Raw genomic sequence first — 193,698 nt, forward strand, 5'->3', positions numbered from 1 at the left:
GCGCCGTTGTGGCCAGCCAGAAGCGGCAGACGGGCTGAACGAAGAAGTACAGCGGGTGATCCTTGCCACCGCAGCCAACTACTCTTCCATGTACCAGGATGTACGCGCTGGCCGGCGCACCGAGGTGCACTACCTGCTTGGCCACGCCTGCCGCGCCGCTGGCCGTCATGGCTTGCAGCTGCCACAGCTGGAACGCCTGCTGCAGCACCTGGTCGATAACCTGCGCGTGCGTGGTTTGCCCTGCGACTGACGCGACCCTTTCAACCGGATATGGACATTGCCTAGCCCATGACCTTGCGCCAACGCCTGGAAAACCTCCCGGTCGGGCAGAAGCTGCTGGCGGCCCTGCTGGTGTTGCTGGTGACCATCCTGCTGGTGGCCAACCTCACCTTCATCAGCGCCGCCTACTGGATCACCCAGGAAAGCATGGCGCCACAGGCGCTGCACACCATCGGCCGGCTGGTGGCCAACCCGCAACTGGCAGCCCGCGCCAGCGACAGCCCGGACACCGCCAGCGCCCTGCTCAAGGAACTGGACAGCTACACGCCGCTGCGCGCCGCCGCCGTCTACGGTGGCGATGGCCGCATACTGGCGCAACTGCAGCACGGCGAGCCGCTGGCGTTGCCCAGGCGTTTTCGCGACATCGACGGCTGGCGCCTGATGGAGTTTCGCAGCACCCAGCTGATCCGCATGCCACGTGACGCCAACCCGCCCGCGCATCTGCTGCTGGTGGCCAGCAGCGAACTGCCCACGGCTTTCTACACCGGCACCCTCAGCGCCAGCCTGGGTATCCTGGTGTTCAGCATCCTGCTGTGGATCGTCATCGCCCGGCAGATCAAACGCCTGATCACCCAGCCGATCAACCAGCTCGAAGAGCTCAGCCGCCAGGTCACCCGCGAAGAAAGCTATGCCCTGCGTGCGCATCGCGGCAACGACGACGAAATCGGCAGCCTGGCCGAAGCGTTCAACACCATGCTTTCGCGCATCGAGGCCCGCGAACAGCAGCTCAAGCGCACCCGCGACGAGTTCCAGGAGGCCTATGACCAGGCCCAGGGCCTGGCCGAGGAAACCCGCCATACCAACCGCAAGCTGGAGCTGGAAGTCCAGGTGCGCAGCAAGATCGAGAAGAAACTCACCGGCTTCCAGAATTACCTCAACAGCATCATCGACTCGATGCCTTCGGCGCTGATCGCCCTCGACGAACAGCTCTACGTGACCCAGTGGAATCACGAAGCCACGGTGCTTTCCGGCACGCCACTGGACGAAGCGCTGAACCAGCCGATCTTCATCGCCTTCGAACCGCTCAAACCGTTCCTGCCACAGCTGAAGGAAACCGTGGAAAAGCATCGGGTGGCGAAGATCGAGCGGGTCACCTGGCCCAAAGGCGACGACCTGCGCCACTACGCCCTGACCTTCTACCCGCTGACCGGTGGCGGCGGCCGTGGCGTGGTCATCCGTATCGACAACATCACCCAGCGCCTGTCGCTTGAGGAAATGATGGTGCAATCGGAGAAGATGCTTTCGGTCGGTGGCCTGGCCGCCGGCATGGCCCACGAGATCAACAACCCGCTAGGCGCGATCCTGCATAACGTGCAGAACATCCGCCGGCGCCTGTCACCCGAGTTGCCGCGCAACCAGGAGCAGGCCGAGGAACTGGGCATCGACCTGCCCACGGTCAACCGTTACCTGGAGAGTCGCGAAGTGCCGCTATTGCTCGACGGCATCCAGCAGGCCGGAGCGCGTGCGGCGAAGATCGTCACCCACATGCTCAGTTTCAGCCGCCGCAGCAACCGCCAGTTGGCGCCGTGCGACCTGCCGGCGCTGATCGATCAGGCGGTGGAGATTGCCGGCAACGACTTCGACCTGGCCATCGGCTTCGACTTCAAGGGCCAGGCCATCGTGCGCCAGTTCGACCCCGAACTGGGGCAGGTGCCGTGCACCGCCAACGAATTGGAGCAGGTGCTGCTCAACCTGCTGAAAAACGCCGCCCAGGCCATCCACCAGCGGCCGCAGCCGAGCGAGCCCGGGCGCATCACCCTGCGCACCCGCTTGAGCCCGCCATGGGCGGAAATCCAGGTCGAGGACAACGGCGTCGGCATGCCCGAGGGGGTGCGCAAACGCACCTTCGAGCCGTTCTTCACCACCAAGGAAATCGGCCAGGGCACCGGGCTGGGCCTGTCGGTCTCGTACTTCATCATCACCAACAACCACAAGGGGCAGATGGAAGTGCAATCCACGCCCGGCCAGGGTACCTGCTTCACCCTGCGCCTGCCCCTCGGCCAGCCGGCAGCGGTGGCGCCGGCCAAAACGGAGAAATGACATGGGTTACCGCCTGTCGAAGATCTACACCCGCACCGGCGACAAAGGCGAAACCGGCCTGGGCGACGGGCGTCGGGTGCCCAAGGACCACCCACGGATCGAGGCGATTGGCGAGGTGGACAGCCTGAACAGCCAGCTGGGTTTGCTGCTGGCGGGGCTGGCCGAACAAGGGTTGGATGAGGTGAGCGCAGTGTTGGCGCCGTGTCAGCACCGCCTGTTCGACTTGGGCGGTGAGCTGGCGATGCCCAGTTATCAGGCGTTGAACCTGGCGGAAGTGGAACGCCTGGAAGCAGCGATCGATGTGTGGAATGAAGAGCTGGGGCCGTTGAAGAACTTCATCTTGCCCAGTGGCTCGGCGCTGGTGGCACAGGCGCATGTGTGCCGGAGCCTGGCGCGCAGTGCGGAGCGGCGGTGCCAGCAGCTGAATGCGCTGGAGCCGTTGGCGGGGGTTGGGTTGGCGTATATCAACCGGCTTTCGGATCTGCTGTTCGTGGCGGCGCGGATCATTGGGCGGCGGCAGGGGGTGGCTGAGGTTTTGTGGCAACCTGCTGAAAAGCCGCTGGGCTGATATTTTTGGGGCTGCTGCGCAGCCCATCGCCGGCAAGCCAGCTCCCACAGAGCCCGGTCTGTGCTGCCTCTGTGGGAGCTGGCTTGCCGGCGATGGGCCGCAAAGCGGCCCCAATTACAGGCAACTCAGATCTCAGGCCAGAACGCCCGGATCCCGGCCACACCCTGTGCCCCCGCTTCCCAGGCCTGCTCGCGCTCACCCGGGCCTACCCCACCCAGCAGGTAGACCGGCTTGTTGAACCCGGCAATCAACCGCTGTGCCTCGTCCCACCCCAGCAGCACCGCCTCAGGGTGTGTCAGGGTTGCCTGCACCGGCGACAAGGTGACGAAGTCCACGCCCATCTGCTCCGCCAGCGCCAGCTCTTCGGCACTGTGGCAGGACGCCGCCAGCCAGCGCTCCTTGGGGAACGGCCGGCCGTTGGCGGCATACTTGCGCAGTTGTGCAGCCGTCAGGTGCCAACCCGCGGCTGGGAAGTCACCCAGCCACTCCAGCGGCCCCTTGAGCATCAACTGCGCCTTGCCCGCGCACAGGCCGACCGCATCCACCGCCACATCGCGGTACTTGGGGTCGTACATGTCCGGGGCACGCAACTGGATCAGGCGAATGCCGCTGGCCACCGCCTTCTGGATGCCCTTGAGCATCTGCGGCACTTCCAGGCCATCGGGGGTGATCAGGTACTGGTCCGGCAGGCGCGCGGCTGCAACGATCGGTTTATTGGCCTCGGGGAATTCGTACTGGGGCAAATCACGTGGGGCAACCCATTCCAGCGGCTGGCCCTCGGCGCCATGCGGCTCGCCGGTGAACGCCTCGACCTCGCGCACGTCCAGCAGCACCTGCTTGTCCGGGTAGTCGTGGCTGACCTTGATCAGCGCACGCGAACGGCTTACCTCGATGCCCAGCTCCTCGCGCAGCTCGCGGGCCAGCGCCGCCTCGACGCCCTCACCCTCTTCCACCTTGCCGCCCGGGAATTCCCACAGGCCGCCCTGGTGCTGGGTATCGGCACGCCGTGCGATCAGAATGCGGCCGTCAGTACCACGAATGACAGCGGCTACAACATGAATCCGTTTCACCCTTCACGCTCCGCCAGGCCAGCCTGCTGCCAGGCCTGGAAGGCCGGCCAATGGTAAATGGTTTCGATATAGGCCGCCGCCTCCGCAGGCACTTCCACGCGGTAGGTGCGCAGGCGTACGGCCACCGGGGCGAAGAAGGCATCGGCCAGGCTTGGCTTGCCGAACAGGAACGGGCCGCTGTCCTTGGCCACCAGGCGGCATTCGGACCACAGTGCAACGATACGGTCGATATCGATTTGAACCTCCAGCGGCACGCTGTCCAGCGCCTGGTCGCGCGACAGGTCGAACGGCATGGCACCGCGCAGGGCGAAGAAGCCGCTGTGCATCTGCGCGCAGGCCGAACGGGCCTGGGCCCGAGCCGCCACGTCGGCAGGCCACAGCTGGGCGTCGGGGTGGCGTTCGTTGAGGTATTCGGCAATGGCCAGCGAGTCGGCGATGACACCGTGCTCGGTCTTGAGCAGCGGTACCTTGCCGGTGGCAGAGAAGGCGAGGATGCGCTGACGGGTGTCAGGCTGGTTGAGTTTGATCAGTGTTTCTTCGTAAGGCACGCCAGCCAGCTCGAGGGCCAGGGCGCCACGCAGCGACCAGGAGGAATACAGCTTGTCGCCGATGATCAGGTGATAGCTCATGGTTCGGCTCCATCGTTTGGGAATTTTGGGGCTGCTTTGCAGCCCTTTCGCGACACAAGGCCGCTCCCACATGGGGCGGTGTACGCAGGTCCTTGTGGGAGCGGCCTTGTGTCGCGATGGGCCGCAACGCGGCCCCAATTACATCAGGTACGGTACTCGGCGTTGATCTTCACGTACTCGTGGGACAGGTCGGTGGTCCAGATGGTTTCGCTGCACTGGCCACGGCCCAACTCGATGCGGATGGTGATCTCTTCCTGGGCCATTACCTTGGCGCCCTGGTCTTCGGTGTAGCTCGGGCTGCGGCCGCCTTTGCTGGCAATGCACACGCTGTCCAGGTACACATCGATCAGGCTCACATCCAGCTCCGGTACGCCGGCACGGCCAACGGCGGCGAGGATACGGCCCCAGTTGGGGTCGGAAGCGAACAGCGCGGTCTTGATCAGTGGCGAGTGGGCCACGGCGTAGCCGACGTCCAGGCACTCCTGGTGGTTGCCACCGCCGTTGACCTGCACGGTAACGAACTTGGTGGCGCCTTCGCCGTCACGGACGATGGCCTGGGCCACTTCCATGCACACTTCGAACACCGCCTTCTTCAGCGCTTCGAACAATGCGCCGCTGGCTTCGGTGACTTCCGGCAGGTTGGCCTTGCCGGTGGCGATCAGCATGCAGCAGTCGTTGGTCGAGGTGTCGCCATCGATGGTGATGCGGTTGAACGACTTGTTGGCGCCGTCCAGCATCAGGTCCTTGAGTACCGCCGGGGCAACCTTGGCGTCGGTGGCGATGTAGCCGAGCATGGTAGCCATGTTCGGACGAATCATGCCTGCACCCTTGCTGATGCCGGTGACGGTAACGGTCACGCCATCGTGCTGGAACTGGCGGCTGGCACCCTTGGGCAGGGTGTCGGTGGTCATGATGCCGGTGGCGGCTTCGGCCCAGTGGTTTTCCGACAGGTTGTCGAGGGCGGCCTGCAGCGCGCCTTCGATCTTCTCGACCGGCAGCGGCTCGCCGATTACGCCGGTGGAGAACGGCAGTACCGACTCGGCCGGTACGCCAGCCAGTTCGGCCAGCTTGGCGCAGGTGCGCTCGGCGGCGGCCAGGCCTGGCGCGCCGGTGCCGGCGTTGGCGTTACCGGTGTTGGTCAGCAGGTAGCGCACGGTGCCCTGCACACGCTGCTTGGACAGGATCACCGGCGCTGCGCAGAAGGCGTTGAGGGTGAACACGCCAGCCACGCTGGAGCCTTCGGCGCAGCGCATGACCACCACATCCTTGCGCCCCGGGCGCTTGATGCCGGCAGAAGCGATGCCGAGTTCAAAACCCGGAACCGGGTGCAGGGTGGGCAAAGGACCAAGACCAACAGCCATTAGAGCGCTCCTAGAAAATACGGTTGATATCGAAAAACGGGGCCGCTTCGCGCCCCATCGCGACACAAGGCCGCTCCCACATAGGACGGCGCAGCGTTGCGGCTGTGCGCTATCCCTGTGGGAGCGGCCTTGTGTCGCGATAGGGCCGCACCGCGGCCCCAATTCAGGTCAGATCACTCGATCTGCCCGTGGCAATGCTTGAACTTCTTGCCCGAACCACACCAGCACGGCTCGTTGCGGCCCAGCTTCTGCTCGTTGCGCACCGGTGCCGAGGCGACGGCCACTTCGGCGCCCTCCTCGTTCAGTTGCTCGCTTTCCAGGCCCGGGGCAGCGGCATGCTGGAACTGCATGCGGCTGGCCAGTTCCTCGGCCTCGCGGCGCAGGCGGGCTTCCTCTTCGACCGGGTCTTCGCGGCGTACCTGAACGTGCGACAGCACACGGATGGTGTCGCGCTTGATCGACTCGAGCAGCTCCTGGAACAGGCTGAAGGATTCGCGCTTGTACTCCTGCTTCGGGTTCTTCTGCGCATAACCACGCAGGTGGATACCGTGACGCAGGTGGTCCATGGTCGACAGGTGGTCTTTCCACAGGTCATCCAGCACGCGCAGCAGGATCTGCTTCTCGAAGGTACGCAGGGCTTCGATACCGGCCTGGTCTTCCTTCTCGGTGTACGCGGTGGTGATTTCGTTCAGCAGCTTCTCGCGCAGGGTCTCTTCGTAGAGGTGATCGTCCTCGTCGAGCCACTGCTGGATCGGCAGCTTCATGGCGAAATCGCTGGCAAGCGAAGCTTCCAGACCGGCCACATCCCACTGCTCTGGCAGCGACTGCGGCGGAATGTGCTGGCTGATGGTAGCGTCCAGTACTTCCTTGCGGAATTCGACGATGGTGTCGCCAATGTTCTCGGCGGCCAGCAGGCTGTTGCGCATGTGGTAGATCACCTTGCGCTGCTCGTTGGCCACGTCGTCGTATTCCAGCAACTGCTTGCGGATGTCGAAGTTGCGGCCTTCGACCTTGCGCTGGGCCTTCTCGATGGCGTTGGTGACCATGCGGTGCTCGATGGCCTCGCCGGACTGCATGCCCAGCGCCTTCATGAAGTTCTTCACCCGGTCAGAGGCGAAGATACGCATCAGGCTGTCTTCCAGCGACAGGTAGAAGCGGCTGGAGCCCGGGTCGCCCTGACGGCCGGAACGGCCACGCAGCTGGTTGTCGATACGGCGCGATTCGTGGCGCTCGGAAGCGATCACGTGCAGGCCACCCGTCTCGATCACCTGCTGGTGACGCTTCTGCCAGTCGGCCTTGATCTGGGCGATCTGCTCGGCGGTCGGGTTTTCCAGGGCAGCCACTTCGGCTTCCCAGTTACCGCCCAGCAGGATGTCGGTACCACGGCCGGCCATGTTGGTGGCGATGGTAAGGGCACCTGGCGCACCTGCTTGCGCGATGATCTCGGCTTCCTTCTCGTGGTACTTGGCGTTGAGCACCTTGTGGTCGATACCTTCCTTCTTCAGGAGGTTGGACATGTGCTCGGAGGTTTCGATGGTCGCAGTACCCACCAGCACCGGGCGGCCCTGCTTCATGCTTTCCTTGATGTCGGCGATGATCGCGGCGTATTTCTCGTCGGCGGTCAGGTACACCAGGTCATTGAAGTCTTTACGCGCCAACGGCTTGTTCGGCGGAATGACCATCACGTTGAGCCCGTAGATCGACTGGAACTCGAACGCTTCGGTGTCGGCGGTACCGGTCATGCCGGACAGCTTGGTGTAGAGGCGGAAGTAGTTCTGGAAGGTGGTCGAAGCCAGGGTCTGGCTCTCGGCCTGGATGTTCAGGTTCTCTTTGGCTTCGATGGCCTGGTGCAGGCCTTCGGACAGACGACGGCCCGGCATGGTACGGCCGGTGTGCTCGTCGATCAGCAGGACCTGGCCGTCCTGGACGATGTATTCGATGTTGCGGTGGAACAGCTTGTGCGCGCGCAGGCCGGCGTAGACGTGGGTCAGCAGGCTCAGGTTATGCGCCGAGTACAGGCTCTCGCCCTCGGCCAGCAGGCCGGACTGGGTGAGCATCTCTTCGATGAACTGGTGACCGGCTTCGTTCAGCTCGACCTGACGGCTCTTCTCGTCGATGGTGAAGTGGCCTTCCTGGGTGACCTGGCCCTCGACCTCTTCGATGTGCTGGGTAAGGCGCGGGATCAGACGGTTGATCTCGATGTACAGCTTGGAGCTGTCCTCGGCCTGACCGGAGATGATCAGCGGGGTACGCGCTTCGTCGATGAGGATGGAGTCGACTTCGTCGATCACGGCGAAGTTCAGTTCACGCTGGAACTTCTCGTCCTGGCTGAACGCCATGTTGTCGCGCAGGTAGTCGAAACCGAATTCGTTGTTGGTGCCGTAGGTGATGTCGGACGCGTAGGCGGCGCGCTTTTCTTCCGGCGGCTGGAAGGCCGAGACGATGCCGACCGACAGGCCGAGGAACTCGTACAGCGGGCGCATCCAGTTGGCGTCGCGGCGGGCCAGGTAGTCGTTGACGGTGACCACGTGCACGCCCTTGCCAGACAATGCGTTGAGGTACACGGCCAGGGTACCGACCAAGGTCTTGCCTTCACCGGTACGCATTTCTGCGATCATGCCCTCGTGCAGGGTCATGCCACCGATCAGCTGCACGTCGAAGTGGCGCATGCCCATCACGCGCTTGCCGGCCTCACGGGCCACGGCGAAGGCTTCAGGCAGCAACTGGTCCAGTGTCTCGCCTTTGGCCAGGCGCTCCTTGAACTCTGCGGTCTTGCCCCGCAGTTGCTCGTCGGAGAGGGCCACCATCTTCTCTTCGAGAGCATTGACGATGTTCACCGTCTTGAGCATGCGTTTGACTTCACGCTCGTTCTTGCTTCCAAAAAGTTTCTTTAACAAAGGCGCAAACATATCGGCAGGATCTTCCACACGTAGGGATGGAGGGCGGCCCCATGAGTCGCCCGTGCAGCCCTGAGGCCGCATGCGAACGAGCATTCTACCCGGAAACGATGGTGAGGAAAGTGGTGGATTTCCACGATGCTTGTACAGCGTTTTGGCGGGGGCTTGTTTTAGATAGGGGCATTTTCCCTGAGTTCAAGGTTCGGGAAGATGAAACGTATCGAGAATGAGTCTTGTCCTTGGTTGCCTGCACGGGCCTCTTCGCGGGCTTGCCCGCTCCCACAGGATCACCACAGGTCTCAAGTGTTGCGAAATACCTGTGGGAGCGGGCAAGCCCGCGAAGAGGCCGGTGCAGGCTACAAGAGGTGTTAAACTGCCGATCTTGTAACCTCATGCACATACCCATGGCCTACAAACCCTCCCCCGCCCAGCCGCCCTCGGCCCTGCTCCGCCAGGTCCGCCCGCTGCGCCTGCTGCTGAACCAGGCCGAACGCCTGGAGCACCTGCAGCGCCTGCTGGAAAGCCAGCTGCAACCAGCCGCCCGCGAGCACTGCCATGTGGCGTCGTGGCGCGATGGCACATTGTTGCTGGTGGTAACCGACGGCCACTGGGCAACCCGCCTGCGCTATCAGCAGAAACGCCTGATGTCGGCATTACAGGCCATGGAGGCGTTCGCCAACCTCAGGCGCATCCAGTACAAGGTCCAGCCCCCGCTGGTGCCAGCCAAGCGTGGTGGCCATGCTGCAGAACTGTCCAATAACGCAGCCGAGAGCCTGCGCGATACCGCCGAGGGCATCACTGACCCCAAGCTGCGCGCAGCACTGGAAAGGCTGGCAGCTCACGCCCAGGACAAGCGCTGACACCTTCGGGACTGCTGCGCAGTCCATTCGCGGGCACGCCCGCTCCCACAGGGTGCCCACTGCCTCTGGAGCGGCGCAGGACCTGTGGGAGCGGGCGTGCCCGCGAATGGCCGGACCTGCCGGGCAAAATGCGTCAGCCATAAAAAAGGCCACCCGAAGGTGGCCTTAATGAACTAGAGAGTGTTCGAACTTACACGGCCGCAACAGGGCGCATGTACGAGATCGGTGCCGTGCTGGCATCTTCGAAGGTGACCACTTCCCAGGCATCGGTTTCGGCAATCAGCTTGCGCAACAGCTGGTTGTTCAGCGCGTGGCCGGACTTGTAGCCCTTGAACTCGCCGATCAGGCTGTTGCCCAGCAGGTAAAGGTCGCCAATGGCGTCGAGGATCTTGTGCTTGACGAATTCGTCATCGGAACGAAGGCCGTCTTCGTTGAGCACACCGGTCTCGTCGACCACGATGGCGTTCTCGACACTGCCACCCAGCGCAAGGTTGTGCTTGCGCAGGTACTCGATGTCACGCATGAAACCGAAGGTACGGGCGCGACTGACTTCCTTCACGAACGAGGTGCTGGAGAAGTCGACGACCGCACTCTGGGTCTGGCCCTTGAGGACCGGATGATCGAAGTCGATCTCGAAGCTCACCTTGAAACCGTCGAAAGGCAGGAAAGTGGCGCGCTTGTCGCCCTCTTCCACGGTTACCTCACGCAGGATGCGGATGAACTTCTTGGCTGCGTCCTGTTCTTCCAGGCCGGCAGACTGAATCAGAAATACAAAGGGTCCGGCGCTGCCATCCATGATCGGCACTTCCGAGGCGGAGAGCTCGACGTAGGCGTTATCGATGCCCAGGCCCGCCATGGCGGAGAGCAGGTGCTCGACCGTATCGACCTTGACGTCACCGTTGACCAGCGTCGTCGACATAGTTGTCTCGCCGACGTTGGCCGCGCGCGCCGGGATTTCGACCACAGGGTCGAGGTCGGCGCGGCGGAAGACGATGCCGGTGTCAACAGGTGCAGGCTTGAGGGTCAGGTAAACCTTCTCCCCGGAGTGCAGACCGACACCTGTGGCACGGATGGTATTCTTCAGGGTGCGTTGTTTAATCATGGCATTGGCCGCTTCAGCGCAAATTGCGAACAGGTATCAACAAAGGCTGGGGATGATAACAGACCCAACCTTTGATGAATACCAATCACCTTTATACCCCTGATAAATTCCATTAATCAGCCTGACGACGCAGGAATGCCGGGATATCGAGGTAGTCCAGGTCATCCTGAGGGTTCAGTTTAGCGGCTGCAGCAGCACCTGCATGGGCCTGGTTGCGCATTACGGTCGGGCGCTCCAGGTCACGGTAGTTGACCGCAGGCTGCTCCTGGCGAACCGGAGCCGGGTTGGAAGCCTCATATGCCTGCTGGGCAGTCTGCAGGGTGTTGTCGACCACCTTCACAGGCTTCTCGATGCGCGCGCCCAGGCCGGTGGCCACTACGGTCACGTGCAGCTCGTCACGCATGTCCGGGTCGATCACGGTGCCGACCTTGACCATGGCGTGGTCGGAGGCGAAGGCTTCGATGATGCTACCCACGTCGGAGTACTCGCCCAGCGACAGGTCAGGGCCTGCGGTGATGTTCACCAGGATGCCGCGGGCGCCCTGCAGGTTGACGTCTTCCAGCAGCGGGTTGCGGATCGCTGCCTCGGTGGCTTCACGCGCACGGTTCGGGCCGCTGGCGCAGCCAGTACCCATCATGGCCATGCCCATTTCACCCATCACGGTACGCACGTCGGCGAAGTCGACGTTGATCATGCCCGGGCGCTTGATGATATCGGAGATACCGCGCACGGCACCGGCCAGTACGTCGTCGGCCTTGGCGAAGGCGGACAGCAGGCTGGCATCCTTGCCCAGGATGGTCAGCAGCTTCTCGTTGGGGATGGTGATCAACGAGTCGACGCTTTCGGCCAGCATGCGGATGCCTTCATCGGCGATCTGCATGCGCTTGCGGCCTTCGAACGGGAACGGACGGGTCACCACGGCAACGGTGAGAATGCCCATTTCCTTGGCCACTTCGGCGATGATCGGCGCTGCACCGGTACCGGTACCGCCGCCCATGCCAGTGGTGATGAACACCATGTTGGTGCCCTGCAGCACTTCAGCGATGCGCTCACGGTCTTCCAGCGCGGCCTGGCGGCCGACTTCCGGATTGGCACCGGCACCCAGGCCCTTGGTCACGCCAGTGCCCAATTGCAGGATGGTGCGCGCGCCGATGTTCTTCAGCGCCTGAGCATCGGTGTTGGCGCAGATGAATTCCACGCCTTCGATGCTGCTCTTGACCATGTGGTTGACGGCGTTGCCGCCACCACCGCCAACACCGATCACTTTGATGACCGGGCTTTGCGGGACGTTGTCTACGAGCTCGAACATTTTCCCTCTCCTTACAGTTCTCTAGTTGTCGCGCCTACCACTACTGCTTTGAAACTTAGAAATTGCCCTGGACCCAGCGCTTGAAGCGTTCAAGCACTGGAGCCTTCGGTTCATCGCCATAGCTGTTGTTGCTGCTGTTACCGGTCAGGGGCAGGTCTTCGGTCTGCTTCTGCAGGCCGTAGGTGAGCAAGCCCACGCCGGTGGAATAGATCGGGTTGCGAACCACGTCGCTGAGCCCCCGAACGCTGTGCGGCACGCCCAGGCGTACCGGCATGTGGAAGATTTCCTCGGCCAGTTCCACGGCGCCTTCCATCTTGGCGGTGCCACCGGTGAGGACGATGCCGGCCGGCACCAGGTCCTCGTAGCCGCTGCGGCGCAGTTCGGCCTGGATCAGGGTGAAGAGCTCGTCGTAACGTGGCTCCACCACCTCGGCCAGGGCCTGGCGCGACAGCTCGCGCGGTGGGCGATCACCCACGCTTGGCACCTTGATGGTCTCGCCAGCGCCAGCCAGTTTGGCCAGGGCGCAGGCGTAGCGGATCTTGATTTCTTCGGCGTACTGGGTCGGGGTACGCAGGGCCATGGCGATGTCGTTGGTCACCTGGTCGCCGGCAATCGGGATCACCGCGGTGTGACGGATCGCGCCCTCGGTGAAGATGGCGATGTCGGTGGTGCCACCACCGATGTCCACCAGGCACACGCCCAGCTCTTTTTCATCGTCGGTCAGCACCGAGTAGGCCGAGGCCAGCTGCTCGAGGATGATGTCGTCGATTTCCAGGCCGCAGCGGCGTACGCATTTTTCGATGTTCTGCGCCGCGTTGACCGCGCATGTGACCACGTGGACCTTGGCTTCCAGACGTACGCCAGACATGCCCAGCGGCTCGCGCACGCCTTCCTGGTTGTCGATCACGTAGTCCTGCGGCAGGGTGTGCAGCACGCGCTGGTCAGCCGGGATGGCAACGGCCTGGGCGGCGTCGAGTACGCGCTCCAGGTCGGCCAGGCTGACCTCGCGGTCGCGGATGGCGACGATGCCGTGGGAGTTCAGGCTGCGGATGTGATTGCCGGCCACGCCGACGAAGGCCGAGTGGATGCGGCAGCCGGCCATCAGCTGCGCTTCTTCCACGGCGCGCTGGATCGACTGCACGGTGGACTCGATGTTCACCACCACGCCTTTTTTCAGGCCGCGGGACGGATGGGTACCGATCCCGACGATTTCCAGGGTGCCGTCCTCGCCCACTTCACCCACCAGCGCCACCACCTTGGAGGTGCCGATGTCCAGCCCGACGATCATTTTGCCGCTATGCGCGTTTGCCATGGTCCTGCCTCTCTCTAATTCTTCGCAACGGCGGGTTGGGCCGTCGTCGGTGCAATCGGTTCCCGCCAACCAACGGCAAGTCCGTTGGAGTAACGCAGATCAATGCGGGCGATAGTGCTGATCTGGTCTTTGAGTGTCTTGTCGTAAATGGCAATGAAACGGCGCATCTTCTCCACCAGATGGTCGCGCCCCAGCAGCAGCTCGATGCCCGGCCCGGCGCTGCTCGCGCCCGTGGTCAGGAACCAGCTGCCTCGCTCGCGCAGCTCCAGGCGAGCGATGGAAAAGCCCAGGGGGCGCAGCATCTGGCTCAATACCTGATACTGCTGCATCACTTGTTGCTGAGCACGCTGCGGCCCGGCCAGCTGCGGCAGGTGCTCGTAGTTGGCCAGTTCGCGCGGGGTGAAGGCCTGGCCCTGGTTGTTGAGCAAGGCTTCGTCACCCCAGCGCGCCACCGGCAACTGTTCTTCCAGGCGGATCACCACCTCGTCGGGCCACACCCGGCGCACTTCGGCGTGGGCGATCCACGGCATCTGCTCGAGCTCTGCGCGCATCGCCGGCAGGTCGACACTGAAGAAGCTCGCTGCCACGTAGGGCGCGATACGCTGCTGTACCGACTGCTGGCTGATGTAGCTGAGGTCGCCCTGCACGTCGATCTTGGTGATCGGCCGGTCGGCGTACGGCATCAGCCGAATGGCGCCCTCGTAGGCGCCAAACCCGGCCGCCACCAGCAGCACCGGCCACAGCAGGCGCTTGAGACCACCCAGGCTTGGCCGCGGCAGGCGCGCCGATACGGGCTCGTCGGCCACCAGCCGGCTGGCACCACGCGGCACCGGCTTGCTACGGCCGGTAACGGGTTGCTGCTGACGTATCATCGCGCCTTGCATGGTTGTTAACCTCGCGTCGCCACGCTTTCGGCCAGGATCGCCAGCACCAGTTGCTGGAAGTCCAGGCCGGCCGCGCGGGCCGCCATGGGCACCAGGCTATGGTCGGTCATGCCGGGTGCGGTGTTGACTTCGAGCAGCCAGAACCGGCCCTGCTCGTCCTGCATCACGTCCAGCCGCCCCCAGCCTTCGATGCCGATGGCATCGCAGGCGCGCGCGGTCAGGTCGATCAGTTCCTGTTCCTTGACGCTGTCCAGGCCGCACGGAATGCGGTACTGGGTATCGTTGGCGATGTACTTGGCGTCGTAGTCGTAGAACACGTGCGGCGTACCCAGGGCGATCGGCGGCAGCACCTGGCCGCGCAGTACCGCGACGGTGAACTCCGGCCCGTGGATCCACTGCTCCACCAGTACCTGGGAATCGTATCGGGCGGCATCCTGCCAGGCGGCGACCAGTTCCTGGGCGCTGTTCACCTTGGCCATGCCGATGCTGGAACCTTCATGGGCGGGTTTGACGATAAGCGGGAAGCCCAGTTCCGTACTGGCCTGCAAACAATCGCTTTCGCTCGCCAGCACCGCGTGGCGCGGGGTCGGAATGCCCAGGCTCTGCCACACCTGCTTGGTGCGCAGCTTGTCCATGGCCAGTGCCGAGGCAAGGATGCCACTGCCGGTGTAGGGGATGCCCAGGCACTCGAGCAGGCCTTGCATGCTGCCGTCTTCACCGCCACGACCGTGGAGGATGATGAAGGCGCGATCGATCTTCTCGCTTTGCAGGCGGTCGAGCAGGTCGTCACCCACGTCGATGGCGACCACGTCGACACCGGCGGTGGTCAGCGCGTCGATCACTGCGGCGCCGGACTTGAGCGACACTTCGCGCTCGGCGCTCTTGCCGCCGTACAGCACCGCGACGCGGCCGAACGCCTTGACGTCCAGGGTCGAGTGCAGTTTGTCGTAGGCGCTGGTCATTTCGACTTCTCCTGCTTGGCGCCAGCGAACAGCGGGCTTTTCATCAATTGAGGGGCCAGGCCGCCGACATCACCGGCACCCTGGCAGATCAGGATGTCGCCAGCGCGCAGCAGTGGCTTGACCAGCGGCGCCAGGTCGACGCCACGCTCGATGTAGATCGGGTCCAGCTTGCCGCGCTGGCGGATGCTGTGGCACAGCTGGCGGCTGTCGGCGCCGGGGATCGGCTCTTCGCCGGCCGGGTAGACCTCCATCAGCAGCAGCACGTTGGCATCGCCCAGCACCTGGACGAAATCGTCGTACAGGTCGCGGGTACGGCTGTAGCGGTGCGGCTGGTAGACGATCACCAGGCGACGGCTTGGCCAACCGCCGCGCACGGCCTGGATAACCGCAGCCACTTCGGTCGGGTGGTGGCCGTAATCGTCGACCAGCATCACGCTGCCGCCTTCGACCGGCAGTTCGCCGTACACCTGGAAGCGGCGGCCGACGCCCTGGAAGCCGGACAGGCCCTGGACGATGGCTTCGTCGGTGATGCCTTCGTCGGTGGCGATGGCGATGGTGGCCAAGGCATTGAGCACGTTGTGGTTGCCGGGCATGTTCACCGACACCTCCAGCGGCTCGCGGTCGCGGCGCAGCACGGTGAAGTGGGTCTGCATGCCCATCTGGCGCACGTTGATGGCGCGGATGTCGGCCTCGTCGCTGAAGCCATAGGTCACGGTCGGGCGCTTGACCTGTGGCAGGATCTCGCGCACTACCGGGTCGTCCAGGCACATCACGGCCAGGCCATAGAACGGCAGGTTGTGCAGGAACTCGACGAAGGTTTTCTTCAGTTTGTTGAAGTCACCTTCGTAGGTCGCCATGTGGTCGGCGTCGATGTTTGTGACCACGGCTACCATCGGTTGCAGGTGCAGGAAGCTGGCATCGCTCTCGTCCGCTTCGGCAATCAGGTAGCGGCTGGTACCCAACTGGGCATTGGTGCCGGCCGCGGTCAGGCGGCCACCGATGACGAAGGTCGGGTCCAGGCCGCCAGCGGCGAACACCGAGGCCAGCAGGCTGGTAGTGGTGGTCTTGCCGTGGGTGCCGGCAACGGCCACGCCATGGCGATAGCGCATCAGCTCGGCGAGCATCTCGGCACGCGGCACCACCGGAATGCGCCGCTCGAGGGCGGTTGCGACTTCCGGGTTGGCCGGGTTGATGGCGCTGGACACCACCAGCACATCGGCGGTGGCGGCGTTCTCGGCGCGGTGGCCGACGAAGATCTCGGCGCCGAACGATTCCAGGCGCTCGGTGACCGGGGAGGCCTTCAGGTCGGAACCGGACACTTCATAGCCCAGGTTCAGCAACACTTCGGCAATGCCGCACATGCCCACGCCGCCGATACCGACGAAGTGGATACGGCGGATACGGCCCATCTTCGGCTGAGGCATGGCTTTCTGGCTCTCAACCATGGGCCACCTCCAGGCAGATATCGACCACGGTGCTGGTTGCGGCAGGTTTGGCCAGGCGCCGTGCGGTGCCTGCCATGACGTTGAGTTTCTCGGGTTGCATCAGCACCTCGTTCAGGCGTTCAGCGAGCTGCGCTGCGCCAGTTGTCGCTTGTGGCATCAGGAAGGCAGCGCCTTCCCGGGCCAGATATTGGGCGTTGTGGGTCTGGTGGTCGTCGATCGCGTGGGGCAATGGCACCAGCATCGAAGGCAGGCCCGCTGCCGCCAGCTCGCTGACGGTCAGGGCGCCGGCCCGGCACACCACAATGTCGGCCCAGCCATAGGCTTGGGCCATGTCCTTGATGAAGGGCTCTACCTGAGCCTCGACGCCCGCCTCGTGATAACGCTCGGCGGTGGCCGGCGCGTGTTGCTTGCCGGCCTGGTGGAATACCTCTGGCCGCAGCGCGGCGGGCACTTCGGACAGGGCCTTAGGCAACAATTTGTTCAATGGTTCCGAACCCAGGCTGCCGCCCATCACCAGCAGGCGCGCACGGCGCTCGGCCAGGGGCGCGCGCAGGGCGTCCATGAACAGTTCCGGGCGCACCGGGTTGCCGGTGGTGCGCAGTTTGTCGCTGGCGGCGAAGGTGGCCGGGAAGGCTTCGCACACACGCGCAGCCAACGGCAGCAGCAAGCGGTTGGTGGTACCGGCGCGGGCGTTCTGCTCGTGGATCACCAGCGGTACGCCGCACAGGCGTGCGGCCACGCCGCCGGGGCCAGTCACATAACCACCGAAGCCGACCACGCATACCGGCTTGAGCTCACGCACGATACGCCGCGCCTGCAACACGGCCTTGACCAGGGTGAACGGTGCCTTGAGCAACGACAGCTTGCTCTTGCCGCGCAGGCCACTGACCTGGATCAGGTGCAGCGGCAGGCCGGCCTGGGGCACCAGTTCATTCTCGATACCGCGCGGGGTGCCCAGCCAGTGCACGCTGTAGCCGCGCGCCTGGAATTCACGGGCGCAGGCCAGGGCCGGGAACACGTGGCCCCCGGTGCCGCCCGCCATGATCAGTACGTTCTTGCCGTCAGCGGCCATGATTGGTCTCCTCGGCAAAATCGCTTTCGCTGAATTCGTGCTCCTCACTGCCCAGGTGCGTGCGGCTTTCCCACTCGATACGCAGCAACAGGCCCACACAGGCACAGCAGATCACCAGCGAACTGCCCCCGTAGCTGAGGAACGGCAGGGTCAGGCCCTTGGTCGGCAGCAGGCCGACGTTCACACCGATGTTGATCAGGAACTGGCCGATCCACAGGAAGGCCAGGCCGAAGGCAACATAAGCGGCAAAGAACTGCTTGGCTTTTTCTGCCCACAGGCCGATATACAGGGCACGCACAGTCACGAATACGAACAGCGCGATAGTCAGCAGCGAGCCGACCACCCCGAGTTCTTCGGCCAGTACCGAGAACACGAAGTCGGTGTGCGCTTCAGGCAGGTAGAACTGCTTCTGCACGCTGTTGCCCAGGCCAACGCCCAGCCACTCGCCACGGCCGAAGGCAATCAGCGCCTGGGTCAGCTGGTAGCCCGAGCCGAACTGGTCGGACCACGGGTCGGTAAAGGTAATCAGGCGCGCCATCCGGTAAGGCTGCGCCTGTACCAGGACGAACACCGCGACCACCGCCAACACGACCATCAGGCTGAAGCGGAACAGCCCCACCCCGCCGAGGAACAGCATGGCCGCCGCCGCGCCCATCATCACCACGGTGGCACCGAAGTCCGGCTCCATCAGCAGCAGGGCAGCCATGGGCAGCAGCACGATGAACGGCTTGAAGAAGCCCATCCAGGTTTCGCGTACCTCGGTCTGCCGGCGCACCAGGTAGCCGGCCAGGTAGACGACCACGAACACCTTGGCAATTTCCGAAGGCTGCACGTTGAAGAAGCTGAAGCCGATCCAGCGCATGGAGCCGTTCACTTCGCGGCCGATACCCGGCACCAGCACCAGTACCAGCAGGCCGAAGGCACCCAGCAGCATCATGAAGCCCATGCGCTGCCAGGTGGCGATCGGTACCAGCATGGTGGCGCCACAGGCGACCAGGCCGAGGAACACGTACACCAGGTGGCGGAACATGTGGTAAAGCGGGTTGCCCGACTGCACCGCAGCCACTTCCGAGGACGCCGAGGTGATCATCACCAGGCCCAGGCCCAGCAATGCCAGGCAGCCGGCAAGCATCGCGAAGTCCAGGTCGATGCCACGGCCGCTGATCAGCGGCGACGGATAGGGCTTGAGGATGCCGAAGATCATGCAAGGCCTCCCGCTGCCTGGGCGAACAGGCGCCCGCGTTCTTCGAAGTTCTTGAACATGTCGAGGCTGGCGCACGCCGGCGACAGCAGCACGGCATCACCCGCCTGGGCCAGTTCGGCGCATTGCTGCACGGCGTCGTCGAGGGTCTTCACGCGGACCAGTTGCACGCCATCGCCCAGGGCTTCGGCCAGGCGCTCGGCATCACGGCCAAGCAGTACCACGGCACGGCAGAAGCGCTTGACCGGCTCGCGCAGCGCGGCGAAGTCGGCGCCCTTGCCATCGCCACCGGCGATCAGCACCAGCTTGCCTTCGATGTCGGCACCCAGGCCTTCGATGGCGGCCAGGGCAGCACCAACGTTGGTGGCCTTGGAATCGTCGTACCAGTTAACGCCGTTACGCTCGCGCACCCACTGGCAACGGTGGGCCAGGCCGCCGAACTCGCGCAGTGCCTCGAGCATCGGTTCGAACGGCAGGCCGGCAGCATGCCCCAGGGCCAGTGCCGCCAGGGCGTTGCTCTGGTTGTGGGCGCCACGAATCTTCAGCTCACGCGCCGGCATCAGCGCCTGGAACTCGAACGCCAGGTATTTCTCGCCGTCCACTTCGCGCAGGCCGAAGGCCTTGAAGTCCGGCTGGTTGAGGCCGAAGGTCCAGCATGGGCGGCCTTCCACCGGCAGCGGCCGGCTCAGGGCGTCCTGGCGGTTGACCACGACCTGGCGGGCACCACGGAAGATCCGGTGCTTGGCCAGGTGGTAGGCCGGCAGGCCGCTGTAGCGGTCCATGTGGTCTTCGCTGATGTTCAGCACGGTGGCCACTTCGGCGTTGAGCTGGTCGGTGGTTTCCAGCTGGAAGCTGGACAGTTCCAGCACGTACAGCTCGACGTCATCGGCCAGCAGGTCCAGCGCCGGGGTACCGAGGTTGCCGCCCACCGCCACGCGCTTGCCCGCCTTGGCGGCCATTTCGCCAACCAGGGTGGTGACGGTGCTCTTGGCGTTGGAGCCGCTGATGGCAATGATCGGAGCCTTGGCGTGGCGGGCGAACAGTTCGATGTCACCGGACAGCTTCACGCCACGCGCGGCCGCCTGCTGCAGGGCCGGGGTGGCCAGGGCCAGGCCGGGGCTGACGTACAGCTCGTTGGCGCGGCACAGGAAGTCCACGTCCAGTTCACCACAGCGCACTTCCACCTGCGGGTAATCACGGCGCAGGGTGTCCAGTTCCGGCGGTTGCTCGCGGGTGTCGGCGACCGCAAAGGCAATGCCCCGGCTCGCCAGGAAGCGAACCAGGGACATGCCGCTCTTGCCGAGGCCGACAACGATGCGGAATTGGTCGGAAGCGATCAGGGACACGCTCATCTACCTCAGTTTCAGGGTTGCAAGGCCGACCAGCACCAGGATCACGGTGATGATCCAGAAGCGGACGATCACCCGTGGCTCTGGCCAGCCCTTGAGTTCAAAGTGGTGGTGGATCGGCGCCATGCGGAACACGCGCTTGCCGGTCAGCTTGAAGGAGGCAACCTGGATCACCACCGACAGGGTTTCCATGACGAACACGCCGCCCATGATGAACAGCACGATTTCCTGGCGGACGATCACGGCGATGGTGCCCAGCGCGGCGCCCAGCGCCAGCGCGCCGACGTCACCCATGAATACCTGCGCCGGGTAGGTGTTGAACCACAGGAAGCCCAGGCCGGCACCGATCAGCGCGCCGCAGAACACGATCAGCTCGCCCGAGCCCGGCACGTAGGGGATCAGCAGGTATTCGGCGAACTTCACGTTGCCCGACAGGTAGCAGAAGATGCCCAGGGCACCGCCGACCATCACCGTCGGCATGATCGCCAGGCCGTCGAGGCCGTCGGTGAGGTTGACCGCGTTGCTCGAACCGACAATGACGAAGTAGGTCAGCACGACGAAGCCGATGCCCAGTGGAATGGTGACATCCTTGATGAACGGCAGGATCAGCGTGGTTTCGACGCTGGTCGGCGCGGTCTTGTACAGGAAGATGGCTGCAGCCAGGCCGAACACCGACTGCCAGAAGTACTTCCAGCGGCTTGGCAGGCCACGCGAGTTCTTTTCGATCACCTTGCGGTAGTCATCGACCCAGCCGATGGCACCGAATGCCAGGGTAACGATCAGCACCACCCACACGTAGCGGTTGGTCAGGTCGGCCCACAGCAAGGTGCTGACGGCGATCGCGGACAGGATCAGCGCCCCACCCATGGTCGGGGTGCCGGACTTGGACAGGTGCGATTGCGGGCCGTCGTTACGCACGGCCTGGCCGATCTGGCGGATTTGCAGGGTACGGATCATCCACGGCCCCAGCCACAGCGCCAGGGACAACGCGGTCAGCACACCCAGAATCCCGCGCAGGGACAGGTACTGGAAGACCGCGAAGCCTTTGTGGAACTGTTGCAGATACTCGGCCAACAGCAGCAGCATTAATGTTTCTCCCCGCTGGCACCGCACAATGCCGCCACGACGTTTTCCATCGCAGCGCTGCGCGAGCCCTTGATCAAGATAGTGGTGTCGCTGGCATTCTCGGCGCCAACCGCGTCGATCAGCTCAGCTTGAGTAGCGAAATGGCGGCCATTGGCGCCGAACGCCTTGACCGCGTGTGTCATGTTGGAACCCACTGCGTACAGGGCGTCGACCTTGCCACGCGCGTAGTCACCCACCTGACGGTGGCCTTCTTCCGCCCATTGCCCCAGTTCGCCGATATCTCCAAGCACCAGGACGGTGCGTCCGGAAAAGCCGGCGAGTATATCAATGGCCGCGCACATGGAGGTGGGATTTGCGTTGTAACTGTCGTCGATCACGCGCACACCGTTCGGCGCGATCTGCGCCACGGTACGGCCCTTGACCGGCTGCACGGCAGCCAGGCCGGCGGCGATGCCGCTCAGGCTCAGACCAACGGCATGGGCAGCGGCGGCGGCGGCCAGGGCATTGCTGACGTTGTGCTCACCGAGCACATCGAGTTGCACGTCTACCACATCACCAGCGCCGTGCAGCTTGAACGACGGGCAACCACGGGCATCACGACCGATGTCCGTGGCATGGAAATCGGCCTTTGCATTGCTGCGGGCGAAGCTGAAGACCTTGTGCGCGCCGGCGCGTGCCTTCCAGATATCAAAGGCCTTGTCGTCCAGGTTGAGGATGGCGATACCGCCCTCGCCCAGGCCTTCGAGGATCTCGCCCTTGGCTTCGACGATCTTTTCCGGGCCGCCGAACTCGCCAACGTGGGCGGTACCAGCGTTGTTGATGATGACCACCTGGGGCCGGGTCAGGCCGACGGTGTAGCGGATCTCGCCAATGCGCGAGGCGCCCAGTTCGATTACCGCGGCACTGTGCTCGGGGGCGATCTCCAGCAGGGTCAGCGGCGCGCCGAGGTCGTTGTTCAGGTTGCCGCGGGTGGCGTGCACCAGGCCACGGGTGCGCAGGATGCTGGCGAGCATCTCCTTGACCGTGGTCTTGCCGCTGGAACCGGTGATGGCCACCACCGGCTTGTCGAAGGCAGCACGGTTCAGCGCGCCAAGCTGGCCGAGGGCCAGGCGGCAATCGGCGACCAGCAGCTGCGGCAGGTCGACATCGGCCACTTCACGCTCGACCAGGGCCGCGACAGCGCCCTTGGCCTTCACATCGGCCAGGTAGTCGTGGCCATCGAAGCGCGGGCCGGCCAGGGCGACGAACAGTTGCCCGGCGCCAACACTGCGGCTGTCGATGCTGACGCCGGTGAAGGTGGCGTCGGCACCGACTTGTTGACCACTCAGTGCTGTGGTCAGCTGGCTGAGTGACATCGGCTTAAGCATGTGGAGCCTCCCAGGCTGCAAGTGCCTTTTCGGCCTCGATCAAATCGGAGAAATCATGGCGCTCGCCATTGATCTCCTGGTAATCCTCGTGCCCCTTGCCGGCCAGCACGATCACATCGTCGGCAGCGGCAGTGGCGATCAGGTGTGCGATGGCTTCGCCACGACCGGCAACGAACTCGACCTCGGCAGGACTGGCGAAACCGGGACGGATGTCATCGAAAATGCGCAGCGGGTCTTCAGTACGCGGGTTGTCGTCGGTGACCAGCACTCGGTCGGCCAGGCGTTCGGCCACTTCGGCCATCAGCGGACGCTTGCCGCGGTCTCGGTCGCCGCCGCAGCCGAACAGGCACAGCAGCTTGCCGTGCGCGTGCGGGCGCAGGGCTTCGAGCACTTTCTCCAGGGCGTCCGGGGTGTGTGCGTAGTCGACCACCACCAGCGGCTTGTCGCCCCCGCCCAGGCGCTGCATGCGGCCGATCGGCCCCTGCAGCTGTGAGGTGACCTCGAGGATTTCGTCCAGCGCATAGTCCAGCGCCAACAGGGTCGCCACGGCGGCTAGCATGTTGCTCAGGTTGAAGCGGCCCAGCAACTGGCTGCGCAGGGTACGTTCGCCCTGGGCGGTGACCAGGGTGGCGCGCACGCCATCGTCATTGAACACGGCTTCGCGGCAGAACAGCGAGGCCTCCGGCTTCTCCAGGCTGTAGCTGAGCAACCGGGTCTCGATATGGTCGACACTCGGGCGGCGCGCAAAATCGGCGGCCAGGCGACGGCCGAAATCGTCATCCAGGTTGACCACCTGGCAGCGCAAGCTCGGCCAGGCGAACAGCTTGGCCTTGGCGGCCTCGTAGGCCTCCATGCTGCCGTGGTAGTCCAGGTGGTCGCGGGACAGGTTGGTCATGACCGCGATGTCGAATTCCAGCGCGGCGACCCGGCCCTGCTCCAGGGCGTGGGAGGAAACCTCCATGGCCACGGCCTTGGCGCCACCTTTCTTGAGATCGTTGAGGGTCGACTGCACGGCGATCGGGTCGGGCGTGGTCAGGCGGCCACTCTGCAGCTCACCATAGAAGCCGGTACCCAGGGTGCCGATCAGGCCGCAACGCTGGCCAAGCAAGTCCAGCGCCTGGGCCACCAGCTGGGTGACGCTGGTCTTGCCGTTGGTACCGGTCACACCCACCAGGTTCAGCTGGCGGCTCGGTTCGCCATAGAAGCGCCCTGCGATATCCGAAAGCTGGGCGATCAGGCCCTTGACCGGGATGAGCGGCGCGTCGGTGATTGGCAGGACGTTCGCGCCCTGCTCTTCATAGGCCACGGCGGCAGCGCCACGCGCCAGGGCATCGGCGATATGCTCGCGGCCATCGACCTTGGCGCCCGGCACGGCCAGGAACAGATCGCCCGGGCGCACATTGCGGCTGTCCAGGGTCAGTTCACGGATCAGCGGGTCACGGCTGGCGTGAGCGAAAAGCTTGCTCAATGGCATTGTCATCATCCACGCCCTCCCTTGGCGGTTGCTGCTGCATTGACTTGCGATTGTTCGACGGGTGCTGGCGGCGGCAGGTTGTCTGGCGGCACGTTCATCAGGCGCAGGGTGCCGGACATGACCTTGCTGAACACCGGCGCCGAAACCAGGCCGCCGAAGTAGCCGCCCTTGCCTGGTTCGTCGATGACCACGACGATGGCGTAGCGCGGGTCGCTCATCGGACCGAAGCCGGCGAACAGCGAGCGGTAGGCGTTTTCGGTGTAGCCCTTGGAGCCCACGGTGGCTTTACGCGCGGTACCGGACTTGCCGGCCACGTGGTAGAACGGCACCTGGGCGCGGAACACGCCGCGCGGTGCTTCAATCACCTGCTGCAGCATGCCCTGGACGGTTTCGGCGGTTTCCTTCGGAATGGCCTGCACGGCTTCCGGGGCCTTGTCGACCTTGAGGATCGACAGCGGCACCATCTTGCCGTCGTTGGCCAGCGCCGCGTAGGCATGCACCAGTTGCAGGGCGGTGACCGACACGCCATAGCCATAGGACAGGGTCGCGGTCTCTGCCTTGCGCCACTCGCGGTGGTTGGGCAGGTTGCCGACGCGCTCGCCGGGGAAGCCAAGGCCGGTGTACTGGCCCAGGCCGACCTGGGACATGACCCGGTAGATGGCCTCGCCGCCGATGTCGAAGGCGATCTTGCTCATGCCGACGTTACTGGAGTTGATCAGGATGCCGGTCAGGTCGAGGATCGGGCCCTCGCTCCTGGACACGTCCTTGATGGTGTAGCGGCCGATCTGCAGGCTGCCCGGGTACACCTCGACCTTGTCGGTCGGCTTCCAGCGGCCACTTTCCAGTGCCGCGCTCATGGAGATCGGCTTGACCGTGGAGCCCGGCTCGAACACGTCGATGATCGCGCGGTTACGCATGGCGGCCGGGAACATGCTGCGACGGTTGTTGGGGTTGTAGGTCGGCTGGTTGACCATCGCCAGGACCTCACCGGTCTTGACGTCCATGATCACCAGGCTGCCGGCCTTGGCGTCCTGTTCGGCAATGGCGTTGCGCAGCTCGCGGGTGGCCAGGTACTGCAGGCGCAGGTCTATCGACAACGCCAAGGTCTTCCCGGCCTTGGCGTTCTTGGTTACCTGGATGTCCTTGATCAGCCGGCCGCGCCGGTCCTTGATCACCTGCCGCTTGCCGGGTACGCCGGCCAGCCACTCGTCATAGGCCAGTTCCACCCCTTCGCGACCGTGGTCGTCGAGGTCGGTGAAGCCGACCATGTGCGCGGTGACATCACCGGCCGGGTAGAAGCGGCGGAATTCTTCCAGGCCGTACACACCCGGCACTTTCAGGTCGAGTACATGCTGGCCCTGCTCCGGGGTAAGGCCGCGGACCAGATAGATGAACTCTTTGCTGGCCTGCTGGGTCAGGCGCTCGGTCAGCTGCTGCGGGTTCTGCCCCAGCGCTGCCGCCAGCTGTGGCCAGCGGTCCTTGGAGGCCTGCATTTCCTTGGGGTTGGCCCACAGGGTGGTGACCGGGGTACTGACCGCCAGCGGTTCACCGTTGCGGTCGGTGATCAGGCCGCGGTGAGCCGGGATAGGGATGTGACGCAGGCTGCGCGCATCGCCCTGGCCCTTGAGGAAGTCACGGTCGACCACCTGCAGGTCGATGATGCGCCAGCAGATGGCACCGACCATCAGCGCCAGCAAGCCGATCACCACGCGGAAGCGCCATGGGTAGAGTGCGCCTTCGAGCTTCATCATGGCGCCACCATCCGCACTTCGTCAGCCGAAGGTACGCGCATCTTCAGTTGCTCGGAAGCCAGGTTTTCGATGCGGCTGGCGGCGGTCCAGGTGCTTTGCTCGAGGATCAGCCGGCCCCACTCGGCCTGGGCCTTGTCGCGTTCGTTCAACTCGCCGTACAGGGTGTTGAGCAACTGGCGGTTCCAGTGCGCGCTATAGGACACGGCGATGGCCGAAATCAGCACGGCAACGAACAGCAGAAGCATCAGGAAGCTTCCGCCTGGCAAGGGTTTGGCAAACAGCCTGCTCACCGCAGCTTCTCCGCCACCCGCATCACGGCGCTGCGCGCCCGCGGGTTGGCCTTGAGCTCGGCTTCGGAGGCGAACTGGGCCTTGCCGATGAGCTTGATTTTCGGCTCGAAGGCCTTGTGCTGAACCGGCAGGTTGCGTGGCAGGTTGTCGGCCTCGCCCTTGACCAGCTTGCGCATGAACAGCTTGACGATGCGGTCTTCCAGCGAGTGGAAACTGATGACTGCCAGGCGCCCGCCAACTTCCAGCGCTTCGAGCGCTGCCTCAAGACCGGTCTCTAGGTCGCCCAGCTCGTTGTTGACGTGAATGCGCAGGCCCTGGAAGGCACGGGTAGCCGGGTTCTTGCCCTTTTCCCAAGCCGGGTTGGCCACCTTGAGCACTTCCGCCAGGTCGGCGGTACGGGTGAACGGCTGCTTTTCGCGGCGCTCCACCACAGCACGCGCCATGCGCCCGGCAAAGCGCTCCTCGCCGTATTCCTTGAATACGCGGGCGATCTCTTCCACCGGCGCAGTGGCGATGAACTCGGCGGCGCTGATGCCCTGGTCCGGGTTCATACGCATGTCCAGCGGGCCGTCATTGAGGAAGCTGAAGCCACGCTCGGGGTCATCCAGCTGCGGCGAGGAAACGCCCAGGTCCAGCAATACGCCGCTGACCTTGCCATCCAGGCCGCGCTCGGCCACTTCCGCGCCCAGCTCGGCAAAGCTGCGCTGCACAATGACAAAGCGGCCGTCTTCGGCCGCCAGCGCTTGCCCCGTGGCAATCGCCTGTGGATCTTTGTCGAAACCCAGCAGCCGCCCTTGCGGCCCGAGCTTGCTGAGAATCAGCCGGCTGTGCCCGCCACGGCCGAAAGTGCCGTCCAGATAGCAACCGTCGGCGCGCAGGGCCAATGCCTCGACAGCTTCGTCGAGCAGGACGGTAATGTGGTTGAAGCCGCTATCTATGGTCACAGGATCAGGTCACGCAATTCGTCGGGCATGGCGCCCGGTTGTTGAATAGCTGCAAGGTCGGCTGCCGAAACCGCGTTCCAGGCATCTTCATCCCACAGCTGGAATTTGTTCAGTTGCCCCACCAGCATCGCCTTCTTATCGAGCTTGGCGTACTCACGCAGACGGGGCGGCACCAGGAAACGCCCGCTGCCATCGAGCTCCAGGTCAACCGCATTACCGATCAGCAAACGCTGCAGGCGGCGGTTTTCCTCACGCAACGATGGCAAGGCACGCAACTTGGCTTCTATCTGTTCCCACTCATCGAGGGGATAAACACACAAGCAGGGGTCAACGGCGTCGATGGTCACGATCAGCTGACCATTGCAACGCGAATCGAGCTCGTCACGGTACCGGCTCGGCATGGCGAGACGGCCCTTGGCATCGAGGCTGACGGCGTTGGCTCCGCGGAACACGGCTGCGATTCCCCACAATGTTAGCTTTTTTGTGCCAGAAAACCCACTTCATCCCACTTTCTGCCACTTGCGCACACTATAGGAATCCGCCCGCAGCACCGTCAAGGCACGTTCGGAAGGAAAAGCCTTACAGGACCGAGATTTAGCGCAATAAAGGAATGCGGAAGGACTACCGAGGAGAAAAAAACACGAGAAAAATCAAACCCACGCAGGCGAATGGAGTTCGAAGTTAAAGTGATTTATTAAGAGTAAGATTTTTTCGGTATTACCAGAGGGCATCTGCTATCGAATAAAGCAGGGAGGGAAAGGTGGAGAGTCGATCTGTAAGCCGGGTTTTGTCGAGGACAGTCATTCCTCTACGACGGCCATCGCTGGACGCCTCTAGCAACCTACCCGGTTCCGACGCGGGCCACGCCTGATGGAACCCTATTTGGTCTTGCTCCGAGTGGGGTTTACCTAGCCACGAACTGTTGCCAGCCGTGCGGTGCGCTCTTACCGCACCTTTTCACCCTTACCGGCACCGAAGTGCTTAGGCGGTTATTTTCTGTGGCACTTTCCGTAGGCTCGCGCCTCCCAGGCGTTACCTGGCACTCTGCCCTATGGAGCCCGGACTTTCCTCCCCCTGCTGTTGCGGAACAAAAGCAGGCAGCGACTGTCCGATCGACTCTCCGCCGCCAAGATTAACGGCACGCGCGCCCGAGAACAAGCAATACCGACATCTATATCAATTTGCCACTACTCGGCTTTCTGCTTTTCCAGGGCCAGTTGATACAGCAGGTTCTTGCGCACCCCGGTAATTTCCGCGGCCAGCGCCGCCGCCCGCTTGAGTGGCAACTCGGCCAGCAGCAGGTCGAGCACCCGCTGCGCCTCGGCACTGATCGCCTGCTCGCCCTCCGGCGCACTCCAGCCACCGACCAGCACCACGCACTCACCGCGCTGCTGGTTGCTGTCGCCAGCAACGAACGCGCGCAGCTCGGCCAGGGGCAGGCCCTTGAGGGTCTCGAAGGTCTTGGTCAGCTCGCGCGCCAAAAGCGCCGGGCGCTCGCCACCGAACACCGCCTCCATGTCCTCGAGGCATTCCAGGATACGGTGCGGGGCCTCATAGAAGATCAGCGTGCGCGGCTCTTCCTTTACCTGCTCCAGGCGCGCCCGGCGCCCCGCTGCCTTGGCCGGCAGGAAGCCTTCGAAGATGAAGCGGTCCGAAGGCAGGCCGGCCGCCGACAACGCGGCGATCAGAGCGCAGGCACCCGGCACCGGCACCACGTTCACACCCGCAGCCCGCGCCTGGCGCACCAGGTGGTACCCCGGGTCGGAAATCAGCGGCGTGCCGGCATCGGAGACCAACGCCACATTCTCGCCCGCCAGCAGCTTGGTGAGAAAACGCCCGCCCTCGTCACGCTCGTTGTGCTCATGGCAGGCCGCCAGCGGCGTGTCGATGCCGAAGTGCTGCAGCAGGCGGATCGAATGACGGGTATCTTCCGCCGCGATCAGGGCCACGTCCGCCAGCACCTTCAGCGCCCGGGCGCTCATGTCGTCGAGGTTGCCGATGGGGGTTGCGACCACATACAGCGTCCCCACGGTGGATTTCGAAGCCCCTGCCACATCAGTCACTGCGCACACCTGTCGTTCGGATCAAAGGCGCCATTGTAGCCCGAGCGCCTGCAACAGGGCGCAAAGAACTTCGCCGACGACCGATGGCAGGCCTCCTATAGTGAAGGATCGACACGGCAACATCGCGCCCCGGCCAGCGCTTGGGTACAATTGCCGGCCACCTTGATCGAGTAACAGGACCTTTACATGATCGCTTGCCTGCGGCTGTTCACAGCCCTCTGCCTTGCTGCCTTGCTGGCAGCCTGCGCCAGCTCGCCCTCATCCAGCCTGGGCGAACTGCCACGCACCCCGGACGCCAGCATCGAGCAACTGCTCGAGAAGGCTGCTTCCAGCAAGTCCGCGGAAGACGCCGCCCTGCTGCGCCTGAGCGCAGCCGACCTGGCCTACAAGCAGAAGGATTTCCCACGCGCCGCACGCATCCTCGAGCAGGTGCCGCTGGACACCCTCAAGCCGGCGCAGCAAGTGTTTGCCAGCACCCTCGGTGCCGAGCTGGCCATGAGCCGCAACCAGCCCAAGGCCGCCCTGACCGCCCTGACCCACCCGAGCCTGCAGCGCGTCGCCGAACTGCCGGAAGAACAGCAAGCGCGCACCTACAGCGTGCACGCGGCCGCCCTCGAAGCCGATGGCCAGGCCCTCGCCGCCGCGCAACAGCGCGTGCTGCTGGCCCCGCTGCTCAGCGGCCAGGCCGCCAGCGCCAACAACGACGCCATCTGGGCACTGGTCGCCTCGCTGCCGGCAGAGCAACTGCAGCAGCCTGGCAACGACCAGACCCTGGCCGGCTGGACCAGCCTGGCCTTCGCGGTAAAAAGCGCCGGCACCCTGGAACAGCAGCAAGCGGCTATCGACGCCTGGGTCAAGCAGCACCCGGACCACCCGGCCGCCCAGCAGCTGCCGCTGGCACTGACCAAGCTCAAGGAACTGGCCAGCCAGCCGCTGACCAAGATTGCCCTGCTGCTGCCTCAGGAAGGCCCGCTGGCCGGTGTTGCCCGCGCCCTGCGTGACGGCTTCATGGCTGCGCACTTCCAGGCCCAGCAAGCCGGCCAGCAGGCGCCAGCCGTGCAGGTATTCGACAGCTCGCGCATCGGTTCGCTCGACGACTTCTATCGCCAGGCCCAGGCCGCAGGCGTACAGCTGGTCATCGGCCCACTGGAAAAACCGCTGGTCAAGCAACTGGCTGCCAAGCCACAACTGCCGATCACCACCCTGGCCCTGAACTACGCCGACGCCGGCCAGAAGGCGCCGCCGCAGCTGTTCCAGTTCGGCCTGGCTGCCGAAGACGAAGCCCGCGAAGTGGCCCGCCGCGCCCGCGCCGATGGCATGGTCCGCGCCGTGGCCCTGGTGCCGAGCGGCGAATGGGGCGACCGCGTGCTTGCCGCCTTCCGCCAGGACTGGGAAGGCAACGGTGGCACCCTGCTCGCCGCCGAGCGCATCGCCCAGCCGGTCGCACTGGCCCAGCAGATTGCCGACCTGTTCCAGCTGCGCCAGAGCGAAGGCCGCGCCAAGAGCCTGCAGAGCACGGTAGGTGGCAGCATCGCCGCGCAGCCGTCGCGCCGCCAGGACATCGACTTCATCTTCCTCGCCTCGACCCCGCAACAGGCCCAGCAGATCAAGCCGACCCTGAACTTCCAGTACGCCGGTGACGTACCGGTCTACGCCACCTCGAACCTGTACAGCGCCAGTGGTGACGTCAACCAGTACAACGACATGAACGGTATCCGCTTCTGCGAAACCCCGTGGCTGCTCGATACCAGCAACAGCCTGCGCCAGCAGGTCGTGCAGCAATGGCCGCAAGCCGCCGGTAGCCTGGGCCGCCTGTATGCCATGGGCGTCGACGCCTACAGCCTGGCGCCGCGCCTGGGCCAGCTGAAAGCGCTGCCGGACAACCGCGTACTGGGCCTTTCGGGCAGCCTGAGCATGAACGCCAACCAGCGTGTCGAGCGCCAGCTGCCTTGGGCCGAGTTCGTCGGCGGCCAGGTCCAGCGCCTGCCAGACACCGCTCGCTGATGGCAGCAGCGTCGCCCACCAGCGCCGGGCAGGCAGCAGAAACCCAGGCCCTTGAATACCTTCAAGGGCAGGGCCTGCAACTGCTGGCGCGCAACTGGCGATGCAAAGGCGGTGAGCTTGATCTGGTCATGCTCGACGCCGATACAGTAGTATTCGTCGAAGTCCGCTACCGGTTGCACGCGGGCTTCGGTGGCGCCCTCGGCAGTATCGACGGGCGCAAGCAGAAACGGTTGGTGCTCGCCGCCAGCCTGTTCCTGCAGAAGGAGCCCCACTGGGGCAACCACCCCTGCCGCTTCGACGTAGTCGCCCTGCAGGGCAGCCACCATGCAGGCAGACCGCTTCAATGGCTGAAAAACGCCTTCGAATGCTGAACCCACTCCGATTTTTTTGCTCTATGTTTCGCGGGCTGGTCGTTGTTGCGCGTAGCAAAGGCCACCGCCCCACTTAAGGTCACCAGATGGACATGCAATCCCGAATTCGCCGGCTGTTCCAGGCCAGCATCGATACCAAGCAACAGGCAATGGACATCCTGGCACCGCACATCGAGCAGGCCAGCCTGGTCATGGTCAATGCACTGCTCAACGAGGGCAAGATGCTCGCCTGCGGCAACGGCGGCTCGGCCGGCGATGCCCAGCACTTTTCCTCAGAGCTGCTCAACCGCTTCGAGCGCGAACGCCCGAGCCTGCCGGCCATCGCGCTGACCACCGACAGCTCGACCCTGACCTCGATCGCCAACGACTACAGCTACAACGAAGTCTTTTCCAAGCAGATCCGCGCGCTGGGCCAGCCTGGTGACGTTCTGCTGGCGATCTCCACCAGCGGCAACTCGGCCAACGTGATCCAGGCGATCCAGGCCGCACATGACCGCGAAATGATTGTCGTAGCATTGACGGGTCGCGATGGCGGCGGCATGGCTTCGTTGCTGCTGCCCGAAGACGTGGAAATCCGCGTACCTTCGACGGTTACCGCGCGCATCCAGGAAGTCCACCTGCTGGCGATCCACTGCCTGTGTGATCTGATCGACAGCCAACTGTTCGGGAGTGAAGAATGACCCCTATGCGCCTCGGCCTTATGGCCCTGACCCTGTGCCTGAGCGTTACTGGTTGCAGCTCGGTACTGACCTCTACCCGCAATTCGCCGATCGAGGACGATCGCGGCACGCGCACCATCGGCAGCAAGATCGACGATTCGCTGATCGAAACCAAGGCCTCGGTCAACATCGCCAAGGCCAGCCCTGACCTGGACAAAGGTTCGCACATCGTTGTCAGCAGCTACAACGGCATCGTCCTGCTGGCCGGCCAGACCCCGCGCGCCGACCTCAAGAGCCTTGCCGAGCAGACTGCCAGCCAGGTACAGCGGGTCAAGAAAGTGCACAACGAGCTGCAGGTGATGCAGCCCTCCTCCATCCTGGCGCGCAACAACGACGCCTGGCTGACCACCAAGATCAAGACCCAGATGCTGACCGACAATGCCGTGCCCAGCTCGCGCATCAAGGTGATTACCGAGAACGGCATCGTCTACCTGCTCGGCCTGGTGACCCAGCAGGAGGCCAACTCGGCCACTGCCGTGGTACAGGGCGTTTCGGGTGTGCAGAAGATCGTCAAGCTGTTCGAGTACATCGACTGATTCATCAGCCTGTACCGGCCTCTTCGCGGGCTTGCCCGCTCCCACAGGGTTTAGCGTATCCCTGTGGGAGCGGGCAAGCCCGCGAAGAGGCCGGTACAGGCAAGCACAACACCTTGTCTTTTCAGAAATCCAGGAAACACCGCATGAAAAAGCTTCTGCTGCCTGCCCTGCTGTTCGGCACTTTCGCCACCCTGGCCGGCTGCTCCACACCAAGCCTGATCACCCTCAACGATGGCCGTGAAATCCAGGCCGTCGACGTACCGGAATTCGACCGCGATGCCGGCTTCTACGAGTTCCAGCAACTCGACGGCAAGCGTACCCGCATCAACAAGGACCAGGTACGCACCATCAGCGACCTGTAAGCCAGGGCTGGCAGTAACAAAAAAGGCGATCCGGTTGGATCGCCTTTTTTGTTACTTGACCACTTTCAGGCTTGGTCGGCCAGTCGGGCGTGGCGGCTGGCCACCACCTTCTGGCGGGCCATTGTCGTCCGGCTGCACATCATCATCTTCCGGCTCATCGTCATCCATCACGGGCGGCTCCAGCTCGAAGACCATACCCTGGCCATTTTCGCGGGCATAGATACCCAGAATGGCGCCAACCGGCACGAACAGCGAGTGAGCCACGCCACCGAAGCGGCCCTCGAAGCTGACCGCGTCGTTGTCCATGTGCAGGCTGCGCACGGCACTTGGCGAGATGTTCAACACGATCTGGCCATCACTGGCGAAACCTTGCGGTACCTGCACCGCCGGGAATTCGGCATTGACCAGCATATGGGGCGTGCAATCGTTGTCGACGATCCACTCGTACAGTGCTCGAACCAGATAGGGGCGACTGGAGTTCATCAACGGCTCCTTAAAGCTTGCGCATTTCACGTTCTACAGAGGACAGGCTCGCCTGGAAAGGCTCGCGGGCGAACTGCCGCTCCATGTAATCCAGCAGCGGCTTGGCTTGCCGCGGCAACTCGATACCCAACACCGGCAGACGCCAGAGTATGGGCAGTAGACAACAATCGACCAGGCTTTGCTCCTCACTCATGAAGCAGGCGAACTCGCCGAACAACGGCGAGACCCCGGTCAGGCTCTCACGCAACGCCTTGCGCGCTTCGGCTCGGGCAGCCTCGCTGCTGCGCGGGTCAAGCACGGTATCGGCCAGGGAGCACCAGTCACGCTGGATGCGATGCATCAGCAAGCGGCTGTTGCCCCGCGCAACCGGGTACACCGGCATCAGCGGCGGATGCGGATAACGCTCCTCGAGGTATTCCATCACCACGGTCGATTCATACAGCGCCAGGTCACGGTCGACCAGGGTCGGCACGCTGCCGTAAGGGTTCACCTCGGCCAGCTTGGGCGGCAGGCGGCCGGGGTCGACATCGATGACCTGCACGCTGATACCCTTCTCGGCCAGCACGAGGCGTACCCGATGAGAATAGTGATCAGCGGGGTCGGAATAGCAGGCTAACCTGTTGGTTGCGCCCATGTAGCGCCTCCTCGCACGGGATGCTTGTGAAACTGTAAATGAAAACGCGCCCGTGGTGACCTGGCAGATCTGCCAGGCCACCACGGGCGCGTTCAACAACCAGAAACTACTGCGTGATCAGTGCACGTCCTTCCAGTATTCACGCTTGAGCAAGTAGGCGAATACGAAGAAGAAAGCCAGGTACAGCAACACGTAGGTACCGATGCGCTGGCTTTCCAGTTTGACCGGGTTGGCCGAATAGGCCAGGAAGGTCACCAGGTTCTTGACCTTCTCGTCGAACTGCTCGGTCGTCAGGGTACCGGAATTCGGCGTAATGGTCAGCTGGTCGCAGGCTTCATGGGTGATCGGGGCGCCGGTCAACGGGTCGAATTGCTTCTTGCCATCGGTCACGGTCTGCACCTGTTTGCAGCCGACGTACTGGTTGCCCTGCAGGCCAACCAGCACGTTTGGCATACCGACGTTCGGGAACACCTTGTTGTTCACCCCATAAGGCCGCGACGGGTCCTCATAGAAGCTGCGCAGGTAGGTGTACAGCCAGTCGGTGCCACGCACCCGCGCCACCAGGGTCAGGTCTGGCGGTGCGGCGCCGAACCAGGTCTTGGCGTCACTGGGCTTCATGCCGATCTGCATGTGGTCACCGATCTTGGCACCGGTGAACACCAGCTTCTCGAGCATCAGCTCGTGGGGGATGCCAAGGTCATCGGCCACCCGCTCGTAACGCTGGAACTTGGCACTGTGGCAACCCATGCAATAGTTGGCAAAGGTACGCGCACCGTCCTGCATGGCGGCCTTGTCGCCCAGGTCGATGTCGACCTTGTCCAGCTCCAGGCCCGTTTCGGCCGCGAAGGAAAAGGCAGGCATCACTGCCAGCAAAAATACTGCAATCAACTTTTTCATCAGCCAGTCACCCTTTCCGGAACCGGTTTGGTCTTCTCGAGCCTTGTGTAGAACGGCATCAGCAGGAAGTAGGCGAAGTACAACACCGTGCACACCTGCGACAGCAAGGTACGCCCAGGTGTCGGCGCCAGTACGCCCAGCACGCCGAGGATGACGAAGGCCACGCAGAACACCAGCAGGAAGAGCTTGCTGATCCAGCCCTTGTAGCGCATGGAGCGCACCGGGCTGCGGTCGAGCCAGGGCAGCACGAACAACACGGCAATGGCCGCACCCATGGCGATGACGCCCATCAGTTTGTCAGGCACCGCACGCAGGATCGCGTAGAACGGCGTGAAGTACCACACAGGCGCAATGTGCTCGGGGGTCTTGAAGGCGTTCGCCTGCTCGAAGTTAGGTTTCTCCAGGAAGTAACCGCCCATTTCCGGGAAGAAGAACACCACGGCGCAGAACACGAACAGGAACACCACCACGCCGACAATGTCCTTGACGGTGTAGTACGGGTGGAACGGGATACCATCCAGCGGGATACCGTTCTCGTCCTTTTTCTTCTTGATGTCGACGCCATCGGGGTTGTTCGAACCCACTTCGTGAAGGGCGAGGATGTGCAGCACCACCAGGCCGAGAATCACGATCGGCAGGGCGACCACGTGCAGGGCGAAGAAGCGGTTCAGGGTGATACCCGAGATCAGGTAGTCACCGCGGATCCACTGGGTGAGGTCGCCACCGATCACCGGAATGGCACCGAACAGCGAGATGATCACCTGGGCACCCCAGTACGACATCTGGCCCCACGGCAGCAGGTAGCCCATGAAGGCTTCGGCCATCAGCGCCAGGTAGATCAGCATGCCGAACAGCCAAACCAGTTCACGCGGCTTCTGGTAGGAGCCATAGAGCAGGCCGCGGAACATGTGCAGGTAGACCACGATGAAGAACGCCGATGCACCGGTCGAGTGCAGGTAGCGCAGGATCCAGCCGTATTCCACGTCACGCATGATGTACTCGACCGAGGCGAACGCCTCTTCCGCCGAGGGCGTGAAGCTCATGGTCAGCCACACACCGGTGACGATCTGGTTGACCAGCACCAGCAGCGCCAGGGAGCCGAAGAAGTACAGGAAGTTGAAGTTCTTGGGCGCGTAATACTTGCTCAGGTGGTCTTCCCACATCTTGGTGGCGGGGAAGCGAGCATCAATCCAGTCCATGAACTTGCTCATCATGCGTTCTCCTGGTCAACGCCGATGACGACGATCTCGTCCGACTCGTAAGAGTGCGGTGGCACGGGCAGGTTGAGAGGTGCCGGCTGCGACTTGTAGACACGCCCGGCCAGGTCGTAGTGGGAGCCGTGGCACGGGCAGAAATAGCCACCGACCCATTTCGGGCCAAGGTCGGCGGGTGCGACTTCCGGACGGAAGGTGGGCGAGCAGCCCAGGTGTGTGCACAGGCCGACAAGGATGAGGATTTCCGGCTTGATCGAACGAACCTGCGGGTCGACGTAGGTGGGCTGTACCGAGGCCTTGGACTCGGGGTCAGCCAGGTCACCGACGACCTTTTTCAGGTTACCGAGGATCTCGTCCGTTCGCCGCACGATGAACACCGGCTGGCCACGCCACTCGGCCACCATCTGCTGCCCGGCCTCGACCTTGGCGATATTGACCTTCACCGGTGCGCCCGCGGCTTTCGCCTTGGCACTGGGAAACCATGACCCCACGAACGGTACCGCAGCCCCCACTGCCCCCGCTGCCCCGACTACAGATGTCGCGGCTACGAGGAAGCGGCGCCGGCCTGCGTTGACGCCGTCATTGCTCATTCAGTCCTCTCCCATCAGCTTGCTTGGCCAGTTGGACCTGGCCTGTACTTAGGTAATGTCTGTGGCACTAAAAATTGGCCGCCATGGTAAGAAACAAATCCACACACTGACAAGGTGATTACCCGGGGAACGGGCTACAACCCTCGCTTTGCTTGATCTGCGTCTATGCGGCAAGTCGTCACCGACATGCTGACAGGTTAGTTCAAGACATAAAAAAAGCCCGGTTCCAAGGAACCGGGCTTTTTTCGACTGCCGAAGCGGTATTAACGCTTGGAGTACTGAGGACGCTTACGCGCTTTACGCAGACCCACTTTCTTACGCTCAACTTCACGAGCGTCGCGGGTGACGTAGCCAGCACGACGCAGAGCGCCACGCAGGGTTTCGTCGTATTCCATCAGAGCGCGGGTGATACCGTGACGGATCGCACCGGCTTGACCGCTGACACCACCACCGGAAACGGTGACGTAGATGTCGAACTTCTCGACGGTTTCGGTCAGCTCGAGCGGCTGACGAACAACCATGCGAGCGGTTTCGCGACCGAAGAACACGTCCAGAGAACGGTTGTTGATGGAAATGTTACCAGTACCCGGACGCAGGAATACGCGAGCGGTTGCGGTCTTGCGACGGCCAGTGCCGTAGTTTTGAGTCGCCGACATAATGAACTATCCCGTTAGATCTTCAGTTCTTGAGGCTGCTGAGCAGTGTGTGGGTGAGCAGCACCCGCGTACACTTTCAGCTTGCGGTACATGTCGCGACCCAGCGGGTTCTTCGGCAGCATGCCTTTGACCGCAGTTTCGATAACACGCTCAGGGGCCTTGGCGATCAACTTCTCGAAGTTGATTTCCTTGATACCGCCCGGGAAACCGGAGTGGGAGTAGTACATCTTGTCGGAAGACTTGGCACCAGTCACACGAACCTGCTCGGCGTTGATGACGACGATGTAGTCGCCGGTGTCAACGTGAGGGGTGTATTCTGGTTTGTGTTTGCCACGCAGACGGCTAGCGATTTCGGTAGCCAGACGACCCAGGGTCTGGCCAGCGGCGTCGACTACGAACCACTCGCGCTTTACTGTTTCCGGTTTAGCAGTAAAAGTTTTCATTCTCTAAAGCCTCAGAGGCCGCCCAGCGAAAAATAGACGGCGAATCTTACTGGATAGTGCACAGCTTGCCAAGGGCAAGCGCGCAGCCGAACGCTGACGCTTTTGGGGGCTCGGGTCAGGCACGCCAATGTTCGACGGGGTTCTTCCTGCGTGGTGGTGCATCACTTCCGCCACACGGAGAGGGGCCGAATTATCCAGATTGCGCGAAAAATTTCAACCTGCTTTGATGGGCTTCTTTGTCAAGGAGTGTCTACCCGATGGAATACCGCCAGCTCGGCCGTACCGACCTCAATGTCAGCGCCCTGTGCCTGGGCACCATGACCTGGGGCGAGCAGAACGTCCAGGCCGAGGCCTTCGAGCAGATTGCCCGGGCCAAGGCCGCCGGGGTCAACTTCATCGACACCGCCGAGATGTACCCGGTGCCGCCCCGCCCCGAAACCTACGCCGCCACCGAGCGCATCATCGGCAACTGGTTCCGCGCCAATGGCGATCGCGACGACTGGGTGCTGGCCAGCAAGGTCGCCGGCCCCGGCAACGGCATCAGCCACATCCGCGACGGCCAGCTCAAGCACAACCGCCAGCACATCGTCGCCGCGCTGGACGAGAGCCTCAAGCGCCTGCAGACCGACCGCATCGACCTGTACCAGTTGCACTGGCCCGAGCGCAGCACCAACTTCTTCGGCAAGCTGGGCTACCAGCACCTGCCACAGGACCACTTCACCCCGCTGGAAGAAACCCTCGAAGTGCTCGACGAGCAGGTGCGCGCGGGCAAGATCCGCCACGTCGGCCTGTCCAACGAAACGCCTTGGGGCACCATGAAGTTCCTGCAACTGGCCGAAAGCCGCGGCTGGCCGCGAGCGGTGTCGATCCAGAACCCGTACAACCTGCTCAACCGCAGCTTCGAGGTGGGCCTGGCGGAAGTTGCCATCCGCGAGCAGTGCGGCCTGCTGGCCTATTCGCCGCTGGCGTTCGGCATGCTTTCCGGCAAATACGAGAACGGCGCACGCCCGGAAAACGCACGCCTGACCCTGTTCAGCCGCTTTGCCCGCTACTCCAACCCACAGACCGTGGCGGCCTGCAGCCGCTATGTGCAGCTGGCCCGCGAGCACGGCCTGGACCCGGCGCAGATGGCCCTGGCATTCGTCACCCGGCAGCCGTTCGTGACCAGCAACATCATTGGCGCGACCAGCCTCGAGCAACTGGACAGCAACCTTGCCAGCCTCGAGCTGAGCCTGAGTGATGAACTGCTGGCGGCGATCGAGGCGATTCACCAGGAGCAACCGAACCCGGCGCCTTGAGCCGGACCCTGTGTTGTGTTCTTCGCGGGCTTGCCCGCTCCCACAGGACCTCACTGCCCCTCAGGCCTGCGGGGTACCTGTGGGAGCGGGCAAGCCCGCGAAGAAACCAGCGCGGTGTAGCAGGCTAGACACAATCGCCAAAAAATAAGACGATCCAGCCGGTGATTGACCACTCTACCCTATAAGAACAATGACAATGATGTTTACCCAACCCTCCGCGTCGCTGCGGCGCGTCAGCATCCTGGCCATTGACAAGGTGTTCGCTTCGACCTTGATGCAGGCCAAGGATTTCTTCCACCTCGCCAGCTTGCGCTACAGCAAGCAGCTGGGCCTGGGCCTTCAGCCCATGTTCGAGATCCGCCTGGTGAGCCCGGACGGCCAGCCCGTGGACAGCTTCAGCAATGTGCAGCTGCCGGTCGAAGGCGGCCTGGACGACGCCGATGTGATCATCCTCCCGGCCTTCTGGGACGACTTCGACAACCTGCTGCAACGTTATCCACAGGTGCTGCCGTGGCTGCGTGAACAGCATGCCCGTGGCGCTGTGCTGTGCGCCGAGGCCAGTGGTGTGTTCTGGCTGGCCGAGTCCGGCCTGCTCGACGGCAAGGAAGCGACCACCTACTGGCGCTTCTTCAACAGCTTTGCCGAACGCTTCCCGAAGATCCGGCTGAACCAGGACAAGCACCTGACCGACGCCGACAACCTGTACTGCGCCGGCGGCACCACCTCGGCCTGCGACCTGTACATCTACCTGATCGAACGCTTCTGTGGCGCCAACGTGGCCCGCGCCGTGTCCCGCGACATCCTCTACGAGGTGCAGCGCAACTACACCCCCGGGCGCATGGGCTTTGGCGGGCAGAAGCTGCACCAGGACCTGATCATCCTGCAGATCCAGCACTGGCTGGAGGAACACTTCGCCGACAAGTTCCGCTTCGAGGACGTGGCCCGCAACCACGGCATGAGCATTCGCAATTTCATGCGCCGCTTCCAGGGCGCGACGGGTGACAAGCCGCTGCACTACCTGCAACGGCTACGGATCGAGACGGCCAAGGGGTTGTTGTCGAGTACGCGCAAGAGCATCAAGACCATCAGTTACGAGGTGGGCTATGACGATGCCAGTTTCTTTGCGCGGCTGTTCCGCCAGCACACTGAGTTGTCGCCGAACCAGTATCGGCAGCAGTTCATGCAGGAGGCTTGAGGCCAATGGGGCTGCTCTGCAGCCCATCGCAGGCAAGCCAGCTCCCACAGGTATTGCATAAGTCTCAAGGGCTGCGCTAAACCTGTGGGAGCTGGCTTGCCTGCGATGGGCCGCAAAGCGGCCCCGGCAATTTCAAGGCTTGTGCGCCCGCGCCAGAAACTCGTGCGACTGCATCTCCAGCAAGCGGCTCAGGGTACGCTGGAACTCGAAGGCCAAGCGCCCACCGGTATACAGGTCCTTCAGCTCCACCTCGGCCGAGATGATCAGCTTGACGTTGCGGTCGTAGAACTCATCCACCATGTTGATGAAGCGGCGGGCGATGTCGTCGGTGGTGACACTCATCTGCTCCACGTTGCTCAACAGCACGGCATGGAAGATCTTGCCCAGTTCGATGTAGTCGTTCTGGCTGCGGGGGCCGTCGCACAGGGCGCGGAAGTCGAACCAGGCCACGTCATCACAGGTAAGCAGGGCATTTATCGGGCGATTCTCGATCATCAGCACGTCGTTCTCGACCGCCTGGGTGCATTCAGGGGTCAGCGCCTTGAAGCTGGCGCGCAGGCTCTGGTGCGCCGCCTCATCGAGCGGGTAGTGGTACAGCTCGGCCTGCTCCAGGTGACGCAGGCGGTAGTCGACCCCGCTGTCGACGTTCACCACCTCGGTGTACTGCTTGATCATGGCGATGGCGGGCAGGAAGCGCGCGCGCTGCAGGCCGTCCTTGTACAGGCCGTCCGGCACGATGTTGGAAGTAGCCACCAGCGATACGCCGTTCTTGAACAACTCTTCCATCAGGGTGCCGAGGATCATCGCATCGGTAATGTCCGATACGAAGAACTCGTCGAAACAGATGACCTTGGCTTCTTCGCTGAAGCGCTTGGCAATGATGGTCAGCGGGTTCTTCTCGCCCTTGAGGGTTTTCATTTCCTCGTGCACACGCTTCATGAAGCGGTGGAAGTGCGTGCGCATCTTCTGCTTGAACGGCAGCGCCTCGAAGAAGGTATCGACCAGGTAGGTCTTGCCGCGCCCTACCCCACCCCAGAAGTACAGGCCCTTGACCGGGGTCTGCTCCTTCTTGCCGAACAGCTTGCCGAACACGCCCGGCTTGTTGTTCTGCGCGTGCACCAGGTCGTCATACAGGCGCTGCAGGTGACGCACCGCAGTTTCCTGCGCCGCGTCATGGAAGAAGTCGGGACGTTTCAGATCTGCTTGATATCGTTCTAGGGGCGTCATGATTCGTTAGCGAGGCAACAAAAAACGGGCCGTCACTGTAGCGACAGGCCCGCTTAATGGCAATCAGTCTGTGGGAGCGGGCGTGCCCGCGAACGCCGGCAAAGCCGGTGCCATGCAACGCGGCGCCTGTTTCGCGGGCACGCCCGCTCCCACAGTTTCACCATCTTCAGTCCGGTTGAGGAGCAAGCGCTGCACGCAGGCTTTCAATGGCCGAATCACGGGCTTCGGCGCTGTCGAACTGCGGCCCGTCGGCAACCTGTTCGCCGTTCAGCCACAGGCCGAAGCCCAGGCCTTCGACGCGCACATCCGCCTCGCCACCTTGCTGCAGCTGCTTGCTCACGGCGCCGGCGCTCTTGCCGTCGGCAAAGCTGCGCGACAGCAGCAGTTGCTCGCCATCAGCGGCAAGCAGGCGGAAGCGGAAGCTGCCGTCTTCATCGCGGAAGCTGACGAAACGCGCGCTCTTGGCGGCCTTCTTCTTCACTTCGGTGCTGGCCTGCACGCTGCTGCGGAACGAACGCAGGCCAACGGCCTCGCGCAGTTGCTCGAGGAATGGCGTGGCGATCTTGCGAGCCTTGGCGGCGCCGGCCAGCAGGATGTCTTCCAGGTCCGCCGGGCGGGCGATCAGCTGGTGGTAGTACTCGCGCTTCTCGGCCAACTGGCCGTCCAGCAGCTGGAACAGGCGCTGCTTGGCCTCGCCCCAGCCCAGGCCCTGCAGCAGCTCTTCACGGAACTCGGCGCACTGCGCCGGCGTCGAGAAGGCCTGGAACAGGGTGAACAGGTGAGCGTTGTCCGGGTCTTTCGCTTCGCCAGGCGCACGCGAGTCGGTGACGATGCGCGAGATGGCGTCTTTCATCTCCTTGGCGCTGGTGAACAGCGGGATGGTGTTGTCGTAGCTCTTGGACATCTTGCGCCCGTCCAGGCCCGGCAGGGTCGCCACGCTCTCTTCGATCACCGCTTCCGGCAGGGCGAAGAAGTCCTTGCCCTGGCCGAACAGGTGGTTGAAGCGTTGGCCGATGTCGCGGGCCATTTCCACGTGCTGGATCTGGTCACGGCCGACCGGCACCTTGTTGGCGTTGAACATCAGGATGTCCGCGGCCATCAGCACCGGGTAGCTGTACAGGCCCATGGTCACGCCGGCATCCGGGTCTTCGCCGTTTTCCAGGTTCTTGTCCACCGAGGCCTTGTAGGCGTGCGCGCGGTTGAGCAGGCCCTTGGCGCTGACGCAGGTCAGCAGCCAGGTCAGCTCGGGGATTTCCGGGATATCGGACTGGCGGTAGAAAGTCACCTTGTCCGGGTCGAGGCCACCGGCCAGCCAGGTGGCGGCGATTTCCAGGCGCGAACGCTGGATGCGCAGCGGGTCGTCGCACTTGATCAGGGCGTGGTAGTCGGCCAGGAAATAGAACGAGTCGACACCGGGCTGCTGGCTGGCACGGATCGCCGGGCGGATGGCGCCGGCGTAGTTGCCCAGGTGCGGAGTGCCGGTGGTGGTGATACCGGTGAGAATGCGCGTGGTCATGGGTGTTCGCTTATTCAGGCTTGGCTCAGTTCGAAAGGCGCGGCAGCAGCAGATCCTTCAGATCGGTCAGCTTGCCATGGAAGAAGTGTCCGCATTCTGCCACTTTAAGCAGCTCATGGGGGCGCGACAGGTTGTCGGACCATTCGTAAACCAGCCGCGGCGCGACGACTTCGTCGGCGTCAGGCTGCACCACGGTGATCGGGCAGCGCTGCGGCAGCGGGAAATCCGCCGTCAGGCGCATGACCGCCGGGGCGATCATGAACAGCTGCTGCAGCTCTACTCCAGTGGCCTCGAGACGGCCGGCCAGGCTGGTGGCGACGAAGCCGCCGAACGAAAAGCCCATCAGCACCAGCGGCAGGCCCAGATGCTTCTCGCGCAGCCAGGCCGCAGCGGCCTCGGCATCGGCCACCTCGCCAGCGCCCATGTCATGGGTGCCGGCGCTCTGCCCGACGCCACGGTAGTTGAACCGCAAGGTCACGTAGCCGGCGTCGCGGGCGGTGCGTTGCAGGGTCGAGACCACCTTGTTGAGCATGGTGCCACCCTGGACCGGGTTGGGGTGGCAGATCAGCACCGCGCCACGTGCATTGGCCACGTCCAGGTACAAGGCTTCCAGCTGGCCGCTGGGGCCATCGATGAACAAGGGGGTTTCGCGGACAAGCAAGGCACTACTCCGTGACCTCGGGAGGGGTCGATTCGTCTAGGTGAGGAATTCTGTTCTGATTTGCGATCGCTCGCGGTATACAGCGCAGGTCTGAGCCGTTAACGTAAAGCAAAGCCGTTTATAGAGGAAGGACTCGTGGAACTCTCGCTCCTTGTTTGGTTGTTGCCGACCCTGGCCCTGGTCATCGGCGTGGTGGTTGGTTTCGTCGTCGCTCGCCTGCTGCCCAATGCCGCGCCGAGCAGCACCCAGCGTCAGCTGGATGACATCCAGAAGCGTTTCGACAGCTACCAGAACGAAGTGGTCACCCACTTCAACAGCACCGCCGTGCTGGTCAAGAAACTGACCCAGAGCTATCAGGACGTCCAGGATCACCTGGCCGACGGCGCCAATACCCTGGCCCTCGACGACGTGACCCGTCAGCGCCTGCTGGCCGCCCTGCATTCCGAAGGCAGCCAGGGCCCACGTGACCGCCTGACCCCGCCGAAAGACACTGCCGAAGTGCCACGCGACTACGCGCCGAAAGCGCCGAACTCGCCGGGCATGCTTGACGAGAGCTACGGGCTCAAGCGCTGATCTGCCGAACATGAAAAAGGCCTCGCAAGAGGCCTTTTTTGTGGGCTGGATTCACTGGCCTCTTCGCGGGCTCGCCCGCTCCCACAGGTACACCACAGCATTTGAAATTTGTGGAATACCTGTGGGAGCGGGCATGCCCGCGAAGAGGCCGGCCCAGGCAACCTAGCTGCAAGCCTGCAATGCCTGCTCGACATCCGCCAGCAGGTCCTCCACATCCTCCAGCCCCACCGACAGGCGCACCAGCCCCTCCGATATCCCGTGATGCGCCCGCTCCTTCGCGGTATAGCTGGAGTGCGTCATGCTCGCCGGATGCTGCGCCAGCGACTCGGCATCGCCCAGGCTCACCGCACGGGCAAACAGTTGCAGGGCATTCATGAACCTGCGCCCGGCCTCGATACCACCCTTGAGCTCGAAGGCGATCATCCCGCCCGGCAAGCGCATCTGCCGCTGCGCCAGCTCGTACTGGGCAAACGACGGCAACCCCGGGTAGTGAATCAGCTCCACCTGTGGCTGCCGGGCCAGAAACTCCGCCACCTGCAGGGCATTGGCGCAATGGCGGTCCATGCGCAGGGCGAGGGTCTTGATCCCGCGCATCAGCAGCGCCGCATCGTGGGGCGACAGCACCGCCCCGGTCATGTCCTTCAGCCCTTCCAGGCGAATGCGGTCAACCAGCGCCTTGCTCCCCACCACCAGCCCGGCAGTGATATCACCGTGGCCACTGAGGTACTTGGTCGCCGAATGCACCACCAGGTCCGCCCCCAGTTCCAGCGGCCGCTGCAGGTAGGGCGTGCAGTAGGTGTTGTCGACCACCACATGCACATCATGCCCGCGCACCGCCTCGGCCACCGCGGCGATATCCACCAGCTGCATGTTGGGGTTGGCCGGCGTTTCGAAGTAGATCATCCGCGTTTTGCTGTTGATCGCCGCTTTCAGGGCCTTGGCGTCGTTCAGGTCGACATGGCGGATCTTCACCCCGAATTCGCCAATGCCATGGTGCAGGAAAGCAAAGGTGCAGCCGTACAAAGTACGCCCGACGATCAGCTCATCGCCGGGGCGCAGCAGGGTCCAGATCGTCGATGTGATGGCCCCCATGCCCGACGCCAATGCCAACCCCGCCTCACCGCCCTCCAGAGAGGCCATGCGCTGTTCCAGCAGGGCCAGGGTAGGGTTGGAGATGCGGCTGTAGAAATGCCCCGGCTCCTCCCCGGCAAAGCACGCAGCGCCGTATTCCACGGTGGGGAAGGCATAGGTAGCGGTCTGGTACACCGGCGGCACCAGGGCGCCACCGTGGGAAAGCGGGTCGTAGCCATGGTGAATGGCCCGCGTGGAAAAACCGGTGTTGTTATGGGAGTCGCGCATGGCAACAGCCTCTTGTGGTTTGCTATAAGCTTATGCCACCTAGCTGCCCGATTTTTTCCAAAATGGCCCACGCATCCGTGTGCTTGTTGGAACAAAAACAATAATTACCGGACCAGGAGGGCAAAACATGCCTTCAAGCCTCGACCGCACCGACCGCGCCCTGCTCGCGGCCCTGCAGGACAACGCCCGCCTCACCGTTGCCGAACTTGCCGACCAGGTAGCGCTGACCACCTCGCCGTGCTGGCGGCGGGTCAAGTTGCTGGAGGACAACGGCTACATCACCGGCTACCAGGCCATCCTCTCGCCCAAGTCGCTGGGGTTTGGCGTGACCGCGTTCGTCAGCATCATGATGGACTCGCACACCAAGGACATGGCGCTGGCGTTCGAGCAGCGGCTGATGGAAATTCCCGAGATTGTCGCCTGTCACAACATCTCCGGGCGTTACGACTTCTTGCTGGAGATTCTGGCGCGGGATCTGGAGTCGTTTGGCGAATTCACCCGGGAAGTGCTGCAGCGGTTGCCGGGGGTGAAGGAGATCTACTCGAGTTTTTCCTATAAGGCGGTGAAGGAACGGCGGGTGATACCGGTGTCGGAAAAACACATCTGAACAACTTGCGCGCTCCGTTTGGGAGCAACTGTCTTGCTCAAAATCTAGAAGCTTGCGCAGTCCCTGTGGGAGCGGCTTTAGCCGCGAACACCGGCACAGCCGGTGCCATCCACCGCGCCGCCTGCTTCGCGGGTGAACCCGCTCCCACAGGTACAGCGTGAGCCCGAAGCATGCGCTGTATCTGCGGGAACGAGAAACAAAAAACCCCGCCGAAGCGGGGTTTTTCTTGCAGGCTAGCGCTTAGATCGCACCACGCTGACGCAGCACGTCCAGCACCTGTTTCACGCCCTCGTCCACGCTGGTGGCCTGGGTGTCGATCACAAGGTCGGCGTCCAGCGGCACATCGTACGGGAAGCTTTCGCCCGGGATGTTGTCGCCACCAGCAGCGTACAAGCCTTGCGGGTCGCGCTCACGGCAGGCCAGCGGCGAGGCCTGGACGTAAACGGTTACCAGGCGCTCCTTGCCGATCAACGCCTTGGCCTGTTCGCGGCCTTCGGCATCCGGGGCCACGAACGCGGCCAGGGTCAGCAGGCCGGCTTCGTTGAACTGGCGCGCCACGTGGGCGGCGCGGCGCCAGTTTTCGGTACGGCCGGCGCGGTCCTGTGGCAGGCCCTTGTTCAGGTCGTGGCGCAGGTTCTGGCCGTCGAGCACGTACACCGCACGGCCCATGTCGAACAGCTTGCGCTCCACGGCGTAGGCCAGGGTGCTCTTGCCAGCGCCGGACAGGCCACTGAACAGCACGGTCGCAGGCTGCTGGCCGAAGCGCAGGGCGCGCTCTTCGGTGGCCACATGGCACAGCTTGCCATGATGGCCGGTGCTGCCGTGCGGCAGGACTGGCGGGGCGATGATCATGCCGGCGCCGACGGTGCCGTTGGTCAGGCGGTCGATGACGATGAACGCACCGGTGGTGCGGTTGCTGTCGTAACCGTCCAGGGCGATCGAGGCGTCCAGGGACACCTTGACGCGGCCGATCTCGTTCAGCTGCAGCGCGCTGGCAGCGCCCTGCTCCAGGGTGTTCACATCGACCTTGTGGGTGATGCTGGCAATCGAGCCCGGCACGTAGCTGGTGGCGCGCTTGATGTCGTATTTCTTGCCCGGGAGCATCGGCTCCTCGGCCATCCACACCAGCATGGCGTCGAACTGGTCGGTGACCGGCGGGACGTTGTCGGCATGCACCAGCAGGTCGCCACGGGAGATGTCGATCTCGTCTTCCATGGTCAGGGTCACGGCCTGGCCAGGGCCTGCGTTTTCCAGCTCGCCTTCGTAGGTGACGATGGACTTGACGCGGCTGCTCTTGCCCGACGGCAGCACGACGATTTCGTCGCCCTTGTGCACCACGCCGCTGGCGATGGTGCCGGCGAAGCCACGGAAGTTCAGGTTCGGACGGTTGACGTACTGCACCGGGAAGCGCAGGTCGGTGAAGTTGCGGTCGGCCGACACTTCGACGGTTTCGAGGATTTCCATCAGCGTCGGGCCGGCATACCACGGCGAACGCTCGCTGTGGTTGACCACGTTGTCACCCTTGAGCGCCGACATCGGCACGAAGTGCAGGCTGCTCGGGGTCAGGTTGATGGCTTCGGCGAACTTCAGGTAGTCGGCCTTGATCGACTCGAAGACGTCCTGATCGAAGCCCTTGAGGTCCATCTTGTTGACCGCGACGACGATGTGCTTGATGCCCAGCAACGAGGCAATGTAGCTGTGGCGGCGGGTCTGGGTCTGCACGCCGTAGCGGGCGTCGACCAGGATGATCGCCAGGTCGCAGGTGGACGCGCCGGTAGCCATGTTGCGGGTGTACTGCTCGTGGCCCGGGGTGTCGGCAATGATGAACTTGCGCTTGGCGGTGGAGAAGTAGCGGTAGGCGACATCGATGGTGATGCCCTGCTCGCGCTCGGCCTGCAGGCCGTCGACCAGCAGTGCCAGGTCGACTTCCTCGCCGGTGGTGCCGACTTTCTTCGAATCACGGGTGATGGCCTCGAGGTGGTCCTCGTAGATCATCTTCGAGTCGTGCAGCAGGCGCCCGATCAGGGTGCTCTTGCCATCGTCGACGTTGCCGCAGGTCAGGAAGCGCAGCAGTTCCTTGCGCTCGTGCTGGGCCAGGTAGGCGAGGATGTCCTCGCTGATCAGATCAGATTGGTGCGACATGGAGTAACCCTGAAATTAGAAGTAGCCTTGGCGTTTCTTGTCTTCCATGGAACCGGCGCCATCGTGGTCGATGACACGGCCCTGGCGTTCGGACGTACGGGTCAGGAGCATTTCCTGGATGATGTCCGTCAGGGTCTCGGCTTCCGACTCGACAGCACCCGTCAACGGGTAGCAGCCGAGGGTACGGAAACGCACCTTCTTCTTGACGATGCGCGCTTTCTCTTCATCGGTGAGATGTTCGAGGATGCGTTCGTCGTCGATCATGATCAGGGTGCCGTTCTTCTCGATGACTTCACGCTCGGCGGCGAAGTACAGCGGCACGATCGGGATGCCTTCGAGGTAGATGTACTGCCAGATGTCCAGCTCGGTCCAGTTCGACAGCGGGAACACGCGGATCGACTCGCCCTTGTTGACCTTGCCGTTGTACACGTTCCACAGTTCCGGGCGCTGGTTCTTCGGGTCCCAGCGGTGCTTGCTGTCACGGAACGAGTACACACGCTCCTTGGCCCGCGATTTCTCTTCGTCGCGGCGCGCACCACCGAAGGCGGCGTCGAAACCATGCTTGTCCAGTGCCTGCTTCAGGCCCTGGGTCTTCATGATGTCGGTGTGCTTGGAGCTGCCATGGGTGAACGGGTTGATGCCCTGCGCCACACCCTCGGGGTTGACGTGGGTGATCAGCTCCAGGCCCATTTCCTCGACCATCTTGTCGCGGAAGCTGTACATCTCCTGGAATTTCCACTGGGTGTCGACGTGCATCACCGGGAACGGCAGCTTGCCCGGGAAGAAGGCCTTGCGCGCCAGGTGCAGCATCACGGCGGAATCCTTGCCGATCGAGTACAGCATCACCGGGTTGTCGAACTCGGCGGCCACCTCGCGGATGATGTGGATGCTCTCCGCCTCCAGCTGTTTCAAGTGCGTCAGTTTGTCGACCATGGCTACTCACGAAAAACGATCTTATGGACGGCCTGCGGGCCGTGTTCGAGCGAGCCACTTTATCACAGCGGCTGCTTCTATTTAGGAGGCTGGCTAGATCGAAAAAGTCTAACGATATGACTGGGGGTTTGGGCTGGAATTGGGGCCGCTCTGCGGCCCTTCGCGGGCACGCCCGCTCCCACAGGTGCAGCGGAGTCCTTGTGGGAGCGGGCGCGCCCGCGAAGAAGGCGACGCCGATATCAGATCGGGTTCGGGCAATCGATGAACAGGTGCTCCACGGCAAAGCGCCGCGCCAGGTAATCACCCAGCGCCTGTACCCCATACCGCTCGGTGGCATGGTGCCCGGCGGCAATGAAGCTGACGCCATTCTCGCGGGCACTATGGTAGGTCTGCTCCGACGCCTCGCCGGTCAGGTACAGGTCCACCCCGGCCGCGATCGCCGTGTCGATGTAGCCCTGCCCGCCCCCGGTGCACCAGCCGACCCGGCGGATCGTCTGCTCACCTTCGACCAGCAAAGGCTCACGCCCCAGCACCTCCCGCACCCGCCGGGCGAAGTCGCGGGCGGTCATCGGCTCGGCCAGCGAGCCGACCATGCCGACTACCTTGGGGTTTTCCGGGTCCAGCGGCCCTTCGACAGTGATGTCCAGCTGCCGCGCCAGTTGCACGTTGTTGCCCACGTCCGGGTGCACATCCAGCGGCAGGTGGAACGCCAGCAGGCTGATGTCGTTGTTCAACAGGGTCTTCAGCCGGCGCTGCCGGATACCGGTGACGCACGGGTTCTCGCCCTTCCAGAAGTAGCCATGGTGCACCAGCACCAGGTCGGCCTCGGCCTCGACCGCCGCATCCAGCAGCGCCTGGCTGGCGGTAACGCCGCTGACGATGCGGCTGACCTGCGGCCGGCCTTCGACCTGCAGGCCGTTGGGGCAATAATCCTGGATCTTCGCGCTGCCCAGGTAACGCTCGGCTTCCTCGACCAGGGTGTTCAGAGCGACGGCCATGAAAATCTCCTCGAAATCTGCGTTTTTCTCGGGCACAACGCCCATGCAACGCCCGTATAATGCCGGCCATTATGGGCCGTCGCCGGCACTGGGGGAACCGGTGTATGATCGCGCGCGCTCATGCCCCACCGCACGGTCACCGTCCCCCGGCCCTTTCCAGGATTCATTCATGTTCAAGGCTTTGCGTTATTTTGGCTGGCCCCTGCTTACCGGCGTACTGATCGCCATGCTGATCATCCAGCGCTTCCCGGAATGGGTCGGCCTGCCCAGTCAGGACGTCAACCTGCAACAGGCGCCGCAGACCTCGCGGATCATGCAGGGCCCGGTATCCTACGCCGACGCCGTGACCCTGGCCGCCCCGACGGTGGTCAACCTGTACACCACCAAGGTGGTGAACAAGAGCGCCCACCCGTTGTTCGAAGACCCGCAGTTCCGCCGTTTCTTCGGCGACAACCTGCCCAAGCAGCGCCGCTGGGAGTCGAGCCTGGGCTCGGCGGTGATCATGAGCCCCGAGGGCTACCTGCTGACCAACAACCACGTCACCAGCGGTGCCGACCAGATCGTCGTGGCCCTGAAGGATGGCCGCGAGACCCTGGCCCGGGTCATCGGCAGCGACCCGGAAACCGACCTGGCGGTGCTGAAGATCGACCTGAAGAGCCTGCCGGCGATCACCATCGGCCGCTCCGACAACATTCACATCGGCGACGTGTCGCTGGCCATCGGTAACCCGTTCGGGGTCGGCCAGACCGTGACCATGGGCATCATCAGCGCCACTGGCCGCAACCAGCTGGGCCTGAACAACTACGAAGACTTCATCCAGACCGACGCCGCGATCAACCCGGGCAACTCCGGCGGTGCGCTGGTGGATGCCAACGGCAACCTGATCGGCATCAACACGGCGATCTTCTCCAAATCCGGCGGTTCGCAGGGCATCGGCTTCGCCATCCCGGTGAAACTGGCACTGGAGGTGATGAAGTCGATCATCGAGCACGGCCAGGTGATCCGTGGCTGGCTGGGTATCGAAGTACAGCCGCTGAGCCAGGAGCTGGCCGAATCGTACGGCATGAAGGACCGCCCGGGCATCGTGGTGGCGGGTATCTTCCGCGAAGGGCCGGCGGCAAAGGCCGGTTTGCAGCTGGGTGACGTGATCCTGAGCATCAACGGCGAGCCGGCCGGTGACGGGCGCAAGTCGATGAACCAGGTGGCGCGGATCAAGCCCAACGAGAAGATCACCATCGAGGTGATGCGCAATGGGCAGCAGTTGAAACTGATCGCCGAGGTGGGGCTGCGGCCGCCACCGGCGCCGGCAGTCGCCAAGGAAGAGAAGTAAGGCTTCGATCTGGGGCTGCTTTGCAGCCCATCGCCGGCAAGCCAGCTCCCACAGGTATTGCACAGGGCTTGAGGCTGATGTGATACCTGTGGGAGCTGGCTTGCCGGCGATGGGCCGCAAAGCGGCCCCTTTTGCATCAATGCAGGATCTGGCTCAGGAACAACTTGGTCCGGTCACTGCGTGGCCGGTCGAAGAAGTCATCCGGCGCCGCCTGCTCGACGATCTCGCCCTTGTCCATGAAGATCACCCGGTTCGCCACGGTCCGGGCAAAGCCCATCTCGTGGGTCACGCAGAGCATGGTCATGCCATCCTCGGCCAGGCCCACCATGGTATCGAGCACCTCCTTGACCATTTCCGGGTCCAGCGCCGAGGTCGGTTCGTCGAACAGCATGATCTTCGGCTTCATGCACAACGCGCGGGCAATCGCCACACGCTGCTGCTGGCCACCGGACAACTGCCCCGGGTACTTGTGCGCCTGCTCCGGAATACGCACCCGCTCCAGGTAGTGCATGGCGATTTCCTCGGCCTTGCGCCGCGGCATCTTGCGCACCCACATCGGCGCCAGGGTGCAGTTTTCCAGGATGCTCAGGTGCGGGAACAGGTTGAAGTGCTGGAACACCATGCCCACTTCGCGGCGGATGGCCTCGATCTGCTTGAGGTCGTTGGTCAGCTCCACACCATCGACCACGATGCGCCCCTGCTGGTGCTCTTCCAGGCGGTTGAGGCAACGGATGGTAGTGGACTTGCCCGAGCCGGACGGCCCGCACAGCACGATGCGCTCGCCCTGGCGCACGTTCAGGTTGATGTCCTTGAGCACATGGAACTGGCCGTACCACTTGTTCACGCCCTGCATCTGGATGATGCCTTCGGGGCCGGCAGGCTGCTTGATCGCTTCACTCATTTCGAAACTCCTAACGCTTGTGGCCAGTGTCCAGCTTGCGCTCCAGGTGCATGGAGTAGCGGGACATACCGAAACAGAAAATCCAGAACACCAGGGCGGCGAACACGTAGCCCTCGGTAGCCATGCCCAGCCAGGCCGGGTCGGCGGCGGCTTGCTTGACGCTGTTCAGCAGGTCGAACAGGCCGATGATGATCACCAGGCTGGTGTCCTTGAACAGGGCAATGAAGGTGTTGACGATGCCGGGAATCACCAGCTTGAGCGCCTGCGGCAGAATCACCAGGCCCATCGCTCGCCAGTAGCCCAGGCCCATGGCAGCTGCAGCTTCGTACTGGCCCTTGGGGATGGCCTGCAGGCCACCACGCACCACCTCGGCGATGTACGCCGACTGGAACAGGATCACGCCGATCATCGCCCGCAGCAGCTTGTCGAAGCTCATGCCCTCAGGCAGGAACAACGGCAGCATCACCGATGACATGAACAGCACGGTGATCAGTGGCACGCCGCGCCAGAACTCGATGAAGGTCACGCACACCACCTTCACCGCCGGCATCTTCGAGCGCCGCCCCAGGGCCAGCAGGATGCCCAGCGGCAATGCGCCGACAATGCCCACGGTGGCGATCACCAGGGTCAGCATCAGCCCGCCCCACTGGCTGGTCGGTACGTTTTCCAGGCCCAGCACGCCCCCGTGCAGCAGGGCGTAGGCCAGCAGCGGGTACAGCACCAGGAAGCCCAGGCCGTAGAAGGCCTTGCGCGGGAAACGCTTGATGAACAGCGGCGCGGCGCCGAGCACGGCAAGCCACACGGTCAGGTCCACGCGCCAGCGCAACTCGGCCGGGTAGTAGCCATACATGAACTGGCCGAAGCGCTGCTGCACGAACACCCAGCAGGCGCCCTCCTTGGTGCAGTCGGCGCGGGTGGTACCGACCCAGTTGGCGTCAAGCAACGCCCACTGCAGCAACGGTGGCACGATCAGCCACACCAGGTAGAGGGCGAACAGGGTCAGCAGCGTGTTGAGCCAGCTGGAGAACAGATTGGCACGCATCCATGCGAGCACGCCTACGGTTTTCACCGGTGGCGGCATGTCGGGTTTGAAAACATGGGCATTCACGGGCGTATCCTCACCGCTCGATCAGCGCAATGCGCTTGTTGTACCAGTTCATCAGCAGCGAAATGCTGATGCTGATGGCGAGATAGACACTCATGGTGATGGCGATCACCTCGATTGCCTGGCCGGTCTGGTTGAGCACGGTACCGGCGAACAGCGAGACCATCTCCGGGTAGCCGATACCGGCCGCCAGCGACGAGTTCTTCGCCAGGTTCAGGTACTGGCTGGTCAGCGGCGGAATGATCACCCGCAGTGCCTGGGGGATGATCACCTTGCGCAGGGTCGGCCCCTCGCGCAGGCCCAGCGAGCGCGCGGCCTCGGTCTGGCCATGGCTGACCGAACGGATACCGGAGCGCACGATCTCGGCGATGAACGCAGCGGTGTAGATGGTCAACGCCAGGGTCAGCGCCAGCAGCTCGGGGATCAGTACCCAGCCACCGACGAAGTTGAATCCTTTCAATTGCGGCACTTCCCAGTGCACCGGGCTGCCGAACAGCAGTGCGCAAACACCCGGGATGGCGATGAACAGCGCCAGCCCCACCCAGAACTTGTGGAACGGCACGCCGGTCTCGTCGAAGCGCTTGTTGGCAAAGCGCACCATCGCCACGATGGCCAGCAGCGCCAGGGCCAGGGCCACGACGAACGGCCAGAAGCCTTCGGCCATGGACGCACCGGGCATGTTCAGGCCACGGTTGCTGATGAAGAAGGTGTCGTCGATATTGATGCTGCCCCGCGGTCCCGGCAGGGTCAGGAACACGGCAAAGTACCAGAACAGGATCTGCAACAACGGCGGGATGTTGCGGAAGGTTTCCACATACACGGTCGCCAGCTTGTTGATCATCCAGTTCGGCGACAACCGCGCCACACCGATGATGAAGCCGAGAATGGTCGCCAGCACCACGCCGATGAAGGTCACCAGCAGGGTGTTGAGCAGGCCGATGACGAACACCCGCGCATAGCTGTCGGATTCCACGTAGGGGATCAGATGCTGGGCGATGCCGAAGCCGGCACTGCGGTCGAGGAAGTCGAAGCCCGAGGTGATGCCCCGGTGTTGCAGGTTGGTTTGCGTGTTGTGGAACAGATACCAGCCCAGACCGACCACGAAGACTATCGTGAGAATCTGGAACAGCCACGCGCGCACACGCGGATCGTTAAGGGACAAGCCCTTGGGTGCGCCGATTTGATTTTGCATGAAGTGCCCCGGACAGTAGGGATTCGAACAGCCTGCGGCGGCGGGATGCCGCCGCAGGGTGCAGCCATCAGCGCACAGGTGGCGCGTACTGGATGCCGCCGTTGTTCCACAGGGCGTTCATGCCACGGTCGATCTTCAGGTCGGTGCCCTGGCCCAGGTTCTTCTCGAACACTTCGCCATAGTTGCCGACTTGCTTGACGATCTGCACTACCCAGTCCTTGGGCAGCTTGAGGTCCTTGCCGTACTCGCCGTCCGCACCCAGCAGGCGGGCGACGTCCGGGTTCTTGGTGCCTTTGGCCTCGGCCTCGACGTTCTTCGAGGTGATGCCCGCCTCTTCGGCGTTGAGCATGGCGAACAGGGTCCACTTGACGATGCTGAACCACTCCTCGTCGCCTTTGCGCACCACCGGGCCCAGCGGTTCCTTGGAGATGGTTTCCGGCAGTACCACGTAGTCGGTCGGCGCGGCCAGCTTGGAGCGCTGGGCGAACAGCTGCGACTTGTCCGAGGTCAGCACGTCGCAACGGCCGGACTCCAGCGACTTGGCGCTTTCGTCGGAGGTGTCGAAGGTGATCGGGGTATATTTCAGGCCATTGGCGCGGAAGAAGTCCGACACGTTCAGCTCGGTGGTGGTACCCGCCTGGATGCAGATGGTCGCGCCATCGAGCTCCTTGGCGCTGGAAACACCCAGCTTCTTGTTGACCAGGAAGCCGACGCCGTCATAGTAGGTAACACCGGCGAATACCAAGCCCATGCCAGCATCACGCGAGCTGGTCCAGGTGGTGTTGCGCGACAGCACATCGACTTCGCCCGACTGCAGGGCGGTGAAGCGTTCCTTGGCGTTGAGCTGGCTGAACTTGACCTTGCTGGCGTCGCCAAACACGGCGGCGGCCACGGCGCGGCACACGTCGGCGTCGATACCAACGATCTTGCCCTGCGCATCAGGTACCGAGAAGCCTGGAAGACCGTCGCTCACGCCACACTGGACGAAGCCCTTCTTCTTTACCGCATCGAGGGTGGCGCCGGCCTGGGCGTTGCTCACGGCGCCCAGCGCGGCGGCAGCGGTCAGGACTGCCAGGGTGGTTTTCAACATCTTCATTCACAACCTCCAAATCGCTCTTGTTGTATCGAGCCGGAATTGCACCGCACCCTTTTGAGGCGTATCCGACCCGTATTGGCTTGTTATTGGGTCAATGGCGCAATGGACTGTTCTGTGACAGCCTTCGCGTGCAAAGGGTGTTACCGTCACGGCCTGCCCTTTGCATCATTGGTTGAATTGCAAAGCGCGTACCAGAATTTACGGCTGTAGCGTTTAAGCGCTCGTCAAGTAGGGAAAGTTGTATCGTTGCGACATTCTTTTTCCGACAATCATTTCCAGCGCCTTCTTTTCACGCACGCCATAACAAGACCCGCACACTTTCGGAGCAGTCATGACCAACCCGCTGATTCTCGAACCGCAGAAAACCGCAGATGCCTGTGTGATCTGGTTGCACGGCCTGGGTGCCGACCGTTACGACTTCCTACCAGTGGCCGAATTCATGCAGGAGCGCCTGCTCAGCACCCGTTTCGTCATGCCCCAGGCTCCAACCCGCCCGGTAACCATCAACGGCGGCTACGCCATGCCCAGCTGGTACGACATCAAGGCCATGACCCCGGCCCGTGCCATCGACGAGGCGCAGCTGGAAGAATCGGCCGAGCAGCTCATTGCCCTGATCAAGGCCGAGCAGGCCAAAGGCATCAGCCTGTCGCGGATCTTCCTGGCCGGTTTCTCCCAGGGCGGCGCGGTGGTGCTGCACACTGCCTATATAAAGTGGCAAGAAGCGCTGGGTGGCGTGATCGCCTTGTCCACCTACGCCCCCACCTTCAACGACCAGCATCAGTTGAGCGCCTGCCAGCAACGCACCCCGGCCCTGTGCCTGCACGGCGTGCACGACCCGGTGGTGATCCCTTCCATGGGCCGCACCGCCTTTGAGTACCTGAATACCTGGGGCGTCGCCGCCCGCTGGCACGAATACCCGATGGAACATGAAGTGGTGGTGGAAGAGTTGAGCGACATCCACGACTGGCTGAGCAAGCAATTGCAATAAGCCAGGGCCGCCTGTAGTTGTAAGGCTATTCCACTACGCCGCGCCTGAATCTTGCTTTACACTGCCCGGCGTACATTCCTTAACCAGTTGACGAGACGATCGTGCTCAAGGCACTCAAGAAAATTTTCGGCAAGGGAGACGCCGCGCCACAGGCCGTCGCTCCTGCTGCCAGCGTGACGCTGCCTGCGCCCGCACCCGCCAGCGAGGCCCAGCCTGCGGCAAAACCGGCCGCCCCACGCGCCACCCCAGCGCCACAGGCAGAACAGCCTGCCGCCGTTACGCCAGCCGCCGACAAGCCGGCCAAGGACAAACCGCGTCGCGAGCGCAAGCCCAAGCCGCAGGCCAGCCTGTGGAAACCGGAAGACTTCGTGGTCGAGCCGCAGGAAGGCAAGACCCGCTTCCACGACTTCAAGCTGTCCAACGAGGTGATGCACGCCATCCACGACCTGGGCTTCCCGTACTGCACGCCGATCCAGGCACAGGTGCTGGGTTACACCCTGCGTGGCCAGGACGCCATCGGCCGGGCCCAGACCGGTACCGGCAAGACTGCGGCGTTCCTGATCTCGATCATTTCCCAGCTGCAGCAGACGCCGCCGCCGAAGGAACGCTACATGGGCGAGCCACGCGCGCTGATCATCGCGCCCACCCGCGAGCTGGTGGTGCAGATCGCCAAGGATGCCATCGCCCTGACCAAGTACACCGGCCTGAACGTGATGAGCTTCGTCGGCGGCATGGACTTCGACAAGCAGCTCAAGGCCCTGGAAGCGCGCCATTGCGACATCCTGGTGGCCACTCCGGGCCGCCTGCTGGACTTCAACCAGCGCGGTGAGGTGCACCTGGACATGGTCGAGGTGATGGTGCTGGACGAAGCCGACCGCATGCTCGACATGGGTTTCATTCCCCAGGTGCGCCAGATCATTCGCCAGACGCCGCCGAAAAGCGAGCGCCAGACCCTGCTGTTCTCCGCCACCTTCACCGACGACGTGATGAACCTGGCCAAGCAATGGACCACCAACCCGGCCATCGTCGAGATCGAGCCGGAGAACGTTGCCAGCGAAACGGTGGAGCAGCACGTCTATGCGGTGGCCGGCAGCGACAAGTACAAGCTGCTGTACAACCTGGTGACCCAGAACAAGTGGGAACGGGTGATGGTGTTTGCCAACCGCAAGGACGAAGTACGGCGCATCGAGGAAAAACTCGTGCGCGACGGCATCAATGCCGCGCAGTTGTCGGGCGACGTGCCGCAGCACAAGCGTATCCGCACCCTGGAGAACTTCCGCGAAGGGCGCATCACCGTGCTGGTGGCCACCGACGTGGCGGGGCGTGGCATTCACATCGATGGCATCAGCCACGTGATCAACTTCACCCTACCGGAAGACCCGGACGACTACGTGCACCGCATTGGCCGGACAGGCCGTGCGGGCACCAGTGGTGTGTCGATCAGCTTTGCCGGTGAGGATGACTCGTACCAGCTGCCCGCGATCGAAGAGCTGCTGGGGCGCAAGATCAAATGTGAAATGCCGCCGGATGAGCTGCTGAAGCCGGTGCCGCGCAAGCACCACTGATTGGTGTTGGATTCTTCGCGGGCTTGCCCGCTCCCACAGGTGCTCCACAGGTTTCGGAAACTGTGGAGCACCTGTGGGAGCGGGCAAGCCCGCGAACCGGGGCAAAGCCCCGGCCATCAATACCCTGTCTACCAGCGCCCAGCGGCATCCTGGTCACTCTGCTTCCCTTCCACCCACCGTGCCCCTTCCTGGGTATTTTCCTTCTTCCAGAACGGCGCCCGGGTCTTCAGGTAGTCCATGATGAAGTTGCAGGCATCGAACGCCGCCTGCCGATGGGCACTGGCCACACCGACGAACACGATCGGCTCGCCCGGTTCCAGCGCACCGATGCGGTGCAGCACCTCCACCTTGAGCAACGGCCAGCGCTGCTCGGCCTCGACCACGATCTTGGCCAGGGCCTTTTCGGTCATGCCCGGATAGTGCTCGAGGAACATCCCCGCCACTTCACGGCCATCGTTGAAATCCCGCACGTAGCCGACAAAACCGACCACCGCGCCCACGCCGACATTCGCCGCGTGCATGGTATTGGTCTCGGCCCCCGGGTCGAACGCGCCCTCCTGTACTCGCACAGCCATGTTCAGCCTCCGGTCACCGGCGGGAAGAACGCCACTTCATCGCCCTCTTCCAGCGGCTCATCAAGCTTGCACAGTTCTTCGTTGCGCGCACACATCAGGTTCTGCTCGGCCAGCACTTCGTACTGCCCGCCCTTGGCCACCAAGGCCTGGCGCACATCGTCGAGCACCGTGAACGCGCCCTCCACCCGCTCGGCATCCACGCCCAGCAGTTCGCGGTAACGGGCGAAGTACATCACCTTGACCTTCATCACGCCTCCGCCTTGTAGTGGCCGCTCTTGCCGCCGAGTTTTTCCAGCAGGCGCACCTGCTCGATGACCATACCTTTATCCACAGCCTTGCACATGTCATAGATCGTCAGCGCGGCAACGCTGGCGGCGGTCAGCGCCTCCATCTCCACGCCGGTCTGCCCGGCCAGCTTGCAGCGGGCGACGATACGCACGGCGTCCTGCCCCTCGGCGCTGAGCTCGACCTTGACGCTGGTCAGCATCAACGGGTGGCACAGCGGGATCAGGTCGCTGGTCTTCTTCGCCGCCTGGATCCCGGCAATGCGCGCCACGGCGAACACGTCGCCCTTGGGGTGTTCACCGTCGACGATCATCTGCAAGGTCTGCGGCAACATGCGCACCCGCGCCTCGGCGGTGGCCTCGCGCTCGGTCACGGCCTTTTCAGTGACGTCGACCATGTTGGCCCGCCCCTGGGAATCAAGATGTGTCAGCACTGCTCTGCTCCTGTGAAGGGAACTTGCAGTGTAAACCTGTGAGTCAGGTTTGAGCAGAGGGGTGCGTCAACCGTGCCCGCGAAAAGGCCGGGCGGCGAACCGCCCGGCAAAGAGGGTTACAGATGCGACTCGGCGTACTCGGCCAGCACCGAGCGTGGCACGCCCTGCAGGGTGATGTGCACGCCATGGGGGAAGTCCTTGAAGCGCTCGGTCAGGTAGGTCAGGCCCGAGCTGGTCGCGGACAGGTAGGGGGTGTCGATCTGCGCCAGGTTGCCCAGGCAGACCACCTTGGACCCGGAGCCGGCACGGGTGATGATGGTTTTCATCTGGTGCGGCGTCAGGTTCTGGCACTCGTCGATCAGGATCAGGCTCTGCTGGAAGCTACGGCCACGGATGTAGTTCAGCGACTTGAACTGCAACGGCACGCGCTCGAGGATGTACTCGACGCTGCCATGGGTGCTCTCGTCATCCATGTGCAAGGCTTCGAGGTTGTCGGTGATGGCGCCCAGCCAGGGTTCCATCTTCTCGGCCTCGGTGCCCGGCAGGAAGCCGATCTCCTGGTCCAGCCCCTGCACGCTGCGGGTGGCGATGATGCGCCGGTAGCGCTTGCTGACCATGGTCTGTTCGATGGCCGCGGCCAGGGCCAGGATGGTCTTGCCGGAACCGGCGGCGCCGGTCAGGTTGACCAGGTGGATATCCGGGTCGAGCAGGGCGAACAGCGCCAGGCTCTGGTGGATGTCACGCGGCTTAAGGCCCCATGCTTCCTGGTGCAGCAGCGGTTCCTGGTGCAGGTCGAGCAACAGCAGCTCATCGTTGCGAATACCCTTGATCCAGCCGACGAAGCCCTGTTCATCGATGATGAACTCGTTGACGTGAACCGCCGGCAGGTTGTCGATCAATTGCACGCGGTGCCAGGTGCGGCCACGCTCCTGGCGGGTATCGACCTTGCTCACCCGGTCCCAGAACGAGCCGGTGACCGAATGGTAGCCCTTGGACAGCAAGGACACGTCATCGACCAGCTGGTCGGTGCTGTAGTCCTCGGCCGCGATGCCACAGGCACGCGCCTTCAGGCGCATGTTGATGTCTTTGGTGACCAGCACAACGTCCAGGTCGGTGCGCCGGGCCCGTACTTCGAGCAACTGGTTGATGATGATGTTGTCGTTGAGGTTTTCCGGCAGCAGCTTGTTCGGCTCGTTGCGCGGAGTCATCAGGATGGACAGGAAGCCCTTGGGCCCGCTCTTGCCACGCTGGATCGGCACGCCCTGCTCGACATCGCTGGGCGAGGCGTCACCAAGGGTCTGGTCGATCAGCCGAATGGCCTGGCGGCATTCGGCGGCGATGGTCTGTTTGCCGGTCTTGAGCTTGTCGAGTTCCTCCAGCACCGTCATCGGGATGGCGACATGGTGCTCCTCGAAGTTCAGTAACGCGTTGGGGTCGTGAATCAGGACGTTGGTATCGAGCACATACAGGATAGGCTTGCTGGAGGAAGGGTTGCGTCCTTGGTCATCCATACTCGGTCACCTTATGTCGAAGCCACACGGCGTGGTCTGTTACGCCGCAGAGTGACTGCCGCTGTCCCCGTATCCGCGTTGTTACGGGCGGGAAGCGAACCTGGCTAGGTGGGCCTGGATGACGCCACCTGTGCTGCAGGAATCGGCTGTCTGGTTTCTTCATACCGCAAAAATGATGACTAAAAAAAGTCTTTTTACGTGCAGGTGAAGTTTATTTTTCCAAATGACGAACAGGGGTTGGCGAGGGGGCGCGTGAGGTCTACAGTCAAAAATCAGGCTGCCATTGCATGGGCCAACGCCAGCAAGCCATGCACCTAACCTGCAAGAGCAACTGTGTTGTGTTGCCTGCACTGGCCTCATCGCCGGCAAGCCAGCTCCCACAGGGACAGCGCATGGCTTGAGGCCGATGCGGTCGAGGTGGGAGCTGGCTTGCCGGCGATGGGCTGCGTAGCAGCCCCCTCTCACCCCTGGTTGGCATATCCCTGGCAATCTTCCCAACCAATCCCGCTCTGCGCCGTATTGCGCAACAACCACTCCACCGCCGGCTGCGCCTTGGGCAGGCTGTCATGGAACTGGATCACCCCCTTGCGCCACAGCAGCATCAAGGTCAGCACCCGCTGGGCAGAGGCCTCGGCGCTCAGTGCGCCATCATCCTGGGCATCGATGTCCCACAACGATACCTGCAACTGCTGGCTGGCCATGAACGCCTCGCCATCGGCCCGACGCTGCCCGTAAGGCGGGCGAAACAACGGCACATACTGCTCCGGCAGGTCGGCCTGCACCCGCGCCTGGCTACGCCGCAGCGAGTCCTGCCAGCCTGTCCACTGCGCATGGGAGCGGTACTCCCACCCCTGTATTCCCACGCACTGCCCGCCATAGAGCTGGCGCAAGGCATCTGCCGCCCCGGCGTCGCGCCGTTGCTGCAGGCGGTTGCCGAGCACGAAGAACGTGCCTTCAAGCTTTTGCCGGCGCAGGTAATCAGCCAGCAGGTCGGTACTGCCGCCATCCGGCCCGGGGCCGCCGACGAAGGTCAGCAGGAACATGCGGTCGTTCAGTTCATCCCCATTGCGCTCGCGTGAGGACAGCCGCTCCACCTCGCTGCTGGTCTGCGGCAGCAACGCCGCCTTGCGCAGTTGTTCGTCCAGATAACGCACATGGAATTGGTGGCTCGGCTCGATCCAATCGGTGTAGAAAGTGCCGACATCGGCAGCGAACGTCGCTGCTTGCGTACGCAACTCTGCCATCGATGTCACCGGATAGCAGAACGACGCATCCTGCTCGCAACTGCGCTGCGCCTGTTGATAACCTTCCCACAACCGCTGCCACATGCGCGCCCGCACCAGGCGCACCTTCTGCAAGTTGACCTGCCGTAGCCCCAAGCGTGCCGCCAGCGCCGCGTCGTCCAGCAGTTCGCTTTCGTGCAGCACCTGGGCGAACGAGAGGATCTCGGCCCGCGAGGCCACATCGAACAACGCCGGACTGTCCAGCTTTTCGGGCCACAGACTGCGGTCCAGGCTCACCTGGGGTGAAGGGGCGGCTTGCACGGCCAGGCTCAGCAGAGCGGCCAGCAAGGCAGAGGCAATACGCACGGTTGAAGGCTCCGCAACGGCGAAACGCGCACTATAGCCTCTGCACCGACCATGGTCTGTGACTATCGTCGCCATAGTTTGGACTTGCACCGCCCAGCCCGTAGAATTCCCGGCCAACGATGCCAGGAGCCGACCCGATGCTGACGGTGATTTCCCCCGCCAAGACCCTCGACTACGACACCCCGCCGGTGACCGAGCGTTTCACCCTGCCCCAGTACCTGGACGACTCCCAGGAGCTGATCCAGCAGTTGCGCGACCTGTCGCCGGCGCAGATCAGCGAACTGATGCACCTGTCCGACAAGCTCGCCGGCCTGAATGCCGCGCGCTTCGGCAGCTGGACCCCGGACTTCACCCCGGCCAATGCCAAGCAGGCGCTGCTGGCGTTCAAGGGTGACGTGTATACCGGCCTCGACGCCGAAAGCCTGGGCGAGGACGATTTCAGCTACGCCCAGCAGCACTTGCGCATGCTTTCGGGCCTGTATGGCCTGCTGCGCCCGCTCGACCTGATGCAACCTTACCGCCTGGAAATGGGCACCAAGCTGGCCAACGCCCGCGGCAAGGACCTGTACGCCTTCTGGGGCACGCGCATCAGCGAATGGCTGAACCAGGCCCTGGCCGAACAGGGCGATGACGTGCTGCTGAACCTGGCCAGCAACGAGTATTTCAGCGCGGTGAAACGCAGCGCGCTGAAGGCCCGGGTGATCAACGTCGACTTCAAGGACCTGAAGAACGGCCAGTACAAGATCATCAGCTTCTACGCCAAGAAAGCCCGCGGCATGATGAGCCGCTTCGTCATCCAGCAGCGCATCAGCGACCCGGAGCAGCTCAAGCAGTTCGATGTGCAGGGGTACTACTACAGTGCCGAACAGTCGAAGCCGGACCACCTGGTGTTCCTACGCGATCATCCGACCGAGTAAGCCTGTAGCACCGCTTTCGCGGGCACGCCCGCTCCCACAGGTATGCCACTGAATTCAAGGTCAGTGACCAACCTGTGGGAGCGGGCGTGCCCGCGAATGGGCAAAAACATTTCTCCCCGCCTTTGCCCCGCAACAGGGCACACTTCATATCGCCATCACGCCACAAATCCGACGCCAAAAAATCGACACACCGCAACTTATAGCCAAACGCCATAAGACCGTTCGTAGCTTTTTTGACGAATTTTTCAAAATATTTTTCGATGCTGGCATAAAAATATCTCGCAACAGTTTCGCCCTTTATATATCGGGGCAAAACACCCGCGTGCTATCAGATTGAAATTGTCTGCCACTGAAAAAATATTTAGAAATCTTTCATCCACGCCGAACCCACCCCGGAACTTCTGCTACGACGAATCGCTCATAGTGCCGTAACGATTTTCCTGCCCCCGGGCTGTGAGAGATGACTTACAGATGACAACGGCAGGTATCCACTACCAGCCCCAACAACTTCGACAGGTATGACGGGCAACCCCCGAAGACCCTGTCCATGCAGGAGAGACGCGTCCCTTTCAATTCGTCCTAGTGGTTGATTTCAAAGGATTTTTCCACTTGAAAAAACAAGCACAGCAAAGCGCCATGTAGCGCCTTGCAGTAAAGACGGCTGCATTCCAGGGCACGTTTTTTAATTAATGGCTTTTTACTGCCACATTTGAGTGCATAACTTTTTGCGCTCCGGATTTATTTTGCCTGCGCTCGGCGAAGTGTGCATTTCGCCATGGATCCGTGCGCCCGAAAACTGTTGTTAATCAACCCAGTCCGGCTCTCTCCGGAGGCGCCGGCGTGATAAACACATGAGGTGATAGCGATGCGTATCAGCATCTTTGGTTTGGGTTATGTGGGTGCGGTCTGTGCAGGCTGCCTGACGGCGCGAGGCCATGAAGTGATCGGTGTGGACGTGTCCAGCACCAAGATCGACCTGATCAATCAGGGCAAGTCGCCCATCGTCGAACCTGGCCTGGAAGCACTGCTGCAACAGGGCATCGCCAACGGCCGCCTGCGCGGTACTACCGATTTCGCCGAAGCCATCCGTGCCAGCGACGTATCGATGATCTGCGTGGGTACCCCAAGCAAGAAGAACGGCGACCTGGGCCTCGAGTACATCGAGTCGGTGTGCCGCGAAATCGGCTACGTGCTGCGTGACAGCGAGCGCCGCCACACCATCGTGGTACGCAGCACCGTGCTGCCGGGTACCGTGAAGAACGTGGTGATCCCGATCCTCGAAGACTGCTCGGGCAAGAAAGCCGGCGTCGACTTCGGCGTTGCGGTCAACCCGGAATTCCTGCGTGAAAGCACCGCGATCAAGGACTACGACCAGCCACCGATGACCGTCATCGGCGAACTGGACACCGCCAGCGGCGACATCCTGCAGGCCCTGTACGAAGAGCTCGACGCACCGATCATCCGCAAGCCGATCGAAGTGGCCGAGATGATCAAGTACACCTGCAACGTGTGGCACGCCACCAAGGTCACCTTCGCCAACGAGATCGGCAACATTGCCAAGGCCGTAGGCGTGGATGGCCGTGACGTGATGGACGTGGTCTGCCAGGACAAAGTGCTGAACCTGTCCCAGTACTACATGCGCCCTGGCTTCGCCTTCGGCGGCTCGTGCCTGCCCAAGGACGTACGCGCCCTCACCTATCGCGCCGCCAGCCTCGATGTACGCGCACCGCTGCTCGACTCGCTGATGCGCAGCAACGAATCGCAGGTGCAGAACGCCTTCGAACTGATCGAAGCCCACGACAAGCGCAAGGTCGCCCTGCTCGGCCTGAGCTTCAAGGCCGGCACCGACGACCTGCGTGAAAGCCCGCTGGTGGAACTGGCCGAACGCCTGATCGGCAAGGGCTACCAGCTGGACATCTACGACGAGAACGTCCAGTACGCCCGCGTCCACGGCGCCAACAAGGACTACATCGAGTCGAAGATCCCGCACGTGTCGTCGCTGCTCAACGCCGACTTCCAGAAGGTGATCGACAACGCCGACATCATCGTCCTGGGCAACCGTGACGAGCAGTTCCGTGCCCTGGCCCAGCAAGCGCCGGCCGGCAAGCACGTGATCGACCTGGTCGGCTTCATGAGCAAACCGACCTGCGCCACCAGCCGTACCGAAGGCATCTGCTGGTAAGTGCTGGCCGGGCAGCGGGGGCCTCCCCCCCCCCGCTGCCCACCTTTTCCCGAATTCTCGACGGATGCTGAACATGCAAAGGATCCAGACAGTGCTGTTGCAGTGCGCCGGTTGGCTGCTCTACATGAGTCTGCTCATGCTGATCGCCCTGGCCCTGCCAGCCGATATCTTCGACTCGCAATCGAAGCACTTCATCTTCCTGGTCGGCGCAGTCGGCATCTGGCGCTATTCCATGGGCGCCACCCATTTCATCCGCGGCATGATCTTCCTCTACGGCGTGTACCCGTACCTGCGCCGCAAGGTGCAGAAGATGGGCAAGGACGCCGACCCGTCCCACGTGTACCTGATGGTGACCAGCTTCCGCATCGAAGCACTCACCACCGCCCAGGTGTACAGCTCGGTGATCCGCGAGGCGATCAACTGTGGCTTCCCCACCACCGTGGTCTGCTCGCTGGTGGAGATGTCGGACGAACTGCTGGTGAAAAGCCTGTGGGCCAAATACAACCCGCCAGCCCACGTGAAGCTGGACATCGTGCGCATCGCCGGTACCGGCAAGCGTGACGGCCTGGCCTACGGTTTCCGTGCGATCTCGCGCATGCTGCCGGACGAGAACGCCGTGGTGGCGGTGATCGACGGCGACACCGTGCTGGGCGATGGCGTGGTACGCAAGACCGTGCCGTGGTTCAAGCTGTTCCCCAACGTCGGCGGCCTGACCACCAACGAGTTCTGCGAAGTGCGTGGCGGCTACATCATGAGCGAGTGGCACAAGCTGCGCTTTGCCCAGCGCCACATCAACATGTGCTCGATGGCCCTGTCCAAGCGGGTGCTGACCATGACCGGGCGCATGTCGATGTTCCGCGCCAGCGTGGTGACCAACCCCGAGTTCATCGCCGACGTCGAAAGCGACTCGCTGATGCACTGGCGCCTGGGCCGCTTCAAGTTCCTCACCGGTGACGACAAGTCCAGCTGGTTCAGCCTGATGCGCCTGGGCTACGACACCTTCTACGTGCCGGACGCCGCCATCAACACGGTCGAGCACCCGCCGGAGAAGAGTTTCCTCAAGGCCAGCCGCAAGCTGATGTACCGCTGGTACGGCAACAACCTGCGGCAGAACTCCCGCGCGCTTGGCCTGGGCCTGCGCCGCCTGGGGCTGTTCACCAGCATCGTGCTGTTCGACCAGCGCGTGTCGATGTGGACCAGCCTGCTGGGCCTGACCGTGGCGGTGATCGCCAGCCTCAAGTTCGGCCTGGGCTTCCTGCTGGTGTACCTGCTGTGGATCGGCATCACCCGCCTGATCCTCACCATCATGCTGCTGTGCTCCGGCCACAACGTCGGCCCGGCCTACCCGCTGATTCTCTATTACAACCAGATCGTCGGCGCGCTGATGAAGATCTACGTGTTCTTCCGCCTCGACAAGCAGTCCTGGACGCGTCAGCCCACTGCCCTCAAGCGTGACCTCGCCAGCTTTCAACAATGGTTCAACACCTGGTCCTCGCGGACCATGACCTTCTCGGCTGCCAGCATCTTCGTTGCTGTGCTGTTCATGGTCGTGTGAGCCCAACCCGGATCGGAACTAACAGGAACAAACCACATGAATACCGCCGTGAACGTCAACGTCGTGCATGAGTCCGAAGCCCAGCGCCAGCATGCCCGGGTACGCATCCCCGCCAAGCTGCGGTTCCTCGACCCTCAGCGCCAGGCCCACGATGTGAAGGTCGACGACCTCTCCGCCGGTGGCCTGAGCTTCCACACCAAGCAACCACTGTCGGTTGGCGACGTGCTCCGCGGGCGGCTGCAGTTCACGGTCGACAACCTCGGCCTGTCGATGGACATCGAGTTCCAGGTGCGCTCCTACAACCCGGGCAGTGGCCGCACCGGCGCCCAGTTCCAGAACCTCGAGCCCCGCGATATCGCCACGCTGCGCCACATCATCACCTCGCACCTGTCGGGTGAGCTGATCACTGCCGGCGATGTGCTCAGCACCTTGCAGCGCGACAACTTCACCAAGGCGCGCAAGCAGAAGGACGGCGGTGCCGGCCTGAGCGCCTTCGGCCGCCTCAAGGCGGTTACCGTCACCCTCGGCGTGTTCGTGGTCGGTGTCGCCGCCTTCGGTTTCATCGCCAAGTCGCTGTACGGCATGTACTTCGTCAGCCATGCCGAAGCCGGCGTGGTAGCGGTACCCACCACCAACGTCACCATGCCGCGCGACGGCACCGTGAACAGCCTGGTCGAAAGCGGTGGGCAGATCGCCAAGGGCGCGCCACTGGCCAGCTTCACCACCAGCATGCTGGACATGCTCAAGGGCAACCTGGAAGACGCACAGCTGGAGCCGGCGAAGATCGAGGAACTGTTCGGCAAACAACTGTCCGGCACCCTCACCAGCCCATGTGATTGCGTGGTTGCCCGCCAGCTGGTGGACAACGGCCAGTACGCCGCCAAGGGCCAGCCGATCTTCCAGCTGATCCCGCGCACCACCAACCCGATGATCGAGGCGCGCTTCACCTACCGCCAGTTCGACGAGGTCAAGCCAGGTACCCGGGTCAACTTCCAGGTAGCCGGCGAAGACGAAGTACGCACCGGCCAGATCGTCAGCAGCGCCAGCCTCAACAGCGAAGACCTGGCCGCCGACATCCGCGTGCAGATCAAGCCCGACAGCGCCCTGCCCGCCGAACTCGCCGGTCGCCCGGCTTCGGTCAACAGCGACCGTGGCCCATCGCTGAACTGGCTGATCGACAAAGCCATGGCCCGTGGGCTGTAAGAGGACAAGCCTATGACTAGCAGACAACCCGATACCTGTGGGAGCTGGCTTGCCGGCGATCGAGTGCGCAGCACTCGCCCAGCAGATGTATCGCCTGCACTGGCCAATCGCCGGCAAGCCAGCTCCCACAGGGTTCGTGTGAACCTTGGTCTGTGTGGCCTGGCCATGGCCATCGCCCTGGCCGGCTGTGCAGGCCTGCCCGACCAGCGCCTGGCCAACGAAGCCATGAAGCGCGGTGACACTGCATTGGCCGAGCGCAACTACAAGGCACTGGCCGACCTGGGCTACAGCGAAGCGCAAGTGGGCCTGGCCGATATCAAGGTCGCCACCCGCGATCCGGCGAAAATCAAGGAAGCCGAGGCCACCTACCGTGCCGCGGCCGCCATTTCGCCGCGTGCCCAGGCGCGCCTTGGCCGCCTGCTGGTGTCCAAGCCCGACAGCACCCAGGCCGAGCGCGAAGAAGCCGAAACCCTGCTCAAGCAAGCCGCCAAGCAGGGCGAAAGCAACACCCTGATCCCGCTGGCGATGCTCTACCTGAGCTACCCGCAGAGCTTCCCCAAGGTCAACGCACAGCAGCAGATCGACCAGTGGCGCGCCGCCGGCAACCCGGAAGCGGGCCTGGCCCAGGTGCTGCTGTACCGCACCCAGGGCACCTACGACCAGCACCTGGGCGAAGTGGAGAAAATCTGCAAGGCCGCGCTGAACACCACCGACATCTGCTACGTCGAACTGGCCACCGTGTACCAGAAGCGCGGCCAGGCCGACCAGCAGGCTGCCCTGCTCGGCCAGCTCAAGGCTGCCTACGCCCGTGGCGCAGTACCGGCCACACGGGTCGACAGCGTTGCCCGGGTACTGGCTGACCGCAGCCTCGGCCAGACCGACGAGAAAACCGCCAAGGACCTGCTCGAGCAGGTGGCCCCGGCCAACCCGGCGTCCTGGGTCAGCCTGGCGCAACTGGTGTACGACTTCCCCGAGCTGGGCGATACCGACCAGCTGATGGCCTACATCGACAAGGGCCGCGAAGCCGAACAGCCACGCGCCGAACTGTTGCTGGGCCGCCTGTACTACGAAGGCAAGACCGTGCCTGCGGACGCGGCCAAAGCCGAACAACACCTGCAGGCTGCCGCCGACGCCGGCGAAGTCAGCGCCCATTACTACCTGGGCCAGCTGTACCGCCGCGGCTACCTGGGCAACGTCGAGCCACAAAAGGCCGTCGACCACCTGCTGGCCGCCGCCCGTGGTGGGCAGAACAGCGCCGACTATGCCCTGGCCCAGCTGTTCAGCGAAGGCCACGGCATTCGCCCGCAACCGGGCAACGCCTGGGTATTCGCCCAACTGGCCCAGGCCAACCCGTCGCCACAGTCCGCTGAATTGCTGCAGCAGCTCGACCAGCAACTTACGCCTGACCAGCGCAGCCAGGCCCAGCAACTGCTGGCACAAGAAAAGCAGGCGCGCGGCAGCATGAGCCAGGGCGCCAACAGCACCCTGGCCATCGAAGCCCTGCAAGACGACGAAAAAGAAGTAACCGGTGAGGACTCGCTATGACGCTCAATCCCTTCGTGAAAGCTGGCATCGGCCTGAGCTTCGCCCTGCTGTGGTCCTGCCCGACCCTGGCGGAAATGACCGCTGAAAAGAACTTCGGCCTGGATGTGAAAATCACCGGCCAGTCGGAAGACGACCGTGACCTGGGCACCCGCTCCGGCGGTGACGTCAACGGCCTCGGTCTTGATCTGCGCCCTTGGGTATATGGCGAGCGTGGCAACTGGAGCGCCTATGCCATGGGCCAGGCCGTCACCGCGACCGACACCATCGAAACCGACACCCTGCGCCAGAACGACGACGGCACCAGCACCGACACCGCCGCGGATGGCCGTGAGCAGGACAAGAGCTACCTGGCCATGCGCGAATTCTGGGTCGGCTACAGCGGCCTCACCGCCTACCCCGGCGAACAGCTGCGTTTTGGCCGCCAGCGCCTGCGCAGCGACGATGGCATGTGGCGTGACACCAACATCGAAGCGCTGAACTGGACCTTCGACACCACCCTGCTCAAGGCCGACCTGGGCGTGGCCCAGCGCTTCAGCGAATACCGCACCGACCTCACCGAGCTGGCCCCGGAAGACAAGGGCCGCACGCACCTCTACGGCAACGTCGCCACGCAGTGGACCCCTGGCCACTGGGTCGGCGTACGCGCCCACCACACCCACGACGGCGGCAGCCTGAAGAACCCGGGCGAAACCGTCGATGCGCTGGACAAGACCCGCACCGGCGACCTCACCTGGCTGGGCCTGGAAGCCAACAGCGACGCCTACAACTGGCGCAACGACCACACCGTCAACTATTGGGGCAGCGTCACCTGGCTGACCGGTGATCGCGACACCCTTAGCAGCCAGGTGGTCGGTGACGAAACCGTGGCCACCGGCAAGCAGAGCGGTGATGTCAACGCCTGGGCCACCGACCTCGGCATCCGCCTGCGCCTCGACCCGCAATGGCAGGTCGGTGCGGCCTATGCCCGTGGCAGCGGCGGTGGTGGCGACGACGGTTCGAGCAACTACGAGCAGACCGGCCTCGAGAGCAACCGCTCCAACTACACCGGTACCCGTTCGCGCGTGCACCGCTTCGGTGAAGCCTTCCGTGGCGAGCTGGGCAACCTGCAGGCGGCCACCCTGTTCGCCTCCTGGCAGCTGCGCGACGACTACGACGCCAGCTTCATCTACCACAAGTTCTGGCGTGTCGATGGCAACCAGAACATCGGTTCCAGCGGCATCAACGCGGTGGTCAACGACAACGGTGTGAACCGCCCGCTGGTCGATGGCGAAAAAGACCTTGGCCAGGAAATGGACGTGGTCGTGACCAAGTACTTCAAGCAAGGCCTGCTGCCGGCTTCGATGAGCCAGGCCATCGACGAGCCATCTGCCCTGGTGCGCCTGCGTGCCGGCGTGTTCAAGCCGGGCGATGCCTACGGCAAGGAAGCGGACTCGTACATGCACCGCGCCTTCGTCGATGTGATCTGGCGCTTCTGAGGCCGGTAGAGGACTTACCGTTATGAACCTTCACCCGCACTTACGTCACAGCCTGTTGGCCAGCGCCTTGCTGCTGGCCAGCGGCCTGGTGGCTGCCGCAGAGCCCCAGGTGATCGCCAAGGAACTGCAGCAGGCCAAGACCTACACGGTCTCCAGCGCGCCGATCGAGCCGCTGCACATGGACCCGCCGAAGCTGCCCGACCTGACCGGCTACACCGCCGAAGCGGTGCAGAAGAAAATCGACCGCCGCCACAAGGGCAAGGTCAGCCTGCGCCGCATGTTCCAGGAGGATACCCTCAAGGAATTCGTCGGCGGCGACAACAAGGCGGCCGAGTGGGTCCAGCGCCAGCATGGCATTCCGCAGGCGATCTTCGTCGATGACGGCCATGTCGACCTGGTCGAGCTGAGCAAGAAGGTACCCAAGCAGTACCTCAGCGAAGTCGAGCCGGGTGTGTACCTGGCGCGCCTGCCGATCGTGGTCGGGCAGAAGGGCATCCTCGAGATCGACGGCAAGGTCAAGCAGCTGCGCCTGTCCCAGGAAGGTGGTTCGTTCCTGGTCAACGACGGCAAGCTGTTCGTCACCGACACCCAGGTGACCGGCTGGCGGGAAAAGGAAAACGGCCCGGCGACCTTCCGCTCGCCCAAGGAATTCCGCCCGTTCCTGCTGTCGTGGGGCGGCACCGAGACCTACATCGTCAATACGAAAATGGCCAGCTTCGGCTACGCCAAGTCCAAGTCGTACGGCGTGAGCATCTCGCAGTACACGCCGAACATGGCCAAGCGCATGGGCCGCCCGGAACCCACCGGCTGGATCATCGGCTCCGAGTTCAGCGACATGTGGTACGGCTTCTACTGCTATGAGACCCAGGACTTCGTGGTCAAGGACAGCACCTACCGCGACAACATCGTCTACGGCATCGACCCGCACGACCGCTCGCACCGGCTGATCATCGCCGGCAACACGGTGTACGGCACCAAGAAGAAGCACGGCATCATCGTTTCGCGTGAGGTAAACGACAGCTGGATCATCAACAACAAGAGCTTCGACAACAAGCTCTCGGGCGTGGTGATCGACCGTAACAGCGTCAACAACCTGATCGCCTACAACGAGATCTACCGCAACCACACCGACGGCATCACCCTGTACGAAAGTGGCGACAACCTGATCTGGGGCAACAAGCTGATCAACAACCGCCGCCACGGCATCCGCGTACGTAACAGCGTGAACATCCGCCTGTACGAAAACGTCGCCATGGCCAACGGCCTGGTTGGCGTATACGGCCACATCAAGGACCTGTCCAACACCGACCGCGACATCGCCCTCGACCCGTTCGACACCAAGGTGTCGCTGATCCTGGTCGGTGGCGAACTGGCGGCCAACGGCTCCGGTCCACTGTCGATCGACTCGCCGCTGTCGGTCGAGCTGTACAAGGTGTCCATGCTCGCCCCGCGCAAGGCCAGCGGCATCAGCCTCAACGGCATCCTCGGCGAACGCCAGGACGAAATCCTCGACCTGCTGGTACGCCAGCAAAAGGCTGTGCTGATCGACCCGGTCGAACGCCAGACCGAAATGATCGATTAAGGAAGCCCAGACCATGACTCCACATCTGATGAAACTGCTGGGCCTGTCCGCTGCCCTCCTGGCGATCAGCCAGGGCGTGCGCGCCGAAGACGTCAAGGCCCCCACCTTCAGCGCCGAGCCTTGCTGCCAGCTGTGCCCTGAAGCGCATGACGCCAGCCGCTACACCACCCGTTACCAGCAGAACTTCACCACGCTGGTGCAGGCCCAGGGCGACTGGCTGTTCCGTACCCGCGAAGACCTGCGCACCGAGTTCAATACCACCCCGGCCGGCTACAAGCGCCTGCAGCAAGTGCACGACGCGTTCAAGAAGCGCGGCGTGGAACTGGTGGTGGTGTACCAGCCGACCCGTGGCCTGGTGAACCGCAACATGCTCAACCCGGCGGAAAAGGCTGCCTTCGACTACCAGAAGGCCCTGGGCAACTACCAGGCCATGCTCAAGCGCTTTGCCAGCATGGGCTACAACGTGCCCGACCTGTCGCCGCTGACCAACGAACAGCTGGCCGCTGCCGACCAGGGCAAGGACTTCTACTTCCGTGGCGACCAGCACTGGACGCCTTACGGCGCCGAGCGCGCGGCCAAGATCGTGGCCGATACCGTGCACAAGATGCCGGCTTTCGAAGGCATCCCGCGCAAGGAATTCGAAACGAAAAAGTCCGGGCGCATGGGCAAGACCGGCACCCTGCATAACGTGGCCGGCCAGCTGTGCGGCACCAGCTATGCCGTCCAGTACATGGACCAGTTCGCCACCGAGCCGAAAGGCTCCACCGGCGGCGGCGACGACCTGTTCGGTGACGGCGGCAACGCGCAGATCACCCTGGTCGGCACCAGCCACAGTGGCAAGAACTACAATTTCTCCGGCTTCCTCGAGCAGTACATCGGCGCCGACGTGCTCAACGTGGCCTTCCCTGGCGGTGGCCTGGAAGGTTCGATGATCCAGTACCTGGGTAGCGAGGAATTCCAGAAGAACCCGCCGAAGATCCTGATCTGGGAATTCTCCCCGCTGTATCGCCTGGACCAGGAAACCATCTGGCGGCAAATCCTTGGCCTGCTCGACGACGGCTGCGATGACCGCCCGGCCCTGATGAGCGCCAGCGCCACCCTCAAGCCCGGCAAGAACGAGCTGATGGTCAACGGCAAGGGCGGCGTGATCAAAGACCTGATCAACCGCAACATGCAGATGGACGTCAAGTTCGAAGACCCATCGGTGAAGGTGCTGCAGGCCACCCTCTGGTACCTCAACGGCCGCCACGAGGACATCAAGCTGGAAAAACCGGAAACCTCCGACACCGACGGCCGCTTCGTCTTCCAGATGCGCGAAGACGAGGACTGGGCCAGCCAGAGCCTGCTGGCGTTCGAGGTGCAGGGGCCGGAAAGCGGTACCCAGAAGGTCGAAGCCAAGCTCTGCAAACGCAACAACTTCGCCGTGCCCGCGCAGACCGCGCAGGCCGGCCAGTGAGGCGACCATGATCCCGTTCAAGCGAATTTCCCGCCCCGCCCTGCTTGCCCTGGCGTTGTGCGGCGGTGCCGCGCACGCCGCGCTGGTACCGCCCCAGGGTTACTACGAGGGGATCGAAAAGCTCAAGACCGGCGACGGCAACTTCCGCTGCGAGGCTGCCCCCAAGCCATACACCGGTGCCCTGCAGTTCCGCAGCAAGTACGAAGGCTCGGACAAGGCACGGGCAACGCTCAATGCCGACTCGGAAAAGGCCTTTCGCAAGTCCACCGAAGACATCACCACCCTTGAGAAAGGCGTGAGCAAGATGATCGGCCAGTACATGCGTGACGGCCGCCCGGCGCAGCTCGACTGCACCCTGGCCTGGCTGGGCGACTGGGCTCGCGCCGATGCGCTGATGTCCACCGACTACAACCACACCGGCAAGTCGATGCGCAAATGGGCGCTGGGCAGCATGAGCGGTTCGTGGCTGCGCCTGAAGTTCTCCAACTCGCAGCCGCTGGCCGCGCACCAGGCCGAGGCCGAGCTGATCGAAAAATGGTTCGCCCGCCTGGCCGAGCAGACCGTGCGCGACTGGAGCGACCTGCCACTGGAGAAGATCAACAACCACAGCTACTGGGCTGCCTGGGCGGTAATGGCCAGCGCCGTGGCCACCGACCGTCGCGACCTGTTCGACTGGGCCGTGAAGGAATACCGGGTTGGCGCCAACCAGGTCGACGAGCAGGGCTTCCTGCCCAACGAACTGAAGCGCAAGCAACGCGCCCTGGCCTACCACAACTACGCCCTGCCGCCGCTGGCGATGATCGCCAGCTTCGCCCAGGTCAATGGCGTGGATGTGCGCGGCGAGAACAACAACGCCCTGCAGCGCCTGGCGCAGCGGGTGCTGAACGGGTCGAAGGACCCCAGCGAGTTCAAGGCCCGCAATGGCGAGAAACAGGACATGAAAGACCTGAAGATCGACAGCAAGTACTCATGGATGGAGCCCTACTGCAGCCTGTATGCGTGCAGTGGCGACACCCTGCAACGCAAGCGCGGTATGCAGCCGTTCAACAGCTTCCGGCTGGGCGGCGACCTGACCCGGGTCTACGACCCGAGCGCAGAGAGCAAGAAATGAGTTGAACCCCTTTTGGGGTCGGAACCTGTGGGAGCGGGCATGCCCGCGAAGAAGGCACCGCGGTGCATGGCAAGGGCTTCGCCCTTGTTCGCGGGCATGCCCGCTCCCACAGGTACCAAGGCTTCCCCCACTTTTTGAGTGGGGGGTTTGGGGGGCGCTTTGCCCCGGATGCTGTGATCAAAAAGGAGAACCGGGATGGTCTTCTCGTCCAACGTGTTCCTGTTCCTGTTCTTGCCGATCTTCCTCGGCCTGTACTACTTGAGCGGGCAACGTTATCGCAACCTGCTGCTGCTGGTCGCCAGCTACATCTTCTACGCCTGGTGGCGGGTGGACTTCCTGGCCCTGTTTGCCGGGGTCACCCTGTGGAACTACTGGATCGGCCTGAAAGTCGGCGCCGCCGGTGTGCGCACCAAGCCCGCGCAGCGCTGGCTGCTGCTCGGCGTCGGTGTCGACCTGGCGATCCTCGGCTACTTCAAGTACGCCAACTTCGGCGTCGACAGCCTCAACGCGATCATCTCCTCGTTCGGCCTGGAGCCGTTCATCCTCACCCACGTGCTGCTGCCGATCGGTATCTCGTTCTACATCTTCGAGTCGATCAGCTACATCATCGACGTGTACCGCGGCGACACCCCGGCCACCCGCAACCTGATCGACTTTGCGGCGTTCGTGGCGATCTTCCCGCACCTGATCGCCGGCCCCGTGCTGCGCTTCAAGGACCTGGTCGACCAGTTCAACAACCGCACCCACACCCTGGACAAGTTCTCCGAAGGCTGCACCCGCTTCATGCAGGGCTTCATCAAGAAAGTGTTCATCGCCGATACCCTGGCGGTAGTGGCCGACCACTGCTTCGCCCTGCAGAACCCGACCACCGGCGATGCCTGGCTCGGCGCCCTGGCCTACACCGCGCAGCTGTACTTCGACTTCAGCGGCTACAGCGACATGGCCATCGGCCTGGGCCTGATGATGGGCTTCCGCTTCATGGAGAACTTCAAGCAGCCGTACATCAGCCAGTCGATCACCGAGTTCTGGCGGCGCTGGCACATCAGCCTGTCGACCTGGCTGCGCGACTACCTGTACATCACCCTGGGCGGTAACCGTAAAGGCACCTTCAACACCTACCGCAACCTGTTCCTGACCATGCTGCTGGGCGGCCTGTGGCATGGCGCCAACTTCACCTACATCATCTGGGGCGCCTGGCACGGCATGTGGCTGGCCATCGAGCGCGCGCTGGGCATCGACACCAACCCGCAGCGTTTCAACCCGGTGAAGTGGGCATTCACCTTCCTGCTGGTGGTGGTCGGCTGGGTGATCTTCCGTGCCGAGAACCTGGAGGTGGCCGGTCGCATGTACGGCGCCATGTTCAGCTTCGGCGACTGGCAGCTTTCGGAACTCAACCGTGCCCAGCTCACCGGCCTGCAGGTAGCCACCCTGGTGGTCGCCTACATCACCCTGGCGTTCTTCGGCCTGCGCGACTTCTACCGCAACGCCAGGCCAACGCCCAAGGCCACCCCGGTGGAGGTCAACAGCGACGGTTCGATCGGCCTGGACTGGACCCGGGTGATGACCCGCGCCCTGGTGCTGCTGCTGTTCGTGGCCTCGATCCTCAAGCTTTCGGCGCAGAGCTACTCGCCGTTCCTTTACTTCCAGTTCTGAGGTTGATGACATGACCCGGACATTACGCATTACCTATTCGCTGTCGTTCCTCGGCCTGCTGGTGGGCATGGGCGTCTGGTCCACCGGTGGCCTGCAAAGCTTCCAGCGTACCGAGCAGATGACCCTGCTCAACGGCAAGCTGGCCAAGGCCGCCGAGACCCACTACGACGAGCAGTTCCCGATCAAGCGCCTGGGTACCAACCTATGGGCGGCGATGGACTTCAAGCTGTTCAACGAAGGCCGCCCCGGCGTGGTACTGGGCCGCGACCAGTGGCTGTTCAGTGACGAAGAGTTCAAGCCCACCGCCGGTGCCGAGCAGCTGATGCAGGAAAACCTGGCGCTGATCCGTGGCGTGCGCGACACCCTGCAGCAGCACGGCAGCCAGCTGGTGCTGGCGATCGTGCCGGCCAAGGCGCGGGTGTACGCCGAGTACCTGGGCAAGGAACTGCCGACCAGCCTGCATGACGACCTGTACAACCAGTTCCATGCCCAGGCACGCCAGGCCAACGTGTTCGCCCCCGACCTGATGGCACCCATGGAGCAGGCCAAGGCCCGTGGCCAGGTGTTCCTGCGCACCGACACCCACTGGACGCCGATGGGCGCCGAAGTGGCGGCGCAGGCACTGGCCGAAGCGGTCAGCCGCCAGAGCCTGCTCAACGGCGACCCGCAGGCGTTCATCACCGAAGCCGGCAGCACCGCGCCATACAAGGGCGACCTGACCAACTTCCTGCCACTGGACCCGCTGTTCAGTAACCTGCTGCCGGCCCCGGACAACCTGCAGCAGCGCACCACTCGCCCGGTCGAGGCCGAAGGTGAAGCCGGTGACGCACTGTTCGCCGACACGCAGATCCCGGTTGCGCTGGTGGGCACCAGCTACAGCGCCAACCCGCACTGGAACTTCCTCGGCGCGCTGCAGCAGGCCCTGCGCAGCGACGTGGCCAACTACGCCGAAGACGGCCATGGCCCGCTACTGCCGATGCTCAAGTACCTGCAAAGCGATGCCTTCAAGAACGCCGCACCCCAAGTGGTGGTGTGGGAATTCCCAGAACGTTATCTGCCAATGAAGAACGACCTCAGCAGCTTCGATCCACAGTGGATCGCCCAGCTGAAGAACACCCGTAAATCCGAAGAAAACCTGGCTTTGTCGTCCACCCGGACTAACCACTAATCAGAGGAACATACATATGACTACCAAGACTTCCATTGCCAAAGCCCTCACCCTCGCAGCCGGCCTGTCCCTGGCCTCCATGCAGGCCTTCGCCGGTGCCGACGCCGCGCTGTATGGCCCGAGCGCACCGAAAGGCTCGACCTTCGTGCGCCTGTACAACGCCTCCGGCGCACCGGCTGCAGCCTCGGTCGGCAACACCCAGATCAAGCAGGTTGGCGCCCAGGCCAGCAGCGACTTCAGCTTCCTGCCAGGGGGTGACTACACCGCCCAGGTCGGCGGCAAGAGCGTGCCGGTCAAGCTGGCTGCGGACAAGTACTACACCCTGGTCAACAGCGCCAGCGGCAACCCGCAGCTGATCGAAGAGCCGCCGTTCAAGAACAAGCAGAAAGCCCTGGTTCGCGTGCAGAACCTGAGTGACCAGCAACTGACCCTGAAGACCGCCGACGGCAAGACCGAAGTGGTCAAGCCGGTGGCCGCCAACGGCCGTGGCGAACGCGAAATCAACCCGGTCAAGGTCAACCTGGCGCTGTACCAAGGAGACAAGAAAGTGGGTGACGTCAAACCCGTCGCCCTGGAGCGCGGCGAAGCCGCAGTGCTGTACGTAACGGGTTCCGGCAACGCCTTGTCGCCGGTGTGGGTAACTCGCCCCGTGGCTAGCAACTGATTCCCCTGCCTCTCAACGACTATTGGAGAAACATGATGATCCCGGTAATTCTTTCTGGTGGTAGCGGTTCCCGTCTGTGGCCTCTGTCGCGCAAGCAGTTCCCCAAGCAGTTCCTGGCCCTGACCAGTGAACACACCCTGTTCCAGCAAACCCTCGAGCGCCTGGTGTTCGAAGGCATGGACACACCGATCGTGGTCTGCAACAAGGACCACAAGTTCATCGTCCAGGAGCAACTGGCCGCGCTGAAGCTGGAAACCCAAGGCATCCTGATGGAACCGTTCGGCCGCAACACCGCGCCGGCCGTGGCCATGGCTGCCATGAAACTGGTCAACGAAGGCCGCGACGAGCTGATGCTGGTGCTGCCCGCCGACCACGTGATCGATGACCAGAAGGCCCTGCAACGCGCCCTGGCCCTGGCCACCGTGGCTGCCGAGCGTGGCGAGATGGTGCTGTTCGGCGTGCCGGCGACCAAGCCGGAAACCGGCTACGGCTACATCCGTTCCAGCCAGGACGCCCTGCTGCCTGAAGGCGTGGCGCGCGTGGCGCAGTTCGTCGAGAAGCCCGACGAAAAACGCGCCGCCGAGTTCGTCCAGGCCGGCGGCTACTTCTGGAACAGCGGCATGTTCCTGTTCCGTGCCAGCCGCTTCCTCGAAGAGCTGAAGAAGCACGACGGCGACATCTACGACACCTGCGTGCTGGCCCTGGAGCGCAGCCAGGAAGACGGTGATGTGCTGAGCATCGACGAAGCCACCTTCGCCTGCTGCCCGGACAACTCCATTGACTACGCGGTGATGGAAAAGACCCAGCGCGCCTGCGTGGTGCCAATGTCGGCCGGCTGGAGCGACGTGGGCTGCTGGTCGTCGCTGTGGGAGGTGCACGAGAAGGACGACAACGGCAACGTCACCAAGGGCGACGTGGTGGTGCAGGACAGCCACAACTGCATGATCCACGGCAACGGCAAGCTGGTGTCGGTGATCGGCCTGGAGAACATCGTGGTGGTCGAGACCAAGGACGCCATGATGATTGCCCACAAGGACAAGGTCCAGGGCGTCAAGCAGATGGTCAAGACCCTCGACGAGCAGGGCCGCAGCGAAACCCAGAACCACCTGGAAGTGTATCGCCCGTGGGGCTCGTACGACTCGGTGGACATGGGCGGCCGCTTCCAGGTCAAGCACATCACCGTCAAGCCGGGCGCCAGCCTGTCGCTGCAGATGCACCACCACCGCGCCGAGCACTGGATCGTGGTGTCTGGCACCGCCGAGGTGACCTGTGACGAGAACGTGTTCCTGCTGACCGAGAACCAGTCCACCTACATCCCGATCGCCTCGGTGCACCGCCTGCGCAACCCGGGCAAGATCCCGCTGGAGATCATCGAAGTACAGTCCGGCAGCTACCTGGGCGAGGATGATATCGAGCGCTTCGAGGATGTGTACGGGCGTACCTCTACACCCATCGAACGTGGTGTTTCGGTGAAGACCATCGCGCAGTAAAAGTGGCATCCCAGCCATTGCATCAGGCAATGGCTGGGAACCACCCAGGCCAGGGCTGCCCGAGCCCTGCTCAGCTGTGATCTATTCGATCCGGTGACGCAAGAGATAACGGCCACCCAATACTTCCACAATCCTGGAGCCTTCATATTCCCTTATGGTCAACGATACGGGATCCATGTATTTCACGGGCATGTTCAACCAACCGCCCTGGCCGAAAGACAGGTCTCGTTTACCAGCGGCATCGTATCGAATAACCCCACCCGTCGCTTCAACACCCCATACCCCGATGAGAATGCCGTCGCCGTCTTGAACCAGGTGAAAAACCTTGGCCTTTCCAACTTCCAAAAATACTGGCCTACCATCGTTATAATTTTCATCTATTCTGCCATCCCGATGCAGACGATAGATGAACTTTGGATACAGCTCACGTCCTCCACTGCCAGCCACATACAGATAATCGTCGACCTGCAACATCGGCTCCATTACCAGATTGGTGAGTTCTTGATCTGGGAGCTTCATGAAATGGACTTCACCATCGCCACCGAAATCGCGCAACAATTTACCTTCGCTATCGATGGCTCCCACCCATCCACGGCCATAGCCTCCAAGGTTGAAGACACCACTCATCAAGAAACCTTCATGCTTACCGGCACTCATGTAAGACATGATATTCATTGTCTGATATTCGTAACTTGACTTGGGAAAACTTCTCAGCACCCCATTCTCGTTGAATGCTGGGTCCAATTCACCTGTCAACTCAAATTGGGCCATCCCACGAGATACAAGTTGTCGATGCTTACCGTCCGGTAACTGTGGGGTTTGATTGACACTTAAGCCAACAATATCGGCCTGGTTCGCCTGAGGTATCGGTACAACTTTTACACCGTTATCCCCGAAGCCCGGATCCAACGCCCCGGTATCGGCGTCAAGTTTGCACAGCAGAAAATTACTATAATTACCAGCTTCACCCGCCAGACAGGACAGCATGACCACATTTTCTTGCAGACTGAAAGAAAATTTAGTACCAAAACGATCAGGGTTTGGGAATTTCACTATCCCTTGCTCGCCGAAGGATATATCCAGACTTCCTCGATCGTCATACCGCAGCACACTAACTTCCCACTGCGATGATGCCGCCACATAATAATTTCCATTTGACAACCTTGCCGCCCCGTACCAAACAGTTCCCTCAGGAATAGCGAATTCAATCTCAGCCCAGTATTCGTAAATATTTTTCATCTCATTCACTCTGATTATAGATACACACAGAATGAAACTAATCAATAATCAGAAAGTTGTAACCTCTCAGGAGTACCAGTAGCGCCTGAATCAATACTCCTACTGCCTCACAACCCATCAAACTCTCCTGCTGGCTGATTGATCTAAACGAATCAGGCTTTTGAAGCTTTGTTCTTATGGGCTACGATGGTCTGACCCCGCGCAACCAAGGTCTGCCAGCTTTCATGATCATCGGTGCCTTCCTCATCCTCACCTGGCTGGTGCTGCTGTTGCGCTACCCGGCCAAGGCCCTGCCGATCTCGCTGGCTGCCGTTTGTGGCCTGGGCCTGGTGGCCCTGTTCGTCGTCTGGCAGGACACCCGCGAAACCTCGCAACTGGCCCGCCTGGACATGCGCCTGACCTACGCTCCCGAACACTGCCCCGCCGACCGGGCCCTGCAGGTGCGCATGAAGAACGGCAACGACGTGCCGCTGACCGAACTGCGCTGGCGGGTGGCGGCGTATGCGCCGGGCGATACCGTGAACCTGGCAGAGAACACCTACAACGCCCCGCGCTACCGTGGGCCAGGTGAACTGCAGCCAGGGGCCGAGTGGAAGGACTGCCTGCCACTGCCGCCACTGCGCTCCGGGTACCGGCCGCAGACCCTGGAGTTTCGTGCAGAGCATCTGCAAGGTACGTTTGCCAACTAATGTATCGCCTGTGCCGGCCCTTTCGCGGGCTTGCCCGCTCCCACAGGTACTGCACAGTACTCAAGAGCTGTGGAGTACCTGTGGGAGCGGGCAAGCCCGCGAAAGGGCCGGCACAGGCAACACCAACTTCCCCTGACAACAGGCCCCAACCATGCCCACCGTCCTGATCACCGGTTGTTCCAGCGGCATCGGCCGCGCCTTGGCCGACGCCTTCCGCGATGCCGGCCACCACGTCTGGGCTACCGCCCGCAAACCTGAGGATGTCGAGCAACTGAACGCCGCCGGTTTCACCGCCCGGCAACTTGATGTGAACGACAGCGGGGCGCTGGCCCGCCTGGCCGAGGAACTGGTAAACCTCGATATCCTGATCAACAACGCCGGCTACGGCGCCATGGGCCCGCTGCTTGATGGCGGTGTGGATGCCCTGCGCCAGCAGTTCGAAACCAACGTATTCGCCGTGGTCGGCGTTACCCGCGCATTGTTCCCACAGCTACGCCGCTCACGGGGGCTAGTGGTGAACATCGGCAGCGTATCAGGCGTGCTGGTCACGCCATTCGCCGGCGCCTACTGCGCCTCGAAAGCAGCCGTGCATGCCCTGAGCGATGCCTTGCGCCTGGAACTGGCGCCGTTTGGTGTGCAGGTAATGGAAGTGCAGCCAGGAGCGATTGCCTCGCAGTTCGCCAGCAATGCCCAGCGCCAGGCCGAGCAGGTGCTGGCGACGGATTCGGCGTGGTGGCCGTTGCGCGAGCATGTGCAGGCATGGGCGCGGGCTTCGCAGGACAAACCGACCTCGGCGGCGGTGTTTGCCCAAGGCGTGTTGGCAGCGGTCGGGAAGTCGCCGGTGCCAGCGGTGGTGCGGTTGGGGAACGGCAGTACGGCGTTGCCGTTGATGGCCCGGTTACTGCCGCGGCGGGTGCTGGATTGGGCGTTGCGCAAGCGGTTTGGTCTGCTGCGCCCGCTCTGATTGCTTGGTTGCCTGTGCTGGCCTCTTCGCGGGCTTGCCCGCTCCCACAGGGATAGTGTGATCCCGAAGATTGCACTGTACCTGTGGGAGCGGGCAAGCCCGCGAAGAGGCCGGTACAGGCAAAACAGATCAGGCAATGGAACGCAGCACCCCGCCATCCACCCGCAAGGCAGCCCCGGTAGTGGCACTGGCCTGCATCGATGCCAGGTACACCACCATGTTCGCCACCTCCTCCACCGTCGCCAGCCGCTTGATCAGCGAGGTCGGCCGGTGCTCGGCCAGGAAGTTGGCTTCCAGCTCTTCAGTCGACACCCCCTGCTCCTCGGCCAGCTTGGCAAAGAAGTCGCCCACACCTTCCGAACGCGTAGGCCCAGGCAGCACCGAATTCACCGTCACCCCGGTGCCGGCCAGGGTCTCGGCCAGCCCGCGCGACACCGCCAGCAACGCAGTCTTGGTCATGCCGTAATGAATCATCTCGGTCGGGATCTGCAGCGCCGACTCACTGGACAGGAACACCACCCGCCCCCATTTGCGCTCGGCCATGCCTTGGGCATAGTGGCGCGACAGGCGAACGGCGCTGAGCACATTGACGTCGAAGAAACGCTGCCAGTCCTCATCCCCGATCTCGAAGAACGGCTTGGGCTCGAAGATGCCCAGGTTGTTGACCAGGATGTCGGTGTGCGGCACCTGGTTGAACAACTTCTGCGCACCGGCCTGGGTGCCCAGGTCGGCAGCGATGCCGATGATGCGCGCCTGCGGCAGGCGTTCGCGCACAACTTTGAGGGCTTCGTCGACCCGGGCCTGGGTGCGACCGTTGAGGACCACTTCGGCCCCCGCCTCGGCCAGGCCGATGGCAATGGCCAGGCCGATGCCCGCGGTGGAGCCGCTGACGATGGCGCGCTTGCCGTTCAGGGAAATGTGCATCTGTGCCTCCTCATCTGTCTGGGAAATCGCTGGGGCTGCTCCGCAGCCCTTCGCGGGCACGCCCGCTCCTACAGGTTTAACTGTGGGAGCGGGCATGCCCGCGAAGGGCCGCTGGGCGGCCCCCTGCCGCTATGCTTTCTTCACAGGCTGCTCATCAAACGCCTGCCAGCCACCACCCAGGGCCTTGTACAGCCCCACCAACGCCTGCGACACCGCCGCCGAACTGTCGATCCACTGTTCCTCGCTGGCCAGCAAGGCCCCCTGCACCGTCAGCACATTGAGAAAGTCCACCGCCCCTTCCACATACTGGCGCTGGGCAGTTTCCAGGGCGATGCGGTTCTGCCGCACCGCCTCGGCCAGGTGGTCGCGGCGCAGCTGGCTGGCGTTGTACAGGCGTAGCACATCGTCGATTTCATGCCAGGCACCCAGCACCACCTTGCGGTAGTTCAGCGCCGCTTCCTGCTGCTGCGCCTCGCGCAGTTCCAGGGTGCCCTTGAGCCGGCCACCCTCGAAGATCGGCAGTGACAGCTGCGGCCCGAAGGCGAAGCGGCGTGAATCCCAGGCGCCGAAATCGGACAGCTGCATGGCCTGGAATCCGACACTGCCCGACAGCCGGATGCTGGGGTAGAAGTCGGCCTTGGCCACGCCAATGCTGGCAGTGGCGGCATGCAGGTGGGCCTCGGCCTGGCGAATGTCCGGGCGGCGTTCGGCCAGTTCGGACGGCAGGCCAATGGCGAACTTCTGCTGCGGCGCAGGCAGTTCGCCGCCCTGCAGCAACTCGGCCTGCAGGCTGCGCGGCGGTTCGGCGGCGAGCAGGCTGAGAGCGTTGATCAGGTCATCGCGCCGCGCTTCCAGGCTTGGCAGGCGCGACTCGATCGAGGCGACCTGGGCACTGGCCTGGGCCACGTCCAGGCGCGTGGCGACACCTTCGGCCTGGCGGTTTTCGGACAACTTCAGGCTGTGCTGGGCGACCTTGAGGTTGTCGCGGGTCACATCGATGGTGTGCTGCACGGCGCGCAGCTGGATGTAGTTGCCGGCGGTTTCCGAAAGCAATGCCAGCAACACGCCGCGGCGGTCGTTCTCGGCCACTTCGACCGTGGCATCGGCAGCCTCGACCTGGCGCCGCACACGGCCCCACAGGTCCAGCTCCCAACCGGCCACCAGGTCGCCCTGCCAGAGGTTGAAGGCTTCCTTGCCCGCCTTGCCGGACGGGTCACTCAGGCCTTCGGCACTGTTGCGCGAGCGGCTGTAGCCAGCGTTCACGTCCACCGACGGTACTTCGTCGGCAGCCACGGTGCTGCGCAGGGCGCGGCTTTGCAGCAGGCGGGCACTGGCCATCTGCAGGTCGAGGTTGCGCTCGGCAACGCGCTGGATCAAGGCACTCAGGCGGGCATCGTGGAAGCTCTCCCACCAGCGCAGTTCCAGCGGTTCGGCCTGCGGCTGGCTCGCCGCCGCTTCACCTTGCAGCGGCGCCCACTGTTGCGGTGCCTGGCTGTCAGGGCGCTGGAAGTCCGGCCCCAGGGTGCAGCCAGCCATCAATACGGCCAGCAGCAACGGGCTCAAGCGTAATGCCGGTTTCATCGTGCGCTTACCTCTTTGCCGTCCAGCTTGTCGCCACGGGTGTCGATGGTCGCTTCCACCGACATGCCCACGCGCAGGCGGGCAAGCAGCGGCTGGCCGTCATCGAAAACGATCTTCACCGGGATGCGCTGCACCACCTTGGTGAAGTTGCCGGTAGCGTTGTCCGGCTTGACCGCGGCGAAGGTCACGCCGGTGGCCGGGGCGATGCTTTCCACATGGCCTTGCAGCTTCTCACCGGCAAAGGTGTCGACGCTGATGCTCACGGCCTGGCCAGGCTGTACGTGGGTCAGCTGGGTTTCCTGGAAGTTGCCGACCACGTAGGCCTGCTGCAACGGCACCACCGACAGCAGGCGGGCGCCCGGGTTGACGTAGGCACCGACACGCAAGGCGCGCTCGCCGACCATGCCGTCCACCGGCGCGGTGATGCGGGTGTAGGACAGATCGAGCTGGGCCTTTTCCAGCCCTGCCTCGGCCCGCTTCAGCTGGCCGTCGGCACTGGCCACCTGGGCGGCAAGGATATCCACCTGCTTGCGTGCCGCTACCAGTGCCGCCTGGGCATTGGCCAGGCGTGCGCGGGCCTGGTCGACACCGCTGCGCGCCTGCTGGGCGTTCTGCACGGTGCCGGCGCCCTGCTCGGCCAGGCGGCTGTAGCGGTTGACCTCATGGTCGGCGAACGCAGCTTCGGCCTGGGCCGCTTTCACTGCGGCCTCAGCCTGGGCAATCAGCGACGCCTGGCGCTCGAGGGTGGCACGGGCATCGGCGCTTTGCGCCTGGGCCACCAGCAACTGCGCCTGCGCGGCATCCAGCGCGGCCTGGTAGTCACGGGCATCGATGGTCGCCAGCAACTGGCCGGCTTTGACCTGCTGGTTGTCCTCCACCAGCACCTCCTTGATGAAGCCGGCGATCTTGGGCGCGACCACGGTGTAGTCGGCGATCACATAGGCGTCATTGGTGCTCTGGCGGTGGTCGCTGCCGAACATCCAGGGGCCAGCGATGCCGGCCAGGACGGCCACGGCAAGCACCGAGCCGATGAACAGGGTTTTGCGGTTGTTGGTCATTTCAGTGGTTCTCGAATTCATCCAGGGTTCAGGCCACCGCGCGCGGCGGATAGACCCGGGTAGGCACGAAAGGAATCAGGCAGATCAGGGCCACGGCAATGCAGGCCATGACCAGGTAGAGATCGGCCGAGGTCAGCACCAGCGCCTGGTCGTGGATGCGCCTGGCCAGGCCGGCTGCGTTACCGTCGACCAGCGGGGCGTTGCCCAGGCTGTCCACCAGGTGGTTGGAATGGAAGTGCCGGCGCAGGGTGCCAAGGGCGTCCAGCAGGCCACCGGCGATCACCGCGGCCAGGCCCTTGACGGTGTTGAACCAGCTGGAGGCGAACGGGCCTTCCTGCGGGGTCATGCCGTTGGTGGACAGCATCAGCAGCGGCAGCACTGCCATTGGCTGGCCGAACACCTGCAGCAGATAGAACGGGTAGAAGTCGCCACGGATCCACTCGCTGGTCAGCAGGCTGCTGCCGACACAGGACGCCGCCAGCATCGCCAGGCCGATGCCCAGCACCCAACGGCAGTCCACCGCGCGGATGTTGCACAGCGCCGCCGTCAGCGGCAGGGCGATCAGCTGCGGCATGGCCACCAGCAGCATCAGCGGGCTGGTCTGCGCCGGGCGGTAGCCCTGGATCTGCGCCAGGTAGGCCGACGGAATGCTGCCAACGCCCGAGAGCACGATCAGCACACCGGCCAGGGTCACCAGGGCGAAACTCAGGTTGCGCCGTGACAGCATGCGCAACTGGAAGAACGGCAGCGGCTCGGACCATTCGTTGTACATGAACAGCACCAGCAACAGCAGGCCACCGCCGAGCAGCCAGCAGATCAGCGGCGAATCGAACCAGCCCCAGCGGTCACCCAGCGACAGGCCCAGCACGATGCAGCTGATGGCGGGCAGGCCGAGCAGCACGCCGCGCCAGTCGAACTGCTTGAAGCGCTCCAGGCGCAGCGGGTCCTGCGGCAGGCCCCAACCGACGCAGAACATGGCCAGCGCCGAGGGCAGGATGATCTGCCAGAACGCCCACTGCCAACCGACGTATTCGGTCCACAGCCCTGCCAACGGCGTGCCGAGGTTGGGGCCGAAGGTGGCGGTGAGGGCATAGCAGGCCATGCCATAGACCTTGATGCCCGGTGGCAGGAAGCGCAGGGCCACGCTCATCAACATCGGCGGCAAGGCGCCAGAGGCGAATCCCTGGAGCACACGCAACAGCATCAGGCTGTGCAGGTTGGGGGCGAACGGTTGCAGCAGGCCGAGCACGGCGAACAGGCCGATGGCGCTCATGGTGAAGCGCCGCAGCGAGAACGTGGTGGCCAGCCATGGCGCGAAGGCCATGGCCGAGACCGAGGCGGCGCTGTAGACCGCAAGCAGCCAGGCGCCTTCGTCGGCACCGATGCCCATGGCCCCACGGATATCGGCCAGGGAGATCTTGGTCACCGACTCGTTGAGGCCCGCGCACAACACGGCCAGCAGCACACCGAACAGCCCGACCACTACCTGCAGGCCGAACGCAGTCTGCGTAGGCGCGGCCGGCGCGGGGGCGGCGGCAATCGCGGCAGATGGGGCGGACAGGGAACTCATGGGCAGACATCTCCAGCAACAAATTTGCGACTGGAGCAAGTCTAAGAAGGTCGAATGCTGACGAAAACTGACTTATCGGTAGGTTTATGTTGCGTTGGACGCAATCCACCTTTTGCAGGTCTGGCCCTATCGCCGGCAAGCCAGCTCCCACAGGTACTGCGCAGGTTTCGAAATGTGCACAAATTCTGTGGGAGCTGGCTTGCCGGCGATGAGGCCCTCACAGGCAGTCAAGGGTCGACGCTGCAGCAAGCCTTCAGGGTCTGCCGCAACCACCGATGTGCCGGGTCATTGTGAAACCGTGGGTGCCATGCCTGCAGCACGGTCACTCGCTCCAGCGGCACCGGGATCTCGAACGAGCGCAGCGGCAGCCCGAGCTTGTGCACGCTGTTGAGGATGTTGGCCGGCATCGGCAGGATCAGGTCGGAATCCGGCAGCGAGAACAGCGCCGAGTGAAAACTCGGGGTAATCAGCGCCACTCGCCGCTGCACCTTGAAGTTGGCCAGTTCCACATCGATCGGCCCATTGGCACGGCCACGGCGGGACACGCTGATCTGTGGATAACTGGCAAAACTGTGCGCCGTGATCGGCTGCTCGAAAATCGGGTGGTCGCGCCGCGCCAGGCCCACGTAGTAGGTCTGGAACAGGCTCTGCACCTTGATCTCCGGCCCCAGGTCCACGGTCGAGCTGATGATCAGGTCGGTACGCCCGTCGCGCAGCACGCTGTCATCATCGCCGCCGGGGCTTTCCGGCACGAAGCGCAGCACCGTGCGCGGTGCCTGCTCGTGCATGCGCCGCAGCAGCTGGGCGCCGTAGAGGGCGATGAACAGGTCGTTGGTGCGGATGTTGAAGGCCCGGTCAAGCTTGGGCAGGTCGACCTCGTCGCCACTGCGGAACACCTCGCCGGCCTGCTCCACCAACGCCGCCACCTGCTCGCGCAGGGCCAGCGCCCGCGGCGTCGGCACCAGGCCGCGACCGGCGCGCACCAGGATCGGGTCACCCAACGCATCGCGGATACGCCCCAGGGTCCGGCTCATCGCCGCCGGGCTCAGGTTCATGCGCTGCGCCGCGCCGACCACGCTGCCCTCGTCGAGCAGGGCATCGAGGGCGACGAGCAGGTTCATGTCCGGGAGTTGCATGGCCGTTTTCCGTTACAGCTGTGAGGGATGGCGATGGTAGCAGGTTGCTGGATTGCACCAGACGCAATGCGCTCGTGCGTGGTGGGGCATTTATCCTGAGGGTGGATTGAGCCAAGAATGAGGAATGGCAGGTTCGGCCTCTTCGCGGGTAAACCCGCTCCCACATTGACTGCACAGGCTCTGAATAATGTGGCGCACCTGTGGGAGCGGGTTTACCCGCGAAGAGGCCAGAACAGACAACCCCTTAGCCAGCCTGAAACAAGGATTCCACATGCCCAGCCCCGTCCTGATCGCCATCGACGCCTCCCCTGCATCCACTGCCCTGCTCACCCTCGCCCGCCGCTACTGCCGCCCCGGCGAACACGAACTGCACGTGCTGCTGGCCATCGACTCTACCTTCGCCGTCCACGACCAACCCGCGCCTTACACCGCAGAAGAACTGGAAGAATACCCCGCCGCCTGCGAAGAGCAGCACCAGGCCGACCAAGCCGTGGCCGAGGCGGTGCGCGAGTTGCAGCAAGCCGGCTTCGCCAGCCGGGGCTGCATGGTGGCCGGGCAGCCGGTCGAGGCAATCGTGGCCAAGGCGCAGGAACTGAATTGTGAACTGATCATCATGGGCCACCGCCACCTGTCACGGCTGGGGCGGATGCTGGACCCGTCGATCAGCGCGAAGGTGATTGATCGGGTGAAGGTACCAGTATTGGTGGGGGCTGCTGGTTAGCAGTCACGGGCGGTGCAGCAAACCCAGTTTGACCATGCTTCGGAAAAACCATCATAGCGGGTAAGCCAAGGCTTCAACTCCGGGCTTACCCAACCAATAACTTCCAGGCAGAGCAGATGCCGTTGCCGAATATCGGGTTCCAACCAGAGCAAGGCATCGTGGTGAGCTGCTCGATTGCGTAGATCCCGAATCAGATTCAATACCTTTGAAATTTCATTTCTTTGGCGCCTTTTCTTCGGGCACCGGGGGAAGGCAAGGCGTAACTCCTTCCAGAACGCCTGCTCGTGCCTGGTGTTCAGCAGGGAGACCCAAAAACCAAAGCTAAGATCAGAAATGATTTTGTCAGGTGTTGCGGCATGGCGCTTCACCTTGATCGATGCCTTGGCCTTCTCGATTTCTGACCTGTCGACAGCGGTGAGTGACTCCGCCACCTCCCACCAATCGGCTCGCCCGTACTTGAGCCGCAAAGCCTGATGCATGGCGTTGCGCAGGCTGACTTCCAATACGTGCAGGCACGGGTAGATTGCTTGCCCAAGCAGCATGTTATGGGCATACGCAGTAGCGGCGGCGGTTTTACGAGGGTTGATGGCGTATCGAGCAAGGCGAGGCTTGGAAAATGCCTGCTCAAGAAATTGGCTCCAGTCCTGGTTTGTCAAACTCGTCCTTCCTGTATTAGCATTCGCGATGCAGCCCTATGTCGCCCTCTCCCAGAAGACCTGATGGTCATGCTGGTGATGACGCTAGGTACGTATCAATGGCCCCGCATTGCGGGGCCATTCCTTTTCCGACTCGCTGCCAGAGCAAGCTGCAGGCGACTCGAAAACGGCATTGTGCAGCGCGAGCTACAGGCGACTCATGACATCCGCTTCCTACCCTCGTGTAGTCCTTTTCCTGAAGACACCAAAAAGTCCAACCTAAGCTGTGATTAGCCCTCGCTCGGCTTCACTACCACCGTACAAGTCGTCCCCGCCGCCAGCAAAAAACCGTCCGGCACTTCATCGATATGAATGCGCACCGGCACCCGCTGCGCCAGCCGCACCCAGTTGAAGGTCGGGTTCACATCGGCGATCAACTCGCGGCTCTGTGGGTTGTCGCGGTCGTAGATGCCGCGGGCGATGCTCTCCACGTGGCCCTTGATGCGCTCGCCGCTCATCATCTGCAACTCGGCCTGGTCACCCACCTTCACATGCGGCAGCTTGGTCTCCTCGAAGAACCCGTATACCCAGAACGAGTTCTCGTCGACCACCGCCATCACCGCTTCACCGGTACGCGCATAGTCACCCTTGTGGATATTCAGGTTGGTCACGTAGCCGTCCACCGTGGCCACGATATGCGTGCGCTTGAGGTTCAGTTCGGCGGCTGCCAGTTCGGCAAGGGCCTGCTGGTAGTCAGCCTGGGCGGAGTTGGCGATGTTGCTGGCGTCGTCGCGGTTTTCCTTGGAGATCACCAGGTTGTCCATGTCGGCACGGCGCTTGGCGTTGACCTTGCGCATCTCCCAGGTGGCCTTGCGCGATGCAACCTGCGCCTTGGCTTGGTCGACCGCCAGTTGGTAATGCTCGGGGTCGATCTGGATCAACAGGTCGCCCTTCTTCACCCGCTGGTTGTCCTTGACCGGCACATCCACCACATAGCCAGGCACGTCGGCAGCGACGTTGATGATGTCGGCACGCACACGGCCGTCGCGGGTCCATGGCGTGGTCATGTAGTGCAGCCACAACTGGCGACCGATCACCACGGCAGCGGCAAGCACCAACAGGGTGGCGATCAGGCTGAAGAACTTTTTCATCGAAGGATTCTCACCAGTAGAGCGACAGCGCCAACGCGCCGAACAGGCAGACGAACAGGCTCAGGCGCAGCAGCGCCGGGTGCCAGAAGAAGCGGTAGCCATCATGGCTGGCAATGAACCGGTCCAGGCCCCAGGCCAGGCCCAGGGCGAACAGGAACATCAAGGTCATGGTGGGCATGTACACGCCATGGAAAGCGATTTCACGGGGCATGGTTTCACGGAGCATCGTGCAGTCCTTTCGCCGGTGCCAACGGCGACTGTGGGTCGAGCAGGGAAGAACGGATGAAGTGCAGGTAGCTTTGCGCGCGGCGCAGCACCGAAGTGTCGAAGTGGCGGGCGAAGGGCTCGTCGGTGGCCTGCACGCGGGCGATGGCGTGGTCCACCGCCACCAGCGCGCGTTCGTGGTTGCTGGCGCTGGGCTGCAAAAACAGCCGGGCCAGGGCACGGCCCATCACGCGGATCGCCTGGCGCCAGGGCTGCGACTCGGCGTAGGCCGGGTGCACCGGCGCACGGGCCTGTTCCTTGCGCAGCTCGATGATGGCGTGGCCGATTTCCAGCACGGTGAACATCCAGCCCATCAACTGGCTCTGTACCTGCGGCTTGCCGGCTGCCAGGCCATAGGCCTGGTGCAGCAGGTCACGGGTGCGGCTTTCGAAGGCGGTGCCGATGCCGCGCAGGCGGCCGCTGATGGCGAACAGCACCTGCTCGCGCAGTTCCTGCTCCAGGCGGCTCCACAGCCAGCGGCTGTTGGGCGGCAGGATGATCGCACCGGCAGCGGCACAGACGAACATGCCGATGACCATGCCGATGTAGTCGTTGATGAAGGTGTATGGGTCATACACGGTGAGGTTGTTCGGCACCGAACCGATGGCGAAGAACACCAGCAGGCCGATGCCGTAGCCGGCATAGGCCGGCCGTGACGAAAGGAACGCGCCCAGCACGAACACCGGCGCCAGGACCATGCACAGCAGCGGGAAACCGTCGATCCAGGGGAACACGAAGAAGGTTTCGAAGAAGCCGACGAAGGCACCAATCGCCGTGCCGCAGGCCATCTGGAACGACATGCGCTTGGGGTTCGGCGAGGCTGCCGACAGGCCCACGGTGACGGTGGCGATCAGGGTCATCATGGCGCCGCTGGGCCAGTCGCTGAGCAGCCAGTAGCTGCCCAGCAACAACAGCACCGCCGAGGCGCGCACACCGGCGGCCAACGATACCAGCCAGCTGGTCTGCGCCACGTAGGGCTCATCCCACTGCTCGCGTTCGTGCCGGTGCGCGGCCAGCGAGGCGTGGGTTTCGGCGTAGCCGTACATCTCGTCGACGAAGCGGTAGAGCAGCTCGAAGGCGGTGTGGAAGTCGAGCAGGTCGGACTCGCTCGGCTCGGTTGCCAGGTACTCGGCGCGCAGGCCGCGCACCTGTGCCTGCAAGCCTTCCTTGTAGGCGGCCAGCTCCAGGGTCAGGCGCAGCGCATCGGCGTCGGTCAGCGCCCGGCCCACGTAGGGCTGCAACAGCTCCACCAGGGTGTTCAGGCCCGGCTCGATGGCGCCGACGATCTGCAGCGGGCCGCGGGCGCGCAAGCGCTCCAGCAACCGGTGCAGGGCATTGAAGCGCGTGGTGATGGCCATGAACTCGCTGTTCATGCGCACCAGGCGACCAGAGCGCCGACGCATGTGCGGGTCTTCGAAGGCGGTGACGTTGCGCAGGCTCTCGAGCCCCACTGCTTCAGCGACGAAGCGCACGTTGCTGCTCTCGAAGCGGTCCCGCTGGCTTTCGCCGCGCAGAGCCTCGACCACCACCCCGGCGAACACGCCAAAGCGCTGGTACAGGGCGTTGCGCATGGCGGCACTGGCCGACTGCGGCAAGATCGCGGCGCTGACGAAGGTCGACACCAGAATGCCCAGGGCAATTTCCAGCACCCGCCATACCGCCGCCATGAACGCCTGGTCAGGGTGCTCCAGCACCGGCAGGCCGATCATCGCCGCGGTGTAGCCGGCCAGCACGAAGCCATAGGCGCGGAAGGTGCGGTAGCGCATGGCACCGGCCGAGCACAGGCCTACCCACAGGGCCAGGCTGGGCAGGAACAGCTCGGTGTTCTGCGGGAATATGGCGATCAGCGCCACCATCATCGCCGAGCCGGCCAGGGTGCCGAGCACCCGGTAGAAACTCTTGGCGAACACATGCCCGCTTTGCGGCTGCATGACGATGAACACGGTGATCATCGCCGTGCGCGGTTGTGGCAACTCCAGGCGCATGGCCAGCCACAGGGTGATGAACGCAGCGGCCAGCACCTTGAAGATGTACACCCAGGTCACCCCGTCGGTGCGCGCCCAGGCAAAGAAGCCCCGGCGCCATTCCAGGCTCTGCAGCCAGCGCACGGGCAAACTGGAAGTGCTCATTCGGCGTTATCCGGCTTCTTGTCGAAAATGGCCAGGGTGGCCGGGGTTTTCGGTGCGGCCTGGCGCTCCTCTTTCGGCACATCCTGACCAGCCTGCAAGCCACCGCCCAGGGCGGTGACCAACTCGGCATGGGCAATCAGGCGGGCAGCCTGCACCTGCTGTTGCACCTGCTGCTGGCGGAACAGCAAGGTCTGGGCGTTGAGCACGTTGAGGTAGTCGGTAAGGCCACGCTGGAAGGCGACCATGGCGATGTCGTAGGTTTTCTGCGCGGCCGCGACCGACTCGGCGGCGAAGTGCGACTGCTCCTTCATCGACTCACGGCGGATCAGCTGGTCGGAGATGTTCTTCAGCGCACTGACCACGGTCTGGTTATAGCGCGCCACGGCCACGTCATAGCCCGCCGAGGCCACGCCCAGTTGCGAGCGCAGGCGGCCACCGTCGAAGATCGGCAGGCTGATGGCCGGGCCGACGTTATAGTTGAACTTGCGCCCGGTGAGGAACTCCAGCGGGCCGCCGCCGGTTGCCATGAAACCAAGGCTGCCGACCAGGTCGACGTTGGGGAAGAAGCCGGCATGGGCGACATCGATGCCCCGCGCCTGGGCGGCCACCTGCCAACGGCTGGCGACCACGTCGGGGCGCTGGCCGACCAGTTCGGCCGGCAGGTTCGACGGCAGCTTCAGCGGCGCGGCCAGGGCCAGGCTCGGGCGCTGCAACTGCGCGCCCTCCCCCGGGCCCTTGCCGGCCAGGGCGGCCAGCTGGTTGCGGGCCAGGGCAATTTCTTCGTCCAGGCTGTCGAGCTGGCGGTGGGTTTCCGGCAACGGCGCTTCGGCCTGGCTGACTTCGAAGTGAGTGCCGATGCCGGCATCCAGGCGGCGCTTGGCCAAGGCGAGGATCTGCTCCTGCTGTTCCAGCTCGGCCTTGACGATATCGCGCTGGGCGAAGTGCAGGCTCAGCTGGATGTAGGCGCGCACCACGTTGTTCTGCAGCTCCAGTTGCGCCTGGCGGGCTTCGGCCACGCTCATGTGCGCCTGGTCCACGGCCTGCTCGCTGGCGTTGCGTTCGCGGCCCCACAGGTCGAGTGCATAGCTGAAGCCAATGGCGGCGTTGTTGTCCCAGGTGTTGGCGCCGGACAGCGCGCCCGGGCCGTAGAACTGGTCTTCAGGCCAATTGTGGCGCTTGAGCGAGGCCTGGCCGTTGGCCTGGAGCTTTTCCGCCGATTCGACCACGCCGGCCATGGCCTTGGCTTCGCGCACCCGCGCCGCAGCCATGGCCAGGCTCGGGCTGCCGGCCACGGCCAGGGCAACCCAGCGGTCCAGTTGTGGGTCGCCATAGGCGTGCCACCACTGCTGGTCGGGCCAGTGGGCGTCGGTCGCGGCTTCGCGTATGGCCGCGTCGGTGGTCAGGGTGTTGGCTTGCAGCGTCTTGCTTTGCGGGGCAATGCCCCAGGTTCCGATACAGCCGCTCAAGGTGAGGGCAAGGGCACAGGCACTGAACGCACTGAGCGTTCTGATGATGCGACGCGGCACAGCTGCGATTTCCCGAGGAAGAGGTAAAGGGGCCGGGCAATTCTAGGGGGCGGCAGCACTGGCGATAAGCGTGGATTCCTGCGAATCTTTGTTACCAAAACAGCGATAATCCGCCTTTGGTCGAAGGCAACTTTTCATCTCTTTTACGTTACTTCGTGACACAATTTTGTCCTCTACATCGAGAGTGACCCATGGACACCCTGCAAAACATGCGTGCTTTCAGTTGCGTAGCCCAACTCGGCAGCTTTACCGCTGCCGCCGGGCAACTGGATACGACCACCGCGAACGTGTCGCGGGCGGTCTCCAACCTGGAAGCCCATCTGCAAACAAGGCTGCTCAACCGCACCACCCGCCGCATTGCGCTGACCGAAGCCGGCAAGCGCTACCTGATGCGTTGCGAACAGATTCTTACCTATGTCGAAGAAGCCGAGGCCGAGGCCAGCGACGCCCATGCCCGCCCGGCCGGGCAGTTGAAGGTGCACTCGATGACCGGGGTCGGTCAGCACTTCGTGGTCGACGCCATCGCCCGCTACCGCGAATCGCACCCGGACGTGACCTTCGACCTGACCATGGCCAACCGCGTGCCCGACCTGCTCGACGAGGGCTATGACGTGTCCATCGTGCTGGCCACCGAACTGCCCGACTCGGGGTTCGTGTCCCAGCGCCTGGGCATCACCTACAGCATCGTCTGCGCCTCGCCCGCCTACATCGCCCGCCACGGCGTTGCGCACAAGCCTGCCGACCTGCTCAAGCACGCCTGCCTGCGCATGGTCAGCCCGGTGATCCCGTTGGAGAAATGGCTGTTCGACGGGCCGGAAGGCCAGGAGATGGTCAACATCACCAGCTCGCCGTTCATGGTCAATACTGCCGATGCCATGAAGACCGCCATCCGCAGCGGCATGGGCGTGGGCGTGCTGCCGATCTATTCGGCCATCGACGGCCTGCGCGATGGCAGCCTGGTACGGGTGCTGCCCGAGTACCGGCTGCAGGAGCTGAACCTGTACGCCATCTACCCGTCGCGGCAGTACCTGGATGCGAAGATCAAGACCTGGGTGGAGTACCTGCGCAACTCGCTGCCGGAGATTCTGGCAGCCCATGAGGCGGACCTGAAAACCCATCAGGTGATGATCGCCAACTAAAAAGCTGCTGCATTGCGAGGGCGGACAATGGTAGGTTGCTAACCATTGTCAGGCCATTCGCGGGCACGCCCGCTCCCACAGGTAATGCACAGGCCTTCAATCTGTGCGGTACCTGTGGGAGCGGGCGTGCCCGCGAAGAAGCCCCCACCGTCCCACGCCTTGCAGAGAAGTTGCCCGATGAAAAAGACCGTCCTGGCCTTCAGCCGAATCACCCCGGCCATGGCCGAACGCCTGCAGCAAGACTTCAACGTGATCGTGCCGAACCCCAAGCTCGGCGACATCAATGCACAGTTCAACGAAGCCCTGCCCGAGGCCCATGGCCTGATCGGCGTTGGCCGCAAGCTCGGCCGGGCGCAGCTTGAAGGGGCGGCCAGGCTGGAGGTGGTATCCAGCGTGTCGGTCGGCTACGACAACTACGACCTGGACTACTTCAACGAACGCGGCATCGCCCTGACCAACACCCCCGATGTGCTGACCGAAAGCACCGCCGACCTGGGCTTTTCGCTGATCATGGGCTGCGCCCGCCGCACCGCCGAGCTGGATGCCTGGACCAAGGCCGGCAACTGGCAAGCTACCGTAGGCCCGGCCCACTTCGGCAGCGATGTGCACGGCAAGACCCTGGGCATCGTCGGCATGGGCAACATCGGTGCCGCCATTGCCCGCCGCGGCCGGTTCGGTTTCAACATGCCGGTCATCTATTCCGGCAACAGCCGCAAGACCGCGCTGGAGCAAGAGCTGGGCGCGCAGTTCCGCAGCCTGGAGCAACTGCTGGCCGAAGCCGACTTTGCCTGCATCGTGGTGCCGTTGTCCGATGCCACCCGCAAGCTGATCGGTGCGCGTGAGTTGCAACTGATGAAGCCGAGCGCGTTCCTGATCAACATCGCCCGCGGGCCGGTGGTGGACGAGGCGGCGCTGATCGAGGCACTGCAGAACGGCACCATTCGCGGTGCGGGCCTGGACGTGTACGAGAAAGAGCCGCTGAGCGATTCGCCGCTGTTCAAGCTGCCCAATGCCCTGACCTTGCCGCACGTTGGCTCGGCCACTGCCGAAACCCGTGAGGCCATGGCCAACCGGGCAATCGACAACCTGCGCGCGGCGCTGCTGGGTGAGCGGCCGCGGGATCTGGTGAATCCTCAAGTGTGGAAGGGCTGATAGCCCTCTACTGCCTGCACCGGCCCTTTCGCGGGCTCGCCCGCTCCCACAGGTACACCACCGCCCTAAAGGCCTGTGCAATACTTGTGGGAGCGGGCGAGCCCGCGAAAGGGCCGGCACAGGCAACCCATCACCTATTTGGCCACCACAACACCCTCAGCCACCCTGGTCTTGGGCTTGCGAAACACCAGCACATTCCCCGCCATCACCGCCACCAGCCCCAACAAGGCCGGCGCTGTCCACTGATACCCCTCGGCCACCGCCGACACGTTCAACGCCACCAACGGGAACAGCACCGTGCAGTACGCTGCCCGCTCCGGCCCCATGCGCCCGACCAGGGTCAGGTAGGCGGTAAAGGCGATCACCGAGCCCGGCACCACCAGGTACAGCAACGAGCCGATGTAGCGCACGTTCCACTCCATGCTGAACGGCACGCCGCTGACCACGCAGAACACCGCCAGCATCACCGCCCCGTAGACCATGCCCCAGGCATTGGTGGTCATGGGTTTGAGCCCGGCCTTCTGCTGCATGCTCGACAGCATGTTGCCGGCCGAGAAGCACAGCGTGCCGAGCAGGGCCAGGCCAAGGCCGTACAGGGTTTCGCGGCTGGCCGCGTGGTGGGACAGCTCGGGCCAGAACAGCAGCCCCAGGCCAAGTAGCCCCAAGGCGCCGCCGCCGAGCACGTTGCTGGCGATCTTCTGGCCGAAGAAGATCCGCGCGTTGAGTGCATTCCACAGGGTGGCGGTGGAGAACACCACGGCGATCAGGCCGCTGGCAATCCACTGGCTGGCGCTGAGGAAGCAGATGAAGTTGACGCAGAACAGGCACAGGCCCTGGGCCAGACAGATCTGGTGGCCACGCCGGTTCATCGGTTGCAGGCGGCGGGTGAGCAGCAGGAAGGCGAACAGGATCAGCCCGGCCAGGGCGAAGCGGTATACGATCGAGACCGGAATGGCGACCACGCCCAGCTGGAGTTTCAGGGCGATCCAGGTGGTGCCCCAGATCAGGACGGTTAGCAAGTAGAGTGACAGGTTCATCGGTGGGACTCCTCAGGCGATCGACCATGCATCCCGGGGCCGCGATGCGGCCCATCGCCGGCAAGCCAGCTCCCACAAGTACAGCGCCAAGCTCGAGGCTGGCGCGGTCCCTGTAGGAGCTGGCTTGCCTGCGATCGAGGGCGCAGCCCTCGCCGAGGCCTCCAGTTTCATCCGGGGGCCCCTCCCCGGCTTGCACAAACTTGCGCATTTGTCCTGCGGGTAGCTGTAAGCCTGCCCAAGGCGCAGTAGGATGGCTGGCAAGAGGAACCGCCCATGACGCCACTCACCCAGCTGCAAGTGTTCAACGCCATGCACGCCTCGCCCCACGCCCGGCTGGAGCTGAGCGCGCACCTGGGCGACGGGCTGGCGGCGGCGTTGTGGAGCAACCGCGACGATGCCCGCGACTACCAGGCACCGAGCCATCACACCCTGTCGTGCTACATCGCCGACGGCACCGGCACCTTTCGCCGCCAGCGCCCCGGCGACAAAGGGGCGCCCGACAAGCTGTGCGTGATGCCAGCCGGGCAGGAATCGAACTGGGTGGTCAATGGCGCGATCCGCCTGGCGCACCTGTATGTCAGCGAGGCGCAATTCGCCTTGGGCTGTGTGCGCCTGCTCGACCGTGAACCGCGTGAGCTGCAACTGCAGGAAGCGACCTTTCTCGATGACCCGCAGCAGGCCAAGCGCTTTCGCCAGCTGATAACCCTGGACTGGGATGAACCTGGCGAACGCTTGCTGGCCAGCAGCCTGGCGCACGAGATCGTCGATCATGCGCTGCTCAATCAGGTCGGGCTGCGCCAGGGCCTACGGCTGAAAGGCGGGCTGGCACCGAGCCTGCGCCGGCAAATGGTCGACTACATCGAAGCGCATCTCGACCAGCCCATCACCCTGGGTGAACTGGCATTGCGCTGCAACCTGTCCGAATACCACTTTGCGCGCATGTTCCGCGCCAGTTTCGGGCTGCCGCCGCACCAGTACCTGCTGGCCCGGCGGCTGCACCGGGCCTGCCAGCTGTTGCGGCTGGGGTTGATGCCTTTGGGGGAGATTGCCCTGTTGTGCGGGTTTGCCAGTGCCAGCCATTTCAGCAACCGGTTCCGCCAGGCGGTCGGTGCAACGCCTGGCGAGTACCGTAGTGCTTTCTGTTCGTGATATTGGGGCCGCTTTGCGGCCCTTCGCGGGCACGCCCGCTCCCACAGTGACCGCGGCGCTGCCCATACTTGTGGGAGCGGGCGTGCCCGCGAAGGGCTGCAAAGCAGCCCCAAATGCCTAGAACTCGAAGGTGCTGGACAAGCTCACCTGCCGCGCATCGCCAATGGCCACAAAGTACTGGTTCACCGCCGAGCTGTAGTAAACCTTGTCGAACAGGTTCTTCACGTTCAGCTGCAACAGCACCTTGTGCTCGTCGAGCCTGGTCTCGTAGCTGGCAAAGGCATCGGCCACGGTATAGGACGGCAGGTCGAAGGTGTTGGTCGGGTTGCCAGCGCGCTCGCCCACGTACCGCGCCCCCGCGCCAATGCGCAGGCGATCGCCGCCGAACAGGCTGCCATAGTCATACACCGCCGACAGCGAACCACTGTGGCGGGCCACGTTCTGCAGGCGGTTGCCCTTGAGGTCCGGGTCCTTGGTCACTTGCGCATCGGTGAAGGCGTAGCTGCCGATCAGGCTCCAGCGCTCACTCAACTGGCCGGTCAGGTCCAGCTCGACACCCCGTGAGCTGACCTCTCCAGCATTGCTGTACACCGTTTCGCGCGTACTGGTATCAAAGTTGGAAACCAGCACGTTGCGCTTGGTGATATCGAACAACGCCAGGGTTCCGGTAAGGCGGCCTGGCATGTCGAGCTTGGCGCCCAGCTCCCACGATTTGCCCTCCTCCGGCGCCACCGACGAGTCAAGCACCACATTACCGACCAGCGGCGCGATGGTGGAGTTGGGCTTGAACGACTCGCTATAGCTGCCATAAAACGACAGCTGCTCGTCCACCTTGTAGACGATACCTGCATGCGGCACCCACGCCTGGCCATTGATGTCGGTGTTGGCCTTGAACGGGCGGCCGCGGCCAGCGTATTGGTCGAACTGCTGGAAGCGCGCACCGGCCACCAGGATCCAGTGATCATCCAGGTGCAGCGCGTCCTGCACGAACAACGCGTCGGTGCGTAGCTTGTCGGTCTGGTCGCTGTCACTGGCTTTGACGGTGGTGCCCTCCACTTCCTGCCCGTAGATCGGGTTCATGTAGCTGAAGGTAGATTGGGCGCTCTGCCGGATCAGGTCGCCACGAAAGACCTTGCGGTCTTCATGATCGACACCGAACAGCAGGTCGTTCTGCATCCCGGCCAGTTGCACATTGCCGGCCAGGCTCAGGGTGGCGAACTGGTCACGGCTCATGGCGTTGTGGGTGCCGTCGATGCTGCGCGACAGCGTGCCGCTTTTTTCATTCACGCCGGTCACCCGCACCTGGCTGGCATCATAGGTTTCGCGGTTGAAGCTGTAGCCGAAGTGCAGCTTCCAGTCATCGGCCAGTTGGTGGTCGACTTCCAGACGGTACAGGTCGGAACGCCCCTCCATGTCGTTGAAGGGCTCGTCCAGGCGCCGCGTGGCTGGGATATCCAGCGGGTGGCCGTTGTTGCCGAACGCCGTGCCACGGTCGAAGGGGTAGAGAAATTCGCGGTGCTCGTAGGCCAGTACCACCTGAGTGTCTTCGCCCAGCCAGGCCAGCGACGGCGCTACCAGCGATTCGCGGTGCACGCCGTAGTTGCGCCAGTAGTCTTCATCTTCGTGGTCGACGATCAGGCGATAGGCGAAGTTGCTGTCGCCGAGCGCGCCGGTGCTGTCGAACCCGCCACCGCTGCCGTTCTTGCCGCTGCCGTAGGTCGACCCGCGCACGGTCAGGGCGTTGTACTGCTCGAGTTGCGGGCGCTTGCTGACCACATTGATGACCCCGCCCGGGTCCTGGATGCCGTACAGCAGCGAGGCCGGGCCCTTGAGCACTTCGACCCGCTCGGTGCTGGCGTTGAGGCTGCGGCCCTGCACGATGGGCATGCCATCGCGCATGATCGAGCCGTCGCGGTTGTCGCCGAAGCCGCGCTTCATCACCGTGTCAGAGGTGCCACCGAAATTGTTGCCCTGGGTGATGCCGCTGACATTGGCCAGGGCGTCATCGAGGTTGCGCGGGGCCTGGTCACGGATGACCTGGGCCGGCACCACGTTGATGGCTTGGGGGATGTCCTGGCTAGGGCCCTGCCCGCGCATGATCGAGGCGGTAGCCGGGGGCTGGTAGCTGTAGTCGTCCAGTTGCGAGGTCACGGTGATGGCCTGCAGGTTGAGGGCGCCGGAGGTGTCCACTGCTTCGAGGGTGAGCGTGCGTGCATCGACGCGGCGCCAGGCCAGCCCGGTAGTACCCAGCAGCTGTTGCAGGGCCTGTTCGGCGCTGAACCTGCCGTTCAATGCCGGCGCCTGCACTCCTGGCAGTTCCAGGGTGTAGACCACGCTCTGGCCGGTGGTGCGGCTGAAGGCGACAAGTGCCTGGGCAAGGGGTTGCGCCGGCTGGGCGAAGGTGTACGCCTGCTGTTGCTCGGCGGCGCAGGCCAGGGGGGCGACAGCGAATGCCGGGAGCGCGGAAAGGCCGAGCCAGAGAGGGACGCAACGCGGGGTGAACTTCATGGACGCTGACCTGTGAGAGGGATATGACTGCGAATGAATCGCACTTCCACTCATTACACGGATGCCACGTCCTGTTACCTCACCCGCTATCTGAAAATATTTTTGCCTGTGCCGGCCTCTTCGCGGGCTTGCCCGCTCCCACAGGGACTGCACAAGTCTCGAATCCGGTGCAGTACCTGTGGGAGCGGGCAAGCCCGCGAAGAGGCCGGCACAGGCGACTACCGGATGACAGTCAACCGCCCCAGCACAGTCTGCCGCGAAAAGCCCATCACCTTGCCCAGCGAATCCAGCGCCAGCAACGGCTCGGCCACGGGGAAACTGCCACTGACCTTGCGTTGCCCCAACTCATCATCGAGCAGCAGGATGCGCCCCGGGTAATAACGCCCCAGGTCCTCGACCACCTGCGCCAGCGGCACCTGGTAGTAATTCAGCCAGCCCTGGCGCCAGGCCAGGCGGTTGTCGCTGTCCACCGCCAGGGTGTCGCCGACTCGGCCGGCAGCGTAGGCCGCCTGCTGGTTGGCCGTCAGTTCACGCGCTGCTGCGCCCGGTGCCGGGCTCACCGCCACGCGCCCGCTGCGTACTGTGACCTGGGCGCCCTCGCCCTGCTCGCGCACTTCGAACTGAGTGCCAAGCACGCGCACCTCGCCGCCGGCAGCTTCCACCACGAACGGCGCGCCGGTATGCGTGACCTGGAAGAACGCCGCGCCATGCAACAACCGCACGCGGCGCTCGCCCTGCACAAAATCGACTGCAATCGCGCTCCCCGCATCCAGCGTCACCTGCGACTGGTCGGCCAAGGTCACCTGGCTAACTTGACCAGCACTGCTGTAGTCGGCCTGCAGGTCCTGCAGCCACAGGCCCGGGTGCCAACCACCGGCAACGCCCACGGCCAGTACCAGGCACGCAGCCACCGCCAGCGCCGCGACCCGCTGCCGCCAGGGGTGCCTGGCCGGTGGCCTAGCCATCGCATCCAGGTAACGTTGCAGGCTTGCCTGTTCTTCAGCGGCCAGGCGCGCCGCCGGGGCGGCGCTGTTCTGCCACAGCGCCTGGGCCTGGGCGTAGGCCTCACGGTGCCCAGGGTCGGCCAGCAGCCAGTGCTTGAACGCCGCGCCCTCGGCTTGCGCAGGCTGCTCGTTGATGCGGCTGAGCCATTGCAGTGCAGCCCGGGACTGCGCCTCGGTGATCGGCGGTAAACGGCTCATCGACGGGCACTCCCTGGCCGGCGTGGGGTGGACGCGGGCTCGGCAACACTCGCCTTGCACGCTTCGAGGGCGCGCATCATATGCTTTTCCACAGCACTCTGGGACAGTTGCATGGCCTTGGCGATCTCGCCGTACTTGCAGCCGTGGATACGGTTGAGCAGGAAGATCTGCCGGGTGCGCTCGGGCAAGGCGCGCAAGGCAGCGTCGATGCGCTGCAAGTCGTGATCGACCTCCACGGCCTGTTCCGGGGCCTGGGCCATGGCCGCTTCATCCAGCGGCAACACAGCTTCGGCTGCGCGCTCGCGGCTGCCTTCGCTGCGCAGGTGGTCGATGGCCAGGTTGCCGGCGCAACGCAGCAGATAGGTGTCCAGCGCCTCGACCTCGACCTCGGGGCGACGCCAGAAGCGCAGGAACAGTTCCTGGACCAGGTCCGATGCCGTGGCCCGGCAGCCGACCCGGCGGCTCACCAGGGCCTCCATGCGTGCCCGCTGGGCCTGGAACACCTGGACGAAGCGCGCCCGCCCGCCGCCGCTTTCGGCATCCGCCTCGATCATGTCGCCCGGCTCGCTCACCTGGTCACTCGGCGAACACGGCCAGCAACGGCCCCAGCACCACGCTGGCGGCGGCCAGGCCCAGCAACAGGCGGGGCTGGTATGGCAGGCCGAACACCCACAGGGTCACCCCGGCCATCATCACTGCGGTCCACTCCACCAGGCCATGGGCCCAGCCACGCAGGTGCACGCTGAGCACCAGCGACAGCACCAGCAACAGCCAACCGGCGCTGCGCAACAGCCGCAGCTGCCCGGGGCGCGGCTTGCGCCCGAGCAGGTCGACGAAGTGCTTCTCCATGGCCAGGCACAGGGCAACGAAGCCGGCGTAAGCGATCAGTGCATTACCCAGCATCAGCTCGCCTCCGCCGTTTCAGTGCTCGGCTTCTTTGCTGCACGCGGGGCCCGCTTGGCCACAGGCTTCGGGCCGTGCAACATCTTGCCGGCCAGCCAGGCCAGGAACAGGCCGGTGCCCAGCGCTGTCAGGTCGAAGCCGGCCATCGCCCAGTCACCCGCCGACAGCGAATGGTTCAGCCCCTGGCCGGTGGTCAGGCCGTTGAGCAGCGGCAGCAAGGCGAAGGCCAGCGCGCCCAGTGCCAGTTGCTCGCCCCATGCCCGCCGCCCGCTGCGCAGCACAGCGTGCACCAGCGACAGGCCCCAGGCGGTGAAGAAGGCGTTGACCTCCCAGTCGGCCCGGCCTTCGACACCCATCGGGATCAGGCGGTTGGCCCAGAAGAAGCCCGCCACGGCCAGCAACAAGCCGCTCATGCTGGCGATATTGAGCACCTCGACCAGGCGCAGTTCACCCGGCAGGCGTTCGCTCCTGGCATGCTTGAGCTGACGCTTGCCCAGCCACATCACCAGCCCGGTGCCGATCACCGCGGTACCGACCACGCCAAAGAAGAAGTACAGCCAGCGCAGCCAGGGCCCGGCGAAATTGCCCATGTGCAGGCCGGCAAAGCTGAAGGCGGTCATCATTGCCCCGCTCTCCGGCTTGCCCTGGCTCAACAGCACACCGCTGGCGCCATCGAAGGTCCAGTTGGCGCTACGTCGGTAAGCCACGTGGTCGGCAGCCGATTGCGTGAAGGTAACGCGGGCATTGCTGTCGCCGGCATTTTCCACCTGGATACGGCCGATACGCGCGCCCGGTTGCAGGTCCTGCACCTTGGCGTACAGGCTCGGCAACGGTACCAGCGGCGCGGCCACATGGGCCGCCTTGGGCGCATCGTTACGGCCGAACAGGTCGTTGAAGTACTTGCCGGTGTCATTGCCGTAGCTGGCCATGATGCCTGCCGGCATCACCATATACATGAACAGCACCAGGCTGCTGTAGCTGATCATCAGGTGGAACGGCAGCACCAGCACGCCAATGGCGTTGTGCCCGTCCAGCCAGGAACGCTGGCCCTTGCCAGGGCGGAAGGTGAAAAACTCCTTGAAGATCTTCTTGTGGGTGATGATTCCGGTGACCAGCCCCAACAGCATGATGAAGGCGCAGAACGTCGACAGCCAGCGGCCAAAGGGGTATGGCATCTGCAGCTGGAAGTGGAAGCGGTAGAAGAACTCGCCACCGCGACTGTCACGTGCCTCCACCGGCTGGCCGGTCTGGGTATCGAGGGTCTTGGTGACGAAGCCGCGTGGCCCGCCATTGGGGTCGCGATAACCCACGCTCAAGGCGGCCTCGCGTGCGTTGGGCATGCGGATCAGCCAGGTGCCCGAATGCCCGGCGTTGTCCTGCAGGTACCGCTGGGCCACCTCCAGGCTATGGGTCGGGTCCAGTGCATGGCTGCGCACTTCTGGCTGCGACCAGTGGGTGATTTCTTCCTTGAAATACGACAGCGTGCCGGTGAGGAAGATGGCGAACAGCAGCCAGCCGAAGATCAGGCCGGTCCAGGTGTGCAGCCAGGCCATGGCTTGGCGGAAGCCTTCTTTCATGGGGTTTTCATCCAGTAGGCCAACCCGCTGATCACCCCCAGCAGCACGCTTGGCGCCAGCACGCCCAGCCAGGCGCGCAAAGCGCTGCGGCAAGCGAAGCACCAGATGAACGCCAGCAGGTAGAAGACGAATGACAGCAGCAGGCCGGTGAGCGTGGCATCGACCCGTGGCATTGGCGCTAGCAGGGTAATGCAGACGCTGGCCACGGACGCCAGCAGGTAGCCGCCCAGCAGCGCGGCCAGGCTGCGTGAAGTCACGGCCAGGCGATAGCTGAGCGAGAGACCGGCGGTTTTGCGCGTCATGGCGAAGGTCCGGGCGTTTTCGGGCCTGCAATAATAATGATTTCAATTCTCATAAGCAAAGGCCAAGCGATAAGCCGCCTGCTGCCTTGAATGCAACAAGAAATTTATTTTCGAAAAGGGCTTGAATTCGTTTCGCCGTTGCCTGACCTTAGAGTCAAGAGGCGCAGAAATTCCAAGGGTCTCAAAGGCCTAGGCGCGTCTCCATGCGAGCAAGCTGAATAAGGATTGAATCATGCAAATCCAGGTCAACAGCAGCAACCATTTCGAAGGCAACGCCCGGCTCGACCAGTGGGTCCGCAGCACACTGCAGAACTCGCTGGAACGTTACGAAGACGACCTCACCCGCATCGAGGTTCACCTGCGCGACGAGAACGGCGCCAAGCCCGGACCGCATGACAAACGCTGCCAGATGGAGGCTCGCCCCAAAGGCCACCAACCGATTTCCGTGACCCACACCGCCACTTCGCTGGACCAGGCTGTCGATGGTGCCGCCACCAAGCTCAACCACGCGCTGGAACACTTCTACGGCAAGCTGCGCAGCAAGCGCGGAGCCCTGGAACTGAGTGACCCGGACGCCTGATCGGCAATGCAAACGCCCGGCCTGATGCCGGGCGTTTTCGTTTGTATCGATCGATGGCGCTGAACCAACAGGTAATTTCCCCGGTCAACTTCTGCACTCATTCACCGCAGAAGCATGACCATGAACAACCCATTCGAACGAATCAGTGCTGCATTCGCCCCCGAATACCGGGTCAACCTGAGCATTGCAAACCTCGACGGCAGCATCATGCTGACCCTGTCCGACGACGCTGGCGTGGTCGCCAAGCGCCTCATCACCCAGGCCCAGCGCAATGACCCGGTACGCCTGCAGCGGGTGATCGACAGCATCCGCCTGGGCCTGGCCATCGAACACAGCCAGAACCCTCTGCAGGTGCTGGCCGCGCTGACCCGTGACGCCCGCCACGAGCCGCGCCATTTCATCGCCAACTGAGGGCTACTTGCCCTCCTCCACTTCCTTGCCGTTGGCATCCAGTACCTTGGTCGAGGGGTAGCGGTACGAGGCGTAACGCACCACCAGGATCGCGAACGCCAGCAACAGGATGCCACCGCACACGTACAACAGCCCTACGTCCGGCGCCTTGTGGTGCGAGACATCGCCGATCAGCAGGCGGGTCAGCGCGGTGATGGCCACGTACAGCAGGAAGCGGATCGGCATGTGGTTGGTCTTGAAGTAGATACCGACCATCGCCCCCAGCTCCAGGTAGATGAACAGCAGCAGGATGTCATCGACACTGACCCCGCCCTTGCCGAGCATGTCCAGGAACGTCATCACTGCCGCATAGGCGGTGATCGCGCCAATGCCGAACAGCGCCAGGTAATGGAATGCCTCGACGCACAGGTTGCCCAGCGAGTCGGCCGAGCCGTGCAGGCCCTTGCGCAGCTTTTCTGCCCATTTGATGTTCACGATGTTCCATTCCCCGATACGTCTTGAAGGATGATGCGTCACCGGCGTGACGCTTGTGCCATGCAGTTAAAAGGCCAGGCCCCTGCCTTGGAAGGCGACCGATTGCCGCAAGGCACCTTGAGGCGTGGCAAGTTGCCAGAAGCGAGCAGCCACCGTGGTGCATCAGGCCTTGCTACTGCAGCCCAAATCGCCGGCTTCGATCCTGATGATGACCTCAATGCATGAGCTGGAGACGTTGCGGGCTTTGCTTGAGTCGGCACTGGTTCAGGTGCAGATGCCCGCTGAGCCTCGGGCTTTGCACTGAGGTTTGAGTGTTGCGTTGTCTGGGCCGGCCTCTTCGCGGGTAAACCCGCTCCCACAGGATCTCCACAGGCCTTTGAGGTAGATGCAGTTCCTGTGGGAGTGGGTTCACCCGCGAAAGGACCTGGATGGCCAAGGCGCTGATGGATGATGCTGAGTTGGGCATGAAGCAGTAAGCCCTCTGCACCACGCTACAATTTCTGCTTGCGAAGCAATCAACATTGCCATTACTGTATATAGATACAGTAAATCGAAACGCAACCAGCAAAAGGCATAGAGGTGATGAATGGCCGTCGAAGTGGTGTACCGCAGCAGCCGCGACCCGGAGCGCTTGTTCATGGATAAGGCCGAAGCAGACCGTCACGACAAGATGCTCGAACTGGCCGAGCGCCTGGCCGAAGTACTGCACAAGGCAGTGCCCTCGCTGAGCGAGAAACAGGTCGAGGAAGCCGGTATCTACATGGCCAGGAACCGCGATGTGTTCGCCCGGGCGTTCAAGAGCCAGCCGGATGCACTGGCCGAGTTGCTCGAAGCGCCAGCGGCCGAGTAATTGCCTGCACTGGCAGCTTCTTCAAGGATTGCGCATGGCTTGAGGTTCCGTGCGGTCAAGGTGGATGGCACGGGCTGCGCCCGTGTTCGCGGGCACGCCCGCTCCCACAGGGACCGCGCAGGTTTTCAGGGTTTTGGGTATTCCTGTGGGAGCGGGCGTGCCCGCGAAGAGGCCAGCAAAGCCGGTATCGCCTCTCAGCCGTAGAGCAACCGCTCCGCCAGCATCTGCGCCACCCGCGCCGGCGAGCGCTTCTCTGCCTGGGCATGGCCAAACACTTCGGTCAGCCGTGAAGGTATCCGCGCCAGGTGCGCAGTGATGGTGCCCAGGTCTACGCCACGATGGGTAAGTGCCACGTAGATCAACCCACCGGCATTGATCACGTAATCGGGCGCATACAGTATCCCGCGCGACTCCAGCTGGTCGGCTACCTGCAAGGTGGTCAGCTGGTTGTTCGCCGCCCCCGCCACTGCCGCGCAACGCAGCTGCATCACGCTCTGCCCGTTCAACACCGGCCCCACGCCGCAAGGGGCAAAGATGTCGCAAGGCGTGCTGATCAACGCATCGTTGGTCACCGGATGGGCATTGAACTGCTCCACCGCCAGCCGCACCCGCCCAGGGTCCAGGTCGCTCACCAGCAGGTCAGCACCCGCCGCATGCAGTTGCTCCGCCAGCGCATAACCGACATTGCCCAGCCCTTGCACCGCAACCCGCAGCCCTTGCAGGTCATCACTGCCAAGGCGGAACGAAGTGGTGGCACGAATGCCGGCAAAAACCCCCATCGCCGCATGCGGTGAGGGGTCTCCCGAGGCCGTGGTGCTGGTCACATGGGGTGTGCTCTGGGCAATGCAGTCCATGTCCAGGGTCGAGGTGCCGCTGTCCACGGCGATGATGAAGCGCCCTTGCAAGGTGTCGATGAAGCGGCCAAAGGCCTCGAACAGCGCGGCACGGTTTTCCACATGCGGGTTGCGCATGATCACCGCCTTGCCGCCCCCCAGTGGCAGGCCGGCCAGCGCCGCCTTGTAGCTCATGCCCTGGGCCAGGCGAATTGCGTCGGTCATGGCGCTTTCATCATCGGCATAAGGCAGGTAGCGGCAACCGCCCATGGCCGGGCCCAACTGCTCGCTGTGGATAGCCACCACGGCCTTCAGGCCGGTGGGCGGGTGGGTGAACAAGTGCAGCGACTGGGTACGGGTGCTTTGCATCAGCGCGAACATCGACAGGCTCCCCTACGAGGTGCTCTCTCCAGTATAGGCATGGCCCTTGGGCTGGCGCCGCCGCCGGACCACTGGACGAAACCGCGCGCCGCGGCTAATACTCAAGCGTGTGTGGAGAAGCCCCATGAAGCCACGTCAAGCCTGCCTGGCCTGCCTGGAACGCGAGCCCGTCGCCCTGCTGGAAGCCGCATTATGGATTGCCGCCGAGCACGACCGCAGCGTCGAGCCCGCGGCCAGCCTTGCCAAGCTGCATGACCTGCAGCGCGAGATCAGCGCCAACCTGCCGATGCTGCCGCTGTGCGAACTGGCCCAGCCACTGCTGCGCCAACTCAATGCCCTGGGCTTCCAGCAGGATGAATACCACCCGCTGCGCCCGCAAGCCGCGATGATGGACAAGGTGCTGCAGCGCCGCCGTGGCCAACCGCTGACCCTGGCCATCCTCGCCCTGGAACTGGCCCGGCGCCTGTCCATCCCCCTTGAGGGCGTAGGCTTCCCTGGCCATTTCCTGCTGCGCGTGCCAGGTGCGGATCACCTGCTCGACCCCTGTGGTGGCCGCCGCCTGTACCCCAACGATTGCCGTGAGCTGCTGGCTCGCCAGTTTGGCCCGCATGTAGCGCTGACCGCCGAGCACATGCGCAGTGCCAGCCCGCTGCAGATGCTGCAACGCCTGTCACGCAACCTGCGCCAGTTGCACATCAGCAACGACGACCACCTGGCGGCGCTGATCGATGCCGAGCGGGTCATGCAACTGGGCCCGGTGCAGGTCAGCGACTATGTGACCCGCGCCTCGCTCTACCAGCACCTGGATTGCCCGCAGGCCGAGCGCTTCGACCTGGAGCATGCGTTACTGCTGACGGAGGACCCGGTCCAGCGCCTGAAACTGTCCGAGCGTATCGGCAAGCTTCCGGCGGCGAACCGTTCCATTCACTGAGCCGGGCTGTCCGGCTGCTGTGCCGGGTGGGCCTGGGCGAACGCCGGGTGCCCCGCCGCCAGGGCGGCAACCCGCAGGATGCGCGGGAAGCTGTCGAGGTCGATGTTGAAGCGTTCGGCCGCGTACAACTGCGGGATCAGGTAGACATCCGCCAGGCCCGGCTCGTCACCGAAGCAGAAGCCGTGATCGCCTATCAGCTGCTCCACTGCCGCCAGCCCCTGGCTGATCCAGTGGCCGATCCACTGGTTGACCTGGCTCTCGTCCTGGCCAGCCTGGCGCAGCCGGTTGAGCACGCTGACGTTGTGCAGCGGGTGGATGTCGCAGCCGATGATCGCCGCCACGCCCCGTACCTTGGCGCGCGCCTCGGCCGCAGCAGGCAGCAGGGCGGGCTGTGGATAAACCTCCTCCAGGTACTCGATGATCGCCGGCGACTGCACCAGCAGCTCACCGCCATCGGTGCGCAAGGCCGGCACACGGCCCTGCGGGTTGACCGCGACATAGTCCGCACCGCGCTGCTCACCCTGCAACAGGTTGACCGGCAGGGACTGGTAGGCCAGCCCCTTCAGTGCCAGGGCAATGCGCACCCGGTAGGACGAGGTGGAACGATAATAGGTGTACAGCTCCATGCCCGTGCCTCCTCAGTTGGCCGCGATGACCGTGCCGCGGCATTCACCGAAACCGATGCTGGCCACGCCATCACGCACGCAGCGAGCACGCAGGATGATCTCGTCGCCGTCTTCGAGGAACTTGCGCACCTCGCCACTGGCCAGTTCCACCGGGTGCTTGCCGCCTTCGGTGATCTCCAGCAGGCTGCCGAACGAACCTGGCGTGGCGCCCGACAGCGTGCCCGAACCGAACAGGTCGCCCGGTTGCAGCTGGCAGCCGTTGACGCTGTGGTGCGCGACCAGCTGCGCCACGGTCCAGTACATGCTGCGGGTGTTGCTCAAGGTCAGGCGGTACGGGGCAAGGCCCTGCTCGCGCATGCGCTCGGTGAGCAGCAGCACCTCGAGTTCGATATCGAATGCACCGGCGGCCTGGTCGCGCTTGTCCAGCAGGTACGACAGTGGCTGCGGGTCGCCTTCCGGGCGTGCCGGCTGGGCACAGCGGAACGGTTCCAGCGCTTCGGCGGTAACCACCCAGGGCGAGATGGTGGTGATGAAGCTCTTGGACAGGAACGGCCCCAGCGGCTGGTATTCCCAGGCCTGGATATCGCGCGCCGACCAGTCGTTGAGCAGGCACAGGCCGGCCACGTGCTCGGCGGCATCGCCTACCGGGATCGCCTGGCCCATGTCGTTGCCCTGACCAATCCAGATACCCAGCTCCAGCTCGTAGTCCAGGCGCGCGCAGGGGCCGAAGCTTGGCTCGGTGTGCCCAGCCGGCAGGGTCTGGCCTTTGGGCCGGCGCACATCAGTGCCGGACGGGCGGATGGTCGAGGCGCGGCCGTGATAACCGATCGGCACGTACTTGTAGTTGGGCAGCAGCGGGTTGTCGGGGCGGAACAGCTTGCCGACGTTCTTGGCGTGCTCGATACCCACGTAGAAGTCGGTGTAGTCACCGATCTGCGCCGGTACATGCAGCTGGCAGGCGCTGGCCGGGTACAGGGCGGCCTGCAGCGCCGCCTGGTGTTCGCTGTGTTCGCCCAGCAGCACCAGCAGGCGCTCGCGCAGGGCGACGCGGGCACTGCGGCCGAGGGCGAAGAATGCGTTCAAGACCCCACCACGGGTGGCCTCGACAGCGGCCTTGGCGGCACCGTCGAACAGGCCGGCGGCCAGCACCGCCTCCAGGTCGAGGATCGCGTCGCCGATGGCCACGCCACAGCGCTTGGCTTCACCCGGCCGGCTGAAGATGCCCAACGGCAGGTTCTGCAGCGGGAAGTCGCTGTGCCCGTTGGCGTGCTCGACCCAGCTACGGGCAATGGCGGTCTGGTTCATGGGTTATCTCCGGTTCGGGTTGAAGGTGCTCGGCAAGGTGGCCCAGCAACTATCGTAGTCGGCCTGCAACTGCGGGCATTCAAGGGCTTGCAGGCTCGGGCGCAGCACCTGGCTGGTCTCGAACATGAAGGCCATGGTGTTGTCGATCTTGTGCGGCGCCAGGTCGGCGGCAATAGCCTTTTCGCAGGTTTCGGCGTCGGGGCCGTGGGCGCTCATCACTCCGTGCAGCGAGGCACCGCCCGGCAGGAAGCCCTCGGCCTTGGCGTCGTAGGCACCGTTGATCAGGCCCATGAACTCGTTCATCAGGTTGCGGTGGAACCATGGTGGACGGAAAGTGTTCTCGGCCACCATCCAGCGTGGCGGGAAGATCACGAAGTCCATGTTGGCCAGGCCATGCACGCTGGTCGGCGAGGTCAGCACGGTGAAAATCGACGGGTCCGGGTGGTCGAAGCTGACCGTACCAATGGTGTTGAAGCGGCGCAGGTCGTACTTGTATGGCACGTTGCTGCCGTGCCAGGCAACCACATCCAGTGGCGAGTGCTGCAGTTCGCAGGCCCAATGTTCGCCCAGGAACTTCTGCACCAGCTGCACCGGGCCATCGGCCTCTTCGTAGTGCGCCACCGGGGTGAGGAAGTCGCGCGGGTTGGCCAGGCCGTTGCTGCCGATCGGGCCCAGGTCCGGGATGCGCAGCGGCGCGCCGTGGTTTTCGGCGATGTAGCCGCGGGCCTCGCCGTCGAGCAGTTCGACGCGGAACTTCATGCCACGCGGGATTACCGCGATTTCCAACGGCTCGACTTCCATCACCCCCAGTTCGGTGGCAATGCGCAGGCGGCCCTGTTGCGGCACCAGCAGCAGTTCACCGTCGGCGTTGAAGAACACCCGCTCCATCGACCGATTGGCGCGGTAGATGTAGATGCTCACGCCGGCCGGTTTTTCCGCAGCGGCGTTGGCCACCATGGGCAGCCAGCCCTCGATGAAATCGGTCGGTTCGACGGGGATCGGCTGGGGGTTCCAGCGCAGGCGGTTAGGGGTGATGGCCCCCAACGGGCCGGTCAGCGGCTGACGCGCCAGGCGCTCGAAACGCGGGTGCAAGGCAGACGGACGAATACGATATAGCCAGGTGCGGCGCAGCTCGCTGCGGGTCATGGTGAACGCCGTGCCCGAGAGCAGCTCGGCATACAGACCATAGGGTGCCTTCTGCGGCGAGTTCTGCCCGACCGGCAAGGCCCCTGGCAGCGCTTCGCTGGCAAACTCGTTGCCGAAGCCGCTGAGGTAGTGAAGGTCGGGTGACGTATCGCGATTCATCGATGCCTCCGGGCTCTGGCCGAGCCGTTGCTGGCAGCTGGCTGCTGGCCCGGGGCGGGGTGGCAGCGCGTCTGCATTGTTTTTATCGTAATCAGATTACGAATAACGTAATTTGCTACGGGCAATGCGTCAAGCTATAAAGGCGCGACTCGACGAATCCGGAAGAAGATGTCCATGGCCAAAGCCAGCTCCCCCGCCGACAACGGCAAGCAGAAAGTCCGCTCGGCGGAGGTCGGCACCGACATCCTCAAGGCCCTTGCTGAGCTCTCCCCGTCCACCTCCCTGTCGCGCCTCGCGGAACATGTGCAGATGCCGGCGAGCAAGGTGCACCGTTACCTGCAGGCATTGATCGCCAGCGGTTTTGCCGAGCAGGATGCGGCCACCAACCATTACGGCCTGGGGCGCGAGGCACTGCGGGTGGGGCTGGCGGCGCTGGGCAGTATCGATGTGCTGAAGATTGCCGCGCTACCGTTGTCGCAGCTGCGCGATGAACTGAACGAGAGCTGCTTCGTTGCCGTATGGGGCAACCAGGGCGCGACAGTGGTGAGCATCGAGCCGGCGGTACGCGCGGTCACCGTGGTAACGCAGATCGGCTCGGTACTGCCGCTGCTCACGTCGTCCACCGGGCTGGTGTTCGCCGCCTACCTGCCCGAGCGCGAGACCGTGGAGTTGCGTGACCGGGAACTGGCCGCCCTGCAGCACAGCGCCGCCGACTACCAGGCGGTACTGGCGGGCATTCGTGAACGTGGCCTGCACCATGTGCACGGGCTGTTGATGCCCGGCGTGGATGCGCTGTCGGCCCCGGTGTTCAATGCCATGGGGCAGGTCGCCGCGGTGATGACCGTGGTCGGGCCGACGTCGATCTTCCATGCCGACGAGCATGGCCCGGCGGCGCAACGGCTGCTGGCGGCAGCGCGGGAAACCAGCTGGCGCATGGGCTATTCGCCCGCCGGCTGAGCGCTTGCGGCACTATTGCCCGATACGTAAAGGTGAATGTCATAAGCGGCTATTTTTCCTACAGGATCAGGCGCTTATTCTTAACTCACTGGCCGGCATGAAGGGCTCTCCCCCCCGCCTTTCAGGCCTGCGAGGTTCACCGACGTAGATTTTGAAGCTCCTTGATCTGACGTCTCGATTGGCCGCTGCGGCTTGCAGCGGCCTTTTTTATTTGCCCTGAAAATTTCCGTCGCCTGTGCTGGCCTCTTCGCGGGCTTGCCCGCTCCCACAGGGATATCACCAAGCCTGAGGGCAGTGATATCCCTGTGGGAGCGGGCAAGCCCGCGAAGAGGCCAGCACAGGTAGTACAAAGCTCAGCCCAGCGGATACTTCTGCAAGTTCGCCATCATCTGCTGCAACGCCTGCAAGCTGTCCTGTGGGTGCACTGCCCCGTCGAAGTCGCCAATCCGTGCCCAGTTCTCCGCCACCTGCTCCGGGGTAAAGCCTTCACGCGGATCGAAGCCTACCCCCAGGCTACGCTCCCACCGTACCTTGCCCACCCAGCCGCCGCCCACTTCGAACAGCTCACCGCTGCCCTGGCACTGCTCGCTGCCCAGGTACACCACCAGCGGGCTGACCAGCTCTGGCTTGAGCCGCTCGAACACCTGGGGCGGGATCAACCCTTCGGTCATGCGGGTACCACCGGTGGGGGCGATGGCGTTGACCAGGATGCCGTGCTTGCGCCCTTCGATCGCCAGGGTACGAGTCAGCCCATACAGGCCCAGCTTGGCCATGCCGTAGTTGGCCTGGCCGAAGTTGCCGTAGATGCCGGACGTGGAAGCAGTGAAGATCACCCGCCCCCAGTTCTGCTCGCGCAGGTGCGGCCAGGCGGCGCGGGTGACCTTGTAAGCCCCCTCGACATGCACCTGATACACCTGCTCCCAGTCGCTGTCTTCCATCTTGTGGAAGGTCTTGTCACGCAGGATGCCGGCATTGTTCACCAGCACATCGACCCGGCCGAAGCTGTCCAGGGCCTGCTCGACAATACGCGCGCCGTGGCTGACCGAGTCATGGTTGGCAATGGCACTGCCACCAGCGGCGCGGATCTCCGCTACCACCCGGTCGGCGGCAGAGGCGCTGGCACCTTCACCGTGGGTGGAGCCGCCGAGGTCGTTGACCACCACCCGCGCACCACGCGCAGCGAACAGCAGCGCATGGGCACGGCCCAGGCCGCCCCCGGCTCCGGTGACGATCACCACGCGATCTTGCAGACGGACAGGCTCGCTCATGCTCATGGCTCCAGGCAGGTTCAGGTCAGCCGAGTGTCCGCCGCCAGCGGCGGGCGGACAATCAAGCTCACGCAGGCTGAATGCCTGGCAATAACGCAGCACGATGGTTATGGGGCCGCTGTGCGGCCCATCGCCGGCAAGCCAGCCCCCACACCAACCGCGCCGGCCTCCAGGCCTGCGCTGTACCTGTGGGAGCCGGCTTGCCGGCGATGAGGCCCTGTCAGGACCACGCCACTTTCTGCTGGAAACAGCTCAGCGGTTGTTCACGAAAGGCCAGGTAATGGCGCAGCACCTGCACCGGCGCTTCGGTATGCGGGTAATGGCCGATGCCCTGCAACTGCACGGTGTCCGGCTCCGGCACCAGTTGCCGGTAGCGCTCCACCATGTGCGCGCCGGACAGCGGGTCGACCACGCCATTGATCAAGCGCAGCGGCACGCCTTCGTGCTGCATCGCGCCAACCCAGCGGTCGCGGTGCAACCTGCGCTCCGGCATGTAACACACCAGCTTGTGCAGGATGCGCGTGCCACGGTTGGCGGCGATCAGGCTCCAGAAGTCATCCAGCGCGCTTTCACTTGGGTGGGTGCAAGGGCCGTAGACCTGAGTCACGTTGCGCACCAGGTCGTCACGCCCGAACGAGCGCCCTACCAGCCAGCCCAGCCGGCTGAGCAACAGCTTCTGGATCAGCAGCATGCGGCAGCTTTCGGGGAACAGCCCGCTGTTGAGGAACACACAACTGGCGATGTTGGCGCGCTGTTCATGATGCCGTGCCAGCAGTTCCTGGGCCACACTGCCGCCGTAGTCATGGGCCAGCAGATGCACCGGCTGGTCGACTTGCAGTTCGGCGAGCAAGGCCTGCTGCAGGTCGGCCTGCTCCATCAGGCTGTACACGTGATCGACCGGTTTGGCCGAATCGCCAAAGCCAAGCATGTCGCAGGCGATCACCCGGAAGCGCTGGGCCAAAGGCCCCCACAGGTAGTGCCAATCCCAGCTGGCGGTGGGGAAGCCGTGCAACAGAAGCAGGGGCTCTCCTTGCCCTGCGGTCCAGTAGCGGATGCTCTGGCCCCGGAAGCTGAAACTCTGTCCCCGGGTACGCCAGACGCACAATGGAATTTCGGCCATGGGCATCAGAACGGTCCCGGTGAAGTGGTGTTGGTGGAATAGAGCAAGGCTGCGGTCATTGCATGTCACCTCGGCACTTACATGTGCTCTCTATGTCGAGGCTGAGTCTAGCCAGCAGCCCATGGGCTGGAACTTGCGTTGCCAGCCAGCTTGATGACTTGGCGAGTCAGTGGCACGAACGGTCAGAGCAGCATGGCCAGCAGCGGTGCCGCGAACAGGTTCAACAACCCGGTCAGGACCATGACTAGGCCGGCCACCGAGCCTTCCTCGCGGCCTACCTCCTGCGCCCGGCTGACACCGGCGCCATGCGCACCGACGCCGAACAGCGCGCCCCGCGCCAGCGGCGTGCGCAACGGCAACCAACGCAGCAGCACGCCGCCGAACATGGCGCCCAGCACGCCGGTGAACATCACGAACACCGCCGTCAGTTCCGGTACGCCACCCAGGTCATGGGCCAATGGCATGGCAAAGGGCGTGGTGATCGAACGCGGCACCAGCGACAGGCTGGTCGCGCTGTCCAGCGCCAACATATGAGCCAACCCCCAGGAACTGGCGATCGAAGCGCTGCTGCCGGCGACCATGCCCACCATCAGTGCCGGCCAGTGGCGCGCCAGCATGGCCCGTTGCTGCCAGATCGGCACCGCGAAGGCCACGGTCACCGGGCCAAGCACGCTCATCAGCCAATGGGTGTTGCGGGCGTACTCGGCATAGGCGGTGTGCAGCGGCACGGCCACCGCCAGCAACAGAACCGGCACCAGGATCAGCGGCGACAGCAGGTAGCGCCCGCTGCGCCGGTACAACCAGCGGCTGCCCAGGTACGCCAGCAAGGTCAGGGCCAGCCAGAACAGCGGCATGGGTTCAAGGCTCATGGCGCAAACTCCAGCGGCACACCAGTTCCACGGTCAACGCGGTCACCACCATTACCATCAAGGTGCTCACGGCAATCACCAGCAGGATGCGCCAGCCCTCGTCACGGATCAGGGCGCCGTAATCGAGCAGGCTCATCAACGCCGGGATGAAGAACAACAGCATCTCAGCCATCAGCCAGCCGGCGCCCAGTTGCAGCATGGCCGGCTTGAGCACACCCGAGGCGAACAGCAACAGCAGCAATGCCAGGCCCATCACACCGCCAGGAATCGGCCAGCCCAGCCAGGTGGCAAGCTGGCCACCGAACAGGAACAAGGCACAGAGGATCGCCAGCTCGACGAGCAGGCGCAGGGCTTTTTTCAAAAACGCGGGTTTCATGGGGGGGTCCTCGACAGGCCCTCATTTTAAGATTTGGCTGCCTAGGCCAGAAGCGAATTGTTAGACTGAACGCCATTCCAGAATGGAATTGCGATCATGGAATTCAAACAGCTGCGCAGCTTTATCGAAGTGGTCCACCGCGGCGGCTTTACCCAGGCGGCGCAGACCCTGCACATCAGCCAGTCAGCGGTGAGCAAACAGGTGGCCCAGCTGGAGCAAGATGTGGGCCAGCCGCTGCTGGAGCGCCAGGCCTCGCAGCTGCACCTGACCGCTGCCGGGCGCATCGTGCTGGAGCGTGGCGAAGCCTTGCTGCGCCAACGTCAGGCGCTGCTCAGCGAACTGGACGACCTCAGCCAGATGGGCCGCGGTGAACTGCGCCTGGGCTTGCCGATGCTGGGCAGCGACGCGCTGTTCGCCGGGTTGTTCGCCGAGTATCGGCGGCGTCACCCGAACATCGCGGTCCAGTTGCTCGAAGGCGGCAGCCGCAGCATCGAACAGGCAGTCAAGAGTGGCGAACTGGAACTGGGTGGCAGCCTGACGCCCAGTGACGAGGCGTTCGACTACCAGCCGTTCTGCAACGAACCACTGGATGCCCTGTTGCCTCGCGGCCACGAACTGGCGGGCCAGGACGGGGTGGACCTGCAGCAGCTGGCCGATACCCCGTTCCTGCTTTACCAGCGCAGCTTCGTGCTCAATGACCGGTTGCTGAAGGCATGCCAGCAGCAGGGTTTTACCCCCAAGGAAGGCGGGCGCAGTGGCCAGGCGGACTTCCTCGCGGCGCTGGCGGCGGCGGGCCAGGGCGTGGTGCTGCTGCCCCGTGTGGTGGCGAAAGCACTGGAGCGCCCCGGTGTGGTGCGCTTGCCGCTGCGCTCGCCGGGGGATTTGCGTTGGGATATCGCGTTCATCTGGCGGCGCGGGGCGTATCTGTCACGGGCGGCGCAGGCGTGGTTGGCGTTGGTGAGCGAGTGGCCGGTGCTCGGCAGCAAGGGATGAGTTGCCCTTGCCGGCCTCTTCGCGGGCTTGCCCGCTCCCACAGGTATACCGCTGATCTCGAGGATGATGAGGATCCTGTGGGAGCGGGCGAGCCCGCGAAGAGGCCGGCAAGGGCGGGGGAAATACCTCAGGCTTTCAGTGCTTGAACAAGCTCAGCCAACCAAGGCTCTGCATCCGCCTCCGGAGTCACCGTCTCGCTGGCATCCAGGCGCAGCATCGGCTGCACTTCGCGCACGCCCAGTTCGGCAAACAGTTCGCGCATCTGCTCGCCACCACCGCAATAGGTATCGCCATAACTGCTGTCACCCAGCGCAATCACCGCACCCGGCAGGCCACGCCAGGCCGCAGGCAGGGTATCGCGAATGCTGCTGTACAACGGCATGAGGTTGTCCGGCAGTTCGCCCATGCCAGTGGTCGAGGTCACGGCCAGCAAGGCGTCGGGGGCGAAACCTTCAAGGTCCTGCAAGGTGGCGCGCGCCGCATGCCAGGCCTCCAGGCCCGCAGCCTTGAGCAGCGATTCAGCGTGACGGGCGACTTCTTCGGCGGTGCCGTAGACCGATCCGGAAATAATGGCGACTTTCATCGGGTAGAGGATTCCGAAACTGAGTGAAAACGTAGGATACTAGCATCCGGCGCTGGCAAAAGGCCGCCTCTACCAAAGTCACCATCCTCAGCCCTGCTTCGCACCCTTGTTTATTCAATGGCCCGAACATGATCAACGCGCAACTACTGCAATCCATGGTCGATGCGTCCAATGACGGCATCGTGGTCGCCGAACAGGAAGGCGACGACACCATCCTCATCTACGTGAACGCGGCCTTCGAACGCCTGACCGGCTACAGCCGTGACGAAATCCTCTACCAGGATTGCCGCTTCCTGCAGGCCGACGACCGCGACCAGCTTGGCCGCGCCCGCATCCGCAAGGCCCTGGCCGAAGGCCGGCCGTGCCGCGAAGTGCTGCGCAACTACCGCAAGGATGGCAGCGCTTTCTGGAACGAACTGTCGATCACCCCGGTAAGGCACGACGGAGAACAGCGCACCTACTTCATCGGTATCCAGAAAGACGTCACTCGACAGGTCGAACTGGAGCGGGAACTGGCGCAACTGCGCGTTCGTCCGAAACCCGACGAACGCACCTGAACCAAGTACGCCACGCACGGTCAATCCCGTTGAAGAAATCGCCATCGAGTTCGATCATGCAAGCAGAAGCGCTCCTGACCCAGGACGAGCTGGATTTCATACAGAACATGCAGCATTCGCCGCAGTTGAACCTGGCCGACCCCATGTCGAGCCTGCTGGTCAATGGCGACCGCCGCATCCAGAGCTTGCTCACCCGCTTGGTGGCCAACGAGCAGGTAACCCTGCAGGCCCAGTTCAACAACCAGCAGATCAGCTTCCCGCTGCAACTGGTGGAAGACGAGTTCCACGCCCTGCACCTGCAACTGGGCTCACCGGAAATCTACGAGGACGGGCCCATGCTGCGCCCCTGGCGCCTGTCGATGGAGCAGCCGAGCGCGCTGCTCGATGCCCATGGGCAGGAAAGCGGCCTGTGGGTTCGCGATATTTCGTTCAAGGGTACATTGCTGGAAGTCCGTGGCCTGCCAGCGGCACCAGCCCGCTTCGAACTGAGCTTCGCCCCTGGCGGCATCCCCCCCATCGAACTGCATGGCGTGCTGGGCCGGCGCATCGGCCCGGACCTGGCCGCCTACGACCTCAGCCAAAGCCCGGCCGAAGAGATCGAACGCTTGCGCGACTACATTCTCCAGGCCCATCGCCGGGCCCACCCCGAGCTACACACTCAGGTATCGAACTGACCGGCCAGAAACTGCCGCAAACGCTGGCGCATCACACTACCCTGTGCGCCCAGGCAGGCGATCGGGCTGCCAGCCAGGCTGTCCTGTGCCAGTTCCGCCGCTTCACCCGCCAGTAATAACGGGCATTCCAGCCCTGCCACCAGGCGCGTCAGGCGCCGGGTGAGTTCCGCCGTGGGCGGCTGGTGGGAGAACAGCACCAGGGCATCCGGTTTCAGGCGCTCGCAGACCAGCGCCAGTTCTGCCAGCGGCTGCCCGCTCGCCAGTGGTGTCACGCCAACTTCATCACTGCCCAGGATCAGGCTGGTCACCAGCAACTCCAGTTCGTGGCACTGCCCCGGCAACGGTGCCAGCAGCACCATGCGGCTGCGCAGTACACGGGCAAGTTGCAAGCGAGCGAACACCCGGCCACGCAGGAACTGATCGAGGAACAGCCACTCGCTGGCCTGCCCGTAGCCGCCCTGCCCGACCGCCAGGTCATGCCACACCGGCATGAACACTTCGCTGAATACCTGGTCCAGGGTGCAGGCGGCAAACACTTCGTCGAACAGGCGGTCCAGGCCGGCCAGGTCAAAACGTTGCAGCGCCTGGCGAATCTGCTGCTGCCAGCGCACCCAGGCGCCCGTCGCGCCACCTGCCTGCCCGGCTAGGGCATGGTCGCGGGCGAGGATGCTGGCGACCTTGCTTACCGCCACGCCGCGCTCCAACCAGCCAAGGATGCGGCGGATGTCATCGATGTCGGCCTGGGAATACAGGCGGTGACCACTGTCGGTGCGGGTTGGCTGGATCAGGCCATGGCGGCGCTCCCAGGCGCGCAAGGTCACGGCGTTGACACCGGTCAGGCGGGAAACCTCACGGATCGGAAACAGGTCCTGCTGCGCGAGGCTCGCATCGATTACTGGGTTCAGTCCCTGTTCGTTCATCTGCAAGGGGTACCCTGTGTGCCCAAGTTGAACACCTAGTCTACTACGGCAACCGTTTGCCGGCTGACAGTTGCCGAAGATCGCACATGGGCGATAATCCGCGCCCGATTCTTGCATGCACGCCTGCGTCGCCCACCACCCCGGGCCACACAGCCAAAGGGGCCGGCTACCCGCCAGCCCCGTTGCCAGGAGATACACGATGTCTACCCCACCCGTCACCCTGATGGTGTCGCGCCGCGCCGCCCATGGCCGCTACCAGGACCTGCTGGCCTGGCTGCATGAAGGCGAACAGCTGGCCACCGACTTCCCCGGCTACCTTGGCTCGGGCATCCTGGCGCCACCCCGCGACAGCGACGAATTCCAGATCATTTTCCGTTTCAGCGACGAGCCGACCCTGCATGCCTGGGAGCATTCCGCCTCGCGACGGGCCTGGTTGCAGCGCGGCAACGGCTTGTTCGAACGCCCCAAAGAGGAGCGCGTAAGCGGCATCGACGACTGGTTTGGCACCAATATGGTGCAAAAACCACCACGTTGGAAGCAGGCCGTGGCCATCTGGCTGGCCTTCTTCCCCGTCTCGCTGGTGTTCAACCTGGTGTTCGGCCACTGGCTGGCAGCACTGGACCTGGTGCCCCGGGTACTGCTCAGCACCCTGGGCCTGACGCCGGTGATGGTCTACCTGTTCATCCCCCTTTCCACCCGCCTGCTGGCCGGCTGGCTGCATGCATCCCCGGCCCCTGCTGGCGCCCTGCGCAGCCGCTGAGGCCAGGCCGTACACGCGGTAGACAGTTCGGGTATGCTGGGCGGCAACCAAAGGACAGACAAGTTGACCGCCCCGAACATGAACAGCCCCATTCTCGTTACCGGAGCCAGCCAGCGCGTCGGGCTGGCCCTGGCCCTTGAACTGGCACAGGCCGGCCATACGGTGGTCAGTGCCAGCCGCAGCGTCCAGCCACAGGCGGCCCACCCGAACATCGTGCAGTTCCAGGCCGACCTGTGCCAGGCGGCCGACCGCCAGGCCCTGATCGACTATCTGCACAACCATTACGACGGCCTGCGCGCGATCATCCACAACGCCTCGCTGTGGCTCGACGATGGCCTCGACAACCTCGAGACCATGTTCCGCCTGCACGTCGAAGCGCCCTACCACCTCAACCTGGCCCTGGGCGACCTGCTGGCCAAGGTGGAAAAGGCCGACATCATCCACATTTGCGACGAAACCTCTTCACGCGGCAGCAAAAGCCACATCGGCTACGCCGCGACCAAGGCCGCGTTGCAGAACATGGTGCTGTCGTTCGCCGAAAAATATGCGCCCAAGGTGCATGTGAACGGTATCCTGCCGGGGCTGCTGATCCTCAAGGAAGGGGGTGACGAAACCTACCGCCAGCAGACCCTGAAAAAGGCCCTGCTGGAGTTCGAACCCGGCGCCGGCCCGCTGATCGAGACGGTCAAGTACCTGCTCGCCAGCCAGTACAGCACCGGCAGCCAGGTGGTCATCAACGGTGGCCGCCACCTGAAGAACCGCATGACCTGAGAGAAGCCCATGACCCCACAGCAACAGCTCGAACTCGAGGCCGCCGCGTTCCGGCGCCTGGTCGAACACCTGCAGAAGCGCACCGACGTGCAGAACATCGACCTGATGAACCTGTCCGGCTTCTGCCGCAACTGCCTGTCCAAGTGGTACAAGGCCGCGGCTGATGAGCGCCAGCTCGACCTGAGCCTGGATGACGCCCGCGAAGCGGTGTACGGCATGCCTTACGCCGAGTGGAAAGCCCAATACCAGAAAGAAGCCAGCGCCGACCAACAAGCGGCGTTCGAAAAAGGAAAACCCCGTGACTGACCTGAACACCCTGCGCGCCAGCCTGGCCAGCGGCCAACACGTGTTTGCCGACACCCTGGCGTTCATTGCCGACAACTACAGCTACCAGCCACAGGCCTTCGACAATGGCGGCGTGGCGAATGCGGCCGGGCAGAACGAAGGTTCGTGCAAGACCCTGGGCCTGGCGCTGCTGGAAGGGCTGAGCGACCAGGAAGCGCTGCTGGCCTTTGGCGAGCACTACCGTGACGTGGTGGCCACGCCGGAGGGCAGCGACCATGGCAATATCCGTGCGCTGATCAAGCATGGGCTGGCGGGCGTCAAGTTTGCCGAGCTGCCGCTTGCACGCAAGGCTTGAGATTTTGGGGCCGCTCCGCGGCCCTTTCGCCGGCAAGCCAGCTCCCACAGGTACCCCGCTGCCTTCAAACTGATCATCCCCCTGTGGGAGCTGGCTTGCCGGCGATGAGGCCGGTGCAGACAGCATCAACCCATGATCCTTCCTGGGACCTCACCCGCCAACCCACCCTGCTGCAACCACTGCAAGGCCAGCGGCCACAAACTTTCGCGAAAGCGGTCATGGAAGAATGCGAAATGGCCAATTTCATCGACCGAGATATCCACAGGCGCAATGCGCAGGTGCTGGCGCTCGGCGCCCTGCAGATAACCCAGCAAACGCTCGGTCGCCGCCACGGTACCAAAGGGGTCATCGGTCAGGCTGATGGCCAGCGTCGCCGCCCGCACCTGGGCGAACGGTAGTGCCTCCAGTGCACGCCCGCTGGGTCGGTGCTCATAGCGTGGGGTACGGGTGGTCCAGTCGTGCACCACGCCGGATGGCGTGTCCTCCAGCCAACCCAGGCGCTTGCCGGGAAAGTAACCGAACACCCGGGTGAGCAGCGGCATTACCACATGCCACTTGCCGAACAGTTGCCAACGCTGGTCAGCCGCGTAATCGCGCCAATAGGCGAATTGCGCACCAACCATCACCACCCGGCGAACCTTGCTCGCCGAAGGTGCCAGCCCCACTGCGCAGCCGCCAAAACTGTGCCCCACCACGTCCACCGGCTGGCCGGGGAAATGTTCTGCGGCATGCACCAGCATGGCTTCGAAATCCAGCCGGCCCCAGTCGCTCCAGGATGCCTGGAAGCCGCGCAGCGAGGCCGGGCGGGATTCGCCGATGCCACGGTAGTCGTAGGTCAGCACATCGCAGCCCTGGGCGAACAGGTAGTCGGCGAAACGCGAGTAGTAGCGGCAGCGTACCGAGGTGGCAGCGTTGATGATCACCAGCGGGCGCTGGGGGTCAGGTCGGGCGTGGCGCCAGCGGAAGCCGCCGAGGCTGTAGCCGTCGGCTGCGGTGTGGCGAAAGGCAGTGGCGGGTTGGGTGAGGCAGCTCATGGCACATTCCCTGTTGTTGTGCGCCAAAGCTAGCAAAGATTTTATAGCCTGTACCGGCCACTTCGCGGGTAAACCCGCTCCTACAGGTACTCCATTTCCCTCAAGTTAAAAGGGATCCCTGTGGGAGCGGGTTTACCCGCGAAAGGGCCGGTACAGGCCGGCAGCGATTACAGCTCGACGCAGTCGAACTTCACATCGGTAGCCACGTCTTCGTCGTAGTTGACGTCAGCGCGCTCGAAGCCGAACAGGTTGAGGAACTGCTTCTTGTAGCCGGCATAGTCGGTCAGCTCGAACAGGTTCTCGGTGGTCACCTGCGGCCACAGCGCCTTGCAGGCGTCCTGTACGTCATCACGCAGTTCCCAGTCGTCCAGGCGCAGGCGGCCCTTCTCGTCGACTTCGGCCGGCGCGCCGTCGGCACGGTACATGCGGTCGCGATACATGCGGTCCAGCTGGTCCTGGGTGCCTTCGTGAACACCCTTCTCCTGCATGATCTTGAACACCATGGACAGGTACAGCGGCATCACCGGGATGGCCGAGCTGGCCTGGGTAACCACCGACTTCAGCACCGCCACGTTGGCGCCGCCCTTCACTTCACCGGCCAGTTTCTTGTCCAGGCGCAGGGCGGTTTCGTCCAGGTCCTGCTTGGCCTGGCCCAGCGCACCGTGCCAGTAGATCGGCCAGGTGATGTCGCTGCCGATGTAGCTGAAGGCCACGGTGCGGGCGCCTTCGGCCAGCACGTTGGCGCCAGCCAGGGCGTCGATCCACAGCTGCCAGTCCTGGCCACCCATGACGGTGACGGTGTCGGCGATTTCCTGCTCGGTAGCCGGCTCGATGCTGGCCTCGATGATGGTGTCCTTGTTGGTGTCGATGGCGGTCGACTTGTACGGCTGGCCGATCGGCTTCAGGGCCGAACGCACCAGTTCACCGGTCTGCGGCAGCTTGCGCACTGGCGAGGCCAGCGAGTAGATGACCAGGTCGACCTTGCCGCCCATTTCGTTCTTGATCAGTTCGATGACCTTGGCACGGGCTTCGTCGGAGAAAGCGTCACCATTGATCGACTTGCTGTACAGGCCTTCGGCCTTGGCGAACTTGTCGAAGGCTGCAGCGTTGTACCAGCCAGCGGTGCCGGCCTTGGTCTCGGTGCCTGGCTTTTCGAAGAACACGCCCAGGGTGTCGGCCTTGAAGCCGAACGCCGCGGTGATGCGGGCTGCCAGGCCGTAGCCGCTGGAAGCACCGATGACCAGGACCTTCTTCGGGCCATCCTCGCGCACGCCCAGCTTGCGGGTGGCTTCGATCTGGTCACGGACGTTGAGCTCGCAGCCCTTCGGGTGAGTCGTGGTGCAGATGAAACCGCGGACCTTAGGATGAATGATGGCCAATGTCTGTACCTCGTCAGGTTTATGCCGGGGGAAGCGCCGTCATGGGCGATTCCGGTTGATCAGAGGGTGAGACTACCCCCGCAGGTTATCCGACACATATTACGGGGTGATCTTGGGGATGCAAAACGGTGGATTACCTGTACCGGCCCTATCGCCGGCAAGCCAGCTCCCACAAAGACGGCGCAAAACTTGAGCCCTGTGAGGGACCTGTGGGAGCTGGCTTGCCGGCGATAGAGCCAGTGCAGGCAACATCAATCTGACAAGAGAGCCCCTTTCAGCCATTCCAGGAACTGCCGGGCCAGCGGATCATCCTGGCTGTCCCGATGCACCAGGCACGCCCACGCCGGCCCACGCACGCGCTGCGCCGACAAAGCCTGCAAACGCCCCTCCTCCACCGCCCGCCGCGCCAGCAACTGGCTGACCAGGGCCACCCCCAACCCCTCGCTCGCCGCATCCAGCAGCAGCCCGGGGTCGGAAAAGTTCAGCCCCTTGCCCTGCTGCCCCACATCCTCGCCACCCTCCAGCTGCCAGTGGCTCCAGTCCATCTCGCGCTCGCCATGCAAGGTGGTGCGCCGCGACATCGGCGTTTGCAGCAACGCCGGGTGGCAGGCCGGGTACAGCTGGTCCTGGTGCAGCACGTTGAAGCTGCACTCGGCCTGGGCACTGAGGTCGTCGCGGATGGCCAGGTCGATGGTCTCGGTCGTCATGTCCGGCACCTCGAAACTGGTGAACAACCACAAATCGACATCCGGGCAGCGCTGGTGAAAGTCGGCCAGCCGCGGCAGCAGCCAGTGCCTGGCAAAGGCCGGGCTGGTGTTGACCACCAGTTGGTTGGGCTTGCGGTACTGGTCGAGCCGGCGAATGCCCACCGCCAGGTGCTGCAGCAGCGACTGCGTGGTGCTGAGCAGGTCGTGCCCGGCGTCGGTCAGGCTCACGCTGCGGCCACTGCGGTGGAACAGCGGCTGCTCCAGGTAGGTTTCCAGACTGCGAATCTGCTGGCTGATGGCCGACTGGGTCAGGTTCAGCGCTTCGGCGGCCTTGTGGAAGCTGCCCAGCCGCGCAGCGGCTTCGAAGCCGCGCAGGGCATTCAGGGGTGGCCAGTATTTGAGCATGATTGATAAGCCCTGCTGATCAGATGTGCGCTAAATCTATCGTTTGTCGCAGGCCAAGCCTAGCCATAGCATGGACATCAACACCCGCGACGGCGGGCTTCGTTGATAAAAATCCTTAATTGATCGGAGTTCACTATGCACCTGTCCCTCGACAGCGGCTGGCGCATGCCCGCCGAATGGGCCCGCCACGCTGCCACCTGGATGGTCTGGCCACACAACCAGGCCCTGTGGGAAAGCGGCTGGCACGTGCGCTTGGCCGACGTACAGCAGGACTACGCCCGGGTCGCGGCAGCCATCGCCCGTTTCGAGCCGGTGAAGATGGTGGTCGACCCTTCGGCCTTGCAGAGCGCACGTGCCCTCTGCGGCGCCAATATCGAACTGGTCGAAATGGCCGTGGACGACAGCTGGTGCCGGGACAGCGGCCCTGGCTTCGTCTGCCACCCACAGCATGGCCTGGCCGGCCTGAGCTGGCGCTTCAACGCCTGGGGAGACAAGTCGCAGCACGGCCAGGACCGCAGCCTCGGCCGGCGCATCCTCGACCACTTGGGCCTGGATGGCTTCAGCACGGCGCTGTGCAACGAAGGCGGGGCGATTCATGTGGACGGCGAAGGCACCCTGATCACCACCGAGTCGGTGCTGCTCAACCCCAACCGCAACCCTGGCGTGAGCAAGGCCGAGTTCGAGGCCTGCTTCGCCCGCTACCTGGGCATCCGCAAGACCATCTGGCTACCGGGCGACCCACAATACATCACCGGCGACATGACCGACGGCCACGTCGACGGTGTATGCGCCTTCGCCCGCCCCGGCGTGCTGCTGGTCGACGCCACCCATGACCAGCATTCGGTGTACGCCGAAGTCGTGCGGGAAAACCGCCGCGCACTGGAACTGGCCACCGACGCGCAAGGCCGGCACTTCGAGCTGCTCGACCTGTATGAAGCCAGCGCCGCCGTCGACCAGGACGCCGAGGTATTCTGCGCCTCGTACACCAACTTCTACATCGCCAACGGCGCGATCATCATGCCGGCCTATGGCATCGCCGCCGATCTGGAAGCCGCCGCGCAACTGGCCCACGCCTTCCCGGGCCGGGAGATCGTACCGGTGCGCATCGACCACATCGCCCATGGTGGTGGCGGCATCCATTGCATCACCCAGCAACAACCCGAGGTGCAGCCATGAGTCTGCTACGCATCGCCACCACCCAGATGCCATGCCGCTGGGACCTGCCTGGCAACCTCGACCGCGCCGAACAGCTGGTTCGCCAGGCTGCCGCCAAGGGGGCCCAGGTGATCCTGCTGCAGGAGCTGTTCGCCACCCCGTACTTCTGCATCGAACAGGACCACCAGCACCAGGCCCTCGCCCAGCCCTACCCCGCCAGCCCGATCCTGCAGCGCTTCGCCGCACTGGCCGGCGAGCTGGGCGTGGTGCTGCCGCTGAGCTGGTACGAGCGCGCCGGCAATGCCTTCTTCAACTCGCTGACCGTGGCCGATGCCGATGGCCGCCTGCTTGGCGTCTACCGCAAGACCCACATCCCCAACGCCATCGGCTACCAGGAGAAGGAATACTTCAGCCCCGGCGATACCGGCTTCAAGGTCTGGGACACCGCCTTCGGCCGCCTGGGCATCGGCATCTGCTGGGACCAGTGGTTCCCCGAGACCGCCCGCTGCCTGGCACTGATGGGCGCCGAAGTGCTGCTGTTCCCCACTGCCATCGGCTCCGAGCCCGGCTGTGCCGAACTGGACTCGCGCGACCACTGGCAGGTGGCCATGCGCGGCCACGCCGCCGCCAACCTGTTGCCGGTGGTGGCGGCCAATCGCGTGGGCGAAGAAGTCGCAGCCAGCGACGCATCGTTGGCCATGCGCTTCTATGGCTCGTCGTTCATCTGCGACCACAAGGGCGCCATGCTCGCCGAAGCCGACCGCGACAGCAGTGGCATCTGGCTGCACGACCTGGATCTGGCCGGCATGCGGGAAGACCGCCTGAGCTGGGGCATCTACCGCGATCGCCGACCGGAGATGTACGCACCGCTGCTGACCCTGGACGGCACCCACCCACACACCCTGAGGGCATGAGCATGAAACGCCACGTTCTGGCCGCCTTGGCGCTGGCCGTCTGCGCCTGCCAGGCTCAGGCCGAGCAGCCCGTGCTGCGCCTGTACAACTGGGCCGACTATTTTGCCGAGGACACTCTCAAGCAGTTCACGGCCGAAACCGGCATCCAGGTGATCTACGACGTGATGGACGGCAGCGAAGTGCTCGAGGCCAAGCTGATGTCCGGGCGCAGTGGCTACGACCTGGTCTTCCCCGGTGATACCGTCGCCGAGCGCCTGATGCGCGCCGGCAGCCTGCAGCCACTGGACCACAGCCGCCTGGAGGCCCTGAACGACATCGAGCCCGGGCTGCGTCAGCTGCACGCCCGGTACCCCAAGGCCAGCCAGGCGACCGTACCCTACACCTGGGGCACCATCGGCCTGACGGTGAATGCCGACAAAGCCCGCCAGCGCATGCCCGATGCACCGCTGGACAACCTCGACCTGCTGTTCAAGCCGGAGCTGGCAGCCAAATTCGCCGACTGCGGTATTTCAGTCATCGATTCACCCGACGAAGTGCTGGCAGTGGTCCTCAACTACCTGGGCCGCGAGCCACGCAGTGCCAAGCGCGAGGACCTGGCCGCAGCCAGCGAACTGCTCAAGGCGATTCGCCCGTACGTGCGCAAGTTCCAGTCGCAACCAGTGACCGAACTGGTCAACGAGAACCTGTGCCTGTCACTGGGCTACAGTGGCGACGTGATCCAGGCGCAGCGTACCGCCGACGCCGCGGGCAAGCAGCTCGACTTCCAGTACCGCGTGCCGCGCCAAGGCACCACGGTGTGGATGGATACCATGGCCATCCCGGCCGATGCCAAGCACCCGGATTACGCCTATCGTTTCATCAACTTCGTCATGCGCCCGGCGAACATGGCGGCCATCAGCAACTTCACCGGTTACCCTACCGCCAGCGCCAAGGCACGCCAGGCAGTGGACCCGCGCATGCGCGACAACCCCGATATCTACCTCGACCAAGCCACCTATGCCCGGCTGATCCCGGGCCGCGATATCCCACAGGCCGACATGCGTGCACGCATGCGCGTGTGGACCCGCTTCAAGACTGCACAGGACTGAGCCATGCCAAGCCGTAGAACCTTCCTGCAACTTTCGCTGGCCGCCGGCCTCGGTGCCAGCCTCGGCCTGCCGCTGGGCCTGGCCCGCGCCGAAGAACCGGGGCGCTGGTTCATGCCGGACGAAGGCGAGCCGCAGCAACGCGCATTCATCGCCTTCGGCGCCCAGGATGCGATCTGGGAGGACTTCACCGCCGATGTGCAGGCCGCCCTCGGTCGCATCGCCCAGGCCATCGCGCGCTATCAGCCAGTGACGGTGTTCTGCCGGGCCAGCGAGCGCGAGCTGGCCGAGCAGCACTGTGCCAGCCAGCGCACAAGTTTCGTCGAGTGCGAGCTGGACGACATCTGGATGCGCGACATCGGCGCCAACTTCGTCGTCGATGATGACGAAGCCCTGGCGGCGGTGGACTTCAACTTCAATGGCTGGGGCAACAAGCAACGTCACCGCAACGATGCCCAACTGGCCAGGCGCGTGACCACGCTGGCCGGCGCCCGCTACCAGCGCAGCGACCTGGTGGGTGAAGGCGGCGCCATAGAGGTGGACGGCCACGGCACGGGCATCATGACCGAGAGCAGCTGGGTCAACGCCAACCGCAACAAGGGCTGGAGCAAGGCCGAGATCGAGGCGGAGCTCAAGGAGCGCCTGGGGCTGAGCAAGATCATCTGGCTACCGGGCATCGCCGGCCAGGACATCACCGACGGGCACGTGGACTTCTATGCCCGCTTCGTCAGGCCAGGGGTGGTGATTGCCAACCTGGATAACGACCCGGACTCGTATGACTACGCCGTAACGCGCAAGCACCTGGAGATCCTCAAGCGGGCCACCGATGCCGAGGGCCGCAGGTTGCAGGTGCACGTCGTGTCGCCGCCGCTGCACGGGCGGCGCAACAGGTTCAGCAAAGGCAATGACGACTTTGCCGCTGGGTACATCAACTACTTCGTGATCAATGGCGCGATCATTGCGCCACAGTTTGGCGATGGGGCGGCGGACGAGAAAGCGCGGGGGCTGCTGGCGGCGTTGTATCCGGGGCGGGATATCGTGCAGCTGGATATCGATGCCATTGCTGCGGGGGGCGGGGGGATTCACTGTGTGACCCATCAGTGCCCGGCTGTGTAGCAGGTGTTGCCTGTGCTGGCCTCTTCGCGGGCTTGCCCGCTCCCACAGGCACTCCACAAGACTCAAGATTTGTGCAGTTCCTGTGGGAGCGGGCAAGCCCGCGAAGAGGCCGCCACAGTCAATCGCGGTGCCGACGGCGCCCCGTGATCATCGACCAGGGCAGGTTTTCCCGCATGCGCACGCTCTCGTAGATGGCCGCCAGCACATGCACGCATACCAGCACCAGCAGCGCGTTGGCCAGCCAGCTGTGCAGGTCCATCGGCCAGTCGACACCAAACAGCGCGTCCACCTCCTGCGACGCCCACCCGGTAAGGCCCAGGCCGGCAATGCAGGTCAGCATCAGCACCATCACCAGGGCGCCAATCGGCGAATGCCCCATGTGATGGTCAAGCTCCCCATGCAGCAGCGCCCGGGCATGGCCGACCAGGCTTGTCGGGGTTGGCCAGAAGTCGGCCCAACGCGCGCTGCGTGGCCCGACAAAGCCCCAGATCACACGCACCACCACAACGGCCAGTGCGTAGTAACCCAGCCACTGGTGCCAGTCTTCACCCTCTTCGTTGAAGAAGTAGTTGGCGAAGAACACCACGGCGATCGACCAGTGGCACAGCCGCAGCAGGGGGTCCCACAGCTGTACCGTGCCGTCGCTGTTCAATCGTGGTACTCGGTCTTGACTGCCTTGCCCGTCACTGGGTCATGGTAGATCTCGACCTTCTTGCCATCCTTGTCGAAACCGTAGATCTCGTAGCAGTTACCCTTGGTGACCTTGAACTTGTTGATCTTGTAGCCCTGCTCCTTGAGCTGCGCCTGGAATTTTTCCTGATCCTGCCAGGTGCTTTTGTCAGCGGTGGTGCATTCGGTGGCGGCTAATGCAGTGCTGCTGCCAATCAAGAGGGTCAGCGCGATCAATGTACGCATGGGCATGTGCTCCCATCCAGATGAGTGTAGTAGCGCATCCCTCAGCATAGTTCTGCAGGCCGCTTTACGCTCATTCATTTGCTTTACACATCAATCGCAAAGAAAAACAAACTTAACAAATGAGCCAAAGCCACCGATGCTTGAGGCATCACGCCCATCGCACGGAGAACAACAACATGAACGACGTGGTCATCGTCGCCGCAACCCGTACCGCCATCGGCAGCTTCCAGGGCGCCTTGGCCACTGTGCCCGCAGTAGACCTGGGTGCCGCAGTGATCAAACGCCTGCTGGAACAGACCGGGCTGGCCCCGGCGCAGGTCGACGAAGTCATCCTCGGCCAGGTGCTTACCGCCGGTGCCGGGCAGAACCCGGCACGCCAGGCCGCGATCAAGGCCGGCCTGCCCTTCAGCGTACCGGCAATGACCCTGAACAAGGTCTGCGGCTCGGGCCTGAAGGCACTGCACCTGGCCGCTCAGGCCATCCGCTGCGGTGACGCCGAGGTAGTCATCGCCGGCGGCCAGGAGAACATGAGCCTTGCCCCCTACGTGATGCCGTCGGCCCGCACCGGCCAGCGCATGGGCCATGGCCAGCTGATCGACAGCATGATCACCGACGGCCTGTGGGATGCCTTCAACGACTACCACATGGGTATCACTGCCGAAAACCTGGTGGACCAGTACGGCCTCAGCCGTGAGCAGCAGGATGCCTTTGCCGCCGAGTCGCAGCGCAAGGCGGTAGCGGCGATGGAGGCCGGCCGCTTCGATGATGAAATCACCCCGATCGTGCTGCCGCAGAAAAAGGGAGAACCCAAGGTGTTCGCGCGGGACGAGCAGCCACGCCCGGATACCACCGCCGAATCCCTGGGCAAACTGCGCCCGGCGTTCAAGAAGGATGGCAGCGTCACCGCCGGCAACGCCTCGAGCCTGAATGACGGCGCCGCCGCCGTACTGCTGATGAGCGCCGCCAAGGCAAAGGCCCTGGGCCTGCCAGTGCTGGCCAGGATCGCGGCTTACGCCAGTGCCGGTGTAGACCCGGCGATCATGGGCATCGGCCCGGTTTCGGCCACCCAGCGCTGCCTGGACAAGGCCGGCTGGCAACTGGCCGAGCTGGACCTGATCGAAGCCAACGAAGCCTTTGCCGCGCAGGCGTTGGCCGTGGGCAAGGCGCTGGAATGGGATGCCGCGCGGGTCAACGTGAATGGCGGGGCGATTGCCCTTGGCCACCCGATTGGTGCGTCCGGGTGCCGGGTGCTGGTGACCCTGCTGCACGAGATGATCAAGCGGGACGCCAGGAAAGGCCTGGCAACCCTGTGCATTGGTGGCGGGCAAGGCGTGGCCTTGGCAATCGAGCGTTGATCTCGGACTGATTCAAGCAGGCCCGGCCTCTTCACGGGCTTGCCCGCTCCCACAGGGACCCCACTGGATTCAGTATCATTTGGGTCCCTGTGGGAGCGGGCAAGCCCGCGAAGAGGCCGGTAAAGGCAGCGAAAAATCAGGCAGTGGCACGCAGCTCGCGGGCAGCTGCGACCATGTTCACCAGCGCTGCCTCGGTCTCCGGCCAGCCGCGGGTCTTCAGCCCGCAATCCGGGTTGACCCACAGGCGCTCGGCCGGGATACGCCGGGCAGCCTTGCGCAGCAGCTTGACCATTTCCTCACGCGTCGGCACCCGTGGCGAATGAATGTCATATACACCCGGGCCGATCTCGTTGGGGTAGGCGAACCGCTCGAACGCCGCCAGCAGCTCCATGTCCGAGCGCGAGGTCTCGATGGTGATCACGTCGGCATCCATCGCCGCGATCGACTCGATCACGTCGTTGAACTCGCTGTAGCACATGTGGGTGTGGATCTGGGTTTCGTCACGCACCCCCGAGGCACAAAGGCGGAAGGCCTCGGTGGCCCACTCCAGGTAATGGGCCCAGGCGCCGTGGCGCAGCGGCAGGCCTTCACGGAAGGCCGCTTCGTCGATCTGCACGATCCTGATACCCGCTGCTTCCAGGTCGACCACTTCGTCGCGGATCGCCAGCGCCAGCTGGCGCGCCTGCACTTCGCGGCTCACGTCTTCACGCGGGAACGACCACATCAGCATGGTCACCGGGCCGGTCAGCATGCCCTTCATCACCTTGCTGGTCAGGCCTTGGGCGTACTTTATCCATTCCACGGTCATGGCCTTCGGCCGGCTCAGGTCGCCAACGATCACCGCAGGCTTCACGCAGCGCGAACCATAGCTCTGCACCCAGCCGAAGCGGGTGAACACATAGCCATCGATCTGCTCGGCGAAGTACTCGACCATGTCGTTGCGCTCGGCCTCGCCGTGCACCAGCACATCCAGGCCCAGGTCCTCCTGGATTTTCACCGCATGGCGGATCTCGCTGTGCATGGCCTCGACGTAATCGGCCTCGGTCAGCTTGCCCTGCCTGTAGGCCTGGCGTGCCAGGCGAATCGCCGAGGTCTGCGGGAACGAACCGATGGTGGTGGTCGGGAACGCCGGCAGGTCGAGCCCCGCACGCTGCTTGGCGATACGTTGGGCAAACGCCGACTGACGCTGGCTGTCAGCGGGCTCGATGGCCGCCAGGCGGGCCTGCACGGCCGGCTTGTGAATACGCGGCGAAGCGGCGCGGCTGGCCTGCACGGCCTGGCTCTGGGCCAATGCGGCGGCCACGTCGTCGGCTTGTGGGGCATTGATGGCCTTGGCCAGCAGCGCCACTTCCTGGCACTTCTGCACGGCGAAGGCCAGCCAGCTGTGCAGTTCGGCATCGAGCTGGTCTTCACGGTCCAGGTCCACCGGGCTGTGCAGCAGCGAGCAGGACGGCGCCACCCACAGCCGCTCACCCAGGCGCTCATGGGCATGGCGCAGTACCTCCAGCGCCTTTTCCAGGTCGCAGCGCCAGACGTTGCGACCGTTGACCAGGCCCAGCGACAGCACCTTGTAGGCCGGCAGGCGGTCGAGGATGGTCGGGTACTGCTCGGGCGCACGTACCAGGTCGATGTGCAGGCCATCGACCGGCAGGTTGGCGGCCAGGCCCAGGTTGTCTTCCAGGCCGCCGAAGTAGGTGGCGATCAGCTTCTTCAGTGGCGCCCGCTGAAGGATGTTGTAGACCCGCTCGTAGGCATTCTTCCAGTCCTGAGGCAGGTCCAGGGCCAGGATCGGCTCATCGATCTGCACCCATTCCACGCCTTGGGCAGCCAGGCGGTTGAGGATCTGGTCATACAGCGGCAGCAGGCGGTCGAGCAGCTCCAGCTTGTCGAAATCGCCACCCTTGGCCTTGCCCAGCCACAGGTAGGTCAGCGGGCCGATGACCACCGGCTTGACCGCATGGCCCAGGGCCTGGGCTTCTGCCACTTCTTCGAATAGCTGCTCCCAGCTCAGGGCGAACTGCTGGTCGGCGGTGAATTCGGGGACCAGGTAGTGGTAGTTGGTGTCGAACCACTTGGTCATTTCCTGGGCATGCGCGCCGCCGCAGCAGCTGTCACCCACAGCGCCACGGGCCATGGCGAACAGGGTCTGCAGGGTGGGCCCGGTAGCGTCGTCGCTGCGAAAGCGATGCGGGATCACGCCGAAGGTCAGCGAGTGGGTCAGCACCTGGTCGTACCAGGCGAAGTCGCCGACCGGCAGCAGTTCGATGCCGGCGTCTTTCTGCACCTGCCAGTGGCGGGCACGCAGCTCGCGGCCGACGGCGCGCAGGCCGGCCTCGTCGAGTTCACCCTTCCAGAAGGCTTCCTGGGCCTTTTTCAGCTCGCGGTCGCGGCCGATACGTGGAAAGCCCAGGTTGTGTGCCAGTGCCATGTCTTGTCCCTCAGCATGCATAAATGAATGAGGGGGATTTTCCGGGCGCTGGCATCTTGAGACAAACTCATTAAATTTAAGATGAACTCAAGGTTTTCTCATGTTCGTGAATTTGTTCTGTCTGTATTGGCCCCTTCGCGGGCATGCCCGCTCCCACAGGATTCCCACATGCTTCAAGGTTCATGCATTACCTGTGGGAGCGGGCGCGCCCGCGAAGAGGCCGGCACAGGCAAACCCGGATGTCTCATTCAGAGCACCACCCTGCGCATCCGGACATGACCCCACCCGCCTTCTGCCGCACAATGCCACCCTGACCAAACCAGGTACCCGGCCCCATGAGCCTGCTGAAAACCGCGCTGCGCGAAAACACCTTCGTTTGCGTCATGGAGTTCGTTCCCAAGCCCTCCGCAGAACGCTTCGCCGCCATGGACGCGATCCTGGCCCGTGCGCACCTGTGCGGCTGGCCGATGACCGTGGCCATCGGCGACCGCGTCGGCAGCCCGCTGGACATGTCGCCACTGGACGCCCTCGCCTCGTTCAGCAACCCGGTACCCGCCCTGCCGCACTTCTCCGGCAAGGACCGCGAACGCCACCACCTGCTCGCCCAACTGCAACGCATGGATGCCGCCGGCCTCGACCAGCTGTTGCTGCTCACCGGCGACCGCCTGCCGGGCCACCAGCCCGGCCAGCGCCCGGTACGCTACCTGGAATCGGTCGCAGCCCTGCAGATCGCCCGCCAGGCCTGCCCGCACTGGCTGCTTGGCGCGGCGCTCAACCCGTTCAAGTACTGCGAGGAAGAAGGCGGCGCCCAATACTTCAAGGCCGAGAAAAAACTGGCGGCGGGCGCCGACTTCCTCACCCTGCAACTGGGTTTCGATGCCGGCAAACACCAGGAAGCCATGCACTGGATGAACCGCCAGGCCGCGCCCAGGCCGATGCTGGCCTGCCTGATGAGCCTCACCCACGGGCGTGCGACGATGCTCGAGCACGTGGCCGGCGTGACCGTCACGCCGTCCATGCGCGACATGCTGGAAGCGGAAGCGGAGCAGTCCAAGGCCTTTGCCCAGGCGCGCAGCGTCGACCGCCTGGCCTTGCAGATCATTGGCGTGAAGCTGATGGGCTACGCCGGCGTGCATCTGTCGGGGGTTCACGAACTCAAGCAACTGCTGGCCCTGGAAGCACGCATCGAGCACTGGCAGGCGCAAATCCACACGCTGGAACAATGGGCGCCGGCCTGGCATGCCAGCTGGCAGATGCCCGGCCTGCCGGCAGTCAGCTTCCACCCGCCGCAAGCGAGCTGGCGCCAGGGCGAGTCACGGGTCGATGCCTCGTTCAAGGAGAAAGCGCACTATCACCTGATGCACGGCATGCATTCGCTGCTGTTCAGCCGCCGTAATGGCCTGAGCAAGGCATTTGGCTGGGCCGTGCGCCAGCCGATGTGGGCTACCCGCCTTGGCGCGCAGGTGCTGCACAAGGTGGAACACGCGGTGAAGCACCCGCTGGTAGGCTGCGACACCTGCGGCCGCTGCCGCCTGGAGGACACCCTGTACATCTGCCCGGAAACCTGCCCCAAGGGCCTGGCCAACGGCCCCTGCGGCGGCACCGCGCTGAACCGCTGCGAGTTCGGCGACCGCGAGTGCATCCACAGCGTCAAGTACCGCACCGCCAAGGCGGTGCGGCAGACGGCGCTGCTGACCGAGCGCCTGATCCCGTGCATCGAGCTCGATACACGCCACCGCAGCTCATGGCCGCAGTGGTTCCAGGCCCAGACGCCGCGTCAGCTCAGCCCGCAGCCAGTGCCTCGAACCCAGCACGAATCGTAGCCTCGGGCAGTTCATCTGCAATGAACACCATCACGCTCTCGCGGGTTTCCCCCTCGGCCCATTCGGCGTCCCAGTCGAAGCCATAGAGCTTGAGCACACCCTGGAACACCAGCTTGCGCGCTTCACCGGCAATGTTCAGCACGCCCTTGTAGCGCAGCAGCTGCTTGCCGTGGGTTTCCAGCAGTTCGTTCATGAAGTCGCTGAGGCGGTCGATGTCCAGCGCGCTTTCCGTGCGCAGCACCAAGGTGGAGATCCGGTCCGGGGTAGCGGGCTTGAGTAGCGGGCGTAGCGCTGGCTTCAAGTTCGCGCCCAGATCGGGGTTGAGGTTGAAACCACGCACATCCAGCAGCTCGGCCAGGTCGATGCGACCATGCTCGACCACACGGATCGCAGCCCGGCCATTGATGCGGGCCAGGCGCTCGCGCAGGGCCTCGACCGCAGCGGGCTCGACCAGGTCGGTCTTGCTCAGCAGCAGGCGATCGGCAAAGCCGACCTGGGCCTGGGCGATGGTCTGGGTCAGGTGCAGCTCGGCGTGGGCGGCATCGACCAGGGTGATGATGCCGTCGAGGATGTAGCGCTCACGCAGTTCTTCGTCGATGAAGAAGGTTTGGGCCACCGGCGCCGGGTCGGCCAGGCCGGTGCATTCGATTACCAGGCGGTCGAAGGCGATCTCGCCGGCATCCAGGCGTTCGAGCAGCAGGTACAAGGCGCGGGTCAGGTCGCCGTGGATGCTGCAGCACACGCAGCCATTGGCCAGGGTCATCACCTGCACCGGCTCGTCGCCCAGCAGCTGGCTGTCGATGCCGGCCTCGCTGAATTCGTTTTCGATCACGGCGATCTTCAGGCCGTGTTCGGCCTTGAGCATGTGCTTGAGCAAGGTGGTCTTGCCGGCACCGAGGAAGCCAGTGAGTACGGTTACGGGAATAGGCGTCTGCACGCAGAACATCTCCTGTGCGGAAAAAACACTGGCCTCATCGCCGGCAAGCCAGCTCCCACAGGTACCGCACAGACCTTGAGGCCTGTGGAGTACCTGTGGGAGCCGGCTTGCCGGCGATGAGGCCGGGACAGGTTAACGCTTGTGGCTCAACAGCACTTGGGCCCGGACTTGCCGCCATAACGCGCTTCCTGGCGTTCGCGGAAGAACTCCTCGTACGTCATGACCGGCTTGTCCGGGTGCTTGGTCTGCATGTGCTCGACGTAGTTGTCGTAGTCGGGCATGCCGACCATCAGGCGGGCTGCCTGCCCCAGGTATTTACCCAGTCGACCCAGATCGTTGAACATCGCAGCAGTCCTCTCAAGCGTCAGGCAGGGCCTGGAACGGGGTTTCCTTGTCGGTACGCTCCTTGCGGCCGAGGGCGGCGAAACCGACCTTGACAGCGAAGAACAGCACGCTGAACACCACCACCAGGAACAGCACGGTCAGGCCGGCGTTGGTGTAGGCGTTGAAGATCACGTGCTGCATCTGCCCGATGTCCTTGGCCGGGGCCAGTACCTGGCCGGCGTCCAGCGCGGTGCTGTACTTCTTGGCCAGGGCAAGGAAGCCGACTGCCGGGTTCGGGTCGAACAGCTTGATCAGGCCTGCGGTGGTGGTGCAGATCAGCAGCCACACGGCCGGCAGCAGGGTGACCCAGACGTAGCGCTGGCGCTTCATCTTGATCAGCACTACGGTGCCGAGCATCAGGGCGATACCGGCCAGCATCTGGTTGGAGATACCGAACAGCGGCCACAGGGTGTTGATGCCACCCAGCGGGTCGATCACGCCCTGGTACAGCAGGTAGCCCCACAGGGCCACGCAACCGGCAGTACCGATCAGGTTGGCAGTCCACGACTCGGTGCGCTTGAGCGCCGGCACGAAGCTGCCCAGCAGGTCCTGCAGCATGAAGCGCCCGGCACGGGTGCCGGCGTCTACCGCGGTGAGGATGAACAGCGCCTCGAACAGGATCGCGAAGTGGTACCAGAAGGCCATGGTGTTTTCACCCGGCAGCACCTGGTGCAGGATCTGCGCGATACCCACGGCCAGGGTCGGCGCACCACCGGCACGGGCCAGCACGGTGTGCTCGCCAATGTCGCGGGCGGTGGCCTCGAGCTGCTCAGGGGTGATCAGGAAGCCCCAGCTGCTCACCGTTTGCGCAACCGACGCCACGTCGGCACCGACCACTGCGGCCGGGCTGTTCATGGCGAAGTACACGCCTGGCTCGATCACCGAGGCGGCGACCATGGCCATGATGGCAACGAAGGATTCCATCAGCATGCCGCCGTAGCCGATGTAGCGGGCGTTGGTTTCGTTGTCCAGCAGCTTCGGCGTGGTCCCCGAGGAGATCAACGCGTGGAAGCCGGACACCGCGCCACAGGCAATGGTGATGAACAGGAACGGGAACAGGGTGCCCTTCCACACCGGGCCGGTGCCGTCGGTGAACTGGGTCAGCGCCGGCATCTTCAGCTCGGGCGCGATGATCAGGATACCGATGGCCAAGCCGACGATGGTGCCGATCTTGAGGAAGGTCGACAGGTAGTCACGTGGCGCCAGTACCAGCCATACCGGCAGTACCGCGGCGACAAAGCCATAGCCCACCAGCATCCAGGTGATCTGCACGCCGGTGAAGGTGAACGCCGGGCCCCAGGTCGGATCTGCGGCAATCTGGCCCCCCAGCCAGATCGAAGCCAGCAGCAGCACCACGCCGATGACCGAGATCTCACCGATATGGCCCGGGCGGATGTAGCGCATGTAGATGCCCATGAACATCGCGATCGGGATGGTCGCCATCACCGTGAACATGCCCCACGGGCTTTCGGCCAGGGCCTTGACCACGATCAGCGCCAGCACCGCGAGGATGATGATCATGATCAGGAAGCAGCCGAACAGGGCGATGGTGCCCGGGATGCGGCCCATCTCCTCGCGCACCATGTCGCCCAGCGAACGGCCGTTGCGGCGGGTGGACAGGAACAGGACCATGAAGTCCTGCACCGCACCAGCCAGCACCACGCCGGCGATCAGCCACAGCGTGCCGGGCAGGTAGCCCATCTGCGCGGCGAGTACCGGGCCGACCAAGGGCCCTGCACCAGCGATGGCGGCGAAGTGGTGGCCGAAGAGGATGTGTTTGTTGGTCGGGACGTAGTCCAGGCCGTCGTTGTTGAGCACCGCCGGGGTGGCACGGCGTGGGTCGAGCTGCATCACCTTGGTGGCGATGAACAGACTGTAGTAGCGATAGGCGACCAGGTAGATGGCCACTGCCGCGACCACGATCCACAAGGCATTGATCGCCTCGCCGCGACGCAGGGCAACCACACCCAGCGCACAGGCTCCTATGACTGCCAGCGCCAGCCACGGAATGTGGCGTAGCAGGCTATTATTGTTGTTCATGGTTTGCTTCCAGCTGGTGGATTGGAAAAGACCGCCCATCGAGTCTAGGGCGAGTCATCGCGCATTGCCACACTTGCTTTGGTCTAGAGCCTCTGCGGCCAGATTGCGGTACCTGATGTACATACCACTCTAACTATAGTCAGGATGTCACCTGAGGACCTATGCGAGGATCTACCCCATGAGCGATCACGACGAACGCCGCCGTTTCCAGCGCATCGACTTCGACGCCCCAACCGAACTGCGCCAGGGCGTGCAACGCTGGCCTGCCAAGCTGCTGGACCTTTCACTCAAAGGTTTGCTGATCGAACGCCCGGCAAATTGGGATGCCGACCTGACCCAGGATTTCGATGCCATCATTCACCTGGCCCCCGATGCACGGGTACAGATGCAGGTTGAACTGCGCCATGAGGAACCAGACCGCCTGGGTTTCATCTGCCTGTACATCGACGTCGAGTCGATGACTCATCTGCACCGTCTTGTGGAATTGAACGTGGCCGACAGCACCGAAATGATGCGTGAGCTGCGCGAACTCATCGAATAATGAAATCTCTTAGCTAGCTAATGGCTTCCCCACCTTGTGTTTCCTGTCTACCCAGACAGCTTTAAGCCTGGGTAGCAGCGTTTTGTACACACCCCTCTAGCACAGCCTCTGACGAGTTGGTACGCCTTCTGCATTGGGTTCTCGCACACCTTGCGGGCGCTCTTGTGCGCGCTCCGATCAAAATATTGTATACAATTCTTGTGGCAATCATTTGTAGGAAGTGTCTACAGTAGCACCACAACAATAAACAGAGAGCCTGCTCCATGACTACGTCCCCTAGCACGTCTCCCGCCAAGCGCCCCGAGGATGAAAACCTCGGCCTTGGTGCCAACCTGGCCTATGGTCTGCAGCATGTGCTGACCATGTACGGGGGGATCGTCGCGGTACCCCTGATCCTGGGGCAGGCCGCGGGCCTGAACGGTGCCGAAATCGGCATGCTGATCGCCGCTTCGTTGTTTGCCGGTGGCCTGGCCACCCTGCTGCAAACCCTCGGCCTGCCGTTCTTCGGCTGCCAGTTGCCGCTGGTGCAGGGCGTGTCGTTCGCCGGTGTGGCAACCATGGGTGCAATCCTCAGCAGCGAGGGCGGCGGTGGCCTGCCAGGCGTGCTCGGCGCGGTCATGGCAGCGTCGCTGATCGGCTTTCTGATCACCCCGGTGTTCTCGCGCATCACCAAGTTCTTCCCGCCGCTGGTAACCGGCATCGTCATCACCACCATCGGCCTGACCCTGATGCCCGTGGCCGCTCGCTGGGTGATGGGTGGCAACAGCGCCTCGCCGGAATTCGGCAGCGTGGCCAACATCGGCCTGGCAGCCCTGACCTTCGCCATCGTGCTGCTGCTGAGCAAGCTGGGCAGCGCGGCGATCTCGCGCCTGTCGATCCTGCTGGCCATGGTGGTCGGCACCCTGATCGCCTGGGCGCTGGGCATGGCCGACTTCAGCAAGGTCACCGAGGGCCCGATGTTCGCCTTCCCCACGCCGTTCCATTTCGGCATGCCGGAATTCCACATCGCCGCGATCCTGTCGATGTGCATCGTGATCATGGTGACCCTGGTGGAAACCTCGGCCGACATCCTCGCCGTGGGTGAGATCATCGACACCAAGGTCGACTCAAAGCGCCTGGGCAACGGCCTGCGCGCCGACATGGCCTCGAGCATCCTGGCGCCGATCTTCGGCTCGTTCACCCAAAGCGCGTTCGCCCAGAACGTCGGCCTGGTAGCCGTGACCGGGGTCAAGAGCCGCTACGTGGTGGCCACCGGTGGCGTGATCCTGGTGGTGCTCGGCCTGCTGCCTATCATGGGCCGGGTGATTGCCGCAGTCCCTACTCCGGTACTGGGTGGCGCGGGCATCGTGCTGTTCGGCACCGTGGCGGCCAGCGGTATCCGCACCCTGTCCAAGGTCAGCTACAAGAACAACGTCAACCTGATCATCGTCGCTGCCTCGCTGGGCTTCGGCATGATCCCGATTGCCGCACCGACCTTCTACCACCACTTCCCGAACTGGTTCGAGACCATCTTCCACTCGGGCATCAGCTCGGCGGCGATCATGGCCATCCTGCTGAACCTGATCTTCAACCACTTCACCGCCGGCAACTCGGACCAGCAGTCGGTGTTTGCCGCCGCGTACGAGCGCACCATCCAGTACTCGGACATTTCAGCGCTGCGTGATGGCGACTACTTCAAGGATGGCAAGCTGTTCGATGCCGAGGGTAATGAAGTGCCGATGCTGGAACTGGACGAGCATGGCAATGAAACGGTCAGGCGCAGTGCGGTTGCCGAGCATTGACTGCTGACTGAGCGGTGAGGTGGGGGGCCGACGCGCATCGTCGGCCCCTTTTTCGTTTTGCCTGTGCCGGCCTCTTCGCGGGCGCGCCCGCTCCCACAGGGACTGCACAAGCTTCGGAGACCGAGGTGATCCTGTGGGAGCGGGGGTGCCCGCGAAGAGGCCGGTACAGGCCACGAATTATTCGAACAGCGCATCCAGGGCCTGCTCCAGCCGGGTAACGGCAATCACCTGCAACCCTGCCGGAGCCTCTTTCGGCGCATTGCCCTTGGGCACGATGGCCCGCTTGAAACCATGCTTGGCGGCTTCCTTCAAACGCTCCTGACCACTGGGCACCGGCCGCACCTCGCCCGACAGGCCGATCTCGCCAAACACCAGCAGGCCATGGGCCAGGGGCCGGTTGCGCAGGCTGGACATCACCGCCGCCAGCAGCGCCAGGTCCGAGGCGGTTTCCAGCACCTTCACCCCGCCCACCACGTTGAGGAACACATCCTGGTCATGGGTGGGAATACCGCCGTGGCGGTGCAGCACTGCCAGCAACATGGCCAGGCGGTTCTGGTCCAGGCCCAGGGTCACCCGGCGCGGGTTGGCCAGGTGGCTGTCGTCGACCAGCGCCTGCACCTCCACCAGCATCGGCCGGGTGCCCTCCCAGGTCGCCATCACCACGCTGCCCGGTACTTCCTCCTGGGTGCGGTTGAGGAAGATCGCCGAGGGGTTGGATACCTCCTTCAGGCCACGGTCGGTCATGCCGAACACACCCAACTCGTTGACCGCGCCAAAGCGGTTCTTCACCGCCCGCAGCAGGCGCAGGCGGCCATCGGACTCGCCCTCGAAATACAGCACGGTGTCGACCATGTGCTCGAGTACCCGCGGGCCGGCCAGCGAGCCTTCCTTGGTCACGTGGCCGACCAGGAAGATCGCCGTGCCGCTCTGCTTGGCGTAGCGCACCAGCAACGCCGTGCTTTCGCGCACCTGGGCCACGCCGCCGGGAGCCGATTGCAGCTGCTCGGTGAAAATGGTCTGGATCGAGTCGATCACCATGACCCGCGGTTTCTCGACGCGGGCCGTGGCGATGATGGTCTCGATGCAGGTTTCGGTCATCACCTTGAGCTGGTCCTGGGGCAGGCCCAGGCGCCGGGAGCGCATGGCCACCTGCTGCTGCGACTCCTCGCCGGTGACATACAGCGCCGGCATGCCCACGGCAATGTTGCACAAGGTCTGCAGCAGGATGGTCGACTTGCCGATGCCGGGGTCACCACCGATCAACACCACCGAGCCATCCACCAGGCCACCGCCCAGCACGCGGTCCAGCTCGGTGCTGCTGGTGGTGAAGCGCGGGATTTCCTCGACGCTGACTTCGGCCAGGGTCTTGATCTGCGCCTGCTGCCCGGTCCAGCCGGCACGGCCGCTACTGGGTGCAGCTGCGCCGCCGCTTTCGATCATGGTCTCGACCAGCGTGTTCCAGGCCCCGCATTCGCCACACTGGCCGGCCCATTTGGGGAAGGTCGCACCGCACTCGGTGCAGCCATACAAGCGCTTGGCCTTGGCCATGGCTGGGGTCTCCTGGAAAAAAACCGCCATGATAGCCGAGCCGGACGTGCCTCGAACGCCTCGGGATGCGACAAAACTATTCGTTCTAACAGCAGTCTGTGGCCCTGAACACAACGCATGAAGCGTTTGAGTGGCTTACACTGCGTAAACCTTACCTTTTGTTACAAGGAACCAAACATGGGCATGATCAGTGAATTCAAGGCCTTCGCGGTCAAAGGCAATGTCGTCGACATGGCGGTTGGTATCATCATCGGCGCGGCCTTCGGCAAGATCGTCTCGTCTTTCGTCGGTGACGTGGTCATGCCGCCACTGGGCCTGTTGATCGGTGGCGTGGACTTCAGCGACCTGGCAATTACCCTGAAGGCTGCCGAAGGTGACGTTCCGGCGGTGGTGCTGGCGTATGGCAAGTTCATCCAGACCGTGATCGACTTCGTGATCGTGGCCTTTGCCATCTTCATGGGGGTGAAGGCGATCAACCAGCTCAAGCGTGAAGAGGCCGTGGCGCCGACTGCACCGCCTGTGCCGACTGCAGAAGAGACCTTGCTGACCGAGATCCGCGACTTGCTCAAGGCGCAGAATCAGAACCGCTTGCCTTGAGATTGCCGGGGCTGCCTTGCAGCCCTATCGCGACACAAGGCCGCTCCTACAAGGTTTTTGCATCTCCCAGGAAATCGCGGTTCCTGTAGGAGCGGCCTTGTGTCGCGATGGGCCGCAAAGCGGCCCCAACGGCCTTACCAGTAGTTCTCCACAGCCACCTGCCCCGGCCGCTTGCTCAGGCTCAATTGCAGGTCGCGCGCCTTCAGTACCTTGCGAGTTTCATCAATCATCTCTGGGTTGCCACACAGCATCACCCGCGAATGTTCCGGCGACAGTTCCAGCCCCGCCGCCTTCTCCAGCTCGCCATTCTCGATCAGCGTGGTAATACGCTGGTTCAACGCCCCCGGGTGCTGTTCACGGGTCACCACCGGAATGAACTGCAACTTGCCAGCGAATTCGGCCAGGTAATCGCGCTGCTCCAGCCCGGCGATTTCATCCACATAAGCCAGCTCTTTCGCTTCGCGCACCGAATACACCAGCTTGATGTTGTCGAAACGCTCCCAAGCCTCGAAGTCCTGCAGGATCGACATGAACGGCGCAATGCCAGTACCGGTCGCCAGCAACCACAGGTCGCGGCCACCGACGAAGCGGTCGAGGGTGAGGAAGCCGAAGGCCTGGCGGTCGATCAACAGGGTATCGCCTGCCCCCAACCGGCTCAGCTCGCTGGTGAATTCCCCACCTGGCACCACGATGGAGAAGAAGTCGAGGTGCTCGTCATGGGGCGCGCTGACCATGGAATAGGCGCGCCACACCACGCTGCCATCGGCCTTGGTCACGCCAAGGCGGGCAAACTGGCCGGAACGGAAGCGGAACCCCGCATCGCGCGTAACCCGCAGGCTGAAGAGGTTCGGCGTAAGTGGCTGAACATCGAGCAGGGTCTGGCGGGTGAACTTTTCGGCGCTAGCGGTCATATCGGGCTCCAAGTTTGGCGTGCGCACAGTGTCGCGCAAAGTGGCGCGGATAAAAACCACTGCTTTGTAGGGCCTCATCTGCGGCGATCCTGCCGAAGTCGCATCGGATCCTGACCGCTATAACAAAAAAATCTCAGCACATTGGTAGGTCTTTTCCTACAATCATCCGGGCATCCAAACGGACTGGACCTGAGGCACAAGGAGTATTTCAGATGCGCCACTGGAAACCCGAGTATCTTCGTGCGTTCGCCGACGAACGCTGCCCACAGAAGTTGTTCGGCATGGCCGTGCATATGGCGCAGGATCTGGGCATGGAGTACCTGGGGCTGAACATTCGCATCCAGATCGCTACGCAAACACCCCACCTGTTCATGTACAGCAATTACCCCCATGAATGGATCGAGCGCTACCAGCGCGATGACCTCTACAAGCAGGATTCAGCCGCCAATGCGAGCCACGGCTCGACCATGCCGGTGCTGTGGACCGATGATCTGTATCGCGAGGCTCCGCAATTTCGTAAAGCTGCCTGCCAGAGCGGTTTGCGCCATGGCTGGACGCAGTCATTGCACGACCAGCAGCACAACGAAAGCCAGATAAGCGTGGCCAGGTCCACCAAGCCCATCAGTATTGTCGAACTCTACAGAAAGGCCGGCAGTGTGCAGTGGCTGAGTCACACACTGCATGAGGTGATCAGCGCACATCACCTCACTGCACTATGCCCGCCGCAGCCGAAAATGAGCGAGCGGGAGCTGGAAGTGCTGAAATGGTCGGCCGCCGGCAAGACCGCCGCCGACGTTGCCTGCATCCTGTCACTGTCCCAAAGCACGGTAAACTTCCATATCCGCAGTGCCATCACCAAGACCAACGCCGCCAACAAGGCCGCCGCCATCGCCATCGCCGTCATGCGTGGCTGGATCTGACCTTCAAACCTGCGACCTTGGGCAAAGCCCTGTAGAATCGCCCGGCAAAGCCCGGGGCGAACCGCAACGGGCAGTTTCGTACCCGAGCCAGACGCCATGCCCCTGTTGACCACCCCCTACGCCGAACTCGACCTGATCCGCCAGCCGGAACAGGCCAACGACCCGCTGCAGGCTTTCGATGCCGCCGACGAGTACCTGCTTGCGCAACTGCACGAACAGGCCCCCGAGGCCAACTGCCGGGTTCTGGTGCTCAATGACAGCTTCGGCGCCCTGGCCGCCAGCCTGGCGGGCAAGCTGCAGGTGGTCAGCAGTGGCGATTCACACCTGGCGCACCTGGCCCTGGAAAAGAACCTGGCACGCAATGGCCTGCCGTTCGACAGCGTGCCATTCGTGCCGGCCAGCGAACGCTGGCAAGGCCCGTTCGACCGGGTACTGGTGCGCGTGCCCAAGACCCTGGCCCTGCTCGAAGAACAACTGATCCGCCTGCAAGGTCACCTGGCGCCCGGTGCGCAGGTGATTGCAGGGGCGATGATCAAGCACCTGCCACGGGCGGCCGGTGACCTGATGGAGAAGTACATCGGCCCGGTGCAGGCCTCGCTGGCGCAGAAAAAGGCCCGCTTGCTGACCGCGACGGTGGCCGAACGGCCGGTCGCCCGCTCGCCCTACCCTAGCCGCTACCGCCTCGACGCGCCGGCGCTGGAGCTGCTCAACCACGCCAACGTATTCTGCCGAGAGGGGCTGGATATCGGCACGCGGGCGTTCCTGCCGCACCTGCCCCGCGAACTGGGCCGCGCGCGGGTGGCGGACCTGGGCTGCGGCAACGGCGTGCTGGCGATCGCCAGCGCCCTGGCCAACCCGGATGCCCAATACACCCTGGTCGACGAGTCGTACATGGCGGTGCAGTCGGCGCGGGAGAACTGGCAGGCCGCGCTGGGCGAGCGCCCGGCGGTGTTCGAGGCAGCCGATGGGTTGGCGGGGGTAGAGAAGCAGTCGCTGGACGTGGTGCTGTGCAATCCGCCGTTCCACCAGCAGCAGGTGGTGGGCGATTTCCTCGCCTGGCGCATGTTCCAACAGGCGCGTGAAGCGTTGGTGGTGGGTGGGGCGCTGTATATCGTGGGTAACCGGCACCTGGGCTATCACAGCAAGCTGGCGCGGTTGTTCCGGGGGGTGGAGCAGGTGGCGGCTACGCCCAAGTTCGTTATCCTGAAAGCCCGCAAGTAAGCCTGTACCGGCCCTATCGCCGGCAAGCCAGCTCCCACAGGTACTGCACTGCATTCAAGGGCAGTGACTTACCTGTGGGAGCTGGCTTACCGGCGATAGGGCCAGAGCAGGCTTACCTCAATGGGTGGTCAGCCCCGCAGCCCCCATGAACAGCCGCATCACGTAGGCCGCCACGCCCAGGGCCGCCACGCTCATCGCCCAGATCAGCAGCAGCCAGCCCAGACGCTGCCACAGGGGTTTCTTCTCGTCCAAGCCATGCTTGCCGGTCATCATGCAGCCCTCCTAGTGATAGCCGTCTTCATGGGTCACCTTGCCGCGGAACACGTAGTAGCTCCAGAAGGTATACATGAGGATGAACGGCAGGATGAACAATGTGCCCACCAGCATGAAGCCCTGGCTCTGCGGTGGTGCCGCGGCATCCCAGATCGAGATCGACGGCGGGATGATGTTCGGCCACAGGCTGATGCCCAGGCCGCTGTAACCGAGGAAGATCAGCACCAACGTCAGCAGGAACGGCGTGTAGTGCGCATTGCGCGCCACCGCCTTGAGCAACCCGTAGAAGGTTACCAGCACCAGGATCGGCACCGGCATGAACCAGACCAGGTTAGGCATGCTGAACCAGCGCGCGGCGATCTGCGGGTAGGCGATCGGTGTCCACAGGCTGACGATGCCGATCACTACCAGCAGCACCAGCGCCAGCGGCCGGGCGATGTCGTGCATCTTCTGCTGCAGCGACCCTTCGGTCTTCATGATCAGCCAGGTGCAGCCCAGCAGGGTGTAGGCAACGATCAGCCCCAGGCCGCAGAACAGGCTGAACGGGGTCAGCCAGTCAAGGGTGCCACCGGCGAAATGCCGGTCGACCACCTTGAAGCCTTCGAGGAAGGCACCCAGCGCCACGCCCTGGAAGAAAGTGGCGATCAACGAGCCCCAGATGAACGCCTTGTCCCAGATGTGGCGCTTGTCGGCCTTGGCCTTGAAGCGGAACTCGAAGGCCACGCCGCGGAAGATCAGGCCGATCAGCATCAGGATCAATGGCAGGTACAGGGCCTCCAGCACTACCGCGTAAGCCATCGGGAACGCCCCGAACAGCCCGGCACCGCCCAGCACCAGCCAGGTCTCGTTACCGTCCCACACGGGGGCGACGGTGTTCATCATCACATCGCGGTCATGCTCGCCCTTGACGAACGGGAAGAGCATGCCGATCCCCAGGTCGAAACCATCCATCACCACGTACATCATGACGCCGAAGATGATGATCACGGCCCAGATCAGCGGAAGGTCGATACCCATGGCTCAGTTCCCCTTGCTCAGGCTGGCGGAGTTGGCCTCTCGGCCATCATCGGCGGCGGACAGCGGCCGCGCCGGCGTGCGTTTGGTGCCAGGGCCACCTGGGTTGTGCTCGTCACCCTCACCGGTCTGCGGCCCTTTGCGCACCAGGCGCATCATGTAGCCAAGGCCGGTGCCGAACAGGGCGAAGTACACCACCACGAAGGCCACCAGGGTAAAGCCGAGCTGGGCGTAACTGTGGTTGGACACACCGTCTGCCGTGCGCATCAGGCCATACACCACCCAGGGCTGGCGGCCGATTTCGGTGGTGAACCAGCCGGCCAGCAGCGCGATCAGCCCGGAAGGGCCCATCCACAGGGCCAGGTACAGGAACGGCCGCGAGGTGTAGAGCGTGCCACGCTTGCGCAGCCAGAGGCTCCACAGGCCGACGAAGATCATCAGGAACCCCAGCCCGACCATGATCCGGAACGACCAGAAGACGATGGTCGAGTTGGGCCGGTCTTCGGGCGGGAACTCCTTCATCGCCGGCACCTGCTTGTCCAGGCTGTGGGTCAGGATCAGGCTGCCGAGCGCCGGGATCTCGAGCTTGAAGTGGGTGGTTTCGGCCTGCATGTCGGGAATGCCGAACAAGATCAGCGGGGTCGGCTCGCCGGGCACGTTCTCCCAGTGGCCTTCGATCGCGGCGATTTTCACCGGCTGGTGCTTGAGCGTGTTGAGGCCATGGAAGTCACCGATCACCGCCTGGATCGGGGCGACGATCAGCGCCATCCACATGGCCATCGACAGCATCTTGCGCACCGCCGGGTTGTCACGCCCGCGCAGCAGGTGCCAGGCCGCCGAGGCACCGACGAAAAACGCGGTGGCAACGAACGCGGCAGTGGCCATGTGCATCAGGCGGTAGGGGAACGAGGGGTTGAATACCACCGCCAGCCAGTCCACCGGCACCACCCGGCCATCGATGATCTCGTGGCCTTGCGGGGTCTGCATCCAACTGTTGGAGGCGAGGATCCAGAAGGTCGAGACCAGGGTGCCGAGCGCAACCATCACCGTGGAGAAGAAGTGCAGGCCACGGCCGACGCGGTTCCAGCCAAACAGCATGACCCCCAGGAAGCCAGCCTCGAGGAAGAACGCGGTCAGCACCTCGTAGGTGAGCAGCGGGCCGGTAATGGCGCCGGCGAAGTCGGAGAAGCGGCTCCAGTTGGTACCGAACTGGTAGGCCATGACCAGGCCGGAAACCACCCCCATGCCGAAGTTGACGGCGAAGATTTTCGACCAGAAGTGATAAAGGTCACGGTAGACCTGGTTGTTGGTCCGCAGCCAGAGTCCTTCGAGGACTGCCAGGTAGCTCGCCAGGCCAATGGTGATGGCCGGGAACAGGATATGGAACGACACGGTAAAGGCAAACTGCATTCGGGCGAGCTCTAAGGCCTCTATTCCGAACATGGTGCTTCCTCTTCAGATAATCCGGCGTCCGGGCCGCTGGCCCCGTCGCCCACTGCCCCCACGGTAGTCGAGTGCGGCGCGTTGGAATTGTTCTGTTCGATCGCAGGGATTTCGGCCCGAGGGCCCGATCGTTACATCTGGAACGATTGACCCAGATCAACGATTGCTAGGAAGCATAGTCCTGAATGGCCCGCCGGGCCGTGTGGTTGATTGCCGCGTGACCGGTTGCCCCACCCCCTTTCATGACACGTGAAAAAGTGCCGACTCCGGCAAACAGTAACCGTTTGTTACAAACAGATGATACGCTGCGAACCCCTCTACTGCGCCGAGGCCCCTGGTTTCCGATGTCCGATTCCGCACCGCAGTTCTTGCGTCACCACCGCCCGTTCCTGGCCTTCTGGCTGGCCCGCGTGTTCACCGCCAGCGGCTTCCAGATGCTCACCGTGGCCATTGGCTGGCACCTCTACCAATTGACCGGCAATGTGCTGGACCTGGGCCTGGTCGGCCTGGTCGAGTTCGCCCCGCGGGTGCTGTTCATGCTGCACACCGGGCATGTTGCCGACCGCTATGACCGGCGCAAGGTCGCTGCGCTGTGCCAGAGCCTGCAGGGGCTGATAGCCCTGGCACTGGCGCTGGGCAGTGCCACCGACAACGTCACCCGCGAGCTGATCTTCGCCCTCGCCTTCCTGCTCGGTGCCACGCGTTCGTTCGAAATGCCGGCGACCCAGGCGCTGCTGCCCAACGTGGTACCGGCCGGGCTGTTCCCACGTGCGGTGGCGGCTTCGGCCTCGGCCACCCAGTCGGCAACCATTGTGGCGCCGGCGGTGGGCGGCTTCCTGTATGCCTTCGGCAGCATCTGGGTATACGGCCCCACCGTGGCCCTGTACGCCATCGCCTGCGTGCTGACCCTGAGCCTGCAGGCACGCGGCCAGGTGGCCCAGCGCGGGCGCGCCAGCATCGAATCGCTGCTGGCCGGCATCCGCTTCATTCGCAGCCGGCCGGACATCCTCGGCGCCATCTCGCTGGACCTGTTCGCCGTACTGCTGGGCGGGGCCACCGCGCTGCTGCCGGTGTTCGCCAAGGACATCCTGCTGACCGGCCCGCTGGGCCTCGGCCTGCTGCGCTCGGCGCCAGCGGTGGGGGCATTGCTGATGTCGCTGTGGCTGGCGCGCTTCCCGTTCGAGCGCAACGTGGGGCGGACCATGTTCACGGCAGTGGGCGTGTTCGGCGTGGCGACCATCGCCTTCGGCCTGTCGACCTCGTTCTGGTTCTCGCTGGCAGTGCTGGTGGTGCTGGGTGCGGCGGACATGATCAGCATGGTCATCCGCGGCGCCTTCGTGCAGCTGGAGACGCCGGATGAAATGCGCGGGCGGGTGAGCGCGGTGAACGGCTTGTTCATTGGTGCTTCGAACCAGCTCGGCGAGTTCGAATCGGGGGTGACCGCGCACTGGTTTGGCACAGTGCCGGCGGTGGTGCTGGGTGGGGTGGGCACTTTGGTGGTGACCGGGGTGTGGATAAAGCTGTTCCCGACACTGGCCAAGCGGGACCGGTTGCATAACGGTTGATCGCTCGCCTGTGCCGGCCCTTTCGCGGGCTTGCCCGCTCCCACAGGGACACCACAGGGCCTGAGGGCGGCGCGGTCCTTGTGGGAGCGGGCAAGCCCGCGAAAGGGCCGGTACAGGCTATAGAGAACCCATTCCCCAACGGCCATAGGCCCCCGCCAAGCATGCTGGTATGATGCGCGGCTTTTTTCCGCCCCACACAAAACCACGGCAACCGGTACGGTCTGTGCTTTGCTGATGGGGTCGATACATTCATGGCGCCGGGGGCGCCTTGGGGAGCGGGCATGCTGGAAAGGCTGTTTCAACTAAAAGCACACAACACCAATGTGCGCACCGAGATTCTCGCGGGCGTCACCACCTTCCTGGCCATGGCCTACATCCTGTTCGTCAACCCGAGCATCCTCGGCGAGACCGGCATGGACAAGGGCGCGATCTTCGTCGCCACCTGCCTGGCCGCAGCCATCGGCTCGGTGACCATGGGCCTGATCGCCAACTACCCGATCGCCCTGGCGCCGGGCATGGGCCTGAACGCGTTCTTCACCTACACCGTGGTCCTGCACATGGGCCACACCTGGCAGGTGGCACTGGGTGCGGTGTTCCTGTCGGCGGTGATGTTCTTCCTGCTGTCGATCTTCCGCATCCGCGAATGGATCGTGAACAGCATCCCGCTGCCGCTGCGTTCGGCCATTGCCGCGGGTATCGGCCTGTTCCTGGCATTGATCGCCCTGCATAACGCAGGCATCGTCGTCGATAACCCAGCCACCCTGGTGGGCCTGGGCGACCTCAAGCAGCCGGCACCGATCCTCGCCACCCTGGGCTTCTTCCTGATCGTCGGCCTCGAGTCGCTGAAAGTGCGCGGCGCCGTGCTGATCGGCATTCTCGCCGTAACCATCGCCTCGATCCTGATGGGCGTGACGCCCTTCGGCGGCGTGGTCTCGATGCCGCCATCGCTGGCCCCGACCTTCCTGCAGCTGGACATCGCCGGCGCGCTGGACGTGGGCCTGGTCAGCGTGATCTTCGCCTTCCTGTTCGTCGACCTGTTCGACAACTCCGGCACCCTGATCGGCGTGGCCAAGCGCGCCGGGCTGATGGGCAAGGACGGCCACATGCCGAAGATGGGCCGTGCCCTGATCGCCGACAGTACCGCAGCCATGGCCGGCTCCCTGCTGGGCACCTCGACCACCACCAGCTACATCGAATCCGCCGCCGGCGTGAGCGCCGGTGGCCGCACCGGCCTGACCGCCATCGTGGTCGCCGTGCTGTTCCTGCTGGCGCTATTCTTCGCCCCGCTGGCCGGTAGCGTGCCGGCCTTCGCCACCGCCCCGGCGCTGCTGTTCGTCGCGGTGCTGATGGCCTCGGGCCTGGCAGAAATAAACTGGGACGACGTCACCGAAGCCGCACCGGTGGTAGTGACCGCCCTGGCCATGCCGCTGACCTACTCGATCGCCAACGGCATCGCCTTCGGCTTCATTTCCTGGACCGCCGTCAAGCTGATCTCCGGCCGCCACCGCGACCTGAACCCGGCCCTGGTGATCCTTTCCATCCTGTTCGTCATCAAGCTGGGCTGGTTCAACGCATGAGTGCTGCTTTCGACCCCTCCTCCTACACCACCCAGCTGGACGCCAAGGTGGCCCGGCTGCGCGAGCTGCTGGCGCCGTTCGGCGCGCCGGAGCCGGCTGTTTTCGACTCGCCGCGCGAGCATTACCGCCTGCGCGCCGAATTCCGCCTGTGGCGCGAGGATGGCCAGCGCCACTACGCCATGTTCGCCCCGGGCGAGAAGCACAAGGCGATCCTGATCGACGACTTCCCCATCGCCAGCCAGCGCATCAATGCACTGATGCCGCGCCTGAAGGCGGCCTGGCAGGCCAGCGAGGAACTGGGCAACCGCCTGTTCCAGGTGGAGTTCCTCACCACCCTGGCCGGCGATGCCATGGTCACCCTGTGCTACCACCGCCCGTTGGACGAGGCCTGGGAAACGGCCGCACGGCAGCTGGCCGAAGAGCTGGGCGTGAGCATCATCGGCCGCTCCAAGGGCAAGCGCCTGGTCATCGGCCGTGACTACGCGGTGGAAAAACTCGACGTCGCTGGCCGTGTGTTCAGCTACCGCCAGCCGGAAGGCGCGTTCACCCAGCCCAACGGCGCGGTGAACCAGAAGATGCTGAGCTGGGCCTTCGAGGCCATCGGCGAGCGCGATGACGACCTGCTGGAGCTGTACTGCGGCAACGGCAACTTCACCCTGCCGCTGGCCACCCGCGTGCGCCAGGTGCTGGCCACGGAAATCAGCAAGACCTCGGTCAATGCCGCGCTGAGCAACCTCGACGAGAACGCTGTGGATAACGTGCGGCTGGTGCGCCTGTCGGCAGAAGAGCTGACCCAGGCGCTGAATGAGGTGCGGCCGTTCCGCCGTCTGGAAGGCATCGACCTGAAGAGCTACGCGTTCGGTACGGTGTTCGTCGACCCGCCACGGGCGGGGATGGACCCGGATACCTGCGAGCTGACCCGGCGTTTCGAGCGGATCCTGTACATCTCGTGCAACCCGGAAACGCTGGCGGCGAACATTGCCCAGTTGCAGGACACCCACCGCATCGAGCGGTGTGCGTTATTTGACCAGTTCCCGTATACCCACCATATGGAGAGTGGGGTTTTGCTGGTTCGGCGCTGACCTTCAGATCGCCGGGGCTGCTTTGCAGCCCATCGCCGGCAAGCCAGCTCCCACAGGTGCTGCACAGGCCTTGAGGGCCGCGCGGTCGGTGTGGGAGCTGGCTTGCCGGCGATGGGCCGCAAAGCGGCCCCAGGCTTCACTCAGAAGTCGAAGAACACCGTCTCCCCTTCCCCCTGAATACGGATATCGAAGCGATACGCCGTCTTCCCGTCCACCTCGCAACGCTTGGCCACCAGGGTCTCGCGCCGCTGCGGCTGCTCGATCAGGTTGAGCACCGGGCACTTGGCATTGGCCTCGGCCTCGTCATCGAAATACAGCCGCGTGTGCAGGTGGATGTTGATCCCCCGGGCAAACAGGCTGATGTTGATGTGCGGCGCCATCGGCACGCCCGCAGCGTTGTTCACCACACCCGGCTTGACCGTGTGCAGGGTCCACTCACCGGCATCGAAGGTGGTGGCGGTGCGGCCAAAGCTGTTGAAGGCGTTTTCCAGGTTGTAGGCATCCTGGTACTCGCCGTTGGCATCGGCTTGCCACACTTCCAGGAACGAATCGCGCACCAGGTGGCCGTTACCGTCATACACCTGGCCGATCAGCAGGATGTGCTCGCCCGGCGCGTCCGGCTTGGCCAGGCGGTTCCAGATTTCCTGGTCGCGGGTCGGGTTGCCGGCCGCTTCCAGGGCCAGGCCGATGTGCACGTAGGGGCCGGCGGTCTGCGAAGGGGTTTCCGGCAGCAGTTCGATTGGCATGGCGGGGTCCTCAGCAGTTTTCGAAGTGGGTCTTGCGCTGGCCGCGCAGCACGATGTCGAAGCGGTAGGCCAGGCAGTCCATCGGGTTGGCGTTGCTCATGTCGAGCTTGGCGATCAACTGCTGCACGGCTTGCGGGTTGGCGATCGACTTGACGATCGGGCACATCGGGATCAGCGGGTCACCCTCGAAGTACAGCTGGGTGATCAGCTTGGTGGCGATCGACGGGCCGCTGATGGCGAAGTGGATGTGCGCCGGGCGCCAGTCGTTCGGGCCGTTGCGCCATGGGTACGGGCCCGGCTTGATGGTGCGGAAGCTGTAGTAGCCATCACGGTCGGTCAGGCAACGGCCGACGCCACCGAAGTTCGGGTCCAGCGGCGCCAGGTAGCGGTCGTTCTTGTGACGGTAGCGGCCGCCGGCATTGGCCTGCCACATTTCCACCAGGGTATTTGGCACAGGCTTGCCGTACTGGTCGACGACACGGCCGGCGACGATGATGCGCTCGCCGATCGGCAAGCCGCCGTTGTTGAAGTTCAGCAGCAGGTCATGGTCATGGGCGCCGAAGCCCAGGTGGGAAAAGTCCGGGCCGGTGGTTTCGCTGATCGACTGCGGGATGCTGACCAGCGCCTGGCGCGGCGAGCGGGCAATGGACGTCTTGTAGTCAGGCGTAAGGGCTTTCGGGTGCCAGTTGCGATCACGGATCACGAAGCGGCTGTTGTCCTGGGCGGGCATGCCGGTTTCCTCTCTTGGAATTATGGAAATGCGCGGGGGGGCTTTGAAACCCTGTCGCGGGCAAGCCCGCTCCCACATGCAGTTTCAGGCAGGTAGGGTGCAATGAATATTGAAATCAGCCACATCAAACATAACCATTTGGTTATGCATAAGCACCTTGGCCTGACACTCGCCGCCGTCGTGGACTAATCTTTGTCTTCTTGTTTCACGCTCCGGAGAGCATTCATGGATTGGCGAAAAGGCCGACGCAGCGACAATGTGGTCGATGCCCGAGGCGAAGGTGGTGGCGGCGGCATGCGTTTCGGCGGCGGCAAGGGGCTGGGGCTTGGTGCGGTGCTGCTGATTGTCGGCATCGGCTGGCTCACCGGCCAGGACCCGTTGCAGATTCTTGGCCAGCTCGCCGGCCAGATGGAGCAGCAACAACAGCAGGCGCCCAGCAGCGCGGGCGGCAAGGCCCCACCGGCCAACGACCAGCAGGCCGAGTTCGTCGCCTCGATCCTGGGCGATACCGAAGACACCTGGAAAGCCCTGTTCGCCGAGGGCGGCAAGCAGTACCGCGACCCCAAGCTGGTGCTGTTCAGCGGCCAGGTCAATTCGGCCTGTGGCTTTGCCTCGGCGGCGGTGGGGCCGTTCTACTGCCCGGCAGACCAGCGGGTCTACCTGGACATGTCGTTCTTCCGCGAAATGGAAACCCGCTTCGCCGCAGCCGGCGACTTTGCCCAGGCCTACGTGATCGCCCACGAAATCGGCCATCACGTACAGACCCTGCTGGGCGTGTCGGCCAAGGTCGATGCCGCGCGCCGCAGTGGCCAGCGCATGGAAGGCGACAATGGCCTGCTGGTGCGCCAGGAACTGCAGGCCGACTGCCTGGCTGGTGTATGGGCCTACCAGGCGCAGAAGCGCCTGAACTGGCTGGAACCGGGCGACGTCGAAGAGGCGCTGAACGCGGCCAATGCCATTGGCGATGACCGCCTGCAGCAGCAAGGCCGCGGGCGCGTGGTACCAGACTCGTTCACCCACGGCACCTCGGCGCAGCGGGTGCGCTGGTTCAAGGCCGGGTTTGCCGAGGGCGAAGTGAACCGCTGCGATACCTTCAGCGCGCGCAACCTCTGAGGCTTCATGGGGCCGCTTTGCGGCCCTTCGCGGCGGTTCGGCGCCCCGACACGCCCGCTCCCACAGGTAAATCGCTGCCCTTGAAGTTGGCGCTATCCCTGTGGGAGCGGGCATGCCCGCGAAGGGCTGCAGAGCAGCCCCAATCAAGCCAGTTACAATTCTGCTGAAAAAGCGTTTCAGCTTCCTCCATCACTGCCGATAACCCCTGCACGAATCAGCGGGCATCCAGAACAACAACGCCTGGCGATCGAAGATCAAGCGAGCGAAAACAACTTCTGGAGAGCGTGCATGAACAGCTGGTTCGCCAACATCAGCGTCAACCTCAAACTCGGCCTGGGCTTCGGCCTGGTACTGATCCTCACCGGCCTGCTGGCCCTGACCGGCTGGACCAGCCTGGGCAGCCTGATCGACCGCAGCAACTGGATGGGCGATATCGGCCAGCTCAACAAGGACCTGACCGACCTGCGCATTGCCCGCCTGCAGTACATGATCGCCAACGGCGACGATGCCGCCGCCGCCAACACCCAGACCAAGCTGGACGCCTTCAGCAAGCAGCAGGCCTACCTGGCCAGCACCTTCAAGAGCCCGGAAAACATCAAGCTGCTGGGTGAACTGGGCGAGACCATCAGCGCCTACAAGGTGTCGCTGAACAAGATGCGCCAGGGCTACGACGCCACCCGCACCGCGCGCACGGCCATGGACGGCTCGGCCAGCCGTGCCGACCAGGCCATGGACGCCCTCAGCCAGGAAGTCATGGCGCGCCCCGAAGCCGACAGCGTGCGCCTGGCCCAGTACCAGTTGATCAGCAAGGCCCGCCAGCAACTGTTGCAGGTGCGCATCGACGTACGCGGCTACATTGCCGAAAACAGCGCCGCCAACGAGCAGGCCGCCCTGCGCCAGCTGGACGCCGCCCTGGCCGAAATCGACAACCTCAAGCGCCAGCTGCCGGCCGAAGACACACGCCTGCAACAGTTCGAAGGCTCGGTGCTGGCCTACCGTGACGCCGTGCGCCAGTTCCGCGATGCGGTCGCCAACATCACCACTGCGCGCGCCGAAATGACCGTGCAGGGTGCCGACATCGTCAAGCGCAGCGACGCGCTGTACCAGATCCAGCTGCAGCGCCGCGACATCGAGAGCAGCCAGGCTCGCAGCTTGCAGGCCATCGCCACGCTGCTGGCGCTGCTGGTCGGCGTGCTGGCGGCAGTGCTGATCACCCGGCAGATCACCCGCCCGCTGCGCGACACCATGGTGGCAGTGGAAAAGATCGCCAGCGGCGACCTCAGCCAGCATCTGCGCGTCACCCGCCGCGACGAACTGGGCGTGCTGCAACAAGGCATCGCCCGCATGGGCACCACCTTGCGCGAGCTGATCAGCGGCATCCGCGACGGCGTCACTCAGATCGCCAGCGCTGCCGAGGAACTGTCGGCGGTGACCGAGCAGACCAGCGCCGGCGCCAACAGCCAGAAGGTCGAGACCGACCAGGTGGCCACCGCCATGCACGAAATGGCCGCTACCGTTCAGGAAGTGGCGCGCAATGCCGAACAGGCCTCGCATGCCGCCACCGGTGCCGATGACGAAGCCCGTGCCGGCGACCGCGTGGTGGGCGAAGCAATTGGTCAGATCGAGCGCCTGGCCGAGGACATGCACCGCTCCACCGAAGCCATGAACCTGCTGCAGCAGGAAAGCCAGAAGATCGGCAGCGTGATGGACGTGATCAAGTCGGTGGCCGAACAGACCAACCTGCTGGCGCTGAACGCAGCGATCGAGGCGGCGCGTGCCGGCGAGGCCGGGCGTGGTTTTGCCGTGGTCGCCGATGAAGTGCGCGGCCTGGCCCAGCGCACACAGAAATCCACCGAAGAGATCGAAGAACTGATCGCCAGCCTGCAGCATGGGACCCAGCAAGTGGCTACGGCCATGCACGGCAGCCGCACCCTGACCGACAGCAGCGTCGAGCTGGCGCGCAAGGCCGGGGCTTCGCTGGAGAGCATCACCAGCACCGTGTCGAGCATCCAGTCGATGAACCAGCAGATTGCCGCGGCGGCGGAGCAGCAGAGTGCGGTGGCGGAGGAGATCAGCCGCAGCATCCTGAATGTGCGCGATGTGTCGGAGCAGACGGCGGCTGCCAGTGACGAGACGGCGGCGTCCAGCGTGGAGTTGGCGCGGTTGGGTGGGCAGTTGCAGACGTTGGTCAGCCAGTTCCGCGTCTGACCTGAAGACCCTGGGGCCGCTTTGCGGCCCATCGCCGGCAAGCCAGGCTCCCACAGGGATAGCACAGGCCTCGGGGCTGCGCCGTACCTGTGGGAGCTGGCTTGCCGGCGATAGGGCCGGCACTGACGACCGCTTACTTGATGACCATCCCTACCCCACGCCCACGCGGATCCGAAGCGGTCTCCAGCTTCGTCCCATCAACCCGGATCGCCTGGATATCCCCCATCTCCCAGCCCTGGTCCTCCAGCACATAGCCCATCTTCTTCAGTTCATCAGCCACCGGCCCGGTAAGCGGTGCATAGCTGTCGAAGTAGATGGTGTCCTTGGGCAGCAACTGATGGTGCACGCGCTGCGCCGCCACCGCCTTGTCCAGCGGCATGTCGTAGTCGTACAGGTTGTTCATCACCTGGAAGATCGAGGTGAAGATCCGCGACCCACCCGGGGTACCGATGACCAGCTCGACCTTGCCATCACGGGTCATCAGGCTGGGGCTCATGGACGACAGCATGCGCTTGCCCGGGGCGATGGCATTGGCATCGCCACCAACCACACCAAAGGCGTTCGCCGCCCCCGGCTTGGCGCTGAAATCGTCCATCTCGTCGTTGAGCAGGAAGCCGGCGCCTTTCACCACCACACCACTGCCGTAATCGAGGTTGAGGGTGTAGGTGTTGCTGACCGCATTGCCCTGCTTGTCGACGATCGAGAAGTGCGTGGTCTGGTGCGGTTCCAGGCCCGGCTTGACCTTGTCGGTGTCGGAAATGGCCTTCGGGTTGACCTGCGCGGCGCGCTTGGCCAGGTAGTCCTTGGCCACCAGCTGATCCACCGGCACTTTGGTGAAGGCCGGGTCGCCAAGGTAGTCGGCGCGGTCGGCGAACACGCGCTTCTCGATCTCGGCCAACAGGTGTATGTACTGCGCCGAGTTGTGCGCCACACCCTTGAAGTCCGCCGCGCGGTTTTCCTTGATGCCCAGCAGCTGGGCCAGGGCGACGCCACCGGAGCTTGGCGGTGGCGCGGTATACACCACGTTGCCACGCCAGCTCACGGCCATCGGCTCACGCCATACGGCCTTGTAGTCCTTGAGGTCCTGTTTGGTGATCAGGCCCTTGTCGGCCTGCATCTGCGCCACCAGCAGGTCGGCGGTCTTGCCCTGGTAGAACTCGCTCACACCCTTGTCGGCGATGCGTTCCAAGGTCTGGGCCATTTCCGGTTGCTTGAACAGCTCGCCGACCTTCATGTTGCCGAAGTAGTCGTTGAAATTGGTCGCGGTCTTGAACATGCCCTGGGCATCGTTACGGTACTGGTACTGCTTTGCGGCCACCTTAAAGCCGTTTTTCGCATAGCCGATGGCCGGGGTCAGCAGCTCGCTCCAGGGCAGCTTGCCGAACTTCTGGTGCGCCTCCCACAACCCCATCACCGTGCCCGGTACGCCAGCAGCGCGTGCCCCGACCAGGCTCAGGTTCTCGATGACCTCACCCTTTTCGTCCAGGTACATGTTGCGCGTGGCGGCCTGGGGCGCGACTTCGCGGTAGTCGAGGAAGTAGGGTTTGCCGTCGACGAACAGGGTCATGAACCCGCCACCGCCGATGTTGCCAGCCTCGGGATAAGTCACCGCCAGGGTGAAAGCCGTGGCCACTGCCGCATCCACCGCGTTGCCGCCTTTCTTGAGGATGTCGGCGGCCACCTGTGCACCATATTGATCGGGCGCGGCCACTGCGCCGCCCTCAAGATTGGCGGCATGGACCGAGGAACAGCTCAGGATCGCGGCTGCGAGAGCCAGGTACTGGAACGGAGCAATACGCATGACACTTCCTTGGTGTTGTTTTTGTTGAGCAGTCAGTAAGGCCGAAGCGCTTCGACTGTGCAATCAACCGCAGGAAGTTTCGCCGCCCGTGGACAGGACCTGTCGCGTTCAGGCAACTCAGCTGGCGTACATCGCCAACTTGCGCTGGATGAAATCGAGGAAGCACTGGATACGCAGCGCCAGCTGGGTGTTGCGGTAGTACACCGCATGGATCGGCTGACGGTAGCCGTTGCTGGCTTCGCTCAGCAGCACTTGCAGGCGCCCGGTGCGGATGTCCTCGTGGGTCATGAAGTGCGACAGGCTGACGATGCCCTCGCCGGCCAGCGCCAGTTGGCGCAGGGTCTCGCCGCTGGAGGCGATCAGCGCCGGGCGGATGCTCCAGCGGTCACCCTGGGCATGGCGCAGTGGCCAGTGGTTGAGCGATTCGGGCTGGCTGAAGCCAAGCAGGCAGTGGTTGGCCAGGTCCTCGACCCGCTGCGGCGTGCCGTGCTGCTCGAGGTAGGCCGGGCTGGCCAGCACCTGTACCGGGCTGCAACCCAGGCTGCGTGCGTGCAGGCTGGAGTCGGCCAGTTCACCGATGCGGATCGCCACATCGGTGCTTTGCTCCAGCAGGTCGATGATCAGGTCGTCGGTATTGAGTTCCAGTTCGATGCCAGGGTATTGGCGGCGGAACTCGCCGATCCACGGCAGGATGGCATGCAGCATGAACGGCGCGGCGGCGTTGATGCGCAGGCGCCCGGTGGGGGTCTGGCGGTTCATCGACAGGCGCTCTTCCATCTCGTCCATCTGCTCCAGGATCAACCGCGCGCGTTCGAGGAAGAAGCGGCCCTCCTCGGTCAGGTCCATGCGCCGAGTGGTGCGGTTGACCAGCGTGGTACCCAGCTTGCCCTCAAGGCGCGACAGGGTACGGCTGACGGCGGACGGAGTCTGGCCCATCTGCTCGGCAGCAGCGGAAATCGAGCCGCAGTCGATGACGGTGACGAATACCTGGAGTTCTTCGGATCGGGTTTTCACATCTGCGCCTGTGGTTGGTCTCTGCAGGGATTAGATAGCCGCTTGTCGAGGCCAAGTCCAGCGGTGCCTGTACGGGCCTCTTCGCGGGCTTGCCCGCGAAGAGGCCGGCACAGAGAAAACCTTACTGTGCCTTGCCGAACACCTTGTCCAGATGCGCCTCATAGGCCGCCAAAGCAGCCGGCACATCCGGCCGCTTCATCACATCCACTGCCAGGAAAGTCGGCAGCCCGGTCATGCCGAGGAACTGGTTGGCCTTGTGGAACGGGAAGTACACCGCGTCCACCCCCTTGCCCTCGAAGAAATCGCTCGGGTCGTCGAATGCCTGCTGTGGTGCATTCCAGGTCAGCGAAAGCATGTACTGCTTGCCGTGCACCAGGCCACCACTGCCGTACTTCTGCGAGTGGTCCGCACGGGTACGGCCGTCGTTGGCATACAAGCTACCGTGGCCGGCGGTGAACACCTCGTCGATGTACTTTTTAACGGTCCATGGCGCGCCCATCCACCAACCGGGCATCTGGTAGATCACCACATCGGCCCAGAGGAACTTCTCCACCTCTTCCTGGGCGTCGTAGCCACCGTCGATGAAGGTCTGGCGCACATCGAAACCGGCCCGGTCCAGATGAGCGATGGCCGCTTCGTGCAAGGTCGCGTTGAGGCGACCGTCGGAGTGAGCGAATTGTTTACCACCGTTGAGCAAAAGGATCTTCTTCATGGGGGCCTCGCGGAAAAGTCAGGCCGGCAGGTTAGGGGCTCGCAGGCGCGGGATACAGTAATGCATAGGCAAAATACAATTGATCTGAAGTCACGAATGAACAATACATTATTGCCTTAGAATCGCATCACCTCCCATCAACGAGTAGCGACCCATGAGTGAGCAGTACGCCTTCATCCTCAAAGCCAAGACCCGCCCGGAAATGGCTGAAGCGTTCGAAACCCTGTTCCGCGCCTACGTCGAGCCAAGCCGCCAGGAGCCGGGCTGCATCGAGTACCACATGCTGCGCGACAAGCAGGACCCGAGCCTGTTCGTGTTCTTCGAGGTCTGGGCCGACAAGGCCGCGCTGGATGTGCATTCGGCCCTGCCGCACATGACCGCGTTCTTCGAAAAGCGCATGGACTACCTGGAACGCGATTTCGACATCCAGATGATCGACATGCTCAGCGCATCAAGCGCTAACCGCTGATCAGCAAATGGCCGCCGAGTGCGGCCAGGCCGATGAAGAAGCAGCGTTTGAACAACTGCGCGCTGATGCGCTGACGCAGCCACTGGCCGGCCAGCATGCCGAGCAAGGCCGGCGCCAGCATCAGCAGCGAAGCACCCAGTGCCTGGCCACCCAGGGCATCCTGCCCGGCCAGGCCAACGGCCAAGGCCAGGGTCGAAACCGTGAATGACAGGCCCAGGGCCTGGATCATCTGTTCCCGGCTCAAACCCAAGCTCTGCAGGTAGGGCACCGCCGGTATCACGAATACCCCGGTCGCCGCCGTGACCACGCCCGTAACCAGCCCGCAAAGCGGCCCCGACCAACGCTCCCGCCCGGGCGCCAGGCGCAGGCCCGGGCCGACCAGCCCGTACAGCGCATACACCATCAAGGCCGCGCCCAGTGCATGTGCGGCCCAAGGGCCGCTGTTGATCCCCAGCCAGGCACTGCCCAGCAAGGTACCGACGAAGATCATCGCCAGCATTGGCCACAGGCGCGCCAACAAGCCCCGCAGGTGCCCACCGCTGGCCAGCTGCCACAGGTTGGTGAGGGTCGACGGCACGATCAGCAATGCCGCAGCCTGCGCCGGTGACATAGCCAGGCCCAGCAGGCCCATGGCGATCGTTGGCAGGCCGAGGCCGATCACGCCCTTCACCGCGCCGGCCAGCAGGAAGGTCAGTACCACCAGCAGCGACAGCGCTGGGCCAATGTTCTGGTAGAAAGCGAGCAAGGTATTCATGGGCCGATGATGGTGTGCGCCGGCCGGGGTGAAAATCTGCCATATACTCAGCCAGACTCTTGCCAGGACAGAGCCACATGCATTTCGACCTGATCGACCTCAGGCTGTTCCAGCACACCCTGGAGTGCGGCAACATCACCGCCGGTGCCAGCCGCAGCCATCTGTCGCTGGCAGCAGCCAGTGCGCGGATCCGCGCCATGGAGGCATCGCTGGGCATCCCTTTGCTGGAACGCAACCGCCGTGGTGTACAAGCAACTCCGGCCGGCCAGGCACTGCTGCAGCATGCCCGGCTGATATCGCAGCAGGTCGAGCGCCTGCAGTTCGACCTGGGCCAGTACGCGCAAGGGCAGCAGGGCCAGGTGCGCCTGCTGTGCAACACGGCGGCACTCACGGAGTACCTGCCGGAGCTGCTGGCCGGCTACCTGGCTGAAAACCCTGGAGTCAGCGTGGATGTGCAGGAGTTGCCGAGCCTGCGCATCGTGCAATCGATTACCCAAGGCATGGCAGACCTGGGCATCGTTTCGACCGCCGCACCCAGCGCGCACCTGCAGACCCGGCCGTTTCGCGAAGATCCGCTGGTGCTGGTAACGCCGCAGCGCCATCCGCTGGCCAACGAGGTCGCGCCGAGCTTCATCGATAGCCTGGCCCATGGCTATGTCGGCCTGGGGGCTGGCAGTGCACTGGCGTTGTACCTGGAAGAGCAGGCACTGCGCGAGGGGCGGCGCATGCAGGTTCGAGTGCGTGCCGAGGGGTTCGATGGCGTGATCCGCATGGTTGCGGGCGGGGCCGGGGTGGGGGTGGTGCCGCTGGCTGCGGTGAAACGTTGGCAAGGGGTGTTGCCGTTGCACTGGGTGGCGCTGACGGAACCATGGGCCAATCGCCGGTTGCTGGTGTGTGCACGCGATTTTGCGGCATTGCCGGGGTATGCCGCAGGGTTGGTAACCACCCTCACCCGCTGACGGAGTGGATGGCACGGGCTTCGCCCGTGTTCGCGGGCGGGCCCGCTCCCACAGGATATGTGGTATCTCTCGGATGGACGCTATACCTGTGGGAGCGGGCGAGCCCGCGAAGCAGGCACCGCGATTGATGGCACGGGCTTCGCCCGTGTTCGCGGGTGAACCCGCTCCCACAGGATATGTGGTATCTCTCGGATGGACACTATACCTGTGGGAGCGGGTTTACCCGCGAAGAAGGCTCACACACAATGGCGCCGTAACGACCCACCGAAAAGGACTTTCCAGTGGCATCGATCTACCAGCTCAAACCGCGCTTCCAGGCCATGCTCCGCCCTGCTGTCCAGCGCCTCTACGACCGCGGTGTCACCGCCAACCAGGTCACCGTCGCCGCCGCCCTGCTGTCAATCCTGCTGGGCCTGCTGCTGGCTGCCCTGCCCCATCTCACCTGGCTGTTCATCCTGATTCCAGTCTGGATGCTGCTGCGCATGGCACTGAACGCCGTCGACGGCATGCTCGCCCGGGAGTTCGGCCAGCAATCCACCCTCGGCGCCTACCTCAACGAACTGTGCGACGTGATCGCCGATGCCGCGCTGTACCTGCCCTTCGCCCTGCTGGCCGGTGTATCGCCAACCTTGGTCGTACTCGTGGTGCTCAGCGCCACCTTCAGCGAATACGCCGGTGTCATGGGCCCGCTGGCCGGCGCCTCACGGCGCTACGACGGCCCCATGGGCAAGAGCGACCGGGCGTTCGCCTTCGGCGTGCTGGGTACCGGTGTCGCCTTCGGCGTGCTGAACGGCGCCTGGATCAACGGCCTGTTGCTGGTCATCCTCGCACTCTCGCTCTATACCCTCTACAACCGGGTTCGCCAGGGGCTGGCCGAAACCCGCTGAGCCCACTGCCGTCGTAAAAGGATGTCGACCATGCGCCAAGCGCAAGCGCTACACTTCTCCACCCATGACGGCGTCGAGCTGCACTACCGTCACTGGCCTGCCACCCGTAACCAACACCAACCACGCCGGGCCGTGGTGATGTTCCACCGCGGCCACGAACACGGCGGGCGCATGGCCCACCTGGCCGATGAGCTAGACATGCCGGGCTACGATTTCTTCGCCTGGGATGCCCGTGGCCACGGCCAGTCGCCGGGCGCGCGCGGCGACAGCCCGGGGTTCGCCACCAGCGTGCGCGACGTGCAGACCTTCATCGAGCACATCCAGGCCCGCCATGGCATTGCCGAACAGGACCTGGTGGTGCTGGCGCAGAGCGTCGGGGCCGTGCTGGTCGCCACCTGGGCCCACGACTACGCGCCGAAGGTGCGCTGCCTGGTGCTGGCCTCGCCAGCGTTCAAGGTAAAGCTGTACGTGCCGTTCGCCCGCCCCGGCCTGAAACTGCTGAAGGCCCTGCGCGGCAACTTCTTCGTCAACAGCTACGTCAAGCCTCGCCTGCTCACCCACGACCCCGAACGGGTCATGTCGTATGTGGCCGACCCGCTGATCAGCCGGCCGATTTCGGTAACCATGTTGCTGGGCCTGTACGAAGCCGCCGACCGGGTGGTGGCGGATGCCCAGGCCATCCAGCTACCGACCCAGCTGCTGGTGTCCGGTGCCGACTTCGTGGTCGAACGCCAGCCGCAGGAACGCTTCTTCGAACGCCTGGGCAGTGCGCGCAAGGAAATGCACATCCTGCCAGGCTTCTTCCACGACACCCTTGGCGAGCGTGATCGTGCCCATGCCCTGCGCCGTATCGAGCGGTTCGTCGAACATTGCTTCGCCAGCCCCGCCGCCCTGCCGTCACTGCTCGATGCCGACGAGACCGGCGCCAGCTGCGCCGAGGCTGAAAGCCTGGCCGCACCGCTGCCGCGCAACTCGCCCCGCGACCTTTACTGGCGTGCCACCCGTGCCGGGCTGCGCCTGGGCAAGGGGCTGTCCGAAGGTGTGAAGCTGGGTTTCGATACCGGTTTCGATTCGGGCAGTACCCTGGACTACGTGTACCGCAACCAGCCGACCGGCAAAGGCAAACTTGGCCGCCTGGTCGACCAGAACTACCTCGACGCCATCGGCTGGCGCGGCATCCGCCAGCGCAAGCTGCACGTAGAGGAACTGCTGCGCCTGGCCATCGCCCGCCTGCGCGAACAGCAGCGGCCGGTGCACATCGTCGATATCGCCGCCGGCCATGGTCGCTACATCCTCGAGGCCCTGCAGGAGCACGAACAACTGCCGGACTCGATCCTGCTGCGCGACTACAGCGAACTGAACGTGCAGCAAGGCAACGCACTGATTGCCGAAAAGGGCCTGGCCGACATCGCCCGCTTCGTCCAGGGCGATGCCTTCGACCGCCAGAGCCTGGCCACCCTGGAACAACCACCGACTCTGGCCGTGGTCTCCGGCCTGTACGAACTGTTCGCCAGCAACCAGTTGGTAGGCAACTCGCTGGCCGGCCTGGCCGATGCGCTGGAAGATGGCGGTTACCTGGTCTACACCGGCCAGCCGTGGCACCCGCAACTGGAAATGATCGCCCGCGCCCTCACCAGCCACCGCGGCGGCGAGGCCTGGGTGATGCGCCGCCGCAGCCAGGCCGAAATGGACCAGCTGGTAGAGGCGGCGGGGTTCCGCAAGCTGGCCCAGCGCATCGATGAATGGGGCATTTTCAGCGTCAGCCTGGCACAACGGGTGCGCTGAATGAGCCCATCACGCGAGCCCGGGCTGATCCGCCGGGGCGTTTTCTGGCTTCTGCTGCTGGGGCCGCTGTTTTTCCTCAGCTACGGGCTGGCGAACAACCACACGGCCGGGCGCAGTGATGTCGGCAGCCTGGTGTTCGGCTGGGAAAGCCGCATGCCGTTGTGGCCGTGGACGATCATCCCGTACTGGTCGATCGACCTGCTCTACGGCTTGTCCTTCCTGCTGCCGCGCACGCGCCAGGAAATGGACCGGCACGCGCTGGCGCTGCTAACCGCGCAGCTGATCAGCGTCAGCTGCTTCCTGCTCTGGCCGCTGCGCTTCACCTTCGAGCGGCCGGAACTGGGCGGGGTGTTCGGCTGGATGTTCGATGTGCTGATGGGCTTCGACAAGCCGTTCAACCAGGCGCCTTCACTGCATATTGCCCTGCTGGTGATCATCTGGACGATGTTTGCCCGGCACGTGCAGCGCCAGCCCTGGCGTTGGCTGATGCATGGCTGGATGGCACTGATCGGGGTGTCGGTGCTGACCACCTGGCAGCACCATTTCATCGACGTGCCGACCGGGGCATTGGCGGGGTTCGTCTGCGTCTGGTTGTGGCCACATCAAGGGCAACTGCCCTGGCAGCAAGTGCGCCTTGCGCGGGATGCCAAGCGTTGGCGGTTGGCGTTGTTCTATACAGTGGGTGGGCTGCTGTGCGCAGTGCCTGCCGTTGCGTTGGGCGGCGCCTGGCTGTGGTTGAGCTGGCCGGCCGTGTCGCTGGCTTTGGTGGCGCTGAACTATGGCGTGCTCGGTGCAGGCGGGTTTCAGAAAGGCGCCGATGGGCGCTTATCGAATGCAGCCAGCTGGCTACTGGCGCCGTACTTGGTGGGGGCGTGGGTCAACTCGCGGTTGTGGACCTGGCGGCACCCGCAGGCGGATGAAGTGTGTGATGGCGTCTACCTTGGGCGGATTCCTGGGTGTGGCGCGCAGTTCGCTGCGGTGGTCGATTTGTGCGCAGAGCTACCGTGCATTGTTGGCCGCCCTGTCGCGGACACTTGTGGGAGCGGCCTTGTGTCGCGAAAGGGCCGCGAAGCGGACCCAGCAATATCTGCTGCGAAGCTGAAAATCTGGGGCCGCTTCGCAGCCCTTTCGCGACACAAGGCCGCTCCCACAGGATCCGCGTCAGCCGGTCAGGCAGCGCATGGCTACGCATGTTTTCCTACCCTGGACCTGATCGCCCCGGAAAGCCCATTGCTGCACCAGGCCGCCATCGCCATCGAACGCCTGCGCTCCCCAGGCCCGGTGCTGGTCTGTTGCGCCCTGGGCTATTCGCGCAGTGCCAGCGCCGTGGCCGCCTGGCTGGTGCTCACGGGCCGCTGCACTGATGCTCGCCAGGCCGAGGCGCTGATCCGCAAGGCCCGCCCCGGCGTGGTCCTGCACAGCGCACATCGCCAAGCCTTGCAACAGCTAGGGACACAACCATGACGCTGTACGTGGTGGCCAGCCTGCTGGGCCGTGGCAAACAACTGGAACGCCTGTCGGACGGCCTCACCCTGCTGGCCCTGGCCTACGGCCTGGCGCCCTTGCTGGGTGCACAGTTGCAACCAATGGCCAGCCTGCTGTGCATTGCGCTGCTGGTACTAGGCGTGCTGCACAAGTACTGGGCCATCCGTGTGGCCATCGATGCCCAACTGTTCGCCCGCCTCGCCGCTAGCCGCGACCTGGCGGCGGACACCTTGGCCCTGGACCGCGCCTTGTTCGAGCTGAATCTCAAACCGCAGGCCGCCGACTCCCGCGCCTGGCCTGCCCGCAGCCAGGCCGCGCTGGCCCTGTTACGCCGCCAGGCAGTGTGCCTGGGCCTGCAGCTATCGCTGGCCTTGGCTACCCTGCTGACACTGCCTTTGAAGGGATGACTACCGATCCATGCTCGCCAACCTGACCGCCTACCTCATCACTTCCGCCGCCCGCCTGATCACCGGCGCCCGCGCCCTGTGGCTGGGCTGCACGCCGCTGCCGGTGCAGCGCCTGTATTTCGCCAACCACAGCAGCCATGGCGACTTCGTACTGCTGTGGGCCTCGCTGCCACAACCGCTGCGCAAGCGTACCCGTCCGGTAGCCGGCGCCGACTACTGGGCCAAGCCGGGCATTCGCGACTTTCTCATCCGCAAGGTCTTCAATGGTGTGCTGATCAACCGGCAACACAGCGCCGGCCAGGGCAGCCCGTTGCAGCCGATCCTCGAAGCCGTGGCCCAGGGCGACTCGCTGATCTTCTTCCCGGAGGGCACTCGCAATCTCGGCGACGAGCCGCTGATGCCGTTCAGGAGCGGGCTGTACCACCTGGCAGCAGCCAACCCCGAAGTCGAACTGGTGCCGGTATGGATCGCCAACCTCAACCGGGTGATGCCCAAGGGCCGCGCCTTGCCATTGCCGTTGTTGTGCACATTGAGCTTTGGCGAGCCGCTGCACCTGCAGGCGGATGAAAGCAAGCAAGCCTTTCTCGAGCGGGCCAGCCAGGCCCTGCTGAACCTGGCCCCCAAGGATGCCTGAGATGGACGACAACACCCTTTCCCTGTTTGCCGGCATCGGCGCCCTGCTGCTGCTCGCCAGCGTGATCGGCCGCCTGCTCAAATGGCGCGCCGGCCCGGCACCGCACGCGGTGATCGACAACCTCAACGCCCGCATCAACGCCTGGTGGGTGATGGTACTGGTGATCGGCATCGCCTTCCTGTTCGGCAAGTACGGCGTGATCGTGCTGTTCTACGGCGTATCGTTCTATGCCTTGCGCGAGTTCATGACGCTCACCCCGACCCGGCGCAGCGACTACCCGGCACTGGTGGCGGCGTTCTATGTGGCGCTGCCGGTGCAGTACGTGCTGATCGCCATGGATTGGTACGGGTTGTTCAGCATCTTCATCCCGGTGTACCTGTTCCTGTTGCTGCCGATCCTGGCCAGCTTCGGCGGCGACACCACGCGCTTTCTCGAGCGCGCCTCGAAGGTGCAGTGGGGGCTGATGATCGCGGTGTACTGCGTGTCGTCGGTGCCGGCATTGATGACCCTGGACATCCCGGGTTACGAGGGCCGCAACCTGCTGCTGATTGCCTGGCTGATCCTGGTGGTGCAGATCAGCGACGTGCTGCAGTACGTGTGCGGCAAGCTGTTCGGCAAGCACAAGGTAGCGCCCAACCTGTCGCCATCCAAGACCGTCGAAGGCCTGGCCGGTGGCGTGGCACTGGCCACCTTGATCGGCGCCCTGCTGTGCTGGATCACCCCGTTCACCTTCTGGCAGGCCGCACTAATGGCGTTGGCGGTGAACGCCATGGGCTTCTTCGGCGGGCTGGTGATGTCGGCGATCAAACGCGACCGTGGGGTAAAGGACTGGGGGCACATGATCGAAGGCCACGGCGGCATGCTCGACCGCATGGATTCGGTGTGCTTTGCCGCGCCGGTGTTCTTCCACTTTGTGCGGTATTGGTGGGCGTAATCATACCCCCTGGGGGTATAGGGCCCCCTGTAGGAGCGGCCTTGTGTCGCGAAAGGGCCGCAGAGCGGCCCCAGGACTCCAGCAGTGGTGCACAAATTGCTGGGGCGTGCCTACCCACCTAATTCACTTGAGGTACGACCGCAGCAACGTCGCCACCTTGTCCGCCTCGTCCTGCCGCTCCTCGGCACTCAGCCCGTCCGCCACCAGGTGTTCGCGGATATGCCCTTCCATCACTTCGGCCATCAGCCCGTTCACCGCACCGCGGACGGCGGCGATCTGCTGCAGTATCGCCAGGCAGTCCTTGTCCTGCTCCAGCGCGGTCTCCAGGGCGGCGGCCTGGCCTTTGATCTTGCGCACCCGGGTCAGCAGCTGCTTCTTGCTCTTCAGGGTATGTGCCATTGGGTTTCACACCATGCTAGGTATACTGGGGTATAGTATAGTTCTCGACGTTCCGGGAGCATGATAAACCATGGCGACACAAACCTCAGACCGCTGGCAGCACAGCCACCAGTTCCATACCAGCAATCTGGGCGCCGAGCGCAAGACGCGCCTGGCCGTTTGGCTGACCGCGGTGATGATGGTGGCGGAAATTACCGGTGGCTGGTTCTTCAATTCCATGGCGTTGCTGGCCGACGGCTGGCACATGAGCTCCCACGCCCTGGCCCTGGGCCTGTCGCTGCTGGCCTATGCCGCCGCGCGGCGTTATGCCGGCGACCGGCGCTTTGCCTTCGGCACCTGGAAGATCGAGATTCTCGGTGGCTACTCCAGCGCCCTGCTGTTGCTGGGCGTGGCCGGGCTGATGGCATTCCAGTCGGTGGAGCGCCTGCTGGCACCGGGGCCGATCCATTATGACGAGGCGATCTTCATCGCCGCCGTGGGCCTGGCCGTCAACCTGATCTGCGCCTGGCTGCTGCGTGACGACCATCACCATCACGATCATCACCACCATGGCCACGACCATCATCATGACCATGGCCACCATCACCACGACCTGAACCTGCGCTCGGCCTACCTGCATGTGATGGCCGACGCCGCGACTTCGGTGCTGGCTATCGTCGCCCTGCTGGCCGGCAAGTACTGGGGCGCCGGCTGGCTCGACCCGGTCATGGGCCTGGTCGGTGCGCTGCTGGTGGCGATGTGGGCCCGCGGGCTGCTGCGCGATACCGGGCGAGTGCTGCTGGATGCGGAGATGGACGCGCCGGTAGTGGAGGAAATCCGCGAGGTGGTCGCGCAGCTGCCGGTGCCGGCCAGTATCACCGACCTGCACGTGTGGCGCGTGGGCAAGGACCAGTACGCCTGCATTCTCGGCCTGGCCGCCCGGGCCGAACTCAGCGCCGACAGCGTGCGCAAGGCCCTGGGCGTACACGAAGAACTGGCGCACATTACCGTCGAGGTCAACCGCCTGGCATAGCGCGACCAGACAGCTGGACGTCGAGCCCAGGCAACTGCGGCTCGGCCGATGGCCCTATGGTGACGAGTCATTCAGCCAGTCACCAGGAGTTGTGCCATGTCCGATTTCATCACCGTCCTGCGCGAAACCTGCCCGACGCCGGTCGTGGACGCCACCAAGTGGAAGCGCATCGGCGGCGATCCGCACACCGTCAACCTCAACGCCTATCTGTCGGCCGACGGCAGCAAGATCATGGGCACCTGGATCTGCACCCCGGGCAAGTTCGAGGTCAACTACGAGAAGTGGGAGTTCTGTCACTTCCTCGATGGCTACTGCATCATCACCCCGGAAGGCGAAGAGCCGAAGCACCTGAAAGCGGGTGATGTGTTCGTGATCGAACCGGGGATGAAAGGCACCTGGGAAGTGGTCGAGACCGTGCGCAAGTACTTTGTCTTTGCTTGATTCATAAGCGGACTTTGCCTGGTCATGTGGGATGCGCAAAAAGTCCCACATGACGCCGCTCAGGTTCAAGCATGATGATCAAAGGGGCCGCGGGTCGAATAAAATATCCTGCTGCAAGTATAACAGTGGCTTTCGGCGCATCGCCCTCGACTAGGAGTGGTCACTCTTCAAAGGTTTCACACCCTTCTGAGAAAGACAAACGACTCTGTAATTTACTTTGTCTCGTGAGGTACGACTTTCGATAGACCTCAGGAACTTTTCCGGTTCTGCCAGATTCAGCTCTCTCAAGGTAGCAGTATCCAAATCCCACCACTCGCTGTCCATGAGCCTGGCAATGATGTCTTCAGCATGTCGATACTTGATGACTTTTGCCGGATTCCCGCCCACGATCGCATACGGCGGCACATCACGCGACACCAAAGCCTGGGTCGCGATGATGGCTCCGGTCCCGACCTTCACGCCTGCAAGGACAGTGGCTCCGGCGCCAATCCATACGTCGTGACCTATCTGGGCAAGCGCTTCATCAGCTCGGTACTCCAGATTTCCTCCATCTTCATACTGAAATGGATGGGTACTTACCCAGGAGGATGGGTGTGTGTGTTTCTCTTGACCAATGACACAATCGGAGCCAATGGAGCAGAATCGACCTATGGAAGATACAAATGAAAGATGGGTACCACTTCTAATATAGGTGTAAGCACCAATCCCAACTTGGGAAGATCGGATTTTTATATGGCCCAGCTGAACATATTCCTCTAGATCAGCACGGGCATATTTACTGAATGTTGATGGCCCGGCAGCAATCTTACCCCCGTGAGACCTGACTATTCGCTTGTAACGAGCGGTTTTTATTGACTCTATTATCTTGAACATGAAGATGGCTCGGGTTTCCCTATCTGGAAACTATAGCAAATTGACATCTTAGGTTGAAGATGCTTGTTGCCTGGGCAAATGTCAGTAAACCCATCACAATACGTGGAATAAATCTGGCCGCCCGCCGGCAAAAAAAATCGCGGATCAGACGCCCTTCCCTCTGGTGCGCAGTTACAGAGGGAAGGCCGCTTGGCCCGCGATGAAGTCCTCGCTCGTCAATCTTTCTTGCGGTAACCCTCGACGATCGCCGAGAAGTCCTTGCCACCCTCGCCGCGCAGGCTCATGGCCTGGTACAGCTGCTGGGCCACAGCCCCCAGGATCACCGGTTGATGCGCCTGGCGTGCAGCCTCGGTGGCCAGCCCCAGGTCCTTGAGCATCAGCTCGGCGCCAAAGCCTCCGGTATAGCCACGCGATGCCGGCGCGGTTTCGATGATGCCCGGCCATGGGTTGTAGGTGTCCGAGCTCCAGCAACGCCCGGTCGAACTGTTGATGATGCCGGCCAGCACTTTGGTGTCGATGCCCAGCGCATTGCCCAGGGCCATGGCCTCGGACACGCCGATCATCGAGATGCCCAGCAGCAGGTTGTTGCAGATCTTGGCGATCTGCCCTGTGCCGACTTCACCGCAGTGCACGATGTTGCGGCCCATCTGCTCCAGTACCGGCTTGAGGGTGGCAAACAGCTCGGTGCTGGCGCCGACCATGAAGGTCAGGGTGCCTGCCGCCGCGCCGCCGGTGCCACCGGACACCGGCGCATCGCCCATGTCCACGCCCTTGGCCGCTGCGGCCTTGGACACATCACGCGCAGTCTGCGGGTCGATGGTGCTGCAATCCACGGTCGGCGTGCCGGGGCGAATGCCGGCCAGCACGCCGTCTTCGTTCAGGTACACGCTGCGCACATGGGCAGCAGCCGGCAGCATGGTGATCACCAGCTCGCTGTTGGCCGCCGCGTCCTTTGGCGAAGGGCTGATCTGCCCGCCCAGTTCTGCCAGCTCGGCCAGCACGGCCTTGTTCAGGTCGAACAGGTTCAGTTGGTGCCCGGCCTTGATCAGGTTGCGGGCCATGGGTGCGCCCATGTTGCCGAGCCCGATGAATGCGATACGCATGACTCTCTCCTTAGCGCAGGCTGATGGTGGTGTTCACACCGTCGTTGACGCTGTCATCATCGAACCAGCGGGCGGTGACGGTCTTGGTCTGAGTGTAGAACTGCACCACTTGCTTGCCGTACGGGCCGAGGTCGCCGAGCTTGGAGCCACGCGAACCGGTGAAGCTGAAGAACGGTACCGGGACCGGGATCGGGATGTTGATGCCGACCTGGCCGATGTCGATTTCGCTCTGGAACTTGCGCGCTGCCGCGCCGCTCTGGGTGAACAGGCCGGTGCCGTTGCCGAACGGGTTGGCGTTGACCAGGGCGATGGCCTCGTCGAGGGTATCGACTTCCAGGGTCACCAGCACGGGGCCGAAGATTTCCTGGGTGTAAACCTGCATGTCGGTCTTCACGCCCGAAAACAGGGTCGGGCCGATGAAGTTGCCTTGCTCGTAGCCCGGCACCGTGACGTCACGGCCGTCGAGTTCCAGCTTGGCGCCTTCCTTGATGCCACTTTCGATCAGGCCCAGCACACGCTCCTTGGCGCGCTTGGAAACCACCGGGCCGACATCGGTGCCTGGCTCGCAACCGGCATTGACCTTGAGCTTGCTGGCCGCGTCCTTGATATCCGGCAGCCATTCGCGAGCCTTGCCCACCAACACCGCCACCGAGGTGGCCATGCAGCGCTGGCCTGCTGCACCGAAGGCGGCACCGACCAGGGCGTTGACGGTTTGCGTGCGGTTGGCATCGGGCAGCACCACGGCGTGGTTCTTGGCGCCCATCATCGACTGAACGCGCTTGCCGTGCTGGCTGCCCAGGTTGTACACGTGAGTGCCCACTTCGGTGGAGCCGACGAAGGAAATCGCCTTGATGTCCTGGTGGGTGCAAATGGCATCCACCACTTGCTTGCCGCCGTGCACCACGTTGAGCACGCCAGCCGGTATGCCGGCTTCCAGCGCCAGTTCGACCAGCAGCATGGTCGACAGCGGGTCTTGCTCGGACGGCTTGAGCACGAAGGTGTTGCCGCAGACGATGGCCATGGGGAACATCCACAGCGGGATCATCGCCGGGAAGTTGAACGGTGTGATGCCGGCGCATACTCCGATCGGCTGGCGCAGGGTATAGGTATCGACGCCGCCGGCAACGTTCTCGGCGAATTCGCCCATCTGCAGGGTGCCGATAGAGGCGGCGTGCTCGACCACTTCCAGACCGCGGAAGATATCGCCTTCGGCGTCGGCCAGGGTCTTGCCCTGCTCGGCACTGAGGACCTGGGCGATGCGTTTGGTGTTTTCGCGGATCAGCGCCTGCAGCTTGAGCATGATGCGCATGCGCGCGCCGATCGGCGTGTTACGCCAGGTCTGGAAAGCGCGGTGGGCAGCGGCGACGGCTGCGTCGACTTCTTCGACGGTGGCGAACGGTACGCGCGCCAGCACCTCTTGGGTGGCCGGGTTGACGATGTCGCGCCATTCGGTGGTCGTGGACTCGACCCATTGGCCGTCGATCAGCAGCTTGACCTGCTCGATTTTGGTCTGGGTAGGGGATTGCGGTGCGTTCATCTGCGTTCTCCTTGGAATTATTGTCGGGACGAGATCGCCAGCGCCGTGCAAACGCGAGGTGGCGTCCTGAGGCTTGTTTCGAGTATAGATGTGCAAACATCCAACAAGAACGCACAAAAAAACCGGATCATCATGCAAAAAGACCTCACATCCCTGAGCGCGCTCAACTGGGACGACCTGAAGTTTTTCCTTGAAGTGGCGCGTACGCGCAAGGCCAGCAGCGCCGCCAAGCGCCTGAGCGTGGACTACACCACGGTGTCGCGGCGCATCAGCTCGCTGGAGGGGGCGCTGGGCACCTTGCTGTTCGAGAAGTCCCGGACCAACGGCTTTGTCCTCACCGCCGAGGGCCAGCGCCTGCTGGGTTATACCGAGTCGATCGAGAGCACGCTGCACATGGCTTGCGAGCAGGTGTCCGGCTCGGGTGTGGCGTTGTCGGGGCATGTGCGCATGGGCTGCACCGAAGGCTTCGGCAGCTTCTTCGTCACCCCGCAGCTAAGCCACTTCGTCGATGCCTACCCGGCGATTTCGGTGGATATCCTGCCGCTGCCGCACTTCATCAGCCTGTCCAAGCGCGAGGCAGACATCGTCATCGCCCTGGAGCGGCCGGAGCATGGGCCTTATGTGTGCTGCAAGCTGTGCGACTACCGCTTGCGGCTTTACGCGACCCAGGGCTACCTGGACAGCCATGCACCGATCAACCAGATCGCGGACCTGGCCAGGCACCCGTTCATCAGCTACGTGGACGACCTGGCGTTCAGTTCGGAGCTGCTGTACTTGGCCAACCTGATCCCCAGCGCCAGCGCGCATTTGCGCAGTACCAGCGTGATTGCGCAGTACACGGCAGCGTTACAGGGGCGTGGGCTGGCGATCTTGCCGTGCTTCCTGGCGGCGCAGGACCCGCGGCTGGTGACGGTGTTGCCGGAGGAGATCGAGGTGACACGACAGTTCTGGATGTATTGCCGGGAGGATTTGCGCAAGTTGAAGCGGATAACCCTGTTGTGGGATTACATTCGCGGGGTGACGGAGGCGAATGCGCCGTTGTTGATGGGCGAGACCCGAGAGATGCGGTTTGCTCAGGAATAAGGGGGCTGCGTTGCAGCCCATCGCCGGCAAGCCAGCTCCCACGGGTGCAGCGTTGATCTCGAGGTTGTCGCTGTACCTGTAGGAGCGGCCTTGTGTCGCGAAAGGGCTGCAGAGCAGCCCCGGCAATTTGTGCATCTGCGCTGAAACCCCGGGGGTAACACAGATAATGTGGGAGCGGGTTTACCCGCGAAGCAGACAACTCGGTGCATGGCACCGGCTTCGCCGGTGTTCGCGGGTGAACCCGCTCCCACAGGGATATCTGATAGCCCGTAGGCTGTGGTCAGTAGGAAGCCACCACAATGGACACCCGACGGTTCTCGGTACGCCCGGCGCTGGTGCGGTTGTTCGCCACCGGCTGACTACTACCCAGCCCGCGGGACTGGATGTTCTGCGCCGGCATGCCTACCCCGACCAGCGCCCTGGCCACGCTCTGCGCGCGGCGCTCGGACAGCTGCTGGTTATACGCCGCCTTGCCGGATGAGTCGGCATGCCCATCCACCCGCACGCCCTGGATGCCAACGCCGAGCAGCGCCTTGCCAATGCGTTCGACAATCGCCTGGCTCTGGCTGTTGAGGCTGTCCAGGTCGCTGCCGAACAGCACCTTGCCGGACAAATCGTAGGCCCAGCCTTCGTCGGTCGGGGTAAAGCCTTCACGCTTGAGCACGGCAATCTGCTCGGCGGTCAGGCCTTTGGGCGGAGCGCTCTGGCAGCCGGTCAGCGCCAACACGGCGAGCAACAAGGCCCAAAGGGGGAAACGCAAAGCCTGTATCACGGGTTCAACTCCTGTTCTTGATTTCGCTGGCGGACCGTTCCGTCTGCGCCATTTGCCAGTGACCACGGCGTTTGCGCTTGGCCTGGTACATCGCTGCATCGGCGGCATTCAGAAGACTGGCAGGGTCAGCGCCGTCATCCGGGTAATAGGCAATACCGACACTCAACGAGGTGGCGATACTGCGACCGCTGTCCAGCTGCACCGGCAACTTCATGCTGGCAACGATCTTCTCGGCAATGTGCTCGGCGTCCTGGCGCGAATGCAAAGGCGTCAGCAGCACGGCGAACTCGTCGCCACCCAAACGCGCCACCAGGTCGTGCTCGCGCAGTTGGGCACGCACGCGGTCGGCCACGCTGATCAGCACTTCATCGCCCACCGCATGGCCGAGGGTGTCGTTGATCTGCTTGAAGTGGTCGCTGTCGAGAAACAGCAACGCCAGGTGATCTTGCTGCCGTTCTGCATTGCGCACACTGCGGCTCAGGCGCCCCTCGAAGAATGCGCGGTTGGGCAGGCCGGTCAGGCTGTCGTGGCTGGCCTGGTGGGCCAGGGTCTGGTTTTCGCTCTGCAGGTGGCTGTGCCATACCTCCAGCTCATCCAGCAGGGCGTTGAAGTCATTGCCCAGTTCGTTGAGCTCGGCAATCGGCGCTTCCGGTACGCGCCGGTCGAAACTGCGCTCGCGGCGGGCGGCGTGGGCGACACTGGCCAGGCCACGCAGCGGGCGGACGATATCGCTGAGCAGACGCCGCGACAGGTATTGGGCAGCCAGGGCGCTGAGCACCGTGCAGAACAGGATGCCGGTAAGCCCGCTGAACAGGAACAGCAACAGGCTTCGCCCCTGGCCAACCAGCTCGATGCGCCCGACCTGCTGTTGCTGGTGCGTGATCGGCAGGTTGATCGGCTCATCCAGCAAGGCGGTGGCCACCTGCGCCTCCAGCCGCGCGAGCACGCCGGTATCGCTGCGCTGCCAATGCGCCAGTTGTTCGCCTTCGTTGTTGAAGACCCTGGCTTCGGCCACTTCCTCGGTACTGGCAATCAGCGCCAGCGACTCATTGGCCGCAGCGCTGTCGTCAAACACCACCGCCGCTTCCACGGTGTAGCTGATCGAGCGGGCGATCAGGTGCAGGTTGTCGTTGGCGTAGACACGCAGGGCGAGCACGCCCAGCAGGGTCAGGGATATGCCGGCCAGGCCCACGGCGAGCAAGGCGACGCTGAGATGGCCACGGCCCAGCACCGAGCGCAGGGTCGGGCGCACGCCGCGCTTGCGGGTTGGTTTCATGGTTGCACCGCCCGGCGCCGCGACAATTGCAGCACGCTGGGGTGAATGCGCACGCCGGAGCGTGCCACCGAGTCCAGGTTGACTTCAAAGGCTACCTGCTGGTCGCTGACCCGCAAGCAGAACAGGCTGCCGACCGTGCACGGGTCGTCCGCCTCGCTGATGCTCAGCACCGGGTGGCCACTGACGCGCTCGAACAGCCGGTCGCGCTGGCCCTGGTCGAGTTTGCCGATGTAGATGGCGTCGCAGGCCTGGGCGACCTGGCTATCGTCTGCCAGCAGCCGCCGCACCTGCAGCGGTCGGCCAGACTTCTGCACATGGCCTTTGATCAGGTCATCGGCGTATTCGGTCGGGCCGACCAGGCACAGGCGCAAGGGCGAGGGTACGACGGGCCAGCGGGCGTAACTGAAGATGCCCAGCACCACCTGGGTGACGGCCTTGGCACGTTGCTCCGCCTGGGCGGCAGTTATGGCGGGGTCTGCCTGGGCCGGGCCTGCGGAAAGGAACAGGGCGGCCAGCAATAGCGAAAGCGCACATCTCGTCACTCGCCTTGCGGCCACTTTCATGTGGGAAATCTCTTAAGGTCCTTTCCGATATCGGCGCAACGATAGCACATGGCCGCATCAATGTAGGTACGAGCAGCTTTGTGCATGGGGATTGATGGCCCCATCGCCGGCAAGCCAGCTCCCACAAGGACTCCACAGCCCTTGCAAGCTGCGCTGCACCTGTGGGAGCTGGCTTGCCGGCGATAGGGCCTTATCGGTCCTACACCTGCTCGAGCATCAACCCGGAAATTCGCCGTACCTTGCGCGCCACCGCCTCTTCGAAAATACCCTGGCGGGGCTCGACCAGGCTGAAGCAGTGCTTGGCGCGGGTGATGCCGGTGTATACCAGCTCCTTGGTCAGCACCGGGTTGAGCGCATCCGGTAGCACCAGCGCGGTGTGGCTGAACTCCGAGCCCTGGGACTTGTGCACGGTCATGGCGAATACCGTTTCCACTTCGTTCAGCCGGCTGGGCAGGACGAAGCGTACGCCGCCGCTGCCGTCGTTACGCGGGAAGGCCACGCGCAGCAGGGGTTCGCCGCGCTCGTCCGGCAGGCGCAGGGCAATGCCGATATCACCGTTCATCAGGCCCAGGCCGTAATCGTTGCGGGTCACCAGCACCGGGCGCCCTTCGTACCAAGGCTGCTGGCTGTCGATCAGCCCGGCATTGTGCAGTACCCGCGCCACCCGCTCGTTGAGGCCTTCGACACCCCAGGCGCCGCGGCGTACCGCACACAGCAGCTGGAAGTCCTCGAAGCTGTGCAGCACCTTGCCCGCCCATTGCTCCCACGCGGGGTCGTCAACGGCGGTATCGAGTGCCGGGCGGAAGCGGCCAAGGGTGCGCAGGTAGCTGCGATAACCCTGCGGGCCGTCGCTGCCGCGGTTCAGGCCGTCGAGCAGCAGGCGGTCGAAGGCGCGGTCCTGTTCCTGCTTCAGGGCCAGGCTGTGCACATCGGGCGGCGGCGCGGCCAGCAGGTTGCGCGCCGCATGGGCGTCCTGGCGGTTGACCAGCCGGGCCAACTGGCCAATGCCGCTGCCTTCGCCGAAACGCCGCGAGAAGCGCAGCATCACCACCTGCTGGGCCAACGGGTTGCGTTGCTCATCGCCGGCCTTGAGGCCGCTGCCCGCCAGCGACTCGCCACCGGTCTGCTCCAGCCATGCCTCGGTCGCCGGCGAGTAACAGCCCTCCTCGGCATCTCGGCACAGGTCACCCAGTACCGCACCGGCTTCGACCGAGGCCAGCTGGTCCTTGTCGCCCAGCAGTACCAGACGTGCCCGTGGCGGCAGGGCATCGAGCAGGTTGGCCATCATTTCCAGGTCGATCATCGACGCTTCGTCGACCACCAGCACATCCAACGGCAGCGGGTTGCCGGCATGGTGGCGGAAGTGCCGCGAACCGGGGCGGCTGCCGAGCAGGCGGTGCACGGTGCTGACCTCGGTGGGGATCTGCCCGCGCACCTCGGTGCTGACCTGCAGGCGCTCGACCTGTTGGCCAATGGATTCGGTCAGGCGCGCGGCCGCCTTGCCGGTCGGCGCGGCCAGGCGAATGCGCAATGGCCTGCCCTGCTCTACCGCCGGCGCCTGCAGCAAGGCCAACAGGCGCACCACGGTAGTCGTCTTACCCGTGCCAGGGCCGCCGGTGATGATGCTGAAGCCTGCGCGGGTGGCCAGGGCGCAGGCGAGCTTCTGCCAGTCCACCTGGCCTGCCGGCGCACCACCGTCGAACAGTTGCTCCAGACGGCCAGGCAGGTCGGCCGGAGGCGCTTCGGCCTGGGTCAGGCGCTGGCGAAGGGTATGGTCGATGCGCCGCTCGTAACTCCAGTAACGGCGCAAGTACAAACGCTCGCCGCTGAGCACCAGAGGCCGCGCTTGCTGGCCCGGGGTATCCCCGGCGGCCACCAGCGGGCTGGCGGTAATGCGCTGGCGCCAGGCGTGCAGGTCGAGGTTGGCCAGCAACTGCGAGGGCAGCAGCAAGGGGCCGGTCAAAGCGTCGCCTTCAGGCGGCAACGACAGGGCAAAATCGGGCTCGGCCAGGGTTTGCTGCAGGTCGAGGCAGACATGGCCGTGGCCCAGTTGGTGGCTGGCCAGGGCGGCGGCCAGCAACAGCAGGGGGTCGCTACCGGGGGCTCGCTCCTCCAGGAACGACACGAACGCACGGTCCAGGGCACGCAGCCAGCCCCGCTCTACCCAGCGGTCGAGCAGTTGCAGCAGGTCACCGCTGTCATGCTGTGGCGCCAGTGCGAGCAGGTGCTCGGCGTGCAGCGGGGTGGGCAACAGGTCGACTAGGCTTCGGCTCATATCACGGCTCCGGCAAACAGGTCCTGCTGTACGGGCGGATGCTCACCACGGAACAGCGCATCGAGGCTTTCGATCAGCTCACGCGGTGGCTTGGCGTGGTAAACGCCGTGGCCGCTGCTGCTGGCACCTCGCAGGAAGATGAACAGGGCGCCGCCGACATGGCGGTCGTAATCGTAGTCAGGCAGGCGGGCGCGCAACTGGCGATGCAGGGCCAGCAGGTACAGCACGTACTGCAGGTCGTAGCGATGCTCGAGGATGGCCTTTTCCATGGCCTGGGCATCGTAGGCCTGGATATCCGGGCCCAGCCAGTTGGACTTGTAGTCGGTCACGTAGTAACGCCCGTCCAGCTCGAAGGCCAGGTCGATGAAACCTTTGAACATGCCATTGAGCACGGTCGGCTGCGCCGCCGGGCGTGCCAGGCCGGGGTGGGTGTGGCGTGCCACCAGGCGGTCGAGTTGTTCGGCATCGACCTGGTGGCTGGCGAACCAGAACTCCATTTCGATCTGGTAGTGGCGCAGCTGCCCGAGCGTCACACCAAGGTCGTTGCCCGGCAACGGCAGCGCTTCGCCCAGGAGGCGCTGCAGCCAATGCGTCAGGGTGGGGATCCAGCCGGTCCAGTCACGACGGTTGCAGCGCTGGCCAACGGTTCGCTCGATCAGCCGTGCATTGCCGCTGACCTGGCTGAAGCCCTCGCGGCCAACCCATTCCAGCAAGCCATGCAGGAAGGTGCCGGGGTTGGGCCCGCGCGGGAAGCGGTGAATATCACCACTGTCGGCCGGGACCTCGCGCAGCACCTGAGTATCGACCACTTCATCATCCAGTAACTGCTGGGCCTGGGAGCTGTCGGCACCGAGGGTCTGGTCGCCGACGCGCAGGGCACTGTACGAGGCAATCCACCAATGCTCGGCGCCCGCCGCGCGGCGCGGCTTGCGGGCAGGTAGCAGCTCATGCTCGGCGTGCGGCATGCGATACACCTGCTCGTCTGCCGGCGGCAGGCTCGGGCAAGAGATGTGCGGGCAGGTCTTGGCCAAGGCCTGCAACCAGTCCGTCAGTTGCTGCGAGCCCGGCAGGGCGAGGCCGCCACCCAGCAGGTAGCCGAACGCCGAGCGGTGCAGTTGTGAGCTCTTCTGGTTGCCCCGCTTGAGGTCGGCGACACCCAGCCAGCAGGCATGCTGGGCGCGGGTCAGGGCCACGTAGAGCAGGCGCAGGTCTTCGGCCAGGCGCTCGTCGTCGGCGCGGTCGATCTGTTCCTGGTCTGGTGTGAGGGTGAGATGGGCGTTGCCCTGGCTATCATGCCAGGCCAGCGGCAGGCGGCTGCCGTCCACTGGTTTGCTGGTGCAGATGAACGGCAGGTAGACCAAGGGGTATTCCAGGCCCTTGGATTTGTGGATGGTCACCACTTTCACCAGCTGCTCGTCACTCTCCAGGCGCAGGATCTGCTCTTCACCAGCCTGGCCGGAACTGGCCAGGTGCTCGGCCAGGTGGCGGATCAGCGCCTGCTCGCCGTCCAGTTCGCCGGCGGCCTGTTGCAGCAGCTCGGCCAGGTGCAGCAGGTTGGTCAGCACCCGCTCGCCATCGCTGCGGCGGATCAGCGTGCGCGGCAGCTGGAAGTCATGCAGCAGGTGCCGCAGCATCGGCAACACGCCCTGGCGCTGCCAGGTGTCGCGGTAACGGCGAAAACGCATGACCCAGTCTTCCCAGACCCGCTCGTCCTGGTTCAGGCGGTCCAGCGCAGCCAGAGACAGATCGAGGGTAAGGCTGGCAAGGGCAGCCTTGAGCAGGCGCTCCGAGTCGGGTTCGGCGCAGGCCTTTAGCCAGGCCAAAAGGTCGTGGGCTTCCTGGGCGGCGAATACCGAGTCCTTGTCGGACAGGTACACACTACGCACCTCGCGCGCGGCAAGCTCGGCGCGGACCATCTGCGCTTCATGGCCATCGCGCACCAGGATGGCGATGTCCGATGGCAGGCACGGGCGCAGTTCGCCCTCGGCATTCTGGAAACCAGCCGTGCCTTGCTGGCCGCCATTGAGCAAGGCGACGATATGGCTGGCGCAACTGGCGGCCAGCTGCTGCCGGTAAACGCTGCCGGAGACCGGCTCTTCGCTTTCCAGATGCCAGCATTGAAGGGCTGCGCAGGCTTCACCGTCGATCAACAGCTGCTCGCCACGGCCTTTGGCGCGGACCTCGATGAACGGCAGCGGGTTGTCATCGGCCTCGCGGAACAGGAATGCGCCACGCCCTGCCTCACGCGCCTCGGCCTGCAGGAACACCTGGTTGACCGCCGCGACCATGGCCTTGCTGGAGCGGTAGTTGGTGTCCAGGCTGTGCAGGCGACCAATCGTGGCACGGCGGGCGGCAAGGTAGGTGTAGATATCGGCGCCACGGAAGGCATAAATCGCCTGCTTGGGGTCGCCGATCATGAACAGGCCGGTTTCGGCGCGGTTTTCGCTGATCTGGTAGATGCGCTCGAAGATGCCGTACTGCACCGGGTCGGTGTCCTGGAACTCGTCGATCAACGCCACCGGGAACTGTTCGCGGATCAGGCTGGCCAAGCGCTCGCCGGCCTCGCTGGCAAGGGCGTGCTGCAGGCGCAGGAGCATGTCGTCGAAGCCCATTTCCGCACGCCGACGCTTCTCCACTTCGAAGCGTGCCGATACCCAGTTGGCGGCATGCTCGAGCAATGGGGCATCCGGGCTGTCCAGGGCTTGGAGCTGTTGCTGCAAGCTCTGCATGGCATTGAGGGCCGGGTGCTCGGGTGGCTCGCCCTTCCAGGCTTCGGCCATGCCCGCCGGGGTCAGGCGGGTAAAGCCGGTGCCCAGGTCGAGCTCCACCAGTTGTTCGTCTGCGGCCCAGGCGCAGAGCTTGTCGAACCAGGGCTCGAAGTAACGGGCCTGCATCTTGCGACCATCGACCTGTTTGGCGGCCAGTGCATCACGGCAGATCTGGCGCAACTCCTCGGCCCATTGCGTCCAAGGCGCCTTGAGCCGGGCCAACTGCTCGCCACGCTGCTGCAGCGATGCCTGGATCAATGCCGCCGGCTCGGGCCCGTCGTGCTGGGCGCGCACGCGACCGAACAGCGGACGGATCCGCGGCAGCAGGGCGTCGGGGCTGCCCCAGTGGCCACGCACCCAGGCCAGCGCGTCGCCTTGCATGCCGTAGCAGAAGCGCCGCCAGTAGTCGCGCATGACCTGGCCCAGCAGTTCGCTGTGGTCGGTTTCCAGGGTCTGGGTGAACAGGCTGCCGCTATCGAAGGCATGTTCGCGCAGCATGCGCTGGCACCAGCCGTGGATGGTCGATACCGCTGCCTCGTCCATCCACTGCACGGCGATTTCCAGGCGCCCGGCACAGCGTGGCCAGGTTTCTTCCGGGTAATCGTCACGCAGCTGATGCAGCAGCGGGTCGGCCGCCTCCAGCTCGCCACGGAAGAACCGCGCAGCTTCGGCCAGGCGGGCGCGGATACGTTCGCGCAGCTCTTTGGTGGCGGCGTCGGTGAAGGTCACCACGAGGATCTGCGGTGGTAGCAGCTCGCGGTCGAAGCCCTGCTCGCCACCGTGACCGAGGATCAGGCGCAGGTACAGCGCCGAAATGGTGAAGGTCTTGCCCGTGCCGGCGCTGGCCTCGATCAGCTGGCTGCCGTGCAGGGGGAAACTCAGTGCCAGGGGACGGTCCTGGGTCATGCGCCTTTCTCCGGGTTGCCCAGGGTCTGCCACGGGGCGTTGAACAATGGGCGGTACAAGGCTTCGCACCAGCCTTCGAAGGTTTCATCAGCGGTGAGCGCGGCAAAGTCGCGGAACTGCCGGGCCAGGGCGATGCTTTCACTGCGCTCGCCGAAGCTGGTGCGCTCGTCGCCTTCGTAGGCGCGGGCAGCAGCAGCCAGGGCTTTGTCGCTATCGTCCTGGGCCAGCCAGGCGAACGCGGTCTTGGCAGCGACCGGCAACGGCGCATTCATCGCCGCCTGACGGGCTACCAGCAGGTCGCCCAACAATTGCGCCGCCTGCGCTTGCGGCAGTGGCGCAAGCAGCAGGGTCAGGTCGCTGGCCACCAGCGCGCTGTTATAGGGGTAGCCCGCCGCGCAGGCCGCCAGGTGCGTAACCCAGGGCGCGATCAGGCGGTGCCACTTGAGGGCGTTACGCCCGGCACTGATGGTGTTGGGTACGGTGGTGATGCTGAGCAGGCTCTGGTCATCCGCCTGGAACACCCGCCCCAGCCAGCCTTCGAGACGATGCTGGCCGTGCTCGAAATGCACTGGCAATGCCCCCTCGACCAGCTGCGGCCAGCGTTGCAATAGCTGGCGGTGGCGTTGCAGCAGGTCTGGCAGGGGTTCGATCAGCTCGCGCTGCAGCAGTTCGCCGAAGCCGGCCAGTGGCAGCACGCCACAGGCCTGCAAACGCCGGGCCTGGGCCTGCAGGGCCTTTTCGGCATTGTCCGGCTCGGCCAGCGCTGCACCCAGCAGGCTTTCACTGGCGCCGTACCGTTGCAGGGTATCGAGGACGAAGGGTTCCTCGTCCGGGGTCGGTGCTTCCAGCGCTTCGAAGTAGACTTTCAGACGCTGGCTGAAGAAGTGCCGCACCGGGTGGCGCAGGAAGTCATTCAGCTGGGTCAGGCTCAAGGCCTCATCGTCATGGTATGGCGGCAGGCCGGGGTCAGCCTGCTGGTCCTCCTGGCCCTGCTGGTGCAACACCTGCCATTCGTGGGCAAAGCTGAACAGCGGGCTGCCCTTCTGGAAGTAGCGTGGGCTGAACGGTTGCAGCGGGTGCTCCTGGGTCAGTGCGTGCAGCAGTTGCTCGCCCGGTTCTGCTGGCTGCCCCTGCTCCGCGCCTGCCAGCTGCCAGCCAGCTGCAAGGTGATCGCGCAACTGGCCGATCAGTACCGAGGCCGGGCGTTCGCTGTTGTCGCGGATGCTTCGCCCGACCCAGCTGACATACAGTTGGTCGCGGGCCGACAACAATGCTTCGAGCAGCAGGTAGCGGTCATCCTCACGGCGCGAGCGGTCACCGGGGCGGTAGTCGCTGGCCATCAGGTCGAAGTCCAGCGGCTGCTGAGCGCGGGGGTAATCGCCATCGTTCATGCCCAGCAGGCAGACCACCCGGAACGGGATGGCGCGCATCGGCATGAGGGTACAGAAGTTCACCGAGCCGGCGAGGAAGCGCTGGGACAACTTGCCCTGGTCGAGGCCCGACAGCCAGGCTTCGCGCACTACGGTCAGCGGCAATGGATCTTGCAGGCCGACGGCCTCGCACACTTCAAGCCAGCTATCACGCAGATCCTGCAACTGCATCAGCAGGAACTCGTCGTGCTCGCCCTCAGCCAGGAAAAACACTTGCAGCAAGGCATGCAGGCGCTCGCCCCACTGGCTGACAGTGGCAGGCTCGGACAGGGCCTGGCCGGCCACTTCGAGGGCGTCCAGCAAGGCGACCAGCGGGCCGATCAGTGCCGCATCCAGGCCACCGATTTCATCGTAGGGTTCGATGCCGTCACAGGCCTCACCCACGCCGACGGCATAACCCAGCAGCATGCGCCGCAGGCCGAACCGCCAGCTGTTCTGTTCCAGCCCGGCGGGCAAGCCCAGGCTGGCCCGCTGCTCGGCATTGAGGCCCCAGCGGATGCCAGCCCCCTCGATCCAGCGGTGCAGCGTGGGCAGGTCGTTTTCGCGTATGCCGAAACGGGCGCGGACTGCCGGCACATCCAGCAGGTCGAGCACTTCGCTGACCGCGAAGCGGCTGTCCGGTAGCTTGAGCAGGTGTTCGAGGGCAATCAGCAAGGGTTCGCGGCCACGCTGGCCCTGGTCGGTCAGGGTGAACGGGATGTAGCGCGGATCGTTGCGCTGCAACTGGCCGAATACGGCGCGAATATGCGGCGCGTAGGTATCGATGGCCGGCAGCATGACGATCACGTCACGTGGGCGCAGGGTTGGGTCGGCGCTGAACCGGGCCAGTAACTGATCGTGGAGGATCTCCACTTCACGTTGCGGGCTGTGGGCGATGTGGAAGCGAATCGAGCGGTCCTTCGCCGGGTCGACTGGATGCCACTGCTCGCGAGTTTCGGCGAGCGGGCGCAGTTCGAGGATATCGTCCTGCAACTGGTTGAGCAGCGTGGTGGGCGAGCCGTCACTGAACAGGTCGATGCGACCGTCGCTGAACACGCCCTGGTAACTGCCGGGGTCATCGTAGCTGTCGAGCAGGTTGATGTAGTCGCGGCCTTGTTTGCCCCAGGCGGCCAGCAAAGGGTGGGCATGCTGGTGCAGCGACTGGTCGTCCAGTTGCAAGGGCATGCCCTGCTTGCGTTGCTGGCGCTTGTACTGGTGGCGCAGCAGGTCCTTGTCGGCAACGATATCGGCCCAGTGGTGGCGGCAGGGGTTGTGCACGCACAGCAACACCTGGCTGAAGCATGCCAGGCCGGCCAGTGCCTCGAGAGCCTGGGCTGGGAGCGAGGAGATACCGAATACGATCACCCGGGCCGGCAGACCGGCAGGTGCCTGCTCCAGGCTGTTGATCCGTTCGATGAAGCGTTGATGTACGCCGGCACGGCTCTGCGCCATGCCCTGCTCGCCAACATCCTCCAGCAATGCACGCCACAACTCGGCCTGCCAGCGGTTGCCCGGGGGCAGCGCCTTGCGCTCACCGCGAGCGGTGTTGAGGATGTGCTCGCCAGCGGCCCAGTCCTTGAGCCAGTCGGCGCGGTAGACCTGATACTGGTCGAACAGGTCGGCCAGGCGCTCGGCGAGCTGATAGCGCTTGCGCAGGTCGCTGTCGTCGGTGAGGAAGCGTCGCAACGGCTCGAAATGCGGGCGTTCGATCAAGGCCGGGAGCAGACGCATCAGACGCCAGGTCAGCGGTGCCTTGTCGAGCAGGGAGACTTCGGGAATTTCGTCACGGCCCAGCACGCTGCGGTACAGCTGCCACATGAAGCTGCCTGGCAGTTGCACATCGATGGCGGCGGCGATGCCACAACCACCCTGGTCATCGTCCTGAGGGTCCTCGGCGAGGGCCAGTTTGAGCCATTGGGCGATGCCATTGCTCTGCACCAGGGCGATTTCGTTTTCCAGAGGTGCCAAGGGATAGCGACGCATCCAGCTCACCACTAGGCTGCGCAGGTCGTCGAGGCGGTTGCCGTGGACGATCATGAAGCCGGGTTGGAGGTGAGTGGTATTGGGCATCGGGAGGTCTCTGGCTGGCGCTGGGGATGAGGGGAAACGATATCACGTAGGTACCATACGGAGAGTATGGCGCAGTGCCATTAGCCGATTGACAAGGGATCGGTGGAACCCTGTTAGCGGCCTTGCGCCGTTCCTGTGGGAGCGGCTTTAGCCGCGAAGCAAGCGACGCGGTGGATGGCACCGGCTATGCCGGTGTTCGCGGGTGAACCCGCTCCCACAGAGGAGGGTTGTGCAGGCCTGGGATTTTTTTGCCAGAAAGACAAAACCCCTACCTGCATGTGCAGATAGGGGTTTTGCGAAATGAATCTTGACGATGACCTACTCTCACATGGGGAAACCCCACACTACCATCGGCGATGCATCGTTTCACTGCTGAGTT

The 193,698-nt window shown here is 63.9% G+C and carries 177 protein-coding genes and 1 other RNA gene (1 of these 178 running past the window's edge); 74 read left to right on the forward strand and 104 right to left on the reverse strand.

Features of this window, described 5'->3' with window-relative positions:
- The 3 genes in view from CAG44_RS11630 to CAG44_RS11640 are tightly spaced (at most 38 nt apart) and all read left to right on the forward strand, a layout consistent with a single transcriptional unit that may run on beyond the window.
- On the forward strand, positions 1 to 250 hold the final stretch of the coding sequence (locus CAG44_RS11630; RefSeq protein WP_085692174.1) for a putative 2-dehydropantoate 2-reductase. It extends 668 nt beyond the left edge of the window; the window shows 250 of its 918 coding nt (coding positions 669-918); the start codon falls outside the window, past its left edge; its stop codon occupies positions 248 to 250.
- A 38-nt stretch (positions 251 to 288) separates the two neighbouring features.
- Positions 289 to 2,319 carry an ATP-binding protein gene (locus CAG44_RS11635; protein ID WP_085692175.1) on the forward strand — a complete coding sequence of 677 codons (2,031 nt, stop codon included), beginning with the start codon at positions 289 to 291 and terminating at the stop codon, positions 2,317 to 2,319.
- 1 nt (position 2,320) lies between these two features.
- On the forward strand, positions 2,321 to 2,887 hold the full coding sequence (locus tag CAG44_RS11640; RefSeq protein WP_085592121.1) for a cob(I)yrinic acid a,c-diamide adenosyltransferase: 567 nt from the start codon (positions 2,321 to 2,323) through the stop codon (positions 2,885 to 2,887).
- A gap of 125 nt (positions 2,888 to 3,012) precedes the next feature.
- Here CAG44_RS11640 and CAG44_RS11645 read toward each other — a convergent pair whose 3' ends face one another.
- The 4 genes from CAG44_RS11645 to secA all read right to left on the reverse strand — a co-directional run bounded on the left by CAG44_RS11645 (position 3,013) and on the right by secA (position 8,856).
- Entirely contained in the window at positions 3,013 to 3,957 is a 945-nt protein-coding gene (locus CAG44_RS11645) for a Nudix family hydrolase (protein WP_085692176.1), read from the reverse strand.
- Positions 3,954 to 4,586 carry a glutathione S-transferase family protein gene (locus CAG44_RS11650; protein WP_025340541.1) on the reverse strand — a complete coding sequence of 211 codons (633 nt, stop codon included), beginning with the start codon at positions 4,584 to 4,586 and terminating at the stop codon, positions 3,954 to 3,956. The genes CAG44_RS11645 and CAG44_RS11650 overlap by 4 nt, the downstream gene beginning before the upstream one ends.
- A gap of 143 nt (positions 4,587 to 4,729) precedes the next feature.
- The gene (gene argJ / locus CAG44_RS11655; protein WP_023662147.1) at positions 4,730 to 5,947 is read right to left on the reverse strand and encodes a bifunctional glutamate N-acetyltransferase/amino-acid acetyltransferase ArgJ; all 1,218 of its coding nucleotides are present in this window, start codon (positions 5,945 to 5,947) and stop codon (positions 4,730 to 4,732) included.
- Positions 5,948 to 6,120: 173 nt separating this feature from the next.
- Entirely contained in the window at positions 6,121 to 8,856 is a 2,736-nt protein-coding gene (gene secA, locus CAG44_RS11660; protein ID WP_075046258.1) for a preprotein translocase subunit SecA, read from the reverse strand.
- Between the two features lie 392 nt (positions 8,857 to 9,248).
- On the opposite strand from secA, the gene CAG44_RS11670 reads away from it, so the two are divergent.
- The gene (locus tag CAG44_RS11670; protein WP_085592128.1) at positions 9,249 to 9,704 is read left to right on the forward strand and encodes a DUF721 domain-containing protein; all 456 of its coding nucleotides are present in this window, start codon (positions 9,249 to 9,251) and stop codon (positions 9,702 to 9,704) included.
- Between the two features lie 190 nt (positions 9,705 to 9,894).
- Here CAG44_RS11670 and lpxC read toward each other — a convergent pair whose 3' ends face one another.
- The 18 genes from lpxC to rsmI all read right to left on the reverse strand — a co-directional run bounded on the left by lpxC (position 9,895) and on the right by rsmI (position 29,315).
- Positions 9,895 to 10,806 carry a UDP-3-O-acyl-N-acetylglucosamine deacetylase gene (gene lpxC, locus CAG44_RS11675; RefSeq protein ID WP_003260771.1) on the reverse strand — a complete coding sequence of 304 codons (912 nt, stop codon included), beginning with the start codon at positions 10,804 to 10,806 and terminating at the stop codon, positions 9,895 to 9,897.
- Positions 10,807 to 10,918: 112 nt separating this feature from the next.
- The gene (ftsZ, locus tag CAG44_RS11680) at positions 10,919 to 12,115 is read right to left on the reverse strand and encodes a cell division protein FtsZ (protein WP_003251871.1); all 1,197 of its coding nucleotides are present in this window, start codon (positions 12,113 to 12,115) and stop codon (positions 10,919 to 10,921) included.
- Between the two features lie 55 nt (positions 12,116 to 12,170).
- Positions 12,171 to 13,427 carry a cell division protein FtsA gene (ftsA, locus tag CAG44_RS11685; protein WP_015271706.1) on the reverse strand — a complete coding sequence of 419 codons (1,257 nt, stop codon included), beginning with the start codon at positions 13,425 to 13,427 and terminating at the stop codon, positions 12,171 to 12,173.
- Positions 13,428 to 13,441: 14 nt separating this feature from the next.
- The gene (locus tag CAG44_RS11690; RefSeq protein WP_025340544.1) at positions 13,442 to 14,311 is read right to left on the reverse strand and encodes a cell division protein FtsQ/DivIB; all 870 of its coding nucleotides are present in this window, start codon (positions 14,309 to 14,311) and stop codon (positions 13,442 to 13,444) included.
- Positions 14,312 to 14,316: 5 nt separating this feature from the next.
- Positions 14,317 to 15,273: a D-alanine--D-alanine ligase gene (locus CAG44_RS11695; protein ID WP_015271707.1), complete on the reverse strand. Its 957-nt coding sequence runs from the start codon at positions 15,271 to 15,273 to the stop codon at positions 14,317 to 14,319.
- Positions 15,270 to 16,718 (reverse strand): UDP-N-acetylmuramate--L-alanine ligase, encoded by a 1,449-nt coding sequence (gene murC, locus CAG44_RS11700; protein WP_013974110.1) that lies wholly within the window; start codon positions 16,716 to 16,718, stop codon positions 15,270 to 15,272. Before murC ends, CAG44_RS11695 begins: the two co-directional genes overlap by 4 nt.
- Positions 16,711 to 17,790, reverse strand: a complete 1,080-nt coding sequence (murG, locus tag CAG44_RS11705; RefSeq protein ID WP_085592134.1) for an undecaprenyldiphospho-muramoylpentapeptide beta-N-acetylglucosaminyltransferase — start codon at positions 17,788 to 17,790, stop codon at positions 16,711 to 16,713. The genes murC and murG overlap by 8 nt, the downstream gene beginning before the upstream one ends.
- Positions 17,780 to 18,994, reverse strand: coding sequence for a putative lipid II flippase FtsW (ftsW, locus tag CAG44_RS11710; protein WP_025340546.1), 1,215 nt, complete (start codon positions 18,992 to 18,994; stop codon positions 17,780 to 17,782). Before ftsW ends, murG begins: the two co-directional genes overlap by 11 nt.
- Positions 18,991 to 20,337: a UDP-N-acetylmuramoyl-L-alanine--D-glutamate ligase gene (murD, locus tag CAG44_RS11715; RefSeq protein ID WP_039613069.1), complete on the reverse strand. Its 1,347-nt coding sequence runs from the start codon at positions 20,335 to 20,337 to the stop codon at positions 18,991 to 18,993. Before murD ends, ftsW begins: the two co-directional genes overlap by 4 nt.
- A gap of 6 nt (positions 20,338 to 20,343) precedes the next feature.
- Positions 20,344 to 21,426 carry a phospho-N-acetylmuramoyl-pentapeptide-transferase gene (gene mraY, locus CAG44_RS11720; RefSeq protein WP_025340548.1) on the reverse strand — a complete coding sequence of 361 codons (1,083 nt, stop codon included), beginning with the start codon at positions 21,424 to 21,426 and terminating at the stop codon, positions 20,344 to 20,346.
- Complete coding sequence (gene murF, locus CAG44_RS11725; protein WP_085692178.1) at positions 21,426 to 22,793, reverse strand: UDP-N-acetylmuramoyl-tripeptide--D-alanyl-D-alanine ligase; 1,368 nt, start codon at positions 22,791 to 22,793, stop codon at positions 21,426 to 21,428. Before murF ends, mraY begins: the two co-directional genes overlap by 1 nt.
- Positions 22,786 to 24,276 (reverse strand): UDP-N-acetylmuramoyl-L-alanyl-D-glutamate--2,6-diaminopimelate ligase, encoded by a 1,491-nt coding sequence (locus tag CAG44_RS11730; RefSeq protein WP_178076920.1) that lies wholly within the window; start codon positions 24,274 to 24,276, stop codon positions 22,786 to 22,788. The genes murF and CAG44_RS11730 overlap by 8 nt, the downstream gene beginning before the upstream one ends.
- Positions 24,273 to 26,015, reverse strand: a complete 1,743-nt coding sequence (locus CAG44_RS11735) for a penicillin-binding protein 2 (protein WP_162276789.1) — start codon at positions 26,013 to 26,015, stop codon at positions 24,273 to 24,275. The genes CAG44_RS11730 and CAG44_RS11735 overlap by 4 nt, the downstream gene beginning before the upstream one ends.
- Positions 26,015 to 26,308 carry a cell division protein FtsL gene (ftsL, locus tag CAG44_RS11740; RefSeq protein ID WP_025340552.1) on the reverse strand — a complete coding sequence of 98 codons (294 nt, stop codon included), beginning with the start codon at positions 26,306 to 26,308 and terminating at the stop codon, positions 26,015 to 26,017. The genes CAG44_RS11735 and ftsL overlap by 1 nt, the downstream gene beginning before the upstream one ends.
- Complete coding sequence (rsmH, locus tag CAG44_RS11745) at positions 26,305 to 27,252, reverse strand: 16S rRNA (cytosine(1402)-N(4))-methyltransferase RsmH (protein WP_025340553.1); 948 nt, start codon at positions 27,250 to 27,252, stop codon at positions 26,305 to 26,307. Before rsmH ends, ftsL begins: the two co-directional genes overlap by 4 nt.
- Positions 27,249 to 27,704 carry a division/cell wall cluster transcriptional repressor MraZ gene (mraZ, locus tag CAG44_RS11750; RefSeq protein WP_004575120.1) on the reverse strand — a complete coding sequence of 152 codons (456 nt, stop codon included), beginning with the start codon at positions 27,702 to 27,704 and terminating at the stop codon, positions 27,249 to 27,251. The genes rsmH and mraZ overlap by 4 nt, the downstream gene beginning before the upstream one ends.
- A 308-nt stretch (positions 27,705 to 28,012) precedes the next feature.
- An RNA gene (rnpB, locus tag CAG44_RS11755) (RNase P RNA component class A) lies at positions 28,013 to 28,372 on the reverse strand.
- Positions 28,373 to 28,439: 67 nt separating this feature from the next.
- The gene (gene rsmI / locus CAG44_RS11760) at positions 28,440 to 29,315 is read right to left on the reverse strand and encodes a 16S rRNA (cytidine(1402)-2'-O)-methyltransferase (RefSeq protein ID WP_043935900.1); all 876 of its coding nucleotides are present in this window, start codon (positions 29,313 to 29,315) and stop codon (positions 28,440 to 28,442) included.
- A gap of 186 nt (positions 29,316 to 29,501) precedes the next feature.
- Here rsmI and CAG44_RS11765 point away from each other — a divergent pair, with 186 nt between their 5' ends.
- From CAG44_RS11765 to CAG44_RS11785, 5 genes are all read left to right on the forward strand, one after another.
- Positions 29,502 to 31,319 (forward strand): penicillin-binding protein activator, encoded by a 1,818-nt coding sequence (locus tag CAG44_RS11765; RefSeq protein WP_085692179.1) that lies wholly within the window; start codon positions 29,502 to 29,504, stop codon positions 31,317 to 31,319.
- Positions 31,319 to 31,690 (forward strand): YraN family protein, encoded by a 372-nt coding sequence (locus CAG44_RS11770; RefSeq protein WP_013974121.1) that lies wholly within the window; start codon positions 31,319 to 31,321, stop codon positions 31,688 to 31,690. The genes CAG44_RS11765 and CAG44_RS11770 overlap by 1 nt, the downstream gene beginning before the upstream one ends.
- An 86-nt stretch (positions 31,691 to 31,776) precedes the next feature.
- Positions 31,777 to 32,370 (forward strand): phosphoheptose isomerase, encoded by a 594-nt coding sequence (locus tag CAG44_RS11775; RefSeq protein ID WP_012274070.1) that lies wholly within the window; start codon positions 31,777 to 31,779, stop codon positions 32,368 to 32,370.
- Complete coding sequence (locus tag CAG44_RS11780) at positions 32,367 to 32,945, forward strand: BON domain-containing protein (protein WP_015271720.1); 579 nt, start codon at positions 32,367 to 32,369, stop codon at positions 32,943 to 32,945. Before CAG44_RS11775 ends, CAG44_RS11780 begins: the two co-directional genes overlap by 4 nt.
- A 143-nt stretch (positions 32,946 to 33,088) precedes the next feature.
- A complete protein-coding gene (locus tag CAG44_RS11785; RefSeq protein WP_025340556.1) occupies positions 33,089 to 33,307 on the forward strand; it encodes a YgdI/YgdR family lipoprotein in 219 nt (72 codons plus the stop codon).
- 51 nt (positions 33,308 to 33,358) lie between these two features.
- On the opposite strand, the gene CAG44_RS11790 is transcribed toward CAG44_RS11785, so the two are convergent.
- From CAG44_RS11790 to rplM, 7 genes are all read right to left on the reverse strand, one after another.
- The gene (locus CAG44_RS11790; RefSeq protein WP_085592143.1) at positions 33,359 to 33,790 is read right to left on the reverse strand and encodes a ClpXP protease specificity-enhancing factor; all 432 of its coding nucleotides are present in this window, start codon (positions 33,788 to 33,790) and stop codon (positions 33,359 to 33,361) included.
- Between the two features lie 10 nt (positions 33,791 to 33,800).
- Complete coding sequence (locus CAG44_RS11795) at positions 33,801 to 34,424, reverse strand: glutathione S-transferase N-terminal domain-containing protein (protein ID WP_085692180.1); 624 nt, start codon at positions 34,422 to 34,424, stop codon at positions 33,801 to 33,803.
- Between the two features lie 117 nt (positions 34,425 to 34,541).
- Positions 34,542 to 35,321 (reverse strand): cytochrome c1, encoded by a 780-nt coding sequence (locus CAG44_RS11800; RefSeq protein WP_085614300.1) that lies wholly within the window; start codon positions 35,319 to 35,321, stop codon positions 34,542 to 34,544.
- Positions 35,321 to 36,532: a cytochrome bc complex cytochrome b subunit gene (locus tag CAG44_RS11805; RefSeq protein ID WP_025340560.1), complete on the reverse strand. Its 1,212-nt coding sequence runs from the start codon at positions 36,530 to 36,532 to the stop codon at positions 35,321 to 35,323. Before CAG44_RS11805 ends, CAG44_RS11800 begins: the two co-directional genes overlap by 1 nt.
- Entirely contained in the window at positions 36,532 to 37,125 is a 594-nt protein-coding gene (gene petA, locus CAG44_RS11810) for a ubiquinol-cytochrome c reductase iron-sulfur subunit (RefSeq protein ID WP_015271723.1), read from the reverse strand. Before petA ends, CAG44_RS11805 begins: the two co-directional genes overlap by 1 nt.
- Before the next feature lie 263 nt (positions 37,126 to 37,388).
- Complete coding sequence (gene rpsI, locus CAG44_RS11815) at positions 37,389 to 37,781, reverse strand: 30S ribosomal protein S9 (RefSeq protein WP_003260797.1); 393 nt, start codon at positions 37,779 to 37,781, stop codon at positions 37,389 to 37,391.
- A 14-nt stretch (positions 37,782 to 37,795) separates the two neighbouring features.
- Complete coding sequence (rplM, locus tag CAG44_RS11820; RefSeq protein WP_003260798.1) at positions 37,796 to 38,224, reverse strand: 50S ribosomal protein L13; 429 nt, start codon at positions 38,222 to 38,224, stop codon at positions 37,796 to 37,798.
- Between the two features lie 257 nt (positions 38,225 to 38,481).
- Between rplM and CAG44_RS11825 the strand changes: the two genes are divergently transcribed.
- Both CAG44_RS11825 and CAG44_RS11830 read left to right on the forward strand, forming a co-directional pair.
- Positions 38,482 to 39,522, forward strand: a complete 1,041-nt coding sequence (locus CAG44_RS11825) for an NADP(H)-dependent aldo-keto reductase (RefSeq protein ID WP_023662822.1) — start codon at positions 38,482 to 38,484, stop codon at positions 39,520 to 39,522.
- 274 nt (positions 39,523 to 39,796) lie between these two features.
- On the forward strand, positions 39,797 to 40,717 hold the full coding sequence (locus CAG44_RS11830) for a GlxA family transcriptional regulator (RefSeq protein WP_075047039.1): 921 nt from the start codon (positions 39,797 to 39,799) through the stop codon (positions 40,715 to 40,717).
- Positions 40,718 to 40,849: 132 nt separating this feature from the next.
- Here CAG44_RS11830 and zapE read toward each other — a convergent pair whose 3' ends face one another.
- The 3 genes from zapE to CAG44_RS11845 form a co-directional block, all read right to left on the reverse strand.
- The gene (gene zapE, locus CAG44_RS11835) at positions 40,850 to 41,944 is read right to left on the reverse strand and encodes a cell division protein ZapE (protein ID WP_085692181.1); all 1,095 of its coding nucleotides are present in this window, start codon (positions 41,942 to 41,944) and stop codon (positions 40,850 to 40,852) included.
- Between the two features lie 166 nt (positions 41,945 to 42,110).
- On the reverse strand, positions 42,111 to 43,460 hold the full coding sequence (locus CAG44_RS11840) for a tryptophan--tRNA ligase (RefSeq protein WP_025340563.1): 1,350 nt from the start codon (positions 43,458 to 43,460) through the stop codon (positions 42,111 to 42,113).
- Positions 43,461 to 43,485: 25 nt separating this feature from the next.
- Complete coding sequence (locus CAG44_RS11845; RefSeq protein WP_085692182.1) at positions 43,486 to 44,121, reverse strand: alpha/beta hydrolase; 636 nt, start codon at positions 44,119 to 44,121, stop codon at positions 43,486 to 43,488.
- 135 nt (positions 44,122 to 44,256) lie between these two features.
- Here CAG44_RS11845 and CAG44_RS11850 point away from each other — a divergent pair, with 135 nt between their 5' ends.
- Positions 44,257 to 44,694, forward strand: coding sequence for a YhcB family protein (locus CAG44_RS11850; protein ID WP_025340565.1), 438 nt, complete (start codon positions 44,257 to 44,259; stop codon positions 44,692 to 44,694).
- A gap of 162 nt (positions 44,695 to 44,856) precedes the next feature.
- Here CAG44_RS11850 and CAG44_RS11855 read toward each other — a convergent pair whose 3' ends face one another.
- A complete protein-coding gene (locus CAG44_RS11855) occupies positions 44,857 to 46,053 on the reverse strand; it encodes a methionine gamma-lyase (RefSeq protein ID WP_085692183.1) in 1,197 nt (398 codons plus the stop codon).
- A 127-nt stretch (positions 46,054 to 46,180) separates the two neighbouring features.
- On the opposite strand from CAG44_RS11855, the gene CAG44_RS11860 reads away from it, so the two are divergent.
- On the forward strand, positions 46,181 to 46,660 hold the full coding sequence (locus CAG44_RS11860; protein WP_016498026.1) for an Lrp/AsnC family transcriptional regulator: 480 nt from the start codon (positions 46,181 to 46,183) through the stop codon (positions 46,658 to 46,660).
- A 240-nt stretch (positions 46,661 to 46,900) separates the two neighbouring features.
- Here the strand turns inward: CAG44_RS11860 and cysN are convergent, their stop codons facing one another.
- From cysN to CAG44_RS11875, 3 genes are all read right to left on the reverse strand, one after another.
- The gene (gene cysN, locus CAG44_RS11865; RefSeq protein ID WP_085592155.1) at positions 46,901 to 48,802 is read right to left on the reverse strand and encodes a sulfate adenylyltransferase subunit CysN; all 1,902 of its coding nucleotides are present in this window, start codon (positions 48,800 to 48,802) and stop codon (positions 46,901 to 46,903) included.
- A 15-nt stretch (positions 48,803 to 48,817) separates the two neighbouring features.
- Positions 48,818 to 49,735 carry a sulfate adenylyltransferase subunit CysD gene (gene cysD, locus CAG44_RS11870; RefSeq protein WP_013974136.1) on the reverse strand — a complete coding sequence of 306 codons (918 nt, stop codon included), beginning with the start codon at positions 49,733 to 49,735 and terminating at the stop codon, positions 48,818 to 48,820.
- Positions 49,736 to 49,974: 239 nt separating this feature from the next.
- Complete coding sequence (locus CAG44_RS11875) at positions 49,975 to 50,733, reverse strand: Nif3-like dinuclear metal center hexameric protein (RefSeq protein WP_085692184.1); 759 nt, start codon at positions 50,731 to 50,733, stop codon at positions 49,975 to 49,977.
- A 169-nt stretch (positions 50,734 to 50,902) separates the two neighbouring features.
- On the opposite strand from CAG44_RS11875, the gene algW reads away from it, so the two are divergent.
- Entirely contained in the window at positions 50,903 to 52,063 is a 1,161-nt protein-coding gene (gene algW / locus CAG44_RS11880; protein ID WP_025340570.1) for a Do family serine endopeptidase AlgW, read from the forward strand.
- A 136-nt stretch (positions 52,064 to 52,199) separates the two neighbouring features.
- Here algW and CAG44_RS11885 read toward each other — a convergent pair whose 3' ends face one another.
- The 4 genes from CAG44_RS11885 to CAG44_RS11900 all read right to left on the reverse strand — a co-directional run bounded on the left by CAG44_RS11885 (position 52,200) and on the right by CAG44_RS11900 (position 56,357).
- Entirely contained in the window at positions 52,200 to 52,964 is a 765-nt protein-coding gene (locus CAG44_RS11885; protein ID WP_003251792.1) for an amino acid ABC transporter ATP-binding protein, read from the reverse strand.
- A 10-nt stretch (positions 52,965 to 52,974) separates the two neighbouring features.
- Complete coding sequence (locus tag CAG44_RS11890; RefSeq protein ID WP_085692185.1) at positions 52,975 to 54,072, reverse strand: amino acid ABC transporter permease; 1,098 nt, start codon at positions 54,070 to 54,072, stop codon at positions 52,975 to 52,977.
- A gap of 10 nt (positions 54,073 to 54,082) precedes the next feature.
- Positions 54,083 to 55,261, reverse strand: a complete 1,179-nt coding sequence (locus tag CAG44_RS11895; protein WP_085692186.1) for an amino acid ABC transporter permease — start codon at positions 55,259 to 55,261, stop codon at positions 54,083 to 54,085.
- Positions 55,262 to 55,328: 67 nt separating this feature from the next.
- The gene (locus CAG44_RS11900) at positions 55,329 to 56,357 is read right to left on the reverse strand and encodes an amino acid ABC transporter substrate-binding protein (RefSeq protein WP_085614304.1); all 1,029 of its coding nucleotides are present in this window, start codon (positions 56,355 to 56,357) and stop codon (positions 55,329 to 55,331) included.
- A 331-nt stretch (positions 56,358 to 56,688) separates the two neighbouring features.
- Here CAG44_RS11900 and CAG44_RS11905 point away from each other — a divergent pair, with 331 nt between their 5' ends.
- On the forward strand, positions 56,689 to 57,345 hold the full coding sequence (locus CAG44_RS11905; RefSeq protein ID WP_025340573.1) for an alpha/beta hydrolase: 657 nt from the start codon (positions 56,689 to 56,691) through the stop codon (positions 57,343 to 57,345).
- Between the two features lie 101 nt (positions 57,346 to 57,446).
- Positions 57,447 to 58,910 carry an ATP-dependent RNA helicase RhlB gene (rhlB, locus tag CAG44_RS11910; RefSeq protein ID WP_025340574.1) on the forward strand — a complete coding sequence of 488 codons (1,464 nt, stop codon included), beginning with the start codon at positions 57,447 to 57,449 and terminating at the stop codon, positions 58,908 to 58,910.
- Positions 58,911 to 59,038: 128 nt separating this feature from the next.
- Here the strand turns inward: rhlB and moaE are convergent, their stop codons facing one another.
- From moaE to CAG44_RS11935, 5 genes are all read right to left on the reverse strand, one after another.
- On the reverse strand, positions 59,039 to 59,485 hold the full coding sequence (gene moaE / locus CAG44_RS11915) for a molybdopterin synthase catalytic subunit MoaE (RefSeq protein WP_085592159.1): 447 nt from the start codon (positions 59,483 to 59,485) through the stop codon (positions 59,039 to 59,041).
- A gap of 2 nt (positions 59,486 to 59,487) precedes the next feature.
- Entirely contained in the window at positions 59,488 to 59,733 is a 246-nt protein-coding gene (gene moaD, locus CAG44_RS11920) for a molybdopterin converting factor subunit 1 (protein WP_025340576.1), read from the reverse strand.
- On the reverse strand, positions 59,733 to 60,203 hold the full coding sequence (moaC, locus tag CAG44_RS11925) for a cyclic pyranopterin monophosphate synthase MoaC (RefSeq protein ID WP_085692187.1): 471 nt from the start codon (positions 60,201 to 60,203) through the stop codon (positions 59,733 to 59,735). Before moaC ends, moaD begins: the two co-directional genes overlap by 1 nt.
- 116 nt (positions 60,204 to 60,319) lie before the next feature.
- The gene (locus CAG44_RS11930; protein WP_013974146.1) at positions 60,320 to 61,714 is read right to left on the reverse strand and encodes a PhoH family protein; all 1,395 of its coding nucleotides are present in this window, start codon (positions 61,712 to 61,714) and stop codon (positions 60,320 to 60,322) included.
- Positions 61,715 to 62,175: 461 nt separating this feature from the next.
- A complete protein-coding gene (locus CAG44_RS11935) occupies positions 62,176 to 63,303 on the reverse strand; it encodes a polysaccharide deacetylase family protein (protein ID WP_085692188.1) in 1,128 nt (375 codons plus the stop codon).
- Positions 63,304 to 63,440: 137 nt separating this feature from the next.
- Here CAG44_RS11935 and yaaA point away from each other — a divergent pair, with 137 nt between their 5' ends.
- The 13 genes from yaaA (at position 63,441) to CAG44_RS12005 (ending at position 81,304) form a co-directional block, all read left to right on the forward strand.
- A complete protein-coding gene (gene yaaA, locus CAG44_RS11940) occupies positions 63,441 to 64,220 on the forward strand; it encodes a peroxide stress protein YaaA (protein WP_085692189.1) in 780 nt (259 codons plus the stop codon).
- Positions 64,221 to 65,085: 865 nt separating this feature from the next.
- A complete protein-coding gene (locus CAG44_RS11945; RefSeq protein ID WP_085592165.1) occupies positions 65,086 to 66,402 on the forward strand; it encodes a nucleotide sugar dehydrogenase in 1,317 nt (438 codons plus the stop codon).
- Positions 66,403 to 66,475: 73 nt separating this feature from the next.
- The gene (locus CAG44_RS11950) at positions 66,476 to 67,957 is read left to right on the forward strand and encodes a glycosyltransferase family 2 protein (RefSeq protein WP_085614376.1); all 1,482 of its coding nucleotides are present in this window, start codon (positions 66,476 to 66,478) and stop codon (positions 67,955 to 67,957) included.
- A gap of 36 nt (positions 67,958 to 67,993) precedes the next feature.
- On the forward strand, positions 67,994 to 69,160 hold the full coding sequence (locus tag CAG44_RS11955) for an alginate biosynthesis protein Alg44 (RefSeq protein ID WP_025340581.1): 1,167 nt from the start codon (positions 67,994 to 67,996) through the stop codon (positions 69,158 to 69,160).
- A gap of 165 nt (positions 69,161 to 69,325) precedes the next feature.
- Positions 69,326 to 70,705 carry an alginate biosynthesis TPR repeat lipoprotein AlgK gene (algK, locus tag CAG44_RS11960; RefSeq protein ID WP_085692243.1) on the forward strand — a complete coding sequence of 460 codons (1,380 nt, stop codon included), beginning with the start codon at positions 69,326 to 69,328 and terminating at the stop codon, positions 70,703 to 70,705.
- Entirely contained in the window at positions 70,702 to 72,180 is a 1,479-nt protein-coding gene (locus CAG44_RS11965) for an alginate export family protein (protein WP_085692190.1), read from the forward strand. Before algK ends, CAG44_RS11965 begins: the two co-directional genes overlap by 4 nt.
- 22 nt (positions 72,181 to 72,202) lie before the next feature.
- On the forward strand, positions 72,203 to 73,762 hold the full coding sequence (gene algG / locus CAG44_RS11970) for a mannuronan 5-epimerase AlgG (protein WP_025340583.1): 1,560 nt from the start codon (positions 72,203 to 72,205) through the stop codon (positions 73,760 to 73,762).
- Between the two features lie 13 nt (positions 73,763 to 73,775).
- Positions 73,776 to 75,218 (forward strand): alginate O-acetyltransferase, encoded by a 1,443-nt coding sequence (locus CAG44_RS11975; RefSeq protein ID WP_025340584.1) that lies wholly within the window; start codon positions 73,776 to 73,778, stop codon positions 75,216 to 75,218.
- Positions 75,219 to 75,225: 7 nt separating this feature from the next.
- Positions 75,226 to 76,329, forward strand: coding sequence for a mannuronate-specific alginate lyase (locus tag CAG44_RS11980; RefSeq protein WP_025340585.1), 1,104 nt, complete (start codon positions 75,226 to 75,228; stop codon positions 76,327 to 76,329).
- Positions 76,330 to 76,524: 195 nt separating this feature from the next.
- Positions 76,525 to 77,982, forward strand: a complete 1,458-nt coding sequence (locus CAG44_RS11990; RefSeq protein ID WP_013974157.1) for an MBOAT family protein — start codon at positions 76,525 to 76,527, stop codon at positions 77,980 to 77,982.
- Between the two features lie 10 nt (positions 77,983 to 77,992).
- On the forward strand, positions 77,993 to 79,150 hold the full coding sequence (locus CAG44_RS11995; RefSeq protein ID WP_023660658.1) for an alginate O-acetyltransferase: 1,158 nt from the start codon (positions 77,993 to 77,995) through the stop codon (positions 79,148 to 79,150).
- A gap of 16 nt (positions 79,151 to 79,166) precedes the next feature.
- Entirely contained in the window at positions 79,167 to 79,814 is a 648-nt protein-coding gene (locus CAG44_RS12000) for an alginate O-acetyltransferase AlgF (RefSeq protein WP_075046290.1), read from the forward strand.
- Between the two features lie 35 nt (positions 79,815 to 79,849).
- Positions 79,850 to 81,304 carry a mannose-1-phosphate guanylyltransferase/mannose-6-phosphate isomerase gene (locus CAG44_RS12005; protein ID WP_075046291.1) on the forward strand — a complete coding sequence of 485 codons (1,455 nt, stop codon included), beginning with the start codon at positions 79,850 to 79,852 and terminating at the stop codon, positions 81,302 to 81,304.
- 81 nt (positions 81,305 to 81,385) lie between these two features.
- Here the strand turns inward: CAG44_RS12005 and CAG44_RS12010 are convergent, their stop codons facing one another.
- The gene (locus CAG44_RS12010) at positions 81,386 to 82,543 is read right to left on the reverse strand and encodes a hypothetical protein (protein ID WP_143493864.1); all 1,158 of its coding nucleotides are present in this window, start codon (positions 82,541 to 82,543) and stop codon (positions 81,386 to 81,388) included.
- Between the two features lie 224 nt (positions 82,544 to 82,767).
- On the opposite strand from CAG44_RS12010, the gene CAG44_RS12015 reads away from it, so the two are divergent.
- Positions 82,768 to 83,232, forward strand: a complete 465-nt coding sequence (locus tag CAG44_RS12015) for a multidrug transporter (protein WP_085592175.1) — start codon at positions 82,768 to 82,770, stop codon at positions 83,230 to 83,232.
- Between the two features lie 151 nt (positions 83,233 to 83,383).
- On the forward strand, positions 83,384 to 84,196 hold the full coding sequence (locus CAG44_RS12020; protein ID WP_085692193.1) for an SDR family oxidoreductase: 813 nt from the start codon (positions 83,384 to 83,386) through the stop codon (positions 84,194 to 84,196).
- A 129-nt stretch (positions 84,197 to 84,325) separates the two neighbouring features.
- Here CAG44_RS12020 and CAG44_RS12025 read toward each other — a convergent pair whose 3' ends face one another.
- From CAG44_RS12025 to CAG44_RS12045, 5 genes are all read right to left on the reverse strand, one after another.
- Entirely contained in the window at positions 84,326 to 85,120 is a 795-nt protein-coding gene (locus CAG44_RS12025) for an SDR family NAD(P)-dependent oxidoreductase (protein ID WP_025340590.1), read from the reverse strand.
- Positions 85,121 to 85,249: 129 nt separating this feature from the next.
- Entirely contained in the window at positions 85,250 to 86,701 is a 1,452-nt protein-coding gene (locus CAG44_RS12030; protein ID WP_085692194.1) for an efflux transporter outer membrane subunit, read from the reverse strand.
- Complete coding sequence (locus tag CAG44_RS12035) at positions 86,698 to 87,759, reverse strand: HlyD family secretion protein (RefSeq protein WP_025340592.1); 1,062 nt, start codon at positions 87,757 to 87,759, stop codon at positions 86,698 to 86,700. Before CAG44_RS12035 ends, CAG44_RS12030 begins: the two co-directional genes overlap by 4 nt.
- A 28-nt stretch (positions 87,760 to 87,787) precedes the next feature.
- The gene (locus CAG44_RS12040) at positions 87,788 to 89,329 is read right to left on the reverse strand and encodes an MFS transporter (protein ID WP_085692195.1); all 1,542 of its coding nucleotides are present in this window, start codon (positions 89,327 to 89,329) and stop codon (positions 87,788 to 87,790) included.
- A 227-nt stretch (positions 89,330 to 89,556) separates the two neighbouring features.
- Positions 89,557 to 90,465, reverse strand: a complete 909-nt coding sequence (locus tag CAG44_RS12045; protein ID WP_015271755.1) for a LysR family transcriptional regulator — start codon at positions 90,463 to 90,465, stop codon at positions 89,557 to 89,559.
- Between the two features lie 271 nt (positions 90,466 to 90,736).
- Between CAG44_RS12045 and CAG44_RS12050 the strand changes: the two genes are divergently transcribed.
- Positions 90,737 to 91,186 (forward strand): universal stress protein, encoded by a 450-nt coding sequence (locus tag CAG44_RS12050; protein ID WP_085592181.1) that lies wholly within the window; start codon positions 90,737 to 90,739, stop codon positions 91,184 to 91,186.
- Here CAG44_RS12050 and CAG44_RS12055 read toward each other — a convergent pair.
- From CAG44_RS12055 to CAG44_RS12075, 5 genes are all read right to left on the reverse strand, one after another.
- Entirely contained in the window at positions 91,183 to 91,842 is a 660-nt protein-coding gene (locus CAG44_RS12055; protein ID WP_085692196.1) for an Abi family protein, read from the reverse strand. The genes CAG44_RS12050 and CAG44_RS12055 overlap by 4 nt on opposite strands.
- 269 nt (positions 91,843 to 92,111) lie before the next feature.
- The gene (locus tag CAG44_RS12060) at positions 92,112 to 92,972 is read right to left on the reverse strand and encodes an HlyD family secretion protein (RefSeq protein WP_013974168.1); all 861 of its coding nucleotides are present in this window, start codon (positions 92,970 to 92,972) and stop codon (positions 92,112 to 92,114) included.
- Between the two features lie 10 nt (positions 92,973 to 92,982).
- Entirely contained in the window at positions 92,983 to 93,183 is a 201-nt protein-coding gene (locus CAG44_RS12065; RefSeq protein WP_008097766.1) for a DUF1656 domain-containing protein, read from the reverse strand.
- A gap of 4 nt (positions 93,184 to 93,187) precedes the next feature.
- On the reverse strand, positions 93,188 to 95,365 hold the full coding sequence (locus CAG44_RS12070; RefSeq protein WP_085692197.1) for an FUSC family protein: 2,178 nt from the start codon (positions 95,363 to 95,365) through the stop codon (positions 93,188 to 93,190).
- Positions 95,362 to 96,891 (reverse strand): efflux transporter outer membrane subunit, encoded by a 1,530-nt coding sequence (locus CAG44_RS12075; RefSeq protein ID WP_085692198.1) that lies wholly within the window; start codon positions 96,889 to 96,891, stop codon positions 95,362 to 95,364. The genes CAG44_RS12070 and CAG44_RS12075 overlap by 4 nt, the downstream gene beginning before the upstream one ends.
- A 191-nt stretch (positions 96,892 to 97,082) precedes the next feature.
- Between CAG44_RS12075 and CAG44_RS12080 the strand changes: the two genes are divergently transcribed.
- Together CAG44_RS12080 and CAG44_RS12085 are read left to right on the forward strand one after the other, a co-directional pair.
- Positions 97,083 to 98,030, forward strand: coding sequence for a LysR family transcriptional regulator (locus CAG44_RS12080; RefSeq protein ID WP_013974172.1), 948 nt, complete (start codon positions 97,083 to 97,085; stop codon positions 98,028 to 98,030).
- A 177-nt stretch (positions 98,031 to 98,207) separates the two neighbouring features.
- Positions 98,208 to 99,182 carry a D-glycerate dehydrogenase gene (locus tag CAG44_RS12085; RefSeq protein ID WP_085692199.1) on the forward strand — a complete coding sequence of 325 codons (975 nt, stop codon included), beginning with the start codon at positions 98,208 to 98,210 and terminating at the stop codon, positions 99,180 to 99,182.
- A 134-nt stretch (positions 99,183 to 99,316) separates the two neighbouring features.
- On the opposite strand, the gene CAG44_RS12090 is transcribed toward CAG44_RS12085, so the two are convergent.
- A complete protein-coding gene (locus CAG44_RS12090) occupies positions 99,317 to 100,219 on the reverse strand; it encodes a DMT family transporter (RefSeq protein WP_085692200.1) in 903 nt (300 codons plus the stop codon).
- Positions 100,220 to 100,492: 273 nt separating this feature from the next.
- Here CAG44_RS12090 and CAG44_RS12095 point away from each other — a divergent pair, with 273 nt between their 5' ends.
- Positions 100,493 to 101,368 (forward strand): helix-turn-helix domain-containing protein, encoded by an 876-nt coding sequence (locus CAG44_RS12095; protein ID WP_085614320.1) that lies wholly within the window; start codon positions 100,493 to 100,495, stop codon positions 101,366 to 101,368.
- Positions 101,369 to 101,485: 117 nt separating this feature from the next.
- On the opposite strand, the gene CAG44_RS12100 is transcribed toward CAG44_RS12095, so the two are convergent.
- The 6 genes from CAG44_RS12100 to CAG44_RS12125 all read right to left on the reverse strand — a co-directional run bounded on the left by CAG44_RS12100 (position 101,486) and on the right by CAG44_RS12125 (position 107,860).
- Positions 101,486 to 103,876 (reverse strand): TonB-dependent receptor, encoded by a 2,391-nt coding sequence (locus CAG44_RS12100; RefSeq protein WP_085692201.1) that lies wholly within the window; start codon positions 103,874 to 103,876, stop codon positions 101,486 to 101,488.
- Positions 103,877 to 104,094: 218 nt separating this feature from the next.
- Positions 104,095 to 105,078 (reverse strand): FecR domain-containing protein, encoded by a 984-nt coding sequence (locus tag CAG44_RS12105; RefSeq protein WP_085692202.1) that lies wholly within the window; start codon positions 105,076 to 105,078, stop codon positions 104,095 to 104,097.
- Entirely contained in the window at positions 105,075 to 105,632 is a 558-nt protein-coding gene (locus CAG44_RS12110; protein ID WP_170929297.1) for an RNA polymerase sigma factor, read from the reverse strand. Before CAG44_RS12110 ends, CAG44_RS12105 begins: the two co-directional genes overlap by 4 nt.
- A 22-nt stretch (positions 105,633 to 105,654) precedes the next feature.
- On the reverse strand, positions 105,655 to 105,981 hold the full coding sequence (locus CAG44_RS12115; protein ID WP_015271767.1) for a DUF3325 domain-containing protein: 327 nt from the start codon (positions 105,979 to 105,981) through the stop codon (positions 105,655 to 105,657).
- Positions 105,981 to 107,558 carry a PepSY domain-containing protein gene (locus CAG44_RS12120; protein ID WP_085692204.1) on the reverse strand — a complete coding sequence of 526 codons (1,578 nt, stop codon included), beginning with the start codon at positions 107,556 to 107,558 and terminating at the stop codon, positions 105,981 to 105,983. Before CAG44_RS12120 ends, CAG44_RS12115 begins: the two co-directional genes overlap by 1 nt.
- Positions 107,555 to 107,860 (reverse strand): DUF3649 domain-containing protein, encoded by a 306-nt coding sequence (locus tag CAG44_RS12125; protein ID WP_085692205.1) that lies wholly within the window; start codon positions 107,858 to 107,860, stop codon positions 107,555 to 107,557. Before CAG44_RS12125 ends, CAG44_RS12120 begins: the two co-directional genes overlap by 4 nt.
- Before the next feature lie 232 nt (positions 107,861 to 108,092).
- On the opposite strand from CAG44_RS12125, the gene CAG44_RS12130 reads away from it, so the two are divergent.
- Together CAG44_RS12130 and CAG44_RS12135 are read left to right on the forward strand one after the other, a co-directional pair.
- Positions 108,093 to 108,440 carry an HPF/RaiA family ribosome-associated protein gene (locus CAG44_RS12130; RefSeq protein WP_003260689.1) on the forward strand — a complete coding sequence of 116 codons (348 nt, stop codon included), beginning with the start codon at positions 108,093 to 108,095 and terminating at the stop codon, positions 108,438 to 108,440.
- Between the two features lie 120 nt (positions 108,441 to 108,560).
- Complete coding sequence (locus CAG44_RS12135) at positions 108,561 to 108,851, forward strand: DUF3509 domain-containing protein (protein ID WP_025340607.1); 291 nt, start codon at positions 108,561 to 108,563, stop codon at positions 108,849 to 108,851.
- Positions 108,852 to 108,854: 3 nt separating this feature from the next.
- On the opposite strand, the gene CAG44_RS12140 is transcribed toward CAG44_RS12135, so the two are convergent.
- Complete coding sequence (locus CAG44_RS12140) at positions 108,855 to 109,325, reverse strand: phosphate-starvation-inducible protein PsiE (protein ID WP_025340608.1); 471 nt, start codon at positions 109,323 to 109,325, stop codon at positions 108,855 to 108,857.
- A gap of 586 nt (positions 109,326 to 109,911) precedes the next feature.
- Between CAG44_RS12140 and CAG44_RS12150 the strand changes: the two genes are divergently transcribed.
- A complete protein-coding gene (locus CAG44_RS12150) occupies positions 109,912 to 110,175 on the forward strand; it encodes a YebG family protein (protein ID WP_085692206.1) in 264 nt (87 codons plus the stop codon).
- A 194-nt stretch (positions 110,176 to 110,369) separates the two neighbouring features.
- Here CAG44_RS12150 and CAG44_RS12155 read toward each other — a convergent pair whose 3' ends face one another.
- Complete coding sequence (locus CAG44_RS12155) at positions 110,370 to 111,389, reverse strand: Glu/Leu/Phe/Val dehydrogenase dimerization domain-containing protein (protein ID WP_085692207.1); 1,020 nt, start codon at positions 111,387 to 111,389, stop codon at positions 110,370 to 110,372.
- Positions 111,390 to 111,513: 124 nt separating this feature from the next.
- On the opposite strand from CAG44_RS12155, the gene CAG44_RS12160 reads away from it, so the two are divergent.
- Positions 111,514 to 112,320, forward strand: coding sequence for a SirB1 family protein (locus CAG44_RS12160; protein WP_075046348.1), 807 nt, complete (start codon positions 111,514 to 111,516; stop codon positions 112,318 to 112,320).
- Here CAG44_RS12160 and maiA read toward each other — a convergent pair.
- The 3 genes from maiA to hmgA are packed head-to-tail and all read right to left on the reverse strand — an operon-like array spanning position 112,314 to position 115,556.
- Positions 112,314 to 112,946 (reverse strand): maleylacetoacetate isomerase, encoded by a 633-nt coding sequence (gene maiA / locus CAG44_RS12165; RefSeq protein WP_025340612.1) that lies wholly within the window; start codon positions 112,944 to 112,946, stop codon positions 112,314 to 112,316. The genes CAG44_RS12160 and maiA overlap by 7 nt on opposite strands.
- A gap of 12 nt (positions 112,947 to 112,958) precedes the next feature.
- Positions 112,959 to 114,251 carry a fumarylacetoacetase gene (gene fahA, locus CAG44_RS12170; protein WP_085692208.1) on the reverse strand — a complete coding sequence of 431 codons (1,293 nt, stop codon included), beginning with the start codon at positions 114,249 to 114,251 and terminating at the stop codon, positions 112,959 to 112,961.
- Positions 114,252 to 114,254: 3 nt separating this feature from the next.
- On the reverse strand, positions 114,255 to 115,556 hold the full coding sequence (hmgA, locus tag CAG44_RS12175) for a homogentisate 1,2-dioxygenase (protein ID WP_075046350.1): 1,302 nt from the start codon (positions 115,554 to 115,556) through the stop codon (positions 114,255 to 114,257).
- 174 nt (positions 115,557 to 115,730) lie between these two features.
- Between hmgA and CAG44_RS12180 the strand changes: the two genes are divergently transcribed.
- On the forward strand, positions 115,731 to 116,513 hold the full coding sequence (locus tag CAG44_RS12180) for an IclR family transcriptional regulator (RefSeq protein WP_025340615.1): 783 nt from the start codon (positions 115,731 to 115,733) through the stop codon (positions 116,511 to 116,513).
- A gap of 353 nt (positions 116,514 to 116,866) precedes the next feature.
- Here CAG44_RS12180 and CAG44_RS12185 read toward each other — a convergent pair whose 3' ends face one another.
- From CAG44_RS12185 to CAG44_RS12200, 4 genes are all read right to left on the reverse strand, one after another.
- A complete protein-coding gene (locus tag CAG44_RS12185; protein WP_046616333.1) occupies positions 116,867 to 117,781 on the reverse strand; it encodes an SDR family oxidoreductase in 915 nt (304 codons plus the stop codon).
- 220 nt (positions 117,782 to 118,001) lie between these two features.
- Positions 118,002 to 118,907 (reverse strand): alpha/beta fold hydrolase, encoded by a 906-nt coding sequence (locus CAG44_RS12190; protein WP_085692209.1) that lies wholly within the window; start codon positions 118,905 to 118,907, stop codon positions 118,002 to 118,004.
- Between the two features lie 176 nt (positions 118,908 to 119,083).
- A complete protein-coding gene (locus CAG44_RS12195; RefSeq protein ID WP_024087732.1) occupies positions 119,084 to 119,770 on the reverse strand; it encodes an LrgB family protein in 687 nt (228 codons plus the stop codon).
- On the reverse strand, positions 119,760 to 120,146 hold the full coding sequence (locus CAG44_RS12200) for a CidA/LrgA family protein (RefSeq protein ID WP_085692210.1): 387 nt from the start codon (positions 120,144 to 120,146) through the stop codon (positions 119,760 to 119,762). Before CAG44_RS12200 ends, CAG44_RS12195 begins: the two co-directional genes overlap by 11 nt.
- Before the next feature lie 96 nt (positions 120,147 to 120,242).
- Between CAG44_RS12200 and CAG44_RS12205 the strand changes: the two genes are divergently transcribed.
- Entirely contained in the window at positions 120,243 to 121,139 is an 897-nt protein-coding gene (locus CAG44_RS12205) for a LysR family transcriptional regulator (RefSeq protein ID WP_085692211.1), read from the forward strand.
- A gap of 127 nt (positions 121,140 to 121,266) precedes the next feature.
- Here the strand turns inward: CAG44_RS12205 and CAG44_RS12210 are convergent, their stop codons facing one another.
- Positions 121,267 to 121,722 (reverse strand): flavodoxin, encoded by a 456-nt coding sequence (locus tag CAG44_RS12210; protein ID WP_025340620.1) that lies wholly within the window; start codon positions 121,720 to 121,722, stop codon positions 121,267 to 121,269.
- A 128-nt stretch (positions 121,723 to 121,850) separates the two neighbouring features.
- On the opposite strand from CAG44_RS12210, the gene CAG44_RS12215 reads away from it, so the two are divergent.
- Both CAG44_RS12215 and CAG44_RS12220 read left to right on the forward strand, forming a co-directional pair.
- A complete protein-coding gene (locus CAG44_RS12215) occupies positions 121,851 to 122,279 on the forward strand; it encodes a PAS domain S-box protein (protein ID WP_085593032.1) in 429 nt (142 codons plus the stop codon).
- A gap of 56 nt (positions 122,280 to 122,335) precedes the next feature.
- A complete protein-coding gene (locus CAG44_RS12220; RefSeq protein ID WP_085593030.1) occupies positions 122,336 to 122,953 on the forward strand; it encodes a hypothetical protein in 618 nt (205 codons plus the stop codon).
- On the opposite strand, the gene CAG44_RS12225 is transcribed toward CAG44_RS12220, so the two are convergent.
- The gene (locus CAG44_RS12225; RefSeq protein ID WP_025340623.1) at positions 122,938 to 123,873 is read right to left on the reverse strand and encodes a MerR family transcriptional regulator; all 936 of its coding nucleotides are present in this window, start codon (positions 123,871 to 123,873) and stop codon (positions 122,938 to 122,940) included. The genes CAG44_RS12220 and CAG44_RS12225 overlap by 16 nt on opposite strands.
- Before the next feature lie 199 nt (positions 123,874 to 124,072).
- Here CAG44_RS12225 and CAG44_RS12230 point away from each other — a divergent pair, with 199 nt between their 5' ends.
- The 4 genes from CAG44_RS12230 to CAG44_RS12245 are packed head-to-tail and all read left to right on the forward strand — an operon-like array spanning position 124,073 to position 126,044.
- Positions 124,073 to 124,633 carry an antibiotic biosynthesis monooxygenase gene (locus CAG44_RS12230; RefSeq protein WP_085692212.1) on the forward strand — a complete coding sequence of 187 codons (561 nt, stop codon included), beginning with the start codon at positions 124,073 to 124,075 and terminating at the stop codon, positions 124,631 to 124,633.
- Between the two features lie 33 nt (positions 124,634 to 124,666).
- On the forward strand, positions 124,667 to 125,404 hold the full coding sequence (gene folM, locus CAG44_RS12235) for a dihydromonapterin reductase (protein ID WP_046616343.1): 738 nt from the start codon (positions 124,667 to 124,669) through the stop codon (positions 125,402 to 125,404).
- Positions 125,405 to 125,413: 9 nt separating this feature from the next.
- Positions 125,414 to 125,710, forward strand: a complete 297-nt coding sequence (locus CAG44_RS12240) for a DUF1244 domain-containing protein (RefSeq protein WP_003260708.1) — start codon at positions 125,414 to 125,416, stop codon at positions 125,708 to 125,710.
- Positions 125,703 to 126,044, forward strand: coding sequence for a HopJ type III effector protein (locus CAG44_RS12245; RefSeq protein WP_003260709.1), 342 nt, complete (start codon positions 125,703 to 125,705; stop codon positions 126,042 to 126,044). Before CAG44_RS12240 ends, CAG44_RS12245 begins: the two co-directional genes overlap by 8 nt.
- A 125-nt stretch (positions 126,045 to 126,169) precedes the next feature.
- Here CAG44_RS12245 and CAG44_RS12250 read toward each other — a convergent pair whose 3' ends face one another.
- From CAG44_RS12250 to CAG44_RS12260, 3 genes are all read right to left on the reverse strand, one after another.
- Complete coding sequence (locus CAG44_RS12250; RefSeq protein ID WP_085692213.1) at positions 126,170 to 127,078, reverse strand: alpha/beta fold hydrolase; 909 nt, start codon at positions 127,076 to 127,078, stop codon at positions 126,170 to 126,172.
- Between the two features lie 167 nt (positions 127,079 to 127,245).
- Complete coding sequence (fabV, locus tag CAG44_RS12255) at positions 127,246 to 128,457, reverse strand: enoyl-ACP reductase FabV (RefSeq protein ID WP_075046363.1); 1,212 nt, start codon at positions 128,455 to 128,457, stop codon at positions 127,246 to 127,248.
- A 251-nt stretch (positions 128,458 to 128,708) separates the two neighbouring features.
- On the reverse strand, positions 128,709 to 129,569 hold the full coding sequence (locus CAG44_RS12260; protein ID WP_085692214.1) for a LysR substrate-binding domain-containing protein: 861 nt from the start codon (positions 129,567 to 129,569) through the stop codon (positions 128,709 to 128,711).
- Between the two features lie 135 nt (positions 129,570 to 129,704).
- Between CAG44_RS12260 and CAG44_RS12265 the strand changes: the two genes are divergently transcribed.
- From CAG44_RS12265 to CAG44_RS12280, 4 genes are read left to right on the forward strand one after another with little or no spacing between them, the layout of a single operon-like run.
- Complete coding sequence (locus tag CAG44_RS12265) at positions 129,705 to 130,745, forward strand: agmatine/peptidylarginine deiminase (protein ID WP_085692215.1); 1,041 nt, start codon at positions 129,705 to 129,707, stop codon at positions 130,743 to 130,745.
- Positions 130,742 to 131,638 (forward strand): N-carbamoylputrescine amidase, encoded by an 897-nt coding sequence (aguB, locus tag CAG44_RS12270; RefSeq protein WP_085692216.1) that lies wholly within the window; start codon positions 130,742 to 130,744, stop codon positions 131,636 to 131,638. Before CAG44_RS12265 ends, aguB begins: the two co-directional genes overlap by 4 nt.
- Before the next feature lie 2 nt (positions 131,639 to 131,640).
- Positions 131,641 to 132,726, forward strand: a complete 1,086-nt coding sequence (locus tag CAG44_RS12275) for an extracellular solute-binding protein (protein WP_143493860.1) — start codon at positions 131,641 to 131,643, stop codon at positions 132,724 to 132,726.
- Positions 132,727 to 132,729: 3 nt separating this feature from the next.
- The gene (locus tag CAG44_RS12280; RefSeq protein WP_085692218.1) at positions 132,730 to 133,839 is read left to right on the forward strand and encodes an agmatine/peptidylarginine deiminase; all 1,110 of its coding nucleotides are present in this window, start codon (positions 132,730 to 132,732) and stop codon (positions 133,837 to 133,839) included.
- Positions 133,840 to 133,957: 118 nt separating this feature from the next.
- Here the strand turns inward: CAG44_RS12280 and CAG44_RS12285 are convergent, their stop codons facing one another.
- Entirely contained in the window at positions 133,958 to 134,491 is a 534-nt protein-coding gene (locus tag CAG44_RS12285; protein WP_085692219.1) for a cytochrome b/b6 domain-containing protein, read from the reverse strand.
- The gene (locus CAG44_RS12290) at positions 134,488 to 134,754 is read right to left on the reverse strand and encodes a PepSY domain-containing protein (protein ID WP_085692244.1); all 267 of its coding nucleotides are present in this window, start codon (positions 134,752 to 134,754) and stop codon (positions 134,488 to 134,490) included. Before CAG44_RS12290 ends, CAG44_RS12285 begins: the two co-directional genes overlap by 4 nt.
- Positions 134,755 to 134,930: 176 nt before the next feature.
- Between CAG44_RS12290 and CAG44_RS12295 the strand changes: the two genes are divergently transcribed.
- Positions 134,931 to 136,109, forward strand: a complete 1,179-nt coding sequence (locus CAG44_RS12295; RefSeq protein WP_085692220.1) for an acetyl-CoA C-acetyltransferase — start codon at positions 134,931 to 134,933, stop codon at positions 136,107 to 136,109.
- A gap of 136 nt (positions 136,110 to 136,245) precedes the next feature.
- On the opposite strand, the gene metE is transcribed toward CAG44_RS12295, so the two are convergent.
- Positions 136,246 to 138,537 (reverse strand): 5-methyltetrahydropteroyltriglutamate--homocysteine S-methyltransferase, encoded by a 2,292-nt coding sequence (gene metE / locus CAG44_RS12300; protein ID WP_085692221.1) that lies wholly within the window; start codon positions 138,535 to 138,537, stop codon positions 136,246 to 136,248.
- A gap of 335 nt (positions 138,538 to 138,872) precedes the next feature.
- Between metE and CAG44_RS12305 the strand changes: the two genes are divergently transcribed.
- Positions 138,873 to 140,360 (forward strand): methylenetetrahydrofolate reductase C-terminal domain-containing protein, encoded by a 1,488-nt coding sequence (locus tag CAG44_RS12305; protein WP_085692222.1) that lies wholly within the window; start codon positions 138,873 to 138,875, stop codon positions 140,358 to 140,360.
- On the opposite strand, the gene yjiA is transcribed toward CAG44_RS12305, so the two are convergent.
- The 3 genes from yjiA to CAG44_RS12320 all read right to left on the reverse strand — a co-directional run bounded on the left by yjiA (position 140,320) and on the right by CAG44_RS12320 (position 143,721).
- Entirely contained in the window at positions 140,320 to 141,297 is a 978-nt protein-coding gene (yjiA, locus tag CAG44_RS12310) for a GTPase (RefSeq protein WP_015271793.1), read from the reverse strand. The genes CAG44_RS12305 and yjiA overlap by 41 nt on opposite strands.
- 146 nt (positions 141,298 to 141,443) lie before the next feature.
- Complete coding sequence (locus tag CAG44_RS12315; RefSeq protein WP_013974210.1) at positions 141,444 to 141,641, reverse strand: YbdD/YjiX family protein; 198 nt, start codon at positions 141,639 to 141,641, stop codon at positions 141,444 to 141,446.
- 13 nt (positions 141,642 to 141,654) lie between these two features.
- Positions 141,655 to 143,721, reverse strand: a complete 2,067-nt coding sequence (locus CAG44_RS12320; protein ID WP_024087740.1) for a carbon starvation CstA family protein — start codon at positions 143,719 to 143,721, stop codon at positions 141,655 to 141,657.
- A 178-nt stretch (positions 143,722 to 143,899) separates the two neighbouring features.
- Between CAG44_RS12320 and CAG44_RS12325 the strand changes: the two genes are divergently transcribed.
- Positions 143,900 to 144,262: a PilZ domain-containing protein gene (locus CAG44_RS12325; protein ID WP_085593014.1), complete on the forward strand. Its 363-nt coding sequence runs from the start codon at positions 143,900 to 143,902 to the stop codon at positions 144,260 to 144,262.
- Between the two features lie 263 nt (positions 144,263 to 144,525).
- Positions 144,526 to 146,043 carry a nucleobase:cation symporter-2 family protein gene (locus CAG44_RS12330; protein WP_085593012.1) on the forward strand — a complete coding sequence of 506 codons (1,518 nt, stop codon included), beginning with the start codon at positions 144,526 to 144,528 and terminating at the stop codon, positions 146,041 to 146,043.
- 177 nt (positions 146,044 to 146,220) lie between these two features.
- Here the strand turns inward: CAG44_RS12330 and radA are convergent, their stop codons facing one another.
- A complete protein-coding gene (gene radA / locus CAG44_RS12335; RefSeq protein WP_003251626.1) occupies positions 146,221 to 147,591 on the reverse strand; it encodes a DNA repair protein RadA in 1,371 nt (456 codons plus the stop codon).
- A gap of 177 nt (positions 147,592 to 147,768) precedes the next feature.
- Here radA and mscL point away from each other — a divergent pair, with 177 nt between their 5' ends.
- The gene (gene mscL, locus CAG44_RS12340; RefSeq protein WP_013974214.1) at positions 147,769 to 148,188 is read left to right on the forward strand and encodes a large-conductance mechanosensitive channel protein MscL; all 420 of its coding nucleotides are present in this window, start codon (positions 147,769 to 147,771) and stop codon (positions 148,186 to 148,188) included.
- Positions 148,189 to 148,322: 134 nt separating this feature from the next.
- Here the strand turns inward: mscL and CAG44_RS12345 are convergent, their stop codons facing one another.
- Positions 148,323 to 149,099, reverse strand: a complete 777-nt coding sequence (locus CAG44_RS12345; protein ID WP_046616355.1) for a ferredoxin--NADP reductase — start codon at positions 149,097 to 149,099, stop codon at positions 148,323 to 148,325.
- Between the two features lie 212 nt (positions 149,100 to 149,311).
- Here CAG44_RS12345 and CAG44_RS12350 point away from each other — a divergent pair, with 212 nt between their 5' ends.
- Together CAG44_RS12350 and CAG44_RS12355 are read left to right on the forward strand one after the other, a co-directional pair.
- Complete coding sequence (locus tag CAG44_RS12350; RefSeq protein WP_085692223.1) at positions 149,312 to 150,019, forward strand: autoinducer binding domain-containing protein; 708 nt, start codon at positions 149,312 to 149,314, stop codon at positions 150,017 to 150,019.
- A 96-nt stretch (positions 150,020 to 150,115) separates the two neighbouring features.
- Positions 150,116 to 151,240: a methyltransferase gene (locus CAG44_RS12355; protein WP_085593008.1), complete on the forward strand. Its 1,125-nt coding sequence runs from the start codon at positions 150,116 to 150,118 to the stop codon at positions 151,238 to 151,240.
- A 117-nt stretch (positions 151,241 to 151,357) separates the two neighbouring features.
- On the opposite strand, the gene CAG44_RS12360 is transcribed toward CAG44_RS12355, so the two are convergent.
- The 3 genes from CAG44_RS12360 to CAG44_RS12370 are packed head-to-tail and all read right to left on the reverse strand — an operon-like array spanning position 151,358 to position 153,970.
- Positions 151,358 to 151,513: a DUF2474 domain-containing protein gene (locus CAG44_RS12360; RefSeq protein WP_008094148.1), complete on the reverse strand. Its 156-nt coding sequence runs from the start codon at positions 151,511 to 151,513 to the stop codon at positions 151,358 to 151,360.
- A gap of 9 nt (positions 151,514 to 151,522) precedes the next feature.
- Positions 151,523 to 152,530, reverse strand: coding sequence for a cytochrome d ubiquinol oxidase subunit II (gene cydB / locus CAG44_RS12365; protein ID WP_085692224.1), 1,008 nt, complete (start codon positions 152,528 to 152,530; stop codon positions 151,523 to 151,525).
- A gap of 3 nt (positions 152,531 to 152,533) precedes the next feature.
- On the reverse strand, positions 152,534 to 153,970 hold the full coding sequence (locus tag CAG44_RS12370) for a cytochrome ubiquinol oxidase subunit I (protein ID WP_085692225.1): 1,437 nt from the start codon (positions 153,968 to 153,970) through the stop codon (positions 152,534 to 152,536).
- Between the two features lie 344 nt (positions 153,971 to 154,314).
- Here CAG44_RS12370 and CAG44_RS12375 point away from each other — a divergent pair, with 344 nt between their 5' ends.
- The 3 genes from CAG44_RS12375 to trmA all read left to right on the forward strand — a co-directional run bounded on the left by CAG44_RS12375 (position 154,315) and on the right by trmA (position 158,194).
- Positions 154,315 to 155,535 carry an MFS transporter gene (locus CAG44_RS12375; RefSeq protein WP_085692226.1) on the forward strand — a complete coding sequence of 407 codons (1,221 nt, stop codon included), beginning with the start codon at positions 154,315 to 154,317 and terminating at the stop codon, positions 155,533 to 155,535.
- A gap of 281 nt (positions 155,536 to 155,816) precedes the next feature.
- Positions 155,817 to 157,112, forward strand: a complete 1,296-nt coding sequence (locus CAG44_RS12380; protein WP_015271803.1) for an NCS2 family permease — start codon at positions 155,817 to 155,819, stop codon at positions 157,110 to 157,112.
- Positions 157,109 to 158,194 (forward strand): tRNA (uridine(54)-C5)-methyltransferase TrmA, encoded by a 1,086-nt coding sequence (gene trmA, locus CAG44_RS12385; RefSeq protein WP_085692227.1) that lies wholly within the window; start codon positions 157,109 to 157,111, stop codon positions 158,192 to 158,194. Before CAG44_RS12380 ends, trmA begins: the two co-directional genes overlap by 4 nt.
- Positions 158,195 to 158,334: 140 nt before the next feature.
- On the opposite strand, the gene pcaG is transcribed toward trmA, so the two are convergent.
- Together pcaG and pcaH are read right to left on the reverse strand one after the other, a co-directional pair.
- Complete coding sequence (pcaG, locus tag CAG44_RS12390) at positions 158,335 to 158,940, reverse strand: protocatechuate 3,4-dioxygenase subunit alpha (RefSeq protein WP_015271805.1); 606 nt, start codon at positions 158,938 to 158,940, stop codon at positions 158,335 to 158,337.
- A 10-nt stretch (positions 158,941 to 158,950) separates the two neighbouring features.
- Entirely contained in the window at positions 158,951 to 159,670 is a 720-nt protein-coding gene (gene pcaH, locus CAG44_RS12395) for a protocatechuate 3,4-dioxygenase subunit beta (RefSeq protein ID WP_003251597.1), read from the reverse strand.
- Positions 159,671 to 159,895: 225 nt separating this feature from the next.
- Here pcaH and CAG44_RS12400 point away from each other — a divergent pair, with 225 nt between their 5' ends.
- Positions 159,896 to 160,783 carry a neutral zinc metallopeptidase gene (locus CAG44_RS12400; protein ID WP_025340648.1) on the forward strand — a complete coding sequence of 296 codons (888 nt, stop codon included), beginning with the start codon at positions 159,896 to 159,898 and terminating at the stop codon, positions 160,781 to 160,783.
- Positions 160,784 to 161,071: 288 nt separating this feature from the next.
- Complete coding sequence (locus CAG44_RS12405) at positions 161,072 to 162,991, forward strand: methyl-accepting chemotaxis protein (RefSeq protein WP_085692228.1); 1,920 nt, start codon at positions 161,072 to 161,074, stop codon at positions 162,989 to 162,991.
- Positions 162,992 to 163,124: 133 nt separating this feature from the next.
- On the opposite strand, the gene ggt is transcribed toward CAG44_RS12405, so the two are convergent.
- The 3 genes from ggt to CAG44_RS12420 form a co-directional block, all read right to left on the reverse strand.
- Positions 163,125 to 164,792: a gamma-glutamyltransferase gene (gene ggt, locus CAG44_RS12410; RefSeq protein WP_085692229.1), complete on the reverse strand. Its 1,668-nt coding sequence runs from the start codon at positions 164,790 to 164,792 to the stop codon at positions 163,125 to 163,127.
- Between the two features lie 117 nt (positions 164,793 to 164,909).
- On the reverse strand, positions 164,910 to 165,806 hold the full coding sequence (locus CAG44_RS12415; RefSeq protein ID WP_085692230.1) for a LysR family transcriptional regulator: 897 nt from the start codon (positions 165,804 to 165,806) through the stop codon (positions 164,910 to 164,912).
- A 121-nt stretch (positions 165,807 to 165,927) separates the two neighbouring features.
- Positions 165,928 to 166,518, reverse strand: a complete 591-nt coding sequence (locus CAG44_RS12420; RefSeq protein WP_085592995.1) for an NAD(P)H-dependent oxidoreductase — start codon at positions 166,516 to 166,518, stop codon at positions 165,928 to 165,930.
- A 154-nt stretch (positions 166,519 to 166,672) separates the two neighbouring features.
- On the opposite strand from CAG44_RS12420, the gene CAG44_RS12425 reads away from it, so the two are divergent.
- On the forward strand, positions 166,673 to 166,987 hold the full coding sequence (locus CAG44_RS12425) for a putative quinol monooxygenase (protein ID WP_003258316.1): 315 nt from the start codon (positions 166,673 to 166,675) through the stop codon (positions 166,985 to 166,987).
- On the opposite strand, the gene CAG44_RS12430 is transcribed toward CAG44_RS12425, so the two are convergent.
- Complete coding sequence (locus CAG44_RS12430) at positions 166,977 to 167,741, reverse strand: sulfite exporter TauE/SafE family protein (protein WP_085692231.1); 765 nt, start codon at positions 167,739 to 167,741, stop codon at positions 166,977 to 166,979. The genes CAG44_RS12425 and CAG44_RS12430 overlap by 11 nt on opposite strands.
- A gap of 77 nt (positions 167,742 to 167,818) precedes the next feature.
- Between CAG44_RS12430 and CAG44_RS12435 the strand changes: the two genes are divergently transcribed.
- The 7 genes from CAG44_RS12435 to CAG44_RS12465 all read left to right on the forward strand — a co-directional run bounded on the left by CAG44_RS12435 (position 167,819) and on the right by CAG44_RS12465 (position 174,832).
- Positions 167,819 to 168,700 (forward strand): LysR substrate-binding domain-containing protein, encoded by an 882-nt coding sequence (locus CAG44_RS12435; protein WP_085692232.1) that lies wholly within the window; start codon positions 167,819 to 167,821, stop codon positions 168,698 to 168,700.
- Between the two features lie 281 nt (positions 168,701 to 168,981).
- A complete protein-coding gene (locus CAG44_RS12440; RefSeq protein ID WP_085592989.1) occupies positions 168,982 to 169,587 on the forward strand; it encodes a CDP-alcohol phosphatidyltransferase family protein in 606 nt (201 codons plus the stop codon).
- 30 nt (positions 169,588 to 169,617) lie between these two features.
- Complete coding sequence (locus CAG44_RS12445) at positions 169,618 to 171,372, forward strand: bifunctional alpha/beta hydrolase/class I SAM-dependent methyltransferase (protein WP_085692233.1); 1,755 nt, start codon at positions 169,618 to 169,620, stop codon at positions 171,370 to 171,372.
- Complete coding sequence (locus CAG44_RS12450) at positions 171,373 to 172,836, forward strand: phosphatase PAP2 family protein (RefSeq protein WP_085692234.1); 1,464 nt, start codon at positions 171,373 to 171,375, stop codon at positions 172,834 to 172,836. It abuts the gene before it with no gap.
- Entirely contained in the window at positions 172,833 to 173,264 is a 432-nt protein-coding gene (locus CAG44_RS12455) for a hypothetical protein (protein ID WP_085692235.1), read from the forward strand. Before CAG44_RS12450 ends, CAG44_RS12455 begins: the two co-directional genes overlap by 4 nt.
- Before the next feature lie 10 nt (positions 173,265 to 173,274).
- Complete coding sequence (locus CAG44_RS12460) at positions 173,275 to 173,898, forward strand: lysophospholipid acyltransferase family protein (RefSeq protein ID WP_025340660.1); 624 nt, start codon at positions 173,275 to 173,277, stop codon at positions 173,896 to 173,898.
- Between the two features lies 1 nt (position 173,899).
- Positions 173,900 to 174,832, forward strand: coding sequence for a phosphatidate cytidylyltransferase (locus CAG44_RS12465; RefSeq protein WP_015271818.1), 933 nt, complete (start codon positions 173,900 to 173,902; stop codon positions 174,830 to 174,832).
- Between the two features lie 123 nt (positions 174,833 to 174,955).
- Here CAG44_RS12465 and CAG44_RS12470 read toward each other — a convergent pair whose 3' ends face one another.
- Positions 174,956 to 175,231, reverse strand: coding sequence for a metal/formaldehyde-sensitive transcriptional repressor (locus CAG44_RS12470; RefSeq protein WP_003258414.1), 276 nt, complete (start codon positions 175,229 to 175,231; stop codon positions 174,956 to 174,958).
- A 70-nt stretch (positions 175,232 to 175,301) separates the two neighbouring features.
- On the opposite strand from CAG44_RS12470, the gene dmeF reads away from it, so the two are divergent.
- Together dmeF and CAG44_RS12480 are read left to right on the forward strand one after the other, a co-directional pair.
- Positions 175,302 to 176,243, forward strand: a complete 942-nt coding sequence (gene dmeF, locus CAG44_RS12475) for a CDF family Co(II)/Ni(II) efflux transporter DmeF (RefSeq protein WP_085592979.1) — start codon at positions 175,302 to 175,304, stop codon at positions 176,241 to 176,243.
- Between the two features lie 96 nt (positions 176,244 to 176,339).
- Positions 176,340 to 176,684: a cupin domain-containing protein gene (locus CAG44_RS12480; protein ID WP_003258412.1), complete on the forward strand. Its 345-nt coding sequence runs from the start codon at positions 176,340 to 176,342 to the stop codon at positions 176,682 to 176,684.
- Positions 176,685 to 176,834: 150 nt separating this feature from the next.
- Here CAG44_RS12480 and CAG44_RS12485 read toward each other — a convergent pair whose 3' ends face one another.
- The 3 genes from CAG44_RS12485 to CAG44_RS12495 all read right to left on the reverse strand — a co-directional run bounded on the left by CAG44_RS12485 (position 176,835) and on the right by CAG44_RS12495 (position 180,197).
- Positions 176,835 to 177,557 (reverse strand): CatB-related O-acetyltransferase, encoded by a 723-nt coding sequence (locus tag CAG44_RS12485; protein ID WP_085592977.1) that lies wholly within the window; start codon positions 177,555 to 177,557, stop codon positions 176,835 to 176,837.
- 215 nt (positions 177,558 to 177,772) lie between these two features.
- Positions 177,773 to 178,660: a 3-hydroxyisobutyrate dehydrogenase gene (mmsB, locus tag CAG44_RS12490; protein WP_025340663.1), complete on the reverse strand. Its 888-nt coding sequence runs from the start codon at positions 178,658 to 178,660 to the stop codon at positions 177,773 to 177,775.
- A 10-nt stretch (positions 178,661 to 178,670) separates the two neighbouring features.
- The gene (locus CAG44_RS12495; RefSeq protein ID WP_085592975.1) at positions 178,671 to 180,197 is read right to left on the reverse strand and encodes a CoA-acylating methylmalonate-semialdehyde dehydrogenase; all 1,527 of its coding nucleotides are present in this window, start codon (positions 180,195 to 180,197) and stop codon (positions 178,671 to 178,673) included.
- A gap of 132 nt (positions 180,198 to 180,329) precedes the next feature.
- Here CAG44_RS12495 and CAG44_RS12500 point away from each other — a divergent pair, with 132 nt between their 5' ends.
- Complete coding sequence (locus tag CAG44_RS12500) at positions 180,330 to 181,280, forward strand: LysR family transcriptional regulator (protein ID WP_085692236.1); 951 nt, start codon at positions 180,330 to 180,332, stop codon at positions 181,278 to 181,280.
- Positions 181,281 to 181,560: 280 nt separating this feature from the next.
- Here CAG44_RS12500 and CAG44_RS12510 read toward each other — a convergent pair whose 3' ends face one another.
- The 6 genes from CAG44_RS12510 to recC form a co-directional block, all read right to left on the reverse strand.
- Complete coding sequence (locus tag CAG44_RS12510) at positions 181,561 to 182,052, reverse strand: OmpA family protein (RefSeq protein WP_075046399.1); 492 nt, start codon at positions 182,050 to 182,052, stop codon at positions 181,561 to 181,563.
- A gap of 4 nt (positions 182,053 to 182,056) precedes the next feature.
- Positions 182,057 to 183,328, reverse strand: coding sequence for a diguanylate cyclase domain-containing protein (locus tag CAG44_RS12515; protein ID WP_085692237.1), 1,272 nt, complete (start codon positions 183,326 to 183,328; stop codon positions 182,057 to 182,059).
- Entirely contained in the window at positions 183,325 to 183,891 is a 567-nt protein-coding gene (locus CAG44_RS12520; RefSeq protein ID WP_085692238.1) for a YfiR family protein, read from the reverse strand. The genes CAG44_RS12515 and CAG44_RS12520 overlap by 4 nt, the downstream gene beginning before the upstream one ends.
- Before the next feature lie 199 nt (positions 183,892 to 184,090).
- A complete protein-coding gene (gene recD, locus CAG44_RS12525) occupies positions 184,091 to 186,166 on the reverse strand; it encodes an exodeoxyribonuclease V subunit alpha (RefSeq protein WP_085692239.1) in 2,076 nt (691 codons plus the stop codon).
- Positions 186,163 to 189,840 carry an exodeoxyribonuclease V subunit beta gene (gene recB, locus CAG44_RS12530; protein ID WP_085692240.1) on the reverse strand — a complete coding sequence of 1,226 codons (3,678 nt, stop codon included), beginning with the start codon at positions 189,838 to 189,840 and terminating at the stop codon, positions 186,163 to 186,165. The genes recD and recB overlap by 4 nt, the downstream gene beginning before the upstream one ends.
- Positions 189,837 to 193,319 (reverse strand): exodeoxyribonuclease V subunit gamma, encoded by a 3,483-nt coding sequence (gene recC, locus CAG44_RS12535; protein ID WP_085692241.1) that lies wholly within the window; start codon positions 193,317 to 193,319, stop codon positions 189,837 to 189,839. Before recC ends, recB begins: the two co-directional genes overlap by 4 nt.
- Positions 193,320 to 193,698: the final 379 nt, after the last annotated feature.

The organism is Pseudomonas sp. B13(2017) (assembly GCF_002113245.1).
Lineage (GTDB): Bacteria > Pseudomonadota > Gammaproteobacteria > Pseudomonadales > Pseudomonadaceae > Aquipseudomonas > Aquipseudomonas putida_Z.

What these genes read in the sequence shown, in the direction of transcription:
- CAG44_RS11635 (WP_085692175.1), top strand. Translation starts at nt 289, where the DNA reads ATGACCTTGCGCCAACGCCTGGAAAACCTCCCGGTCGGGCAGAAGCTG.
- CAG44_RS11640 (WP_085592121.1), top strand. Translation starts at nt 2,321, where the DNA reads ATGGGTTACCGCCTGTCGAAGATCTACACCCGCACCGGCGACAAAGGC.
- CAG44_RS11650 (WP_025340541.1), bottom strand. Translation starts at nt 4,586, where the DNA reads ATGAGCTATCACCTGATCATCGGCGACAAGCTGTATTCCTCCTGGTCG.
- argJ (WP_023662147.1), bottom strand. Translation starts at nt 5,947, where the DNA reads ATGGCTGTTGGTCTTGGTCCTTTGCCCACCCTGCACCCGGTTCCGGGT.
- secA (WP_075046258.1), bottom strand. Translation starts at nt 8,856, where the DNA reads ATGTTTGCGCCTTTGTTAAAGAAACTTTTTGGAAGCAAGAACGAGCGT.
- CAG44_RS11670 (WP_085592128.1), top strand. Translation starts at nt 9,249, where the DNA reads ATGGCCTACAAACCCTCCCCCGCCCAGCCGCCCTCGGCCCTGCTCCGC.
- lpxC (WP_003260771.1), bottom strand. Translation starts at nt 10,806, where the DNA reads ATGATTAAACAACGCACCCTGAAGAATACCATCCGTGCCACAGGTGTC.
- ftsZ (WP_003251871.1), bottom strand. Translation starts at nt 12,115, where the DNA reads ATGTTCGAGCTCGTAGACAACGTCCCGCAAAGCCCGGTCATCAAAGTG.
- ftsA (WP_015271706.1), bottom strand. Translation starts at nt 13,427, where the DNA reads ATGGCAAACGCGCATAGCGGCAAAATGATCGTCGGGCTGGACATCGGC.
- CAG44_RS11690 (WP_025340544.1), bottom strand. Translation starts at nt 14,311, where the DNA reads ATGCAAGGCGCGATGATACGTCAGCAGCAACCCGTTACCGGCCGTAGC.
- CAG44_RS11695 (WP_015271707.1), bottom strand. Translation starts at nt 15,273, where the DNA reads ATGACCAGCGCCTACGACAAACTGCACTCGACCCTGGACGTCAAGGCG.
- murC (WP_013974110.1), bottom strand. Translation starts at nt 16,718, where the DNA reads ATGGTTGAGAGCCAGAAAGCCATGCCTCAGCCGAAGATGGGCCGTATC.
- murG (WP_085592134.1), bottom strand. Translation starts at nt 17,790, where the DNA reads ATGGCCGCTGACGGCAAGAACGTACTGATCATGGCGGGCGGCACCGGG.
- ftsW (WP_025340546.1), bottom strand. Translation starts at nt 18,994, where the DNA reads ATGATCTTCGGCATCCTCAAGCCCTATCCGTCGCCGCTGATCAGCGGC.
- mraY (WP_025340548.1), bottom strand. Translation starts at nt 21,426, where the DNA reads ATGCTGCTGCTGTTGGCCGAGTATCTGCAACAGTTCCACAAAGGCTTC.
- murF (WP_085692178.1), bottom strand. Translation starts at nt 22,793, where the DNA reads ATGCTTAAGCCGATGTCACTCAGCCAGCTGACCACAGCACTGAGTGGT.
- CAG44_RS11730 (WP_178076920.1), bottom strand. Translation starts at nt 24,276, where the DNA reads ATGATGACAATGCCATTGAGCAAGCTTTTCGCTCACGCCAGCCGTGAC.
- CAG44_RS11735 (WP_162276789.1), bottom strand. Translation starts at nt 26,015, where the DNA reads ATGAAGCTCGAAGGCGCACTCTACCCATGGCGCTTCCGCGTGGTGATC.
- CAG44_RS11765 (WP_085692179.1), top strand. Translation starts at nt 29,502, where the DNA reads ATGATCGCTTGCCTGCGGCTGTTCACAGCCCTCTGCCTTGCTGCCTTG.
- CAG44_RS11770 (WP_013974121.1), top strand. Translation starts at nt 31,319, where the DNA reads ATGGCAGCAGCGTCGCCCACCAGCGCCGGGCAGGCAGCAGAAACCCAG.
- CAG44_RS11775 (WP_012274070.1), top strand. Translation starts at nt 31,777, where the DNA reads ATGGACATGCAATCCCGAATTCGCCGGCTGTTCCAGGCCAGCATCGAT.
- CAG44_RS11780 (WP_015271720.1), top strand. Translation starts at nt 32,367, where the DNA reads ATGACCCCTATGCGCCTCGGCCTTATGGCCCTGACCCTGTGCCTGAGC.
- CAG44_RS11785 (WP_025340556.1), top strand. Translation starts at nt 33,089, where the DNA reads ATGAAAAAGCTTCTGCTGCCTGCCCTGCTGTTCGGCACTTTCGCCACC.
- CAG44_RS11790 (WP_085592143.1), bottom strand. Translation starts at nt 33,790, where the DNA reads ATGAACTCCAGTCGCCCCTATCTGGTTCGAGCACTGTACGAGTGGATC.
- CAG44_RS11795 (WP_085692180.1), bottom strand. Translation starts at nt 34,424, where the DNA reads ATGGGCGCAACCAACAGGTTAGCCTGCTATTCCGACCCCGCTGATCAC.
- CAG44_RS11800 (WP_085614300.1), bottom strand. Translation starts at nt 35,321, where the DNA reads ATGAAAAAGTTGATTGCAGTATTTTTGCTGGCAGTGATGCCTGCCTTT.
- CAG44_RS11805 (WP_025340560.1), bottom strand. Translation starts at nt 36,532, where the DNA reads ATGAGCAAGTTCATGGACTGGATTGATGCTCGCTTCCCCGCCACCAAG.
- petA (WP_015271723.1), bottom strand. Translation starts at nt 37,125, where the DNA reads ATGAGCAATGACGGCGTCAACGCAGGCCGGCGCCGCTTCCTCGTAGCC.
- rpsI (WP_003260797.1), bottom strand. Translation starts at nt 37,781, where the DNA reads ATGTCGGCGACTCAAAACTACGGCACTGGCCGTCGCAAGACCGCAACC.
- rplM (WP_003260798.1), bottom strand. Translation starts at nt 38,224, where the DNA reads ATGAAAACTTTTACTGCTAAACCGGAAACAGTAAAGCGCGAGTGGTTC.
- CAG44_RS11825 (WP_023662822.1), top strand. Translation starts at nt 38,482, where the DNA reads ATGGAATACCGCCAGCTCGGCCGTACCGACCTCAATGTCAGCGCCCTG.
- CAG44_RS11830 (WP_075047039.1), top strand. Translation starts at nt 39,797, where the DNA reads ATGCAGGCCAAGGATTTCTTCCACCTCGCCAGCTTGCGCTACAGCAAG.
- zapE (WP_085692181.1), bottom strand. Translation starts at nt 41,944, where the DNA reads ATGACGCCCCTAGAACGATATCAAGCAGATCTGAAACGTCCCGACTTC.
- CAG44_RS11840 (WP_025340563.1), bottom strand. Translation starts at nt 43,460, where the DNA reads ATGACCACGCGCATTCTCACCGGTATCACCACCACCGGCACTCCGCAC.
- CAG44_RS11855 (WP_085692183.1), bottom strand. Translation starts at nt 46,053, where the DNA reads ATGCGCGACTCCCATAACAACACCGGTTTTTCCACGCGGGCCATTCAC.
- CAG44_RS11860 (WP_016498026.1), top strand. Translation starts at nt 46,181, where the DNA reads ATGCCTTCAAGCCTCGACCGCACCGACCGCGCCCTGCTCGCGGCCCTG.
- cysN (WP_085592155.1), bottom strand. Translation starts at nt 48,802, where the DNA reads ATGTCGCACCAATCTGATCTGATCAGCGAGGACATCCTCGCCTACCTG.
- cysD (WP_013974136.1), bottom strand. Translation starts at nt 49,735, where the DNA reads ATGGTCGACAAACTGACGCACTTGAAACAGCTGGAGGCGGAGAGCATC.
- CAG44_RS11875 (WP_085692184.1), bottom strand. Translation starts at nt 50,733, where the DNA reads ATGGCCGTCGCTCTGAACACCCTGGTCGAGGAAGCCGAGCGTTACCTG.
- algW (WP_025340570.1), top strand. Translation starts at nt 50,903, where the DNA reads ATGTTCAAGGCTTTGCGTTATTTTGGCTGGCCCCTGCTTACCGGCGTA.
- CAG44_RS11885 (WP_003251792.1), bottom strand. Translation starts at nt 52,964, where the DNA reads ATGAGTGAAGCGATCAAGCAGCCTGCCGGCCCCGAAGGCATCATCCAG.
- CAG44_RS11895 (WP_085692186.1), bottom strand. Translation starts at nt 55,261, where the DNA reads ATGCAAAATCAAATCGGCGCACCCAAGGGCTTGTCCCTTAACGATCCG.
- CAG44_RS11900 (WP_085614304.1), bottom strand. Translation starts at nt 56,357, where the DNA reads ATGAAGATGTTGAAAACCACCCTGGCAGTCCTGACCGCTGCCGCCGCG.
- CAG44_RS11905 (WP_025340573.1), top strand. Translation starts at nt 56,689, where the DNA reads ATGACCAACCCGCTGATTCTCGAACCGCAGAAAACCGCAGATGCCTGT.
- moaE (WP_085592159.1), bottom strand. Translation starts at nt 59,485, where the DNA reads ATGGCTGTGCGAGTACAGGAGGGCGCGTTCGACCCGGGGGCCGAGACC.
- moaD (WP_025340576.1), bottom strand. Translation starts at nt 59,733, where the DNA reads ATGAAGGTCAAGGTGATGTACTTCGCCCGTTACCGCGAACTGCTGGGC.
- CAG44_RS11930 (WP_013974146.1), bottom strand. Translation starts at nt 61,714, where the DNA reads ATGGATGACCAAGGACGCAACCCTTCCTCCAGCAAGCCTATCCTGTAT.
- yaaA (WP_085692189.1), top strand. Translation starts at nt 63,441, where the DNA reads ATGCTGACGGTGATTTCCCCCGCCAAGACCCTCGACTACGACACCCCG.
- CAG44_RS11945 (WP_085592165.1), top strand. Translation starts at nt 65,086, where the DNA reads ATGCGTATCAGCATCTTTGGTTTGGGTTATGTGGGTGCGGTCTGTGCA.
- CAG44_RS11950 (WP_085614376.1), top strand. Translation starts at nt 66,476, where the DNA reads ATGCAAAGGATCCAGACAGTGCTGTTGCAGTGCGCCGGTTGGCTGCTC.
- CAG44_RS11955 (WP_025340581.1), top strand. Translation starts at nt 67,994, where the DNA reads ATGAATACCGCCGTGAACGTCAACGTCGTGCATGAGTCCGAAGCCCAG.
- algK (WP_085692243.1), top strand. Translation starts at nt 69,326, where the DNA reads ATGGCCATCGCCCTGGCCGGCTGTGCAGGCCTGCCCGACCAGCGCCTG.
- CAG44_RS11965 (WP_085692190.1), top strand. Translation starts at nt 70,702, where the DNA reads ATGACGCTCAATCCCTTCGTGAAAGCTGGCATCGGCCTGAGCTTCGCC.
- algG (WP_025340583.1), top strand. Translation starts at nt 72,203, where the DNA reads ATGAACCTTCACCCGCACTTACGTCACAGCCTGTTGGCCAGCGCCTTG.
- CAG44_RS11975 (WP_025340584.1), top strand. Translation starts at nt 73,776, where the DNA reads ATGACTCCACATCTGATGAAACTGCTGGGCCTGTCCGCTGCCCTCCTG.
- CAG44_RS11980 (WP_025340585.1), top strand. Translation starts at nt 75,226, where the DNA reads ATGATCCCGTTCAAGCGAATTTCCCGCCCCGCCCTGCTTGCCCTGGCG.
- CAG44_RS11990 (WP_013974157.1), top strand. Translation starts at nt 76,525, where the DNA reads ATGGTCTTCTCGTCCAACGTGTTCCTGTTCCTGTTCTTGCCGATCTTC.
- CAG44_RS11995 (WP_023660658.1), top strand. Translation starts at nt 77,993, where the DNA reads ATGACCCGGACATTACGCATTACCTATTCGCTGTCGTTCCTCGGCCTG.
- CAG44_RS12000 (WP_075046290.1), top strand. Translation starts at nt 79,167, where the DNA reads ATGACTACCAAGACTTCCATTGCCAAAGCCCTCACCCTCGCAGCCGGC.
- CAG44_RS12005 (WP_075046291.1), top strand. Translation starts at nt 79,850, where the DNA reads ATGATCCCGGTAATTCTTTCTGGTGGTAGCGGTTCCCGTCTGTGGCCT.
- CAG44_RS12010 (WP_143493864.1), bottom strand. Translation starts at nt 82,543, where the DNA reads ATGAAAAATATTTACGAATACTGGGCTGAGATTGAATTCGCTATTCCT.
- CAG44_RS12015 (WP_085592175.1), top strand. Translation starts at nt 82,768, where the DNA reads ATGATCATCGGTGCCTTCCTCATCCTCACCTGGCTGGTGCTGCTGTTG.
- CAG44_RS12020 (WP_085692193.1), top strand. Translation starts at nt 83,384, where the DNA reads ATGCCCACCGTCCTGATCACCGGTTGTTCCAGCGGCATCGGCCGCGCC.
- CAG44_RS12025 (WP_025340590.1), bottom strand. Translation starts at nt 85,120, where the DNA reads ATGCACATTTCCCTGAACGGCAAGCGCGCCATCGTCAGCGGCTCCACC.
- CAG44_RS12030 (WP_085692194.1), bottom strand. Translation starts at nt 86,701, where the DNA reads ATGAAACCGGCATTACGCTTGAGCCCGTTGCTGCTGGCCGTATTGATG.
- CAG44_RS12035 (WP_025340592.1), bottom strand. Translation starts at nt 87,759, where the DNA reads ATGACCAACAACCGCAAAACCCTGTTCATCGGCTCGGTGCTTGCCGTG.
- CAG44_RS12040 (WP_085692195.1), bottom strand. Translation starts at nt 89,329, where the DNA reads ATGAGTTCCCTGTCCGCCCCATCTGCCGCGATTGCCGCCGCCCCCGCG.
- CAG44_RS12045 (WP_015271755.1), bottom strand. Translation starts at nt 90,465, where the DNA reads ATGCAACTCCCGGACATGAACCTGCTCGTCGCCCTCGATGCCCTGCTC.
- CAG44_RS12050 (WP_085592181.1), top strand. Translation starts at nt 90,737, where the DNA reads ATGCCCAGCCCCGTCCTGATCGCCATCGACGCCTCCCCTGCATCCACT.
- CAG44_RS12060 (WP_013974168.1), bottom strand. Translation starts at nt 92,972, where the DNA reads ATGAAAAAGTTCTTCAGCCTGATCGCCACCCTGTTGGTGCTTGCCGCT.
- CAG44_RS12065 (WP_008097766.1), bottom strand. Translation starts at nt 93,183, where the DNA reads ATGCCCCGTGAAATCGCTTTCCATGGCGTGTACATGCCCACCATGACC.
- CAG44_RS12070 (WP_085692197.1), bottom strand. Translation starts at nt 95,365, where the DNA reads ATGAGCACTTCCAGTTTGCCCGTGCGCTGGCTGCAGAGCCTGGAATGG.
- CAG44_RS12080 (WP_013974172.1), top strand. Translation starts at nt 97,083, where the DNA reads ATGGACACCCTGCAAAACATGCGTGCTTTCAGTTGCGTAGCCCAACTC.
- CAG44_RS12085 (WP_085692199.1), top strand. Translation starts at nt 98,208, where the DNA reads ATGAAAAAGACCGTCCTGGCCTTCAGCCGAATCACCCCGGCCATGGCC.
- CAG44_RS12090 (WP_085692200.1), bottom strand. Translation starts at nt 100,219, where the DNA reads ATGAACCTGTCACTCTACTTGCTAACCGTCCTGATCTGGGGCACCACC.
- CAG44_RS12095 (WP_085614320.1), top strand. Translation starts at nt 100,493, where the DNA reads ATGACGCCACTCACCCAGCTGCAAGTGTTCAACGCCATGCACGCCTCG.
- CAG44_RS12100 (WP_085692201.1), bottom strand. Translation starts at nt 103,876, where the DNA reads ATGAAGTTCACCCCGCGTTGCGTCCCTCTCTGGCTCGGCCTTTCCGCG.
- CAG44_RS12105 (WP_085692202.1), bottom strand. Translation starts at nt 105,078, where the DNA reads ATGAGCCGTTTACCGCCGATCACCGAGGCGCAGTCCCGGGCTGCACTG.
- CAG44_RS12110 (WP_170929297.1), bottom strand. Translation starts at nt 105,632, where the DNA reads ATGATCGAGGCGGATGCCGAAAGCGGCGGCGGGCGGGCGCGCTTCGTC.
- CAG44_RS12115 (WP_015271767.1), bottom strand. Translation starts at nt 105,981, where the DNA reads ATGCTGGGTAATGCACTGATCGCTTACGCCGGCTTCGTTGCCCTGTGC.
- CAG44_RS12120 (WP_085692204.1), bottom strand. Translation starts at nt 107,558, where the DNA reads ATGAAAGAAGGCTTCCGCCAAGCCATGGCCTGGCTGCACACCTGGACC.
- CAG44_RS12125 (WP_085692205.1), bottom strand. Translation starts at nt 107,860, where the DNA reads ATGACGCGCAAAACCGCCGGTCTCTCGCTCAGCTATCGCCTGGCCGTG.
- CAG44_RS12130 (WP_003260689.1), top strand. Translation starts at nt 108,093, where the DNA reads ATGCAAATCCAGGTCAACAGCAGCAACCATTTCGAAGGCAACGCCCGG.
- CAG44_RS12135 (WP_025340607.1), top strand. Translation starts at nt 108,561, where the DNA reads ATGAACAACCCATTCGAACGAATCAGTGCTGCATTCGCCCCCGAATAC.
- CAG44_RS12150 (WP_085692206.1), top strand. Translation starts at nt 109,912, where the DNA reads ATGGCCGTCGAAGTGGTGTACCGCAGCAGCCGCGACCCGGAGCGCTTG.
- CAG44_RS12155 (WP_085692207.1), bottom strand. Translation starts at nt 111,389, where the DNA reads ATGTTCGCGCTGATGCAAAGCACCCGTACCCAGTCGCTGCACTTGTTC.
- CAG44_RS12160 (WP_075046348.1), top strand. Translation starts at nt 111,514, where the DNA reads ATGAAGCCACGTCAAGCCTGCCTGGCCTGCCTGGAACGCGAGCCCGTC.
- maiA (WP_025340612.1), bottom strand. Translation starts at nt 112,946, where the DNA reads ATGGAGCTGTACACCTATTATCGTTCCACCTCGTCCTACCGGGTGCGC.
- fahA (WP_085692208.1), bottom strand. Translation starts at nt 114,251, where the DNA reads ATGAACCAGACCGCCATTGCCCGTAGCTGGGTCGAGCACGCCAACGGG.
- hmgA (WP_075046350.1), bottom strand. Translation starts at nt 115,556, where the DNA reads ATGAATCGCGATACGTCACCCGACCTTCACTACCTCAGCGGCTTCGGC.
- CAG44_RS12180 (WP_025340615.1), top strand. Translation starts at nt 115,731, where the DNA reads ATGGCCAAAGCCAGCTCCCCCGCCGACAACGGCAAGCAGAAAGTCCGC.
- CAG44_RS12185 (WP_046616333.1), bottom strand. Translation starts at nt 117,781, where the DNA reads ATGAGCGAGCCTGTCCGTCTGCAAGATCGCGTGGTGATCGTCACCGGA.
- CAG44_RS12190 (WP_085692209.1), bottom strand. Translation starts at nt 118,907, where the DNA reads ATGCCCATGGCCGAAATTCCATTGTGCGTCTGGCGTACCCGGGGACAG.
- CAG44_RS12195 (WP_024087732.1), bottom strand. Translation starts at nt 119,770, where the DNA reads ATGAGCCTTGAACCCATGCCGCTGTTCTGGCTGGCCCTGACCTTGCTG.
- CAG44_RS12200 (WP_085692210.1), bottom strand. Translation starts at nt 120,146, where the DNA reads ATGAAACCCGCGTTTTTGAAAAAAGCCCTGCGCCTGCTCGTCGAGCTG.
- CAG44_RS12205 (WP_085692211.1), top strand. Translation starts at nt 120,243, where the DNA reads ATGGAATTCAAACAGCTGCGCAGCTTTATCGAAGTGGTCCACCGCGGC.
- CAG44_RS12210 (WP_025340620.1), bottom strand. Translation starts at nt 121,722, where the DNA reads ATGAAAGTCGCCATTATTTCCGGATCGGTCTACGGCACCGCCGAAGAA.
- CAG44_RS12215 (WP_085593032.1), top strand. Translation starts at nt 121,851, where the DNA reads ATGATCAACGCGCAACTACTGCAATCCATGGTCGATGCGTCCAATGAC.
- CAG44_RS12220 (WP_085593030.1), top strand. Translation starts at nt 122,336, where the DNA reads ATGCAAGCAGAAGCGCTCCTGACCCAGGACGAGCTGGATTTCATACAG.
- CAG44_RS12225 (WP_025340623.1), bottom strand. Translation starts at nt 123,873, where the DNA reads ATGAACGAACAGGGACTGAACCCAGTAATCGATGCGAGCCTCGCGCAG.
- CAG44_RS12230 (WP_085692212.1), top strand. Translation starts at nt 124,073, where the DNA reads ATGTCTACCCCACCCGTCACCCTGATGGTGTCGCGCCGCGCCGCCCAT.
- folM (WP_046616343.1), top strand. Translation starts at nt 124,667, where the DNA reads ATGCTGGGCGGCAACCAAAGGACAGACAAGTTGACCGCCCCGAACATG.
- CAG44_RS12240 (WP_003260708.1), top strand. Translation starts at nt 125,414, where the DNA reads ATGACCCCACAGCAACAGCTCGAACTCGAGGCCGCCGCGTTCCGGCGC.
- CAG44_RS12250 (WP_085692213.1), bottom strand. Translation starts at nt 127,078, where the DNA reads ATGAGCTGCCTCACCCAACCCGCCACTGCCTTTCGCCACACCGCAGCC.
- CAG44_RS12260 (WP_085692214.1), bottom strand. Translation starts at nt 129,569, where the DNA reads ATGCTCAAATACTGGCCACCCCTGAATGCCCTGCGCGGCTTCGAAGCC.
- CAG44_RS12265 (WP_085692215.1), top strand. Translation starts at nt 129,705, where the DNA reads ATGCACCTGTCCCTCGACAGCGGCTGGCGCATGCCCGCCGAATGGGCC.
- aguB (WP_085692216.1), top strand. Translation starts at nt 130,742, where the DNA reads ATGAGTCTGCTACGCATCGCCACCACCCAGATGCCATGCCGCTGGGAC.
- CAG44_RS12275 (WP_143493860.1), top strand. Translation starts at nt 131,641, where the DNA reads ATGAAACGCCACGTTCTGGCCGCCTTGGCGCTGGCCGTCTGCGCCTGC.
- CAG44_RS12280 (WP_085692218.1), top strand. Translation starts at nt 132,730, where the DNA reads ATGCCAAGCCGTAGAACCTTCCTGCAACTTTCGCTGGCCGCCGGCCTC.
- CAG44_RS12290 (WP_085692244.1), bottom strand. Translation starts at nt 134,754, where the DNA reads ATGCGTACATTGATCGCGCTGACCCTCTTGATTGGCAGCAGCACTGCA.
- CAG44_RS12295 (WP_085692220.1), top strand. Translation starts at nt 134,931, where the DNA reads ATGAACGACGTGGTCATCGTCGCCGCAACCCGTACCGCCATCGGCAGC.
- metE (WP_085692221.1), bottom strand. Translation starts at nt 138,537, where the DNA reads ATGGCACTGGCACACAACCTGGGCTTTCCACGTATCGGCCGCGACCGC.
- CAG44_RS12305 (WP_085692222.1), top strand. Translation starts at nt 138,873, where the DNA reads ATGAGCCTGCTGAAAACCGCGCTGCGCGAAAACACCTTCGTTTGCGTC.
- CAG44_RS12315 (WP_013974210.1), bottom strand. Translation starts at nt 141,641, where the DNA reads ATGTTCAACGATCTGGGTCGACTGGGTAAATACCTGGGGCAGGCAGCC.
- CAG44_RS12320 (WP_024087740.1), bottom strand. Translation starts at nt 143,721, where the DNA reads ATGAACAACAATAATAGCCTGCTACGCCACATTCCGTGGCTGGCGCTG.
- CAG44_RS12325 (WP_085593014.1), top strand. Translation starts at nt 143,900, where the DNA reads ATGAGCGATCACGACGAACGCCGCCGTTTCCAGCGCATCGACTTCGAC.
- CAG44_RS12330 (WP_085593012.1), top strand. Translation starts at nt 144,526, where the DNA reads ATGACTACGTCCCCTAGCACGTCTCCCGCCAAGCGCCCCGAGGATGAA.
- radA (WP_003251626.1), bottom strand. Translation starts at nt 147,591, where the DNA reads ATGGCCAAGGCCAAGCGCTTGTATGGCTGCACCGAGTGCGGTGCGACC.
- mscL (WP_013974214.1), top strand. Translation starts at nt 147,769, where the DNA reads ATGGGCATGATCAGTGAATTCAAGGCCTTCGCGGTCAAAGGCAATGTC.
- CAG44_RS12345 (WP_046616355.1), bottom strand. Translation starts at nt 149,099, where the DNA reads ATGACCGCTAGCGCCGAAAAGTTCACCCGCCAGACCCTGCTCGATGTT.
- CAG44_RS12350 (WP_085692223.1), top strand. Translation starts at nt 149,312, where the DNA reads ATGCGCCACTGGAAACCCGAGTATCTTCGTGCGTTCGCCGACGAACGC.
- CAG44_RS12355 (WP_085593008.1), top strand. Translation starts at nt 150,116, where the DNA reads ATGCCCCTGTTGACCACCCCCTACGCCGAACTCGACCTGATCCGCCAG.
- CAG44_RS12360 (WP_008094148.1), bottom strand. Translation starts at nt 151,513, where the DNA reads ATGATGACCGGCAAGCATGGCTTGGACGAGAAGAAACCCCTGTGGCAG.
- cydB (WP_085692224.1), bottom strand. Translation starts at nt 152,530, where the DNA reads ATGGGTATCGACCTTCCGCTGATCTGGGCCGTGATCATCATCTTCGGC.
- CAG44_RS12370 (WP_085692225.1), bottom strand. Translation starts at nt 153,970, where the DNA reads ATGTTCGGAATAGAGGCCTTAGAGCTCGCCCGAATGCAGTTTGCCTTT.
- CAG44_RS12375 (WP_085692226.1), top strand. Translation starts at nt 154,315, where the DNA reads ATGTCCGATTCCGCACCGCAGTTCTTGCGTCACCACCGCCCGTTCCTG.
- CAG44_RS12380 (WP_015271803.1), top strand. Translation starts at nt 155,817, where the DNA reads ATGCTGGAAAGGCTGTTTCAACTAAAAGCACACAACACCAATGTGCGC.
- trmA (WP_085692227.1), top strand. Translation starts at nt 157,109, where the DNA reads ATGAGTGCTGCTTTCGACCCCTCCTCCTACACCACCCAGCTGGACGCC.
- pcaG (WP_015271805.1), bottom strand. Translation starts at nt 158,940, where the DNA reads ATGCCAATCGAACTGCTGCCGGAAACCCCTTCGCAGACCGCCGGCCCC.
- pcaH (WP_003251597.1), bottom strand. Translation starts at nt 159,670, where the DNA reads ATGCCCGCCCAGGACAACAGCCGCTTCGTGATCCGTGATCGCAACTGG.
- CAG44_RS12400 (WP_025340648.1), top strand. Translation starts at nt 159,896, where the DNA reads ATGGATTGGCGAAAAGGCCGACGCAGCGACAATGTGGTCGATGCCCGA.
- CAG44_RS12405 (WP_085692228.1), top strand. Translation starts at nt 161,072, where the DNA reads ATGAACAGCTGGTTCGCCAACATCAGCGTCAACCTCAAACTCGGCCTG.
- ggt (WP_085692229.1), bottom strand. Translation starts at nt 164,792, where the DNA reads ATGCGTATTGCTCCGTTCCAGTACCTGGCTCTCGCAGCCGCGATCCTG.
- CAG44_RS12420 (WP_085592995.1), bottom strand. Translation starts at nt 166,518, where the DNA reads ATGAAGAAGATCCTTTTGCTCAACGGTGGTAAACAATTCGCTCACTCC.
- CAG44_RS12425 (WP_003258316.1), top strand. Translation starts at nt 166,673, where the DNA reads ATGAGTGAGCAGTACGCCTTCATCCTCAAAGCCAAGACCCGCCCGGAA.
- CAG44_RS12430 (WP_085692231.1), bottom strand. Translation starts at nt 167,741, where the DNA reads ATGAATACCTTGCTCGCTTTCTACCAGAACATTGGCCCAGCGCTGTCG.
- CAG44_RS12435 (WP_085692232.1), top strand. Translation starts at nt 167,819, where the DNA reads ATGCATTTCGACCTGATCGACCTCAGGCTGTTCCAGCACACCCTGGAG.
- CAG44_RS12445 (WP_085692233.1), top strand. Translation starts at nt 169,618, where the DNA reads ATGCGCCAAGCGCAAGCGCTACACTTCTCCACCCATGACGGCGTCGAG.
- CAG44_RS12450 (WP_085692234.1), top strand. Translation starts at nt 171,373, where the DNA reads ATGAGCCCATCACGCGAGCCCGGGCTGATCCGCCGGGGCGTTTTCTGG.
- CAG44_RS12455 (WP_085692235.1), top strand. Translation starts at nt 172,833, where the DNA reads ATGACGCTGTACGTGGTGGCCAGCCTGCTGGGCCGTGGCAAACAACTG.
- CAG44_RS12460 (WP_025340660.1), top strand. Translation starts at nt 173,275, where the DNA reads ATGCTCGCCAACCTGACCGCCTACCTCATCACTTCCGCCGCCCGCCTG.
- CAG44_RS12465 (WP_015271818.1), top strand. Translation starts at nt 173,900, where the DNA reads ATGGACGACAACACCCTTTCCCTGTTTGCCGGCATCGGCGCCCTGCTG.
- CAG44_RS12470 (WP_003258414.1), bottom strand. Translation starts at nt 175,231, where the DNA reads ATGGCACATACCCTGAAGAGCAAGAAGCAGCTGCTGACCCGGGTGCGC.
- dmeF (WP_085592979.1), top strand. Translation starts at nt 175,302, where the DNA reads ATGGCGACACAAACCTCAGACCGCTGGCAGCACAGCCACCAGTTCCAT.
- CAG44_RS12480 (WP_003258412.1), top strand. Translation starts at nt 176,340, where the DNA reads ATGTCCGATTTCATCACCGTCCTGCGCGAAACCTGCCCGACGCCGGTC.
- CAG44_RS12485 (WP_085592977.1), bottom strand. Translation starts at nt 177,557, where the DNA reads ATGTTCAAGATAATAGAGTCAATAAAAACCGCTCGTTACAAGCGAATA.
- mmsB (WP_025340663.1), bottom strand. Translation starts at nt 178,660, where the DNA reads ATGCGTATCGCATTCATCGGGCTCGGCAACATGGGCGCACCCATGGCC.
- CAG44_RS12495 (WP_085592975.1), bottom strand. Translation starts at nt 180,197, where the DNA reads ATGAACGCACCGCAATCCCCTACCCAGACCAAAATCGAGCAGGTCAAG.
- CAG44_RS12500 (WP_085692236.1), top strand. Translation starts at nt 180,330, where the DNA reads ATGCAAAAAGACCTCACATCCCTGAGCGCGCTCAACTGGGACGACCTG.
- CAG44_RS12515 (WP_085692237.1), bottom strand. Translation starts at nt 183,328, where the DNA reads ATGAAACCAACCCGCAAGCGCGGCGTGCGCCCGACCCTGCGCTCGGTG.
- CAG44_RS12520 (WP_085692238.1), bottom strand. Translation starts at nt 183,891, where the DNA reads ATGAAAGTGGCCGCAAGGCGAGTGACGAGATGTGCGCTTTCGCTATTG.
- recD (WP_085692239.1), bottom strand. Translation starts at nt 186,166, where the DNA reads ATGAGCCGAAGCCTAGTCGACCTGTTGCCCACCCCGCTGCACGCCGAG.
- recB (WP_085692240.1), bottom strand. Translation starts at nt 189,840, where the DNA reads ATGACCCAGGACCGTCCCCTGGCACTGAGTTTCCCCCTGCACGGCAGC.
- recC (WP_085692241.1), bottom strand. Translation starts at nt 193,319, where the DNA reads ATGCCCAATACCACTCACCTCCAACCCGGCTTCATGATCGTCCACGGC.